Below are 230,686 nucleotides of genomic sequence, written 5' to 3'. Positions count from 1 at the left end.
CCGCCCCCGTCGTCGCGCCGGCCGGCTACGGCACCTCGACGGCGGTCGCGATGGCCCGCGACGCCGGGGCCGCGGGCGCGGACGGCGTCTTCGTCCTCCCGCCCTACCTCAACGAGCTGACCCAGGAGGGGCTGTACCAGCACGTCGCGGCCGTCTGCCGGGCGACGCCCCTCGGCGTGGTCGTCTACCACCGGGCCAACGCCCGGTTCACCGCGGCCACCGTGGACCGGCTCGTCGCCGAGTTCGACAACTTCGTCGGGTTCAAGGACGGCATCGGCGACGTCGAGCTCCTGGCGCGGCTGAACGCCACCCACGGCGAACGAGTTCTGACCGTGGGCGGGCTGCCGACCGCCGAGACGTACGCCCTGCCCTACCTCGAACTGGGTGTGACGACGTACTCCTCGGCCATCTTCAACTTCGCCCCCCGCTGGGCGACGGAGTTCTACCACGCCGTCCGCGCCCGCGACCGGGACACCGTCCTGGACGGGCTGCGCACGTTCGTCCTGCCCTACCTGTCCATCCGGGACCGCTCCCCCGGGTACCCCGTCTCGATCGTCAAGGCCGGCATGACGGCCGTGGGCCGCAGCGCCGGCCCGGTCCGGCCGCCGCTGACGGACCTCACGGCCGCCGAACTGACCGAACTGACCGCGCTCGTGCAGAAGGTGGCCTGACGTGACCGCGACGACCACCACCCCGCAGGACACGCTGACGGGCGAGATGTTCCTGGCCGGTGAGCGGGTGCGCGGCCGCGGCCGAACCGTGCACGCGCTCGACCCGCGCACCGGTAAGACCCTCGAACCCGGGTACGCCCTCGGCGGGGCCGAGGACGTCGACCGGGCCGCCACCGCCGCCGCGGCGGCCTTCCGCACCTTCCGTCGCACCACCCCCGAAGCTCGGGCCGCGTTCCTGGACACGATCGCCGCCACCCTGCAGGACCGCGGCGAGGCGGTCGTGGCGCGTGTGCAGCAGGAGACGGGCATCCCGGAGGTGCGGGTGCGCGGAGAACTCACCCGCACGGCCAACCAGCTGCGCCTGTTCGCCGGGGTGCTGCGCGACGGGTCCGCGACGGGGGTGCGCATCGAACCCGCGCTGCCGCAGAGGAAACCGCTGCCGCGCCCGGACCTGCGCCAGCGCCGGGTGCCGATCGGGCCGGTCGCGGTGTTCGGCGCCTCGAACTTCCCGCTGGCGTTCTCGGTCGCCGGGGGCGACACGGCCGCCGCGCTGGCCGCCGGCTGCCCCGTCGTCGTCAAGGCGCACACCTCCCACCCGGGAACCTCCGAACTGGTGGGTGCGGTGATCGCCGAGGCCGCGACCGAGCACGGCCTGCCCGCCGGGGTGTTCTCCCTCGTGTTCGGCGACGGCCGGGAGGTCGGGGCCGCCCTCGCCGCGCACCCCGCCATCGCCGCGGTCGGGTTCACGGGTTCCCGCTCCGGCGGGACCGCCCTCGTGGCGGTCGCCCAGGCCCGTCCGGTCCCGATCCCGGTGTACGCGGAGATGTCGAGCACCAACCCCGTCGTCCTGCTGCCCGGCGCGCTGCGCGAGCGGGGCGCTGTCATCGGCGAGGGTCTCGTGGCCTCGCTGACGACCAGCGCGGGCCAGTTGTGCACCAACCCCGGCCTGGTCCTCCTCGTCGAGGGTGAGGGCAGTGGGGAGTTCCTGGAGAGCGCCGCCGCGGCGGTGCGCGCGACCCCGGCAGCCCCGATGCTGTCGCAGGCCGTGGGCCGGGCCTACCGTGAGGGGGTCGAGGCCCTGCGCACCCACCCGGCGGTCATCGAGGTCGCGACGGGCCAGGAGGACACGTCCCTCGCGGTCCCGGGCACGGCGCACCTGTTCACCACGACCGCCGAGGCGTACGCGACCGACGAAGCCCTGCACGCGGAGGTGTTCGGTGCGACGTCGCTCGTCGTGCGCGTCCCCGCCGTCGCCGATCTGCACCCGCTGCTGGAGGCCCTGGAGGGCCAGCTGACCGCCACCGTGCACGTCGGCGAGGGTGACACCGCGACCGCGGCCGCGCTGGTGCCGGTGCTGGAGGAGACGGTGGGCCGCATCGTCGTGAACGGCTGGCCCACGGGCGTCGACGTGGGCGCGGCGATCGTGCACGGGGGCCCGTTCCCCGCCACGAGCGACGCCCGCTCGACCTCCGTCGGCACGCTGGCCATCGAGCGTTTCCTGCGCCCGGTCGCCTACCAGGACGTCCCCGCCGGCCTGCTCCCGGCCGAGCTGCGCGACTGACCCGCCGTCACCGGTCCCACTCTCTCCGACCTTCGAGGAGATCGTCGAGGGCGGAGAGAGTGCTCTGCGCACGGGGGTGGCGGGGTCAGTCAGGGATGTGCCGCAGCAGCACGCACCCGTGGGGGTCGAGGCGGACGGGGACCGCCGTGCTCCCGGGGGCGACCCCGCGGGTGGCGTCCTCCTGCGCGGTGACGGCAACCGTCTCGACGACGTCCGCCGTCCACACGTCGTGCACCGTCCCGAGGCGGGCGGGCAGGTCGACGTTCCGGCTGTCGAGCGCCACCTCGAGGGGGCCGTCGCCGAGGTTGAACGCCGCGACGTAGCCGGTGCCGCCCTCCCCCTGCGCGGTCCACAGGACGAGCGGACCCTCGCGGAACACCTCCCGGTTGCCGGTGGCGTCGAGCACGGCGAGCACGTCAGCGTTGGTGAACAGCGCGACGGTGGCGGGGTCGGACGACGGCAGGTCACCGCCGATCATGAGCGGGGACCGCGCCACGACCCACAGGGTGAGGAGGGTGCGGCGCTCGGCGGGGGTCAGGCGGTCGTGGCGGGGGTCGCCACGCTCGGCCCGCAGGCCGATGCGGCCCAGCGGCAGCATGTCCCCGTCGGGCCAGCCCTCGGGTCCCGCGTGCGGGGCCCAGCGGGCGAACCGCGCGAAGTTCGCCTCCACGTCCTCCCACCGGTCCCACAGGTCGTCGCAGATGCGCCACATCGTCGCGTGCTCGCGCAGGTGCGGCAGCCGGGACAGCGACAGGTCCCGCCCCGGGGACAGGCTCACGGCGATCTCCCGGCCGCACCGGTCCACGGCGCGGGCGAAGGCCTCGAGGTCGGCGGCCTGGTAGGGCCACAGCATGTCGTCGACCTTGACGAAGTCGACGCCCCAGGAGGCGTAGAGCTCCAGCACGGAGTCGTAGTACGCCTGGGCCCCGGGCTGGGTGTGGTCCAGCCCGAGCATGTCGGGGTTCCACTCGCAGACGTTCGTGCGGTCGACGAAGGGCGTGTCCTCCTCGACCGCGAGGCGCGGGATCCCGCGCATCACGTGGATGCCGAACTTCAGCCCGAGAGCGTGGACCTGCGCCGCCAGCGGCCCGAACCCCGCTCCCCCGGCGGCGCTGGGGAAGCGTCCGGGGTCGGGGACGAGCCGCCCGGCGGCGTCCAGGCACAGGGGTGCCTCCGGGTTGTAACCGTGGGCCTTCGCCGTCGGGTCGGACCAGTCGATGTCCACGACGACGGTGTCCCAGCCGAAGGGCAGGAGGTGCTCGGCCAGGAACCGGGCGTTGGCGAGCACCTCCTCCTCGGTCACCGTCGTGCCGTAGCAGTCCCAGCTGTTCCAGCCCATCGGCGGCCGGGTCGGGCCCGCGGTCGAGCGCGCCCTCATGCGCGCAGGTTCTCCGGCAGCCGCTCGGCGTGCGCGGTGAGCAGTTCCTCGGTCATGTCCCGCGCCTGCTCCAGGGTGAGCAGCGCCGCCGTCAGCGGGTCGACGGCCACCGCGTGGAAGACGTTCTCGCGGTTCCCGGTGAGGGCCGCCTGCACGGCGAGCGTCTGCACGTTGACGTTGGTCCGGTTCAGGGCGGCCAGCTGCAGCGGCAGCTCGCCGATGGAGGTGGGCTGCACGCCGTTCTCGTCGACGAGGCACGGCACCTCGACGCACGCGTCGGCCGGGAGGTTGGAGATGACCCCGGGCGCGTTCGGGACGTTGCCGTAGACGACGCTCGGGACGCCCGTCACCACCGAGTTCACGATCGAGGCGCCGTACTCGACGCTCGGGGCCAGCTCCTCCTTCAGCTTGGCGAGCTGGGTGTCGATGTCGCCCTGGTCGTCGTGGCCGACGCAGATCTCGTAGTAGTCCCACCGTTCGGGGATGTAGTGCTCGACCATCTCGGGGTTCTTGCGGAAGTACGGCAGGTACTCCGAGGCGTGGTGGCTGGACTCGGTCTCGAAGTAGCCGAAGGCGTTCATCAGCGTGGTGCGGACCTGCTCGTTGCCACCCTCGTAGGTGCTGGCGGCCTGGGCGGCCTCGCTGTGGTCCCCGTCGTCGCCGGCGAGCTCGTGCGCACCGCGACCCGCCACGTGCTTCTCGTTCATGACCTCGCGCAGGCGGGGGTAGAGGTCCTCCTGCCCGCGGCGGAACCTCAGGACCCACGCCTGGTGGTTGATGCCGGCGGAGAGGTAGTTCACCTCGTCGTAGGGGACGTCGAGCGTGCGCGCGAGCATGCGGGTCGTCCCCTGCACGCTGTGGCACAGCCCGACGGTCTTCAGGCCCTTGGCGTTGAGGAACGCCGTGGCCATCGCCATCGGGTTGGCGTAGTTGATGAAGACCGCACCGGGGCAGACCTCGAGCGCGTCGGCCGCGATGGCCTCGTAGGCGGGGACGGACCGCAGGAAGCGGAACACGCCGCCGGGGCCGACGGTGTCGCCGACGGTCTGGTCGATCCCGTACCGGCGCGGGATGAGGACGTCGTCCTTGTACGCCTCGACGCCGCCCACCTGGAAGGTGATGATGACGAAGTCGGCCCCGTCGAGGGCTGCCCGCCGGTCGGTCGTCTCCTCGACCTCGGCGTCGAACCCGTGGTGGGCGACGAGCTTGCGCGCCGCGTCGGCCACGGGCCCGAGCTTGTCCTCACGGACGTCCATGAGGCACAGCCGGGCCGAGCGCAGGGCCGGGAAGCTGAGGATGTCGCCGATGAGGCGGAACGGGAAGACGAAACCACCGGCGCCGATGATGGTGATCTTGGGGCTCTGCGTCATGGCTCCAGGCTAGGCTCCGAACCCGTCGGGACGCGTCCGGGAACCGCACCAAACCTTCCAGGATCCTCAGGTACCGTGGGCTGCGTGGAAACCGCCGAACCGGCCCTGTGGGTGCACCGGGGTTCCGCCCCGCCCATGCGGGAGTTCCACCGCCACGACGACGTGGAGGTGAACGTGGCGGTCCGCGGGTCGCTGGAGTACCTCATCGGCGGGCGCCGGACGACCGTCCCGGAAGGACACACCGCGCTCTTCTGGGCGGCCGTCCCGCACCGCCTGGCCCGGCAGGACGAACCGCGCGACAGCGACATCTGCTGGGTCCACCTGCCGCTCAGCACCGTGCTGCGCTGGTCGCTGCCCGAGGGCGCCGCGGCGCGCATCGTCTCGCACGGGGTGGTTGTCGTGCCCACGGCCGCCGTCGGCGACCACGTCGTCGCCCAGTTCGGGACCTGGCAGCGGGACCTGGCCGCGGGCGCGGACACCGGGGCCGTGCTGCTGGAGGGTCAGGCTCTGCTGCTGAGGATCCTGGCAGCCGAGGGGTCGGCCGGACCCGCTCCCGCGGACACCGCTCCGGGGTCGCGGGCCGACCTGCGCCCCGTGGCGCGGATGGCCCGCTTCACGGCCGAGAACTTCCGGTCCGGCATCTCCGCGGCGGACATCGCCCGGGCCGCGAACCTCAACCCCAACTACGCGACGACCCTCTTCCGCTCGACCGTCGGGGTGACGCTGGGCGAGCAGCTGCTGCGGCACCGGATCGCCGAGGCGCAACGCCTGCTGCTGACGACCACGATGACGACGGCAGCCGTCGCCCACGCGGCCGGGTTCGGGTCGGGGAGCAGCCTGTACGCCCACTTCTCGAAGGCCTGCGGCTGCTCCCCCGGCGCCTACCGCGCCACCCGCGCCGTCACTCCTGCGGGGCCGTGAAGAGGGCGTTGACCCGCTCGTTGGCCGCGTCGAAGGCGTCGAGGTCGGTGTTGAACGCCATGACGTTGTCCATGGTCGAGCCCATGATGCTCTGGAACTCGGCCCCGTTGAGGACGGCCGGGTAGGGGAAGGTGGTTCCCTGCTCGACCTGGTCGGTGAAGGCGCTGATGTCGAAGCCCGTCCGCCCCAGGGACTCCTTGGACGTCTCGACGGTGCTGGCGATCGCGGGCATCACGACCCCCGCCTGCGCCACGACCGACTGGCACTCCACCGAGGAGAGGTACTCGACCCACTTCCACGCCGCCCCCTTGACCTGCGAGGAGGTCGAGATGGAGTCGGCGAGGGAGTTCTGCATGGCCGATCGCTGGCCCGACGGACCGATCGGGGTCGGGGCGAGAGCCAGGTCGACCCCCTGCAGGTTCCCGTAGTTGGCCGTCTGCCAGGACCCCTCGCTGACGATCGCGTACCGGCCCGCCTGCATCTGCTGGTCGGGGGCACCGCCCTCGGTGAAGGCCAGCGGCGGCATGTACCCCTTGTCGATGAGCCCGCGCCACCACCCGTAGGTCTCCTTGAACTTCGGGTCGTCGTAGTGGAAGTCGGTGCCCCACATCGCCTTGTCGGCGTAGGACCACCCGTTGGTCATCGCCAGGTAGCTCCACTCGACCTGGCCGAACGGGGCGCCGGCCGAGCCCAGGCCGAGTCCGTACGTCCGGATCCTGGACTTGTCGAAGCCGGGTTCGTCCCCGCGGACGCCGTTCTGGTCGACGGTCAGGTGCGCGATGACCTGCTCGTAGGTGCCCCCGTCCTGCGGGTTCCACGTCAGGGTCTCCATGTCCTGCCGCGAGATGCCGGCCTCCTGCGTCATCGCCTCGTTGTAGAACAGGCCGATGGTGTCGAAGTCCTTCGGCAGGCCGTAGCGCTTGCCGTCCGGGCCGATCCACAGGTCCGTCGTGCCCTCGACGTACTTGCCGAGGTCGATGCCGGCCGCTTCGACCTGCTCGTCGATGGGCACGATGAGCCCGCGCTCGGCGAACTCGCCGTAACGCTGGGTGTGGTCGGCGAAGACGTCCGGGGCGGAGTTGGCGACGAAGCCCGTGAACAGCTTGTTCCAGTAGTCCTCCCAGCCGAACTGCTCGATCTGGATGTCGATGTCCGGGTTCTGCACCTGGAAGTCGTTCGCGCACTGCTGGTAGGCCGGCAGCTGCGCGGACTCCCAGAGCCAGTAGGTGACGGTGCCCGTCTCGCCGTCCGCGCCGGGGTCGACGCCGTAGGTGCCGCAGGCGGACAGCACCGCGACGGCGCCGACCGAGGCGACGGCGGTGCGCAGCCGGGCAGAGATTCGGGTGGAGAACGGCACGGCAGACCTCACTTGATCCCGGAGAAACCGATGGAGTTCACGATCTTGCGGCTGAAGACCGCGAACAGGATGACGACCGGCAGCGCCGCCAGCAGCGTCGCGGCCATGAGCCCGGCCCAGTCCGGAGCCCCCTGCGGCGTCTGCGAGCGGAAGACGGCCAGGGCGACGGTGAGGACGCGGTGGTCCCGGTCGGAGGCGACCAGCAGGGGCCACAGGTACTCACCCCAGGCCTGGATGTACTGCAGGATCGTCAGCGTCACGAGCGGACCGGAGGCCATCGGGAGGATGACGCGGAAGAACCGGCCGACGGCCCCGGCGCCGTCCAGACGAGCTGCTTCCTCGACCTCCCTCGGGATGCCGAGGAAGAACTGCCGCAGGAAGAAGATGGCGAACGGCGTCATGAAGAAGAACGGCAGGACGATGGCGGTGTACGAGCTCAGCAGACCCAGATCGCGCATGAGCAGGAAGTTCGGCAGCTGGGTGAAGATCGGGGGCACCATGAGCGCGGTGAGGAAGATGAAGAACACCGTGTTGCGGCCCGGCCAGCGCAACCGCGAGAACGCGTACGCGGCCATCGCGCCGAAGAAGACCTGGCCGGCGGTGATGAGCGAGGCGACGAGGACCGAGTTCAGCAGGGCCCTGAAGATGCTCACCGAGGCACCGGACCCGGCCTGGGCCTGCGCCTCCTCCGTGGTCGCCAGTCCCAGGACGCGCTCGAAGGCACCCCAGGTCGTCTCGACCGGGAGGAGGTTGGCCGGCTCGGTCGCCAGGTAGGCCCCGTTGGAGAAGGCCGTGCGCAGCATCCAGTAGAAGGGGAACAGGGTCGCGGCCATGATGAGGCCGAGCGCGGTCCAGGCGAGGACCCGACCCGGGTTCGGACGGCCGCGACGGGCTCCTCCGGTGGGCTTCGAGACCGCGACGGCCTCGTCGAACGTGGTGGCGGTGGTGGCCATGACGTCTCCGGTGGTCTCGGTCGCTCAGGCGACGTCGGACTCGTCGGCCCGCATCAGCCGGAGCTGGACGAAGGCGACGACGGCGAGGATGAGGAAGAGGACGACCGAGACCGCCGAGGCGTACCCGTACTGGTACCGCTGGAAGGCGAGGTCGAAGATGTAGTACTGGATGACCCGGGTCGCGTCCCCCGGGCCCCCGGCCGTCGTCACCGCGACGGTGTCGAAGGCCTGGAACGAGCCGATGACCGTGATGACCAGGACGAGCGCGAGGATGGGACGCAGCAGCGGCAACGTGATGCGCCAGAACATCTTCCACTCCGACGCGCCGTCGACGCGGCCGGCCTCGTAGACGTCGCCGGGGATCATCAGCATCCCCGCGAACAGGAGCAGCGCGGTGTAGCCCAGGTGGCGCCAGGTGTTGATGAAGGCGATCGTCGGGATGGCCCAGTCCTGGGAGCCGAAGAACGGCACGGCGTCCAGCCCCAGGAAGGTCAGCGCCTGGTTCGTGATGCCGATCTGCGCGTCGAGCATCCAGTAGAAGACGAGCGCCACGACGACGTTCGAGATGAGGTACGGCAGCAGGACGATGCTGCGGACGACGATCGAACGGGTGAGGCGGTGCAGCAGCACGGCCAGCAGCAGCGCGAGGACCGTCTGGGTGCCGATGTTGATGACGACGTACTGCACCGTCACCTTCATGGCGTTCCAGAAGATGGCGTCCGAGAACAGCGCGGCGTAGTTGTCCAGGCCGACGAACCGCGGCGGGCTGAAGAAGTCGAACTCGGTGAGGCTGTAGTACAGGCCCCGCAGCGTGGGCCAGAAGTAGAAGACGGTGAACCCCAGCAGCGCCGGGGCGACGAAGGCGAGGGCGGTCAGCCGCTCGCGCCGGGTGCCGTTCACGTCGGGACGCAGCGCCTGCCCGGAGACGGACACGCCCCCCGTCCGCGCGTTCCTGCTCGTGAGCGCCATGGGCTCAGGCCTTCTCGGGGTGGGCGGGGGACGAGGGGAGGGTGGGGTGCACTTGATCTCCGTGGACACGTCGTCGTGGACCGGGCTTCTCGTGTGCTGTGAGTTCTACGGCAATACACAACGAGCCGTCAACAGTCTCCTGGGAAGCAACACCGGATCGTGATGCTCCCGAGGTGCGGAATCGCGACGGGCTGCGACTTCTGCGGCGGAAGTCGGCTAGCGTGCGGACCGCACGATCCGCGCTGGATCGAGCCGGGGTCGGCGGTCGGCGCCGACAGCGCGGGAGGAGGTGCGCATGAGCCTGGACGCGCAGGCCCGGAGGTCGACGTGGACACCGCTGGCGGGCGCGGCGCACAGCATCGCCCTCGAGGTGCTGCTCGACGGGCCCCTGCCCCGCAGCGAGCTCGCGCGCCGGCTCGACCTGTCCGCGGGCAGCCTCACTCGCCTGTCCAGACCCCTGCTGGACTCCGGGCTCCTGGTCGAGACCCGTGGTGTCTTCGACCCGGCGTCCGGCCGCCTGACCCGGCCGCTCGACGTCGACGACGCCCGCGACGGTTTCGTCGGGGTCAAGCTCACGGCCGACACCGTCCACGCGGTCCTGACGACGCTGCGGGCCGAGGTGGTCGCCTCGCGGGAGGTGTCCCTGACGGACCGCTCCCCCGCGCACGTGGCCCGGACGGTCGCCGCGCTCGTCGGCGAGCTCAACGCCCTCGACCCCCGGCCGGTGCGCGCCGTGGGGGTCGGCCTGGGGGGCAAGGTCGGGGCGGACGGCGTCGTCGACAGCGCGCGCTACCTCGGCTGGGAGGACGTGCCGTTCGGCGGTCCGCTCGAGGACCTCCTCGGCGTCCCGGTCGTGGTCGACAACGACGTGCTGTCCCTCACCCGGGCCGAGCAGTGGTTCGGGTCGGCCCGCCGCTGCGGGCACTTCGCCGTCGTGGTCGTGGGCATGGGGATCGGCTACGGCCTCGTCGTGCACGACCAGGTGGTCGACCGCCCCGACTCCGGTGTCGGGTTGCTCGGCCACCACCCGCTGGACTCGCACGGACCGCTGTGCCCGGCCGGGCACGTGGGGTGCGCCGAGGCGGTCCTGACCACCGGGGCGCTCACCGCACGCGCCGGTCTCGCGCTGCGCAGGCCCGTCACCGTGCCCGAGGTGCTGGACCTCGCCGAGCGGGGGGAACCGCTGGCCCGCAGGGTGGTCGACGACGCCGCGCGGTCGCTGGGGACCCTGCTCGCGGCGGTCGGGAACTTCACGATGCCCGAGCGCATCGTCGTCTCGGGCGAGAACGCGCGGCTGGCCGAGGTGGGGCGGGTCGCCCTCGACGCGGGACTGCGCGCGGGGCGGAACCCGCTCGCCGACGGGCTCCCCGTGGACGTGCAGCTCACGGGGTTCGCCGAGTGGGCCCGGGGCGCGGCGGTGACGGCGATCCGGACGTTCGTCCTCGGCTCGCGCCGTTGACGTCCGCCCGGACCGCCGGTCGACCCCGGACCGGTCAGCCCAGGGGTTCGAGCACGAACCCGAAGCTCACGGGCCCGGCGTCGAGCCGGTACCGGGGCAGGGCGCCGGGCCCGCAGGACCCCGTCCCGATCCCCTGCTGGGCGTGGTCCAGGTGCAGCCAGACCCGTCCCTCGTCGTGCAGCGCGGACGTGTGGGTCGCGGCGTCGAGCGCCTCGGTGCTCCACGGCCGGACGGTCACGCCGAACGGGGTGGTGCTGCGGACGCGCAGACCCCGGCCCGCACCGTCGGTGAGGTCGGCCCAGCGGACCCCGGCCCGCTGGCCGTTCTCCTGCGGGTGGACGTACGGCGTCTGCAGCTCCTCGACCGTCGCGCGGAACCGGCTCGTCCACGTCGCCGCCCCCGTGTCGGGGTAGGCCTCCCCCGGTCCCTGCCCGAACCAGGTCAGGTGCCGCAGCTCCCGCGGCAGCGCGAGCCGGATCCCGACGCGGGGCAGCGGGACGGCGAGCCCGCCGGGCGTCTCGGGGACGACGTCGACCTGCAGGTGCACGGCCCCACCCGCCAGCGGCGTCCAGCGCCACGTGGTGGCGAACCCCGTGTCCGTCCCGGCGGGAGCGCTGCGCCCGGCCACGACCACGGCGGTCCCGGTGCGCTCGACGCCACCGGTCCGGTGCCGCAGGCGCTGCAGCCCCAGCGAACGCCACGTCGGTTCCAGCGGGTCGCCGAAGTCACCGCGGTCGTTGTCGGTCGGGGCGCGCCAGAGCGCGAGTTCCGCCACCGCCACCGGCACGGTCCCGATCTGCCGCAACCGACCGGTCCGCGCGTCCAGCTCGGCCGGACCGACGACCAGGTCCGGTCCGCGCAGCACCGGGGTCCCCTCGACGGTGGGTTCCTGCCCGGCGCCCGGGTCGAGCTGCACCTGCCCCCGACCCAGCTCGTGACCCACCTGCGCCCACGACGTGGCCGCCGCGAGGTGCGCGGTGACGGTGAACCACCGCTCCCCGCTCGCGGGGCCGAGGCCGGCGACCTCGTCGGGCAGCTCCAGCAGCGTCGACGCGCGAGGCGCCAGGTCCGGTGTCGGCAGCGTCCCCGAGGCCACGGGCACCCCGTCGTCCTCGACGGACCAGCGCAGCGCGACGTGGCCGAGGTCGACGACGTCGAAGTGGTTGGTCAGCCGCAGCAGGTCACCGGACGGCGTCGCCTCGGCGCGCAGGCGCACCTGGGCGATGACGGCCGCGTAGTCGAGCAGACCGGGTGAGGGCGTGCGGTCGGGGAACACGAGCCCGTCGGCGACGAAGGCACCGTCGTGCACGGGTTCGCCGAAGTCGCCGCCGTACGCGAAGCGCTCAACACCGTCGGGACCGGTCTGGCGCAGGCCGTGGTCGATCCACTCCCACACGAACCCGCCCATGCACCGCTCGGAGGACTCGAACAGGTCCTGGTACTCCACCAGCCCACCGGGGCCGTTGCCCATCGCGTGGGCGTACTCGCACTGCACGAAGGGCATGGCCCGACGGCGCGCGTCGGCGGCCGCGTCGTCGAGGGGTTCCTCGGCACGGCCCGCGATGGCCTCGACCTCGGCGTGGCTGGCGTACATCCGCGAGTAGACGTCCGCGTACGGGACGGCCCAGTCGTGCTCGTAGTGGACGGGACGGGAGGAGTCCCGCTCCTTGACCCACGCGGACATGGCGGCGAGGTTCTGCCCGGTGCCGCTCTCGTTGCCGAGCGACCACAGCACGATGCTCGGGTGGTTCTTGTCCCGTTCGACCGTGCGTCGCACGCGGTCGAGGTAGGCCTCGCGCCAGCGCGGGTCGTCGGAGGGGTTGCCGCGCCAGTCCAGCAGCCAGAACCCGTGCGTCTCGAGGTCGCACTCGTCGACGACCCACAACCCGTGCTCGTCGCACAGGTCGAGGAACCGCGGGTGCGGCGGGTAGTGGCTGGTGCGGACGGCGTTGACGTTGTGCCGCTTCATCAGCAGCACGTCGGCCAGCATCTCGGCCTCGGTGACGGCGCGCCCGCGGTCGGCCGACACCTCGTGCCGGTTCACACCGCGCAGCTTCACCGGCACGCCGTTGACGGTGAAGACCCCGTCGACGATCGCGACGGTCCGGAACCCGACGCGCAGGCGGACGCGCTCACCGCCGCCGACGACCTCCGCCTCGTGACCGCTGACGACCTCCGCGTCGTGACCGCTGACGACCTCCGCGTCGTACAGACGCGGCACCTCCGCCGACCACGGCTCCACCTCGGAGACCTGGACGTCCTGCCCGCACGGCACGTCGATCCCCAGCTCGGGGACCAGCAGCCGCGCCGGGGACGGGGTGTCGACCCGCAGCGAGCCCGTCCCCGTGGCGTGGTCGTACCCGGCGTGGACGAAGACGTCCTCCACGGCGTGCGCGGGCCGGGACAGCAGCGTGACGTCGCGGAAGATCCCCGACAGCCACCACATGTCCTGGTCCTCCAGGTAACTGGCGGCCGACCACTGGTGCACGCGGACGGCGAGCAGGTGCTCGTCCCGGCCCGCCTGCAAGGCGTCGGTGACGTCGAACTCGACGGGCAGGCGGGACCCGACCGACCGCCCGACCTCGGTTCCGTCGACCCAGGCCGTGAAGGCCGAGTCGACCCCCTCGAAGCGCAGGACCACGCGGGCCCCGTCGGTGCGGAACCCGGCCGGGAGCACGAAGGTGCGGCGGTGGTCGCCCGTCGGGTTCTCGTCCGGGACGAACGGCGGTTCCACCGGGAAGGGGTAGGTGATGTTGGTGTAGGCGGGGGCGCCCCAGCCCTGCAGCTGCCAGTGCCCCGGGACCTCGATGCGGTCCCAGGCCCCGTCCTGCAGATCGGGGTCCGCGAGGTCGGCGGGGGTGTCGGCGTGCTCGGCGTAGCGGAAGCGCCACCCGCCGTTCAGCGACGACGACGGTGCGTCGGAACGCACCCACGCCCGCGCTGGGAGGGCCCCCTGCGCGGGCGTGAAGTCCTCGAACCAGTGGTTCATCCCTTGGTGGCTCCCAGCGTCAGACCGGACACGAACTGCTTCTGCAGCGCGAAGAACACGACGAGCACCGGCAGGGCGACGAGCACCGAACCGGCGGACAAGAGGTTGTAGTCGGTGAAGAACTGGCCCTTGAGGTTGTTCAGCGAGCTCGTGATCGGGAACTTGTCACCCGTCTGCAGCAGGACGGTCGCCCAGAAGAACTCGTTGTAGATCCACGTGATCTCGAGCACCGCGAGCGCGGCCAGGGCGGGCCGGCACAACGGCAGGGTGATCTGCCACCACTGCCTGAGCACGCTCAACCCGTCGACCTGAGCGGCCTCGTACAGCTCGTAGGGCAGCGTCTTCATGTAGTTGCTGAGGACGAAGGCGCAGAAGCCCGTCTGGAAGGCGGTGTTGACGATGATCAGCGCCCAGTAGCTGTCCAGCAGCGATCCGGAGTAGCTGAACCAGTACGGCACCTGCACCGCGCGGAAGAGCCGGTACAGCGGGATCAGCAGCGCCTGCGGCGGCAGGAGGTTGGCCGCCGTGAACAGGCCCAGCAGGGCCAGGTTGAACTTGAAGCTGAACCGGGCGACCACGAAGGCGACCATCGAGGCGAGCAGGAGCGCCAGCACCACCGCGGGCACCGTGATGACGACCGAGTTCAGGAAGTGGCGGCCGAAGTCGCCCTGTTCCCAGGCGTTGACGTAGTTGTCGAAGGTGAACCCGCCGAAGGAGGCGTACCCGTTGGCCTGCGTGTACTGGTAGTCGCGGAACGAGTTGAAGACCGCCCACAGCAGCGGGAACAACCACAGGACCGATGAGACGATCAAGAACACGTACAGGACGACGCGCGCCGGCGGCGTCCTGCGCGGCGCGGACGGGACGGCGCCGGCCTGCCGGCGGCCGACACCCCCGATCGTGCTCGAACTCATCGTTCGTCCTCCCGCATGACGACCGTCAGGTAGATGCTGATGAACACCAGCGAGATCAGCAGCATGATCGTCGCCAGGGCGGACCCGAAGCCGATGCGGCTCGCCTCGCCCACGATGTTCGCGGTGACCAGGGTCGCGAGCAGCTCGAGGCCGTTGCGGCCCTGGTTGATGATCCAGACCAGGTCGAAGGCGCGCAGCGACTCGATGACCGTGATGACCAGCACGATGATGTTGATGGGGCGCATCACCGGGAAGACGATCCGGAAGAACGTCTGGACCTGGTTGGCGCCGTCCATCTGCGCCGCCTCCTTCAAGGAGGCGTCCACCCCCTTCAGCCCGGCCAAGTAGAGCAGCATGACGTACCCGACCTGCCGCCAGCACGTCGCGAACAGCGCCGCCCAGATGTTCCACCGCGGGTCTCCGTAGAAGTCGACCTGGGTGCCCAGGACCGCGTTGATGAGGCCCTGGTCGCGGGAGTACATGAGCTGCCAGATGAAACCGATGAGGGCCAGCGACAGCACGACGGGCAGGTAGAGGGCGGTCTGGTAGAACCGGCTGCCCTTGAGCTCCTTGTCGATGAGGACCGCGAAGAGGATCCCGAGCGGGGTCGCCACGACGAACATCACGACGAGCCAGAGCAGGTTGTGCTCGACCGCCGGCTTGAAGGGCGGGTAGATCGTGAAGACGTCGGTGTAGTTCTGCAGGCCGATCACCTTCGCGTCCGCGAGCGAACCGACACCGTTCCAGTCGGTGAACGACAGCAGCACCGAGGCGATCGCCGGCAGCCAGATGAGACCGACGACCACGACGGTGGGGATGGCCACCATGAGGACGACGACGAGGCGGTCGCGGCCGGTCAGACGCCGGACGCGCTGGTTCTTGCCGGAGCTCTCGTGGGACCCCGCGGACGGCGCGGGGTGCGCCGTCTGCGGGGCCGCGAGCGGCAGGTCGGGGGACGACACGGGCGCTCCTTCAGGAGGTGAAGATGCTCTTCTTCTGGTTCTCGATCTGGGTGCAGAGCCCGTCGATGTCGTTCGGGTTCTGGATGAACGACTGCAGCGAGGGGATCATGACCGTCGAGGCGAAGTCCGGACGGGTGTCGCGGTCCATGAACTGCGAGATGGACTTCGCGTTCGCGACGAAGTCGGCGCACTTCTTCTGCAGCTCGGTGTAGTGCGACCTGTCCGACTCGGTGTTCGCCGCGATCCCCGACGGGTCGTTCGTCGTCTGGACCACGCCGTTCTCCGGGGAGCCCAGGTAGAGGAGCAGCTCCCTGGCGCCGTCCTCGTTGCGGGGGCGCTCGGACATCATGAAGCCGTCGATGGGGGCCTCCACGGCGTCGGCGCCGATGGCGGGGTCGATCTCCGGGAAGTTGAAGAAGTCGATGTCGTCCTGGTCGGCCTCGTCGAACTGCTGGCTGATGAAGGACCCGATGACCATCATGCCGGACGTCTTGTTGACGATCCCGGTCGCCGCCTCCTGCCAGGTGCGCCCCAGGGAGTCGGACTGGGAGAGCGGCAACAGCCCGCGCCAGGTGTCGAACACGTTCTTGACCTTCGGGTCGGTCCAGGACTCCTCGCCGGCCATGAGGTCGACGTGGAACTGGTAGCCGTTGAGGCGCATGTTGAGCTGGTCGAACGTGCCCATCGCCGGCCAGCCCTCCTTGTCGGCGAACGCGAGGGGGACCAGACCGTCCTGCTGCATCTGCGTGGCGAGGGTCTTCATCTCGTCCAGGGTCTCGGGGGCCTGGTAGCCCCGCTCCTGCCACAGGGACTTGCGGTAGAAGACCGCCCACGGCCCGTACGTGGTGGGGACGAAGTACTGCTTGCCGTCCTCACCGGTCGAGGCCTTCTTGAACGCCTCGGTGTAGTCCGAGCCGATCGTCTCCCAGATGTCGGAGATGTCCGACGCCAGCCCTTGGGCCGCGAAGAACTGCATCCGGTAGCCGGCGAACCACGAGAAGACGTCGTCGGGGCTGCCCTGCAGGTAGTTGTTGATGTTGTTCTGGAAGGTCGTGTGGTCGATCGTGTTGAGCTTGACCGAGATGTCCTGCTGCTCCTCCGCGGCCGCCACCATGGCGTTCATGGTCTTCAGGGGCACCTCGTCGGAGAAGTTGGAACCCAGGGTCACCTCGCCCCCACCTCCACCCCCACCGCCGGATCCGCCCCCGTCGCCGCACGCGGCGAGCAGAGCGGGGAGCCCGGCGGCCAGGAGCGAGCCGCGCAGCATCGACCGGCGGCTGAAGCCGTGCCGGCCGGCGGACGCGGGCACGAGGCCGGCGAGGTACTCGGATTCGGTGCTGGGGCGGTTCATCGCGACTCCTTCGTCGGCGTCCGGTTCGGCCCCGGACGCGGCACGCAGTGCTGCCGACCGTCATCACGGTGGTCAGTCCCTGCAAGCGTGTGCTGGCGGTTCATCGACTGTCAAGCAGATCCGGGAAACCCCGGCGTAGAACTCTCGGACATCCCCTCGTCGAGCAGGACGACTGCCGCGCAAGGGGTTCGGGCACCCGAGGGGCCCGCTCAGACGCGACGCACCCGCAGCAGCAGGAGCTGCTGCGGCTGCATCGCCGGTGCCGCCACCCCGGCCGCCTCGAGGGCGCGGCCGGTGAGCCGCACCCCCGAGGCGAGCCACGGCAGGTCACGTCCTCCGCGCACGGCGGGGTCGTGCCCCGGTTCCTGCGCGGTGACCTCGTACTCCGCCTGGGGCAGCAGGCCGGGCAGGCGCACCCGGCCGGGGACGGAACCGTCGGGGGTTCCCGTCTGCACGACCGCGAACAGCGCGTCCGAACCGTCCGGCGCCACCGTCCCGTGGACCCGGAACGACGGGTCGACGTCGTCGGCCCGGACGAGGGTCCCGGTGTGCAGCAGTCCGCGCACGTCCTTGTAGAGGGCGACCCAGCGGGCCAGTTCCTCGCGGTCGTCCGCGGACAGTCCGGTGAGGTCGGTCTCGACGCCGAACGAGGCGAAGAGCGCCGTGCCGGCCCGGAACGACAGGTCGCTCGTGCGGTGCGTCGTGTGCGACGGGGACGCACCGACGTGCGAGCCGATGAGCTCGGGCGGCAGGAGCTGCAGCGTCCAGCGCTGGATGTCCTGGCGTTCCAGCGGGTCGATGCAGTCGCTGGCCCACACCCGGTCGGTGTGCTCGAGCACCTCCAGGTCGACGCGCAACCCGCCCGAGGAGCAGGACTCGATCTCCACCCCGGGGTGCCGGCGGCGCAGCTCGTCGAACAGGCGGTAGACCGCGAGGGTCTGCGCGTGCACCCCCGGCGCGCGGACCGGTCCCGACCCCGCCTCGACGAGGTCGCGGTTGTGGTCCCACTTCAGGTAGGAGATCTCGTGCTCGGACAGGATCGCGTCGAGCCGTTCCAGCACGTACGCGAAGGCGTCGGGGTTGCCGAGGTCGAGGACCTGCTGCTGCCGGGACTCCGGGGGCAGCCGGTCCCCGCCGCGCAGGATCCAGTCCGGGTGCGCGCGGGCCAGGTCGGAGTCCGGGTTGACCATCTCCGGTTCCACCCAGAGCCCGAACTGCAGGCCCAGCGCGCGGACCCCGTCGACGAGGGGCCGCAGGCCCTGCGGCCAGACGCCCTCGTCGACGTACCAGTCACCGAGCCCGGCATCGTCGGAGCGTCGGTGGCGGAACCACCCGTCGTCCAGCACGTACCGTTCCGCACCGACCTCGGCGGCGGCCCGGGCCAGTTCCAGCAGCTTGTCCAGGTCCAGGTCGAAGTAGACGGCCTCCCAGGTGTTCACCACGACCGGGCGCGGGGAGGTGGGGTGGTGCGGCCGGGCGCGCAGGTGCTCGTGGAACCGGGCGGCGATCCCGTCCAGACCGGCGTCGGACCAGGCGCCGAACACCCAGGGGCTGGCGTAGCCCTCACCCGGCGCCAGCCGGACCTCGCCGGGCAGCAGGAGTTCCCCGCCCGACAGCGTCGTGGTGCCGCTGTTGAGGCGTTCGGCGATCGAGCGGTGGTTCCCGCTGAAGGCCGTGTGCTGGGCCCAGACCTCCCCTCGGCGGAACCCGAAGCCCGCGGTGCCCACGGCCAGGACGAGCGGCGCGTCCGGTCCGGTCCGCCCCCGGCGGTTCTCCCGCACGTGCGACCCGAAGGTCAGCGGACGGCGCTGGGGGACGCGCTCCTTGGCCCACCGGCCGGCGAGGTCGAAGAGCTCGGTCGCCACGACGGGGACGGGCAGGCTCAAGGCCAGGTCGAGGACCTCGTAGACGCCCGTGCCCGTGTTCGTCACCGTGGCGCGGTGCCGCAGCAGCCCCGAGGGCAGGAGCTCGAGCTCGATGCCCAGGGTGAGGGCGGCGGCCTCGTCGGCGCAGTCGACGCGCAGCCGCCCCCCGGACGGGCCCTCCTCGACCTCCACCGCGGTCGGCACGAAGCGGGTGGACCAGGCGGCACCGGCGCGGTGGCCGCTCAGACCGGGCCGGCCGCCCCAGCCCCAGGACCCCTCCGGCAGCAGGCGCACCGGCTGCGGCTCGTCGAGGTCGTTGTTGGCGCGGGCCGTGCGGCCGGCGGTCACGAGGTCGGCGAGGTGCCGTTCGCCGAGATCGCCGAGGTCCGCGCCCCAGTGCACGACGACCGGCACGGAGGTGGCGGGGACGTCGACCACGAGGCTGACGCCCGCGGCCCGCAGGTGCAGGGTCCGACCCGCCGCAGCCCCGGACGCGGCGGCCGCGGGACCGTCGCCCGGGGCGAGGGGGGTGGGGTCGTGCTGGGTCACGGTGGCTCCGTCGGCACGTCGGCGTGGTGGACAGGGAGAGTTCTACGCCGAAACTCCCACGCCGTCAATCACGGTCCCACCGCGGTCTTCGGAAGGAGAACTTCCCGAAGTGACTTCCGCACCAACACTCCCAGCCGTACGATCCAGGTTCGACGAAGGAGGCGGACCATCGACGCTCCCGCACCCGGCGCCCGTACCGCGCCGACGGCCGTGGCCTGGACACCCCTGACGGGCACGGCGCACAGCATCGCCCTGGAGGTGCTGCTGGACGGGCCGCTGCCCCGCAGCGAGCTGGCCCGGCGCCTCGACCTCTCCGCCGGCACGCTGACGCGGCTGTCGCGGCCGCTGCTGGACTCCGGCCTGCTCCAGGAGATCGGGGAGGCCCCCGACCCGGTCACGGGCCGGCCGACCCGGCCCATGGACGTCGACGAGCGCTCCCACCTGTTCGTGGGCGTCAAGCTGACGGCGACGACCGTCCACGTCGTGCTGACCTCCTTGCGCGCCACCGTCCTCGGGACCGTCGAGGCCGTCCTGCCGGACCCCTCCCCCGACTCCGTCCGCGAGACCGTGGTCGGTCTGGTCCGCGCGGTGGTGGCCGAGCACGACCTCCTCGCGCCCGGGAACGTCCGGGCCGTCGGGGTCTCGCTCGGCGGTCTCGTCGGAGCGGACGGGCACGTGCTCAACGCGAGCTTCCTGGGCTGGGAGGACGTCCCCCTGGGCCGGGACCTGGAGGCCGAGCTGGGCCTGCCGGTCGTCGTCGACAACGACCTGCTGTCCTTCGCGCGCGCGGAGCAGTGGTTCGGCTCCGCGCGCCGCTGCGGGCACTTCGCCGTCCTGACCATCGGCGAAGGGCTGGGCTACGGCCTCGTCGTGCGCGACGAGGTGCTCGACCGCCCGGACGCCGGGGTGGGGCTGCTCGGGCACTTCCCGCTGCTGCCCGGGGGTCCCCTGTGCCCCGACGGGCACCAGGGCTGCGCCGACGCGCTGCTGACCGTGGCGGCCGTGGAGTCGCGCGCGTCCGCGGCGCTGCGCCGGCCCGTGCGGTACGAGGAGGTGCTCGACCTCGCCGCGGAGGGCGACCCGCTGGCGCGCCGCGTCGTCGACGACTCCGCCTACGGCCTCGGCGTCCTCGTCGCCGCGATCGGCAACCTCACCATGCCGGAGAAGGTCATCCTGTCCGGCGAGGGCATCCGGCTGGCCGTCGTCGGCCAGGACGCCCTGCACCGCGGCCTCCGGGAGCACCGCAGCCGCTACGCCGGCGCGCTGGACCTGGAGGTGCAGCCGACGGGGTTCACCGAGTGGGCCCGCGGCGCGGCGGTCACCGCGATCCGGACCTTCGTGCTCGGCAGCCGCACCACCGGCTGAGACGACCCGGCCCCCTCCGCGCGGGACGGGGCGGGGCGGGCTCGCCTACCCTGGGCTCGTGCGGATCGCGGGGACGACGAACGGCCGGCTCGTGCGCCGTCGCCACGTCGACCTGTGCCGCACCCACACCGCCACGTGTCGCTGAGGAACGTCCCGGAGTCCCCTCCACCCCTCCTCCTCGGGAGCCCACGTGCGTCTCACCCTGCTCTTCGTCGGCGCCGGTCCGCGCACCCTCGGCGTGCTCGACCGGTTGTCCGCGCACGCCGCCGCGACCGGAGCCGCGGTGGACGTGCACGTCGTCGACCCCCACCCGGCGGGGGCCGGACGCGTCTGGCGCGCCGACCAGGACCCCCTGCTGTGGATGAACTCGCGCGCCGCGGACGTCACCGTGCTGCCCGACGCGTCCTCCCGGCTCGAGGGGCCCGTGCGCACCGGACCGACCCTGCACGCCTGGCTCGAGGCGCACCGCACCGCGCTCGCCGAGGAGTTCGCCCGCACCGGCCAGGACGCCCTGCGGCGCGAGGTCCTGTCCGTGCACGAGGACACGTTCGTCTCCCGGGCCCTCGGCAACCGGTACCTGCGCTGGGCGTGGGACCGCGTCGTCGCGGGGCTCCCCGCGGGGGTGCGGCTGACGGTGCACCGCACCCGCGTCGTGGACGTGCTCGACGACCAGCGGGGCACGGACCGCCAGCACGCCGTGCTCGAGGACGGCACCACGCTCGACGTGGACGGGGTCGTCCTGGCGCAGGGGCACCCCGACGTGGTCCCGGGGCCGCGCGAGGTGGCGGCGCGGGAGTTCGCCGCCCGGCACGGGCTCGGGTACGTGGCCCCCGGCTACACGAGCGACCTCGGGCTGAGCGACGACGAGGAGACCCTGCCGCCCGGCCGCGACGTCCTGGTGGCGGGGATGGGCCTGGCCTTCGTCGACCTGCTCGTGCTGCTGACGCAGGGCCGGGGCGGCCGGTTCGAGGAGACCCCCGACGGTCCCGTCTACCACCGCAGCGGCCGGGAACCGGTGCTGCACGTGGGGTCGCGCCGCGGGGTCCCCTACCGCTCGAAGATCACCTACCAGCTCACCGAGCGGCCGGTGCTGCCCCGGTTCCTCACCGAGCAGGAGTTGCCGTCGCGCCCGGTGCTGGGCCTGCGGCGGGACGTGTGGCCGCTCGTGGCCAAGGAGCTCGCCGGTGCGCACTACGCCGAGCTGTTCCGCGCCCACCCGGGGCGGACCACCCTGGACCCGGCGGAGTTCGACCGCCGGTTCGCGACCGCCCGCTGGGGGGACCCGGACCTGGACGCCCTCGTCGCGCAGGCCGTCCCCGCCGCCGAGGACCGCTTCGACCTGCGCCGGCTGGACCGGCCGCTCGACGGGTGGTGGGCCCCGACGGGAGCAGCCGTGCACGACCGCGTCCGGGCCCACGTCGCCGCGGACGTCGAACGCAGGGGGGACCCGCGGTTCAGCATGGACGCGGCCGTGTTCTCCGCGCTGCTGTCCTGCTACGTCACCGTCGCCGGGCTCGCGCACGCGGGACGCCTGGACGACGACTCGGTGGCCGAGGTCGACGGCTGGTGGCACGGGTTGTTCAGCTACGTGGCGTCGGGGCCACCGCCGCGGCGCCTGCGCGAGCTGCTGGCGCTGGCCGACGCCGGGGTCGTCCGGTTCCTCGGCGCAGACGTCCGGTTCGCGCCCGACGAGGTCGGCGGGTGCTGGACCGCCCGCTCGTCGAACTCGCCCGACGCGACCAGCGCGGCCGTGCTCGTCGACGCCCGGCTGCCCCGGGCGCACGTCACCGAGAGCGCGGACCCGTTGCTGCGCAACCTCAGCGGCCGGGGGGAACTCAGCGAGCTCGCCGGCGGGAAGCTCGTCGTGGACACCGAGCAGCGCCTGGTCCACGCCGACGGCACCGTCCACCCGGGGCGGTTCGCGGTCGGGCCGTGGGTGGCGGGCGGCGGGTGGGCCGCGGCGTTCGCCCGACCCGGTCTGGACGCGGGGTTCTTCCGGCTCAACGACCGCGTGGCGCGTGGTCTGCTGGGCCTGGGTGCGGTCAGCGTCGTCGGCCCGCGCGCAGCCAGTACCGCGCCGTCCCGGCGAACGACGGCCGCCCGCTGAGGTCCACCTCGAGCTCCTCGAGGTCGGCCGCCACCCGGTCGTCCACCCGTTCGGCGCCCTCCAGCAGGGCGGTGACGGCCAGGACCCCGGCGCTGCCGACGACGTCGCAGCCGGCGTCGTCGAGGGCGTCCTCGACGAACTCCGGCGACAACCGCAGCGCGGTGTGCCCGGTGGCGGGATCGCTCGCGCGGTCGGCGTCCAGAGCCACCCACGCGGCGGCGGGCCCCCGGTGCAGGACGGTCGCGAGGACATCGGCCGGCGGGTTCGGCGCCAGCAGCGACACGAGCCCGCCGGGTCGCACGGACGAAACGAGGGTCGCCACGTCGGCCCGGACCTGCGCGTGCGAGGCCCTGTGCTGCAGCACGTCGTGGCAGAGCACGACGTCGAAGGAACCCGACCCGCCCTCCCGGTGCCGGGTGAGGGCGGCCAGCGCGGTGAGGTCCTCCAGGTCGGCCGCCACCGTGTGCACGCGGTCGGCGACCCCCGCGGCGCCGGCGGCGGCCCGGGCCAGCGCCAGCATCTGCGGTGAGCGGTCCAGGACCGTCACGTCGTGCCCCGCCAGGGCGAAGGGCAACGCGTCGCGGCCGTCGCCGCCCCCGGCGTCCAGGACGCGCAGGCCCTCACCGAGGTCGGCGGTCCAGGACCGCAGCAGCCGGGCCACGACGTGGTAACGCAGCCGGCCCCAGGGCGAGTCCTGCCACAGGGCCCAGGCCGCGTCCCCCGCGGGCCCGCTCGTGGGTGTCACGGCGTGCTCACCCGGCTCACCGGAACAGTCGGGACCCGGCGATCCGGGCGCCCTCCCCCAGGGCCGCGAGCTTGGCCACGGCGATCTGGGGGTGGATGCGGCCGCCGAGCCCGCAGTCGGTGGAGGCGACGACGTTCTCCGCGCCGACGACGGAGGCGAACCGCTCGATGCGGTCGGCGACGAGTTCGGGGTGCTCCACGACGTTCGTCGCGTGGCTGACGATCCCGGGCACGATCCTCTTGCCGGCCGGCAGTTCGACGTCGCGCCAGACCTTCCACTCGTGCTCGTGCCGCACGTTGGCGGCCTCGAAGGAGTACGACCCCGCGTCGATCTCGAGCATGAGGTCGACGATGTGCCGGAACTCGACGTCGGTGGTGTGCGGACCGTGCCAGCTGCCCCAGCACAGGTGGAACCGCACCTGCTCCGGGGGCAGCCCGCGCAGGGCGTGGTTCAACGCCTCGACGCGGATCCGGGTGAAGGCGCGGTAGTCCTCCACGGAGGGTTCGGGGTTGATCTGGTCCCAGTTTTCCGCGATGGACGGGTCGTCGATCTGCACGGTGAGCCCGGCGTCGACGACCGCGCGGTACTCCTCGCGCATGACGTCCGCCCACGCCCAGATGTGCTCCTCCTCGGTCGCGTAGTACCGGTTGGAGATGCGCGCCCCGCTGCCCGGCGACAGCGAGGTGATGAAACCCTCCTCGACCCCGGCCGCGGCCAGGCCGGCCTTGAGGTTGGCGATGTCGGAGGCGATGGCTCCCTGGCCCGTGTAGGACAGCGGGCCGGTCGTGGCGGGGAACGCCGTCGCGGTCTCACCCGTCGAGATCCCCGACGCCGGGTCGGTGTACGCGTCGCGGAAGATCGTCCAGTCCCGCCGGTCGGGGAAGCTCGTGAGCCGGACGTCGCCCGGCGCGGACCGGACGACCGGCTGGGTGAACAGGTCCTCCCCCGTCACCTCCAGACCCGCCACGCGCTGGAACGAGTAGGACCACCAGGCGCCGTAGTCGACGGCGCTCGTCATCGCCTTGCCGTACTCCCCGTCGCCGACGACCGTCACGCCGAGGTCGCGCTGGCGGCGCACGAGGTCGACGACGGCGTCGGTGAGCAGCGCCTCGAACTCGGGGGTGCGCTCGAGGGTGAAACCGTCCGCGGCGAGCGTGCGGGCCTCGTTGGCGGCGATGAGTTCCGCGGTGCGCGGGAGGCTGCCGGCGTGGGAGACGGGGACGGACCTGGTCACGGGTGGGGCTCCGATCGGGAGGGGTGTCAGGGGTGTCAGGGGCGCGGGGTCGCGCGGGTGAGGGCGTGGTCGAGGTCCTCCAGGAGGTCCTCCACGTCCTCGAGGCCGACGGACAGGCGCAGGACGCCGTCGGTCAGGCCGATGGCGGCGCGGCCGTCCGGACCGAGCCGGCGGTGCGTCGTCGTCGCCGGGTGGGTGGCCAGGGACTTGGCGTCACCGAGGTTGTTGGAGATGTCGACGACCTGCAGGGCGTCGAGGACCTCGAAGGCGCGCTCCTTGCCGCGGCCCTGCGGGGCGTCGAGCTCGAACGTCACGACGGTGCCGCCGAGGTCCATCTGCCGCCGCGCGAGGTCGACCTGCGGGTGGCTGTCCAGCACGGGGTAGCGCACCCAGCGGATCCCGGGTCGCCGTTCCAGGTGCTCGGCGATCCGCAGCGCGTTCGCCGACGAGTGCCGCACCCGCAGGCTGAGGGTTTCCAGGCCCTTCGCCAGGGTCCAGGCGTTGAAGGGGCTGAGCGTCGGCCCGGTGTGCCGGGTGAGTTCCCGGAACCGCCCGCCGAGGAACTCCTCGGAGCCGAGGACCGCCCCGCCCATGACGCGCCCCTGGCCGTCGATGTGCTTCGTCGCGGAGTACACGACGACGTCCGCGCCGAACCGCAACGGGCGCTGCCCGACCGGGGACGCGAACGCGTTGTCGACGACGACGGTCGCCCCGGCCTCGTGCGCGAGCTCGGAGACCGCCGCGACGTCGACGAGGGTCTGCATCGGGTTGGCCGGGGTCTCGAAGAACACCGCCTGGGCTCCCGGGGCCAGGGCCCGTTCCCACTGCCCGAGGTCCTCACCGTCGACGAACACCGTCTCCACGCCCCAGCGGGGCAGGACCTCGTCGAGGACGACGAAGCAGGACCCGAAGAGGCTGCGGGCCGCGACGACCCGGTCGCCCGCCCCGAGGAGGGCGGCGAGGGCGTAGAACACGGCGGACATGCCGCTGGCCAGGCCGTAGCAGGCCTGCGCCCCCTCCAGCTGCCGCAGCCGCTCCGTGAACACCGACACCGTCGGGTTGCCGTAGCGGGAGTAGACGTACCGGTCGACGTCGCCGGCGAAGGCCGCCTCCGCCGCGGCGGCGCTCTCGTACACGTAGCCCGACGTGAGGTACATCGCCTCGGCCGTCTCCTCGAACGGGGAGCGGGCCAGCCCGCCGCGGACGGCCGCGGTGTCCGGTCGCCGGTCCCGCCGTCCGCTCACGACTGCCGCCAGGGCAGCCCCGCGGCCCGCCAGCCGGTGCCGCCGCGGTGCCCCTCCTCGTCCAGCGGTCCCTCGAAACCCTCGAGCACGTTGTAGCTGGGCCCGATCCCGGCCGCCGTCGCGGTGTCGGCCGCGCCGACGGACCGCTGCCCGGAACGGCACAGGAAGACGACCGCGCGGTCCGCGCCCGGCGTGATGCCCGCGGCGGCCAGTTCCCCGAGGAAGCGCCCGGGGTCGACGGGCAGCCACGAGACGAGGACCGGGTCGCGGTCCAGACCGCTCGGGACCCCCACGAAGCGCCACTCCGCCTCGGTGCGCACGTCCACGAGGACGGCGTCCGGGTCGTCCTGCACCAGGTCGAAGGCCTCACGCGGGGTGAGGTCGCCGGCGTAGCCCACTGTTCCTCCCATCGGTCCTGGCATGAGCACCCTCCGGGACGCGGTGCGTCCCCGGGGTTGCTGCGGCGTCGACGAGCCAGGTCTCTCGGCCGCTCTGGATGGTCCGGTCAGCCTAGGGCATCGCCGGCCGTGCCCGACGCCCCGGCGAGGCGCCGGACGACGGGAGGTGGCTGCCCGACACCTCGACCCCCTCGACCACGACGGTGGTGCGCCCGTCCCGGAGCCGGGTGGACTCCGCGACGACCCCGGCCCCCGGACCGCGGGTCGCTCACAGGAAGCGGTGCATGACGTGCAGCCCCACGTAGCCGTGCTCGGGGTGGTCGAAGGCCTGCGGGACGGTGCCGACGACCGCGAACCCCAGGGACCGCCACAGCGCCACGGCGGCGGTGTTGGTCTCCACCACGGCGTTGAACTGCATCGCCAGGAAGCCCCGCTCGCGCGCCCGGGCGACGACGTGCTCCCCCAACGACCGACCCACACCGCGGCCGCGGGCGGCCGGCGCCACCATGAAGCTCGCGGTGGCGACGTGGGAGCCGGCACCGGGCCGGTTCGGCCCGCACCTCGCGGTCCCGAGGACCGTCCCCGTCCCCTCCTCGACGGCGACGACCGTCGCCCAGGGCGGCGCACCGACCCACTCGGCGCGGGCCCGGTCCGAGGTCAGCCCCCGCGGCAGCGCGTACGTCTCGCCGTCGGCGACGATCTCGTCGAAGAAGGGCCAGATGCCGGCCCAGTCGGCCTCGGTGTAGTCGCGGATCTGCACGGGGGAACGGTAACCACCGCGACCGGCGCGTCCTTCAGGCGCGCAGCACCGCGTCGGCCAGCGCCGACCAGCTGAGCAGCGCGCACTTCACGCGGGCCGGGTACCTGGCGACCCCGGCGAAGGCGACGGCGTCGCCGAGGACCTCCTCGTCGCCGGGGTCCTCACCGCGGCTGGTGAGCATGTGCTGCACCGCCTCGCGCAGCTCGCCCACCTCGGCGACGGACCGGCCGACGACGAGCCCGTGCAGCACCGAGGCCGAGGCCCGGCTGATGGAGCAGCCGAGCGCGTCGTAGGACACGTCCCCCACGACCGGAGCGCCACCGGCGTCGTCGAGGCGGACCCGCAGCGTGATCTCGTCCCCGCACGTGGGGTTCACGTGGTGGGACTGCGCGCCGAACGGCTCCCGCAACCCCTCGCCGTGCGGACGCTTGGAGTGCTCGATGATCAGCTGCTGGTACAGGTCCACGCGCGTCAGGTTCTCACGGGGGGTTCAGCCGAACAGGTCGCGCGCCCGGTGCAGACCCCGCAGCACCGCGTCGACGTCCGAGGGCTGGTTGTAGGGCCCGAAGCTGACGCGCGTCGTCGCCGCGACCCCGAAGCGCCGGTGCAGCGGCCAGGCGCAGTGGTGACCGACGCGCACCGCGACACCCTCGTCGTCGAGCAGCTGCCCGACGTCGTGGGCGTGGACCTGCAGGTCCGGACCGTCCACGACGAAGGAGACCAGGCCCACGCGGTCGGCGGCGTCGAGGGGCCCGAGGACGCGGATCCAGGGCAGTTCCGCGAGCTCGGCGAGGAGCTGGGCCGTGAGGGCGCGTTCGTGCGCCTCCACGCGCGCGACCCCGGTCCCGTCCGGTCCGAGGCCGCGCAGGAAGTCCACGGCCGCGTGCAGGCCGACGGCCTGGGCGGTCATCGGCACACCGGCCTCGAACTTCTGCGGCGCCGGGGCGAACGTCGAGCGTTCCATCCGGACGAGCTCGATCATCGAGCCGCCGGTGAGGAACGGGGGCATGGCCTCGAGCAGTTCCGCGCGCCCCCACAGGACACCGACGCCGGACGGCCCCAGCACCTTGTGCCCCGAGAAGGCGGCGAGGTCGACGCCGAGGGACGGCAGGTCGACGGGCACGTGCGGGACGGACTGGCACGCGTCGAGCACGACGAGCGCGCCGACGCGGCGGGCGGCCGCGACGAGCTCGGCGACCGGCGCGATCGCGCCGAGGACGTTGGAGGCGTGCGCGAAGGCGACGACCTTCGTCCGCTCGGTCACCAGGGCGTCCAGCGCGCCGACGTCGAGGACGCCGCCGTCGGTGACGGGCACCCAGCGCAGCACCGCTCCGGTGCGGGCGCACAGCTCCTGCCACGGGACGAGGTTGGCGTGGTGCTCGGCCTCGGTGACGAGGAGCTCGTCGCCCTCGGCGAGCACGAACCGCGGGTCGAGAGCCTGCCCGGCCGGTGCCGAACCCCGCGCCGCGTAGGCGGTCGTGGTGCTGAACGCGTGGGCGACGAGGTTCAGCGACTCGGTCGCGTTCTTCGTGAACACGACCTCCTGCGCGGGGGCGCCGACGAACGCCGCGATCGCGGCCCGTGCGGCCTCGAAGTCGTCGGTGGCCTCCTCGGCGAGCTGGTGGGCCCCGCGGTGGACGGCGGCGTTGTGCGTCTCGTAGAACCGGCGCTCGGCGTCCAGGACGGCGCGGGGTTTGTGCGAGGTCGCCCCCGAGTCCAGGTACACCAGCGGTTTCCCGGAGCGCGTGGTGCGGCTCAGGATCGGGAACTGCGCCCGCAGGGCCTCCAGCTCGGCCGGGGGGAAACCTCCCGGGAGCACCGTCACCGCGGGTCCTTCTCCCCCGCCGCGACGGGGACGGTGAGCCGGTTCTCGGCCGGCGGCAGCGGGCACGTGGCGAAGTCGGTGAACGCGCACGGCAGGTTCTGCGCGCGGTTGAGGTCCAGGACCACCGGACCCGGCGTCGTCGGGACGGTGACCGACCGCGTCGTCCCCGTCGTCGTCACCCCGCTGGTGGCGTCCGTGAACAGGACGGTGCCGCCCTGGAACACCGTGAGCTGCTGGGGTCCGTCGAGGTCGAAGCGGACGACGCCGACGGCCCGGTGGTGGTGCTGCAGGCCCTCGACGACGGCGCCGACGACGACGTCCCGGACCTGCTCGTGGGGGACGAACTCGGCGGGCAGGACGTAGCGCTCGGAGAACTCGAAGACGGGCACGCCCGTGAACGACGCGAGCGTCGGGGCCTGCGGGTCGCGGACGCGCAGGGCGTGGTTCCCGCTGCGCTGCAAAACTTCCACCCGCCGCTGCCCCACCTCCAGGAGGGTCCCCGGTGCTCCCTCGGGGGTGTCGACGCGGACGGTGCCCTCGACAGGCGTCCCGTCGAGCGCGACTCCGTCCGCCGCGGTGGCGGTGACCTCGACCGCGCCGTCCACCGAGGCCCACCGGCCGGGCAGACCCTCGACGAGCGCGGCGTCGGCCCCGAGCCAGTGCAGGCCCGTGAGGCTCAGCCAGCCGTGCGGGGTCGACAGCACGGCCGTGCGCTCGGCGCGCCACGCGTCCCGGGCGGCCCGGGCCGCGTCGAGGGTTCCCTCGTCGATCGTCGTGGTGGTCATCTGCTGCTCCTCAGGCGGTGCGGGGGGCGGGGTCGAGCGCGCGGGACGCGTCGTGCGGGTGGGTCAGTCCGAGGTGCTCGCGCAAGGTCGTCCCGGTGTACTCCGTGCGGTACGCGCCGCGTTCCTGCAGCAGCGGGACGACGCGGTCGACGAACTCGTCCAGACCGGTCGGGGTGAGGTGCGGCACGAGGATGAACCCGTCGCAGGCGTCGGCCTGCACGTACTCGTCGATCTCCGCGGCGACCTGCTCGGGCGTCCCGACGAACTGCTGCCTGCCGGAGACCTCGACGACGAGTTCCCGGGCGCTCCAGCCGTTCGCGGCGGCCAGCTCCCGCCACTCGCGGGCGACCTCGACCCGGTCGCGGGGGAAGCGGGTGCGGCCCTGGGCGATCGTCGCCGTGAGGTCGGGGTCCTGCACCGGCAGCGGCCCCTCGGGGTCGAACCCCGTGAGGTCCCGGCCCCAGACCTGTTCGAGGAACGCGACGGCCTGCTGGGGCCCGACCTGCTGGAACCGGATCGTCCGGGCGTTCTCGCGGGCCTCGGCCTCGGTGTCCCCGAGCACGAACGAGGCGCCGGGCAGGATGCGCAGGTCCTCGCCCGAGCGGCCGTTGCGGACGGCGCGGGCCCGCAGGTCCGCCGTGAAGCGGCGGCCCGCCTCGAGCGTGCCGTGCATCGTGAAGACGGCGTCGGCGTACGCGGCGCCGAACTCCCGGCCGTCGTCGGAGTCCCCGGCCTGGAACAGGACCGGGTGCCCCTGCGGGCTGCGCGGCAGCAACCCCGGGCCCCGGACGTCGAACTGCGGTCCGTGGTGCCCGACGTCGTGGACGTCGCGCGCGAAGACGCCGAGCTCCGGGTCGGCGACGAGGGCGCCCGGCCCCCAGGAGTCCCAGAACGCCCTGGCGACGTCGATCACCTCACGGGCCCGCACGTACCGGTCGGCGTGGGCAAGGTACCCGCCGCGGCGGAAGTTCTCGCCCGTGAACGCGTCCGAGCTCGTCACGACGTTCCACGCGGCCCGCCCGCCGGAGAGGTGGTCGAGGCTGGCGAACTGCCGCGCGACCTCGGCGGCCTCGTTGAACGTGGCGTTGATGGTCCCGGCCAGGCCGAGGTGCGTCGTGACCGCGGCCAGGGAGTTCAGGACCGTCAGCGTGTCCGGCCGGCCCACCACGTCCAGGTCGTAGATCGTGCCGCCCTGCTCGCGCAGGCGCAGGCCCTCGGCCAGGAAGAAGAAGTCCATGAGCCCGCGCTCGGCCGTGCGGGCCAGGTGCTCGAAGGAGGTGAAGTCGGTCTGACTGCCCGCCCGCGGATCGCGCCAGACGGTGGTCTGGTTGACCCCCGGGAAGTGGGCGCCCAGGTGGACCTGGCGCTTCGCGCTCACGCGGGGACCTCCCGGGCGTAGCGGCTGACGGGTCGGGGCAGGCCGAAGCGCTCCCGCAGGGTGGTGCCCCGGACGACGGGGCGGGGCAGCCGGGGCAGGACCTCGGCGGTCAGGACGTCGAGCGACCCGGGCAGGTCCAGCGGGACCGCGGCCACGCCGTCGACGCCCGCGGGCAGGGCCTGGACGAGGCCGCGGAACGTGTCCGGCGTCCCCACGTGCCGCAGCGTGCGCGGGGCGTGCCCGGGGCTCCACGCGTCGAGCTGCGCGGCGACACCGGCGGCCTCCCCCGCGCCCCGGCGCAGGAGGATCTCGACGTCGAGCAGGACGGTCGCGTCCGGCAGCCGGGCCGCCCACGCGGCGGCCCGCTCCGGGCTGGCGGTCTCCAGCCGGGCGACGTCGGCCTGCGCCGCGGCCAGCGCGAGGGACGGCTCGTCCCGCACGGGCACGACGACCAACGGCTGGCCCTGCGGTGAGCGGGGTGTGATGGAGGGACCCTTGACCGTGAAGAACCCGCCCGCGAAGTCGACGGGGTGCAGCTTGTCCCGGTCGACGTACCGGCCCGTCGCCAGGTCGCGGACCACCGCGTCGTCCTCCCAGGAGTCCCAGAGCCGGCGGGCGACGTCGACGGTCTCGGCCGCCTCCCGCCACAGCTCGTCCGCGGGCGCGACCGGCTTGCGGCCGAACAGGTCCGCCTCCGCGGGCGTCGTGGACACCTCGACCTGCCAGCCGGCGCGGCCCCGGCTCGTGAGGTCCAGCGTCGCGATCGCCTTCTGGGTGTGGAACGGCTCGGTGTGCGTCGCCGTGACGACGGGGACGAGCCCGGTGCGCCGGGTCAGCGGGGCGAGGTGGGCCGCGACGGCGACCGCGTCGAGGCGACCGCGCTGGTCGCGCTCGCCGGCCGACTGCAGGCGGTAGGCGTCGGGGACGACGAGGAGGTCGAGGTCGGCGGCCTCGACGGTCGCCGCCAGCCGCCGCCAGTGGGCGGCGGTGAACAGGTCCCCGGGACAGGCACCGGGCAGTCGCCAGGCAGCGGGGTGGCGGCCGGCGCCGTCGAGCTCGACGGCCCAGCGCAGGGGCGGGGGGAACGGCACGGGGCTCCTCGGGGTGGTCGTGACCTGCCGGGCGGCCCGGGAGGGGTCCCGGGCGGCGGAGCGGGTCAGCGACAGACGGCGGAGCGGGTGCGGCAGAGGTCGACGTGCCGGCGCTGGACGGCGACGAACGAACGCGCGGCAGCGGTGCCCGCACCCCCGGTCCTGTCCACGGGCCCACGGTACGGCGCGGCTACGCTGACGGCCAAGCCACCCGTGACCCCCCGGAGGACCCATGCCCGACGAGCTCGTCGTCCCGCCCCCGGCGGAGTTCGCCGCCCAGGCCAACGTCGGCGCGGACGAGTACGCGCGAGCCGCCGCGGACCCGCAGGCGTGGTGGGCCGAGCAGGCCCGGCGCCTGCAGTGGGACGAGCCCTTCACGACGGTGTTCGACGGCTCGACGCTGCCGACGGCGCGGTGGTTCACCGGCGGCAGGCTCAACGTGGCCGTCAACTGCGTCGACCGGCACGTGGCGGCCGGGCGCGGGGACAAGGTCGCGCTGCACTGGGAGGGCGAGCCGGGCGACTCCCGGACGATCACCTACGCGCAGCTGCAGGACGAGGTGTGCCGCCTCGCCAACGCGCTCGGCGAGCTCGGCGTCGGGCACGGCGACCGCGTCGTGCTGTACCTGCCGGTGCTGCCCGAGACCATCGTCACGACGATGGCGTGCGCCCGGATCGGCGCCGTCGTCTCCCTCGTGTTCGGCGGTTTCTCGGCCGAGGCGCTGCGGTTCCGCGTCGAGGACACCGGCGCCAAGCTCCTCGTCTGCACCGACGGGCAGTTCCGCCGCGGGAGCGCCGTGGCCGTCAAGGGCGCGGTGGACGCGGCGGTCGAGGGGCTCGACCACGTCGAGCACGTCCTCGTCCTGCGCCGCACCGGCGAGCTGACCCCCGACGTGCCGTGGAGCCCGGGCCGCGACGTGTGGTGGCACGACCTCGTCGACCGCCAGTCCCCCGAGCACGTCGCGCCGAGCTTCGACGCCGAGAACCCGCTGTTCATCATCTACACGTCGGGGACCACGGGGAAGCCGAAGGGCCTCGTGCACACCAGCGGCGGGTACCTGACGCACACGTCGTGGTCGCACTGGGCCGTGTTCGACGTCAAGGACGACGACGTCTACTGGTGCCAGGCGGACCTGGCGTGGGTGACGGCGCACTCGTACGAGATGTACGGGCCGCTGTCCAACGGCGTGACCCAGGTGATCTACGAGGGGTCGCCGCTGACGCCGCACCCGGGCCGGCACTTCGAGGTCATCGAGAAGTACGGGGTGACGATCTACTACACCGCCCCCACGCTCGTGCGGACGTTCATGAAGCACGGCCCCGAACTGCCCGCCCGGTTCGACCTGTCCTCGCTGCGGCTGCTGGGGTCCGTCGGCGAGGCCATCAACCCCGAGGCCTGGCTCTGGCTGCACCGCCACGTCGGTGGTGGGCGCTGCCCGATCGTCGACACGTGGTGGCAGTCCGAGACCGGCGCCGCCGTCGTGGCTCCCCTGCCCGGCGTCACACCGCTGAAACCCGGGTCGGGCACCGTCGCGCTGCCGGGGTTGTCGGCGACCGTCGTCGACGAGGCGGGCGAGGAGGTGGCACCGGGCGAGCAGGGGGTGCTGGTCATCACGGAACCCTGGCCGGGCATGGCCCGCACCGTGTGGCGCGACCACGCGCGGTTCGTCGAGAGCTACTGGGAACCGTACGCGGACCGGGGGTACTACCTCGCCGGGGACGCCGCCACGAAGGACGCCGACGGGTACGTCTGGATCGGCGGGCGCATCGACGACGTCCTCAACGTCTCGGGGCACCGGTTGTCGAGCATCGAGCTCGAGTCCGCCCTCGTCTCGCACCCGCGGGTGGCCGAGGCCGCCGTCGTCGGCGCGCCCGACGAGACGACGGGGCAGCGGATCGTCGCGTTCGTGATCCTGCGCGGCGAGGGGCCGCAGGACGTGGCGGCGGAACTGCGCGAGCACGTGGCGCAGCAGATCGGGCCGGTCGCCAAGCCCCGCGACGTCGTCGTCGTGCCGGACCTGCCTAAGACGCGGTCGGGCAAGATCATGCGCCGGCTCATGGCCGACATGACCGCCGGCCGCGGCGGCGGGGACGTGACCTCGCTGCAGGACGAGACCGCCCTCGCCGCCGTCGAGACGGCGTGGGCCGCGTACATGCGGTCGCGCTGACGGGCCCTGCGCCGGCCCCGGGGGTTCATCTCGTTGCCTCCCCGGGGCCGGTCATCGACCCCGGGGAGGCAACGAGGCCTCCGCGCGGTGGGCGGCCCGCCCCTCCTGCCCCTCTCGACCTCGGCCTGCCGCAGAACCCGTCGACCGCTCAGAGGTTCGGGAACCACAGACCGATCTCGCGGGCCGCGGACTCCTCGGAGTCCGAGCCGTGGACGAGGTTCTGCTGGACCTTCAGGCCCCAGTCGCGCCCGAGGTCGCCGCGGATCGTGCCGGGGGCGGCCGTGGTGGGGTCAGTCGTGCCGGCCAGCGAGCGGAAGCCCTCGATGACGCGGTGGCCCTCGACGACGGCCGCGAGGACGGGACCGGACAGCATGAACTCGACGAGGGGCTCGTAGAACGGCTTGCCCTCGTGCTCGGCGTAGTGGCCGGCGAGCAGCTCGCGCGTCGCGCTCCGCAGCTCGACGGCGACGAGGGTGTAGCCCTTGGCCTCGATGCGGCGCAGGACCTCCCCGGACAGGTTGCGCCGCACGCCGTCGGGCTTGACGAGGACGAGGGTGCGCTGGGCGGTGTTCGCGCTGGTGGTCTCGGTCACGCGGACGACCCTAGCGGGACGGGTGGTGTCTCCCGGGTGTGGACTGGGGGCGTGGACCGGACGGGTTACCGCGAGCGCACGTCGTCCGTCCCGGGCGCCGTCGTGTGGACCAGCGCCTCGGCCGGCGCGGACACCGGGCCGGTGCTGCCCGACGGCTGCATGGACCTGCTGTGGCGCAGCGACACCGAGCGCCTGCTCGTCGCAGGGCCCGACACCCGTCCCCAGTCCGGCGGGGCGGGGGCCGGGGTCCGCTGGACGGGTCTGCGGTTCGTCCCCGGGCACGCCCCCGCGGTGCTCGGGGTGCGGGCCGAGGAGCTGCGGGACCGCCGCGTCGACCTGGCCGACCTCTGGGGCGCGGCCCGCGTCCGCCAGCTCACCGCGACGGTCGCCGCGAGCGCCGCCCCCGGGGCCGTCCTGGAGGCCGTCGCCGGGGCCGGGCCCGCCTGCGACCCGGCCCTGGACCACGTCGTGCGGGCCCTGGCCGCGGGCCGCCGGGTGGCGGCGGTCGCAGCCGACCTCGACGTCAGCGAGCGGACGCTGCACCGGCGCAGCCTGGCCGCGTTCGGGTACTCGCCCCAGCTCCTCGCGCGGGTCCTGCGCTTCCGCCGGGCCCTGGCGGCGTTGCGGGCCGGTCACCCGCCCGCCGAGGTGGCCGCCGGGCTCGGTCTCACCGACCAGGCGCACCTGACGCGGGAGGTGCGCCGGTTCGGCGGGACGACGCCCGGTGCGCTTCAGCCCGGCAGCGGCGCGAACAGGTCGACCGACCCGCCGTCGGGGTCGAGCACCGTCGCGTAGCGCTGCCCCCACACCGCGTCGAACGGGGCGAGGTGGACGCGTGCCCCGGCGTCCACGAGTTCCGCGAGGAGCGCGTCGACGTGCGCCGGGCTCGCGCAGCGGAACGCGAGGCTGGTCCGGTTGCCGGCGGCCTCCCGCGAGTACGAGGGGTCGAAGGACCGGATGGTCTCCTCGGTGTCCCACGCCAGGCGCAGACCGCCGGGCAGCGTCGTCTCGACGTGCGGGGCGTCGTCGGCCTCGGCGGGCAGGTCGAGGCCGAGACGGCGGTAGAAGGACAGCGAGGCGGCCATGTCGGCGACGACGAGGCCGACGAGGTCGAGGCGGGGTGCGGGCGGCTGGTCGCTCATGCCCCCAGCCTGGTGCGGCCGGGGCTCCGCGTCTTGCACGCATCGGACACCTCGTGCGCGCGGTGCGCCAGGATGTCGGGGTGCGACACGACCGCGAGGACACCGCCGCCCAGGAGGAGGCGCTGCGCGCCGCCCGCGACGAGGCCGCGCACGTCCTCACCGAGCTCGCCGCCGAGGCGCGGTCCCTGTCGAAGGCCTACGCCGGGCGCACGGCCCGGCTGCCCGACGGCTCGGCGCTCGCGGGGCTCGTGGACGCCGCCCGCCGCGCCGAGGAAGCCGTCGACATGGCCGCGCACGACCTCGCCACCGCGCGCGGCGAGGACGCCTGACCGTTCCCTGGGCGTTCGGCGTGCGCAGATCGTGTCCCGGGCGGACCATCGGGGACGGGCTCCGGCTCGGGGCTCCAGGCACCGAGGGAGAACCGCATGAGTTCGGAGAGCGCGCAGGGGCGCGGCGGCGACGTCCACGCCGAGGACGAGGACCCGAGGCACACCACCGTGAAGGTGGTGATGATCTCGATCGTGGCGGCCATCGGCGGCTTCCTCTTCGGCTTCGACACCTCCGTCATCAACGGGGCCGTCCAGGCGGTGACCAACCAGTTCACGCTGTCGGAGGGTCTCTCGGGGTTCGCCGTCTCCTGCGCCCTGCTCGGCGCAGCCGTCGGCGCCTGGTTCGCCGGCCGCCTCGCCGACCGCTTCGGCCGCAAGTCGATCATGGTGACGGGCGGTCTCCTGTTCGCGGTCAGCGCCGTCGGATCGGCGTTCGCCTTCGCCGTGTGGGACCTCATCCTCTGGCGCGTCGTCGGCGGGCTGGGCGTCGGCGTCGCCTCCGTCATCGCCCCGACCTACATCGCCGAGGTCGCTCCGGCCCGCATCCGCGGCCGTCTCGCCTCGCTGCAGCAGCTCGCGATCACGGTCGGCATCTTCGTCGCCCTGCTGTCCGACAAGATCATCGCCGACTCGGCCGGTGGTGCTGAGAACTCGACCTGGCTGGGCTGGGAGGCCTGGCGGTGGATGTTCCTCGTCGGCATCGTCCCCGCGGTCGTCTGGGCCGTCCTGGCCCTGGGCGTCCCGGAGTCCCCGCGCTACCTCATCGCCCAGAACCAGACCGAGCGCGCCGGAGAGGTCCTGCGTCAGGTGCTCGGCACGCGCAGCATGGACGCGGTGCACCGCAAGGTCTCGGAGATCAAGATTTCGATGCGGCGCGAGCACGACCCGAGCCTGCGCGACCTGCGCGGCCCGAGGTTCGGCCTGCTGCCCGTCGTGTGGGTCGGGATCCTGCTGTCGGTCCTGCAGCAGGGCGTCGGCATCAACGTGATCTTCTACTACTCCACGACCCTGTGGCAGGCCGTCGGGTTCCAGGAGTCCGACGCGTTCACCACGTCGGTCATCACCTCGGTCACCAACGTCGTCGTCACGTTCATCGCCATCGCCCTCGTGGACAAGATCGGCCGCAAACCGCTGCTGACCGCGGGGTCGGCGGGCATGTTCGTCTCCCTCACCGTCATGGCGGTCGCGTTCTCCCAGGCCGGCGGCACCGCGGACAACCCCAGCCTGCCCGCCCCGTGGGGCACCATCGCGGTGATCGCCGCCAACGTCTACGTCATCTCGTTCGGCGCGACGTGGGGCCCGGTCGTCTGGGTGCTGCTCGGGGAGATGTTCCCCAACAAGATTCGCGCCGCCGGTCTCGCCGTGGCGGCGGCCGCGCAGTGGCTGGCGAACTTCGCCATCTCCACGAGCTTCCCGGCCCTGGCGGGGGCCGGGCTGCAGTTCGCCTACGGCCTCTACGCCCTCATCGCGCTGCTGTCGTTCGTCTTCGTCCGCAAGGCGGTGCGCGAGACGAAGGGCAGGGAGCTGGAGGACATGGACGAGCCCGCACCGGCGTCGGCGCGGTGACGCTCCACCTGGGGCACGAGGAGGGTCGCGACGCCCTGCTCGACGAGCTCACCGAGTGGGAGCGGTTGCTGGGGGCGTTCGACGACCTCGACGCTCCCAGCCGGTGCGAGGGGTGGACGTGCGGGCAGGTGCTGGCCCACGTCCACCTCGGGTTGCAGGAGGTCGCGCTGGCCCTGCTGGCCGTCGACGGCCCGGGGGACCTCACGGTCGACGCCGCGGGGTACTGGGAGCGGTACCCGACGTCGACGGACCCCGCCGGGGAGGCCACGTTCCTGGCCGGCCTGGTCGCCGCGCACTCCGGGCCCACCGTCTTCACGGCTCACGTCGCCACGACCGTCCGCGGCCTGGCCCGAGGGGTCGAACGGGTCACCGAGGGCCGGATCGCGTTCCAGGACATGACGTTCTCCACCGGCGACTTCCTCGGCAGCTGGGCCGTGGAACTCGCCGTGCACCACCTCGACCTGGAACTCATCGCCGACCCGCCCGCGGCGAGCGCGCTGCACCTGGCCCGCCGCACGGTGGACGACCTCGCGGGCGGGGCGGTCCCCGCCGGCTGGGACGACGCCACCGTCGTCCTGGCCGGCACCGGCCGGGTCGCGCTCACCGGCTCCGAGGCCGAGCAATACCCGGGGCTGTCCGCGCGGTTCCCCGTCCTGCGCTGAGGGGACCGCACCTCAGCCGACGGGCACGACGTGCGCCCTGACGGTCCGGGCGTCGGCGTCCCCGGTGACCCAACCCCGCTGCCCGGCGAACGCGAGCATCCCCTCGAACCGCTCGTCCCACCCCGCGTCGGCACCCTCGGCGTGGGCGGTGTCCCGCAGCCAGGACACCGCGACGCGGACGTGCGCGGCCGCGACGTCGTCGCCCTCGGCGTCCAGCTCGCCCACCGGACCCAGGACGGCGGCCAGGTCGCTCACGGACGTGCCGGCGGGGACGGTCACGTCGAGGGACGTGACGACGTCGTGGTCCAGCAGTTCGGCGGGCTGGGCCGCGGTGGGGTCGACGGCGATGCGCACGGCGGGTTCCTCCGGTGCTCGGGCGTGGTCGTCACGGTCGGGACATCGAGACCTCGGGCACACCCGTCCCGGTGTCGACCTGCTCGCTGCCGGCCACGACGGTGAACCCGTGCCGAGCGTAGAACCTGCGGGCCCGCGCGTTGTCGCGGAACACCCGCAGGTGGGCCGGCCGCTCCCCCACCGCACGCCGCAGCAGCGTGTCCGCGACCCCGGTGCCGCGGACCACGGCCGCCACGTAGAGGCTCCGCAGTTCCCAGCTCGGCGCACCGGGCACCCAGCTCACGACACCGACGACCTCGGGTCCGTCGGGGCCGTCCACCTCGGCCAACGCGCAGCCGCGGGACCCCGTCCGCAGCGTCTGCGCCCACCGGGCCAGCCGTTCGGGCACGCGCTGCGTCCGCAGGTAGGTGTCGGGGACGAGACCCGCGTAGCACTCGTCCCACGTCCGGGTCTGGAACTGCGCCACGGCGACGGCGTCGTCGAGGACGACGTCACGGACGTTCACTCCTGCGCCATCCTCCGCGCGATCTCCGCCTGCTCCCGCTCGATGCGGTTGCCGACGACGATCGAGCAGATCCAGATGACCGCGAAGACCCCGCCGACGACGAACATCAGCGGCACCACGAAACCCCCGGCGACGATGACCACCTGGAGGACCCACCCCAGCGCGTAGCCGCCGCGGCGCCGCAGCATCCCCGCCGCGAGCAGGCACAACAGCACGAGCACGCCCCCGACGAGGAGGTACGTCGAGCTGCGCTGCTCCATGGGCACGAGCCCGTAGGCCACGAGCGTCGCGAAGAACACGACGAGCGCCTCGCTGCCGAGGGTCGTCGCGGCCATGAGCCGCTTGGGGTTCCTCACTGCTTGCCCTTCCCCAGCAACGCGCGGGCGTCCCCGGCGAGCACGACCGACCCGGCGACGACGACCCCCGCCCCGGACCCCCCGATGCCGCCACCGGCGCCCGCCTCGGCCTCGGCGAGGTCCACGGCCGTCGCGACGGCCTGGTCGAGGCGTTCGACGACGTGCACGCGGTCCTCCCCGAACACGTCCTCGGCCAGTTCGGCCAGCTCGGCCGGTTCCATCCCGCGCGCCGAGCTCGACCGGGTGACGACGACCTCCGCCAGGACCGGTTCGAGGGCCTGCAGCACCCCCTCGACGTCCTTGTCGGCCATGACCGCCACGACGCCGACGAGCCGGCTGAGCGTGAACGCCTCGGCGATCGCGGTGGCCAGGGCCTGCGCACCGGCCGGGTTGTGCGCGGCGTCGGCCAGGATGAGCGGCGACGTGCGCAGCACCTCGAGCCGTCCCGGGGAGGAGACGTCGGCGAACGCGGCCTCGACGAGGCCGGGTGACAGCGTTCCGCCGGGCAGCGCGAGCAGCGCCTCGGCCGCCGACAGCGCCACGGCGGCGTTCTCGGCCTGGTGGGCCCCGTGCAGGGGCAGGAACACGTCGGCGTACAGCCCGCCGCGCGTGCGCAGCGAGACCTGCTGCCCACCGACGGCCAGGGTGCGGTCCTCGACCCCGAAGTCGAAGCCCTCGCGCACGACGGTCACGCGCTCGGCGGCGGCCTTGGCCAGCAGCACCGCACCGGCCTCCTCCTCCTGCTTGCCCAGGACGACCGTCGCGCCGTGCTTGATGATCCCGGCCTTCTGCCCGGCGATCTCCTCCAGCGTCGAGCCGAGCCACGTCTCGTGGTCCATCGACACCGGGGTGATGACGGCGACGTCGGGTTGCACGACGTTCGTCGTGTCCCAGGTGCCCCCGAGGCCGGTCTCGATGACGGCCACGTCGACGGGGGCGTCCGCGAAGGCCGCGAACGCCATGAGGGTCAGCACCTCGAAGAAGCTCAGCCGCGGTTCGCCGCGCTCGGCGGCCCGTTCGTCGACGATCGACACCACGGGTTCGACGTCGTCCCAGGCCCGCACGAACGCGGCGTGGGAGATCGGGTCGCCGTCGATCGAGATGCGCTCGGTGATGTCGACGAGGTGCGGGCTGGTGAACCTGCCGGTCCGCAGGTCGTGCTCGCGGACCAGCCGTTCCACGACGCGAGCCGTGGACGTCTTGCCGTTGGTGCCGGCCAGGTGCACGACGCGGTAGGCGAGCTGGGGGTCGCCCAGCAGCCCGCACGCCTCGCGCACCCGGTCCAGCGTCGGGTGGATCCGGTGCTCGGGGTTGCGCTCGAGGACCTGCGCAACGACGTCGGAGAACCGGTCGTCCTCCTCCTCGACCGGGCCGGCCGCCACCAGCCGGCCGTCGGCGTTCACGCGCGGGGAGCGGTGGTCCTGCGGGACCCGCCCGCGGCGCAGGCCGTCCGTGCCGAACGCCTCCCCCGTGTCGTCGGTGCCGTCGCCGAGCGGGCCCATGAGCTCCTCGAGCTCGCGGTCGTCCTCGCCGGGACCGCCGGGCGCGCTCACCGCCGCCCCCCGAGGTCGTCGGCGCGCCGCACCGAGATCCGCACCTCGTGCCCCTCGACCGACCCCACGAGCGTCGCCTCCTCCTCGCTGACCGCCGACGCCGACCCGCTGGACCCGAACTGCTGGGCCAGCGTCTCGGACACGACGAGGTTCTGGTGCGTCACGAGCGCCTCCCAGACGGGGCCGTCCGCGGCCACGGTCAACCGGATGCGGTCGCTGACGTGCAGCCCCGCGTCGCGGCGGGCCTGCTGCACGAGGCGGACGACGTCGCGGGCGATGCCCTCGGCCGCCAGTTCCGGCGTCACGGTCGTGTCGAGGACGACGAACCCGCCCCCGTCGAGCGCGGACGTCGCCACGGCGCCGTCACCGCCCTCGACCGTCGTCGTCAGCTCGTACTCGCCCTCGACGAGCTCGACGCCGCCGGACACGACCGTCCCGTCGGCGCGTTCGGTCCAGTCCCCGCTCTTGGACCCCTTGATCGCCTGCTGCACCTGCTTGCCCAGGCGCGGTCCGGCCGCGCGGGCGTTGACGGTGAGCTTGGCGGCCACGCCGTGCTCGGTGGCGCGGTCGATCGGTGCGAGCACGACCTGCCGCACGTTCACCTCCTCCGCGACGAGCTGGGCGAACGGTTCCAGGGCCGCCGGGTCCGCGACGAGGACCTCGAGCTTGTCCAGCGGCAACCGGACGCGCAGACCGTGCGCCTTGCGCAGCGCCAGCGCGCCGGAGCAGGTGGCGCGCACCTCGTCCATGGCGGCCACGAGCGCGGGGTCGCTCGGCAGGTCGACCGGGTCCGGCCAGTCGGTGAGGTGCACCGAGCGGCCGCCGGTCAGCGTCCGCCAGATCTCCTCGGTGAACAGCGGGAGCAGCGGCGCGAGCATCCGCGTCGTCGTCTCCAGCACCGTGTGCAGGGTGTCGAACGCGTCGTGGGCGCGGTCGGACTCCCCGTCCCAGAACGCCGACCGGGACCGGCGGACGTACCAGTTGGTCAGGGAGTCCAGGAACTGCCGCGACGTCTCGCACGCCCCGGCGATGTCGTAACCGTCGAGCTGTGCCGTCACCTGCACGACGGTGTCGTGCAGCTTGGCCAGCACGTACCGGTCCAGGACGTCGGGCGACGTCGTGCGCCAGCGCGGGGTGTGGCTGGAGGTCCCGGAGTACAGCTGGAAGAACTGGAAGGTGTTCCACAGCGGCAGCAGCACCTGGCGCACCGAGTCGCGGATGCCCTGCTCGGTGACGATGAGGTTCCCGCCGCGCAGCACGGGGGAACTCATGAGGAACCAGCGCATGGCGTCCGAGCCGTCGCGGTCCAGGACCTCGGACACGTCCGGGTAGTTCCGCAGCGACTTGCTCATCTTGCGGCCGTCGTCGCCGAGCAGGATCCCGTGCGAGACGCACGTGCGGAACGCCGGCCGGTCGAACAGCGCCGTGGCCAGGACGTGCAGCGTGTAGAACCAGCCGCGGGTCTGCCCGATGTACTCGACGATGAAGTCGCCCGGGTAGTGGCTCTCGAACCAGTCGGTGTTCTCGAACGGGTAGTGCACCTGGGCGAACGGCATCGACCCCGACTCGAACCAGCAGTCGAGGACCTCCGGGACGCGGCGCATGGTGGAGCGCCCCGTCGGGTCGTCGGGGTTGGGCCGGGTCAGCTCGTCGACGAACGGCCGGTGCAGGTCGGCCGGCCGGACGCCGAAGTCGCGTTCGAGGTCGTCGAGCGAACCGTAGACGTCGACGCGCGGGTACGCCGGGTCGTCCGACACCCACACCGGGATGGGGCTGCCCCAGTAGCGGTTGCGGCTGATGGACCAGTCGCGCGCCCCCTCCAGCCACTTGCCGAAGGACCCGTGCTGCACGTGGTCGGGGACCCAGGTGATCTGCTCGTTGAGCTCGACCATGCGGTCCCGGATCGCCGTGACCTTGACGAACCAGCTCGACACGGCGCGGTAGATCAGCGCGTTCCCGCACCGCCAGCAGTGCGGGTAGGAGTGGTCGTACGTCTCCAGGCGCAGCAGCAGCGCGCCCGAGGGCACCCCGTCGCGCAGCGCGCGGTTGATCTCCTTGTTCGCGTCGAAGACGTGCATCCCGGCGAAGTCGCGGACCTCGCCCGTGAACGTCCCGTTGGAGGCGACGGGGACGACGGGGACGATCCCGGCCGCGTCGGTGACGAGCTTGTCGTCCTCGCCGAAGGCCGGGGCGATGTGGACCATCCCCGTGCCGGAGTCGGTGGTGACGTAGTCGGCGGCGAGGACCTGGTGGGCGTTCTCCCGGCCCGCGAAGTAGTCGAAGGGCGGGACGTAGCGGCGGCCGAGCAGGTCGGCGCCGCGCTTGCGGGCCACGACGCGGTCGGCGGCGTCCTCGCCCAGTTCGCGGGCGTAGTGGGCCAGCCGGTCGGCGGCGAGCAGGAACCGCCGACCCTCGTGGTCGCCGGTGCCCGTGACGACGACGTACTCCAGGTCGGGGTGGACGGCCATCGCGAGGTTGCTGGGCAGCGTCCACGGCGTCGTCGTCCAGACGAGGCCGAGGACGCCGTCGAGGTCGTCGCCGGAGTCGGTGAACCGGAACCCGACGGTGACGGCGGGGTCCTGGCGGTTGCGGTAGACGTCGTCCAGGCGGGTCTCGGAGTTGCTCAGCGGCGTCTCGCACCGCCAGCAGTAGGCCAGGACGCGGAACCCCTCGTAGACCAGACCCTTGTCCCACAACGTCTTGAAGGCCCACATGACCGACTCCATGTAGTCGGTGTCGAGGGTCTTGTAGTCGTTCTCGAAGTCCACCCAGCGCGCCTGGCGGGTGACGTACTCCTCCCACTCCTTCGTGTACCTGAGCACGGAGGTGCGGCAGGCGTCGTTGAAGGCCGCGACGCCGAGCGCGTCGATCTGCGACTTGTGGGTGATACCGAGCTGCTTCTCGGCCTCCACCTCGGCGGGCAGGCCGTGGGTGTCCCAGCCGAAGCGGCGCTCGACCTGGTGACCGCGCATCGTCCGGTAGCGCGGCACGAGGTCCTTGACGTACCCGGTGAGCAGGTGGCCGTAGTGGGGCAGGCCGTTGGCGAAGGGCGGGCCGTCGTAGACGACGAACTCCCCGGCCGCGGACCCCCTGCGCGCGTCGACGCTGGCGCGGAAGGTGTCGTCCCGGGCCCAGGAGTCCAGCACGGCGCGCTCGATCTCGGGGAAGCTCGGGCCGCTCGTCGTCTCCGCGGCCACGTCACCGGCGACCTCGCCGGTCTGGGGGGTTTCCGTCACGTCCTCGGACACCGTGCTCGTCTCCTCGACTGAACCGCTCCAGCCGCGAGGACGACGCCCGCCGGGGCCGGCGGTGCCGCGGTACCACCCCGCTTGCCGCCCGCACCCTCCCCCACGGGGGAGAGCGGGGACGACCGCTCTCGTCCGGCTGTCACGGGCCGCACCCGTCCGGTTCTAGTGAGGCACCCGGGGGCACCCGTTCTTCCGGAGGCTCACCGGTGATGGCCGGATCGACGCCTGTGCGCCCATCGTAACCGGCGCGCGCCCACCGGTCTTCCCCGTTCGGCCCGCACTCCCGACCCCCGATCACCGGCAACGACGCTGCGTGACGACGGGCGAGGAATGGCGTGATGGTTCGTGACGAGGAGTGACGGCCAGCGGTCCACATGGTCGATGAATGAGCACAGCGTTACCTCTAGCGGCGGAACGGAGCTGTTGGAGGAGCAATCGGCTACCTAACGTCACTGACGAGCCCCGCAGCACCACGACAGCCCGAGCCCAGAGCCCCGCCCACGGAGGCAGCCCCCATGGCCGTTCAAGACCTCGCTCCGCTCCTCGTCCAGCCCGAGCCCCGGGTCGTCGAGGGGACCGTCCTGCCCCGGACGACCGTCCCCGCCCCCCGCGCCAGCCTCGCCGACCGCCTCGCCGACACCGCCGTCAACGCCCGGCGCGCGCTCGAGGTCACGATCCACCGCCTGCGCTACCGCCCCGCGACCCGGCGGGTGGCGAAGATGGCCGTCCTGCTGCCGGCGCACAACGAGGAGTCCGACATCGAGGCGTGCCTGGACTCGCTCGTGACGCAGACCCGCACCCCGGACCTCATCGTCGTCATCGCCGACAACTGCACCGACGACACCGTGAAGATCGCCCGCCGGTACCGGGGCATCAAGGTCATCGAGACCTCCGGCAACACCGACGCCAAGGTCGGGGCGCTCGCGACCGGGTACGCCGAGTTCCTCGCCGGCGGCGCCTTCGACGTCATGGTGAGCATGGACGCCGACGTCGTCCTCGACCCCGACTGCCTCGCCGACCTCGAGGCCGAGCTCCTCAAGACGCCCAGCGCGGCGGCCGTCTCCGCCAAGTACCACTTCGCCGAGGGCCAGGGCGGCTGGTTCAACCGCCAGCTCGTGCGGGCGCAGAAGATGGACTTCACCCAGTTCCAGGTCCGCGCCAATGAGCGCGCCCGCCGCACCACGATCGTCGGCGGCCAGTGCTCGGCGTTCCGGTTCGCCGCCGTCGACGAGGTGACCCGCCGGCACCGCCGCGCGGCCCCGTGGACGAACGAGACCGCGACCGAGGACGCCCAGCTCGGCCTGGAGCTGCAGGAGATCGGCTGGACGACGGTCATGTCGGCCACCGCCCGCGCCCAGGTCGGCGCCATGCCGACCGTCCGCGCCCTGTCCGGCCAGCGCGCCAAGTGGAACGCCGGGCTCATCGCCCTCATGACGAGCACGCCGCTGTCCAAGCGGACGCTGCCGTTCTGGCTGCAGCACATCGGCCTGGGCCTGAACGTCTTCATGCGCCTGGCCTTCGTCGCGCTGCTCGCCGCCTCGGTCTCCACCCACCAGTTCGTCTGGTCCTGGTGGTGGATCACCCCGACCGCGCTCGCCGCCCTCTACCAGCTGAAGATGGCGCACCTGTCCCCCCACCGCCGCGGCGCCGACTACCTGTTCGCCGCGCTGTGGCTGCCCGGTGAGCTGTGGCTGTGGTTCTCGGGCTGGAACACCGCCAAGTCCTGGGTGACGCACCTGCTCGGCACCCGCCGCGACCTGTGGGCCGCGCAGGCCGCGGCCGAGGCCGGCAAGCGCACCGGCGGCGGGGCCGGCGCCCTGCTCGGCACGATCGTCGGTTCGGTCGTCGTCTCCTCGGTCGGCGCCTGGTACTGGCTGACGCAGGCCAGCGTCGAGTTCCAGCGCGTCGTCCTGACCGTCGGCTGGCGCTCGCTCGCCTTCCTGACGATCGTCGCGAGCGCCCTGCTCGTCATCAAGCTGCTCCGCCCGACCCGCGGGCTCACCGCCTGAGCCAGGACTCCCCCGAACGGCCCGGACCTCGTCAGGTCCGGGCCGTTCGCCGTTCGCCGTTCGCCGTCCCCGGACCGCGGTGCCGGGACGGCGTGCGCGATGACGCCCGCCACCACGACGGTGACGCGGGTGACGGTGCCGCCCGCCAGGACGCGCCACACCACCGACCACTCGCCGCACCCCGTGCCTCAGCTCACGAGCCGGCGATCACGGCGGACCGGGACAGCGCCGCCGCGCCCACCACTCCGGAGTCGTCACCCAGGGCAGCGACGCAGAAGCGCAGGTCCGGGCTCGGACGCATCACCCAGGGCGTGGTGGACTCCTCGATCCGGTCCGCCAGGTCCGAGCCGAGCTTCTCCGCCAGACCCCCGCCGATGACGACGAGGTCGACGTCCAGCACGTTCAGGACGGCACCGATCCCGACCCCGAGCGCGTCCACGCCCGTGCCGAAGACCTCCTGCGCCAGCTCGTCCCCGTTCGCGAGGGCGGCCTCCCAGACGCTGGAGGTCATCGACTCCTTGCCCTTGTCGATCCGCAGTTCCTCCAGGGTCGTGGTGCGCCCGGCGTCCACCAAGGCCCGCACGGCGGTCTGCATCGACCGGCGCCCGGCGTAGGCCTCCACGCACCCGCGGCGCCCGCAGCCGCACAGCTGACCGCCGTCCCGGACGACGACGTGCCCGATCTCGCCCGCGGCTCCGTGCGACCCCAGGTACGGACGACCACCCAGCACGAGCCCGCCACCGACCCCGGTGCCCAGCCACACGCCCAGCACGTCGTCGTGGCCCTTCGCGGCTCCGTGCAGCCACTCCCCGAGCAGACCCACGTTGCCGTCGTTGCCCAGGACGACGGGCAGCCCGGTGCGGTCGGACAACCCCTCGACCAGGTCGACGGGGTCGTCCCAGCCCGGCAGGTTGGGCACGGTCAGCGCCCGTCCCTCGTGGACGACGCCGGGGATGCCGAGCCCGATGCCCACGGGATCGCCCCCGACCTCGGCCACCAGTTCGGCGATGACGTCCAGGACCGCTCCGGGCCCCTCCACCGGGGTGTTCCGCTTGGCGTTCCCGAGAACCTCGTGGTCGTCCCCGACCAGTCCGACCTCGATGTTGGTGCCTCCCACGTCGACCCCGACCGTCTGCATGGCCCCTCCTCCGCGTGCGCTGGTGGTGTCCTGGTGCCGTCCGGGCGCCGGGTCGCGTCGGACGTGCGGCGCGAGACCGCGGACCTGGCCGGGAGCCCGAGCCTCGCACGGCACCGGGTCCGTGGCGATCGCGCGGCGGGCGAGGTGGGCACCGGGGTGGGGTCGGCACCTGTGCCCGGTGCTCCCGGGTGGACCCCGCGTCCGGCGCGGCCTCGCGGTGCTGGCCGCTGGTGCTGGTGCTGGTCAGCCTCGCAGCGCGACGCGGTGACCGGCGGCTGCCGTCCCACGACGCGGACTGGTTCGACCCGGCGCCCTCACCCGGGCGATTACCAGGGACCGCCGGTACCGCTTACCTCGCACGACGCGTACGGTGTCGTCGTACGCACCCGCGACGAGGAGGTCCTGTGGTCCACACGCCCGCCCCCGGACGGAGCGTCGTCTTCGCCGACGGCGTCCGCACCCCGTTCGGCAAGGCCCGCCCCGACGGCGTCCACGCCCAGACCCGCGCCGACGACCTCGTCGTCGCGTGCCTGCGCGAACTGCTGCGCCGCAACCCGTCCCTGCCGCCCGAGCGGATCGAGGAGGTCGCCGTCGCGGCGGCCACCCAGTCCGGTGACCAGGGCCTCGTGCTCGGCCGCAGCGCCGCCCTGCTGGCGGGCCTGCCCGTCACGACGCCCGGGTACGCCATCGACCGCTGGTGCGCCGGCGCCATGACGGCCGTGACGACGAGCGCGGCCTCGATCGCCGTCGGCGCCCTGGACGTGGCACTGGCCGGCGGGGTCGAGCACATGGGTCACCACCCGCTGGGCGCCGGCATGGACCCGAACCCGCGCTTCCTCACCGAGCGCATCGTCTCCCCCGACGCCCTGGACATGGGCAAGACGGCCGAGGCGCTGCACGACCGGTTCCCGCAGCTGACGAAGGAGCGCGCCGACGCGTTCGCCGTCGCCAGCCAGGAGAAGTTCGCCAAGGCCGTCGCGAACGGGCAGGTCGAGGCCGACCTCGTGCCCGTCGCGTCCGCGAGCGCCGAGCGGGGCTGGGGCCTGGCCACGGCCGACGAGCTCGCGCGGCCCGGCACGACGATGGAGGGCCTGGCGAACCTGCGGACGCCGTTCCGCCCGCACGGGCGCGTCACCGCGGGCAACGCCTCCCCGCTGACCGACGGCGCCACCGCGTGCGTCCTGGCCGCCGAGGACGTGGCCGCCGAGCTGGGGCTGACGCCGAAGATGCGCCTGGTCGGGTTCGGGTTCGCCGGCGTCGAACCGGGGGTCATGGGCCTGGGCCCGGTCCCCTCCACCGAGAAGGTGCTGCAGCGCACGGGGTTGAGCATCGACGACATCGGTCTGTTCGAGCTGAACGAGGCCTTCGCCGTGCAGGTCCTCAGCTTCCTGGACCACTTCGGCATCGCCGACGACGACCCGCGCGTCAACCTCTACGGCGGCGCGATCGCGATCGGCCACCCGCTGGCGGCGTCCGGCGTGCGCCTCATGACCCAGCTCGCGCGCCAGTTCGCCGAGCACCCCGAGGTCCGCTTCGGCCTCACGGCGATGTGCGTCGGGTTGGGCCAGGGCGGTTCCGTGGTCTGGGAGAACCCCGCCTGGGAAGGGTTCGCTCACGAGGGGGCGGCCGCCTGATGACCGTCCACGTCCGCACCCTCGACCTGCCCCGCACCCCCGGCGGCACGAAGCCCGGCACGATGGCCCTGCTCACCCTCGACTCCGGCGACCCGCGCCGGCCGTTCGTCCTCGGCCAGCCCGGGCTGGGCGACCTCGACGCGGCCCTGGACGTCGCCGAGCGTCTCGTGCGCGAGGAGGGCGTCGTCGCGCTCGGCGTCACCGGCGCGCACCACGTGTTCTGCGCCGGGGCCGACCTCAAGGCCGTCGCCTCGATCGCCGACCTGGAGTCCAGCCGGGCCGTCGGGGCCCTCGGCCACCGGGTGCTGCGCCGCTTCGCGGACGCGGGCGTGCCGACGTTCGCGTTCGTCAACGGCCTGGCCCTCGGCGGCGGCCTGGAGACGGCGCTGCACTGCACTTACCGGACGGTCTCGGGCGCCGTGCGCGGCATCGGGCTGCCCGAGGCGTACCTGGGTCTCGTGCCCGGGTGGGGCGGGACGTACCTGCTCCCCCGCCTGGCCGGCCCGGACGTCGCGGTCAAGGTCGCGATCGAGAACGCGCTCGCGAACAACAAGACGCTGTCCGGTCCGCAGGCGTTCGAAGCCGGCATCGCCGACGCGCTGTTCGAGCCGGCCGACTTCCTCGTGCAGTCGCTGCGCTGGGCCGGGACGGTCCTCGCGGGCGAGACGGCGGTGGAGCGCGCCGAACCGGCCGACGAGGCGACGTGGACGGCGGCGCTCGCCCGGGGACGGGCCGTCGCCGACGCCCGCGTCCACGGTGCAGCCCCGGCGCCGTACCGGACGCTGGACCTCCTGGAGGCCGCCCGCACGAACGACCGGGACACCCACTTCGCCGCCGAGGACCAGGCGCTGGCGGACCTCGGGGTCTCCCCCGAGCTGAAGGCGGGCCTGTACGCGTTCGACCTCGTGCAGCGCTACGGCCGCAAGCCGACCGGTGCGCCGCAGGTGGACCCGCGCAAGGTGACCTCGGTCGGCGTCGTCGGCGCGGGCCTCATGGCCTCCCAGCTCGCGCTGCTGTTCCTGCACCGGTTGCAGGTCCCCGTCGTCCTCACCGACGTCTCGGCCGAGCGCGTGGAGAAGGGCGTCGGGTTCGTCCGCCAGGGAGTGGCCGACCTGCTGACCAAGGGCCGGATCTCCTCCGACACGGCCAACCGGCTGTCGGCGTCGGTGTCGGGGTCGGTGGACAAGAAGGCCCTGGCCGACTGCGACTTCGTCATCGAGGCCGTCTTCGAGGAGATGTCGGTCAAGCAGGACGTCCTGCGCGAACTGGAACCCCTGCTGCGCGAGGACGCCGTCCTCGCCACCAACACCAGTTCGCTGTCGGTCACCGAGATGGCGTCGGTGCTGGAGAACCCCGAGCGGTTCGTCGGCTTCCACTTCTTCAACCCCGTCGCCGTGCTGCCCCTCGTCGAGGTCGTGCGGACTCAGGCGACGGACGACGTCGCCCTGGCGACGGCGTTCGCGGTCGGGAAGAAGCTGAAGAAGACGTGCGTGCTCGTCCGGGACGCGCCCGCGTTCGTCGTGAACCGCATCTCGACGCGCATGTTCGACGAGGTCGTCAAGGCCGTCGACGCGGGCACGCCGCTGCTCGACGTCGAGCACAGCCTCGACGAGCTGGGGCTGCCGATGACGCCGTTCCGCCTCGGGCACTTCGTCGGGCCCGCCGTCATGCTGCACGTGCACGAGACGCTGGCCGCCGCCTTCCCCGACCGGTACACGGTCTCGGACAACCTGCGGCGCTGGGTCGAGGCGGGCGGACCGGAACTCGTCACGCCGAAGGGCCCGGTCGCGCTGACCGGCGCCCACGAGGGCCTGTTCCAGGGGGGCGACGCGCCGCTGACGCGCGAGGAGGTCCTGCGGAACGTGCAGGACGCCCTCGCCGACGAGATCCGCCGCGTCCTGGACGAGGGCGTCGTCGCCGGCCCTGAGGACGTCGACGTGTGCCTGGTCCTGGGCACGGGGCACCCGCTGTTCACGGGCGGGATCACGCCGTACCTGGACCGGGTCGGCGCCGGCGAGCGGGTCACGGGCCGCCGGTTCCACCAGGGCTGAGCGCCCCGCACGGCGCAGGCCCCCGGACCGTGCGGTCCGGGGGCCTGCGCCGTGGGGGCGGGCGCTCAGGTGAAGCTGGAGACCCCCGTGAGGTGGCGTCCGACGATGAGGGTCTGGATCGACTCGGTGCCCTCGTAGGTGTGCAGGGCCTCGACGTCGGCCATGTGCCGCGCGACGCGGTGTTCCAGCAGGATCCCGTTGCCGCCCAGCAGGTCGCGCGCCATCGCGGTCACGGCGCGGGCCTTGCGGGTCGCGTTGACCTTGGCCAGGGAGGCCTGGGTGTCGGTGAGGCGGCCGGCGTCGGCGAGCTTGCCGACCCGCAGGCAGAACAGCTGCATCGCGGTCACCTCGGCGAGCATCTGCACGAGCTTGTCCTGCACGAGCTGGAAGCTCGCCAGCGGCTGACCGAACTGCCGGCGCTCCAGCGAGTACGCCAGGGCCGTCTCGTACGCGGCGGTCGCGTGCCCGAGCGCGCCCCACGCGATGCCGGCGCGGGTGGCGGACAGGACGCGGCCGGTGTCGCGGAAGCTGCGCGCCCCCGGGAGCTTGTTCTCGGCCGGCACCCGCACGCCGTCCAGCGTGATGGCCGCGTTGTGGATCGCCCGCAGCGACGCCTTGCCCTCGATGACGGTCGCCTCGTACCCGGGCGTCCCCCGCTCCACGAGGAACCCCTGGACCTGGCCGTCCTCCCCGCGTGCCCACACGACGCAGACGTCGCAGACGGTCCCGAACCCGATCCAGCGCTTGGCGCCGTCGAGGACGTACTCGTCACCGTCCCGGCGGGCCGTGGTCCCCAGGGCCACGGCGTCGGAGCCGTGGTCGGGTTCGGTGAGCCCGAACGCCCCGAGCACCTCCAACCGGGCCATGGGCGGCAGCCAGCGCTCCTTCTGCTCCTGCGACCCGAGGAACTCGATGGACCGCATCGCCAGACCCGCCTGGACGCCGAGCATGGTGGCGAAGCTGCCGTCGCCGCGCGAGAGTTCCATCGTCACCAGGCCCGCGGCGGTGTGGCTCAAGCGCGGGACCCCCGGTCCTTCCAGACCGTCGCCGACGAGGTTCAGCTGCCCGTACTCCTTGAGCAGGTCCATGGGCATCTCGGCGCGTTCCCAGTACCCGCCGGCGACCGGGACCACCTTCTCGTCCACGAACGCGCGGACGGTGGCCCAGGTCTCGCGCTCGGCGTCGGTGAGGTCGGCGGCGATGTCGTAGTAGTCGACGCCGGTGGGGACCGCGTCGCTGGTGGCGCTCGTGCTCGCGTGCTGGGGGGTGCTCATGCCGGGGTGTCCTCCGTCCGTGCAGGGGGTGTGATCTCGCGCTTGAGGATCTTGCCGGTGGGGCCCTTCGGCAGGTCCGACACGATCCAGACCCGCCGCGGGTACTTGTACGCGGCGAGCTGCGCCTTGACGTGCTGCTGCAGTTCCTCCGGGGTGGCGCTCGCGCCCTGCTTGAGGACCACCGCCGCCCCGATCTCCTCGCCCACCAGGGGGTCGGGGAAACCCACGACGGCCGCCTGCTCGACGGCCGGGTGCTCGTACAGGACCTCCTCGACCTCGCGCGGGTACACGTTGTACCCACCGCGGTCGATCATGTCCTTGGCCCGGTCGACGATCGTGTAGTACCCCTCGGGGTCCCGCGTCGCGAGGTCGCCGCTGCGGAACCAGCCGTCGGTGATCGCCTGGGCCGTGGCGGTCTCGTTGCGCCAGTAACCCTTCATGACGTTCTCCCCCTTGACGACGATCTCGCCGACCTCTCCCGGGGCCACGGGGGAACCGTCGGCCGAGCGCAGGTCCATCTCGCAGCCGCGGACCGGGACGCCGATCGTGCCGGGTTTGCGCGGGAGGTCGGGGAGGTTGAACGAGGCGACGGGCGAGGTCTCGCTCAGGCCGTACCCCTCGAAGACCTGCACCCCGTACCTCTCCTCGAAACCCCGCAGCACCTCCACGGGCAGCGAAGCACCGCCCGAGACCGCCATGCGCCAGGAGGACAGGTCCCGGCCGGCCGCGGTGGGCTCACCCAGCATCGCCACGTACATCGTGGGGACTCCGGCGAAGTGGGTGACGCGGTCGCGTTCGACGACGGCCAGCGCCGCCTCCGCGGTGAACCGGGGCAGCAGCGACATGGTGCGGCCCGCGACGAGCGCGGTGTTCATGGCGCAGGTCTGGCCGAAGGCGTGGAACAGCGGGAGGGCCCCGAGGATGACGTCCCCCGCACCCATCCGGACGAGCTGCTCCTGGGAGGTGACCGCGTTGCTGAGGAGGTTGTGGTGGGTCAGTTCCGCGCCCTTGGGCGCCCCCGTCGTCCCGGAGGTGTAGAGGATGACGGCGGTGTCCTGCGGGTCGGGGTCGCGCACGTCGTCGTGATCGGGCTCGACCCCCGCGAGCAGGGCCGCGGTCCCCTCCGGGTCGACCTCCACGACGCGGGTGGGCGTGCCGACGGCCCCGGCGTGGGCGGCCTCGGCGACGGCGTGCCAGACGAGGGCGAGCACGGCGCCGGAGTCGGTGAAGTGGTGGTTCACCTCCCGGCCCCGCAGCAGGGGGTTCATCGGCACGACGACCGCGCCGGCGCGCAGGATGCCGTGGTAGAGCACCGGGAAGTGCGGGACGTTGGGCGCGATCAGCGCCACCCGGTCCCCCCGCCGCACGCCCTGCGCGCGCAGCAGGGCCGCCACGCGGGCGGTGGCGTCGTCGAGCGCGGCCCAGGTGAGGGCGTGGTCGTCGAGGCGGACCGCGACCTCGTCGGGGCGGGTGCGCGCGTGCTCGGTGAGGACGCTGGCGAAGCTGTGCATCTGCTCTCCTGCGGACGTCGTCGTCGCTGGTTGCGTGCAGCTTCGCACACGTCAGGCGGTGGTGTGCACCGGCCCGGCACCGCGGTCGGCCGTCCGGGTGCAGGCCCGCCCGGCGTGCTTGGCCGCGTAGAGCGCGGCGTCCGCGCGGGCGACGAGCGCGTCCAGCGGTTCGGCGCCGTCCCAGACCGCCAGCCCCGCCGAGAACGTCTGCCCCTCGGGCGTGACCGCCCGCAGGTCGGCGAGGACCTGCTCCACCCGGGCGGGGGCGATCCCGGTCGCGACGAGGGCGAACTCCTCCCCGCCCCACCGGGCCAGCGCCACCCCCGTGCCCGCGAGCGCCCCCCGCCACGCCGTGCAGGCCCCGACGAGCAACCGGTCCCCGGCGGGGTGGCCGCGGGTGTCGTTGAAGACCTTGAACCGGTCGAGGTCGAGGAGGGCCACGACGAGGTCGGTGCCGTCGAGCCGGGCCCGGTCGCGCAGGCGGCGCAGCTCGGCGTCGGCGCTGCGCCGGTTCAGCAGACCGGTCAGCGGGTCGGTGCGGGCGAGGTCGGCGAGCAGGTCCGCCTGCGCGCGCACCCTCCGCAGCAGCACGTGTATCCGCAGCACGACGAGCAGGAAGAGGACGGTGGACCCGACGACGTAGGCCCAGCCCTGCGGGGGCAGGCCGAGCAGCAGCTGGAGGACGAGCGTGGCCGGGGCCAGCAGGCTCGCCCCGGTCAGGACCAGCAGCCGGGAGGTGGACAACCCCGCGGACCCCGGTGCGGGGGCGGGGTCGGACAGCCGCCGCATCGAGGGGTGCAGGGCGGCGCAGCCCCACAGCACGTACGCCGCCTGCCACATCCAGTCGGCTCCGGAGCCGTCGCCGGGGCCGAACGACGTGGCGTACTGGTCGACGGAGTCGGCCACGAGCAGGACGAGGGCCGCCGAGGCCAGCAGCCGGGACGACACCGACCGGTGCCCGGTGGCCGCGAAGAGGCGCACGAGGGCGCCCAGGACGACGACGTCGGCCACCGGGTAGGCCGCGGAGACGACCGCGCTGGCGGGGTCGGCGGAGAACCCGGCGAGGGTCGGCGCGATGAGGGAGGTCCACGACACCAGACCGCAGCCGGCGACGAGGATGGCGGCGTCGACGGCGCCCTCGACGTCCCGGCCGGGCCGGGCCAGGCGCGCCATCCGCAGCAGGCCGGCGGCCACGAGGGGGTAGGCGGCGAGGTAGAGCAGGTCCGGGGGGCCGGGGAAGCCGCGCACGTCGAGCAACCACCAGCAGACCCAGTAGGTGACGTCACCGAGCGCCCAGGACCCCAGGCCGGCCGCCAGCAGCCACCAGGCGCGGGGGTGCCGGGGGCGGTGCAGACGAGCACCGACGACGGTGGCGACCCCGGCCGCGCACCCGGTGAGGGCGCCGAGACCGTCGCGGACGGGGCCCTGCGGGACCAGCTGGACGCCGAGGGCGAGCAGGGCCCCGACCAGCGCGTAGGCGCACCACGGCGAGCGCACCACCCGCCTCGCCCCAGAGCACCGGTCCACGGTGGGGCATCGACCACCGCGCCGGGTGGCTTCAGCCCCGCGGGGCGGGTTGGGCCGTTCGGTGGGCGGTGCGGACGGGGACCGCGGGGACCGCCGAGGTCCCCGCGTCCTGCCCGGTGACCGGCCCGGCGGGCTCCGGCGCCCAGCACGTCCGGTCGCGCCCGGCCGCCTTGGCCGCGTACAGGGCCTCGTCGGCCGCGGCGACGAGCGCGGCGAGGTCCACGACCCCGCCGGTGCCGACGTTCCAGCGCGCCGCGCCGGCCGAGAACGTGCGGCCCGCGGGGACGACCCCGCGCATCCGGTCCAGGACCGCGTCCACGCCCGCGCGCTCGAGCCCGACGAGCACCACGAGGAACTCCTCCCCGCCCCAGCGGGCCAGCTGACCGCCCGCGCCGGCCAGGACCTCGCCCCACGCGCGCGCCGCCCCGACGAGCAACCGGTCTCCCGCGGGGTGCCCGTACGTGTCGTTGAACGCCTTGAAGTGGTCCAGGTCGAGCAGCACGACGACGAGGTCGGACCCGTCCTGGGCGCACCGGGCGCTGGTGCGCGCCAGCACGGCGTCGCCGCTGCGGCGGTTGAGCAGACCCGTGAGGGGGTCGGTGCGGGCCAGGTCGCCGAGCTGCTCGGCCTGCACCCGCAGGCGCCGCAGCAACGTCCACATGCGGGTCACGACGAGCAGGAACAGCACCGCGGAGGTGATCGCCACCGCCCACGAGGAGGGGTGCTGCTGCAGCAGGAGCTGCAGCGTGAGGGTCGCCGGGGCCAGCAGGCTGGCACCGGCCAGCAGCACCAGCCGCCCGCCGCCCAGCTCGCCGTGGCCGGTCCCGGGGGCGGGGTCGGACAGGCGGCGCATCGAGGGGTGCAGGGCGCTGGCCCCCCACAGCAGGTACGCCAGCAGCCAGGCCGGGTCCAGGCCGAGCCCGTCGTAGCCGGCGGCGGCGTACGCGACCTGGTACGAGGCGTCGGCGACGAGCATCATGACGGTCCCGGAGCACAGGAGGGCGAAGCTCGGCGACCGGGCACCGGCCGCCGAGGTGAGCCGGACGAGCATCGCCAGGACGAAGACGTCCGCCACGGGGTACACGGCCGAGACCGCCCCGCCGAGCAGGTCCTGGGACAGGGTCCGCAGCGCCGGTTCGAGCAGGAACACCCAGCTCAGCAGGCCGGCGCCCACGGACAGGACCGTGGCGTCGATGACGCCCTCGACGTCGCGGCCCGGACGGGCCTTGCGGGCCAGCGCCAGCAGGGAGAACCCCAGGAAGGGGTAGGCCAGCAGGTAGGCGGCGTCCGGCCACGCCGGGTACGCCTGCGAGCCGCCGACGTCGTAGACCAGGACGTACAGCGCGTCACCGGTGCCCCAGCAGAGCATCCCGGCGGCCATCGCCCACCAGGCGCGCGGCTGCACGGGCCGGTGGGTGCGGACGCCGACCGCGACGGCGACGGCGCTGCTGCACCCGACGGCGGCCAGCAGCGCGTCGTGCAGGGTGCCGGTCGTCAGCAGGCACGCCAGCGCCACCGTCCCGCCGAGCAGGAGGTAGCTCACCCACGGGGGCGGACGTCGCAGGAGCCGGCTCACCAGGGGAACATCGGCGCGCGCCGGGGTCGGCCTGAGCGGGCCGTCCGGGGGTCGCCGGCCCCGCCGCGCGGTTGCGGGATGATGGGGGCATGTCCGACGCCAGCACCCCCTCCACCGACGGCGCAGCCCCCGCGCCCGCGCAGTTCCGCGCGACCACCGCACCCGGCGTCGAGGTACCCGACCGTCCGACGGTCGACGGTCTGGAGGAGCGCTGGGCCCCCGCCTGGCAGGACCGCGGCACCCACGCCTTCGACCGCTCCGTCCCGCGCGCCGACGTCTACTCCATCGACACCCCGCCGCCCACGGTCTCCGGGTCGCTGCACGTGGGGCACGTCTTCAGCTACACCCACACCGATGTCGTCGCCCGTTTCCAGCGGATGCGCGGCAAGTCCGTCTTCTACCCGATGGGCTGGGACGACAACGGCCTGCCGACCGAGCGGCGCGTGCAGAACTACTACGGCGTGCGCTGCGACCCGGCGCTGCCGTACGACGCCTCGTTCGTGCCGCCGGAGAAGGCGCCGAAGAACGACCGCGACTTCGTGCAGGTCTCGCGCCGCAACTTCGTGGAGCTGTGCGACCGGCTGACGGCCGAGGACGAGCAGGTCTTCGAGTCCCTGTGGCGGCGCCTGGGTCTGTCGGTGGACTGGTCGCACACCTACTCCACGATCTCGGAGACCTCCCGGGCCACGGCCCAGCGGGCGTTCCTGCGCAACCTGGCCCGCGGCGAGGCGTACACGGCCGAGGCCCCGACGCTGTGGGACACGACGTTCCGCACCGCGGTCGCGCAGGCCGAGCTGGAGGACAAGGACACCGAGGGCGCCTACCACCGGCTCGGCTTCGCGCCCACCGCCGGTGGTGACCCGGTGTTCATCGAGACGACCCGGCCCGTGCTGCTGCCCGCGTGCGTCGCCCTCGTGGCCCACCCCGACGACGAGCGCTACCAGCCGCTGTTCGGCACGACCGTGCGCACGCCGCTGTTCGGCGTCGAGGTGCCCGTCGTGGCGCACAAGCTGGCCGACCCCGAGAAGGGGTCCGGCATCGCGATGATCTGCACCTTCGGCGACACCACCGACATCACGTGGTGGCGCGAGCTGAACCTGCCCAACCGCGCCGTCATCGGCCGCGACGGCCGGCTGCTGCGCGAGACCCCGGCGTGGCTGTCCGGGGCGGGTGCGGAGTTCTACGCGACGCTGGCCGGCCAGACGGTGTTCTCGGCGCAGAAGGCGGTCGTGGAGGCGTTGCAGGCCTCCGGGGACATGGTCGGGGAGGCGAAGAGGATCACGCACCCGGTGAAGTTCTACGAGAAGGGCGACCGCCCGCTCGAGATCGTGTCCACCCGGCAGTGGTACCTGCGCAACGGCGGCCGCGACGCGCAGCTGCGCTCGGCGCTGCTCGAACGCGGCGGCGAGCTGGCCTGGCACCCCGAGCACATGAAGCACCGGTACGACCACTGGGTCTCCGGGCTCAACGGCGACTGGCTGATCTCCCGGCAGCGGTTCTTCGGCGTCCCGTTCCCCGTCTGGTACCCGCTGGACGCCGACGGCGAACCCGTCTACGACTCCCCCGTGGTGCCCGCCGAGTCCGCGCTGCCGGTGGACCCGGCCGCCGAACCGGCCCCGGGCTACAGCGAGGACCAGCGCGGCGTGCCGGGCGGTTTCGCGGCCGACCCCGACGTCATGGACACGTGGGCGACGTCGTCGCTGACCCCGCTGCTGGCCGGCGGCTGGGAGCGCGACGAGGACCTGTTCTCCCGCGTCTACCCGATGGACCTGCGCCCGCAGGGCCAGGACATCATCCGCACCTGGCTGTTCTCCACCGTCGTGCGCTCGCACCTGGAGTTCGACGGTCTGCCGTGGAAGCGGACCGCGCTGTCGGGCTGGATCCTCGACCCGGACCGCAAGAAGATGTCGAAGTCCAAGGGCAACGTCGTGACGCCGCTGGCGCTGCTGGAGGAGTTCGGCTCCGACGCGGTGCGCTACTGGGCGGCCTCCTCCCGGCTCGGGACGGACGCGACGTTCGACACCGGGCAGATGAAGATCGGCCGTCGGCTGGCGATGAAGCTGCTCAACGCCTCGAAGTTCGTCCTCGGTCTCGGCGTCGAGCGCGGGACCGCGGCCGACCCGGCCGCCGTGACCGAACCGATCGACGCGGGGGGCCTCGCGGGGCTGGCGACGGTCGTGGCGCAGGCGACCGACGCGTTCGAGCGCTACGACCACGCCACCGCCCTCGACGTCACCGAGAGGTTCTTCTGGAACTTCTGCGACGACTGGGTGGAGCTGGTCAAGGACCGCGCCTACGGCTCGCGCGGGGAGGGCCCGGCGGCCTCGGCGCGGGCGACGGCGGCGCTGACCCTGCGGACCCTGCTGCGGTTGTTCGCGCCGTTCCTGCCCTTCGCGGCCGAGGAGGTCTGGTCGTGGTGGCAGGACGGGTCCGTCCACACCGCGCCGTGGCCGGTGGTGCGCGAGCTCGGCTCGGTGGACGAGGGCACGACGCTCGTGCTCCCCGCTGCGGGGCAGGCGCTCTCGGCGCTGCGGAAGGTCAAGAGCGAGGCGAAGGTCTCGCAGAAGACGCCGCTGGGCGCGGCGACGGTCTCCGGCCCCGCGCACCTCGTCGAGGCGGGCCGTCGTGCCGAGGCGGACGTGCTCGCGGCCTCGCGGGCCGCCTCGATCGAGTGGGTCGTCGTCGAGGGGGCCGAGGGCCTCACCGCGGTCGCGCAGATCGCCCCGGCCGAGGGCTGAACCGCCGCGGGGCCCGGCCGGTGCTCCTGCCGGCCGGGCCCCCGCGGGGTGGGCTCGTCAGCGTTCGACGGTGCCCGCGATGAACGCCTCGACGCCGGCGCGGCCGGTCTCGTCGTCGCGCTGCTCCGGCGGGGACTTCATGAAGTAGGCCGACGGGGACAGCAGCGGGCCGCCGATCCCGCGGTCCAGGCCGATCTTGGCGGCGCGGACGGCGTCGATGATGACGCCGGCGGAGTTCGGGGAGTCCCACACCTCGAGCTTGTACTCCAGGTTCAGCGGGACGTCGCCGAACGCCTTGCCCTCCAGCCGGACGTAGGCCCACTTGCGGTCGTCGAGCCACTGGACGTAGTCGCTGGGACCGATGTGGACGTTGCGGGTGCCGAAGTCGGCCTCGACGTTGGAGGTGACGGCCTGCGTCTTGGAGATCTTCTTGGACTCCAGCCGGTCGCGCTCGAGCATGTTCTTGAAGTCCATGTTCCCGCCGACGTTCAGCTGGTAGGTCCGCTCCAGCTTGATCCCGCGGTCCTCCAGCAGCTTGGCCAGGACGCGGTGGGTGATGGTCGCGCCGACCTGGGACTTGATGTCGTCGCCGACGATCGGGACACCGGCGTCGGTGAACTTCTGCGCCCACTCGGGGGTGCCGGCGATGAAGACGGGCAGGGCGTTGACGAAGGCGACCTTCGCGTCGATGGCGCACTGGGCGTAGAACATCGCCGCGTCCTCGGACCCCACGGGCAGGTAGCAGACGAGGACGTCGGCCTTCGCCTCGCGCAGGGCGGCGACGACGTCGACCGGTTCGGCCGCGGACTCGCTGATCGTCTCGCGGTAGTACTTGCCGAGACCGTCGAGGGTGTGGCCGCGCTGCACGGTCACACCCGTGGCCGGGACGTCGCAGATCTTGACCGTGTTGTTCTCCGACGCGCCGATGGCGTCGGCGAGGTCGAGGCCGACCTTCTTGTCGTCGACGTCGAACGCGGCGACGAACTCGACGTCGCCCACGTGGTAGTCGCCGAACCGCACGTGCATGAGCCCGGGGACGGGCTGTGCCGGGTCGGCGTCGCGGTAGTGGTGCACGCCCTGGACGAGCGAGGCGGCGCAGTTGCCGACGCCGACGATCGCGACGCGGATGGGACCAGCCATCAGGGGGTCTCCTTCGGGGTGGGGGTGGGTGTGGGGTGGTGCTCGGCGGTGATGAGGCGTTCGAGCCAGTCGACCTCGCTGCGCACGGTCTCCAGACCGTGCCGCTGGGCCTCCAGCGCGTAGACGTCGAGCTGGGCTTGGGTGCGCTCGATGGACCGGTTCATCTGCTCCAGGCGTTCGAGCAGCCGCGCGCGGCGGCCCTCCAGGACGCGCAACCGGGTGCGGGGGGCGACCCGGGCGAAGAGGGCGAAGTGGACGCCGAACGCGTCGTCCTCCCACGCCTCGGGGCCGGACTCCTCGAGCATGCCGGCGAGCCGGTCCCGGCCGTGCGCGGTGATCTCGTAGACGACGCGGGCCCGCTTGGGGCTGATGGTGCCCGGCAGCCGCTGCTCGGTCGTCTCGGTGATGCAACCGCCGGCCTGCAGGGCGCGCAGCGCGGGGTAGAGCGTCCCGTAGCTCAGGGCCCGGAGCACCCCCAGCCGCTGGTCGAGGCGCTTGCGCACCTCGTAGCCGTGCATCGGGCCGTCGGCCAGCAGCGCCAGGACGGCCAGCAGGACGACGTCACCGCGCTTGCGGACCACGACAGCTCCTCAGCTCGCTTTCGATGCATCGATTCGATGCATCCGATCGCGACAGTAGGCGGTGCGGGCTCCCTGCGACAACCCGCGGGCCCCGGTGCGCGGCGAGCACGCGGTGGGCGACTGGTGGGCCGGTGGTGGGCGGGTCGTCCGCGGCGCTCGCGGTGCCGGTAGGTTCCGGGGATGGTCAGTGGCCCTGCTGAAGCGCTGGAACGCGAACTCGCCGTGCTCTTGCGGCGCTCTCGCGCCATCAACCGGGAGACCGCGCGCAACGTGCACCCGGACCTGGAGCCGGAGGCCTACAGCCTGCTGGTGCGCCTCGACGACGTCGGGGAGTCGCGGCCCTCGGACCTGGCGACGTTCTTCGGCATCGGCAAGCCCACGCTGTCCCGGCAGGTCCAGCTCCTCGAACGCCTCGGCCTCGTCAGCCGCGAGGCCGACCCGACCGACGGGCGCGCCGTGCGGCTCACCCTGTCCCCCGACGGCCTGGAGAAGGTGCACGCCGCCCGCGCCGCGCGCCGGCAGCGGCTGCACACCCGCCTGGAGGGCTGGCCGGAGGAGGACATGACCGCTCTCGCCGACCTCCTGCACCGCCTGAACTCCGCGATCTGACCCGCGGCGGGGACACCCCCGCCCGCGCGGCGCCGGCCGCGGCACGCGGTGGTGGCGCGCCCGCTCCCCCGGGCGGGCCGCCACCGCGCCCCCCTGCCCGGACCGACCGGCCCGACCGGATCGAGTTGCATGGAGCAACCAACACACTTAATGTTGCTTGCACACACCAACCGAGCCGATCGAGGTCGTCATGGCCACACCGCACGCGTGCGCAGCGCTCGCCGACGTCTTCCCGGACCTCCTGCGGGCCCACCGGGAGCTGGTGGGCACGCACCACACCCCGGCCGTCGCCGCGCTGGCCGTCGTCCTCCAGCACGGACCGCTGCGCGTCAGCGAGGTCGCCGAGCACCTCTCCCTCGACCTGTCGACCGTCAGCCGGCAGGTCAGCCACCTCCGGCAGCGCGGACTGCTCGTCTCCTGCCCCGACCCCGCCGACGGCCGCTCCCAGCGCCTCAGCCTCACCCCGGCCGGCGTGCAGGAGATCCGCACCTTCCGCCGCGCCGTCGTCGACCGGCTCCTCGACCACCTCGACGGCTGGCGGGACGAGGAGGTCGGCGACCTCACCCGCCTCCTCGGCCGCCTCGTCGCCGCCCCGGTCCCGTCCAGCCCCCCGTCCACCCACCAGAAGCAGTTGCAGGGGAACGCATGAGCAGCACCACCGACGTCCCACCGACGTCCAGCACCGGCACCGGCGGTGCCCCGAAGATGACCCACGCGCAGGTCCTGGAGGCGCTCTCGGGCCTGCTGCTGGGGATGTTCGTCGCCATCCTGTCCTCCACGGTCGTCTCGAACGCGTTGCCGCGCATCGTCAACGACCTGCACGGCACCGAGTCCGGCTACACCTGGGTCGTCACCGCCGCCCTGCTGGCCACCACCATCTCCACGCCCATCTGGGGCAAGCTGGCCGACCTCTTCTCCAAGAAGCTGCTCGTCCAGATCGCCCTGGTCATCTTCGTCGTCGCCTCGGCCGTCGCCGGCCTGTCGACCAGCATGGGCATGCTCATCACCCTGCGCGTCTTCCAGGGCCTGGGCGGTGGCGGACTGCTCGCCCTGGCGCAGGTGATCCTCGCCTCGATGGTCACCCCCCGCGAGCGCGGTCGGTACTCCGGCTACCTCGGCGCCACCTTCGCCCTGGCCACGGTCGGCGGCCCCCTCATCGGCGGGGTCCTCACCCAGCACCTGTCCTGGCACTGGTGCTTCTACGTCGGCATCCCGTTCGCCATCGCCGCCTTCATCGTGCTCCAGACCCGCCTGAAGCTGCCCGCCCAGCCCCAGCGCGACGTCTCGATCGACTACCTCGGCGCCCTCCTGCTGGCCGCCGGGATCTCCGCCCTGCTCATCTGGGTCTCCCTGGCCGGCAACCAGTTCGACTGGGCCTCGTGGTGGACCGTCGGCCTCGTCGCCGGCGGTGTCGTCCTCCTCGGCCTGGCCGTCGTCGCCGAGCGACGTGCCGCCGAGCCGATCGTCCCGCTGAAGTTCTTCCGCAACCCGACGATCGCCCTGTCGGCCGCGGCCAGCCTCTTCGTCGGCGTCGCGATGTTCGGCGCCACGATCTTCCTCAGCCAGTACTTCCAGCTGGCCCGCGGGGAGACCCCGACCATGGCCGGCGTCATGACCATCCCGATGATCGTCGGGCTCTTCCTCGCCTCCACGATCGCCGGGCAGTTCATCACCCGCACCGGCCGCTGGAAGGGCTGGCTGGTCACCGGCGGCGTCCTGCTCACCGCCGGCCTCGGTCTCATGGGCACCATCGAGTACGACACGGACTACTGGGTCGTCGCCCCCTTCATGGCCCTCGTCGGCCTCGGCGTCGGCATGATGATGCAGAACCTCGTCCTGGCGGTCCAGAACGTCGCCGAACCCCGCGACCTCGGCTCGGCCAGCTCCTTCATCGCCTTCGCCCGCAGCCTCGGGGGTGCCATCGGCGTCTCCGCGCTCGGCGCCGTCCTCGGCCACCGGGTCACCGACCACCTCGAGAGCGGCCTGCGCGCCGCCCGCATCGACCCCGGCCAGGCCCTGTCGTCGATGGGCTCCGCGACCGGCGTCCCCGACCTGCGTGCGATCCCCGAGCCCGTGCGCTCGATCGTGCAGTCGGCCTACGGCTCCTCCATCGCCGACGTCTTCCTCATCGCCGCCCCGTTCGCGCTCATCGCCTTCCTCATCACGCTCTTCTTCAAGGAGCGCGCGCTGCGCACGGACGACGACGCGCCGGAGGCCTCGGACCGCACCTCGGCCACGGCCGTCGCGGCCACGACGGGCCAGGAGGGCGTCCGCAGTGCGAGGATCGGCGGAACGGCCGTGCACGGCGACGGCTCGCTCGACGGGTCGGCGAACGGTCGCCCGCACCCCGACCGGGAGGAGATCCCCAGCGTGCCCGCCCAGTCCTCGCGCACCGACACCGGCCTGTCGGTGTCCGGCACCGTCAGCCACCACGACCGCCGGCCGCTGCCGGGTGCCGTGGTGACCCTCGCCGACCAGTCCGGGCAGCAGGTCGCCCGCACCAGCACCCGCGACGACGGGGGCTACCGGCTGGACCTGCCGACCGGTGGCACCTACCTGCTCATCGTCGCCGCGGCCCACGTGGCCCCCTCGGCCACGCTCGTCGGGGTCGGGGACACCCCGGTCACCCGCGACGTCGTGCTCGCCGGCCGCTCGGCCATCACCGGCCGCGTCCTGACGCACGTCCTGCCCCAGGGCCTGGACGGGCACGACGGTCGCGCCACCGGCGTCCAGGGGGCCCTGGTGACCCTCACGGACGTCACCGGGGAGGTCGTCGGCTCCGCCCGCAGCGACGACGGCGGCGGGTACTCCTTCGACCAGCTCATGGGCGGCACCTACGTGCTGACCGCGCAGAACGAGTCGCACCGGCCGCTGGCCCGCAGCATCGAGGTCCCCGACTCCGGGGCGATCGCCTGCGACCTCGTCCTCACCGGCGGCGGCCGCCTCACCGGGACCGTCGTCGCCGCCAGCGACGGCCGGGTCCTGCGCGAGGCGACGGTGACCCTCGTGGACGCCGACGGCGAGGTGGTCGGCTCGGTCGTCACCGCCCTCGACGGCAGCTACTCCTTCGAGGACCTGGCCGGCGGCCACTACACGCTGACCGCCGCCGGGTACGCGCCCGTCGCCACGGCCGTCGACGTCGAGGAGGACACCGTGTCCGCCGCTCGGATCACGCTCGGCGCCGGCGAGGGCGGCACCACGCTGGACCTGACCCGGTTCGAGTCCCGCGCGGAGCAGCGGTGAGCCCGGACCCGGCGGCGGCCCCGCGGGTCGCCGTCAGCACGGCCGATGGCGGCGCCACCGGGGAGGGTCGCGTCGTCGACCGCGAGGGCTGGCCCGTCACCGGGGCGTCGGTGACGCTCCTCGGTGCCGACGGGTCGCAGGTGGCGCGCGCCGTCACCGGCGGTGACGGCGGCTTCGCCCTTCTCGGGGTGCCCGCGGGGGCGGCGACCATGCTCGTCGCCGCCGCGGCCCACGAACCGCGCGCCACGAGCGTCGTCGTCCCCGGCGCCGGCGCCTGGCGCATCGGCGAGGTCCGCCTGCGCCGACAGGGCGGCAGCGACGTGCCGCCGGCCGGCGTGTGGGCCATCGACGTCACGCACTCCTCGATCTCGGCCCGCGCCCACCACCTCGGCCTGGCCGCGGTCAACGGGCGGTTCACGGGCTTCTCCGGGGTCATCACGGTCCCGGAGGACGTCACCCGTGCGAGCGTGCAGGTCGAGATCGACGCCACGTCCATCGACACCGGCAACGCCCAGCGCGACGAGCACCTGCGGTCGGCGGACTTCCTGGACACCGACCACCACCCCACCCTCACCTTCACCGCGACGGGGGTGCAGCGCGGCGCGGACGGGTGGGTCCTGTCCGGTGACCTGACGCTGCTGGCCACGACCCGCCCGGTGCAGCTGCAGCTGTCCTACGCCGGGTCCGGCCCGGACCCGTGGGGCGGCACCCGCGCCGCGTTCACCGCGACGACGGAGCTGCACCGCGACGACTTCGCGATGAACTGGAACCAGGCCGTCGGCATCGGTGTCGCCGTCTTCGGCACGACGCTGAAGGTCCAGATCGACGTCGAGGCGGTGCTGCAGCAGTAGCCCGGCCCGCACGACGAAGGGGCCCCCGCACCGGACGGCGCGAGGGCCCCTTCGTCGTGCGGGCGGGTCCGGTCAGGCCGACTTGTCGCGGCGCTCCCGGGAGGACTTGCGGGCCGGGGCCTCGCGCGGGACCAGCGTGGGGTTGACGTTCTTCAGCACGACCTCGCGCGTCACGACGACGCGGGCGATGTCGTCGCGGCTGGGCACGTCGAACATCACCGGGAGCAGGACCTCCTCGATGATGGCGCGCAGCCCGCGGGCGCCGGTGCCGCGCAGGATGGCCTGGTCGGCCACGGCTTCGAGGGCGTCGTCGGTGAACTCCAGCTCCACGCCGTCCAGCTCGAACATCCGCTGGTACTGCTTGGCGAGCGCGTTGCGGGGCTGGGTGAGGATCTGCACCAGGGCGTCGCGGTCGAGGTTCTCGACGCTCGTGATGACCGGGAGGCGACCGATGAACTCGGGGATGAGCCCGAACTTCATGAGGTCCTCGGGCATGACGTCGGCGAAGGACGGCTCGGCCTGCTTGTCGGTAGTGGAGCGCAGCTGCGCCCCGAAGCCGAGGCCCTGCTTGCCGGAGCGGGCCTCGATGATGCGGTCCAGGCCGGCGAAGGCACCACCCACGATGAACAGCACGTTCGTCGTGTCGATCTGGATGAACTCCTGGTGCGGGTGCTTGCGCCCGCCCTGCGGCGGCACCGAGGCCGTCGTCCCCTCCAGGATCTTCAACAGCGCCTGCTGCACCCCCTCGCCCGAGACGTCCCGCGTGATGGAGGGGTTCTCGGACTTGCGGGCGATCTTGTCGACCTCGTCGATGTAGATGATGCCCGTCTCGGCCTTCTTGACGTCGTAGTCGGCGGCCTGGATGAGCTTGAGGAGGATGTTCTCGACGTCCTCACCGACGTAGCCGGCCTCGGTCAGCGCCGTCGCGTCGGCGATGGCGAAGGGGACGTTGAGCATCTTCGCGAGCGTTTGGGCCAGGTACGTCTTGCCGCAGCCCGTCGGCCCGATGAGCAGGATGTTGGACTTGGAGATCTCGACGGCGTCCTCGCCGCGCGCCTTCCCGCTGCCGGCGGCCTCGCCGACCTGGATGCGCTTGTAGTGGTTGTAGACGGCCACGGCGAGCGACTTCTTCGCCGAGGACTGGCCGATGACGTACTGGTCGAGGAAGTCGAAGATCTCCTTCGGCTTCGGCAGCTCCACCAGGCCCAGGTCGTTGGCCTCGGCGAGCTCCTCCTCGATGATCTCGTTGCAGAGGTCGATGCACTCGTCGCAGATGTAGACACCTGGGCCCGCGATGAGCTTCTTGACCTGCTTCTGGCTCTTGCCGCAGAACGAGCACTTCAGCAGGTCGCCACCGTCACCGATGCGTGCCACCGACGAATCCTCTCCTCGACGTACGGGGTGCTGCCGGCGGCGGCCACGGCGTCCGGGCCACCGGTCCGTCGTGTCCGGCCGGTCCGGTCCACGCTACCTGCCGGGTCCGCCTCGCCCGACTCATTAGACGCCCCCGGGGGACACGGTGCCAGACCGGCCCCCCGGAAGCTCGGCATCTCGTCACTCGATGCTGCGCACGAGTGACGCTTCGTGCTCACAGAGACGGAGCGGAAGCCTTCCGGCTCGTCAGCACCTCGTCGATGAGCCCGTACTCGACGGCCTCGTTGGCGGTGAGGAACTTGTCGCGCTCGATGTCCTCGCGGACCTGGTCGGCCGTCCGGTTCGAGTGGAACGCGAGCGTGCTCTCCAGCCAGGACCGCATCCGCAGGATCTCGTTGGCCTGGATCTCCAGGTCGGAGGCCTGCCCGTAGTCACCACCGGCCATGGCCGGCTGGTGGATCAGGATGCGGGAGTTGGGCAGCGCGAAGCGCTTGCCCGGAGCCCCGGCGGCCAGCAGGACCGCGGCGGCCGAGGCCGCCTGGCCCATGCAGTACGTCTGGATGTCCGGACGGATGTACATCATCGTGTCGTAGATCGCCGTGAGGGCGGTGAAGGACCCGCCCGGGGAGTTGATGTACATGATGATGTCCCGCTCGGTGTCCTGGGACTCCAGGACGATGAGCTGGGCGATGATGTCGTCGGCCGAGGCGTCGTCCACCTGCACGCCGAGGAAGATGATGCGGTCCTCGAAGAGCTTCGTGTACGGGTCCGAGCGCTTCATGCCGTAGGACGTGCGCTCCTCGAACTGCGGGAGCACGTAGCGGGCGGACTGATCGTGGGCCGGGTTCAGCCGGGACTGCGGGTTCATCGGGCGGTCTCCCCTCGGGGCGGTCGTGAACGGCGGGCGGAACAGCTCAGGCACCGGTGCCGCCCCCGCCCTCGACCTCGCTGGTGTGGCCCACGACGTGGTCGATGAGGCCGTACTCCTTCGCCTCCTGGGCCGAGAACCAGCGGTCGCGGTCGGAGTCGCGGGTGATGGTCTCGAACGTCTGGCCGGAGTGCTGCGCGATGAGCTCGGCCATCTGCCGCTTCGTCGCGATGATCTGCTCGGCCAGGATCTTGATGTCCGAGGCCGAACCACCCAGACCGCCGAGCGGCTGGTGCATCATGATCTTCGCGTGCGGCAGCGCCGAGCGCTTGCCCGCGGCCCCCGCGCACAGCAGGAACTGGCCCATCGAGGCCGCCATGCCCGTGGCGATCGTCGCCACGTCCGGCTTGATGTACTGCATCGTGTCGTAGATCGACATGCCGGCGGACACCGAGCCGCCGGGCGAGTTGATGTACATGAAGATGTCCGCGTCCGGGTCCTCCGCGGCCAGCAGCAGCAGCTGCGCGCAGATGGCGTTGGCCATGTCGTCCCGGACCTCGGTCCCGAGCCAGATGATCCGCTGCTGCAGCAGCCGCTGGTAGACGTTGTCATCCAGGCCCATGCCCGGCTGACCCGTGCGGGCCTGCGGCGTCACCAGTCCCGGTGCGCTCAAGATCTCGCTCACGCTGTTCCCTGGCCCTCTCCTGGCGTCGACCACCCACCCCGGACGTGTCCGGGAGGGTCCGGCGGATGCTCCGCCGATCTCGTTCGACCCTAACGCGCAGGCCTCGACGACCATGTCGGGACCAGGCCCTTTTCGCTGTGGGCGCACCGGGCAGCGGTGCGCCCACAGCGGCGGGGATCAGCTCTTGTCCGACTCCTGCGCCGGCTCCTGCGCCGCGGTCTGCTCGGCGGCGGCCTGCTCGTCCTCACCGGTCGGGTCGACGGTCTCGCCGGCCTCGGTGGCGGGGCTCTCGACGGCCTCGTCGGTGCTCTCGTCCGTGCTCTCGTCGTCGCCGCCGACGAGCTCCTCGAGGTCGACGGCGTTGCCCGAGGCGTCCTTCACGGTGGCCTGCTCCATGGCGACCGCGAGCGCCTTGCGGCGGCGGACCTCGGAGACCATCGAGGGCACCTGACCGGCGCCATCGACCATCTGGACGAACTGGTTCGGGTCCATGCCGTACTGCTGGGCCTGCCCGACGAGGTACTCGATGAGCTCGCCCTGCTCGACGCCGATCTCCTCGCGCTCGGCGAGCGCGTCCAGCAGGAGCTGGCTGCGGATGGCCTGCTCGGTGGACTCGGCGATCTCGGCGCGGTGCTCGGCGTCCTCGAGGCGGTTCTCGCGCTCCAGGTGCGCCTGGATCTCGGCCTCGACGAGGGAGGCCGGGACCGGCACCTCGACGACCTCGAGGAGCTTGTCGAGGACCTTGTCGCGCGCCTGCAGGCCCTGCTCGAACTTCTTGGACTGCTCGACCTGCTGGAGCAGGTCGGCCTTGAGCTCGGAGAGGGTGTCGAACTCGCTGGCCAGCTGGGCGAAGTCGTCGTCCGCCTCGGGCAGCACGCGCTCCTTCACCGACTGCACGGTGACGGTGATCTGCGCGTCCTCGCCCTGGCGGTCCCCGCCGGCCAGCGGCGCGGTGAAGGTCGTGGTGCCCTCGGCGGCGACACCGGTGAGGGCCTCGTCGAGGCCGTCGATCATGTTGCCCTGGCCGATGCGGTAGCTGATGCCCTTGGCGCTCTCGATCTCCTCGCCGTCGATCTCGGCGAGCAGGTCGATGGAGACGAAGTCGCCGTCGGCGGCGGGGCGGTCGACGCCGGTCAGGGTGCCGAAGCGCTCGCGCAGCGAGGTCAGCCGGGTCTCGACCTCCTCCTGCGGCACCTCCAGGTCGTCGACCGCGACCTCGATGGTCGACAGGTCGGGCAGCTCCAGGGTCGGGCGCACGTCCACCTCGACGGAGAACTTCAGGTCCCCGCCGGTGGCCGGGTCCGGCGCCTGCGAGACGTCGACGGTCGGGGCGCCCAGGGGCAGGAAGTCCGAGGCCTCGACGGCCTGCTGGTAGAACTTCGGCAGCGCGTCGTTGACGGCCTCCTCGAGCACGACGGCCCGGCCGAAGCGCTGGTCGATGACGCGCGGGGGCACCTTGCCCTTGCGGAAGCCCGGGACCTGCACCTGACCCGCGATCGACTTGTAGGCCTGGTCGAGACTGGGCTTCAGCTCGTCGTAGCCGACCTCGACGGTGAACTTCACCCGGGTCGCGTTGAGGGTCTCGACGTCGCTCTTCACAGCAGGGGTCTCCTGGGGTCTCTCCGCGCACGGCGGAGGTCGTGGTCAGGCGTGCGGTGCGCCGGGTCAGCCCCGACGTACCGCGAAAGCGTAGCCGTCCGCGCCGGGGCCCATCACTGCGCGACCGACCGCACGGCGGACGGACGCGCGTCCGTCGGGGTACCCGGATTCGAACCGGGGGCCTTCCGCTCCCAAAGCGGACGCGCTACCAAGCTGCGCCACACCCCGCGCACCACCGCACGGGCGGCACAGGCAGCAGGCTACCGCTCACGACCCGCTAGGCTGTCCCCCGAGGCGCTCCACGAGGGCGTCTCGACCGCGTGGTCACCCGTGACCGCATGCGGGCGTAGCTCAATGGTAGAGCCCTAGTCTTCCAAACTAGCTACGCGGGTTCGATTCCCGTCGCCCGCTCTCCAGGTCAGCGCGCAGCGGCCGGTCCCCGGGGACCGGCCGCTGCGTCGTTCCCGGACCCGTGATCGGTAGGGTCCGCGCCATGCCGACCCCCGAGCAGACGGCGTTCCACCTCGTCGTGGCGCCCGACAAGTTCAAGGGGTCGCTCACGGCCACCGAGGTGGCGCACACGATCGCCGAGCACTTCGTCGGGGGCTTCTGGCACGCGCTGGACGAGGGGACCCGCGCCCGCGGGCTGGACACCACCGGCTGGGGCGTCGTCTCCGTCGAACTGCCCGTCGCCGACGGCGGCGAGGGCACCGTCGAGGCCGCGGTCCGCTCGGCGGGCTTCCGCCCCGTCGGCGCGCAGGTGCCCGGGCCCACGGGTTCCCCCGTGGAGGCGACGTACGCGCGCGACGGGGACACCGCGATCGTCGAGATGGCGCAGGCCTCGGGCCTGGACCGGTTGCCCGGTGGCGTGCGCGCCCCCCTGACGGCCTCCACGCGCGGCACCGGGGACCTCGTGCGGCTGGCGCTGGACGCGGGCGCGCGGCACGTCGTGCTGGCCGTGGGCGGGAGCGCGAGCACCGACGGCGGCGCGGGCATCCTCCGGGCCCTCGGCGGGCGGCTGCTCGACGCCGCCGGGCGCGACCTGCCCGACGGCGGCGCGGCCCTGCTGGACCTGGACCGCCTCGACCTGTCCGGTCTGGACCCGCGGCTGGCGTCGGTGCGCTGGACGCTCGCCGCCGACGTCGACAACCCCCTGCTCGGCCCGCGCGGGGCGGCGGCGGTCTTCGGGCCGCAGAAGGGCGCCGGCCCGGCCGACGTCGCCCTGCTGGACCGGGCGCTGACGCGCTTCGCCGACGTCCTCGCGGCGGCCACGGGCACCGAGGCCCGCGACGAACCCGGCGCCGGGGCGGCCGGTGGGGTCGGGTTCCTGGCCCTGGGGCTGCTCGGCGCGACCCGCCGACCCGGCGTGGAGGTCGTCCTGGAACTGGCGGGCTGGGAGCACCGGGCGCGCGACGCCTCGCTCGTGGTGACCGGGGAGGGCAGCTTCGACGAGCAGTCCCTCGGGGGCAAGACGCCCGTCGGCGTGGCGGCCGCGGCGGCCCGCGTCCCCGCTCCCGTCGTCGTCGTCAGCGGGCGGCGGACCCTGCCCGAGCAGCGGTGGCGCGCTGCCGGCTTCAGCGACGCCCGCGCGCTCACCGACCTCGAACCGGACCCGGCGGTGTGCGTGCGGGACGCGCGCCGGCTGCTCGCCGAGCTCGCCGCGACGCTGGGCGCCGAGCACGGGGCCCGGGTCGCGGCGACCTGGACGAGGACGGGCCCGGCGGCGACGTCGACCCCGGCGGGGTGACGTTCACCGGGGCTGGCACGAGGGGCACCACGTGAGGTGCCGCTGCGCCAGCTGCGCGTACGCGATCTCCGTCCCGCAGACCCGGCAGGGCTGCCCCTGACGGCGGTACGCGTACCAGGAGTCCGCCCGGGTCGGCCGTCCCGTGCGGCGGGCGCGGTGCTCGGGCCGGGTGGTGACGATCCGGCCGGCCCGCACCCCGGCCGCCATGAGCGTGACGAGGTCGTCCCACACGGCCACCCACTCGCCCTCGCCCAGCTCGCGACCGGGCCGGTAGGGGTTGATCCCGGCGCGGAAGAGGACCTCCGCGCGGTAGACGACCCCGACACCGGCGACGACCTCCTGCTGCATCAGCAGACCCGCGGTGCTCGAGCGGCTGCGGTGGACACGGGCCCACGCCACCGCCGGGTCGGCGTCGGCGCGCAACGGGTCCGCACCGAGGCGGGAGCGCAGGGCGTCGACCCCGCCGGAGTCGAGCACCTCGCACGCCGTGGGCCCGCGCAGGTCGGCCCAGCCCCGCTCGCCCTCCAGCCGCAGGCGGACCTGACCGCGCGGCGCGTCGGGGACCCCGTCCCCCTCCGTCCACTTCCCGTAGAGCCCGAGGTGGACGTGCAGGACGCGGCCGTCGTCGAAGGCGGCGAGCAGGTGCTTGCCGTGGGCGTCGGTCGAGACGAGGGTCCGCCCGTCCAGCAGGGCGGCGCCCTGCTCGAAGCGCCCCTGCGGGCTGCTCACGACGACCGGCGACCCCGCGAAGCGCGCGGCCAGCCGGTGGGCGTCGCGCCGGACGGTGTGCCCCTCGGGCATGCCCCGCGCGTCAGGCGTCGGCGGCCGGCAACGGGGGCAGCTCCCCCGTGCGCGCGTACTCGTCGAGCATCTCGATGCGCCGGACGTGGCGCGGGTCCTGGGAGAAGGGGGTGGTGAGGAAGGTGTCCGCGAGGAGGGTGGCCTCCTCCAGGGTGTGCATCCGCGCCCCGATGCCGACGCACTGCGCGTCGTTGTGCTCGCGCGCGAGCCGGGCCGTCTCGACCGACCAGGCCAGGGCGCAGCGGATCCCGGGGACGACGTTCGCCGCGATCTGCTCCCCGTTGCCCGAACCGCCGATGACGATGCCGAGGCTGCCGGGGTCGCCGGCCACGCCGTGCGCGGCCCGCAGGACGAACGGCGGGTAGTCGTCCTGCCCGTCGTAGGCGGTGGCACCGTGGTCGACGACGTCGTGGCCCTGCCCGCGCAGGTGGGCCACGAGGTGCTCCTTGAGCTCGAACCCGGCGTGGTCGGTGCCGATGTGGACGCGCATGGGGTCAGCTTGGCAGCCCGGTGCGACGATCGCGCCGTGGGGTCGGACGTGTCCCCGGGCGTGTCCCCGGGCGTCGTGGTGCTGGGGGTCGACGGCCGTCGTGGCGGCTGGGCCGTCGCCGTCGTCGAGGGCGGCGCGCACCGGGCGCGCCTGCGCGGCTGGGAGAGCCTGGCCGGGCAGGACGCCGGCGCCGTCCTGGACCTCGCCCGCCGCCATGGTGCCGTGGCCGTCGGGCTCGACGTCCCGGTCGGGCTGCCCGCGCACGGGTGGCGACCGGTCGACCTGATCGCCAAGCGGGCCCTGGGACGCGCTCACCCGCGCGTCTTCCTGGTCCCCCCGCGCGACGTCCTGGCCCAGCCCGGCTACGCCGCCGCCCGGACCCGCTGCCGCGAGCTGCTCGACGGCAAAGGGCTGTCGGCGCAGACGTGGGGGCTGCGCGGGCCGGTGCTGGCGCTCGACGAGGCCCTGGCCGCGGCCCCGGACGCCCGCGGGCTGGTCGTGGAGACCCACCCGGAGCTGTCCTTCGCCGCGATGACCGGCCACGTCCTGCCGTCGAAGAAGACCGCCGAGGGGCGCGCGGCGCGTGCGAGCGCCCTCGGCACCTGGTTGCAGGGACCGCCGGCCCCACCCGGCGACGACCACCTCGACGCCGGCGCGTGCGCGTGGTCGGCGCTGCGGTGGGCGGGGTGGTCCCCCGGGGGTCCCGCGCGCGTCCTCGGCGGGGACGAGGACGAGCGCGGGCTCCCGATGCGGATCGTCGTCTGACCCGCGGCCCGCCGCCGCGGCGGTGCGGGTCAGTCGAAGACGGGGCCCTGCGTGCGGGTCCGCTTGAGCTCGTAGAACCCCTGCACCCCCGCGACGAGGACGCAGCCGTCCCAGAGCCGGCCGGCGGCCTCGCCCCGGGGCGTGGGCGTCACGACGGGACCGAAGAAGGCGACGTCGTCGAAGGCCACCACGGGCGTCCCGACGTCCTCGCCCACCTTGGTGATCCCCTCGGTGTGGGAGGCGCGCAGCTCGGTGTCGTAGGTCGAGGAGTGCGCGGCCGCGGCCAGGTCGGCGGGCAGGCCGACCTCCGCCAGGGACTCGGCGATCACGGTGTCGAAGTCCTTGTTCCCGCCGGGGTGGATGCGGGTGCCCATCGCGGTGTAGAGGGGCAGGACGACGTCCTCGCCGTGCAGGAGGCGGGCCGCGGTCACGACGCGCACCGGCCCCCACCCCCTCGTCATGAGCTCCCGGTACTCCTCGGGCAGGTCCCGGCCCTCGTTGAGGACCGACAGGCTCATGACGTGCCAGCGCACGGAGATGTCGCGGACCTGTTCGACCTCCAGCATCCAGCGGGAGGTCATCCAGGCCCACGGGCACAGCGGGTCGAACCAGAAGTCGGCCTGGGCCTTGCTCTGCGGGCTCGTCGGAGTCGTCGGAGTCGTCATGCCCTCATCCTGCTCCCGGGGTCCGGCACCCGGTCGCAGGGGGCGGTGTCGCAGCGGCGTGGCAGAGTCGTCGGAGACACCGGCCGCCGCGGGCGACCGGCCTGGACAGTTCGAGGAGAGGACGTGCGGTGCCTGGCGAGAACCTGACGCGCGAGGAGGCCCGGACGCGGGCCGGCCTGGTGCAGGTCGAGCACTACGGGGTGGAGCTGGACCTGACGACGGGACCGGAGACGTTCCGCTCGACCACGACGGCGCGGTTCACGGCCACCCCCGGCGCCTCGACGTTCGTGGACCTCATCAGCGCCGCGGTGCACGAGGTCGTCCTCAACGGCACCGCCCTGGACGTGGCGGCCGTGGACGACGGCGTGCGGATCCAGCTCGAGGACCTCGCGGCCGAGAACGAGCTGCGCGTCGTGGCGGACTGCCGCTACATGAACACCGGCGAGGGGCTGCACCGCTTCGTCGACCCCGTCGACGACGAGGTGTACCTCTACTCCCAGTTCGAGGTCGCCGACTCCCGCCGCGTCTACGCCGTGTTCGAGCAGCCCGACCTCAAGGCCGAGTTCACCTTCACGGTGACGGCCCCGGAGCACTGGCGCGTCGTGTCCAACTCCCCCGTCGAGCACCGCGAACCCGTCGAGACGGGCAGCCGGTGGACGTTCGAGCGCACCCCGCGGCTGTCGTCGTACGTCACCGCGGTCATCGCCGGCCCGTACGAGGGGTCCCAGGACTCCCTCGTCTCCTCCGACGGCCGGACGATCCCCCTGGGGGTCTACTGCCGCAAGTCCCTCGCCCAGCACCTCGACGCCGAGAACGTCGTGCGCGCCACGAAGCAGGGGTTCGAGTTCTTCGAGCGCGAGTTCGACCGGCCGTACCCGTTCGCCAAGTACGACCAGGTGTTCGTGCCGGAGTTCAACGCCGGTGCCATGGAGAACGCCGGCGCGGTCACCTTCGTCGAGAGCTACGTCTTCCGCTCCAAGGTCCCGCGGGCCACGGTCGAGCGCCGCGTCGTCACCGTGCTGCACGAGCTGGCGCACATGTGGTTCGGCGACCTCGTGACGATGCGCTGGTGGAACGACCTGTGGCTCAACGAGTCCTTCGCGGAGTTCGCCTCCACGCTGGCCGCGGCCGAGGCCACGGAGTGGAAGGGGTCGTGGACGACCTTCAACTCCCTCGAGAAGTCCTGGGCCTACCGGCAGGACCAGCTGCCGACGACCCACCCGATCGTCGCCGAGATCAACGACCTCGAGGACGTCGAGGTGAACTTCGACGGCATCACCTACGCCAAGGGCGCGAGCGTGCTCAAGCAGCTCGTCGCCTACGTGGGCCGCGAGGAGTTCCTGGCCGGGGTGCGGGCGTACTTCGCCCGGCACGCGTTCGGCAACACCGAACTCGTCGACCTCCTGCGCGAGCTCGAGACCACCTCCGGCCGCGACCTGTCGGCCTGGTCCCGGGAGTGGCTGGAGACGGCGGGCGTGGCGACGCTGCGACCGGTCCTGGAGACCGACGCCGACGACACGATCACCGCGGCCCGGTTGCTGCAGGAGGCGCCCGCGGCGCACCCGCACCTGCGGGCCCACCGGATCGCGCTGGGCTGCTACGACCTGGTCGACGGCAGCTTCGAGCGCACCGAGCGCGTCGAGCTGGACGCCGCGGGGGCGAGCACCGACCTGCCCCAGCTCGTGGGCCGGAAGCGTCCGGACCTGCTCCTGGTGAACGACGACGACCTCGCCTACGCCAAGATCCGCCTGGACGCCGTCTCGCTGGCCACCGCGCTGCAGCACCTGGACGCGTTCCGCGACTCCCTGCCCCGCTCGCTCGTCGCAGCCGCCCTGTGGGACATGACGCGCGACGGGGAGTCCCCCGCCCGCGACTACGTCGACCTGCTGCTGACGACGCTGCTGCCCGGCGACGCGGCCCGGGCCGACTCCACCGTCGCGCTCGTGCTGCTGCGCCAGCTGACGACGACCGTCGAGCTCTACGCGGCGCCCGCGCACCGCGAGGAGGTGCGCGCCCGCACGGCGAGCACGCTGCTGGAACTGCTGCGGGCGGCGGCCCCCGGCAGCGACACGCAGCTGCAGTTCGCCCGGGCGTTCGCCTCGGCAGCCCGCAGCTCCGAGCACCTCGCCGTCGTGGGGGGGCTGTACGACGGCTCGCACGTCATCGAGGGCCTCGAGGTCGACGCGGACATGCGCTGGGCGCTGCTCACCGCGCTCGTCGCCGGTGGTGTCCGGGGCACCGGGGCGGTCGAGGCCGAGCTGGAGCGGGACGCCACCGCGACGGGTCAGCGCTCGGCCGCCGCGGCACGCGCCGCGGTGCCCACCGCCGAGGCCAAGCAGCAGGCGTGGGCCGACGTCGTCGAGCGCGGCGACCTGCCCAACGCGGTCCAGGCCTCCGTCATCGGCGGGTTCTCCCGGATCCACGACGAGGAGCTGCTCCGGCCCTTCGTCGAGCCGTACTTCGCGGCGCTGCGCACCGTGTGGGCGGAGCGGACGAACGAGATGGCCCAGCAGATCGTCACCGGGCTCTACCCCCTCGACCTGGCCGACCACGCCCTCGTCGAGCGCACCGACGCCTGGCTGGAGGCCGAACCGGACGCGCCCCCGGCGCTGCGTCGCCTGGTGCTGGAGAACCGGGACGGGGTGGCCCGCGCCCTGCGGGCGCAGGAGCGCGACGCCCAGCGGTGAGCCCCACCGTCCCGGGGCGGTGCGGACCACCCCGGGACGGTGCTGCGAGGACCTCGGCGGGGTCGGCGACGACCTCGCGGTGGCGGGTCAGGGGCGCAGGGCCTCGTCGACGGCGCGCGCCAGCGACTGGGCGCGGACGTCGCCCGCGAGGTCGTCGAGCAGCACGACCTTCCCGTCCGGGCCCGTCAGCGGCATCCGCCAGTTCGGGTACTCCTCGGACGTGCCGGGCTGGTTCTGGGTGCGCCGGTCGCCCACGGCGTCGACGAGGGAGACGCCGACCATGAGCGAGGGGGACAGCGCCAGGTAGCGGTGCAGCGCCTCGACGGTGGCCTGCTCGTCGGCGCCCTCGGCCAGCAGCCCGCGGTCGCGGACGAGACCGAGGATGCGTTCCTGCTCGGCGGCGTCCTGCGCCCGTTCCTCGGCCGCGGGCCGCGTCAGCAGGCCGAGCCGGTCGCGCAGGGCGACGTGCTCCTGGGCGAGGTAGCCCGCGGTGGGGGGCAGGTCGTGGACGGTGACGCTGGCCAGGGCGAGCTCGCGGTAGGCCTCCGGGGCCTTGGGGCGGTCCCCGTCGTACTCGAACCACAGGACGGCGCTGCCGAGGACGCCGCGGTCGGCGAGGTAGTCGCGGACCCACGGTTCGACGGTGCCGAGGTCCTCGCCCACGAGGACGGCCCCGGCCCGCTGGGCCTCCAGCGCGAGGATGCCGATGAGCGCGTCGTGGTCGTAGCGGACGTACGTACCGGCCGACGGCTCGGCGTCCCGGGGGATCCACCACAGCCGGAACAGGCCGATGACGTGGTCGATCCGCAGGCCGCCGGCGTGCCGCAGGATGGTGCGGACCATGTCGCGGAAGGGGGCGTAGGCCACCTCGGCGAGCTGGTCGGGCCGCCACGGGGGCTGGCTCCAGTCCTGGCCCTGCTGGTTGAACGCGTCCGGCGGGGCCCCGACCGTCACGCCGTGGGCGAGGGCGTCGCCGAGGGACCAGACGTCGGCGCCGTCGGGGTGCACGCCGACGGCGAGGTCGTGGACGATGCCCGGTCCGGTCCCGGGGGCGGTGGCCGCGTCCTGGGCGGTGCGCAGCTGCTCGTCGCACTGCCACTGCAGCCAGCGGTGGAAGTCGATGCGCTCGGCGAGCTCGTCGAGCAGACCGCTGTCGTGCACGGCCCGCGGCGAGGACGCCTCGGCGGGCCAGTCCGCGGTCGGCAGCCCGTAGCGCTCGGCGAGGGCGCACCACGTCGCGAACCCCGACAACCCCGGCTCCTCGGCGGCCACGTAGCGGCGGAAGGCCGCGTCGCGGGCGGCGGTGCGACCGTGCGCGAAGACGACCTCGAGGGCCTGGCGCTTGGCGGCCCAGGCGGCGTCGCGGTCGATCTCGGAGCTGTCGTGGACGGCGGGCCGGACCTGCTCGGCGAGGCGCTCGAGGAGGGCGCGGTCGGCCGGCGAGAGGTAGGCGACCTCGTGGACGTCCTCCACGCGCAGGTAGAGGGGGTTGACGAACCGCCGCGTCGTCGGCAGGTACGGCGAGGCCTCCATGGGCGGGACGGGCTGGGCCGCGGCGAGCGGGTTGACGAGGACCCAGCCGGCGCCCTGGTCGGCGGCCACGGCGGACAGCTCGGCGAGGTCCGCGAGGTCACCGACCCCCCAGGAGCGCGACGAGCGCACCGAGTACAGCTGCGTCTGGTAGCCCCAGCTGCGGCCGGTGCGCAGCGCCGCGGGCAGCTCCAGGACGTCGGGGGTGACGACGACGGGGCAGCTCGACTCCCCCTCGGGGGTGCGGGCCGTCAGGACGTGCCAGCCCAGCGGGAGGTCGTCGGGCAGCTCGAACGTCGCCCGGCCGGTGAGCCGGCCGTCGACGCGCACGGGGTCGACCCAGCGGTCGAGCTGGCGCAGGGGCGCCCAGCCCTGGTCGTCCTCCAGCTCGACGGTGACGTCGACGGGGTCGCCGTGCGCCACGTGCACCGGCACGGCGTGGGGACGGCCCTCGCGGGCCACGACCACGGGCGGCAGGACCCGGCGCCAGGGGCGCAGCTTGACCTCGTGCAGCGCGTCGCGGACGGCCTCGCGCGAGGACACGTCCAGGCCCATCGCGCTCAGCGCCGCGGTGACCGTGGAGGCCGGGACGGTCGTCTGCCGCCCCCGCCAGTCGGTGAAGGTGGTGGCGACCCCGCAGGCCGTCGCCAAGTCGGTGAGCTCGGCGCCGAGCTCGGCGGTCGAGGAGTCGGTGGCCACCCGCCGACTGTGCCAGACGCGCCGGGTGGCGGCGCGTCCGAACGCGGTGGCGGCGCGAGGGTTCACGTGGACGTCACACAGGGGGCCCGCGCAGGGACTGCGGGAGGCCTGTGGAGGAGGCCCCCGCGGTGTCGTCGCACCGACCTAGGGTGGACGCCCATGGACACCCAGCCGCCCCGCTCCGGCCCGCCCGCGGGTCCGGGCCCCGACGTGGCGCCGCGCCTCGACCTCGTCGAGGAGCTGCACGGCGTGCCCGTCGCCGACCCCTACCGCTGGCTGGAGGACGCGGACGACCCGCGGACACGGGCGTGGTCGCAGTGGCAGGACGGGGCGTGGGAGCGCTGGGCCGGGCAGCTGCCCGGGCGCGCCGGGCTGGAGCGCCGCGTCCGCGAGCTCATGGCGACGGGGTCGGTCGGGACGCCCGTGCACCGGGGCGAGCGGGTCTTCCGGACGCGGCGGGACCCCGACGCCGAGCACGGGGTGCTGACCGTGCAGGACCCGGGGGCGCCGCCGCGCGTGCTCGTCGACCCGGTCGCGCTGGACCCGTCGGGCACGACGACGCTGGACGCGTGGCGGCCCGACGTCGAGGGCGACCTCGTCGCCTACCAGTTGTCCGAGGGCGGCAGCGAGGAGAGCGTCCTGCGCGTCCTGGACGCCACGACGGGCGAGGTCGTCGACGGCCCGGTCGACCGGGCCCGCTACTCCCCCGTCGCCTGGCTGCCCGCCCGCGACGGGGTGCGCTCCTTCTACTACGTGCGCCGGCAGCCGCCGGGGACCGTGCCCGAGGACGAGCGGCAGTACCACCGGCGGGTGCACCTGCACGTCGTGGGCACCGACCCCGACACCGACGTCGAGGTGTTCGGCGCCGGTCGCGCGATGACGAACTACTACGGCGTCTGGACCTCCCGCGACGGCCGCTGGCTCGTCGTGAGCGCCGCCGAGGGCACGGCCCCGCGCAACGACGTCTGGATCGCCGACCTCGAGGGCGGCGACCCGGCCCGTCCGGAGTTCCGGGCCGTCGTCGAGGGGGAGGACGCGAGCACGAGCGCCTGGGTCGGCCGCGACGGGCGGCTGTACCTGTTCACCGACCTCGACGCCCCGCGCGGCCGCCTCGCGGTGGCCGACCCGGCGCAGCCGGGGGTGGAGCGCTGGACCGACCTCGTCCCGCAGGCCGAGGCGCTGCTGGACGACGTCGCCGTCCTCGACGGCCCGGAGCTGCCCGCGCCGCTGCTCGTCGTGGGCTGGACCGAGCACGCGGTCAGCTCGGTGACGGTGCACGACCTCGCCACCGGCCGGCGGCTGGAGGGCGCGGCGGGTCGTGTCGACCTGCCCGGGGCGGGCGCGATCGGCGGGCTCGTGGGCCGGCCCGAAGGCGGTCACGAGCTGTGGTTCGCCTACACCGACACCACGACGCCCTCGCACGTGTGGCGCTTCGACGCCCGCACCCGCGACCTCGCGGTGGAGGCCGCCCCGCCGGGGGCGGTGCGGGTGCCCGCCGTGGTGAGCCGGTTGCTGGAGTTCCCCAGCGCCGACGGCACGCTCGTCCGGTTGCAGGTGACGGCGCGCGCCGACCTGCTCGACGACGACGGCGTCCCCCGCCGCCCGGCGCCGACGATCCTCTACGGCTACGGCGGGTTCGGCATCAGCCTGTCCCCGCACTACGCCCCCGACGCGCTCGCCTGGGTCGAGGCCGGCGGCGCGTACGCCGTGGCGAACCTGCGCGGCGGCGGGGAGGAGGGCGAGGACTGGCACCGGGCCGGGATGCGCGGGCACAAGCAGAACGTCTTCGACGACTTCCACGCCGCGGCCCGCTGGCTCGTGGACCGGGGGTTCACCACGCCGTCGCAGCTGTGCGTGCACGGCGGGTCCAACGGCGGCCTGCTCGTGGGCGCCGCCGCCACCCAGGAGCCGTCGCTGTTCGCCGGCGTCGTGTGCTCGGCGCCGCTGCTGGACATGGTGCGCTACGAGCTGCACGGACTGGGCGCCACCTGGAGCGACGAGTACGGCACGGCGGCCGTGGCCGAGGAGTTCGGCTGGCTGCACGCCTACTCCCCCTACCACCGGGTGGTGGAGGGCACCGCGTACCCGTCGGTGCTCTTCACGGTCTTCGACGGGGACAGCCGCGTCGACCCGCTGCACGCGCGCAAGCTGTGCGCCGCGCTGCAGCACGCGACGTCCTCCGACCCCGCCCGACGGCCGGTGCTGTTGCGCCGGGAGAGGGACGTCGGCCACGGCGCACGCTCGGTCTCGCGCAGCGCGGGGCTCGTGCGTGACACCCTCGCCTTCGCGGCGCGGGCCACCGGTCTCGCGCTGGACCACCTCGACGAGCAGGTCTGAGGACCTGAGAAGGAGTTGTCCCACCTCGTGCTGGACTCGATCACGGACGCCCTCGGCAGCAGCGCGGCGGAGGAGGCCCAGGCCGGGGCGTCCGGCGCCGTGGCCTTCCTGCTGGACAAGCCGCTGAAGGTCGTCGTCATCCTGCTGGTGTGCTGGATCGCGCGGTTCCTGGCGATGCGCCTCATCGGCCGCATCGCCTCGGGCATCTCGACCGGCGCCGGCAAGCTGGGCGGTGGGCGCCGCAACGGCCTGCTGGAATCCTCCCCGCTGCTGAACGAACGACGCCAGCAGCGCGCCGAGACCCTGGCCTCGGTGCTCAAGAGCACCGTGACCTTCGTCCTGGGCCTGCTGGCGATCCTCATGGTGCTGGACACCGTCGGCATCGCCATCGGCCCGTTCCTGGCCTCGGCCGGGATCGCCGGAGTGGCGCTGGGGTTCGGGGCGCAGGCCCTCGTGAAGGACTTCCTGTCCGGCATCTTCATGCTCGCCGAGGACCAGTACGGCGTCGGGGACGTGGTCGACCTCGGGGACGCCGTCGGCACGGTCGAGGCGGTCGGCCTGCGCGTGACCCGGTTGCGCGACGTCAAGGGCACCGTCTGGTACGTCCGCAACGGCGAGATCCTGCGGGTCGGCAACCAGAGCCAGGGCTGGGCGCGGGCCCTGCTCGACGTCTCGGTGGCCTACGGGGAGGACCTCAGCCACGCGCAGCGGGTGCTGCAGCGGGTCGCCGACGACCTCGTGGCCGAGGAGGCGTGGAAGGACCTGGTGGTCGACGCCCCGGAGGTGTGGGGCGTGGAGCAGATGGGGGCCGACGGGATCGTCCTGCGCCTGGTCGTGAAGACCAAGCCGTTGCAGCAGTGGGCCGTGCAGCGGGAGCTGCGGCGCCGGACGAAGGCCGTGTTCGACGCCGAGGGCATCGAGTTCCCCTTCCCGCAGCGCACGGTGTGGTTGCGCCACGACGACGAGCCGCGCCAGGTGGCTCCCCCGGCGCAGCGCTCGGCCGCCGTCGACCCGCAGCCGCCGCCGCCGAGCGAGGCGGACGTCGCCAAGGAGGACGCCGCGGCCGCCGACCCGGCGCGGACCGACCGGGGGCTCTGAGCGGTCGGCTCGCGCGCCGGGTCGCCCGCTCCGAGACTGGTCGCCATGAGCGAGCCCTCCCCCGACGCCCCCCGCGGGTCCCTCGACGACGTCCTGGCCGGCGACGGGCGCCTCGCCCTGGTCACGGGGGTGACCGGGTACATCGGTGGCCGTCTCGTGCCCGAGCTGCTGCAGGCGGGCTTCCGGGTGCGCGCGCTGGCCCGGCGGCCCGAGCAGCTGCGCGACCGGCCGTGGATCGACGACGTGGAGGTGGTCGGGGCCGACGCCTCCGACCGCGACCAGGTGAGCGCGGCGATGGAGGGCGTCGACGTCGCCTACTACCTCATCCACGCCATGAGCGGGGGGTCGTCCTTCGCGGCCAAGGACCGCCGCACCGCGCGCACGTTCGCGCGGGCGGCGGCCGACCAGGGGGTGCGTCGCATCGTCTACCTCGGGGGCATCCACCCCGAGGACGAGGAGCTCTCGACCCACCTGGAGTCGCGCCGGGAGGTCGGGGAGATCCTCCTCGACGCGCCCGTGCCGGCCACGGTGCTGCAGGCCGCGGTCATCCTGGGGTCGGGCTCGGCGAGCTTCGAGATGATGCGGTACCTCACCGAGCGCCTGCCCGTCATGGTGTGCCCGGCGTGGGTCTACAACCGCATCCAGCCGATCGCGGTGCGCGACGTGCTGCGCTACCTCGTGGGGTCCGCCTCGATGCCGGACGACGTGAACCGCACGTTCGACGTCGGCGGGCCCGACGTGGTGACCTACCTGGACATGATGCGCGGCTACGCCGAGGTCGCGCGCCTGCCCAAGCGGCACGTGCTGCCGGTGAAGGTCATGTCCCCGCGCCTGTCGAGCCACTGGGTCGGCACGATCACCCCCGTCCCCGGTTCGATCGCCCGCCCGCTGGTGGAGAGCCTCGTCCACGAGGTGGTGTGCAAGGAGAAGGACGTCGAGCAGTACGTGCCGGACCCGCCGGAGGGGCTCATCCCGTTCCGTCGCGCGGTCGAGCTGGCGCTGAAGCGCATCCAGGAGGCGGACGTCACGACGCGCTGGAGCTCGGCCTCGGTGCCGGGCGCCCCGAGCGACCCGTTGCCGACCGACCCGGACTGGGCCGGTGGCAACCTCTACGTCGACGAGCGGACCACCGTCGTGGACGCCTCCCCGCACGAGCTGTGGCAGGTGCTGGAGGGGATCGGCGGGGACCAGGGCTGGTACTCCTGGCCGATGGCGTGGGCGGTGCGCGGGGTCATGGACCGGTTCTCCGGGGGGCCCGGGTTGCGCCGCGGCCGCCGCGATCCGCGACGCCTGCGGGTCGGGGACGCCGTCGACTGGTGGCGCGTGGAGGAGCGCCACGAGGACGCGCTGCTGCGGTTGCGCGCCGAGATGAAGCTGCCGGGGCTGGCGTGGCTGGACCTCCGGGTGAGCCGGGACCCGGTGGGGCGCACGCTGTTCCAGCAGCGCGCCCTGTTCCACCCCAAGGGGTTGGCCGGCCAGGCGTACTGGGCGGCCATCAGCCCGTTCCACGGCGTCGTCTTCGGCGGGATGCAGGAGAACGTGAAGGAGGCGGCCGAGGCGCTGGCCCGCCGGCGGGCCGGGCACGCCCCGACGTCGGTGGACGCGCGCCCGGGGGCGACACTGGTGCGGTGAGTCCCGACCTGCCGTTCGTCCGCCCGCAGAACCTCCTGGGGCGTGCGCCCGCGGGACCGGGCGGCGGCACGCGCACGTTCTTCGACGAGGTGGGCGGGCACGAGACGTTCGTCCGGCTCGTCGACGTGTTCTACGACGGGGTCGCCTCCGACGACGTGCTGCGCCCCATGTACCCCGAGGCGGACCTCGGCCCGGCCAGGGAACGCCTGCTGCTGTTCCTGGAGCAGTACTGGGGCGGGCCCTCGACGTACTCCGAGCAGCGGGGCCACCCGCGGCTGCGGATGCGGCACGCCCCGTTCAAGGTCAACCCCGACGCCCGGGACCGGTGGCTGACGCACATGCGCGCCGCCGTCGAGTCCCTCGGCCTGCCGCCCGCGCAGGAGGGTGTCCTGTGGGACTACCTCGACCGGGCCGCGCACAGCATGCTCAACACCTTCGAGGACTGAGCCGGGCCGTTCCGTCCCGCGGCACCGGTCGCCCTGGGCCTTTCACCCCGCACCGGTGACCGCCGGGCTCCCCGGGCGGTCGGCTGCTGCTCGGCCGCCTGAGCCCGGGGACGTCGGGGCCGTCCCTCACAGGGGGCTGACGCGGGCGCCCCGGGCGTCGACCTCGACGAGGGAGCGGTCCGGGACGTCCTGCCACCGCGGGTCGTCGTCGTGGGGTTCGCTCGCGACGACGACCCCGTCGTCGGTCCGCAGGACGCTGAGGGTGTCCCCCCACGCGGTGGCGACGAGGCGCGTGCCGTCGGCGGCCAGCACGTTGAGCCGGGCGGTCGGGTCGGCCTCCCCCGCCGCGCGCACGCGCGGCCCGATCTCCTCGGGGGCCTGCAGCAGCCAGGCGGCGAGCACGGCGGAGTCGCAGACGGACTCCGCGGCGGGCCAGGCGTCCGCCGGCAGCACGGACCGGTCGAGGCGGCCGTTGTGCGACAGCGCCCAGGCGCCGCGGACGAACGGCGCGCACGCCGTCTCGTCCGGCGGCATCCCGACGGTCGCGTCCCGCACGGCACCCAGGACACACCCGGAGGCGACGTGCGGGGCGACGGAGGCGAGCGAGGCGTCCGCCCACAGCGGGGCCGCGCGGCGCCAGCGGGCGGGTCCGGGACCGGCGGCGGTCCACCAGGCGGCCCCCCAGCCGTCGGCGTTGACCGTCCCGTGCCGCTGCCGCCGCGGGGCCCAGCTCTGCTGCAGCAGACCGTGCTCGCGCTCCAGGAGCAGGTCGGCCAGGGTCCGCTCGGCACCCAGCCAGGCCGTGTGCCGGCACACGCTCAGGCGTCCCAGGCCAGGCGCAGACCGGTGAAGATCTGCCGGCGCACCGGCCAGTCCCAGTTCCGGAACGACGGGCGCACCGAGACGGGCGTGCTGGCCCAGGAGCCGCCGCGCAGCACCCGGTAGCCGCCGCCGAAGAACGGCGCGGAGTAGGTGTCGTAGAGCATCGGTGAGAACCCCGGCCACGGCGCGAAGTCCGAGGACGTCCACTCCCAGACGTCGCCCATGAGCTGCTCGACGCCGTAGGCGCTGGCCCCGGCCGGGTACGCCCCCACCTGCGCGGGCCCGAGCGCGTGGCCGCCGAGGTTGGCGCGGTCGGCGGTGGGCGCCTCCTGGCCCCACGGCCAGCGTCGGCGGCGACCCAGCACCGGGTCCCAGGCGCACGCCTTCTCCCACTCGACCTCGGTGGGCAGCCGGGCGCCGGCCCACCGGGCGAACGCCTCCGCCTCGTGGCAGTCGACGTGCTGCACGGGCGCGGCCGGGTCGAGCGCGACCTCGACGGCGAACCGCCGCTGCGTCCAGCCGCCCGCGCCGTCGCGGGACCAGCCGAGGGGGGCGACGATCCCGGCCTCCCGCCGGTGCGCCCACCCTGCGCGCGTCCAGTGCCGCGGGTCCTCGTACCCGCCGTCGTCGACGAAGGCGGCCCACTCCCCGTTCGTCACCGGCACCCGGCCGATGCGGAACGCCGGGACGTGGACGCGGTGCTGGGGGTGCTCGTTGTCCAGGGCCCACGGCTCCTGCACCGGGTCGACCCCCAGCAGGAACTCACCGGCGGGCACGAGGACGGGCTCGGCCGGCACCACCCGGCCGGGCGGGGTCGGCGCGGCGGCCAGCAGCGGGTCGCCCGAGCGCAGGTTGTGCGTCGCGAACATCGTCTCGTCGTGCTGGTGCTCGTGCTGGGCGACCATCGCGACGGCGAAGGCGGCCTGCTGCGGGTCCTGCGCCCGGACGCGCGCGACGCGGTCGAGCACGCGGTTGCGGACGTCCGCCACGGCCCGCCGGGACTCGCGCGGGTCCAGCAGCGGGAGCTGCGTCCGGCTCGCGCGCGGGTGCTCGGCGGCGTCGTACAGGCAGGCGATCGTGGGGTGGAAGACGGGGGTCCGCTCGACCCCCGCGCCCTGCTGCAGGAGCCACAGCTCCTCCTGCTGCCCGACGTGGGCGAGGTCCCACACCAGCGGGCTCATGAGCGGGGAGTGCTGGACCGTCAGCTCGGCGTCGGCGGCGTCCGTGAGGCGGGTCGTCGTGCGCCGGCCCGCCTGGAGCGCGGCGACGGCCACCTCGAGGGTGTGGTCCGTGGTGTGGTCGTCCAGGGCGGTCACCGGAGCTCCTCCGCGGTCAGGCAGGCGTCCGGTCCCTGGTCGCGGAACCGGTCGGTCACGAGGTCGGCGGGGCCGCGGCCCGCCGCGAGCAGGTCCGTCCAGGCGTGGACGGCGGGCACGAGCGCGGGGTCGACCCGGGCGGCGGCCGCGTCGAGCACGCCGAGCGCGGCCCGGCGCAGCTCCGGGTCGACGAGCCCGAGCCGGACCGCGTCGGCCCCGCGGTGGGCCACGGGTCCGGCGGCGTCCGCGGCGGCGTCCGCGGCCACGGGGTCGTCGACGACGGTCGCGACGACGGCGGCCAGCCCCGGGCGCAGCGCCGCGGGCACGGCGTCGAGGAACCGCAGCTCGGCGAAGCCCCGCAGCCGCACCGGCGGCCACAGCGTCGTGAGGTGAGCCTCGACGTCGTCGGTGCCGGGGCGGCGGCCGTCGAGCAGGACCTCACCGGCGGCCCAGTCGCCGAACGGGACGTGCGCGCGCACGGGCTCGCACTCCCCCGTCGCCTGCGCCCGCACGAACATGACGGGGGCCGCGAACGCGAACTCCACCCACTCCGCCACCGGGTCCGTCCCGGCCCCGGGGGCCCGGCAGCGGCCGGGTTCCAGCCGGCCCCACACCTCCTGGCGGCCGCAGACCGCACCCGCGGGGACTCCCCGCCGCAACGGCGAGGTCGCCGCCAGCGCGACGAGGACGGGCGTCAGCCGGCGCACGTGCTGCAGCCGCAGGGCCCAGCCCGCGGCGGGCCCGGCGTCGAGGTTGACCTGCAGGGAGGCGGTCGAGGCCATCATCGTCGCGCCGTCGAGGTGGTGGCCGACGGCGTCGAAGTGCGCCTCCATCGCCCGGTACCGGGACCCGGGGTGGACGCGGACGGGGGCGCGGACCGGGTCGAGCCCGGTGGCGAGGGCGGCCAGCCCGTCGGCGGCGAGCAGCGCGTCGACGGCGGCCGCGTCGCGTTCCAGGACCGCGACGGTGCCGACCAGGTCTCCCGGCGGGGTGGACAGCTCGACCTGCCCGCCGGGTTCGAGGGTCAGCCGCGACCCGCCGGGAGGCGCGAACCCCGCGACGAGCGAGGTCAACCGGTCCCAGCCCACCCGGCACCGCGGGGCGCGCAGGTCGACGACGTGGCGTTCGAGCTCCAGACCGACCGACCCGGTGCCCGAGGGCCGCAGCGCGGCGGCGGCGACGTGGGCGCGCAGGGCGTCGGGCGGGGCCGGCGAGGTCACCTCGTCGGCGTGGGGGGCGGTGAGCGACACGGTGGTGCAGCCCCTTCCAGGTCCGGACCGGTCCGGGGACCGCGGGTCGGCGTGGGGCCAGGTCCTGGCCTCGTCGTCACCTTCGCACGCGCTCTCGCCCGACGCACCCGCGGGACGTTCAGGCCGGCGGCGTGCGCGGGGCGTGGGAGTCGAGGAAGGAGTACACCTCGAGGTCGTCGACACCGGGGAAGCGTCCCGACGGCAGCGGCGCCAGCGTCTGGGCGTGCAGCCGCGCGCTGGGCCAGGCGTGCTCGGCCCAGCGGTCCGCCACCGCCTGCGGCGGCCGGCGGCAGCACGCGGCCTCGGGGCAGGTGCTCCTGGTCCGCACCCGGGTGTCGCGGCCGCGGAACCACTTGGCGTGCGCGTACGGGACGCCGACGGTGATGGAGAACCCGCCGTCGTCGCTGGCGCCCGTCTGGCTCGAGCACCAGAACGTCCCGGCGGGGGTGTCGGTGTACTGGTAGTTCTCCGTCGTGCGGTTCCGCACGTCGAACACCGTGCGAGCGGTCCACTCCCGGCACACCGGTTGCCCCTCGATGGCGCCGGAGGAGTCCTGCGGGAAGGGCACCCCGTCGTTCTCGTACCCCCGGTACAGCGCGCCGTCGTCGCCGACGCGCAGGAAGTGCACGGGGATCCCGAGGTGGGAGGTCAGCAGATTCGTCAGGCGGTGCGCGGCGGCCTCGTGGGTCACGCCGAACGCGTCGCGGAAGTCCTCCACGGCGAGGTCCTTGTCGGCCTTGGCCGCGGACAGGAACTCCACCGCGGCACTGCGCGGGAGCAGGCAGCACGCCGCGAAGTAGTTGATCTCCAGCCGCTGGCGCAGGAACTGCGTGTAGCTGGCGGGCCGCTGGTGCTCCAGCACGCGGTGCGCGATGGCCTGCAGCGCCAGGGACCGCAGCCCGTGGCCGCCGGGGATGGAGGCGGGCGGCAGGTAGATGCGGCCGTTGGCCAGGTCGGTGACGGTGCGCGTGGAGTGCGGCAGGTCGTCGACGTGGATGATGCTGAACCCGAGGTCGGTGGCCATCCGCGCCACCTGGCGGTGGGTGAGCGCCCCGACCGTGTACCCGGCCGAGCGCACGAGGTCCTCGGCGAGCTCCTCGATCTCGGGCAGCTGGTTGTCGACCGCCCGCATGAGGAGGCGGATCTCGGTGTTCGCGCGCCGCGCCTCCTCCGGGGTGGCGTTGGAGGCGTCGTGCCGGCGGACGAGTTCGCGGTGCAGCCCGACGAGCGCCTCGAGCGCGTCCGTCGGCAGTTTCCGGCTCGAGCGCACCTCCGGCAGCCCCAGCGCGCGCGCCAGCGGCGTGCGCTGGGCGTGGTCGAGCTCGATCTCCAGCGCCGCGCGCCGGCTCGGCGGGGGCGCGGGGTCCAGCAGGTCCGCGGGCGGTACGCCGAGCGCGCGGGCGACGGCGGTGATGAGGGACAGCCGGGGTTCGCGCTTGCCGTTCTCCACCTGCGAGAGCTGGCTCTGCGCGGCCCCGACCTGCTCCCCGAGCTGGGCCAGCGTCCACCCCCTGGCCTGTCGGTGGTGACGGATGCGGCGGCCCACGGTCAGGGCGTCCAGACCCGTCTCGGGAGCCGGCGGGGCGAGCGCGGGATCGGTCAGGGGTTCCAGCGCAGCGACGCGCAGCGGGGCCATGCGGTTCACCGTAGGTGAAGAACGGGGGATCTTCACCCACCTGAGTCGTTGTCCGGGGGGTGCGTGCACCACAGGATCGGAAGACGACGCACCACCGATCCACCGCCGACCACCGCTCCCGAAGGAGGCACGCCGACGTGACCATCGAGTTGACGCGTGACGCACCCGTCCAGCCGGCGGGGACCCCGCTCCCCCACCGGCCCGCCCGGCTGAGCGTCCAGCACCCCGGTGCCGACCCGTCCGTCGTGGCGTGGGTGCGGCGGGTCGCGGCCCTCACGCAGCCGGACGCCGTCGTGTGGTGCGACGGCTCGGCCGAGGAGTTCGACCGGCTCACGACGCAGATGGTCGAGGCGGGGACGTTGATCCGGCTGAACGAGGACCTGCGGCCCGGCTCGTTCCTGGCCCGGTCGGCCCCGACGGACGTGGCGCGCGTGGAGTCGCGCACGTTCATCGCCTCCCGCCGCCGCGAGGACGCCGGCCCGACGAACAACTGGCGCGAGCCGACCGCGTTGCGCGAGGAGCTGGCCGGGGTGTTCGACGGTTCGATGCGCGGCCGCACGATGTACGTGGTGCCGTTCTCGATGGGCCCGGTCGGCGGTCCGATCTCCCAGCTCGGCGTGCAGGTCACCGACTCCCCGTACGCGGTGGTCTCGATGCGGGTCATGACCCGGACGGGGACCGACGCCCTCGCCGCGATCGGCCCGGGCACCGCCTGGGTGCCGGCGGTGCACTCGGTGGGGTTCCCGCTGGTGGACGCCGTCGGCCGGGCCCGCCCGGACGTGGCCTGGCCCTGCAACGACCTGAAGTACGTCGCGCACTTCCCCGAGTCCCGGGAGATCTTCTCCTTCGGCTCCGGCTACGGCGGGAACGCGCTGCTGGGCAAGAAGTGCTTCGCGCTGCGCATCGCCTCGGCCATGGGCCGGGAGGAGGGCTGGCTGGCCGAGCACATGCTGCTGGTCAAGGTGACCGACCCCGACCAGCGGGTGTTCCACCTCGCCGCGGCGTTCCCCTCGGCGTGCGGGAAGACGAACCTGGCCATGCTGCGCCCGACGCTGCCGGGCTGGCAGGTGCAGACGATCGGCGACGACATCGCCTGGATGCGCCCCGACGACCAGGGCAGGTTGCGGGCCATCAACCCCGAGGCGGGGTTCTTCGGGGTCGCCCCGGGCACGGGATGGTCGACGAACCCGACGGCGATGCAGATGCTGGACCGGGACGTCATCTTCACCAACGTCGCGCTCACCGACGACGGGGACGTGTGGTGGGAGGGCATGACCGAGCAGGTCCCCGAGCACCTGACCGACTGGCGCGGGCGGGACTGGACCCCGGCCTCGGCCACCCCGGCCGCGCACCCCAACGCCCGGTTCACCGTGGCGGCGGCGCAGTGCCCCTCCATCGCCGGCGACCTCGACGACCCGGCCGGCGTCGTGGTCGACGCGGTGCTGTTCGGCGGGCGGCGCCGGACGAACGTGCCGCTGGTGTCGCAGGCGCCGGACTGGCGGGCCGGGGTGTTCCTGGGGGCCTCGATCTCCAGCGAGCAGACCGCCGCGGCCGAGGGCACGGTCGGTGAGCTGCGGCACGACCCGTTCGCGATGCTGCCCTTCTCCGGGTACGACATGGCCGACTACTTCGCGCACTGGCTGGGCATGGCCGACCGGTTGTCGCAGCCGCCCGCCGTGTTCGGGGTGAACTGGTTCCGCCGGGGTGAGGACGGGCGGTACCTGTGGCCCGGGTTCGGGGAGAACTCCCGCGTGGTCGCGTGGATCTGCGCCCGGCTGGCCGGGCAGGTCGGCGCGCTGCCGACCCCGGTGGGCCTGGTCCCGGTCCCCGGCGACCTGGACGTGGCCGGGCTGGACGTGCCCGCGGCCGACCTGGCCGAGTTGTTCGCGATCGACCCGGCGACGTGGACCGCGGAGCTCGACGAGCTGGAGACGTACTTCGCGCGGTTCGGGGACAAGCTGCCCCGCGACCTGACGCGCCGCCTGGAGGAGGTCCGCGGCGAGCTGCGCGCGGCCCGCTGGGAGCAGCGCCGCTGGGCGGAGTGGACGACCGACTGAGCCGTCCGGACCCGAACCCCCGACCGGGGTTCCCCACGAACCACCGCCGTCACGTCCACCGGGCACCGGGCTCGCCGGGAGGACGTGACGGCGGTGACCTCCCGCGCTCAGACGCGCACGAGGACCTTGCCGACGGCCTCGCCGGACTCCAGCCGGGCGAAGGCGTCGCGGGCGTCGGCGAGGGCGTGCACCGAGTCGACCTCGGGGGCCAGTCCGGCGCTGTCGCAGAACTGCAGCAGCCGCTCGAACTCCTCGCGCGTGCCCATGGTCGAGCCCAGGACGCGCAACTGCTTGAAGAACACGTTCTCCAGCATCGCGGGCGCGTCCCCGCCCGTGGTCGCGCCGGCCACGACGACGCACCCGCCGGGTTTCAGCGACTGCACCGAGTGCTTCCACGTCGCCTCGCCGACCGTCTCGAACACCGCGTCGACGCGGGCGGGCAGCCGCTCCCCCGCGGCGAACGTCGCCGCCGCGCCCCAGGCGCGGGCCTTCTCCAGCCGCTCGGGCGAACGCCCGGTCACCCAGACCCGCAGACCCGCCGCCGCACCGAGCGCGACCAGCGCGTTGGAGACGCCGCCGGCGGCGCCCTGGACGAGCACGGTCTGCCCCGGCACGGCCCGCGCCTGGGTGAACAGCATCCGGTAGGCCGTCAGCCACGCCGTCCCGAGGGAGGCCGCGCGCTCGGGCGACCAGCCGTCCGGCCGGGGCAGGACGTTGCGGCGCGGGACCCAGACGTGCTCGGCGATCGTCCCCGGGTGCCGCTCCGACAGCAGCGTCCGTCGCGGGTCGAGCGTCTCGTCCCCGCGGAAGTCCTCGTCGGAGACGACGGCGTGCACGACGACCGCCGACCCGTCCTCCAGCGTCCCCGTCGCGTCGCAGCCGAGCACCATCGGGAGGCGGTCGGCGGGCAGGCCCACCCCGCGCAGGCTCCACAGGTCGTGCCGGTTGAGCGCGGCGGCCTGCACGTCGACGCGGACCCAGCCGGCCGGCGGCTCGGCGGCCGGGGCGTCGGCCACCTCGAGGGCGGACAGGGGGTCGTCGGAGCTGGCGCGGACGGCGCGGGCGGCGAGCACGCGCCGACGCTACCCCCGACCGTGCCGCCGCACCCGCGCTGCGGCGCTCGGTACGGTGCCGAGGTGCCCGACCGCCACCGAGACCACCACCGAGACCACCACCGAGACCACCACCGAGACCACCACGTGTCCCCGCTGCTCGACGTCCTCGACGTCCACCCCGCCGACGCCCCCGGCGACGGGGCCGCGGACGTCTTCACCGGCCCGAACCTGCCGCACTGGCGCCAGCGGCTGTTCGGCGGCCAGGTGCTGGGGCAGGTGGCGGTCGCCGCCGGACGCACGGTCGACGCGGACCGGTCCCTGCACTCGCTGCACGCCTACTTCCTGCGGCCCGGTGACCCGCTCGTCCCCGTCGCGTTCGCCGTCGAGCGGCTGCGCGACGGGCGCTCCTTCTCCGCGCGCCGCGTGCAGGCGGTGCAGGACGGGGTGCCGATCCTGTCCGCCATCGCCTCGTTCCAGACGCCCGCCGAGGGCCTGGACCACGCCGAACCGGCCCCCGACGTGCCCGACCCCGAGGACGTCGTCAGCGACTACGCGGTGCTCGACGCCTCCGACCACCCGCTGGCCCGGCAGCTGGGCCGGGGCCGGCACGTGGAGCTGCGGCACGTCGAACCGACCCTCTACACGGCCCCCGACCCCGAGCGCCGCGCCCGGCAGGCGGTCTGGTTCCGGCTCGACGCCCCGCTGCCCGGCGACGACCTGCTGCAGCGGGGCGCCCTGGCCTACGCGAGCGACCTGAGCATCCTCGAGCCGGTCCTGCGCCGGAACGCGATGGCGTGGTCCACCCCGGGGATGAGCGTGGCGAGCCTGGACCACGCGATGTGGTGGCACCGGCCCGCGCGGGCCGACGAGTGGGTCCTGTACGTGTCCGAGAGCCCCAACGCCTCCGGGGCGCGGGGGCTGGCGACGGGGCGGATGTACGACCGGCAGCGCCGGCTCGTGGCCACCGTCGCGCAGGAGGGAATGGTCCGTCTCCCGGCGCCCGGGCAGCGGGGTCGGTGACGCACCCGGCTCACCCGGTGAGCCGGGTGCGCCCCCGGTCCCGACCCCGCGCCGATCGGCGGTGACCCTCAGTCGCGGGTGAGCTTGCGGTACGTCACGCGGTGCGGGCGGGCGGCGTCGGGGCCCAGGCGGGCGACCTTGTTCTCCTCGTAGCCGGCGAAGTTGCCCTCGAACCAGTACCAGCTCGCCGGGTCCTCCTCGGTGCCCTCGTAGGCGAGGATGTGCGTGGCGACGCGGTCGAGGAACCAGCGGTCGTGGCTGACGACGACGGCGCACCCGGGGAACTCCAGCAGCGCGTTCTCCAGCGAGCCGAGGGTCTCGACGTCGAGGTCGTTGGTCGGCTCGTCCAGGAGCAGGACGTTGCCGCCCTCCTTGAGCGTCAGGGCCAGGTTCAGCCGGTTGCGCTCCCCGCCGGACAGGACCCCGGCCGGCTTCTGCTGGTCCGGGCCCTTGAACCCGAACGCCGAGACGTAGGCGCGCGAGGGCATCTCCTGGTTGCCGACCTGGATGAAGTCGAGACCGTCGGAGACGACCTCCCACAGCGTCTTGGAGCCGTCGAGGCCCCCGCGGGACTGGTCGACGTAGGACAGCTTGACCGTCTCGCCGATCTTCAGGTCGCCCGAGTCGAGCGGCTCGAGCCCGACGATCGTCTTGAACAGGGTCGTCTTGCCGACGCCGTTGGGACCGATGACGCCGACGATGCCGTTGCGCGGCAGCGAGAACGACAGCCCGTCGATGAGGGTGCGGTCGCCGAAGGACTTCTTCAGGCCCTTGGCCTCGATGACCACGTTGCCCAGGCGCGGCCCGGCCGGGATCTGGATCTCCTCGAAGTCGAGCTTGCGCGTGCGCTCGGCCTCGGCGGCCATCTCCTCGTAGCGGGCCAGCCGCGCCTTCGACTTCGTCTGCCGGCCCTTGGCGTTGGAGCGCACCCACTCCAGCTCGTCCTTGAGGCGCTTGGCGAGCTTGGCGTCCTTCTTGCCCTGGACGTCGAGGCGCGCCTGCTTCTTCTCCAGGTAGGTGGAGTAGTTGCCCTCGTAGGGGTAGGCGCGGCCGCGGTCGAGCTCGAGGATCCACTGCGCGACGTTGTCGAGGAAGTACCGGTCGTGGGTGACGGCGAGGACGGCACCGGGGTACTTCGCGAGGTGCTGCTCCAGCCACGTCACGGACTCGGCGTCCAGGTGGTTGGTGGGCTCGTCGAGCAGCAGCAGGTCGGGCGCCTCGAGCAGCAGCTTGCACAGCGCGACGCGGCGCTTCTCCCCGCCGGACAGGTTCGTCACGGGCGAGTCGCCGGGCGGGCAGCGCAGCGCGTCCATGGCCTGCTCGAGCTGGGAGTCCATGTCCCAGGCGTCGGCGTGGTCCAGCTCCTCCTGCAGGGTCCCCATCTCGGCCATGAGGGCGTCGAAGTCGGCGTCCGGGTCCTCGAACAGGCCCGTGATCTCGTTGTAGCGGTCCATCTTCCGCTTGAGCTCGCCCAGGCCGTCCTGGACGTTCTGCAGGACCGTCTTGGACTCGTCCAGCGGCGGCTCCTGCATGAGCATCCCGACGCTGTAGCCGGGCGAGAGTCGGGCCTCGCCGTTGGACGGCTGGTCCAGCCCCGCCATGATCTTCAGGACGCTCGACTTGCCCGCGCCGTTGGGTCCGACGACGCCGATCTTCGCCCCCGGGTAGAAGGAGATCGAGACGTCGTCGAGGATGACCTTGTCCCCGTGCGCCTTGCGCGCCTTCTGCATCTGGTAGATGAATTCCGCCACGGCCCCAGGCTAGTCGCCCGCGCCGGGGCGCCCGCCACCCGCGGGGTCGCTACGCTGACGGCCAGCTGCACCAGCCGGTCCGCCGGCGCCCTGCGCTCGTAGCTCAACGGACAGAGCGACCGGCTTCTACCCGGTTGGTTGGGGGTTCGAATCCCTCCGAGCGCGCCTCAGCGGTCGTGCGCCGCCCGGCCGCCCCGCAGGCGCAGCCGCAGCACGCCGGGCGTCCGTCCCGTGAGGTAGACGCGCTCGCCGCCGGCGGCGTGGCTGCCCTGCAGGTAGTCGTACTGCTCCCCGCCGTCGTAGCGCGCGGGCTGGTGCTCGCCGCCCGCGCCCACCGCGCCGCCCTCCCGGGTGAGCACCACCTCGTCCTCGCCCACGGCGTACCGCAGCTCGGGGCCGGTGAGGACCCGGCCGCCGTCGGCCACCGGATCGGCGCCGGACAGGACGCCGCCGGGGCGGAAGGAGAGCTCGAGCGCGTAGGAGGTCGCCGCCCCGGCCAGCTCGACGGTGAGGTCGGCGCCGTCGTCGAGCAGCGCGACGCGGACGGTCGTCGTGAGCTCGACGGGGTCGACGGCGCGGCGCTCGAAGGCCATCGCGGCGTGGAAGCGGCCCTCGTCGCCCAGCGGGTAGGTCCCGGTGGGGTCGCGGTCGGCGGCGGGCAGCGGCTGGTAGTAGCCGGCCCGCAGCTCCTGCCGCAGCACGAGGGCGCCGTCGTCGTCGCGTTCGAGGGTGGCGCTGCGGAACGGGCCGAGCCCGAAGAACGCGGTCGAGAGCCGCACCGACTCCAGGACGGCGGCGCCGTGCCGGAAGCGCAGGAACGTGGCGGTGTTGGCCGTCCCGGACCGGATGGTGCCGACGGCGGGCTGGTCGCTGCCGCCGGAGACGACGGTCCGGGTGCGGCCGGCGGCGTGGACGGCCAGACCGGACGCGGCCAGGACGGCCTCCCCCGCCCACGCCCGCCCCGTGCCCGCGGGCAGCACCCCGCCCAGGGCCGGGTGGGCCAGCACCTCCGGCAGCACCGACCGGCCGTCCAGGCCGCGGGACTGCAGCAGCCGGGCGGCGTCGGCGAGGTCGCCGCGGTCCTCGGCGAGGGCGAACCGCCGGTACGCCAGCAGCAGCCCGGCGCCGGGGTGACCGGCGGTGTGCTGGTCCTGCCGGCGCGAGTGCACCGACTCCAGCGCGCCGTCCTCGTCGAGCAGCGGCAGGAAGGCCTCGAGGTTGCGCCGGACCGGGTCCAGCAGGTCGGGCCGGTCGAGCAGGTCGGCGATCACGAGCAGCGACGGGCTGGTGACCGCCCCCGCGTACAGCGGGCTGCGCTCGGAGTACATGCCGTCCTCCTGCAGGTCGACCCCCTCGGCGAGCCACTCCTCGACCCGTCCGCGCACGGCCTCCGGCGCCCCGAGGAGCGCACCGAGGCGGGCCAGGGCGCTCGAGAGCTCCCAGCGGTGGTTGGGCGTGTGCACCCCGCCGGTCAGCAAAGGCGGGAGCGTCCGCCCGGCGACGGCGCGCAGACCCGCGGCCAGGTCCGCCAGCGCGGGTTCGCGCCCCGCGAGCTCGGCCGTCAGGCACAGGTCGTTGACGGTGAAGGCCGTGTCCGGCGGCGAGGCGAGGTTCGTGCTGTCGAACAGCCCGCTCGGCGTCTGCGCCGCGGCGAGCAGCGTCCCCAGGCGGGCCGCGAGGACGGGGAGCCGGTCGTCGTGGTGGTGGGCCGACCGCGGGTGCGAGTAGGCCGTGACGAGCCCCTTGAGGCGGGCGGTCGTCTCCCGGTGGGCCAGGGGTCCGAGGTCGGTCGCACCGGCGGCGAGCAGACCCCGCACCCGGTGGTCGAGGTCGGCCACCAGGGCGGCGGTGAAGGCGGTGTCGTCCGCCGGGGCCACGGGGGCAGCGGGCACGGGGCGTCCTCCAGGACGGTGGGGTGGGCGGCGCGGCCGGGGCGCGGGAGCGCGGGAACCCGCGACGACCGGTGACGATAGTGTGCACATGACCTGACGTGAAGTCATCCGGTCGAGGAAGCACCGGACACCTTGACCGGGTAAGCCCTTTCCACTTACCGTCCTGGCACCGCCGGAACAGCGGTGCCGCACCTCGCACCCGCCACGGGCGACCCGTCCGCGGCGGTCGCGCAGGAGCGACTGGGGACCGGAAGACGAGGAAGTCACACCATGAGCCAGAACAGCACGAGCCGACGGTCCGTCCTCCTGGGCTCCCTCGGGGCCCTGACCGCGGGAGGGGCCCTGACCGCCTGCGGCGGGGGGGATTCCGCCTCGGGCGGGGACGCCTCGACGATCACCTTCTGGCTGTCGGCCAGCGACGCGCAGGCGAAGGGCTACTACGACCTCGCCGACGAGTTCAAGGCCCAGAAGGGCATCACGGTCGAGATCGTCAACGTGCCCTACGACGGGTACCAGACGAAGCTGCGCCAGGCGGCCCAGGCCGACTCGCTGCCGGACGTGGCCAGCGCACCCTCGCTGGACCCGATCTGGACCAACAAGCTGCAGGACCTGACGGCCGTCGCGACGAGCTCGACGAACAAGATCGACAGCAAGCTGTACCAGGAGACCGACGACGGCAAGATCCTCACGATCCCGTCCGACATCACCGCCGCGGGCCTGTTCATCAACACCACGCTCTTCCAGCAGGCCGGGGTCGCCTACCCCACCGAGCCGGAGAGCACCTGGACGTGGGACGAGTTCCTGGCCGCGGCGACGCAGGTCCGCACCTCGACCGGCGCCAAGTACGACCTGGTCTACGACGCCTCCCCCGCCCGGATCCGGGCTTTCATCTACGAGCACGGCGCCGACGGCTTCCAGCTGGACGACGACGGGACCGCGTTCTCCGTGCAGGCCCCGACGGTCGAGGCGCTGCAGAAGTTCGTCGACCTCAACGACGACGTGGTGATGCCCAAGTCGGTGTGGACGTCGGGGGCCGACCCGAACGCGCTGTTCAAGAGCGGTCAGGTCGTCGCCTACTTCTCGGGGGTCTGGCAGGTCGCCGACTTCACCGAGAGCATCAGCCAGTTCGAGTGGGCCGCCGTCCCGACCCCGGCCCAGCCCACGCAGGCGACCGACATCAACACCGGCGGGAAGATCGTCGCGTTCGACAACGGTGACACCGCGGACGCCGCGATGCAGTTCGTCGAGTTCCTCTACGACCCGACCAACTACGCCGAGATCGCCGCCACGAACGGCTGGCTGCCGGTCGAGACGGGGCTGGACATCGCCTACCCGGCGACGAGCCAGACCGCCCTGGACGCCTACGCGCTCTACCAGAAGGAGATCGAGATCGCCGACCCGATCTCCACCTCCGGCAACGAGAACGGTGAGAAGCTCACCCTCATGGGCAAGGCCATCACGACCGACCCCACCAAGGACGAGCTGGGCAAGGCCATCAACGGTCAGCAGACCGTGCAGCAGGCGGTCGACACCATCGTCCGGCTCCTCAACGAGCAGATCGCCTGACCCACCCCGACCGCCCCACCCGAGGGACCCGGGCCTGCGGGCCCGGGTCCACCCCCAGGAGGTTCCATGACCCCCGCGACACCGGGTCCGGTCCCCGCCGCGGTCGGGGACGACCCCGCGGCCCTCGCGCGGACCGCGCGTCCCTCCTCGGGCCGCGCGAACCGCCGCCGGGCGGCGCGCTACCGCCTCGCGCCGCTGCTGTTCGTCGCCGTGAACGTGGCGCTCTTCGCCCTGTTCTTCGTCTGGCCGGCGGTGACGGGTCTGTACTACTCGTTCACCAGCTACACCGGGGTGGGCTCGGCCCCGTGGGTGGGGCTGGCCAACTACCAGAAGCTCTTCGGCGACTCCGCCTTCTACTCGGCGTTCGGCCGGACCGTCTTCTTCACCGCGATGTCGGTGCCGCTGATCTACGTCCTGTCGCTGACGACGGCCGTGCTGCTGACGAACGCGCACACCAAGGGCAAGGTCGTCGCGCGCGTCCTGTTCTTCGTCCCCTGGCTCATCTCCCCCATCGTCGCCGGCGTCATCTGGCGGTGGATCTTCGGGGAGAACTTCGGGTTGGTGAACTACCTCATCACCTCCCTCGGCGGCGAGGCGGTCCCGTGGCAGTCGAACGCGAACCTGTCGCTGGTCATCGTGGCCATCGCCGCGGCGTGGGGCGGGACGGCCTTCAACATGCTGCTGTTCGTGGCCGCCCTGCGCAACGTGCCGGTCTCCTACCACGAGGCGGCCTCGATCGACGGCGCCTCGCCCTGGCAGCGGTTCCGCTACATCACGCTGCCGAGCATCGCGCCGACGTCCTTCATCGTCATCCTGCTGGGCAGCCTGGGCGCCATGAAGGAGTACGCCCTGCTGCAGTCGCTGAACGGCGGTGGCCCGGGCACCGAGAACAACCTCATCGTGCAGTACATCTTCCGCACGGGCTTCCAGCAGGGGCAGATCGGCTACGCCAGCGCCGCCTCGTTCGTCCTCATGGCCGTCCTCATGGTCATCGCCCTGCTCCAGGTCTTCGTCAACCGACGCCGGGAGGCGTGACATGGCCCTGTCCTCGCTGCCGCGCCCCAAGGCGCCGGCCCTGCGCCGCAGCACCGCCGCCCGCGAGGGCGGTTCGCCCGCCCGCACCGTCGGGACCACGGTGCTGCTGTGGCTGCTGGCCGTCCTCTACGGCTTCCCGGTCCTGTGGTTCGTGCTGTCGTCGTTCAAGCCGGCCGGTGACCTCTTCTCCTACCCGTTGACGCTGCTGCCGCAGCGGTGGACGTTCGACGGGTACGCGCAGGCCTGGACGAGCTTCAACTTCGCCGGCTACTTCACGAACACGCTGATCGTGGCGGTCACCACGACGGTCCTCACCGTCCTGGCCAGCGCCATGACCGGGTACGCCCTGGCCAAGTACTCCAACTGGTGGCTCAAGGCGTTCTTCCTGTGCATCCTGGCCACGACGATGCTGCCGACCGAGGTCATCCTCTCGCCCTCGTTCCTCGTCATCCGCGACCTCGGCCTCTACAACCAGCTCGCCGGTATCATCGTCCCGTCGATCATCACCGCCACCGGGTGCTTCATGTTCCGGCAGTTCTTCACCACCGTGCCGAACGAGCTGCTCGAGGCGGCCCGGATCGACGGCTCGAACGAGCTGACGACCTTCGTGCGGGTCATGCTCCCCATCTCCCGCCCGATCATGGTGACGCTGGCGATCTTCTCGTTCCAGTGGCGGTGGAACGACTACATCTGGCCGCTCATCGTCCTCAACGACCCGAGCAAGTTCACCCTGCAGATCGGGATCCAGAGCATCGTCGGGGCGCAGAACGTCAACTGGTCGGTCCTGCTGGGCGCCTCGGTCATCTCGATCGTGCCGCTGGTCCTCATCTACCTGGTGTTCCAGCGCTACGTCATGAACGCCGACATCAACGCCGGCCTGAAGGACTGATCGTCCCCCGCACCCCGTCCCGCACCGACGACGACGCCCCCTCCCCGGTCACGGGCGAGGGGGCGTCGTCGGTGCGGGACGGGGTCGCCGGCGCGGTGCCCGCCGCTGCGCGCGCAGCGGAGCGGACGTAGCGTCGCGCAGGTGAGCGAGCACCCCACGACCACCGACGTCCGCACCGCCGACGGCACGCTGGCGCTGCCCCTCGTCGGCCTCGGCACCTACGGTCTGCGCGGGCAGGACGGCTACCGGTCCCTGCGCGGCGCCCTCGACGTCGGTTACCGGCTGCTGGACACCGCGACGATGTACGAGAACGAGGACGAGGTGGGACGTGCCGTCGCCGACGCGGGCGTGCCCGACGTCCGGATCACGACGAAGCTGCACCACGAGCACGCCGGCCGCGAGGACGAGTTCCTGGACCGCAGCCTGCGGCTGCTGCGCGTCGACGTGCTGGACCTGTGGCTCATCCACTGGCCGCCCGGGGGCCGGGCGCGGCCCGACGTGTGGGAACGGTTGGTGGCCGCCCGCGAGGCCGGCCGGGTCCGTGCCGTGGGCGTCTCGAACTACTCGGTGGCCCAGCTCGACGAGCTGACGGCCGCCACGGGCGTCACGCCCGCGGTGAACCAGGTGAAGTGGGGTCCGGCGCTGCACGACGCCGACCTGCTCGCCGCCCACCGCGAGCGCGGCGTCGTGCTGGAGGGCTACTCCCCCCTCAAGGCCACCGACCGCACGGCCGCGCCCCTGCGGGCGGCGGCCGAGCGGCACGGGGTGAGCGTGGAGCAGGTCGTCGTGCGCTGGCACCTGCAGCACGGGGTGGTCGTCATCCCCAAGTCCGGCGACCGGGACCGGCAGGCGCGCAACCTCGACGTCGACGGGTTCGAGCTGAGCGGCGAGGAGGTCGCGGCGATCGACGCCCTGGGCCGCTGAGGCTCACCGGTGGGCGGTGCTCACGCGTCGTCCGTCACGCGCACCGCCCACGAGCCGCCGCCGAGGCCGACGACGTCCCCGTCGGCGAGCTGGCGGCCGCGCCGGTCCTCGGCCTCGCCGTTGACGGTGACGTCCCCGGCCAGCAGCGCCTCCCGGGCCTGCCCGCCGGTGTCGACGGCCCCGGCCAGCTTGAGGAACTGGCCGAGCCGCACGACTCCGGTGACCTCGACGACCTCCGCGCTCACTCCTCCACGGCCAGGGCGCTCAGCACGGCGGCGACGCGCTCGGCTTCGGCGCGGGTGAGGCGCTCGGGGACGAGGACCTCCACGCGGGTGCCGTCGGGCAGCGGGATGGTGTGCATGAGCATCTCGCGGCCGGTCGTGACGACCTCGGCGTCCTGCACGTCACCCCGCCCCGCGCCGGCGTCCGGGGTCGCGGTCGTCCCGGGGGCGGGGCCGCTGCCGAGGAAGGAGCGGAGCCGGTCGATGCCCTGCTCGGCGAGGCGCTCGGCCGTCGGGTCGAGCCCGCCCTGCTTGAGGAGCCCGCGCAGGACCGCGTCGATCGACTCGCCCTGACGCCTGTTCTCGTTCCGTGGGTCCGACATGAGCACAGCCTCGCACCCGCGCGCACGGCCCGCGTCCCCCGTCCGTCGTCGTCCGTCGTCGTCCGTCGTCGCGGCCGGCCCGGTCCACCGCGAGGTCAGCCCGCCAGGTGACCCCAGTCCGCCTCGAGCTCCCGCCACGGGCCGACGGCCTGCACCCGCCCCTCCCCCAGCACCACGACGCGATCGGCCACGAGCAGCGCCGACCGCTTCGAGGACGCCCCCACCACGGTCGTCCCGCGCTCGCGCAGCGCCTGCCACAGCTCCAGCTCGGTGCTCGCGTCGAGGGCCGAGGACACGTCGTCGGCCACGAGGAGGTCGGCCCCCGAGGCCAGCGCCCGGGCCAGCGCCAGCCGCTGGACCTGCCCCCCGGACAGCCGGACCCCGCGGTGCCCGACGAGCGCGTGCCGGCCCCCGGCCGCGGCCACGTCCCGGGTCAGCCGCGCGTCGGCGACGGCGTCGTCGGCCAGGGACCGGGCCAGCTCGTGGTCCAGGGCGACGTTGTCGTCGAAGCTGCCCGACAGCACGCGCGGCACCTGCGCGACGTAGCTGACCTGACCCGGCCGCAGGAACGTCTGCGGGTCCTGCACGGCGACCCCGTTCCAGCGGACCGTCCCCTCGTGGTCGACGAGCCCGGCCAGCGCCGCGAGCAGGCTCGACTTGCCCGACCCCACGCGGCCGGTGAGCAGGACGAGCTCACCCGCCTCGACGCGCAGGTCGACGTCCTGGACGCCCACCGTCCCGTCGTCGTGCACGGCCGTGAGGTGGTCGAGGTCGACGTGCCGCAGGGGGTGCGCGGGGGCACCGCGGGCACCGGGGCGAGTCCGCGGACCAGGTCGGTGCCGGCCGGGACGCGCACGACGTCCTGCGTTCCCGCGAGCGCCGTGACCGCTCGCAGCCACTCCCGCGCGACGGGCGCCTCGGTGATGACGGCCCCCGACACGGTGCCGTAGTAGGCGGCGCCCGCGACGGCGGTGGCGACGAGGAGGGCGTCGGCCAGCGACCACCAGCCGGCCAGGTGCAGCGCCCAGGTCGCGACGGTGCCGAGCTGGACGAGGACGCCCGGCACCCCCTCCAGCAGCGCGCGCACGCGCAGCTCGCGCACCGAGGCCAGCACGCGCCGCCGGTCGACCTCGACGAGGTGCCGCAGGACGTCCGGCACGGCCGCGGCGAGCTTGACGGTGCGGGCCGCGTCGACGGCCGAGCCGAGGTCGCGGCCGAAGACGGCGCGGGCGTCCCCGGCCTCACGGCCCCGGCGGCCGGCCACCGGGGCCCCGCCGACCGAGACGAGCGCCGAGCCCGCCATGACGAGGGCGACGACCGCGCCCGCGGTGAGGTCACCGGCGACGAGGGAGGTGACGGCGACGACGAAGGCGCCGATGACGAGGTCGACGCAGCGGTCGACGTAGAGGACGAACCGCTCGGAGTCCAGGCTGCGGGCCGTGACCTCCCCGGCGGGGACGCGGGCGAGGCGGTGCTGGCGGGTCTGCCCGCGCAGCACCGCCAGGCGCGCGCCGAGGGTGACCGCGTTCCACCACAGCGGGTACACCCGCAGGGCCGCGGCCAGCAGGAACGGCACGCAGACCAGGCTCGTCACGAGCCCGGCCGCCGGCCACCACACCTGCGCGGTCGGCGCGCCCGTCTGCAGGCCCTGCACGACCAGGCCCCACAGCCAGCCCGCGACGGCGCCGTAGGTGCCGAGGACCGAGCACAGGGCGAACAGGACGGCACCGAGCAGCCCCCACCGCCGGTGGCGGGTGATCGCGGTCGCCACGGCCCGCACGAGCCGGGGACGCGGCTGCGCCGGTGGTTCGGGGCGGGGCCGGCGGGGCCGGCTGGAGAGGACCTCGCCGGCGTGGTGGACGGGGTCGAGCTCCGCACCACCCCCGGCGCGCAGCAGGTCCGCGAAGGGGCCGGGGGTGGCGGCGAGCTCGGCGCGCGGGCCGTGCTGGGCGAGCCGGCCGCCGTCGAGGACGGCGACGTGGTCGGCCCGGGCGGTCGTGGACAGGCGGTGGGCGATGAGCAGACCGGTGCGGCCGGCGAGCAGCCGCCCGGCGGCCGCGGTGACGCGGTGCTCGGTGACGGGGTCCATCCGCGCGGTCGCCTCGTCGAGGACGACGACGCGGACGTCGCGCACGAGGAGGCGGGCGAAGGCGACGAGCTGCTCCTCCCCGGCGGACAGGGTGCTGCCACCGGGGCCGAGCCGGGTCCGCAGACCGTCGGGCAGCCCCCCGACCCAGTCGCCCAGTCCGAGGGACTCCACGGCCGAGCGGACGCGCTCGGGGGCGACGTCGGCCCCCAGCGTGATGTTGTCCGCCAGCGTCCCGGCGATGAGTTCCGTGCGCTGGGTGACGACGCCGACGCAGCGCCGCAGCTCCTGCAGGTCCAGGGCCGTGACGTCGAGGCCGCCGAGGTGGGCCTGCCCCGGCGCCGGTTCCAGCGCGCGGGACAGCAGGGCCGCGAGCGTGGACTTGCCCGACCCGCTGCGTCCCACGAGGGCGCACGTCGTCCCGGCGGGGACCGTGAACGAGACGTCGTGCAGCGCGAAACCGCCCGGGTGGGCGAAGTCGACGCCGCGGAACTCGAGCCCGAGGCCCCCCTCGGGTGCCCGCAGGCCGCCGACGGGTTCGGACGGCGAGCCCAGCAACGCCCGGATGCGTTGCAGGGCACCCAGACCGGCCTGGACCTCGGGCAGCCGTTCGGCGATCTGGTTCAGGTCGCCGGCGAACCCGGAGCAGAGCAGGAACACCGTGACGAGCTGGGCGAGGCCGAGCCGGCCGTCGCCGACGAGGACCACCCCGCCGACGACGAGCGCAGAGCACAGCAGCGACAGGACCAGGATCGTGCGGCGGGCCACGACCGCCGAGACCTCGGTGGTGGCGCGGACGCGGTCCAGCACCCCGGCCGCCAGGACCGCGTAGCGGCGCACGACGTGCGGGGCGCCGAGGCTGGCGCGGATGTCGTCGCGCCCGGCCACGGCCTCCTCGAGCTGGGCCGCGTGCTCGGTCCAGGCGACCTCCTCGGCGACCTTGCGCTCGACCAGGACGGCGGTCAGGCGGCGCACGCAGCACCAGACGACGACGGCGACGAGGGGGAACACGATCCACGCGGGCCACCAGACGAGCCCGGCGACCACCCAGCCCAGCAGGATGCGGACGCCGCCGCGCCACAGGTCCCACAACGCCTCCCGGACCAGCCGGGCCAGCTGGCGCGGGTCGTCGTCGACGCGGTCGATGACCTCCCCGACGGCCTGCTCCCCCAGCGCCGGGACGGGCTGGGCGAACGCCGCGGCCAGCAGGTCGGCCCGCAGACCGCCCTCCGCGCGGCCGACGGCGGTGGCCAGGCAGAGCCGGCCGAGGGTGTCACCGGCGCTCGCGGTCAGGACGAGGACGCCGAGCACGACGAGCAGCCCCGCGGCCGGTCCCGCCGCGAGCCGCCCCGTGACGACCGTGCTGAACGTCTCCGCGACGGCGGCCGCGACCCCCAGCACCGCCGAGAGGGTCGCCGGCCGGCCGGCCAGACGTCGCCAGGACGGGGTGGGCGCGGGCACGGGGTGGTTCCTCTCGGGCGGGGCACGTCGCGGTGGCCGCCGCGGGCGACGGTGGCGCTGGTCCAGGACGCTAGCGAGGGCACCGTCCCGGGGGCCCGCCGTTTTCGGGCCACCGACGGGCTACTGTCCCCCCAGCCGCTGCGAGCACCACCGGAGGCGCCACCGTGCCCCAGCCCGACGCCCTCACCGCCGACCGGGGGTCCCGCCCCGGGGACGCCGAACTGCCCGGCCACGTCCTCGTGGTGGCCGCGGCGCTCTGGCTGGTCGCCTACGCCCTGCCCGTCCTGGCGCCGGGCCTGCCGCCGGCCGCGCGCACGGCCTGCGCGCTGGTCTCGGTCGCGGTCTGGGTGCTGTTCGGGGTCGACTACGCGTGGCGGCTCTTCCGGGCCCCGCACCGGCTGCGCTTCGCGTGGACCCACCCCCTCGACCTGGCGCTGCTGGTCCTGCCGGCCCTCGGGCCGCTGCGGTTGCTGCGGGTGCTGACGGTCCTGCGGATCCTGAACCGCAGCAGCGGCGCGTCCCTGCGGGGGCGGGTCGGCCTGTACGTGGGGTCGGCCACCGTCCTGGTGGGCTTCTGCGCAGCCCTGGCCGTCCTGGACGCCGAGCGCGGCGCCCCGGGGGCGAACATCACCACCTTCGCCGACGCCTCCTGGTGGGTCGTGACCACGATCACGACCGTCGGCTACGGCGACTTCCACCCCGTCACCAGCACGGGGCGCCTGGTCGCCGTCGGGTTGATGCTGGCCGGCATCGCCCTGCTGGGGATCGTGACCGCGTCGCTGGCGTCGTGGCTGATCGACCGGGTCAGCGACGGTCAGCAGGAGAGCGCCGCCGCGACCCGCGCCGACGTGGAGGCCCTGGCCCGGGAGGTGCGGCAGCTGCGGGCCGAGCTGCGGGCCCGGGACGCCTCCGCCGGGTCGGCCCCGCCGGCACCCGACGAGTGAAGGGACGTTCTCGCCGGGTGGTGACGGCGCCGCGGTGCGGGGGTACCGGAACCACTTCCCCCGGCTGTCCTGGCGACCGCGGTGTCGCACCCATCGGTGTCACCACGTGGAGTGAGCCGTGGGTGTCCTGTCGCGGTCGCCCCGACGACGTCCGGAGGACACCCACGGCTCACCCCACGACCTGACTCTCGTCGCGGACGAGGCGGCGCCGGTACCGCGGCCAGCCGCACCGCCGTTCCGGCCTCGCGGTCGTCCCGCGGAGTGCGGTCTCCTCGACTGCCGACGACCTCAGTGACACGCGGGTACGTCCCTCGGGGCGACGAACACGGCGACGAGGACTGGCACACCACGCGGGTCGACCTCGACCACGAGGTGCCTGACCACGTCCTGGACGGAACCCCGGACCGGCGAGCTCCCGCGCCGCGCCGCGCCTCTCCCGCCCGGCCCGGCTGACACGACGTCTCGAAGTCCAGGTGCTCACCCGGGGAGATCCCCCCAGGCCGGGGCCGCTGACCATCCACGCCCACTCCGCACCGAACCAGTACGCCAGACCCACCTGCCCCACCTCGAGCAGGTCATCGGGCAGAGCGTCCTCGCCGACAGCCACGACGCGCACCCACTGCCCATCGCGCCCGCACGGCGGACGAGGCATCGACAGCTCCAGGTTCGCCCACGTGGTGCTCCCCGCCGGACGGCCCCACAGGCGGTCCGCACCCTCACGGGCCACCTGCCCGATGCGACCGGTCTGGCGGGTGTTGCCCACCTGCACCTCTCCGTCGGGCCCCCCGACGAGCACCGCGCAGGAGCGGTCGGGCTCGTGACGGACCCGTGCGCGCACCAGCCACGGGGCATCGACCGCCTGAGGATCATCCGTCATCGGCAGCACCACGCGCCGGGGGTCCACCCACCCGCCCGTCCCGCGGTGCGCCGACGCACGACCGCACCGTCGGCCCGGCCGGTGCGCCGTGAGCTGACCCGGTGGTCCTCCCGGACGAACCCGGCCCCTTCTTCCACGGCACGAGGGCCGCGGTGTCCCCCGGCGACCTGCTCGTGGCCGGGCGCCGGTCGAACTACCGTCCCGAGGTCGTCATGAACCACGTCTGCTTCACGGCGCTGCGCGACGGGGCCGGCCTGGCGGCCGAGATGGCCGTGCTGCTCGGGGGCGGCGACCCGCACGTCTACGAGGTCGAGCCCACCGGCCCCTTCGAGGACGACCCGAACGTCACGGACAGGAAGTTCCCGGGCAACCCCACGCGTTCGTTCCGCAGCACGGACCCGCTGCGAGTCGTGCGCGAGGTGCACGGCGGGACCCGGCTGACGCCGGAGGCGGTGCAGCAGTGGACGGAACGGCTGATCGTGCTGCGGGAGACGGACGCCGGGATCGTCAACTGACGACCCCGGCGCCCGCTCGTCAGGCCGCCGTGGCCAGGAAGGAGTCCCACCGCGGGTCGGCCTGGTCGGCGCCGCGCACCGCCCAGGACGCCCCGCGCGGGGGCCCGGGCCGGAAGGGCAGGTGCCAGCCCATCTCCTCCGGTGTCCGGTCACCCTTGGCGTTGTTGCAGCGCACGCAGCACGCCACGAGGTTCTCCCAGCTGTCCGGGCCCCGGCGGCTGCGCGGCAGCACGTGGTCGACGGTCGCGGCGTGCCCGCGGCAGTAGGCGCAGCGCTGGTGGTCCCGGCGCAGGACCCCGCGCCGGCTCACCGGCACGACCTGCCCGCGCGGCACCCGGACGTACCGGGTCAGGAGGATGACGGACGGGCGTTCCAGGCTCACCGTCGCACCGACGACGGGATCGGCGTCGGCGAGGACGACCGACGCCTTCCCCGCCAGCACCAGGACCAGGGCCCGCCGGAAGGACACGACCGCGAGCGGTTCGTAGCCGGCGTTCAGCACGAGCGTGCGCACATCCACCTCCTGAGACGACGAGAGGCGCCGTCCCCGACGGGGGAGGCGCCTCTGAGAGCGACGACGGCCGCATGGTGGTGGTGCACGTGGTGGTGCCCCACGACGTGCTGCCCGGTGGGCCCGTGCGGTACCGCGGTCCCGGCTCCCGCGGTGCGGCCGGGGACGGCGTGCGTGCGAGGTGTCGTCATCGGCCCTCCCCGTGAGTCGGTGCTGCTACCCGTCGTCGTTGACGGCAGCGTACGTCGCGGTGGTGGAAGAGTCAGCAACTTTCCCGTGAACGCCCGTGCGGGTCCTCGCCGGCACCGGCCCGGACGCGCAGGAGGCGTGCACCGCGTCGCGGTGCACGCCTCCTGGACGGGGCCCGGCTCAGACGGTGGGGGCCAGCCGGCCGAAGGTCACGGCGCTGCTCCAGATGGCGCGGAGCTGGACGGGCTTCCCGGCCCGGGGGGCGTCCCACATCATGTTGTCGCCGGCGTAGATGCCGACGTGGTACGCCCGGCCGCCGGAGTTCGAGAAGAACACCAGGTCGCCGGGGACGGCGTCGCCGCGGGAGATGCCCGCGGCGGCCTGCTTCTGGGCGTTGGCGGTGCGCGGGATGTCCACGCCGACCTGGCGGTACACGTAGCTGGTGTAGCCCGAGCAGTCGAAGCCGGACGGCGTGGTGCCGCCGTAGACGTAGGGCGCACCGGCGTAGTCGTCGGCGATGGACAGGATCTGCTGACCCAGCGGGACCGGGGCGGGAGCCGGCTCCGGCGCGGGGGCCGGAGCGGGGGCGGCGACCTCGACGGCGGCGGGGCGGGCCAGGGCGACAGCGCTCTCGGCGACGCTGGAGGCGATGGCCGGGGCGGGGCCGGCGGTGCGGGTGCCGCGCTCGAGGACCGGGGCCACGACCACCGGGGCCGGGGCCGGAGCCGCCGCGAAGGTGGCGGTGGTGGCCAGCGTGGTGGCGGTGGCCGGGGCGGAGACGACCCCGGGCGCCGTGGCGCCGAAGGCGGCCGGGACGGCGGAGGCGGTGCTCGCGCCGACCGCGGCGGGAGCGGCGGCCGGGGCCGCGCTGGCGGGGAGGGCGACCGCGGCGAGCAGGCCACCGGCAGCGGCGGCGACGGCGCCGGTGCGGGCGGCCCCGCCGGCGGTGCGGGCGAGGCTGCCCGACAGGTCGGTCAGGGGCGTGAGGGGGCGGACGGCAGCGCGGTGGCGCGCCTGGACGCGAGTCGTCAAGGTGTGGGCCTCTCCGACGCCTGCGAGGTGAGCTGTCGGGTTCGGGCAGGGAGTAGCCCGGCCGGTTCGCACCGGCTTCACCCCTAGGGCTCGGCCGACCTGCTGGTCGGGCCTGGCCCGGAGAACTTGGTTCCCCCACCCCTGCCATGTGATGTCTCGGGGGACCTCGTCGCGGTGGCAGGGCTCGGCGTCCGCGGGAGGGCATCCACGCACGTGGTCGGGGATGCGGGTGGACCATAACCCGTCCACGACGGCGATGTCACGGCCCGGTGACGAGCAGGTGCCGAGCTGGTGACGTCCCGTCGATCATCAGGTGACGGTGAGTCACGAAGGCGCACTGAACGCCGATCTGCGTGACCACGGGAGGAGTGACGTCGCCACACCGAGCGCGACGGCCTGCGCCGCAACGCCCTGCACCGGGGACCGCCCGGGTGGTCCCCGGTCGCCGGACGCCCCGGGACGTGCGGCGGGGGACGCGGCGCCGCCGGGGCCGGGCTCAGCCGACGGCGACGAAGATGTGGCCCGCCTCGGCGGGTGTGAGATCGACCACGGCGCCACCGACGGTGACCTCGACCCCGGTGCCGGAGGACTTGGCCACGACCTCCACCCCGGGCACGAGACCGGCGTCCTTGAACTTGGCCAGGAGCGGCACGTCGGTCTGGAGGGGCTCGCCGAGGCGGCGGACGACGACCGCGCGACCCTCGACGTCGGGGGACGTCAGCGGCTTGACCCCGACGCGGAACCCCTCGGAGACCTCCCCCTCGCCCAGCTCCTGCAGGCCCGGGATCGGGTTGCCGTAGGGGTCGAAGTGCGGGTGGTCCAGGATCGCGACGAGCCGCTTCTCGACCTCCTCGGACACCACGTGCTCCCAGCGGCAGGCCTCCTCGTGGACCAGGCTCCACTCCAGGCCGATGACGTCGGTGAGCAACCGCTCGGTCAGCCGGTGCTTGCGCATGACGCGCATGGCCTTGGCGTTGCCCGCCTCGGTCAGCTGCAGGCGGCGGTCGGTGCCGACGTGCAGCAGTCCGTCGCGCTCCATGCGGGCCACGGTCTGGGACACGGTGGGTCCGGAGTGGTGCAGCCGCTCGGCGATGCGAGCGCGCATCGGCACGAGGCCTTCCTCTTCCAGTTCGAAGACCGTCTTGAGGTACATCTCGGTGGTGTCGATGAGATCGCTCACCGGGTCATCATCCGGTATCGGCACCGGTGGTCGCACCCCTGTCCGCACCGCCCGCGGGTCGCGCCCGGCCGGCGGACCTGCCCGCGCGCCCCGATAGCGGTCCCGCCCCGCCACGGCTAGCGTCGGCGCCCGTGGCGGCCCCGGCGAGTTCCCGCGAGAGCACCAGCGTCCTGTGGTTCCGGCGGGACCTGCGCCTGCACGACCACCCCGCGCTGCTGGCGGCCGCCCGCGACGGGGAGGTGCTGCCGCTCTTCGTGCTCGACCCGGCCCTGTGGGGGCCCTCCGGCGACGTCCGCCGCGCCTACCTGCTGCGGTCGCTGCGCGCCCTGGACGCCGACCTCGGGGGCCGCCTCGTCGTCGAGCGCGGGGACCCCGCCGAGGTCGTCCGCCGGGTCGCGCGCCGGGTCGGTGCCGGCCGGGTCCACGCCAGCGCCGACGCCGGCCCCTACGGCCGGCGGCGCGACGACGACGTCGCCTCCGCCCTGGCCGACGACGAGCGCGAGCTCGTGCGCACCGGGACCCCCTACGCCGTCGGGCCGGGCACGATCCTCAACGGCTCCGGCAAGCCGTTCCAGGTCTTCACGCCCTTCTCCCGCGCCTGGGCCGAGCACGGCTGGCCCGCACCGGCGCAGCTGCCCGACGACGTCCGCTGGATCCGCGACGGCGAGGGCGTCGACGGCCGGCACTGGCCCGGCGAGCCCGACCTGGGCGACCTCACGCTGCCGGAGGCGGGCGAGGAGGCCGCCCACGACCGGTGGCACGAGTTCCTCGAGCACGGCCTGGCCGACTACGGCCACGAGCGCGAGCGCCCCGACCACGACGGCACCTCCCAGCTCTCGCACGCCCTGAAGTGGGGCGAGCTGCACCCGCGGACGCTGCTGGCCGACCTGCGCCGAAAGCGGTCCGACGGGGCGCAGACGTACCGGACCGAGCTGTGCTGGCGCGACTTCTACGCCGACGTCCTGTGGAACCGGCCCGACAGCGCGCGGGAGTACTACAAGCCGCAGCTCGCCGGCCTGCGCTACGACGACCCCGGCGAGGCCTTCACCGCGTGGGCGCAGGGGCGCACGGGGTACCCGGTCGTCGACGCCGGGATGCGGCAGCTGCGCTCGGTCGGGTGGGTGCACAACCGCGTCCGGATGATCGTGGCGAGCTTCCTCGTCAAGGACCTGCACGTGGAGTGGCGCCACGGGGCGCGGGAGTTCCTGCGCTGGCTGCGCGACGGCGACCTGGCCAGCAACAACCACGGGTGGCAGTGGGTCGCCGGCTCCGGCACCGACGCCTCCCCGTTCTTCCGCGTGTTCAACCCCGTGACGCAGGGGCGCAAGTTCGACCCGCAGGGCGACTACGTGCGCCGGTACGTGCCCGAGCTGCGGCACGTGCCGGGCGGGGCGGTCCACACGCCGTGGGAGGTCGAGGACGGGTACGAGCACGGCTACCCCGAGCGGATCGTCGACCACGCCCACGAGCGGCGCGTCGCCCTCGACGACTACGCCCGCGTCAAGGGCTGAGGACGCCCCACCCACCCGGGCGCCCGCCCGGGTGGGTGCGCTCCTCAGGCCGGGTCGCCGAGGTCCGGGACGGGCAGCCGCACCCCACCCCGGCGGGCCGACTCGTCGGCGACGATGCCCGGGAGGGTGAACCGGGCCGCGACCCAGGCGTTGACCGGCGGGAGGACGCGGTCGCGCACCGCGACGACGAAGTCGTCGGCCAGGAAGTGGTGCGCCCCCTCGTGCCCGTTCGGGGCCCCCTCGAACTCCACCGGCAGCCGGCTGCGGTCGTGCACCTTCGCGGTGCCGGAGCGGAAGCTGCTCAGCAGCGCCGGGTCGATGTCGGCCAGGTCCTCGGAGACGTCGCCGTGCTCACCGGCGCGCAGCTCGTCGGTGATGTCCAGGGTCGCGCCCTTGCGGTAGTCCTCGCCCTCGGTCTTGACCGTGACGACGGTGCTGGTGACGGACTGCTCCATCACCTGCTCGGTGCCGTAGAAGCGGAACCGCGACTCCGGCCCGCTCCAGTAGCCGACCCGGCGGAACTCGTTGGTCCGCACGACCCCGCCGTCGGCGAGCTCGAACAGCGCGGACATGTTGGAGAAGTCGTTGTCCCAGCGGGAGACGGCCTTGTCGAACACCCCGTCGCCGCGGGTGTCGCTGATGCCGGTGCAGCTGACGCTGACGACGTGCGTCGGCCAGGCGCCCAGCACCCCGCCGATGGCGTGGGTCGGGTAGAGCATGGGCGGGTAGCTGGCCGTCGCCTTCCAGTCCTCCCCGCCGCTGTACCGGTAGGCGGCGTAGAACCCGTTGTCCATGTCGTGGACGTAGTCGCCCTCGCCGTAGAACACCCGGCCGAACTCCCCGGCGGCGATGTGCTCGCGGGCCCAGACGGTCGCGGGGTTGTAGTAGCTGGTCTCGCCCATCATGTAGACGAGCCCGCTCTCGCGGACCTTCGCCACGATCGCCTCGACCTCGTCGACGGCGCTCGCCATCGGCACGGCGGAGTAGACGTGCTTGCCGGCCTCGAGCGCCTGCAGCACCAGGGGGCCGTGCGACCAGCGCTGGGTCATGATCGCGACGGCGTCCACGTCGGAGGCCAGCGCGTCCTCGAAGCTGTCGAAGGCCCCGGCGAGGCCGTGGGACTCCACGTGCTGCCGGGCGCGTTCGGGCACGAGGTCGGTGACCCACACCTCCTCCACGTCGGGGTGCAGCTGCCACAGGGCGATGAAGCTGCGGGCGAACTGGCCGGTGCCGATGACAGCGATCTTCACGGGGACTCTCCTGCGAGCCGGGGACGCGACGATGGACGACACCGGAATCTACACGAGTCAACCGGCCGGCCCGGGCCCCTCCGGTGAACCGTCAGGGCACGGGGTGCCGGGCGTCGTAGCGGAGGAACCCCCGCTGCGCGCCCGCGAGCGCCAGGACGGCCACGACGCACGCGGCGCCGCCCGCGAGCGCGGCGAACCCCTCCCCCACGCCGGTCGCGGCCGACCCCAGGACGAGGTCGCCCAGGCGCGGGCCCCCGGCGACGACGACGATGAACACCCCCTGCAGCCGGCCGCGCAGCGCGTCGGGGGTCGCGACCTGCAGGATCGTGCCGCGGAAGACGGAGCTGACGGCGTCGGCGGCGCCCGACACGGCGAGCAGCCCGACGCAGGCCCACAGCTTGCCGCCCGTCCCGTCGGGCGCGGCGACGAGGACGACGCCGAACGCGGCGATCGAGGCGCCGTAGACGGCGACGCAGCCGACGACGAACGCCCCCTGGCGGCGGACGCCGCCGAGCGGCCCGGACAGCAGCCCGGCGAGGACGGAGCCCACGGCGAACCCCGCGCCGAGCAGCCCGACGGTCCGCGCTCCCCCGCCGAGCTCGGCCGCGCCGAGGGCCGGGTAGAGCACGCGGGGCATGGCGAACACCATGGCGCACAGGTCCGCGAGGAAGGTGGCCCGCACGTTGGGCCGGGTGGCGAGGAACCGGACCCCCTCCAGGACCGACCGCAACCCGGGCCGGTGGCTGCCGGCCGCCACCTGCGGACGCATGGGCGGCAGCCGGTGGACGCCGACGAGGGCGGCGACGAACGTCACGGCGTCGACGGTGTAGGCGGCCTGGAACCCCCACGTCGCGACGAGGAACCCGGCCAGCAGCGGCCCGAGGGTGAGCGCGATGGCGTTCGTCGTCCCCGACAGGGCGTTGGCGGCCGGCAGCAGCTCGCGCGGGACGATGCCGGGGACGATGGCCGAGCGGGCCGGGTTGTTGACGGCGAAGGCCGCGCTCTGCAGCGCGACGAGCGCGTACAGCAGGCCGACGGACTCCACGTGCCACCAGGCCTGGGCGGCGATCGCGATCGAGAGCACCCACAGGACGCACGAGGCGAGCAGGGCGACCTTGCGCCGGTCGTGGGCGTCGACGAGGGAGCCGCCGTACAGGCCGAGCCCGACGAGGGGGACGAGGGCGACGACGCCCACGAGGCCGACGGCGAAGGTGGAGGAGGTGAGGGCGAAGACCTGCAGGCCGACGGTGACGACGGTCAGCTGGGTGCCGATCCCGGCCAGGGACTGCCCGATCCAGAGCCACCGGAAGGCGGGGACCTCGCGCAGCGGGGTGGTGTCGGCCAGCAGGCGCCGCCGCGGGGCGGCGGGTGGTGAGCTCACGACCCGAGGATAGGTGGTTGTCCGGGACAACCTCCCGCACCAGGCCCCCGGACAGGAGAAAGCCCCCGGGCACTTCCGCCACCACGGTCAGGAGACCGTCGCGGTGGGCCGGTGGACAACCCGGCGCCCGGGGACCCGGTGACTGCCGTGGATTCGCCGCGCTGCGCGGGGCGACCAGAGCGGTCCGCGTCCTGCACGCAGCTGCTAGCGGGCAGCCACCTCACGCGTCCGATGAGAAACCATGTGTTCGGACCACCTCCTTCCCGTGTACCTCGACGGTACGACTGCTCCCCCGGAGTTGTCACCCCGTATTCCCGCCGGCGCGTCCCACCGGCCGCCGGGCGCTGCGACCCGCGTCCGGGCGCGCGGCTTGTCGAGGGGGGACGCAGGGGCCTACAGTGCTCGACGTCCGAGTTTTTGTCAGAACCACCCTTACTGATCCGGGGTCCGGCCTCCTCATGAGCGCGTCACAGCAGGCGATCCTCGTCGCGGTCTCGACGGTGATCTTCGCCCTGCTGCCCGACCGTCGCGGGAACGTGCGCGTGCACCTGCCCCTGGTGCGCCGCACGCGCGACCCCTTCGACGGCCAGTGGGCCCTGCCGGGCGGGTGGGTGCGGCAGGCGGAGAGCCTGTCCGACGCCGGCCGGCGCACGCTGGCCGAGACCACGGGGCTGCGGCCGAGCTACCTGGAGCAGCTCTACACGTTCGGCCGCCCCGACCGCGCCCCCGACCAGCGCGTCGTGTCCGTCGTCTACTCCGCGCTCGTGCGCAACCACGAGGCCGCCGCGGCGGTGGAGGGCGAGAACGTCCGCTGGACGTCGGCCGACGACTGCACCGGGCTGGCCTTCGACCACGACGAGGTCGTCCTGTACGCGCTGTGGCGGCTGCGCACGAAGGTGCAGTTCGCGCACGTGGCCCAGCACTTCCTCGACGAGCGGTTCTCCCTCGCGCAGTTGCGCGGGGTGCACGAGGCGGTGCTCCAGCGGTCGCTGGACCCCGCGAACTTCCGGCGCCAGGTCGAGGCGTCGGGCACGGTCGTCGAGACCGGCGAACGGCAGACGGGTGGACGGCACCGCCCGCCCAAGCTCTACCGGGCCGTCGTCCCCGACGGGTCCTCCGGCCCGCTGCGGACCGCCGGCCCCCTGGCCTGACCGTCTGCAGAACCTCCGCGAACCCCCACGAACCCCCTGCGCGGTCGTGCGCAGGAACTCCGAGAGAAGGCAGCACGATGGCGTCCGTCCCCACGCAGATCGCCCTGCTCACCCGCACCCCGGGCGGCGCGGACAGCACCTGCGACCCCGACCTGCCCACCGCGCCCTGGCAGTTCGACGCGGTGCCCGGCCGGCCCCTGCCGTCGCCCACGTACGGCGCCGGCGCGTCCCGCCAGGACCCCGCCCCCGCCGGCTCCCCCGTGCAGCAGCAGATCCCGGCGCAGTACCGGTTGCTGGCCGCCGAGGAGCTGGACCGCCGCATCCTGGCGGCGAAGGAGGAACTGGGTTCCCGCGTGACGATCCTCGGGCACGCCTACCAGCGCGACGAGATCGTCCGGTACGCCGACTTCGTGGGCGACTCCTTCCAGCTCGCCCAGCAGTCGCAGAAGCACCCCGAAGCCGAGTTCGTCGTGTTCTGCGGCGTCCACTTCATGGCCGAGACGGCCGACCTGCTGACCACCGACGACCAGCCCGTGATCCTGCCGAACCTCGCCGCCGGCTGCTCGATGGCCGACATGGCCGACATCGACGCGGTCCAGGCCTGCTGGGACCAGCTCGCCGCGCTGTACGGCACCGCGCCGGACGCGGACGGCAGAGTTCCCGTCGTCCCGGTCACGTACATGAACTCCGCCGCCGCGCTCAAGGGTTTCTGCGGTGCCCACGGCGGGATCGTCTGCACGAGCTCCAACGCCCGCGAGGTGCTGGAGTGGGCGTTCGAGCGGGGGCAGCGGGTGCTGTTCTTCCCCGACCAGCACCTGGGGCGGAACACCGCGAAGGCCATGGGCGTCCCGGTCGAGGACATGCCGCTGTGGGACCCGCGCAAACCCCGCGGCGGGAACGGCGAGCAGGACCTCCTCGACGCCCGCGTCGTCCTGTGGCGGGGGTGGTGCTCGGTGCACCAGCGGTTCACCGTCGACCAGATCGCGCAGGCCCGCGCGAAGAACCCCGACGTCCGCGTGATCGTCCACCCCGAGTGCCCGGTGGAGGTCGTCGACGCCGCCGACGAGGCGGGCTCGACGCGCTACATCCAGCTCGCGGTCGACGCCGCCCCGGCCGGCACGGCGTTCGCGATCGGCACCGAGATCAACATGGTGCGCCGGCTCGCCGACACCCGCCCCGACCTGACGATCGAGTGCCTCGACCCCGTCGTGTGCCCGTGCTCGACGATGTACCGCATCCACCCGGCCTACCTGGCCTGGGTCCTGGAGTCCCTCGTCGAGGGCCGCGTCGTGAACCAGGTCAGCGTCGGCGCCGAGGTCGCGGCGAACGCGCGCACGGCGGTGGAGCGGATGCTGGCGGTCGGCGCGTGACGAGGCGGTCGGGGACGGCCGTCCACGAGGTGCGTGCCGACGTCCTCGTCGTGGGTGCGGGCGTCGCCGGCCTGACCGCCGCGCTCGAGGCGGCCCGCGGCGGCCGCGTCGTGCTGGCGACCAAGACGACCCTGGGCGAGGGCAGCACCGCCTACGCGCAGGGCGGGATCGCGGCCGCGACGGGACCGGACGACGTCGCCGCGCACGTCGCCGACACCCTCGCCGCCGGCGCCGGGTTGTCCTCCCCCGCCGCGGTGCGGGCGCTGTGCGCGGCCGGGCCGGCCGCGGTGCGGGTCCTGGCCGAGCGCGGTGTCGCCTTCGACCGCAGCCGGCACGACGACGGCGGCTGGGCCCTGGGGCTGGAGGCCGCGCACTCGACACCGCGCATCCTGCACGCCGGCGGCGACCGGACGGGTGCCGCCGTCTCCGGTGCCCTGGCGGACGCGGTGCGCCGCAGCGACGTCGAGGTCCGCGAGGACGCCTTCCTACTGGGGCTGGTGACGACGGGGGGCCGGGTCACCGGCGCCGAGTTCGCCGTCGGCCCGGCCCGCGGCGGCACCCGCACCGTCCTGCGGGTCCACGCCGACGCCGTCGTGCTCGCGACCGGCGGCGCGGGGCAGCTGTTCAGCCGCACGACGAACCCCGCCGTCGCCACGGCCGACGGGCTCGCGGCCGCGTTCCGCGCGGGTGCGCTCGTCGCCGACCTGGAGTTCTTCCAGTTCCACCCGACCGTGGCCGCCGTGCAGGCACCGTTCCTCGTCTCCGAGGCCGTCCGCGGCGAGGGCGCCGTCCTGCGCGACGGCACCGGGCGGCGGTTCGCCCTCGACGCCGACCCCCGCGGCGAACTGGCCCCCCGCGACGTCGTGGCCCGGGCCATCGCGACCGCCATGTCCGGCCAGGGCGGGACCCCGGTCCTGCTCGACGCGACCGGCGTCGCCGCGGCGCTGGGGCGCCCGTTCGCCGACCGGTTCCCCGGGATCGCCGCGCTGTGCGCGCGGGCCGGGCTGGACCCCGAGCGCGACCCGCTGCCGGTCACCCCGGCCGCGCACTACTGGATGGGCGGGATCCGCACCGACGCCGCCGGCCGCACCTCGCTGCCGGGGTTGTGGGCCGCCGGGGAGGTCGCCTGCACCGGCGTGCACGGCGCGAACCGGCTCGCGTCGAACTCCCTGCTGGAGGCGCTCGTCGTGGGCGGTGCCGTCGTGGCCGACATCGCGGCCGGCCCCGGTGCGGCCCCGTTCCCGGACGACGCGGTCACCGAGGTCACGGCATCGACCCGTCCCGTCGCCGCCCACGTCGGCCGCCTGGACCTGCAGGCCGCGCTGTGGGAGCACGCCGGCCTCGTCCGCGAGGCCGCCGGGCTCGCCGTGGCGACGAAGCTGCTCACCCCGCAGGAGGCGCCCGTCGAGCTCGACGCGGACGACCTCGACGTGCCCCGCTCGACGTGGGAGGACGCCAACCTGCTGCTGGCCGGCCGGCTCCTCGTCGCGGCCGCCACGGCGCGCGAGGAGAGCCTCGGCGCCCACTTCCGCTCCGACCACCCCACCGCTCCCGCGCGGCCCCGCCGCCGCAGCCTCCGGAGGACCCCGTGACCACACCCACCCCACCCACTTCGACCGGCGCCGTCGTCGCGCTCGCCCTCGCCGAGGACGCTCCCTGGGGCGACGTGACGAGCGAGGCGCTGCTGCCCGCCGACGCGGTCGCCGACGCCCAGCTCGTGGCCCGCGAACCCGGCGTCCTCGCCGGGGCCACCGCGGCCCGGGAGGCGTTCACCCAGGCCGCCGCCCTCACGGGCGGGACGCTGGACGTCCTGGAGCTGGCCGGCGACGGCACCCGCTTCGCGGCCGGTGACGTCCTGGGCCGGGTCCGCGGCACCGCGCGCGCCGTCCTGCGCGCCGAGCGGATCGCCCTGAACCTGCTGCAGCACCTGTCGGGCGTGGCGACCCTCACCGCGGCGTTCGTCGAGGCCGTGGCCGGCACCGACGCCCGCATCGTCGACACCCGCAAGACGACGCCCGGGCTGCGCGCGCTGGAACGCGCCGCGGTCCGCGCCGGCGGTGGGCACAACCACCGCTGGTCGCTCTCGGACGCGGTCCTCGTCAAGGACAACCACCTCGCGGTGCTGCTGGCGAGCGGTCTCGACGTGACGACGGCGCTGAAGTCCGTGCGGCAGGACGTGTCGCACACGACGACGATCGAGGTCGAGGTGGACCGGCTCGACCAGCTCGAGGCGGTGCTCGCCGCCGACGTCGACGTCGTGCTGCTCGACAACTTCCCCCTGCCCGACCTCGCCGCGGGCGTCGCCCTCGTCCGGTCCCGCTCCCGCGCGCTCGTCGAGGCCAGCGGCGGCGTCACCCTGGACACCGTGCGGGGCATCGCCGAGCAGGGCGTGGACCTGGTCTCGGTGGGGGCGCTGACGCAGAACGCCCGCACGCTCGACCTCGGGCTCGACACGACCGTGGAGGGCTGAGGACGTGCCCGAGCAGACCGTGGCCTACCTGGACCACGCCGCGACGTCCCCGCCGCGGCGCGAGGTGCTCGAAGCGGTCTGGCCCTACCTCACGAGCGTGACCGGCAACCCGTCGAGCGCGCACGCGGCGGGGCGGGCGGCCAAGGCCGGTCTCGACGCGGCCCGCGCCGCCGTCGCCGACGTCCTCGGCGCCCGGCCCGGGGAGGTCGTGTTCACCGCCGGGGGCACCGAGGCGGACAACCTCGCCGTCACCGGCATCGCCACCGCGAACCCGCGGGGCCGGCACGTCGTCGTCTCCGCGATCGAGCACCCGGCCGTCCTGGAGACCGCGTTCGCCCTGCGCGGCCACGGGTTCACCGTCGACGTCGTGGGCGTCGACGCCGAGGGGCGGCTCGACCTCGACGGGCTCGAGGCGGTGCTGCGCCCGGACACCACCCTCGTGTCGGTCATGCACGCCAACAACGAGATCGGCACGGTCCAACCGCTCGCGGAGATCGCCGCGCGCTGCCGCCCGCTCGGGGTCCCGCTGCACACCGACGCCGTCCAGGCCGCCGGGCACCTCGACCTCGACGTCGACCGGCTCGGCGTGGACGCCCTGTCGGCGTCGGCGCACAAGTTCGGCGGGCTGCGCGGGGCGGGGTTCTGCTGGGTGCGCGGGTCGGTGCCGCTGGCCCCCGTCCTGCACGGCGGCGGGCAGGAGCTCGGCCGCCGCTCCGGGACGAGCGACGTCGCCTCCGCCGTCGGCACCGCCGTCGCGCTGCACCTGGCGGCGTCCGCCCGCGACGTCGAGGTCCCCCGCCTGACGGCGCTGCGCGACCGCCTCGTCGACGGCGTGCTCGCCACGGTCCCGGGGGCTCTGCTCACGGGCTCGCGCACCCACCGGCTGCCCGGCCACGCCTCGTTCTGCTTCGAGGGCGTGGGCGGGGAGACGGTGCTCGCCGAGCTGGAGTCCGCCGGGATCGTCTGCTCCAGCGGCTCCGCCTGCGCCGCGGGCTCGGACGACGCCTCCCACGTCCTGCTCGCGACTGGGCTGTCCGCGGACCTGGCGCGCACGGCCGTGCGGTTCACGCTGGGGAACGGCTCGACCGGCGAGGACGTCGACCGGGTGCTCGCCGCGCTGCCGGACGCCGTCCGGGCGGCGGGTGCGCTGCGGACCTGACGCCCGGAGCCCACCCCGCGGATCGCGGCGGGCGCCCCGACCCGTCCGCTCCCGGCGACGAGCGGGGCGCCGCTGGAGCGGCACGTTCCGTGCCGCTTCCTCGTGGCGAACGGGTGGCAACGCACCACCTCCGCGGTGCGGCACGTTCCCGAGCAGCGCCGGGAGACCTCCGGCCGTCCGTGCTCCGCGGAACAAGTCCTAGTCGAACGGGACCGTCTCGACGTGGTCCCAGGGGCCGCCGGCGTAGCGGTGCACGGACAGGCCGGTGACGGTGAACCCCCACGGCGCCACCTCCGCCGTGAGCCGTTCGACGGTGGCGCGCGCCACGGCCGGCTCCACGAAGTTCTGCACCGTGACGTGCGGGGAGAACCCGTGCGCGTCCTGGCGGGTCAACCGTCCGGTGAAGTCCCCGGCCACGGCCGAGCGCGCCGCGCTCAGCCCCGGGCTCGCCACGACGAGGGCCGCGCCGCGCCCCAGCGAGCGGACCCCCGTGACCTCCGCGGTCGGCGCGGGCCGCGCGCAGGCGCGCCGGACCGCGTCGAGGACGTCGCCGAGCGCGTCGCCCGGCAGGGCGTGGAACAGGGTCACGTGCGCCGCGAGCCGGTTCCGTTCGGGCGGGAAGTGCGTGCGCCGCAGCCGGTCGAACGTCTCCTGGGTCGACTCGTCGACCTCGGCGGCGACGATGAGCGGGTTCACGCGAGCACGACGGCCGTCGCCGCCACCCCGACGACGACGCACACGACGGCCAGGGCGAGGGCGGCGGTCCACCAGCCGCGGTCGGGGTGCCCGGTGCGCAGGGCCCGCACGCCGAAGCCGACGACGACCAGACCCATGACGATCGACAGCGGGGCGATGACGAGGGAGACGACCAGTCCGGCGACGGAGGCGACGATCCCCGCGACGGCCCCCGTGTTCGTGGGCTGCGCGGGCTGGTCGGTGGGCTGAGTCCCCCGGGGGGTCCCTGGCTGCTGCACCGGACCACTGTGCCAGCCCTGGGCCACCCGCGCCCGACCCCGTCCGGGCGCGGCACGGCCCGGTCACCTCCGCGAGGTGACCGGGCCGTGGTCCGGGGGGCGCGCTGCCCGCTGCGGGTCAGCCGACGGCGACGACCGTCCGCAGGGGGGTCTGCCCGTAGGTGATCGTCCCGAGGTAGCGCTTGGCCGGGTCGAGCCCCTTCCACGACGCCGTGAGAGTCGTCGGGCGTCCCTGGACGAGAGGCAGCGGGTCGGGGGTGACCCGGAACCGGCCCTGGCCGCCGCCCGCCCCGAGCACGTACGAGGTGAGCGCGTACCCCGCGTCGGGAGCGCCGTCGGCGCCGGTGTAGCCGGAGACCTGCAGCACGTACCGGCCCGGTTCGGTGAACCCGTCGATCCGCTCGTCCGCGGCGGTCGTGGCCGACTGCGCCACGAGGGTCCCACCGTCGGTGTAGAGGTAGAGGTCGACGTCCGAACCCACCTGGCCGACGAGGTCGAACCGGGTGAACGTCGCCCCCTCCGGGATCGTCACGGGGAACTCGCGGACGGCACCGACGCCCACGCGGCCGCTGCGCGTGGTCCCGGCCACGAGCCCGGTGGTCGTCAGGTCGAGCGAGCCGGTCGTGCCCGGCAGCACGGTCGCGCTGACCGACCCGGACCGGGAGGCGGGGGCGGTGAGGTCGGCCGGGACCCCGCCGAGCGTCAGCGCCTTGAGCGCCACGGGCGAACGGACGGTGAGCCGGTCCCCGCCGGTCCACGTGAGGGACCCGGTGGTCCACTGGTCGGCGGGGGCGGTGGTGCGGGTGAACGTCACCCGGAACCGCCCGGTCTGCCCCGGCTGCAGGTTCAGCACGCTGGGCTGCACGCTGACGTCGAACCCGGGGACGGCGGCCTGCGCGTAGTAGAACCCGCCCGTGACGGCCGTGACCGACCGCGTCACGGTCCGGGTGCCGACGAGGTCGCCGACCGCGATCGAGGCCTGGTTCAGGTCGCTGGGGTCGACGGCCTCCAGTCCCGTACCCGTCTCGACGCCGGACCCCTCGAGCCAGCGCAGCCAGTCGACCGGGGTGGAGTCGTAGACCAGGCCGGGCGAGAGCATCCTCGCCGGGTCGACGAAACCGGCCCCGGCGGACAGGACGTCCTGGACGGGTCCCCCGTCCGCGCCGACGAGGTCGCGGGCCGTCGTCATGAGGGCGGACTTCACCATCATCGGTGTGAACTCCGGGTGCGCCGCCAGGTAGAGGGCCGCGAGACCGGTGACGTGCGGGGCCGACATCGACGTCCCCGACTCGGGGGCGAACAGGTCCTCGCCGTTCTCCGCGGCGACCGGGGAGTACCCGGCGATGATCCCGGACCCGGGCGCGGTGACGTCGGGTTTGAGGACGTCCCCGTCGTCGACGAGCGCGGGTCCGCGGGAGGAGAACGCCGAGATCTGCGGGGTGGGCGTCGCGGTTCCGGTGGTGTTGCCGGCCTGGAACGAGGCGGTCGGGTTCCGGGTGCCCCGGACGTAGGCCACCACCCGCTCACCGGCGGCGGTGTCGAGGTGGACCGTGGGGACGGAGTGGGTGTCGGGTTCGAGGGAGTTCGGGGTGGGGTTGTAGAGGATCATCCCGACCCCGCCGGCGCGGGCGACCTCGGCGGACTTCGCCACCCGGGCGGTGATGGCCCGTTCGCAGACGACGATCTTGCCCTTGGCCCTGGCCGGGTCGAGGGAGCCGTCCAGGCACTTGTCGGCGTCGTCGGCCGGTGCCCTGCGGATCTTCACGGCCGAGCCCAGGACGAGCGGGGCGGACGCCAACGGTTTCTGCTGCAGGCGGGCCCCGACGAGCTTCGTCCCGTCGCCCAGGACGACCGTGCCCTCGCGCAGGACGGACGTGGCCGCGGCGACCGTCGTCACCCAGGGGCTCTGGTGGTCGACGGTCGAGGCGCCCGGGCCGGAGTTCCCGGCCGAGGCCGAGACGAAGATCCCGGCGGAGGCGGCGACGAGGAACGCCGTCTCGACCGGGTCGGCCGGGTCGGGCGAGGGGTCGGACCCGATCGAGTAGTTGATGACGTCGACGTTGTCGGCGACGGCCTGGTCGATCGCGGCGACCAGGTCGGAGGTCTGGCAGCCGTTGTCACCCTCGTCGCTGGTCCAGCACACCTTGTAGACGGCCAGGGCCGCGGCGGGCGCGATGCCGGTGACCTTCCCGTAGGAGTCGCCCTGGACGGTGGCGGGCACGCCGTTGTCCCCGACGGCGGTCGTGGCCGTGTGCGTCCCGTGCCCGTCGCTGTCGCGCGCGGAGTCGAACTCCTGCGCGGAGAGGTCGTGGGCGTCGAGGAAACCGTCGTTGAACGAGCGGGCGCCGACGACCTTGGTCGAGCAGTCGTCGGCGGTCCAGCCCTGACCGGTCTCGCAGACGCCGGTGTAGGTGCCGCCGTCGGCCTTGTCCACGCGGATCGCCGACCCGCTGCGGTACGCGCCGTGGGGGTCGTCCGCGGGGGCCCGGGTCGGCAGGTCCGACCCGGCGACCGAGGGGTGCTCGGGCCACAGGCCGGTGTCGAGGTCGGCGACGACGACGCCGCGGCCAGCCTGGGCGACCCCGCCGAGCCGGTCCCACACCCCGCCCTGCCCGGTGAGGCCGAGGTAGTCGGCGGTGGTCCGCGCGGGTGCGTTCGTCGCGAGGGTCGTCGTGGCGCCCAGCGGCCGGGTCCGGCGCTCGACCCCGGTGCTCGTGCCGGTGAGGTGCCGGGTGACGTCGGGGGCGACGGAGACGACCCCGGTGGTCCCGGCGAGCTCCTTGGCCTGCGCGCCGGTGAGGTGGGCGCTGAACCCGTTGAGCGCCACGGTGTACCGCTGCTGCGGGACGGCCCCGACGACGTCGGCGACCTCGGCCTGCGCCGACAGCAGCAGGTCCCGGTAGCGGCGGGTCGTGGACTGCGTGAGGTCGAGGTGGCCCCCGGCCGACTTCAGCCGCGGGATCCCCGGCAGGGAACCGTCGTAGCCGGCGATGGGGTCCTGGGCGAGCGTGACGACGTAGTTCCCGTCGGCGAAGGCGCCGGCCGAGAGGGAGGCCGGCGGGGGACCCGGCGGTGGGGCGGCCGTGGCGGGCAGGGCGGGAGCGAAGGCCAGGCAGATCCCCACCCCCACCGCGAGCGCCGAGGTGGTGAGCGGACGACGGGCGACCACGGTGTCCTCCAGCGGGACTGGGTGAAGGATGACTAGAAGTGTGCATCAAGTGACAGTCGGTGAAGACGTGACGCGGGGCAGCAAACCGGGTACCGGGCGAACCGTCAAGGCCGGCAGTAGTTTCGGACCGAAGGCCCGGAACCCGCCCGTCTACGACGCTGAGTAGTCTCGGCTCGTGCCGACCACCGCCACCCACCGGTCCACCGCTCCCGCCCCGCCCCGCGGAGGCGCCCGTCGGGCACTGCTGGCGACGGCGGCCGCAGGGCTCGCGCTCGGCGGCGGACTGCTCGGCGCCGGTCCGGCCGCGGCCCACGACCGCCTGGAGTCCACGAACCCCGCCGACGGCACCACCGTCGCGACGGCCCCGGACGCCGTCGTCCTCACGATGTCGTCCCCGCCCCTCGCGCTGGGCACCCTCGTCCGGGTCACCGGGCCCGACGGCACCGTCGTCTCCGGCGGGGACCCGCAGATCGTCGACACCGACGTCAGCGAACCCCTCACCGGTCCCCGGCCCGCCGGCACCTACCAGGTGGACTGGCGGATCACGTCCTCCGACGGGCACCCCGTGTCCGGGACGTTCTCGTTCACCGCGACCGGTGCCGCGGGCAGCGCGGAGACGTCCCCCGCCAGCCCCGCCCCGTCCACGACGTCCCCCGCCGCGGGGGACTCCCCCGGTTCCTCCAGCCCGGCCGTCGTCGACCCCTCCAACCCCGTCGCCTCCGACGGGAACGGTGGCCTCATCGTCGCCGGGATCGCCGCCGTCGTGGTCGTCGGCGGCATCGGCGGGTTCATCGGCTACCGGCGCCGGCAGCGCTGAGGACCCGCCCCGTCCGCTCCAGGCGCAGGTCGAGGAACCAGACGAGGACCACGAGGACGCCGAAACCCGCCCCCACGGCGCTCACGAGCGGCCAGCCCCCCGCGCTCCACGCCAGCGACCCCACGGCCGACCCCAGCGCACCCCCGGCGAAGTACGTCGTCATGTAGACCGAGTTCAGCCGCGCCCGCGCGTCCGGCCGCAACGGGTAGACGACGTTCTGGTTCGAGACGTGCACCGCCTGCAGGAACATGTCCGCCAGGCCGAACCCGAGGACGAACAGCAGCAGCGACGTCAGCCACACCGAGCTGGACAGCCCCAGCAGACCCCACGTCGCGACGAGCCCGACGGCGCCGATCCCCGTGGCCCACTGACCGCGACCGGCGTCGGCCATCCGCCCGGCGACCGAGGCCATCGAGGCACCGGCCACCCCGGCGAGCCCGACGAGCCCGATCTGCAGCTCCGACAACCCGAAGCGCGGCCCGGCCAGCAGGAACGTCGTCGTGGCGAACAGCACGGAGACCCCGGCGAAACCCAGGCCCCCGAGCAGGGCGCGCGTGCGCAGCCGCGGCAGCTCGGCGACGAGCCGCGCGGCCGAGGCGAGCGTGGCCAGGTACCCCCCGGACGACGTCGGGACGCTGCGCGGCAGCCTGCGGCGCAACAGGACCGCGATGACGACCAGCCCCACCGCGACGAGCGCGTAGGGGGCGTGCCAGCCGCCGACCTCGGCGAGCGCGCCCGACACGCTGCGCGCCAGCAGGGCCCCCACGAGCAACCCGCTCATCACCGTGCCGACGGCGCGGCCCTCCCGGCCGGGTTCGGCCAGTTCCGCGGCGAACGGGACCAGCACCTGCGCCGCGACCGAGAACACACCCGCCACGGCGGTGCCCACCACGAGCACCGCGTAGGACGGCGCGAGCGCGCAGACGGCGTGCCCGGCCGCGGCCAGCAGCGCGAGGGTCACGAGCAGCCGGCGTCGTTCGAGCAGGTCGCCGAGCGGGACCACGAGCAGGAGCCCCACCCCGTAGGAGACCTGCGCGACGGTGACGAGGGCGGCCGCCGGGCCGTCCCCGACGCCGAGGTCGGAGGCGATGGTGTCGAGCAGCGGCTGGTTGACGTAGTTGCCGCCGACCGTCAGGCCGGTCGTGACGGCCATGAGCAGCAGCAGCGGGCGGGTGAGCACGGGGGTCATCGTGCGCCCCGCCCGATCCGGTGTCCAAGCGATCGGACGGTGCCCACCGATCGCGATCCGCGATCGACACCCCGGGCCGGCACCGCCGAGACTGACCCCCGTGACGCCGTTGCAGCTCCGGTGCGTCCTCGCGGTCGCCGAGGACCTGCACTTCACGCGCGCCGCGGCGCACCTCGGGATCGCGCAGTCCGCGCTGAGCCACCAGGTCGCCGCCCTGGAGGCCGAGCTGGGGACGAGGCTGTTCGAGCGGACCAGCCGCCGCGTCCGGCTGACGGCCGCCGGGACCGCGCTGCTGCCCCGCGCCCGGGCGGTGCTCGCCGAGCTGGACCGGCTGCGCACCGACGTCGTCGCCGCCGGTGGCGCGGTCGCCGGCCGCCTGCGCATCGGGGCCGTCCCCACCCTGCCCGAGGTGCGGCTGGCCGACGTCCTCGCGGAGCTGCACCGCCGCCACCCCGCCGTCCGCGCCTCCGTCGCGGTGCAGGGCAGCGACACCACGCTGGCCGCGGTCGCGGACGGGTCCCTGGACGTGGGGTTCGTCGGGCTGGCGCTGTCCGAACCGCCCGCCGGGGTGGAGCGCCGGCTCCTGGCGGTCGAGCGCCACGTCGCCGTCGTCGCGGCCGACGACCCCTGGCGCGCCCGGCGCCGCGTGCGGCTGCGCGACGTCGCCACCCGCCCGTGCGTGGACTTCCCCGCCGGCACCGGCGGGCGGCGCCAGACCGACGCCGCCTTCGCGGCCGCCAGCCTCGTGCGGGACGTCGTCGTGGAGTCCGACGACGTCGCCCTGCTGCTGGACCTGGTCCGCCGGGGCGTGGGGACGGCGCTGCTGACCGCCTCCTCGGTGCCCGACCTCGCCGGCCTGCGCACGGTGGCGGTCGTGGACGGCCCGGCGCGGCGCAGCGCGGTCCTGCACGCCGGGGACGGGGCGTCGGCGGCGGCGCGCGCCTTCCTCGCCGAGCTCGACCGGCACCTGCCCGCGGACCCGGCGCCGGCGCGGGGGTGAGCGGCGCGACGCCCCCACCGGGACACCCCCGGGTGTTCCCGCGTCCGGTCCGGCGCGGGTGCCGGTGTCGGGCCGACCCCGTGGACGCAGGGAGGGGCAGGACCCGCCCGGGTCCTGCCCCTCCCTCAGCACCGACCGGCGGTGCGTCCCGGGCCGCGTCCGGTCAGGGGACGATGAGGCCGTTGGTCTGAGTGCGGGCGCGCTCGAAACGCTGCTGGGCGTCGGCCCAGTTCACCACGTTCCACCACGCCTTGACGTAGTCGGGCTTGACGTTCTTGTAGTCCAGGTAGAACGCGTGCTCCCACATGTCCAGCACGACGATCGGGACCAGGCCCAGGGCCAGGTTGCCCTGCTGGTCGTACAGCTGGACGTTGATCAGCTTCTGCCCGATGGAGTCCCAGGCCAGGATCGACCAGCCCGAGCCCTGGATGCCCAAGGCGGTGGCGGCGAAGTGCTTCTGGAAGCCGTCGAAGGAGCCGAAGTCGGCGTCGATGGCCGCGGCCAGCTCACCGGTGGGCTTGTCCCCGCCCTCGGGGGACAGGTTGGGCCAGAACACCGAGTGGTTGACGTGGCCGCCGAGGTTGAAGGCCAGGTTCTTCTCGTGCAGGTTGACCGTGGCCAGGTCGTCCTTGGAGCGGGCCTCGGCCAGCTTCTCCAGGGCGGTGTTGACACCGCTCACGTAGGTGGCGTGGTGCTTGTCGTGGTGCAGCTCCATGATCGCCCCGGAGATGTGGGGCTCGAGCGCGGAGTAGTCGTAGGGCAGATCCGGAAGGGTGTACTCAGCCATGCCTTCTCCTCGTCAGCGATCGTCGGCGCGGGGCGGGCGGCGGTTCGCGTCCGCTCGACACCGCCTCGCACCCGTGACCTTCGCGCAGCTCCCGGGGGTGCGCAACCGGCGTCCGCCACCCTCTCACCGCTTGATCACGCCTCCACGCCCGGGGTCCCGCGCCCGGGGCGCCACGTAGGGTCCCCCCATGACGCCCGCGCCGGACCCAGCGCCCGAGCCCCGCGCCGCCGGCTCCCCGGCCCCCGCCCCGCGCGCACCGGTGGTCGGCTTCGACCTCGACATGACCCTCGTCGACTCCAGCGCCGGCATCACCGCCACGCTGCGGGCGGTCCTGGCCGAGGTCGGCGTGACGGTGACGGCGGCCGACACCTGGCCGTACGCGGGGATGCCGCTGGAGCTGATCCTGGCCGGGCTCGCCCCGGGCACCCCGGCCGGGCAGCTCGAGGTCCTGCGGGCGCGCTACCGGCACCTCTACCCCTCCCTCGGCGTCGCCTCCGTCCGCGCCTACCCCGGTGCCGCCGCGGCCCTCGCGGCACCCGCGGCCCACGGCGGGCGCAGCGTCGTCGTCAGCGCCAAGCACACGCCGAACGTCCACCGCGTCCTGTCCGCGACCGGCCTGGCCGGTGCCGTCGCCGAGGCCGACGTGACCGGCGACCTCTTCGCCGAGGACAAGGGGACCCGGCTCGCGCAGCTCGGCGCGACCGCCTACGTCGGGGACCACCCCGGCGACGTGCGGGCGGCCGCCGTGGCCGGGGCCGTCGCGGTGGCGGTCACCACGGGCTCGCACGACGCCGCAGCGCTCCTGGAGGCCGGCGCGGACGTCGTGCTGACCAGCCTGGAGGACTTCCCCGGCTGGCTGGCCACGCACGTCGAGGACCTGCGCACGGACCCGTCCCCGGCGACCGCCCGGGGCGAGGGTGAGCGGGCGGCACCGCTGCCCGGTTAACCTGGTACGACGGTCCGCGCACCGCCGACCCCCGTGGTCGGCCGGTCGCCGGGCCCGCTCAGACACTGGACGCACCCGCCGGTGCGCGCGGCCCCCCGCTGCGCCCGGCACCGCAGGCTGGAGAAGTTCGTGCCGACTGGCAAGGTCAAGTGGTTCGACGCCGACAAGGGGTTCGGCTTCCTCGCCGCCGAGGGCGGTGAGGAGGTCTTCGTGCACGCCTCGGCGCTGCCCGCGGGCACCGCGACCCTCTCGAAGGGCACGCGCGTCGAGTTCGGCGTCGTGCAGGGCAAGAACGGCAACCAGGCGCTGTCCGTGCGCGTCCTGGACCCGGTGCACTCGGTGAGCCGCGCCACCCGCAAGAAGCCCGAGGACGTGGTCCCGATCGTCGAGGACCTCATCAAGCTGCTCGAGGGCGTCTCCGGGTCGCTGCGGCGGGGCCGCTACCCCGACGCCTCCGGTGCGCGCAAGACCGCCGCCGTGCTGCGGGCCGTCGCCGACGACCTCGAGGCGGGAGCGTGAGCGGGAACGCCGTCGAGGACGAGGCCACCACCCCCGCCGCCAAGCGGGCCCGCCGGCCGCGCAAGCCCACCCTCGACGCCGCCGCCGCGGGCGCCGTGGACCTGGCCCGCGCCGCGGCCGAGGAGGTCGCCGACACCGGCACCGTCGGGGAGCACCTCGGCGCCGTCCCCGAGGGCGACCGCGTCGTCAGCCACACCTTCGCGTGCCTGCTGCCGGGGTACCGCGGCTGGCGCTGGACGGTCACCGTCACCCGCGCCTCCCGCGCCCGCAACGTCACCGTCAACGAGGTCTGCCTCCTGCCCGGTGACGACGCGCTGCAGCCGCCGGCGTGGCTGCCGTGGGCCGAACGCCTCGCCCCCGGCGACGTCGGTCCGCAGGACACGCTGCCGCGCAAGGCGGACGACCCGCTGCTGGAACCGGGCTTCGAGGAGACCGGGGACGAGGACCTCGACCGCGTCGCCCTGCACGAACTCGGCCTGGGCCGCGAGCGCGTGCTGTCCGCGCTGGGCCGGGACGAGGCCGCGACGCGCTGGTACGAGGGCGACCGCGGGCCCCGCACCGAGATCGCCGAGAACGCCAAGGGGCAGTGCTCCACGTGCGGGTTCTTCCTCCCCCTCGCCGGCTCGCTGCGCCAGGTGTTCGGGGCCTGCGCGAGCGAGTGGTCGCCCGAGGACGGTCGCGTCGTGAGCGCCGACCACGGCTGCGGCGCGCACAGCGAGACCGACGTCGAGGTGACCCCGGACGAACCGGCCACGAGGGTCGTCGACGACCTGTCCCCCGACGCCCTCGACGTCGTGGAGACCGCGGCGCTCGTGGCCGGGCAGACCCCCGCCGGCGAGGACGCGGACGGGGACACCGACGAGGACGCGGTCGAGGCGACCAGCTGAGCGGGGTGGCCGCGCTCCCCGACCCCTTCGGCACGGCGGCGCTGCGCGAACGCGTCCTGACCGCCTGGAGCGCCTCCCCCGCGCGGTTGCGGGAGGACGCGAACACCGAGGAGGACGCGGCGCTCGGCGCCTACCGCGACCGGCTCGTCGTCGAGCTGGCCCAGAACGCGGCCGACGCCGCGACCGCGGGCGACGTCCCCGGCCGCCTCGTCCTGCGCCTGGTCGACGACCCCGCCGGCGGTCCCGGGACGTTGCTCGCCGCCAACACCGGCGCCCCGCTGACCGCGGCCGGGGTGGAGGGGCTGTCCACCCTGCGCGCGAGCGCCAAGGCGAGCGCCGGAGCGAGCGCGGACCGGGGTGGGGACGGGACGGTGGGTCGCTTCGGCGTGGGGTTCGCCGCCGTCCTGACGGTCACCGACTCCCCCGCGCTGCGCTCGCGCGACGGCGCGGTGCGGTTCTCCCGCGACGACTCCGCCGACCTCGTCCGACGGCTGGGCGGACCCGGGGCCGCCGCCGAGCTCGCCACCCGCGACGGTCACGTCGCCGCGCTGCGGATGCCGTTCCCCGCCCCGGACGCCGCCGCCGTCCCGGCCGGCCACGACACGGTCGTGGAGCTGCCGCTGCGCGACGGCGCCGCCCGCGCCCTTGTGGAGTCCCAGCTCGACGAGCTCGTGGGCGGTGGCGGTGACGTGCTGCTGCTCGCGCTGCCGGGGCTGTCCGAGGTCGTCGTCGAGCGCCCCGGCGCGGCGCGCGTGCGGATCGCCGACGTCACCGACCGCTGGCGCGTGCTGCGCCGCACGGGCCGGTTCGACCCGGCCGACGTCGCCGACCGCGGCGTGGAGGACCGGCGTCGCCCGGGGTGGCAGCTCACGTGGGCGCTGCCCCTCGCCGAGCCCGTCCGGTCCCCGGGCGTGCTGTGCTCCCCCACCCCCACCGACGAGGACCTGCCGTGGGAGGCCCTGCTCGTCGCCACCTTCCCGCTGGGCCCGGACCGGCGCCGGCTCGCCCCGGGCCGGGCCACCGACGTCCTGCTCGACGCGGCCGCCGACGCCTACGGCGACCTGCTCGCGCAGGTCGCCGCCGACGGCGGTGACGCGCTGGCGCTGGTCCCGTACGGCGCCGCCGCCGGCCGGGTCGACGCCGAGCTGCGGCGGCGGGTCCTGGACCGCGCCCGCGACGTGCCGCTGCTGCTGTGCGTGGAGACCGTCGACGGCGCCCCCCTGCCGGTCCGGCCGTCGACGGCCGTCGCGCTCACGGGGCCGGGCGCCGACGACCCCGCCCTGCTCGCCGCTCTCGCCCCGGCGCTCGCCGGTCTCGTGGCCGCCCCCCGCGGCGTGGACCGGCTGCTCACCGACCTCGGTGTCGTGCGGATGGGACTGGCCGAGGTGCTGGACGTGCTGCCCGGTCGGGACACCGCGAGCGGTCGCGCCCTGTTCGCCGCGCTCGCCCCCCTGGCCGCGGCCGACCCCGTCGCCCGGGAGGCGATGAGCGGTCTGCCGGTCCCCCTGCTGGACGGCCGCCGAGTGCACGGGGTGCGGGGGCTGGTGCTCCTCGACGGCGGCACCGTCCTGCCCCCGGACGCCGCCGAGCTGCTGGGGCAGCACGGCCTGCGGGTCGTCGACCCGGCCGTGGCCGACGGTCCCGCCCGCGACCTGCTCGTGCGGCTCGGTGCCCGCGAGGGCGGCCCCTGGGCGCTGCTCACCGACCCCGCCGTCCGCGCGGCGGTCGCGGCCTCCCCCGACGCCGAGGACCCGGACGCCGTGGCCGAAGCGGTGCTGTCCGTCGTCGAGGCCGTCGTACGCCCGCTGGGAGCGGGGGCGGCCGATACGGCTGCGGTGGACCGGGTGGCGCGCGAGCTGCCCTGGCTGGCGGACCTCGCGCTGCCCGACGAGGCCGACGACCTCGCCCCCGCCGGCTCGCTCGTCGTGCCGGGAACGCTCGCCGCGCGGGCGTTCGACCCCGCCGAGGTCGCCCCGGTGCACCCGGACCTGCTGCGGGAGTGGGGCTCCGACGTCCTGTGCGCCGTGGGCGTCCTCACCGGCCCGGCGCTCGTGGCCCTCCCGGCGCTGGACCTGGCCGACCCCGCAGCCCTCGAGGAGACCGCCGAGCGGGGGCTCGCGGACGTCGCGGAGTACGTCGCGGAGGTCTGGGCGGACGTCGTCGACGACGCCCTGGACGGCACCGCGGTCGAGGACGTCGTCGCCGTCCGCGACCTCGACCTCGTCGTCGGGGCCTGGCCGGAGCTGATCGCCGCGCTGGCCGCCGACCCGGTGGGGACGCAGGCCCTGACGGCGGACTGGGTCCTCGGCGGGCACCGCCGCACCGGGTACACGGCCTGGTGGCTGCGCCGGCACGGCCCGTGCACCGACGTGGTGCGCGAGCGGGCGGGGTCGGCCCCCGCCTGGCTGGCGGCCGCGCCCGACTGGCTCGCCGCGCTGCCCGCTCCGGTCCGCCGGTCGCTGGGTGTCCTCGACGACCTCGCGGGAGCGGGGACCGCCGACCTGGCCGGTCTCCTGCGGCGCAGCGCCCGCGCGGTCGGCACGGCGGACGGGCCCACCGCCGCGGACCTGCCGGCCCTGTGGGGCGCCCTCGGGCGCGCCTGCGCCGACCTGCCGGACCTGGACGTCCCGCACCTGGCCGCCCTGGCCGCGGACGGGTCGGTCGTCGCCGCCGACGCGGGCGCCGTCGTCGTCCCCGACGACGCCGCGTGGGCCCAGCGGACCGACCTCGGCCCCCGCCTGCTCGTCCCGGCGGCGCACGCCGTCCGGGTCGCCGACCTCCTCGACCTCGACCTCGCCTCCGACCGCGCCGACGGGGTCGTGGCGCACCCCGCGGGCGCGGAGCGGACCGTCCCCGCCGCGGCGTCCGCGCTGGTGCCCGCGGTGGCGCGGACGTGGACCGAGGTGGCGGAGCTGACGTGCGACGGCGTCCCCGTGGGGTTCTGGCCGGTGGACGGCGCCGTCGTGGCCACGTCGACCGTGGACGCGGCGCGGGGGTTGGCCCTGGCGGCGGGCGCGTGGTGGGCGCGGACCGCGCTGGCCGCGCTCCTCGGCGACGACGCCGACCTGGCCGCGCGGGTGCTGGCCGAGGAACTGCCCGGGCTGGGCTGAACCGCTCACGCTGCAGCGCCGCCGGTGGCGGTGCGGGCGGGTCGGGTGGGGACTGCCCGCGTGATCACTCCCGGCGCCGCTAGCGTTGACGGGTGCTGGAAGACCGCCCCGTGCCTCGTGGCCTGCTGGACGGCGTGGTCGTCGGTCTGGTGCTCATGGCCGTCTTCACCACCGCCTGGAGCGCCAACACCCTCGGGACCTGGCCCGGTGCCGCGGGCACGGTCATCACCGCGGTGGGCGTGCTGGCCGGCGCCTGGTTCGTGGTCACCGCGGTGCGGCTGGTCCGCACCCGCAGGCTCGCGAGCACGGTGGTGACGCCCGAGCAGGAGCGCTGGCAGAAGCGCAGCGGGACGGCTTTCGGAGTGGTCTTCGCCGTCGAGGCCGTGCTCGTCGTGGCCGCTGCCAACGTGCTGAGCGCCATCGACCGCCCCGACCTCGTGCTGCCCGCCATCGCTCTGGTCGTGGGGCTGCACTTCTACCCGATGGCGCGGATCTTCCGGCGGCGCATCGACACCTGGCTCGCCACCGCGCTGAGCGCGGTCGGACTGGCGGGGCTGCTGACGCTGCTGCTCACCGGCGCCGACCGCGACACCGTGCGGGGTCTCGTGGCCTGCGGTGCGGCGCTCACCACCGGCACCTACGGCGCGTACTTCACGCGGCTGGCCTCGGGCCTGCTCTCCCGGTCGGCGCTCGCCCGCTGACCCCGCAGCGGTCGTCCGCCCACGCACCCCGAGGACCTGCCCGCCCGCGCTGCGGCCTCTCGGGCGGTGCTCGACGCGCGGACGTGCCGCCCCGCGCCGAGCGGCACGTCACCGGGTGGGCCCGTCGCGCCGGGAACCCGTCAGCGCGAGCGGCGCTCGCGGCGGTGCACGTGCGCCAGCGCGATCAGCCCGAGCACGAGCCCGGCGACGCACGAGCCGAGCCAGCGCCCCTCCCCCGTCGTCCGCACCTCCGGCACGACGAGCGCGACGACGAGCAGCAGCGCCCAGACCCCCAGCCCGACCAGGACGGCACGGCGGTCGTCGGTCTTCAGCGGCGGCGGGGACGGTTTCGCCTTCGACGGCGGCAGGAACAGGGGCACCCGCCCAGTCTCCCCCACCGTCGGGACTGCTGGGGGGTCTGCTGGGATGGGCCCATGGCCTCTTCCGACGCTGCCCCGTTCCCCCCGCACGCCGAGAACGTCCCCGGCCGCACGGCCCTGGTGACCGGCGCGAGCAGCGGCATCGGTGCCGCGACGGTGCGGGCGCTGGCCGCGGCGGGGTTCTCGACGATCGCGGCCGCCCGGCGGGTGGACCGGTTGCAGGCCCTGGCGCAGGAGGTGGGCGGCCAGGCCGTGGCCCTCGACGTGACGGACCCGGCGTCGGTCGCCGCGATGGCCGCGCAGGTCGGGGACGTCGACGTGGTCGTGCACTCCGCCGGTGGCGCGTTTGGCAGCGACCGCGTCGAGGACGGCGACCCCGAGGGGTGGAAGCGGATGTACGACGTCAACGTCGTCGGCGTCCTGCGCGTCCACCAGGCCCTGCTGCCGGGGATGCGCCGCGGGGGCAACGCACACGTCGTCGTCCTCGGTTCGATCGCGGGGTTCGAGGTGTACCCCGGTGGGGGCGGGTACACCGCCGTCAAGCACGGGGTGAACGCCCTCGTCCGGACGTTGCGCCAGGAACTGCTCGGAGAACCCGTCCGCGTCACCGAGATCGCGCCCGGCATGGTCGAGACGGAGTTCTCGCTCGTCCGCCTCGGTTCCCAGGAGGCGGCCGACAAGGTCTACGACGGCCTCGTCCCGCTGAGCGCGCAGGACGTCGCGGACGTCATCGCGTTCGCCGTGACGCGCCCGCCGCACGTCGACCTCGACAAGGTCGTGCTCCGGCCGATCGCGCAGGCCGACGCGGCGCACGTGCACCGCGCCTGACCCCTCGGTTCCCCGGCGGGCGTGGGACCGCGGGCAGCGTTCCGCACCCCGGTCGCGTCCCACCGTCCCCCCGCCGGCGTCACCACCGCCCGCTCCGGACGGTTCCGCCGCACGCCGCCTCCCGGGGAGCCCGTCGTTCCCGCGCCCTCGCTGAACCCCCGCCTGTCCGGGGTCCGTTCCTCCCCCGTCCGCGACCTGCTGGCGCTGACGGGTGTGGAGGACGTCATCTCCTTCGCCGGTGGCCTGCCCGCGCCGGAACCGTTCGACGTGGACGGGCTGCGCGCCGCCGACGACCGCGCCCTGTCCGGCCCCGGGACGTGCCGGAACCTGCAGTACGCCGCGACGGAGGGCGACCCGCGGTTGCGGGGGCTCGTGGCGCACCGGTTGACCCGGCGCGGTCGTCGCGGTGGAGGACCCCAGCTACCTCGCCGCGCTGCAGTCGTTCTCCCTGGCGGGCGCGGAACTCGTGGGTGTCGCGGTCGACGACGACGGCGCGCTGCCCGAGGCCGTCGAGGAGGTGTTCCGAACCCGTCGCCCCGCCGTCCTCCACCTCGTCCCGAACTTCACCAACCCCACCGGCCGCACCCTGGCGGCCGAACGCCGGGCGCGGACCGCCGAGCTCGCCGTCGAGCACGGCGTGTGGGTCGTCGAGGACGACCCGTACGGAGAACTGCGCTACGCGGGGTCCCGGTGCCCGCCCTGGCGGCGCAACCGGCTGCGGCGCAACACGTCCTGCACCTCGGCAGTTTCTCGAAGATCGGCGCGCCGGGATTGCGGCCGGGGTGGGCGCGGTTGCCGCGGGAACTGCGGACCGCGGTCGCCGTGGGCAGCACCTGGTCGCGACCCGACGGCGGGATGTTCACGTGGGTCCGCCTGCCGGGGGACGTCGACACCGCGGGGCTCCTGCCGGCGGCGCTGCGGCACGGCGTCGCGTTCGTGCCCGGGGAGGCGTTCCACGCCGGCGAACCCGACCGCTCCACCCTGCGCCTGTCGTTCACGACGCACTCCCCCGACCGCACCGCCGAGGGGGTCTCCCGGCTGGGCCGGACGCTACAGGCGTGAGGCCGACGGTCCGGTGGGCAGCCGCGCGGCGTCCACCGGGCGGCCGAACAACCAGCCCTGCGCACGGTCGCAGCCCATGTCCCGCAGCATCCTCGCCTGCTGCTCGGTCTCCACGCCCTCGGCGGTGACGACCATCCCGTGGGCGTGGGCGAGGCTGATGAGCGCCCGCACCACGGCCTCGGCCCGGTCGGAGGAGCCGAGCGGGCGCACGAAGCTCATGTCGATCTTGAGGAAGCTCAGCGGGAACTTGTCGAGGTAGGACAACGAGGAGTACCCCGTCCCGAAGTCGTCGAGGCCGACGCGGGCCCCGATGCTGCGCAGTTCCCCCAGGCTGGCCCGGGTGGAGGTCGACAGGTCGATGAGCGTGCGTTCGGTGACCTCGGCGAGCAGGGAACTGCCCGCCACCCCGGTCGACTCCACGCTGTGGGCGAGGCGGTGCGCGAAGGCGGGGTGTTCCAGCGTCTTGCCCGAGACGTTGAAGGACACCTGCAACCCGACGCCGTCGCGGCGCCACTCCCGCAGTTGCCGCAGGACCTCACCGAGGACCCACGTGTCGACGTCGACGATGAGCCCGGTGTCCTCGGCGGTGTCGACGAAGTGCTTGGGTTCGAGGATCCCCTCGACGGGGTCGTCGAGCCGCACGAGCGCCTCGGCGGCGACGAGCTCGGACGTGCGCAGGTCGACGATGGGTTGCCACACGACGCGCAGCCCCTCCGTGCGCAGGGCCCGGCGGACGCGGTGCTCGGCGACGTGGCGGGCCTGCGCCTCCTCGCGCATCGCCGAGTCGTAGACGGCGACGCGGTCGCGACCGCCGTCCTTGGCCCGGTACAGCGCCATGTCGGCGCTGCGGAACAGGTCGTCGGCCGTGCCGTCGTGACCCATCGCGATGCCGGCGCTGGAGGTGCAGACGAACGGTTCGGGCAGCCCGGGCAGCAGCATGGGCGCGCGCAGCCGGCGCAGGACGTCGCGGGCCATGATCGAGGCGGCCTCCACGCGACCCACCCCGGGCACCATGACGACGAACTCGTCGCCGCCGAGCCGGGCCAGGACGGCCCCGGGGGGTGCCGCGTCCTGCAGGCGGACGGCGACCTGGCGCAGCAGCGCGTCGCCGATCTGGTGGCCCAGGGTGTCGTTGACGAGCTTGAACCGGTCGAGGTCGAGCAGCACGAGCGCCACGGCGTCCTGCGCGGTCGCGCTCTGCAGCGCCTCGGCGAGGCGGAGGTCGAGGACGGAGCGGTTGGCCAGGCCGGTGAGGGAGTCGCACTGGGCGAGGCGGACGAGTTCGCCGGTGGACTTCTCCCCCGCCGAGACGTCGAGCACGAGGCCCTGCACGACGCTGGAGCTCGTCGTGGCCAGCGGGACGCTCATCCCGAGGAAGGTGCGCTCGCGGCCGTCGGCCGACGTGACGCGGAACGGGTAGGGGGCCGACGTGCCGACGTGGGCGGTGGGGTCCTCCACGCCGGTGAAGGGTCCGCGGTCGTCGGGGTGGATGCGCGAGCGCCACGCCTGCAGGTCGGGGTCGGGCTCGGCGGCGGGCAGGCCGAGCATCTCCCGCAGCCGGTCGTCGAGGGTCACGACGCCGCTGGCGGGGTCCCACGACCAGGACCCCAGGCCCGCCAGGCGCAGCGCCCCGGACAGCAGCAGCCGGGCTCCGGCGGACTCGCGGTCGGCGCGGGCGGCCTCCGCGGTCGCCACGAGGGTGCGCCAGGCGGCCCCGGCCGAGGCGGTGAGGACCTCCAGCCGCGGGGACGGCCCGGCGGCGCCGTCCTCACCGGCGCCCCACACCGCGAGCCGCGGGGCGCGGGGGTGGCCGGGGACGAGCTCGAGGACGGCGGAGGGGCACATCCGGGTGAGGTCGGCCCCGGTCAGCCTGCGGCCCGGGACGAGCGCCGGGTCGCCGCGGACGGCCAGCACCTCCAGCTCGCGGTGCCGGGACCTCGCCACGGTCTCCAGCAGCAGGACCCGCGCGCAGCAGGTCGCGTGCACCTCGGCCACGAGCTCCTCGGCGAGCGCGGCGCGGTCGGCGCACTCGCCGAAGCGGCGCTGAGCGCGCAGCAGAGCGACCCCGAGGTCGGTGGGTGGGGTGAGCGGACCGTCCCCGGAGAGGTCGATGCGCTCGTGCGGGCCTCCGCTGGGCACGACGGCGGCGGCAGCGCGTTCGAGGGCCCGTCGCGCCCGCAGGGTGGCCGACGTCGCTGGCAATCCGCTCACTGCCCGGTCCCACCCTCCGCCGGGCGGACGAGTCGTCCGCCGAACATCACACAACGTCACCAACTCTAACGCGGAGTACATGATTCTGGAACCTCATCGCGCCTGCTCAACGGTCGTTCGCAGTGGTAATTAGCGAGAGCAACGACTATGGTGTCCTCATGCCACCACCCCCCGTCCCCGGCGCCCGGGGACCGGGCACCGTGCGCACCCCCGACCCCCCGGTCGACGACGACGCCCCCCTGGACCGCCTCGCCGTCGACCTGCGCATGTCGCTCCTGCGCACCGCCCGGCGCCTGCGGGCCCAGAAGAGCCTCGACGACCTCACCGACGGGCAGTTCTCCGTCCTGGCCCACCTCGTCAACAGCGGCCCGCGCACCCCCCGCGAGCTCGCCGAGGCCGAGCACGTCCAGCCCCCCTCGATGACCCGGACCATCGCCTCCCTCGCCGAGGCCGGCCTGGTCTCGCGCACCGAGCACCCCCACGACGGCCGTCAGGTCCTCGTGGCCGTGACCGACACCGGCCGCGGCGTCGTCCTGGAGACCCGGGCCCGCCGGGCGGCGTGGCTGCGCCGTCGCCTGGAGGGCCTCAGCCCCGCCGAGCGGGCCACCCTGGCCGAGGCCGCCACCCTCCTGACGCGGGTGATCAGCGAGTGAACCAGACCTTCCGCTCCCTGCGGCACCGCGACTACCGGCTGTGGGTCAGTGGCTCCGTCGTGTCGAACATCGGCACCTGGATGCAGCGCGTGGCGCAGGACTGGCTCGTCATCCAGGTGCTCACCCAGGGGTCCGGGACGGCCGGCGGCATCACGACCGGTCTGCAGTTCGGTCCCATCCTGCTGCTGGCCCCCGTCGCCGGGACCATCGCCGACCGCTTCGACCAGCGCCGCACGCTCATGGTCACCCAGGCCGTCATGGGGTTCCTCGGGCTCGTCCTCGGGGTCCTCGTGATGAGCGGGACCGCGCAGCTGTGGCACGTCTACGTGCTCGCCGTCCTGCTCGGGTGCGCCTCGGCCATCGACGGCCCGGTGCGCCAGACGTTCGTCGGGCAACTGGTCCCCCGCGAGGACCTGCCCAACGCCATCGGCCTGAACTCGGCGTCCTTCAACTCGGCGCGACTCATCGGCCCGGCCCTCGCCGGCGTCCTCATCGCCTGGGTGGGCACCGGCCCCGTGTTCCTCGTCAACGCCGCCTCGTTCGTGGCCCCCCTGGTGATGCTCCACCTCATGCGCCCGGCGCAGCCCGCGCCACGGGTGAAGCCGGCCGGGGGCATGGGCGGCGTGCGCGAGGGCCTGGCCTACGTGCGGGCCCGGCCGGACCTGATCGCGGTCCTGGCCCTCGTCGGCGTCGTCGGGACCTTCGGGCTGAACTTCCAGCTCACCAGCGCGCTCATGACGAGCGTGAAGTTCGGCACCGACTCCGCCGGGTTCGGGCTGGCCGGGACGGTGCTCGCGGTCGGGTCGCTGGCCGGGGCTCTCGTCGCGGCCCGCCGGGAACGCCCGCGGTACCGCCTCGTCGTCGGCGCCGCCGCCGCCTTCGGGGTGCTGGCCTCGCTCGCGGCCCTCATGCCGACCTACGCGCTGTACCTGCTCGTGCTGCCGTTCATGGGTCTGGCGTCGCTGACCCTCATGACGGCCGCGAACGCGACCGTCCAGCTGAGCACCGAACCGGCCATGCGCGGACGGGTCATGGCCATCTACATGTCGCTCATGCAGGGCGGCACCGTCGTCGGCGGGCCCTTCGTCGGGTGGATGGGCACCCGGTTCGGCCCGTCGTGGTCGATCCTCGTCGGCTCGATCCCCTCGGTCGTCGTGGCCGTCCTCGTCGGGGCCTACCTCCTGCGCCGGGCCCGGGTCCGGGTGACGTACTCCTGGCGGGGGTCCCCGCACGTGCGGCTGGTCCCGGCACGCGACGACGAGCGGGACACCGCCGCGGCGTAGTCCGCGACTCCCGGGCGGGCGGACAATGGTGACGTGCCCACCGACCTGACCTCCGCCCTGGCCGACGTCCGGACCCTGCTGCTGGACACCCCGCACCTGGCCCGGGCGGTCGCGGCCGGGCGGCGCAAGGGCACCGAGGCGCCCGCCGCCGAACGGGTCGAGGTGCGGCCGGTGCTGCTCAAGGCCGGTCCGCACCTGCAGTTCACCGCCCGCACCGGCCCGGTGGTCTCCACCCGGAACGTGCCGGTGGACGCGGCGGGCGCGGCGGTCGACGACCTGCTCGCCGAGCCCTACGGCAACCTGCACGTCGAGACGGCGACGGAGGTCGTGCAGGTCCGCGTGACGAAGAAGGGCGACGCGCAGGTCCACCGCGCCGCCGCCCGGCACGAGGCGGGCCCGGTGGGCCACGACAAGGCGAAGAACCGGATCGTCGACCCCGGCGACCCGATGTTCCGCGTCCTCGGCGCCGGCGGCGACAAGCGGCGGCAGGTGGAGGCGTTCGTCCGCCAGCTCGCCCCGCTGACCGGCACCGTGCTGTCCCGCCCCGGGGACCGGCTGCGGGCGGTGGACCTCGGCTGCGGGAACGCCTACCTGACGTTCGCGGCGCACCGCTGGCTCGGGGACGCGGCGCAGGCCCGGGGCAAGGCCCTGACGACCGTGGGCGTCGACGTGCGCGAGGACGTCGTGGCGACCGGCCGGCGCGCGGCGGCCGAGGCGGGGCTGGTGGGGCTGGAGTTCGCGGTGGGCTCGATCGCGGACGCCGAACCGTTCGGGGCCGGGCACGCGGGCAGCGCACCGGACGTGGTCATGGCGTTGCACGCGTGCGACACCGCGACCGACGAAGCGCTCGCGCGGGCGGTCCGGTGGGGCGCTCCCCTCGTCCTGGCCGCTCCCTGCTGCCACCGGGACGTGCAGCGGCAGCTGCACGGCAACCGCGCCCCGCTCGTGCGGCACGCGATCCTGCGCGAGCGGTTCGCGGACGTCCTGACGGACACGCTGCGCTCGCTGGTGCTGCAGCTGCTCGGCTACCGCGTGGAAGTCGTGGAGTTCATCGACTCCGCCCACACCCCGCGGAACGCGATGATCCGCGCCGTCCGGACCGGTTCGGGCCCCCGTCCCGCCGCTCGCGCGGAGCTGCTGGCCGAGCTCGACGACCTCACGCGCACGTGGGGCGTGTCACCGGCCCTGGCCCGGATGCTGGAACCGGAGCTGGCCGCGGTGCGGACCGCGACCGGGGAGGCAGCTCAGGCCGCGCTGTAGGTCAGGCACTCCGTCCCGCCGCCGGCGGACGTCCCGACCTCGACGCTCGCGGCCGTGCACGTGAGGTCGGAGTTGTGCGAGCAGTCGGAGAGCTGGCAGGCGCCCACGTGGCCGTCGCTCGTCGGGGAGTGCTTCGTCGGGATGCCCAGGAACGTGGCGCAGTGGTTCGCGCCGTGGTCGCCGACGGTGATGGCCGGGGCGTGGCAGGACGTCGAGGCGTTGAAGGTGCAGCCTTCGGCGGAGCACTGGTGGATCGGGGTCAGGTCCAGGTTCACGGTCGCCATGGATCGAAAGTAACCAGGGAAATGCCGTACGGCTAGCCAGGAATGCCTTTCCTGGGTACGGGCGAGAATGCAGGTCAGGCTTTCCTCAGTCGTTCTGCGACGTGGTCGACGCAGGCCGTCAGGGCCCGCACGTCGTCGGGGTCGACGGCCGGGAACAGCCCGATCCGCAACTGGTTCCGACCCAGGCTGCGGTAGGGGAAGACGTCGACGATCCCGTGCTCGCGCAGCACGTCCTGCACGGCGACGGCATCGACCGAGGAGTCGAGGTCGATCGTCGCGACGACCTGCGAGCGAGCCGCCGGTTCGGCGACGAACGGGGTGGCCCACTCCCGCCGCTGCGCCCACTCGTAGACGTGCGCCGAACTCTCGGCCGTCCGCCGGACGGCCCAGTCCAGGCCGCCCCGGGCGAGCATCCACTCGACCTGCTCGGCGAGCAGGACCAGCGTCGCCACGGCCGGGGTGTTGTACGTCTGGTCCTTGCGCGAGTTCTCCACCGCGATCTGCAGGTCCAGCGAGGCCGGGGTCCACCGCCCGCTCGCCCCCACCTCCCGCACCCGGTCGAGGGCGGCCGGGGACAGCACCGCGATCCACAGACCCCCGTCGGAGGCGAAGGCCTTCTGCGGGGCGAAGTAGTACGCGTCGGCCTGGGACACGTCGACGGGCAGACCCCCGGCACCGGAGGTGGCGTCCACGACGACCAACGGGCCGCCCTGCGCGGGCGGGGGCCCGGCGGGTCGCACGACGGGCGCCATGACCCCGGTCGAGGTCTCGTTGTGCGGCCAGGCGACGACGTCGACCCCGTCTGCGACGTCACCGAGCCGCGGCAGCGTCCCGGGTTCGCCCCGCACGACGACGGGTTCGGCCAGGAACGGCGCGGCCGTCGTGGCGGCGGCGAACTTGGCGGAGAACTCCCCGAGCACGAGGTGCTGAGCCCGTTCGCGGACGAGGCAGAGCGTCGCGACGTCCCAGAACGCGGTGCTGCCGCCGTTGCCGAGGACGACCTCGTACCCCTCGGGCAGGGAGAACAGCTCGGCGAGCCCGGCGCGCACCCGCCCGACGACCGACTTCACGGGCCCCTGCCGGTGGGAGGTCCCCAGCACGTCGCGCCCGGCGGCGCTCAGGGCCGCGAGCTGGGCGGGGCGGACCTTGGACGGCCCGGACCCGAACCGCCCGTCGGCGGGCAGGAGCTCGGCCGGGATGCGCAGACCGGTGGCGGGAGCAGTCACGGGTCGCCATCCTGCCGCACCCGGCGGACGCGCCGTCCCCTCGCCCGCGCGGGGTGCTGCGGGGAGGATGGCCCCCGTGTCCGCCGACCTCGACCGCTTCGTGACCGCCTCCGACGGGACCCACGCGCGCGCCCTCGCCGAGCTGCGGGCGGGGCGCAAGACGTCGCACTGGATGTGGTGGGAGTTCCCGCAGCTGCTGCTCGGCTCCTCGCCCACGTCCATGGCCTACGCCCTCGGCGGCCTCGACGAGGCGCGCGACTACCTCGCCCACCCCGTCCTGGGCACCCGGTGGCGGGAGAACTGCGAGGTGCTGCTGGGCCAGCCGTCCCGGGACGCCGAGGAGGTGTTCGGCGGTGTCGACGCGGTCAAGCTGCGCAGCTCGGCCACCCTGTTCGCCGCGACGGGGGACGAGCTCGCCCGGCGGGTGCTGGAGGAGTTCTTCGACGGGCGCGCCGACCGGGCGACGACCGGTCTGCTGGGGTCCTGAGCGGTCCCCGTCCGCCGCCCCGCACGGGGCCGTGGCACCTGGCGCCATGCCCCCGGGCCGGGTCCGCCTAGACGAACTCCTCGAAGCGCTTGCGCAGCAGGCGCGCGACGTCGTCGGGGTCCTCGGCCCACCAGCGCTCGGACAGGATCTCCACCTCGACGGGGCCGGCGAACCCGGCGTCGGCGACGAGCCCGGACAGGTGGGGCAGGTCGATGAGGCCGTCGCCCATCATCCCGCGGTCCAGCAGCAGGTCGGAGGTCTCGGGCAGCCAGTCCGAGACGTGGTACCCGGCGACGCGCGTGCCCGCGCGGGCGATCTGCGCCGCCAGGTCGGGGTCCCACCACACGTGGTACGCGTCGACGATCACGCCCACCTCCTCGCCGGGGCCGCCGCCGAGCTCGTCGGACAGGTCGAGGGCCTGAGCGAGCGTGCTGACGACCGACCGGACGCCGATCATCATCGGGTGCAGCGGTTCGACCGCCAGGCGGACCCCGGCGGCGCGGGCGTGCGGGAGCAGGTCGGCGATGCCGTCGCGCACCCGGGCGCGGGCGCCGGCGAGGTCGCGGTCCAGCAGGGGCCCGCAGACGAGGACGAGCGCGTCCGCCTCCAGCGCCGCGGCCTCCTCGACGGCGCGGCGGTTGTCGTCGCGGACCGCGGCGGGGTCGGCGGCGGGGTCGGTGAACATCCCGCCGCGGCACACGGAGCTGACGCGCAGCCCGGCCGAGCGCACCAGCGCCGCGGCGCGGTTCAGGCCGACCGCCGCGATCTTGTCCCGCCACACGGCGATCGACCCGATCTCGTGCCGTTCGCAGGCCGCGACGGCCGCGGGCAGGTCGAGGGAGTTGAGGGTGATCTGGTTGAGGCTCAGCCGCCCGGCGTCCATGGTCCACTCCGTCGTCGTCGTCGTCTGGAATGCGCTTTCCGGCACCTTGGCACAGGGCACCTCCGCGGTCAACGCCGCCTGGTCACCGCCGCCTGGTCACCGCCTGGGCCTGTGACCCCACGGCGGACGGGCGGTTCCGCACCGTGGACCCGGGACGCAGGCTGGGACCGTGCCCCGCGTGCTCACCCGCCCCACCTCCCCCGTCACCGCGCTCCTGCCCGGCCTGCTCGTCGTCACCCTCGCGACCGTGCTCGCCCTCGGCCTGGAACGACTGACGCACGTCCTCACCGCCTCGACCGTGGCCGTCGCCCTCGGCGCCCTCGTCCGCTCCACGGGGCTCTTCCGAGCGTCGTGGAAACCCGCGACGGGGTTCGCCTCCAAGCGGGTCCTGCGCACCGCGGTCGTCCTGCTCGGCCTGCAACTGCCGCTGTCGCAGGTCCGCGACCTCGGCTGGGGCGGCGTCGTCCTCGTCGTCGGGGTCGTCACCGTGACGTTCCTCGGCACCCAGCTCCTGGGCCGGGCGCTCGGGCTCGGCCGGGACCGGTCGCTGCTCGTCGCCACCGGGTTCTCGATCTGCGGGGCGTCGGCCATCGCCGCGGTGCGACCGGCCACCGACGCCGACGAGGAGGACGTCGCGACGTCCATCGCCCTCGTGACGCTCTGCGGATCGCTGGCCATCGTGCTGCTTCCGTTGCTGCGCGGCCCGTTCGGGCTCGACGTGCACGCGTTCGGCGTCTGGGCGGGGGCGAGCGTGCACGACGTCGGCCAGGTCGTCGCGACCGGTGACCGCGTTCCGGGGGCGCTGGAGACGGCCGTCGTCGTCAAGCTGTCCCGCGTGCTGCTGCTGGCCCCGCTCGTCGCCCTGGTCGTGCTGCACCGCCGCCGGACGGTGCCGGCGTCCGGGTCCGCCGCCCGTCCCCCGGTCCTGCCGTTCTTCGTCGCCGCCTTCGTCGTCGCGGTCCTCGTGCGCGCCACCGGGCTCGTGCCGGCGGCCGCGCTCGACGGCGTGCAGCACGTGCAGTCCGTCCTCCTCGTGGCCGCCCTGTTCGCCCTCGGGACGGGCATCGACCTGCCGCACCTGCTGCGCACCGTGGGACGCTCGCTGGTGCTGGGCCTCAGCTCCTGGGTGCTCGTCGCGGGCGTGGCGCTCGCGGGGGTGCACCTGCTGCACGTCGGCACCTGAGCCCCGGGCCCGCACCCACCGCCGCCCCGCGGCTGCACCCACGCGGGACCGGACGCGGGACCGGACGCGGGCGCGTCAGGTCCCGAACTCCGCCAGCACCACCGGCACCGTCGTGCGCCGCGGCGCGGCCTGCGACCCGCCCATCCGCTCGACGAGCAGCCGCGCCGCCTGCCGGCCGACGTCCACGGGGTCGTAGGTGGCCAGGGCGACGCGGTCGACGAGCACCTCGGCGAGCTCGACGGCGTCGAACCCGCCGATGACGACGTCGGCGCCGGCGCGGTGCACGGCCAGGAGCGCGCCGACGGTCATCCGGTTGTTGTCGCAGAAGACCGCGGTGGGCGGGTGGGCCAGGGCCAGCAGGTCCTCGGTGGCCGTGCGGGCCTCGTCGCTGCTGTGCTGGTTGAACCGCAGCAGCTCCCGTTCCTCACGCACTCCCGCGGCACGCAGGGCGGCCCGGAAACCCGCGTGGCGCCTGGCGCCCGGGCCCGACCCCCGGTCGCCGCCGACGTAGCCGATGCGGCGGTGCCCGCGGTCCAGGAGCAGCTGGGTGAGCCGCCGGCTCCCCCCGGTGTTGTCCAGGAGCACGACGTCGCCGCGCACCCCCCGGGGCAACCGGTCGACGAAGACGACCGGCGCCCGCTCGGCCAGCGCCGCGTACCGGCCCTCGCGGTCCTCGGCACCGGGCACCATGAGGACCCCGTCGACGCGGCGGCGCAGCAACTCACCGACGATCTCGTCCTCCCGCACCCGGTCGCGGTCACCGCGGGCGTCCCGGCCGGTCGAGAGCAGCAGGACGACGTACCCGGCGCCCGCGGCGACGATCTCGACGCCGTGGGCGAGCTCGGCCGAGAACGGGTTGGTGAGGTCCTCCACGACGAGGGCGATCGTCGCCGTGCGCTGCCCCGGCCGCAGGGTGCGGGCGCTCTCGTTGCGCAGGAAGCCCAGAGCCGCCACCGACGCCTCGACCGTCGCGCGGGTGGCGGGGTCGACGTACTTCTCGGCGTTCACCACGCGCGAGACCGTCGAGACGCTGACCCCGGCGTGCTCGGCGACGTCCCGCATCGTGGGGGGCCGGCCCTGCCCCACGCCGTGTCCACGTCGGCCTCCTCGTCGTCGGGACGTGCCGGCGACCGCCGGCGAACGTCGTCGGGCGAGGCTAGACGACCCGCCGGGCGTCCCGGCGACGGGCCGTCACCGCAGCGGGCGCGTCCACCGGTCCAGGCGGCCGATCCGGCGCAGGGCGGTGCCCACCCCGGCCGGTGGGTCGGACACGAACGTGTCCCGCCGCCGCAGCGCCCCGAAGTCGACCCGGTGACCGCCGGGGAACTCGACCCCGGCGCCGGCGAGCACGGTGGCGAACTCCTGCGCGACGAGGCCGTACCCGCACGTCGTCGGGTGCAGGCCGTCCAGCCCGATGAGACCGCCGGCCCGCAACCGGCCGGCGTCGTCGGTGGCGGGGAAGCGGGTGTCCAGCCCCTCCAGGGCCGCTGGCAGCGGGTAGGGCGCGAACCCCGGCGGCCGTGCGCCCAGCTCCTCGTTGCGGCGCACGGCGAGCCGGTCGAGCATAGCCGCCACGTCCACGACCCGCCAGTCGCGGCCGCGGTCCCGGGCGGCGCCGACGACGTCGAGCAGGGCCCGGTTGTACCCGTCGACCGCCTGGTCCACCGCCCACGCGTCGAACCCCGTGAGGTGGCGGTCGCGGTCGGGGTCGAACGTCTCCTCGCTCGCCCACGGGCGGGCGTAGAAGCGGAAGTAGCGCCCGCACTCGGGCAGCGGGCCGCCCAGGCCGCGGGCGATCGGCGGGATCGTCACGTGCGGGACGGTCCCCCACAGGACGCGGTCGGCGTCGACGGCGGCCACGGCCCGCGCCACCTCGGCCAGCTCGGCGGTGAAGTCCGGCACGGTCCACACCGTGTAGGCGTCCTTGGCGCCGACCTCGCGGAACCGCGGCCCGCTCGCCACGACCCGCAGCTCCACGACGCTGCGCAGGACGTTGTTCGACCCCAGCCACACGCAGAGGGTCTCCACGCCGCCGTCGAGGTCGCGCACGGCCCGCAGCGACGTCAGGGCCTCCCCCGACGCCGTGCGGGACCCGTCGAGCACCTCGACGGCGGCGCGCGCGTTCGGTGCCCGCACCCGCGGGTCCAGCCTCGTCGGCGGTCCGGGGCGCAGGCGGGCGCGCTCGGTGTCCGCCGTGCGGACGAGGTGGTCGCGCAGGTCCCAGCCCCACACCGCGAGGTCCTCGTACCGGGGGCCACCCCGCGGACCCGGTGGGTGCTCGTAGGCGCGCCGGACCTCCAGGGCGTACCGGAACCCGGCGACCAGGCCCGGCAGCACGGGGCGGCCGAGGGCGCGGCGGGCCAGGAACTCCAGGTTCAGCGGGTACCCGCCGGGGCCGTGGTCGTGCGGGCGGGCGAACGGCACGCCGAGGAGGTCGGTCACGAGGGCGGGCCAGGACAGGGCCCGGTCGTGCACGGCGTAGTGCTTGAACCCCTGGGTCAGCGAGTCCCCCACCGCCGCGAACCGGTGGGCGCGGGGCCGAGCGGGAGGGGTGGGGACGTCGATCCCCAGGGTGGGGTCCTCGACGGGCGGGCGGACCGCCGTCGTCAGGGTCAGACCGAGGTCGGACGCGGCGGTCGGCACGCGCGCAGTGTGCCCTCCCGCGGGTCGCCCCGCGCCCGCGGCCCTACGCTGGCGCCGTGGAGGATCCGGCAGGACGACGGGTGGACTACGGGCAGCGGCACCTCGTGGAGGCCGACCTCGCGCCGACCCCGCTCGCGCAGTTCGAGCGGTGGTACTCCGAGGCCGTGGCGGCGGGCGCGGCGGTGGTGCCCGAACCCAACGCGATGACGTTGTCGACGGTCGACGCGGAGGGCGTGTCGGCGCGGACCGTGCTCCTCAAGGGCGTCGACGCGCGGGGTTTCGTCCTCTACACGAACCTGCGCTCGCGCAAGGCCCGCGGGATCGGGCACGACCCGCGGGTGTCCCTGGTCTTCGGGTGGTTCGGGGTGCAGCGGCAGGTCTGCGTCCGCGGTCGCGCGCAGGAGGTGCCGCGGGAGGAGACGGAGACGTACTTCGCGTCCCGCCCGTACGGTTCCCGGATCGGCGCCTGGGCGAGCGAGCAGTCCGCGCCCGTCGACGCCGCGACGACGCTCGACGAGCGCGCCGCGCAGTTGCGCGAACGCTGGCCGGACACCGGTTCCGTCGCGGACGTGCCCACCCCGCCGCACTGGGGCGGTTTCCTCGTGCGCGCCCACGAGGTGGAGTTCTGGCAGGGCCGGACCTCCCGGTTGCACGACCGCCTCGTGTTCACCGCGACCGGCACGGGCGGCGACCTCGACGTCGCGGGGGACTGGTCGGTCGGCCGCCGCCAACCCTGAACCCGCCGGGGGTCCCGGCGGTATCGTCGGGACATGGAGAGGACCCTGCACACGCGCCTGCACGCGGACGCCCTGGAGGCCTACGACGCCCTGCACGCCGAGGTCCCGGCCGACCTGCTGCAAGCCCTCGCCGACGCCGGCGTCCGGGACTGGCGGATCTGGCGCAGCGGCCGCGACGTGTTCCACTGGCTCGACGTCGAGGACTACCAGGCGATGCGCGAGCACCTGCGCGACCACCCCGCGAACACCGCCTGGCAGGCCCGCGTCACGCCGCTGCAGTCGACCCCCGACGACTACTCCGGGGACGACGACGGCCTCCCGACCGTCTGGAGCTTTCGGCAGCAACGCGCTGCGGCGCAGCAGGACTGACCGGCATGGCGGTCACCGACGACGCGATCGAGCGCATCAAGGGGATGATCCTGGGCGGTGAACTGCGCCCCGGTGACCGCCTGCCCCGGGAGGCCGAGCTGTCCGCGGCGCTGGGGTTGTCGCGCAACTCCCTGCGCGAGGCCGTGCGCGCCCTGGCCCTCATCAACGTCCTCGACGTCCGCCACGGCGACGGCACCTACGTGTCCAGCCTGGAACCGGGTGTCATGCTCGACGCGATGACGTTCGTCGTCGACGTCCAGCGGGACGACTCGCTGCTGGAGTTCTTCGAGGTGCGCCGGCTCCTGGAACCCGCGGCGACGTCGATGGCGACCCTGCGGATGAGCGACGCCGAGATCTCCGCACTGGCCCGCCTGCTCGACGAGCTCGGACCCGACCCCAGCGTGGAGGACCTCGTCGCGAACGACCAGGAGTTCCACCGCAGGATCGCCCTCGGCGCGGGGAACTCCGTCCTGGCCTCGCTCATCGAGAGCCTGTCCGGCCCGCTGCACCGGGCGCGCGTGTGGCGCGGTCTCACCCAGGAGGCCGCCACGAGGCGGACCCTGGACGAGCACCGCGCCATCCAGCAGGCGATGGCCGCCCGCCAGCACGACGTGGCCCGCGCCTGGGCGCAGGTCCACGTCGCGGGCGTGGAGCAGTGGTTGCGGTCGGTCAGTGCGGCCCGTCGCGCCGGGGCACCGCCGGACGCGCCCGCGGGGTGACCCGCGCGGCCGCGCCGACGGGACGGGTCAGACCTGTCCCCCTCCGGTCACGTCGAGGTCGACGACCCGGGGGCCGGGGACGGCGGCGGCCGGGACGTCGACGACGACCCGCTCACCCTCGGTGCGGGCGGTCACCGGGGTGCCGTCCGGCAACCGCGCCGACGCGGGGTCGGCACCCGGCAGGTCCAGCACCACCTCCCCGGCGGCGTCGACGACGGCGTGGACCACGCCACCGGTCCGGGTGAACCGCACCCAGGGCGCGTCCGAGGGACTCGCCCCGTCGACGGGTGCGGTCCCGTGGACGGCGGAGGCGTTGACGGCCATCCAGTCGGCGATCCCCTCCAGGCAGCGCCGCTGCAGCTCGGGGATGCGCCCGGCCTCGTCGGGCCCGACGTTGAGCAGGAAGTTCCCGCCGCGGGAGACGACGTCGAGCAGGTGCCGGACGGCTCCGGGTCCGTCGAGGTACTGGGTGGCGTCCTCGACCTGGTTGTACCCGAAGGACAGACCCACCCCCCGGCAGTTCTCCCACGCCCCGGAACTCTCGGACTCCTTGCCGGCCTGGTACTCGCTGGTGCGGAAGTCCCAGTGCGTCAGGCCCCAACGGTCGTTGACGACCCCGTCGGGAACGGCTGCGTAGTAGCGCTCCAGGATGCGCGCGAAGGACCTCGGCCCGTCCGGTTTGCCCGCGTCGGGCCACTCGATGTCGCCCCACAGCACGTCGGGGCGGTACCGGTCGACGAGGTCGACGACGTGGGCGAAGGCGTACTCGTTGTAGGCCTCGTCGACGGGGCGGTTCTCCTCCAGGGGCTCACCGGTGTGCGGGCCGAGGTCGGCGAAGTGCCAGTCCAGCCCGCCGGAGTAGTAGGTGCCGAAGCGCAACCCGGCCCGGCGGGTCGCGGCCGCCAGCTCGGCGACCAGGTCGCGCCGGGGGCCCCGGTGGACGGTGTTGCGCTCCCCCGTCCCGGGTGCGTCCCAGAGGGCGATCCCGTCGTGGTGCTTGGTGGTGGGCACCACGTACCCCGCCCCGGCACGCCGGAACAGGTCGGCCATGTCGTCGGGGTCGAACGCCGAGGCCGTCCACCGGTCGAGGAACTCGTCGTAGGGCGCACCCCCGTGAACGGTGCGGTGGTGCTCCTGGGCGGGGCTGCCGTCGATGCGGATGGTGTTGAAGTACCACTCCGCGTACGGGTTGTGCTTCATCCACTCGTGACGCTCGACGGTGCCGAGCTCGCCGGTGGGTTCGGCCCAGGCGGGGACGGAGTACGCGCCCCAGTGGATGAAGACGCCGAACTTGGCGTCCCGGTACCACTGCGGCACCTCGCGCTGGAACTTCCGGTAGAGCTCGGGACGCTCGGGGGCTTCGGAGAACATGGCCACGCTGGTTCCTCCTGGGACGGCGGTGTCGTCGGGTGGGGCGGTGTCGTCGGGTGGGGCGGTCAGAGGCGGTAGGTGCGCACGGCGTTCCCGGCCAGGACGGCGGCGCGTTCGTCCGCCGAGAAGGGGGCCAGCAGGGACCGCGTCCGGGCCACGACGGCCGGGTAGTCGAGCGCGAGGGTGCTGACGGGCCAGTCCGTGCCGAAGACGAGGCGGTCCGGCCCGAACACCGAGAACAGGTGGTCCACGGCCGGCCCGAGGAGTTCGGCGTGCTCGAGCGTGAACAACCCGGACAACTTGCAGACGACGTTCTCGCGCCGGGCCAGCTCCGCCGTTCCCGTGCACCACGCCGCGTAGCCGTCGGCACCCACCGGTGGTTTGGCCCCGTGGTCCAGCACGAACTCACCGTCCGGGACGGCGTCGAGGAGGGCCGTGGCCGCGGGCAGCTGGTCGAACCGGACGAGCAGGTCCACGACCAGCCCGCGCGCGGAGCGGACCGCGGCGACCACCTCGGGCCGGCGCAGCCAGTCGGGGTCCGGTTCGTCCTCGACCTGGTGCCGGACGCCCCGCAGGAACTGCGCGTGCGCCAGGTCCTCGAACTGGGAGGGGATGTCGCGGGTGTGGTCGGCCCAGCCCACGACCCCGGCGATCAGCCCGTCGGAGGCGGCCGCCGTGGCGCAGAACTCGGCGGTCTCGGCGGTCGAGGAGACGGTCTGGACGAGCACCGTCCGGTCCACCCCGGCCAGTGCCGTCTCCCGCCGCAGGTCCTGCGAGGTGAACGGGGTCGCGAGCTCCGGCGGCATCCACGGGTGATCGCGGGTCGCCGGGTCCCACAGGTGGTGGTGGGCGTCGACGATCACGACGCCACCTCCCCCGGCACGACGAGACCCGAGGGCAGCAGGTCCTCGCGCCGCAGGGCCTCCCACACCGCGGCCGGCACCTCCTGCGCGAACAGGGCCGCGTCGTGCCGCACCTCCTGCGGGGACCGCATCCCGAGCAGCACCGAGGCGACGGCCGGGTGCGCCCCGGCCGCCTGCACCGCCAGGGCGGGCAGGGTCGTGCCGTGCTCGCGGGCGAGGGCGGCGATGCGCCGGGCCCGGCCCAGGAGGGCCGGTGGCGCCTGCGCGTACCGGTACGTCGCGTCCTGCGGGGGTTCCTCGCGGGCCAGCAGACCCGAGGCGAACACCCCGCCGAGGACGACGGCCGTGCCGGCCCGCCGCGCCGCGGGGAACAACCCGTCGGCCGCGGAGGCGTCGAGCAGGTGGTACCGGCCCGCGACGAGGACGACGTCGAGGTCGAACTCCTCGACGAACGCCGTCAGCGGGGCCGTCTCGTTCATCCCGGCCCCGACGGCCCGGACGACGCCCTCCTCGCGCATCCGCAGCAGTTCGGGGAAGGCCCCGGCCCGCGCGTCGTCGAGGTGGTCGTCGGGGTCGTGGACGAGGGCGACGTCGATCCGGTCCAGGCCCAGCCGCTGCAGGCTGTCCTCCACGGAGCGGCGCACCCCCGCGGCGGAGAAGTCCCACTCCCGCACCCGGGTGTCGGGGACGTCGAAACCCTCGGTGTCGCGGCCCGAGCCGGGCCCGGGGACGAGGAGCCGGCCGACCTTCGTCTGGAGCACGAACTCCCCGCGCGGCCGGTGGCGCAGGGCGGCACCGACGCGTTCCTCGCTCAGGCCCGCGCCGTAGTGCGGGGCCGTGTCGACGTAGCGGACCCCCGCGTCCCAGCAGGCGTCGACGGTCGCGCGGGCGGTCTCGTCGGGGACGACGGTGAAGAGGTTGCCGAGGGCCGCCGCGCCCAGGCCCCACCGCGGGAGCTCGATCACGAGTCCCCTCCCGTCCGCGGCCGAGCCGGCACCCGCAGCGCGTGCATCCCGCCGTCGACGGCCAGCACGGTCCCCGTGGTGGCCCCGGAGCGGGGGTCGGCCAGGTGGACGACCGCGTGGGCGACCTCCTCGGGGGTCACGAGGCGGCCGGTGGGCTGCCGGGCCTGCAGCGCGGCGCGTTCGGCGGCCGGGTCGTCGCTGGCGTCGAGCAGCCGCTGCACCCACGGGGTGTCGGCCGTCCCCGGGTTGACGCAGTTGACGCGGATGCCGTCGGCGAGGTGGTCGGCGGCCATCGCCAGGGTGAGGGCCTGCACGGCGCCCTTCGTCGCCGAGTAGAGCGCCCGCTGCGGCAGGCCCGTCCACGCGGCGATCGAGCACGTGTTGACGACGGCCGCGGTGCCCCGCTCGGCCGCGGCGCGGCGCAGGTGCGGCAGCGCCGCGCGCGTGGTGCGGACCAGACCCACGACGTTGACGTCGTAGACGCGGTGCCACTCGTCGTCGTCGTTGGCGGCCACGTCCCCGACGGCACCCACCCCCGCGTTGTTGACCAGGACGTCGAGCGCACCGAGGTGGTCCACGGCGGCGGCGACGGCGGCGCGGACGGAGGCGTCGTCGGACAGGTCGGCCCGGACGGCGTGGTGCTCCTGGGAGGTGTCGCGGTCGAGGACGACGACCCGTGCCCCCTCGGCCACGAACCGGTCGGCGGTGGCCGCCCCGATGCCCGAGGCGCCGCCGGTGACGAGGACGGCCAGCCCGTCCAGCGGTCCCGCCCTCACGCGGGGACCTCCCGGGTGTGCAGGTGGACGTGTCCACCGGTGGGGACGGGGCGCCACTCGGCTCCGCCCGGGAACGCGAAGCGCGCCAGGGTCTCGGGCCGCACCTGCGCGCTGAACCCGGGGGTCGTCGGGGCCCGGTAGGCACCACCGGTCACGACGACGGGGTCGGTGAAGTGCTCGTGCAGGTGGTCGACGAACTCGATGACCCGGTCCTGCGTCGTGCCCGCGACGGCGACGGCGTCGAACATCGACAGGTGCTGCACGAGTTCGCACAGCCCCACCCCGCCCGCGTGCGGGCAGACGGGGACCCCGAACTTGGCGGCCAGCAGCAGGATCGCGACGTTCTCGTTGACGCCGCCGACGCGGGCCGCGTCGATCTGCAGGACGTCCAGCGACTGCGCCTGGAGCAGCTGCTTGAACACGATGCGGTTCTGCACGTGCTCACCCGTCGCGACCTTCACGGGGCTCACCGCGCGCCGGATCGTCGCGTGACCCAGGACGTCGTCGGGGCTCGTGGGTTCCTCGATCCACCAGGGGTCGTACGGGGCGAGCCGGTCGATCCAGTCGATCGCGACGCCGACGTCCCACCGCTGGTTGGCGTCGACCGCGATCCGGACGTCCGGGCCGACGGCCTCGCGGGCCAGCCGCAGGCGCCGCACGTCGTCCTCGACGTCGGCCCCGACCTTGAGCTTGATCTGGGAGAACCCCTCGGCGACCGCCTCGTGCGCGAGCCGGACGAGCTTGTCGTCGGAGTAGCCCAGCCAGCCCGGTGTCGTCGTGTAGGCGGGGAACCCGTGCTGCAGCAGTTCCTCGCGGCGTGCGGCCCGGCCCGGTTCGGCGCGGCGCAGGATCTCCAGCGCCTCCTCGCGGGTCAGGGCGTCGGTGAGGTAGCGGAAGTCGACGAGGTCGACGAGCTGCTCGGGACTCATCTGCGAGAGCAGGTCCCACAGCGGCAGTCCGGCGCGCTTGGCCTTGAGGTCCCACAGGGCGTTGACGACGGCGGAGATCGCCATGTGCATGACGCCCTTCTCCGGCCCCAGCCAGCGCAGCTGGGAGTCGTCGACGAAGGTCTTCGACGTGGCGCCCATGTCCGCCAGGACCTCCTCGACGTCGCGGCCGAGCAAGTGCCCGGCGAGGGCGTCGATGGCGGCCACCTGGACGTCGTTGCCGCGGCCGATGGTGAACGCGAACCCGTGCCCCTCCAGCCCGTCCGGGTCGTCGGTGCCGACGACGAGGTACGCCGCGGAGTAGTCGGGGTCGGGGTTCATCGCGTCGGACCCGTCGAGGTCGCGGGACGTCGGGAACCGCACGTCGTGGGTGGTGAACCCCGTGAACCTGCTCATCACGCCGCCCCCGTCCGCTGGCGCATCCGCCCCAGCCCCTCGATCTCGCACTCCACGACCTGACCCGCCCGCAGGTAGGGCTTGGGGTCCGGCTGCCCCAGGGCGACCCCGGCCGGCGTCCCGGTGTTCACGACGTCCCCGGCCTCCAGCACCATGAACCGGCTGAGGTAGTGCACGAGCTCGCCGACGCCGAACACCATGTCGGCCGTCGTGCCGTCCTGCCGCAGCTCCCCGTCCACCCAGCACCGCAGCGCCAGCGACGTCGGGTCGGGCACCTCGTCGGCCGTGACGAACCACGGCCCGAGGGGGTTGAACGTCTCGCAGTTCTTGCCCTTGTCCCAGGTGCCGCCGCGCTCGATCTGGAACTCGCGCTCGGACACGTCGTGGGAGACGACGTAGCCGGCGACCGCGGCCAGGCCCTCCTCGGCGGACTCCAGGTACCGCGCCCGCCGCCCCAGGACGACGCCCAGCTCGACCTCGTAGTCGGTCTTCTCCGACCCGCGCGGGACGAGGACCTCGTCGAAGGGGCCGACGACGGTCGAGGGCATCTTGAGGAACAGGACCGGTTCGGACGGCACCTGGGCGTTCGTCTCGGCGGCGTGGTCGCGGTAGTTCAGCCCGATGCACACCACGATCCCCGGCCGCGGCAGCGGACTGCCGACGCGTTCGTCCCCGACGTCGACCGCCGGGGCGTCGGCCAGCGCGGCGCGCGCCCGCTCGAGGTCCTCGAAGCTCCAGGCCCTCTCCGGGTCCAGGACGCCGGACAGGTCGGCGTGGGTGCCGTCCTCGCGCAGCGCCACGGGTCGCTCGGCGCCTGGCTGGCCGATGCGCATCAATCTCACGGTTCCTCCGGTCGCGGTGGTGGACTCTTCGGGGCCCATCCAACGCCCCCGGTCATCGGATGTCTACCCCCTCGGTCGACCACGAGAAGCGCGTTCGCACGGCCGAAGCCTCAAAGACATCGGACGTCTGGGGGAGGCGCAGACCGACGGAGCGGGCCAGGTCGTAGCCGGCCGTCATGACCTTCCACCCCCACCGCTCCCCGAAGCGGTAGTCGGCGGCCGGGACGAGCCGGGCGGCGAGGTCCGGGCGCAGGCGGGCGAGGTAGCGCCGGGCGCGCAGCGCGTGCACCGGGGAGGACGCCAGGGCCACGTACCGGGCGCCCTCCAGGTCGTGCAGGGTCCGGGTCACGTTCTCCCACGTGGTGGTCGCCGTCTCCTCCGTCCGCAGCCGGGCCGGGTCGACGCCGAGGACGTCGCGCGCGTGCGCCGCCATGACGGCCGCCTCGCTCGGCGACCCCGGCCGGGCGTATCCGGAGAAGACCAGGACCGGCTCCCCCGGTGTCCGGGCGGCGATCTCGGTGCGCCAGCGCTGCATCCCGCTCACCGTCCCGTCCGGACGCGGCGGGCAGCCGAGGACGACGACGACGTCCGGGGCCAGGGCCCGGCGGCCGCCGGAGAACCCGCGCCCGGCGGCGAGGGCGTGGACGGCCTCGACCGAGATCCCGACGAGCACCACCGCCCCGAGGACCGCCCCGAGGACCCGCGCCGTCGCCTCCGGCCGGGGCTCTGGGGGCGTGCGCACGTCCCCAGCGTGTCCCGCGCCTCCCCGCCCGGCAACCACGCGCCGCCCCGGGGAGAGCGACGGGGTAGCGCTACCGCACGACACACCGGAGCGCCACCACCTCGCCCTGGCCCCTGCCGCACCACTCTCCCGTGCCAAGCTGGACCGGCCCAGCACCCCCCGAGAAGGCCGGTCCATGAACCTCGAGCAGTCGGACAAACTCGCGAACGTCCTGTACGACGTCCGCGGCCCCGCCCTGCGACGCGCGCAGCAGCTGGAGGAAGCGGGGCAGCGCGTCCTGAAGCTCAACATCGGCAACCCGGCCCCGTTCGGTTTCGAGGCCCCCGACGAACTGCTGCAGGACATGGTGGCCAACCTGCCGCTCGCCCAGGGGTACAGCGACAGCAAGGGCATCCCCTCGGCCCGTCGCGCGGTCGTGCAGTCCAGCCAGCTCAAGGGGGTCCGCGACGTCGACGTCGCCGACGTGTACATGGGCAACGGCGTCAGCGAACTCATCGTCATGGCGATGCAGGCCCTGCTCAACGACGGCGACGAGGTCCTCGTCCCCGCGCCGGACTACCCGTTGTGGACGGCGGCCGTCAGCCTGGCGGGCGGGCGCGCCGTGCACTACCTGTGCGACGAGTCCCAGGACTGGGAACCGGACCTGGAGCACCTGCGCGCCCAGGTCTCCCCGCGCACCAAGGCGATGGTCGTCATCAACCCGAACAACCCGACGGGCGCGGTGTACGGGACGCGCGTCCTGGAGGGGATGCTCGAGGTCGCGCGCGAGCACGGCCTGCTCGTCCTGTCCGACGAGATCTACGACAAGATCCTCTACGACGACGCGGTCCACGTGTCGACGGCCTCCCTCGCCCCGGACCTGCTGTGCATCACGTTCAACGGGTTGTCCAAGGCGTACCGCGTGGCGGGTTTCCGCTCCGGGTGGATGTACCTGTCCGGCCCGAAGACCCACGCGGCGGGTTTCGTGGAGGGCCTCGACCTGCTCGCCAACATGCGCCTGTGCGCCAACGTCCCCGCGCAGCACGTCGTGCAGGCGGCGCTGTCGGGCCACCAGTCCATCAACGACCTCGTGCTGCCCGGAGGCCGGCTGGCCGAGCAGTCGCACCGGACGTGGGAGCTGCTCAACGCCATCCCCGGCGTCAGCTGCGTCAAACCCCGCGGTGCCCTCTACTGCTTCCCGCGCCTGGACCCCGAGGTCCACGCGGTGGAGGACGACTACCAGCTCATCGTGGACCTGCTGGAGGAACAGCACGTCCTCGTCGTGCAGGGCACCGGGTTCAACTGGCCGGCGCCGGACCACTTCCGGATCGTGACCCTCCCCCGCGTGGAGGACCTCGAGAACGCCGTCGGCCGGATCGGGGAGTTCCTGGGCGCCCGCAGGGGCTGACGCGGCCGGGTCGGGCGGACAGCTCCGGCACCGCGCGCCGGGACACCGGACGACGGCCAGGAACACCACCCCCGCGGAGCAGGCGGTGCCGGCCAGGCACCTGGACAGGACCAGCGGCAGGTCCCCGAGGCGCGGGGTGACGAACAGGCTCATGACCGAGACGGCGGTGCCGTCGGCCGCGGCGACGGCGACGACGGCGGCCAGCAGCCAGGGCACGCCGTGCCCGAGCAGGACGATCGCCAGGGGCGGTCCACCGATCCAGGGGGCCGAGAACACCGCTCGGGTCCGCACACCTGCTCGACTCCGGCCCCGGAGTGCTCGAGGTGAGCGAACAGCAGCGAGGCCCCACACCCGCCGGACCCCCAGGACGACGAGCGCCACCACGGCCGGCGGCAGCGCCGTCACCCGCGCCGGCACGACTGCGAGCGCGGGGTCGAGGAAGGAGACCTGCAGACCCCACCACAGGTCGGCGGAGGGGACGAGGAACCGGCGGAGCGGGGGCGGGGCACGGGAACACCTCCTCCCGGTCGCGGGCTGGTCACGGATCCGGAGCCGCCCGCCCAGCCCGGTGTCAGCCCGGTGTCAGCCCGGTACGAGCGCGACGGCCTCCACCTCGACGAGCTGGCCGGGCCAGCCCAGCACCGTCACCCCGAGCAGGGTGCTGGGCACGTCGTGCGCGCCGAACGCGCCGCTCACGACGTCCCAGGCGGTGCCGAGGTCCGCACGCCGGGTGGTGGCGACGAGCACCCGCGTGCTGACCACGTCGGTCAGCTGCGCGCCGACGGCCGCCAGCACCGCCCGCAGGTTCGCCACGGCGGCACCCGCCTGCCCGGCCACGTCCCCGACGTGGACGGTCCGGCCGTCCCCGTCGAGGGGGCAGGCGCCCGCGAGGAACACCAGCCGGGCACCGGCGGGGACGGTCGCGCCGTAGGCGTACGGGACGGCCGCGAGGCCGGGGCAGCGGACGAGGTCGATCCCGGTCACCGGACCGCCTCCACGACGAGCTCCAGGCCCGGCCGGTCCGGGGCCTGTCCCACCGACTCCAGCACGAACCCGCTGCGGCGCAACGCCTCGCCCAGCTCGTCGACCTCGCGGAACCGGAGCGTCGAGTCCGAGACGACGACCTCGTCCCCGAGGCGGACGGTGTACCGGAAGCTGACGAACGGGAGCGTGACGTCGAGGAGGGCGAAGTCCCGCCGCACGCGGCCGACGCCGGGCACGTCGCGGTGCTCCACGGCGGGTACCCACGTCTCCCACGCCCGGGCCTGCGGCCGTCGCGCCTCGAGCACGAACCGGCCTCCGGGGCGCACCGCCCGCGCCACCCCCTCGAACGCGGCGAGGAGGTCGTCGTCGGTCAGGAAGACCTGGGCGACGTTGCCCGTCATGACGGCGAGGTCGGCGTCCAGGGGCGGGAGGTCGGCCGCGGCGAGGTGCAGCCAGGTGACGGCGTCGCACCGGGCCCGGGCGACGTCGAGGCTCGCGGCGGCCGGGTCCGCGCCCGTGACCTCCAGGTCGAGACCTGCGAGCCGCGCCGCGAGGACCCCGGTGCCGCACCCCACGTCGAGCACCCGACGGGTCCCGGCAGCCTGCGCCCGGGCGAGGTAGGGATCGAGGTCGGGCCGGAGCGGGTCCTCGAAGGCGTCGTAGACGACCGCGAGCCGCGGGTCGGCGAAGATCGGGTCCGGCACGCGTCGATCCTGCTCACCGCCCCACCCGCCGTCACCCGCTTTTTCCGCGCGGGACGGGGTGGGTGGGAGGCGTCAGCGGACGCCGGTGAGGAAGTCGGTGAGCTCGCGGGGCTGGACGTGCACGACGATGCGCTGCAGGAGCCCGTCGACGTCGAAGGCCACCGCCACGTCCGGGACGTGGACGCCGTACAGCTGCAGGTCCAGGGCGAGGGCTTCGCTGAGGAAGTCGCCCGGCTCCACGCCGAGGACGTCACGGCGTCCGGGGGCGTCGAGGGAGCCCCACCACCGCTCGAGGAGTTCGCGTTGCGTCACGAACGATTCATCGCTGCGTGACGACACACGTTTCGACAGGTCGCCCGTCCGGAGCAGGCGGGCCCACGTGCAGGGCGGGACCGAGAAGGGAAGGGTGGGGGCATGGACGCCAAGGACCTGCTCCTCGACCTCTACGGCCGGATCCCCGACGCCGTGCACGCCGCCGTCGACGGTCTGGACGAGGACGCGCTCGCCGCCCGGCTCGACCCGGAGGCCAACACCGTCGCCTGGTTCGCATGGCACCTCGCCCGGGTCCAGGACGACCACGTCAGCGAGGTCGCCGGCCACGAGCAGACCTGGACGGCCGACGGCTGGGCCGGCCGCTTCGGGCTGCCCTTCGACGACGGCGAGACGGGCTACGGCTTCGACGCCGGGCAGGTCGGCCAGGTGCGCGCGAGCGCGGAGCTGCTGACCGGGTACCTCGACGCCGTCCAGGCGCGGACGACGGCGTACCTGCGCACCCTGTCCGGCGCCGACCTCGACCGGGTCGTCGACGAGCGGTGGGACCCGCCGGTCACGCTCGGGGCGCGCCTGGTCAGCGTCGCCGACGACGACCTGGAGCACGCCGCGCAGGCGGCGTTCCTGCGCGGGGTGCTGGAACGCCGGTAGACGCAGAACGACCCCCGTCCCTGCGGGGACGGGGGTCGTTCAGGCGTTCGTCAGAGACGGACGACGTTGGCGGCCTGGGGGCCCTTGGCGCCCTGGGTCACCTCGAACTCGACGGTGTCGTTCTCCTCGAGGTTGCGGTAGCCGCTACCGGAGATCGCGGAGTAGTGGACGAAGACGTCCGGACCGCCGTCGGTGGGGGCGATGAAGCCGAAGCCCTTCTCGCCGTTGAACCACTTGACAGTTCCCTGAGCCATGAGGCCTCCTCGGGTCTTGCGCCCCACACGTGTGGAGCTCGCCGCCGAGGGTGCTGACCGGATGGTGAGCGTACTGGGCCCTCGGTGATTCCCCGGGGCGCTACGAGCACGTCGAAGAACTGCGACTAGCCCCCAACGTAGCACGGTCGCCCCCGCGCGAGGAACGTCTCAGCCGGTCCGCAGTTGCGCCACGAGCGGACAGCGGAACGGGTCGCGCGCTGCCAGTCCGACCTCGTTGAGGTAGCGCACGATGTCGGCGAACGCGCGGGGCAGCGACGTCTCCGTGTACGCGATGCCGTGCTCGGCGCAGAAGCGCTGCACGAAGGGCCGCGCCGCGCGCAGGTTGGGCCGCGGCATGCTCGGGAAGAGGTGGTGCTCGACCTGGTGGTTGAGCCCGCCCATGACGAGGTCGACGAACCAGCCGCCGGTGACGTTGCGCGACGTCAGCACCTGGCGGCGGATGTAGTCGACCTTCGCCTCCCGCGCCACGATCGGCATGCCGACGTGGTTGGGCGCGAAGGCCCCGCCCATGGCCAGGCCGAAGGCGGCCACGTGGACGCCGAGGAACGCGGCCCCCCGGCCGGGCCCGAGCAGCAGCACGAGGGCGGTGCCGTAGACGGCCCAGTGCACGACGATGAAGGACGTGTCGATCCAGCGGCGCCTGCCGGCGCGGCCGCGCACCATCGTCCGCACCGAGTCGGCGTGCAGGTTCAGGCCCGCGAGCAGCAGCAGCGGCCAGAACCACCAGCCCTGCTTGGCCGTGGCCCACCGCAGCGGCCCGCGCCTGCCGGCCGCGGCCTCGGGGTGGAAGGACACGACGTCGGACTCGATGTCGGTGTCGGTGCCGCGCTTGTTCGGGGCCTGGTGGTGGCGGGTGTGCTTGCCCATCCACCACCCGTACGACAGGCCCGTCAGCAGGGCCGCGAAGACGCGGGCGGCCCACTCGTTGCCGCGGTGCGTCGCGAAGATCTGCCGGTGGGCGCCGTCGTGGCCGAGGAAGGCGAACTGCGTCAGGACGACCGCCAGCGGCGCCGCCGTCAGCAGCACCAGCCAGGAGTCGCGCAACAGGTACGTCCCGGCCACCACGGCCGCGAAGGCGGCGCTCGTGGCCGCGATGCGCGCCCAGTAGTACCCGGTGCGCCGGCGCATGAGCCCGGCCTCCTGGACGGCGGCGGTCAACGTCGCGTAGGGCGTCGTGCGGCGCGGTGGACGGGCAGCGGTGGGCAGGGTCGTCACGGGACTCCTCACGGGGCGGGTGGCGGACGACCCGGCGGGGCCGTCCTGCGCGGTGCCCGGGAGGTGGACCCGTGGGAGGACACAGCGGTGCGGTCGTGCACTGCGACCTCGCGCAGCGTTGCTCTCCGGGGGTGGAACGTACCGGTCCGCGCGTTCGTGCCCCGGCGTCCCCGTCTACTCTTCTTCGGTGCCGTTCGCGGCACGACCGAGCCGTCCCGCCCGAGGAGAGCCGCCCGAGTGAGCCAGTCGACGCAGTCGGACGCGGACGTCGCGGCGCAGGAGCACGCGCAGGAGGTCGCCCGGGTCGTCGCCGCGGAGGACGCCCACGTCGGCGCCCTCTACGCCCGCCTGGACCAGCTGCGAGCGCAGACCGCCGAGCAGCTCGCCGAGGTGCGCCGCACCGAGGCGACCGGCACGCACCAGAACCGCTTCGAGCGGGACGCGTTCGCGACCCTCTACGAGGACCGGCTCTCCCAGCTGTGGTCGGTGGAGAACCGGCTCTGCTTCGGCCGCCTGGACCTGCGCGAGGGCACCCAGGACCCCCGCCGCTACGTCGGCCGGCTCGGCCTGGCCGACGAACGCGGCACGCAGGTCCTCGTCGACTGGCGGGCGCCCGCGGCGCAGGACTTCTACCAGGCCACCGCGGCCTCCCCGCGCGACGTCGTGCGGCGCCGGCACCTGCTCACCTCCGGGCGGCGCGTCACGGGCGTGGACGACGAGGTGCTCGTGGCCGCCGACGGGGGACGCACGACGGGCGACGCGGCGCTGCTGGCCGCCGTCACCGCCCCGCGCACCGGCCGCATGGGCGACATCGTCGCGACCATCCAGGCCGAGCAGGACCGCGTCATCCGCGCCTCCGAGCGCGGCGTCCTCGTCGTCCAGGGCGGGCCGGGCACGGGCAAGACGGCCGTGGCCCTGCACCGCACCGCCTACCTGCTCTACACCCACCGCGACCGGCTGGCCCGCAGCGGCGTCCTGCTCCTGGGCCCCAGCCCGGTGTTCCTGCGCTACGTCGAGCAGGTGCTGCCCGCCCTCGGGGAGACGGGCGTGGTCACCCTCACGCTCGGCGAGATGCACCCCGGGGTCGTGGGCCGGGGCGAGGACTCCCCCGCGGCCGCCCGCGTCAAGGGGTCGCTGCGGATGGTCGACGTCCTCGAGGCGGCGGTGGCGGCCCGCCAGCGCGTGCCGGCCCGGCCGATCCGCTTCGACCTGGACGGCACCCGCGTCCAGCTGCGGCCCGAGGCGATCGCGTCGGCGCGCACGCGGGCCCGGCGCAGCCGCAAACCCCACAACCTGGCGCGCGTGACCTTCGTGCGCGAGGTGCTGAACTCCCTGGTGAACTCCCTGGCCCGCGCCCGCGGCGTCGACCTGGGCGAGGAGCGCGACGACCTCGTCGCCGAGCTGCGGGAGAACGTCGACGTGCGCCGCGAGGTGAACCTGTGCTGGATGCCGCTCACCCCGCAGAAGGTCCTCGCCGCCCTCTACCGGAACCCGGCGCTGCTGGCCGAGGTCGCCCCCGGCCTGTCCGAGCGCGACCGCGACGCCCTGCACCGCGAGGACCCGACCGCGTGGAGCGAGGCCGACGTCCCGCTGCTCGACGAGCTGGCCGAACTCCTGGGGCCGCTCGAGGAGACGTCGTCGGACGCGCGCGCGGCCGCCGAGCGCGAGGAGCAGGTCGCCCACGCGCGCAAGGTCCTGGAGGACTTCGAGGCCTCCGGGGTGGGGAACCCGCTCGTCTCCCCCGAACTGCTCGCCGACCGGTTCGCCACCGGCGGCCCCAGCGGGACGGTCGCCGAACGCGCTGCGGCGGACCGCACCTGGGCCTACGGGCACGTCGTCGTCGACGAGGCCCAGGAACTGTCGGCCATGGCCTGGCGCCTCGTGGAGCGGCGCTGCCCCTCGCGCTCCATGACGCTCGTCGGGGACGTCGCGCAGACCTCGAACCCCGCCGGGGCGCGCAGCTGGGCGCAGGCGCTCCGACCCGTCGTCGACGACCGGTGGCGGCTGGAGGAGCTCACCGTCAACTACCGCACCCCGGCCAAGATCTCCCGCGTCGCCGCGGACGTGCTGCGCGCCGCGGGCATCGCCGCGAACCCGCCGACCCCCGTCCGCGAGGGCGAGCACGAACCGGTCGCCGTCCCGCTGGCGGGCGCGCAGTCCGTCGTGGACCTCGTGCGGTCGCGGTTCGACGTCCTCGAGGAGGGCCGCATCGCGGTGCTGACGGCGCACGAGGACGGCCCCGTCGGGTCGGACGCGGTGCGGGCCGCGGTGACCGCGGCCCTGCCCGCGGGGTCGGTCGCGGCCTCCCCCGACGACCTGGACGCCACCGTGTCCGTCCTCGACGTGCACCGCGCCAAGGGCCTGGAGTTCGACGTCGTCGTGCTCGTCGAACCCGCGGCGGTGCTGCGCCGCCCGCGCGGGGCGAACGACCTGTACGTCGCGCTGACCCGCGCGACGCAGGAGCTGCACGTCCTGCACGCCGAACCGCTGCCGACGGGCATGGACTCGCTGACCTGAGCGCTCACCGGGCCCCTCCCGGCCCCGGCGGACGTGGGCCCGGCGCGGGTCAGCCCTGCCCGGCCCCCGCGTCGTCGTCGAAGACCGTCAGCAGGCCGAACCCGTCACCGACGACGGCCTCGCGCGGCGTCGCGATCGTGACGGTGAACCGGGCCTGCGGTTCCTCGGGCACGTCGTCCCCGGTGAGCGGGACGGTGACGGAGCCCGTGAGCCTGCCGGCGGGGATGGTGACCCGCGTCGAGGCGGCGGGGACCCGGCCGTCGAAGGCGGCGCCGGTGGTGTCGACGTCCACCGTGACGGGGACCTTCGAGCGGTGCGAGAGCGTCAGCGGCATCCGGACCTGCTGGGTGCCGTCGGCCTCCACCGCCTGCACGTCCCCGACGCTCACGGCCGGCAGGGTCGTGACGGCCCCCGTCCCGGCCGCGGGCGAGTCGAGGGCGACGTCGGACAGGAACACGTTCGCCGTGGGCTTGAGCGGGGTGAAGGAGACCGAGGCGAGCGTCGCGAGGTCCACGCCGGGGAACGCGTCGAGCGGGACGCGGACCGTGCGCAGCCACGTCTTCGCGGCCCCCTTCCCGTCACCGGACCACGGGTCGGCCAGCACCGGCAGCGCGGTCAGGGCGGTGGAGAACCGGGACACGGGGACGCTCGCGGTGCGGCCCCGCGCGTCGGTGAGCGTGACCTGGAGGTCTGTGCTCAGCGTGCGCGCGGGTGCGGCGCGGAAGGTCAGGGCCTGGTGCACCCCGGACGCCGCGCCGGGGGCCAGGCGCACGGTGACGGGTTTGCGCTGCCCGACGGTCCAGCGGGCGTGCAGCAGCGGGGTCGCCGGCACGGTGGGGGCGAAGGCGGCGGGCGTCCAGTGCGGCAGGGACCCCGACCACGGGTCCTGCGACGTGCAGCGGGGGGCCTGGCCCGGCACCGGCTCCCCCGCGCCGACGCAGAACGCCGACTTCGAGGCCAGCGCGACCGACGCCGAGGGACCCTCCAGCGCGGCCAGGTCGGTGCGCGCCGAGGACGGCTGCTGGGCCTGCGTGAAGACCTGGGCGCGCCCGGCCGAGGCGGCCCGTCCGCCGGTGCCGTCGAACAGCGGGCGGAACTGCTGCTCGCCGCCCAGGTGCAGGCGGAAGAACCCCGCGACGTAGGCGGCGCCGACGGCGCGCTGCTCGGTCGCCGTCAGCCGTTGCGGCGCAGCCGGTCCGCACACCGGGTCGTCGTCCAGTCCCCAGTCGTCGTCCGAGGGCGCCTTCGAGAGCCCGGGCGTCCACTCGGAGTTGAAGAAGTTGTGGTTCGCGCCCATGACGAGCAGCGACGTGCGCAGGACGTCGTCCCGGGCGGCGTAGCGGGTGTCGTCGTAGAAGTGCTGGCCCTGCTGGTCGGAGACGTCGCCGTCGCAGTAGGGCAGGACGACGGCCATCGCCGCGTCCGGCAGGGTCTGCCGCGCGAAGTCGACGGGGGCCAGGGGCATGACGGCGCGGACGCCGTACGGGTCGGGGCGCTCGGCGTTGAGGAGGGCGGCGCGCACGACGCCCTCCCCACCGCGGGAGTGCCCCATGAGGCCGACGTCGGACAGGTCGAGACGGCCGGCCAGGGCGGCCCCGGCCTGACCGCCCCGGCCGGCGTCGAAGGCCCGCAGCAGGTCGAGGTGGGCCAGGACGAGCTCGCCGCGCGCCTGGGCACCGCCGTCCTCGGCCTGCCAGTCGAGGGCGTTGATCCCGTCGGCGCTGATCGAGACGACGACGTACCCCTGGGAGGCCAGCGCCTGCGCCGCCTGGCCGTAGCCGAGGTGGCTGGGGACGGGCTTCGCCCCGCCCGAGCACGGCCAGCCCTCGCCGAACTGGTCCTCGCCGCCGCCGTAGCAGGCCTGGTGGCGCCCGTGCAGGAAGACGACGACGGGCCGGCGACCGGTGGCCGCCTCCGGCAGGTAGACGGCGGCCCGCTCCTCCACGGCCTGCCCGCCCAGCCCGGGCAGGCGGACGGCGGTGTCGCCGAGGTCGTAGTCGGCGCGGGTGACCGCGTAGCGCCCCCTCGCGCCGGGGTCGTCGGCGAGGGTGCGGGCGCCGGGGTCCGCCGCGACAGGGACCCCGGCGGCGCGGGCGTGCTTGAGCACCCGCGCCTCCTGGCCGGCCACGACGCCGTTCCACGCCAGCTGGACGCTCCCCGCGCGGACGACCCGCGGGTCGGAGGTCTGGACGGTGAGGGTGCGGCGGTCGGGTTCCTCGCGCGCGACGCCGAGCACGACGCCGTCGACGGCGAGCTGGGGCTGGGCGGCGCGCACGGGGACACCACCCGGCAGCGTGAGGTCGACGTCCCACGACCCGGCACCGGCCGGGGTGACCGTCCACGGCGCCGAGGCCGTCGTGCCGCTCGCGACGGGAGCCGGGACGGCGGGCGCCGCACCGGCGGCCGGGGCGAGCGCGAGCGCCGCGGCGACGGCCAGGGCGGAGCCGGTGAACGCCTGCGCCGTCCGCCGCCTGCTGGGGGACCTGACCACGTGCGACTCCCTCGTCCGGGGGCGAGCGCCCTCCCGCACCCGTCGATCACGGACGCCGGGCGAACGTTCCCACAGCCCTCACCCGGCCGGGGGGCGGTTCACCGGATCACCGACATCCGGGACCCGGTGCCGCCCGGACGGCCGGGGTCAGAACCGGCGGTTGCGCAGCACCGGCAGGGTCGCGCGGACCGTCCGCACCCGGTCGAGGTCGAGGTCGACGACGAGGCGACCCGGCCCCTCCCCCAGCTCGGCCACGACGACGCCGAGGGGGTCGACGACGCGGCTGCGGCCGATGCCCGTCGGGGCGTCGCCGGAGGGGGCGACCGGGCGCGCCTGCCCGCAGGCCAGCACCCAGCTCGTGGAGTCCAGGGCGCGGGCGCGGGTCAGCAGGTCCCACTGCTCGGCCTTGCCGGGCCCGTCCCCCCACGACGCCGCGACGACGACCACCTGCGCGCCGGCGTCGGCGAGGGCGGCGGCCAGCCCGGGGAACCGGACGTCGTAGCAGGTGCTCAGACCCACCCCGACCCCGTCGACGTCCAGGACGACGGGCCGCTCCCCCGCCTCGACGGTGTCGGACTCGGCGTACCCGTAGGCGTCGAACAGGTGGACCTTGTCGTAGTGCTGGTGCACCCCGGCGCCGCGGGCCAGGAGGGTGTTGCGCACGCGGCCGCCCGTGCCGGGGCTGAAGGTGCCCGCGACGACGGTCAGACCGGCGTCGTCGGCGACGCGTTCCAGCTCCCGCGCCCACGGGCCGTCGACGGGTTCGGCCACGGGTCCCAGCGGCACCCCGAAGCAGCACGACGTCGCCTCGGGCAGCACGAGCAGCCGCGCCCCCGCCTCGGCGGCCGCGGCGACCTCGGCGCGGACGAGGTCGAGGTTGGCGGCCGGGTCGGTCCCGCTGGTGACCTGCGACAGGGCGATGCGCACCGGGCCTGCCTACCACGCCGATCCACGCCGGTCCGCGCCGGTCAGCGGGTGAGGAACAGCCGTGTCGCGAGCGCCAGCCCGGCGAGCGCGACCACGACGCGCAGGTACCGGGGGTCCACGCGCCGCACGACGGCCGGGCCGAGGCGCCCACCGACCACGCAGCCGACGCCGAGGGCGAGCGCCGCCCACCAGTCCACGGGGCCCAGGACGGCGAAGCCGAGGGCCGCGACCGTGTTCGCCGCACCGGTGAGCATGTTCTTCAGCGCGTTGTTGCGGGCCAGGGACTGCGCGTGCAGCAACTCGGTCAGCGCCAGCATGAGCACGCCCGCGGCGGCCCCGAAGTACCCGCCGTAGACCCCCACGAGGAACACGGCCACCAGGACGAGGGGGTTGCGGGCCGAGAACCGGCCCGGCTGCAGGTGCTGGACGCGCGGCTGGACGAGGAGCAGCACCGCGGCGGCGGCGACGAGGAAGGGCACGACGACCTCGAACGTGGCCGACGGCAGCGCCAGCAGCAGGACGCACCCCAGCGCCCCGCCCGCGGCGGCGATCGGCAGCAGCCGGCGCAGCCGGGCGCCCTGACCGGTGAGCTCGGGACGGGAGCCGACCGCCGTCCCGGCCGTCACCCCGAGCAGGGCGACGGTGTTCGTGACGTTGGCGGCCAGCGGCGCCAGCCCGGTCAGCAGGAGCGCGGGGTAGGAGACGAGCGAGGCCAGCCCCGCGGTGCTGCCCACGAGCCCGGCTCCGACCCCGGCGAGCAGCAGCAGGAGGACCTCGGGCACGGGACGTCAGTCAACCGCCCGCCCGGGACCGGTCGCGCACCGGTCCCCCCGGGATCTCCCGTCGTGTCGGAGGTCTGTGCTGTGCTGAACCTGTGACGACGACCACACCGGGCACGCCTGCTCTGACCCGCGACGAGCTGGAGCGCGAACTCGCCGCACGCCGGACCGAGCTGCGCGGCTACTGCTACCGGATGCTGGGTTCGGCGTTCGACGCCGAGGACGCGGTGCAGGACACGATGGTGCGCGCGTGGAGGTCGGTCGAGGGGTTCGAGGGCCGCTCGGGCGTGCGGTCGTGGCTGTACCGGATCGCGACGAACGTGTGCCTGACCGCCATCGAGACGCGGGGGCGGCGTGCCCGCCCGATGGACCTGTCGGCCACGGCGTGGGAGCCGGTCGAGGCGTCCCTGGTCCGCACGCGCGGGGAGGACACCTGGCTGGAGCCGATGGTCGACGAGCGCGTGCTGCCCGAAGCCGGGGACCCGGCCGAGATCGCGGTGGCCCGGGAGTCGGTGCGCCTGGCCTTCGTCGCCGCGCTGCAGCACCTGCCCCCGCGCCAGCGCGCCGTGCTCGTCCTGCGGGACGTGCTGCGCTGGAAGGCCGACGAGGTCGCCGCGCTGCTGGGCACCTCGACGGCGTCGGTGAACAGCGCTCTGCAACGGGCGCGCGCCACCCTCGCCGAACGTCCCGACGTCGCACGCACCGAACCCCTCGGCGAGGGCCACCGGGAGCTCCTGGAACGGTACGTGCGCGCCTTCGAGGCGTACGACATCGACGCCCTCGTCGAGCTGCTGGCCGCCGACGTCACGCAGAACATGCCACCGTTCGAGCTGTGGCTGGCCGGTGCCGACGACATCGCGGCGTGGATGCTCGGCCCGGGGCACCGCTGCCGCGGGTCCAAGCTCGTGCCGGTGACGATGAACGGTTCACCGGCCTTCGTGCACTACAAGCCGATCGGGGCCGCCGGGGAACTCGTGCCGTTCGCCGTGCAGGCGCTGGAACTGGCGGACGGGAAGATCGCCCGCATCACCTCGTTCCTCGACACCCGGCTCTTCGACCTCTTCGGGTTCCCGCGGCAGCCACCGGCGTGAGGGGCCTCCCGCGGCGCGCCCGGCCGTCGTGGGTCGACGTGGGGTCCACGCACACGATGCCGTCGCGGTGCGCGAGTGGCCGCGGTGACGGCATCCTGACCGGGTGACCGATCACCGCCCGGGCCCGGCCGACGGCGCCCGAGCTTCGTTGTCGGCCGCTGGTACCGGCGGCGGCCTGCTGGTGATCGCCGTGCCCGTCTTCTTCTCCGCGGTGATGTGGCCGGTCTTCGATCCCGGCGCAGTCCCTGCCGCCGTCCTGGTGGCGACGGCCGCTGCAGCCGCCTGCGTCCCGGTAGCGGTGACCGCGGTCATCGCCGCGCGGCAGCACGCCGCCGTGCGCGTCACCGTGCTGCTGGTGGCTGTCCCGCAAGCGGTGCTGTGCACACCGCTGCTGCTGCTCAGCGCGTTGGGGCAGCGCTGAGCCGGCACCGACCTCCGGCACGGACCTCCGGCCCTGGCCACCGCGTCAGCAGGATCGGAGCCCGGTCACTCAGCCGGCAGGACGGGGTCGTGGACGCCACCACGCAGACCGCGACCCGGATCCAGGACGATCCCCGACGGTGGGCCGACGACGTCCACACCGCCGTCCTGCGCCAGCTCACCGACCCCACCCGCCACCTGCCCGTCACCGGCGGCCAGGTCCACGTGGTGCGGTCCTGGACCGACGTCCACGACGGGCACCCGGTACTGCACGTGGTGTACCGCCACCCCTGGTGGGGCTTCACCACCGGCCTGCGCCGTCACCTCGACGACGTCGAGGACCACCCCCTGAACCTGCCCGTCCCGGGCGTCGATGCCGCAGTCGACCTCGCCGAGCACATCGTGACCGGTGACATCGAGGAGTCCTCCGGCTCGGTGCTGGAGTCGATGGCCCCCGACGAGGAAGGGGTGCGGTGGTGGGGCCATCCGCCGCTGCCGGCCGATGAGCTGCGACGAGGACCTGCTCCGGGACTCCCCCACCGACGCTGATCGCGAACGGCTCGGCACGGCCCACCCAGCGCTGGCGACGACGCGGACACCGGGAGGCCGCTGACCTGGCACTCCTGGCGTCACGGGCGGCGCCGGTCTCGGTGGTGCGCGACGTGCCCCTGTCGGAACTCGCACGACCCCTTCCTCTCGTCGGCTCCGGCGGGATCACCTCGCACCTGCGAAGTGGCGAAGAGGTCTTCCCCGCGGGGATGCCCACCTCTGCGTCCCCGTCCGTCCACCACCCCCGTCAGCTCACCTGGAGGTGACGGAGCGAGGCCACGGTCATCCCGTTCCCGGGGCGACATCGCCGTCATGACGCCGGCGGGAGGTGGCCCTCCGGTCGACGTCAGGTCGCGATGAACCCGTAGACCCCGAGCACGACCGCCACCACCGACGACACCACGCTGATGATCTTCACCCGACGGCGATCTCCCGCGAGGCCGACCAGCCCGACCCCGACGCTGACGAACACGAGCATGAGGCTCGTGACGAGGGATCGCCGGTCGTCGGCGAAGAACAGGAGCACCACGGCCAGCACGAACACGACAGCACCGACGACGGTGGTGAAACGAGCTGACTGCGCTCTGCCCCGATCACTGGCCGGTCGACGATCCACCGGCTCATCGTGGCGGTCGGCGGCTGTCCACGCACTCGGTCACGACATCACCGGCGAGGTGCGGGGCTTCGACGTCCACGGGCGCACCCGACTCCCCGACGAGGACCCCGGCACCCCAACCGCCGGCCGTCCCACCACTGGACGTCAGGTCGGGCAGGACCGGAGCGAGGACGGCGACGGTCTCCGGTCCCACTGGTCCGTGCTCCCCTGCGCCGCTGCCGGGCGGTCACGGTGCCGGCCGCGACGGCGCTGGGTCGTCCTGCGCTCGACGGCCGGAACCCGTTCCACCGGGGAACTCGGCGCCGACTCCGTCCTTCTCGGCCGCCTGCCGCTCCACGGCCCGGGCGATGCGTTCCTGCGCCTCGGCTGAGCGCGTCAAGGTCGCCCGCAGCCGTGCCAGGTAGACGACCAGGCACACGAACAGGACCAGGTTGACGATGCCTGTGATGTCGGTCATCGCGTGATCGTCGCACCCGGGTCACGCTGCCTGCGCCCGACCGGCCGTTCCACGGCGCGGGGAGCGCACGGTCGTCCTGCGACCGCGAGCCCATCGACCGCGTGGTCTCGCCGATGACCGCACCGCCGCCCTCACGCCGACGGACGAGGCGGCGGAGCACCGCTGGAGCGGTACGTTCCAGCCCGCTCCTCCGCGGCGGGCTCGCGGCCGTCCCGGGGAGCAGGTGCCCGTGGTCCAGCGGAGCCGGGGGACGCAGAACCGTCCTGCGCAGCGGATGCACCGGCACGGGCGGGTCGGGGTCGTCGCCGGAGGAGACTGGCGGGGTGGACGAGCAACGGGTGACGGGGATGCGCATCGCCGACGTGGTGGAGCGGCTGGGGATCAGCGCGCACACCCTGCGCTACTACGAGACCGCGGGGCTGCTGGTGGACCCGCCCGGGCGGGACGAGCACGGGCACCGTTCCTACACCGGTGCCCACCTGCGCTGGATCGAGGTGGTGCAGCGGCTGCGCGCGACCGGGATGCCGGTGCGGGGGGTGCGCGCCTACGCGGACCTGTGCCGGGCGGGGGCGGGCAACGAGGCCGCCCGCCTGACCCTCCTGCACGCCCACCGCGACCAGGTGCGCGCCCAGCTCGCGGAGGTCGCGGACCACCTGGAGGCGATCGAGGCGAAGATCTCGCTCTACGAGGGGTCGGTGGCGGGGGCGTCCGTCCCCGCTTGACTTCGAGCGCGCTCGAAGGCGGAGGCTCGGGGCATGACCGAACACCTGCCGACCCGCGTCCTGGGCAGCACCGAACACGGCACCGCCCTCACCGTCTCCGCCCTCGGCCTCGGCTGCATGGGCATGAGCGAGTTCTACGGCACCGGCGACGAGCAGGAGTCGCTGGCGACGATCGCCGCGTTCCTCGACGCCGGGGGGACCTTCCTCGACACCGCCGACATGTACGGCCCGTTCACGAACGAGCAGCTCGTGGGCCGCGCCATCGCCTCCCGCCGCGACGACGTCGTCCTCGCCACGAAGTTCGGCAACGAGCGCCGCGCCGACGGGACCCGCCGCGTCAACGGCACCCCCGACTACGTCCGCTCCGCCTGCGACGCGAGCCTGCAGCGCCTCGGCGTGGACCACGTCGACCTCTACTACCAGCACCGCGTGGACCCGAGCGTGCCCGTCGAGGAGACGTGGGGCGCGATGGCCGAGCTCGTCACCGCCGGCAAGGTCCGCCACCTCGGCATCAGCGAGGCCGCCCCCGACACCATCCGCCGCGCCCACGGCACCCACCCGGTCACGGCGGTGCAGACGGAGTGGTCGTTGTGGACGCGCGACGTCGAGGAGAACGGCGTCCTCGCCACCGTGCGCGAACTCGGGATCGGGTTCGTGCCCTACTCGCCGCTGGGTCGCGGGTTCCTCTCCGGCGCGATCCGCAGCGTCGACGACCTCGCCGACGACGACTTCCGCCGCGCCAACCCCCGCTTCCAGGGCGAGAACTTCCAGCGCAACCTCGAACTCGTCGACGAGGTGCGCGCCCTGGCCGCGGACCGCGGGGTGAGCGCGGGGCAGGTGGCGCTGGCGTGGCTGCTCGCGCAGGGCGGGGACGTCGTCCCCATCCCGGGGACGAAGCGGCGGACCTACCTCGAGGAGAACCTCGCCGCCGTCCAGGTGCGGCTCGGCGCCGACGACCTCGCCCGCCTCGACGCGGTCCTGCCGGTCGGCGCGAGCGCCGGGGACCGCTACCCGGACATGTCCACCGTCCACCGCTGACGCCGACCGCGGGCGCACGTCGGGGCCCCTGGGCCCCGGCGTGCCCGGCGCGCGGGGAGACCCGGTGCCCGCAGGCGTGCCGCCCACCGCGCTCGGCCACGTGCGGGCGCACGACCGGGCCGCCTGGATCCACCTCCTCCCGGTCGCTTTAGCTCGTGCTAACTTGACGGGGTGCTTCGTACTCTCGCCGCGGCGCAGCGGTCGCGCGTCCTGCTCGGCGGGCCGGGACTCACGACTCCCGAGCCCCTCTTCGAGACCACCGGGATGCTGATCGAGGCCCCGAACTGGTCCCTGGACGGTTCAGCCCTCTACCTCAACGGGGCCGGGAAGCTGTGGCGGCTGCCCCTCTCCGCGCCCGGGCTCACCGAGGTCCCCTTCGAGGGGCTGCCCGACATCAACAACGACCACGTCCTGGCCCCCGACGGTGACCACGTGTTCATGTCGGCCAACGACGGGCACGTCTACCGGGGTGCGCTGACCGGTGGCGCGGTCGTGCGGGTCACCCCGGACGACGGGCACTGGCACTTCCTGCACGGGGTCTCCCCGGACGGCGAGCGGCTGGCCTACGTCGAGCTCACGACGTTCGACGAACCCGGCCGGCTCGTGGTCCTGCCCCTCGGCGGCGCACCGCAGCGGGTCCCCGCCGGTGACGGCCACCTCGACGGGCCGGAGTGGACCCCGGACGGCAGGTCGATCCTGCTGAACACCGAGTCGTTCACGTCGACCCCCGGGCACGCGCAGCTCGCACGGATCCCCGACGGGGGCGGCGACCTCGAACGGCTCGTGACCAGCGACACCGTCGACTGGTTCCCCCACCTGTCCCCCGACGCCCGGTACGGGAGCTACCTCTCGTTCCCCGCCGGGACCCTCGGGCACCCGGCCGACCTCGACGTCGTGGTGCACGTCGTGGACGCCGGGGACTGGACGCAGGACCTGCAGACCTACCCGCTGTTCGGCGGCCAGGGCACGCTCAACGTCAACGGCTGGGCCCCTGACGGCGACCGGTTCGCCTTCGTCTCCTACCCGCTCCACTGAACGGATCCCAGATGCTCCCCACCACGCTTCCCGACCCCGAGCTCTTCACCAGCGGCTCCGGTGAACCCGCCCTGCGCTGGGGCGTCCTGGGTCCCGGCTGGATCGCCGGGGAGTTCGTCACCGCGATGCGCAAGCACACGGCGCAGCTGCCCGTCGCCGTCGGTTCCCGCTCGGCCGAACGGGCCGGCGCGTTCGCCGCCCAGCACGGGATGGACCGCTCCCACGGTTCCTACGAGGCGCTGGTCGCCGACCCCGAGGTCGACGTCGTCTACATCGCCACCCCCCAGAGCGAGCACCTGAAGCTCGGGCTGCTCGCCCTGGCGGCGGGCAAGCACGTGATGATCGAGAAACCGCTGGCCATGAACGCCACCGAGACTCGTGAACTCGTCGACGCCGCCCACGCGGCCGACAGGTTGCTCATGGAGGCCATGTGGTTCCGGTACCTGCCGCAGGCCTCGGTGATCCGCACGCTGCTCGCCGACGGAGTCCTCGGCACGATCCACGGGGTGCACGCCGAGCACGGTCAACCCATCCCGTTCGACCCCGCACACCGGTTGTACCGCCCCGAGCTCGGCGGCGGCGCGATGCTGGACCTGGGCATCTACCCGGTCCAGCTCGACTCGATGGTGCTCGGTGCGCCGCAGGTCGTCACGGCCACCGGTGGGCGCAGCTCCACCGGGGTCGACGCGTTCGCGACGGTGGTCCTCGGACACGGTGACGGCGTCCAGTCCACGCTGACCACCACCCTGCTCGCCCGCACCCCCAACCGGGCGACGATCTTCGGCGACCAGGCCCGGATCGAGATGTCCGAGTTCTTCTACACCCCGTCCGCGTTCCGGCTCCTGGACAACTCCCACGGCGGCGCCGGCCTGGAGTTCACCGATCCGAGCGGCCTGGAGCTCTTCGACGGGCTGTCCTGGGAGGCCACGGCGCTGGCCCGGTACGTGGGCGAGGGGCGCCGCGAGTCGCCGCTGCACACGCTGGCCGAGACCGTGGAGATCGCCGCGACCATGGACGCCGCCCTCGCCCAGTTCTGAAACCCGCTGCAGGAGCACCCGATCACCCGCCCGGACGGGCTGATCGGGTGTTCTTCGTGGCGACCGGCCCGGGGCCCTTGTCCCGGACGAAGCCCGGGAGGTACGTTGGCGCCAGGTTGTTAGCACGTGCCAACAGCGCACGTGCCCGCAGAGGTTCGTCTCGAGGAGGAGTCGATGTCGTCACAGGTGACGCCTGTCCTGCCCGGTGCCGCGCAGACCCGGGTCTCCCGGTCCTACCTGTTCACCCTGGGTTTCGCGCAGTTCGGGATCTTCGCCGCGATCCTGGCCCCGATCTTCGTCAGCATGGCCATCAAGGCCGAGCAGATCAACCCCGAGAACCCCGCAGCCGTCGTCGGCAGCGTCCTGCCCGTCGGTGCCCTGGGTGCGCTCGTCTCGAACCCGATCTTCGGAGCGCTCTCGGACCGCACGCGGACCCGCTGGGGCCGGCGCCGGCCGTGGCTGCTCGGCGGGATCGTCGGCCTGCTCGCCGGCCTCGCCTGGATGGGGACGGCCGAGACCGTCGGGGAACTCATCGCCTCCTGGCTGTTCTGCCAGGTGGCCTCCAACGCCGCCTCGGCCGCGCTGCTGGCGAGTTTCGCGGACAACGTCCCCGAGGCCCAGCGCGGTCGCGCCTCCGGCGTCCTGGCCGTGGCCCAGAACGTCTCGATCCTGGCCGGGCTCTACCTCGCCGTGTACCTGCAGACCGACCTGGCGCTGCTCTTCCTGGTGCCCGGCGTCATCGGCGTCGTCAGCGTCGTCGTCTACGTCGCCGTCACCCGCGACCGGGTCCCCGAGACCCCGCTGCCGCGGATGAACCTGCTGGAGATGGCCCACACATTCTGGACCAACCCGCTGAAGTTCCCCGACTTCGGCCTGGCCTGGTGGTCCCGGTTCCTCATCACGCTGGCCACGTACATGTTCACCACGTACCGGCTCATCTACATGCAGGACCACCTCGGCCTGGAGCGGTCGGCCGCGGTGGCTGCCCAGGCGCAGGGGGTCCTCTACTACACCCTCGCCCTGCTGGTCAGCGCGTACCTCGGCGGCTGGCTCTCGGACAAGCTGGGCCGGCGCAAGGTGTTCGTGATGGCCGCCACCGCGCTGTTCGCGGTGGGTCTCGTCATCCTGGCGCACGCCGACAGCGTCGCGGTGTTCTACGCCGCCGAGATCCTCATGGGGTTCGCCTACGGGGTGTACGGATCCGTCGACAACGCACTGACCATCGCCGTGCTGCCCGACCCCGAGCAACCCGGCAAGGACCTCGGCGTCATCAACATGGCCCAGGCCCTGCCGCAGTCCGTGGCTCCCGGTCTGGGCCTCCTGCTCCTGGGCGTCGGAGCCTCCGGGGCCCGCGCGGACAACTACCCGTTGCTGCTGTGGGGCGCGGGGATCGTCGCCCTCGTCGGGGTGCTGGTCATCCTGCCCATCCGCAAGGTGCGCTGACCCGGCGTGCCGGTCCCGTCTCCCACCACGCTCCCTGGAACACTGCGACGCATGAGCCCCAGCGGTCCGCACGTGCCGACGATGAAGGACGTCGCACTGCGGGCGGGCGTCTCGCGCCAGCTGGTCTCGATGGTGATGCGCGGGGTTCCCGGCCCCAGCGAGGCGTCGAGGGAGAAGGTCCTGTCCGCGGCGCAGGACCTCGGGTTCGCGGTCAACACCTCGGCCCGGTTGCTGCGGCAGTCCCGCACCCGGTTGATCGGGGTCGCGTTCGCCGCGGGCAACGTCTTCGAGTCCCGGTTCGTCGAACGCTTCCTGGAACGGGCCGAGGCCGAGGGTTTCGGCGTGGTGCTGGCTCCCGCCACCAGCGTCCGCTCCACCGACGTCGTGGTGAACGAACTGCTGGGCCACCGGGTCGAAGCGCTGGCCTGCTTCAACCCCGCGCCGGGCTCACCCGCCCTCGACCGCGCCCTGGGCCTGGTTCCCGTGGTCTGGCTCGGTGAGCGCCGGGCGGACCCCCGGGCCGACGAGGTCCGCTCGGACGACGGCGCCGGACTGCTGGCCGCCGTCGAGCACCTCCACGGCCTCGGCCACCGCCGCATCACCTACGTCGGGGGCCACGGTGGGGCGGTCGGGCCGGATCGGGCGCAGGCCTACCGCGACGCGATGACCGCCACGGGTCTGACCGGCGAGATCGACGTGGTCGACTCCGACTTCGAGGAGGAGTCGGCCGCGCAGGCCGCCCGCGAACTCCTGCGACGCAGGGTCCTGCCCAGCGCCGTGGTCTGCTGCAGCGACCAGTGCGCGGCCGCCGTCCGGGCGGTGCTGCGCGACGCGGGGGTCGCCGTCCCCGCACAGGTCTCCCTCGTGGGGTACGACGACTCCCCCGTGGCCGGCCTGTCGTTCAACGACCTCACCTCCGTCCGGCAGGACGTCGACCTGACGGTCGCGGCCACCCTGGGCGCGATCGTGCGCCGGCTCCAGAACCCCACGGCCGATCCTTCGGCCGACCCCACCCCCGCCACGCTCGTGGTCCGGTCCTCGACCGGCCCCGCGCGGGCACCCACCAGGAGGACGAGACGATGACCCCCCAGACGACCGATCTCATCGCCGAGCTCACCGCGCAGGAGCAACGCCTCGTCCTGCCGCGCTTCACCCCCGAGGACGCCTGGGAACTCGGGCGACGCATCACCGAGTCCGCACGGGCCGCGGGAGCGGGCGTGATGATCGACGTCCGCCGCGGCGACTTCGTCGTGTTCCGGGCCTCGTTGAGCGGAGCGACCGTCGACCAGCAGACCTGGGTGGCCCGCAAAGCCGCGGTGGTGCGACGTTTCGAGTGCAGCAGCGCGTTGTTCGCCGCGCGGATGGACCAGGCCGGGGTCGATCCCGTGGCGATGGGGTGGCTCGACCACGGGTACGCCGTCACCGGGGGGTCGTTCCCGGTGCGCGTCGAGGGGGCCGGTGTGGTCGCAGCGGTCACCGCGTCGGGCCTGACGTCGCAGGAGGACCACGACCTCGTGGTGAACGGCGTGGCCGAACTGCTGGCCGACCTGTCCTGACCACAGCTCGCGTCGGCGCCGGAGGCGTGCAGCGGCGGGTCTTCCGGAGGTCGCCGGCGGGACGGGCCCCCGCCCGGCCGAACGGGTCCGGCGGGCTGCGCCGGCTCGTCGGCGGGGCCCGCGACCGGTACCGCCGGGCCGGTCGCCCCGCCACGGGCCGGCTCCGACGGCGCACCCGCCGCCGGTCGCCCTAAACTCCCCCCGATGCCCACGGCCCCAGCTCGCGCCCCGAAGTCGATCCCGCGCACCCTCGCCGAGGACCTGCGCGCCCGCGACGACGACGACCTGCGGGTCCTGTTCGCCGCGCGCCCCGACCTCGCCGCCCCCCTGCCCACGTCGTCCTCGGCCCTGGCGACCCGGGCCACGACCCGGGCCAGCACGCAGCGCGCGCTCGAACGCCTGGACACCCCCCTGCTGCAGGTCGCCGAGGTCCTCAGCGTCCTGCCCGACCCGACGAGCGTGAGCGCCGCGTCGAAGGTGTGGGGGGCCAAGGCCGGCGACGTCGTCGCCGAGCTGCGCCGCCGGGCGCTCGTGTGGGGCCCGGACCGCCGCCTGCACCTCGTCTCCGCCGTCCGCGAGCTGCTCGGGCCGCACCCGGCCGGCCTGGGCCCGTCCCTGGCCGACGCGCTGGGCCGGCGCTCGCCGCAGCGCCTGGCCGAGCTGCTGGAGGACCTGGACCTGGAGGTGAGCCACGACCCGGAGGTCGCGCTGGCCCGCCTCGCCGGGCACCTGGGCGCGCCGGGAACGGTCGAGGGGCTGCTGCAGGACGCGCCCGACGGGGTGCGCGTCGTCCTCGACAAGCTCACCTGGGGTCCACCGACGGGGGCCGTGGAACGGGCCGACCGGCAGGTGCGGACGGCCTCGGCGGCCGGTCCGGTCGAGTGGCTGCTCTCGCACGGGCTGCTCGCGGTGTCCGGCCCGGGGACGGTCGTGCTGCCGCGGGAGGTGGGCCTGGCGCTGCGCGGCGGTCGCGTGCACCGCACGGCGGAGCGGACGCCACCGGAGCTGACGACGACGGAACGGCCCGCGCCGCAGGTGCGCGCGGCCTCGGCGGGAGCCGCCGGCGAGGCCTGCCGGCTCGTCGCCGAGCTGGGGCGCCGGTGGGGTGCCGCGGGTCCGCCCGTGCTGCGGGCCGGTGGCCTGGGCGTGCGGGACCTGCGACGCACGGCCACCGCCCTGGAGGTCGACGAGGCGACGGCCGCGCTCGTCGTCGAGACGGCCTGGGTCGCCGGGCTCGTCGCCGACGACCGCGAGGTCGAGCCCCGCTGGCTGCCGACGCCGGCGTTCGACGCCTGGCTGGAGGAAGGGCCCGGCGAGCAGTGGCTGACGCTCGTCTCGGCGTGGCTGCCCTCCACGCGCGTCCCGGCGATGGTCGGCACGCGGGACGCGAAGGACTCCCCGCGCAACGCCCTCGGCGCCGACCTGGACCGGGCCTCGGCCCCGGCGGTGCGCCGGGCCGTGCTGGCCGAGCTCGCGGCGCTGCCGGAGGGGGGTGTGGCCGACGGGGCCGGTCTCGCCACCCGGCTGCGCTGGGCGGCCCCGCGCCGCGCCAGCCGGCTGCGCGAGGACCTCGTGACGTGGACGCTGCGGGACGCGAACTGGCTGGGGGTGCTGGGGGCGGGTGCGCTGAGCCCCGCCGGGCGGTCCCTGCTGGCCGGGGACGAGGACGGGGCGCGGCGGGAGCTGGAGGCCGCGTCGCCGGCGCCGGTGCGCGAGGTGCTGCTGCAGGCAGACCTGACGGCCGTGGCACCCGGCCCCCTCGACCCGCCGCTGGCCCGGCGGCTGGAGTCGCTGGCCCGGGTGGAGAGCCGGGGCGGGGCGACCGTCTACCGGTTCGACCCGGCGTCGGTGCGGCGCGGGCTCGACGAGGGGGCCACCGCCGACGAGGCGCTGGCCTTCCTCTCCGAGCTGTCCTCCACCGGTGTCCCGCAGCCGCTGGAGTACCTCGTGCGGGACGTCGCCCGCCGGCACGGACGCGTGCGGGTCGGGCGCGCGGCGGCGTACGTGCGTGCGGAAGACCCGTCCCTGCTGGCCGAGCTCGTCGCCGACAAACGCTGCGCCGCACTGCGTCTGCGCCTGCTGGCCCCCACGGTGCTCGCAGCCGCCGCCGAACCGGACGAGGTGCTCGCGGTGCTGCGCGAGGTCGGTGCGGCCCCGGCCGCCGAGGGTCCCTCCGGCGAGCTCGTCGTCCGCCGGCCCACGGCCGCGCGCTCGGGTCCGACACCGCCGCCGCGGCCCGTCACCGGCGAGCCCCCGGCACCGGGGCCCTCCCTCGTGAGCGCCGCGGTGCAGACGCTGCGCGGCGGCGACGAGGACGTCGCCGAGCTGGAGCGGAAGCGGGAGAAGTACGAGCACGCCCCCGCCCTGCCGACGATGGACCCGACGACGTCGCTGTCGGTGCTGCGCGAGGCCGTCGCGCGGCGCCGGCCCGTGTGGATCGGCTACGTGGACACCGCGGGAGCTGCCGGGCGTCACCTCGTCGACGCCCTCGGGGTCGACGGAGGTCGGATCACGGCCTTCGACCGCACCGAACGGACGGTGCGGTCCTTCTCCGTCCACCGGATCACCGGAGTGGTCCACGCCGAGCCGTGAGGAGGAGGTGCGCGTCGGAGCCGTCGGCTAGCGTCGAGCCTGCAACGGTGAGGACCAGCGGACAGACTCGGAGTGCGGACGACCATGAGCGACAACGGGCAGGGCGAGGGACAGCGCTCCTGGTGGGAGAAGCCGGACGCGGACCCGGCACCGCAGGACCCCTACCGCTCCGGTGGGCAGCCGGGCGGCGGGACCGACGCGCACGACCCGTACCGCACGGGCTCGTCGGGTGAGGCCCCCACGCAGGCCCAGCCCACGGGCGGGGCGGCCCCGACCGAGGGGCTGCCGCGCTACGGCGGGTCCTCCTCCGACCAGCAGCCGCACGGGCAGCAGTCGCCGTACGGGCAGCAGTCGCCGTACGGGCAGCCGCAGTACAGCCGGCCGCAGTCCTACGCCCCGCAGCAGAACGAGCAGTACCCGGCGGCCGGGTCGTACGGCGGGTACCAGCCGCAGTACAACCAGCAGTACCCCGGGTACGACGGCCCGCGGGTCACCGGCACGGCCCACGCCGTGTGCTGGACGGCCGTCGGCGGTCTGGTCCTCATGGGCACCGGTCTGGGCTGGATCGCGGCGATCGTGGCGCTGGCGCTCACCCCGGGTGCGCGCCGGGAGATCCTGGAGTCGGGCGGCACGAAGCGGGGCCTGGGGTACCTGCTGGCGGGCAAGATCTGCGCCTGGGTGAACATCGGGCTGACGGTCCTGGCGGTGGTAGGGGCCATCATCTTCTTCGCGGTGCTGGCCGGGAGCGGCTTCGACAGCGGGTCCTCGTTCGACGGCAACACCGACACCGTGAGCGTGCTGCTCCACCGATGACCGGAAGTTCCCGAGCCCACGCGGAGTTGAGCACCAGGTGACCGACGGCCCCCTCATCGTCCAGAGCGACAAGACGCTGCTCCTGGAGGTCGACCACCCGCGGGCCTCGGCCTGCCGGGCGGCGATCGCCCCGTTCGCCGAGCTCGAACGCGCCCCCGAGCACGTCCACACCTACCGGCTGACCCCGCTGGGCCTGTGGAACGCGCGCGCGGCCGGCCACGACGCCGAGCAGGTCGTGGACACCCTGCTGGAGTTCTCCCGCTACTCCGTCCCGCACGCGCTGCTCGTCGACGTCGCCGAGACGATGGCCCGCTACGGGCGCCTGCAGCTCGTCAAGGACGAGACCGAGGGGCTGCTGCTGCGCGCCCTCGACGCGCCCGTCCTGGAGGAGGTGCTGCGCAGCAAGAAGGCCGCGCCCCTGCTCGGCGAGCGCCTCGCCCCGGACACGGTGCGCGTCCACCCCAGCGAGCGCGGCAACCTCAAGCAGGTGCTGCTCAAGCTGGGCTGGCCCGCCGAGGACCTCGCCGGCTACGTCGACGGCGAGGCCCACCCCATCGACCTCGCCCAGGACGGCTGGACGCTGCGGCCGTACCAGGACGAGGCCGTGGAGGGCTTCTGGCACGGCGGGTCCGGCGTCGTCGTCCTGCCCTGCGGGGCGGGGAAGACGATCGTGGGCGCGGGCGCGATGGCGCGGGCGCGGGCGACGACGCTCATCCTCGTGACGAACACCGTCTCGGCGCGGCAGTGGCGCGACGAGCTCGTCAAGCGCACGTCGCTCACCGAGGACGAGATCGGCGAGTACTCCGGGGCGCGCAAGGAGATCCGCCCCGTGACGATCGCGACGTACCAGGTCGTGACGACGAAGCGGAAGGGCGTCTACCCGCACCTGGAGCTGTTCGACGCCCGCGACTGGGGCCTCATCGTCTACGACGAGGTCCACCTGCTGCCCGCGCCCATCTTCCGCATGACGGCCGACCTGCAGGCCCGCCGCCGCCTCGGCCTGACGGCGACGCTCGTGCGCGAGGACGGCCGCGAGGGCGACGTGTTCTCCCTCATCGGGCCCAAGCGGTACGACGCCCCGTGGAAGGACATCGAGGCGCAGGGCTACATCGCCCCCGCCGACTGCGTCGAGGTCCGGGTCACGCTGCCGGACTCCGAGCGGCTGGCGTACGCGACGGCCGAGGACGACGAGAAGTACCGGCTGTGCTCGACATCACCGGCCAAGTCGCGCGTGGTGGAGAAGCTCGTCGCCCAGCACCGGGGTGAGCCGACGCTGGTCATCGGGCAGTACATCGACCAGCTCGACGACCTCGGGGACCGCCTGGACGCGCCCGTCATCAAGGGCGACACGACGGTCAGGGAGCGCCAGCGCCTGTTCGACGCCTTCCGCCACGGTGAGATCTCGACGCTGGTGGTCAGCAAGGTGGCGAACTTCTCCATCGACCTGCCCGAGGCCAAGGTCGCCATCCAGGTGTCGGGCTCCTTCGGGTCGCGCCAGGAGGAGGCCCAGCGCCTGGGCCGCGTGCTGCGCCCCAAGGGCGACCACGGGTCGGCGCGCTTCTACACGGTCGTCTCTCGGGACACCAAGGACCAGGACTTCGCCGCGCACCGGCAACGGTTCCTGGCCGAGCAGGGGTACGCCTACCGGATCGTGGACGCCGACGACATCGACGGCGGGGTCCCGGACGCGAACGGCGTGCTGCCGGAGTGACCCCGCCCCACCCGACGGGGACGCCCCGGACCGCACGGTCCGGGGCGTCCCGTCGTTCGACCGCTCAGCCGACGTCGATGAGCACCTTGCCGACGGCCCCGGACTCGACCGCGTCGTGAGCCTTCGCGGTGTCCGCCAGGGCGAACCGGGTCAGCGGCAGCCCGTGCTCGTCCCCGACCCCGAACGCGCCGTCGCGCACCGCGGCGGTGACGTCCTCGGCTGCCGCCGCCAGGGCGTCGGCACCCATCGTGTACATGAGGATGAACTGCCAGCGGGCGTTGGTCACCATGTTGGGGCGGACGTCCAGGCGCACCTCGTCGCCGCCGTTGTTGGCGTAGACGGCGATCGAGGCGCGCGGGCGGACCACCTGCGCGTCGAGGTCGGCGTTCTGGGCCGGGGCGACCTCGACGACGAGGTCCACCCCGTCGGGGGCGACCTCGCGGATCGCGGCGACCGGGTCGCCCTCGCGGTAGTTCACGACGTGGTGGGCACCGGCGGCGCGCGCGAGCTCGCCCTTCTCCGGGCTGCTGACGGTGGTCACGACCGTGGCCCCGGCCCAGCGGGCGAGCTGGACCGCCGCGTTGCCGACGGCGCCCGCTCCCCCGGCGACGAGGACCGTGCGCCCGGTGAGCGCACCGGGGGCCAGGCGGCTCGGGCCGTCCTCGGCGACGGTCAGGGCGCGGTGGGCGGTGACCGCCGGGACACCGAGGGAGGCGCCGACGTCGAAGGAGGCCCCCTCGGGCAGCCGGGTGACGCGGTCGGCGGGCAGGACGGTGAACTCCTGCGCGGTGCCGGTGGGCCGGTCCTGGGCGGCCATGCACGTCCACACCCGGTCCCCGACCGCGAGGCCGTCGACGCCGGGGCCGACGGCGTCGACGACCCCCGCCCCGTCCTGGTTGGGCGTGGCCTCGGGGAAGGCCAACGAGGCCGTCCCCCCGCTGCGGGACTTCCAGTCGGTGGGGTTGACCCCCGACACGACGACGCGCAGACGCACCTCCCCGGCGTCGGGTTCGGGCACGGGGCGCTCGGCCAGGTGCAGGACGGAGGACGGGCCGGTCTCGGAGTACACGACAGCTCTCACGTGGGGGCGAACCCCGCGCTCGGCCGTCCTGTTCCACCGATCGTTCCCCCGGGTGCCCGCCGGCGGGGTCAGACCTCGGTGAGCTGCCGGCGCCGCAGCAGCGGCTCGATGCGCGCGTCGCGTCCGCGGAACTCCCGGTAGGCCGCGAGCGGGTCGACGCTGCCGCCCCGCGAGAGCACGGCCGCGCGGAACCGGTCCCCGTTCTCCCGTCGCAGGCCGCCGTTCTCGGCGAACCACTCCACGGTGTCGGCGTCGAGCACCTCGCTCCACACGTAGGAGTAGTACCCGGCCGCGTACCCGCCGCCGAAGACGTGGTGGAAGTACGTGCTGCGGTAGCGCGGCGGGACGGCGTGCAGGGCGACCCCTGCCTCGGCCAGCGCCGCGGCCTCGAAGCGGTCGACGTCCTCGGGTCCGGCGCCCTCGAAGGCGCCGGGGGCCACCCGGTGCCAGGCCATGTCGAGCAGGGCCGCGGCGAGGTACTCCGTCGTGCCGAAGCCCTGGCCGTACGCGCGGGCGGCGCGCAGCCCCTCGGCGGCCCCCGCGGGCAGCGGTTCGCCCGTGCTCACGTGCCGGGCGTAGCGCGCGAGCACCTCGGGCTCGAAACCCCAGAACTCGTTGACCTGGGAGGGGAACTCGACGAAGTCGCGCGGGACGCTGGTCCCGGAGAACCGCGGGTAGCGCACGTCCGAGAGCAACCCGTGCAACGTGTGCCCGAACTCGTGGAACAGCGTCTCGACCTCGTCGACCGTCAGCAGGGCCGGGTCGCCCGCGGCCGGCTTCGGGACGTTGAGGCAGTTGACGACGACGGGGCGCTCACCCAGGAGGCGGGACTGCTCGACGAACGAGCTCATCCACGCACCGCCGCGCTTGGACGGCCGGGCGTAGGGGTCGAACAGGTACAGCCCGAGCGGGCCACCGGCGTCGGCCACCTCGAAGGCGCGCACGTCGGCGGCGTACACCGGGACGTCGGTGCGCTCGGAGAACGTCAGGCCGTACAGCGCCGTGGCCGTCGCGAACACGCCGTCGACGAGGACCCGTTCGAGCTCGAACCAGGGCCGCAGGGCCTCGGTGTCGACGGCGAAGCGCTCCCGGCGCAGGCGTTCGGCGTAGTGGGCCCAGTCCCAGGGTTCCAGGGGCCCCTCGAACCCGTCGGCGTGCAGCAGCTCGGTGAGCTCGACCTCCTCGGCCCGCGCGTTGGCGACGGCGGCCGGGGCGAGGCGGCGCAGCATCCCCACCGCCGCCTCGACGTCGCCGGCCGTCTCGTCGGCCACGACCCACGAGGCGTGGTCGGCGAACCCGAGCAGGGCCGCCCGCTGCGCGCGCAGGTCGGCGATCCGCAGGAGGATCGCCCGCGTGTCGTGCGCGCCGCCCCGGCCGCCGCGGCGCACCGAGGCCTCGTGCACGCGACGGCGGGTCGCCCTGTCGCGCAGCGACTCCAGCACGGGCTGGCCGGACGGCAGGACGAGCGGCAGCAGGTACCCGCCGCGGTCCCCGGCGGCCGCGGCGGCCCGGGCGAGTTCGGCCGGGCCCAGCCCGTCGAGCTCGACCGCCTCGGTGACGTGGACGGCGAGGTCGTTGGTGTCGGCGAGCAGTTCGACGTCGAAGGCCGTCGTGAGCCGCGACAGCTCCTCGTTGAGCTCGCGCAGCCGGTCCTGCCCCGCCGCGTCGAGCAGGGCCCCGGAACGGGCCGCGTCGCGGTGCAGCCGCTCCAGCAGGCGCCGCTGCTCGTCGGTGAGGTCGGCCGGCGGGTCCTCGTGCAGGACGCGCACCCGCTCCACCAGGCGCGGGTCGAGCCGCACCGCGTCGTGGTGCGCGGCCAGCCGGGGGCTCCACTGCTCCTGCACCGCCCGCAGGGCGTCGTCGGCGTCGGTGCCGACGAGGTTGAAGAAGACGGCCTCGGCCCGGCCGAGGAGGCGGCCGGTGGACTCCAGGGCGTCGAGGAACTCCGCGGCCGGCGCGTCCCGGGAGAACAGCTCGTCGAGCTCGGCGCGGTGCGCGGCCGCGCCCGCCTCGAAGGCCGGGGCGAAGTGCTCGGCACGGATCCGGTCGAAGGGCGGCACCGCGAACGGCAGGTCGCTCGGGGCGGCGAAGGGGTTCGACTCCGGCAGGTCCATGGACCGATCCTGCCCCACCACCGGGCCAGGGAGTGTCCCACCCCGGGGTAGGTGAGGCTCACCGTGCTCGCAAGAGATCACGTCGCGTTCACCGTCCCGCCGCCGGACGGTCGACTCAGGCACCGCACAGCCTTCGTAGCGTCCGGCGTGCAGGGCCTGCCCCGGACGGGCCCCCCCTCCCGCTCCCCCCAGGACACCCCGAGAGGACCCCCCGTGACCACGGACGCCTGTCAGCCCACGCTCACCCTGCTCCCCTACGCCCCCGCCGGGCGGCGGAGCCCGATGACCTGCCACTACCGCTGCGCGACGTCCTGCGCCGCGCCCGTCCAGAACCGGTCCGCCAACGCCTACTTCGGCGACGTCGTGCGCTCGGCGGTCTCGCGCCGCGGCGTCCTGGCCGGTCTGGTCGGCCTCGGCGTCGCCGGTGCCGCCGTGGGCGGTGCCCGGCCCGCCGCGGCGGCCCCCGGCGACGGTGACGTGAACCTGCTCGCGGACCCGTTCGACCCCGGTCACGTCGTCGAGTTCGACGTCATCGCCCCCGTCCCGGCCGAGGTCGACTCGCTCGACGTCCCGGCGGGCTGGACTTGGGCACCGCTCGTCTCCTGGGGCGACCCCCTCCTGCCCGGGGCGCCCGACTTCGACTTCGAGAACCAGACCGAGGCGGCCCAGCTCGGGCAGTTCGGCTACAACAACGACTACACGACGATCGTCCCGCTGCAGGACCCAGACCGCGCGCTGCTGGTGTGCAACAACGAGTACACCAACGAGGAACTCATGTTCCGCGACTGGGCCGACGCCGAGGGCGCCACCGACGAGCAGCTGCGCATCTCGATCGCCGCGCACGGCATGTCCGTCGTGGAACTGCGCCGGGCCGACGGGAACTCCCCGTGGGGCTACGTCCGGGGGTCCGACTTCAACCGCCGCATCACCCCGTGGACGCCGATGCGGTTCAGCGGCCCGGCCGCGGGCGCCGCGGCGCTGCGCACCAGCGCGGACCCGCAGGGCCGCACCCCGGTCGGCACGTTCGGCAACTGCTCCGGCGGCACCACCCCGTGGGGCACGGTGCTCTCGGGGGAGGAGAACTTCAACGGCTACTTCTCCTCCCCCGAGACCGAGACCGGCCGGAGCGACCGCTACAGCGTCTACGGCAGCCGCGGTCGTTCCTGGGAGCGGGTCGACCCGCGCTTCAGCGCCGAGCGGGAACCGAACGAGTCCAACCGCTTCGGCTGGGTCGTCGAGGTGGACCCGTCGGACCCGACGTCCACCCCGCGCAAGCACACCGCCCTGGGGCGCATGAAGCACGAGGGTGCGACGGTGTCGCTGGCCGCCGACGGCCGCGCCGTGACGTACATGGGCGACGACGAGCGGTTCGAGTACCTCTACAAGTTCGTCTCCGAGCGCTCGTACCGCGAGGGCGACCGCGAGCACAACCTGCGCCTGCTCGAGGACGGTGACCTGTACGTCGCCGTGTTCGAGGGTGACGGCACCGAGGACGAGCGCTACGACGGCCGCGGGCGCTGGGTGGCGCTGACGCGGGGTGGCCGCTCGGTCGTGGCGGGGATGTCGATCGAGGAAGTGCTCGTCAACACCCGTGCGGCCGCCGACGTGGTGGGCGCCACGAAGATGGACCGCCCCGAGGACGTCGAGCGCAACCCCGTCAACGGCCGCGTGTACGTGGCCTGCACGAACAACACCCGCCGCGGGACGCTGGGCAGGCCGGGCGTGGACGAGGCCAACCCCCGGCCGCTGAACAAGGACGGGCACGTCGTCGAGATCGTCGAGGCGCGCGACGACGCCGCGGCCACGGAGTTCTCCTGGAACCTCGTGCTCGTCTGCGGCGACCCGGAGGACCAGAGCACGTACTTCGGCGGTTTCGACCCGTCGCTGGTCTCGCCGATCTCCTGCCCCGACAACGTGGCGTTCGACACCACGGGGAACCTGTGGATCGCCACCGACGGCAACACGCTGGGGTCCAACGACGGGTTGTACGAGGTGGTCGTGGACGGCCCGGACCGCGGCCGGGTGCGGCAGTTCCTGTCGGTGCCCACGGGCGCGGAGACGTGCGGCCCGCTCATCGCCGACGACGGCCGGACGGTGTTCGTCGCCGTCCAGCACCCGGGTGAGGTGGACGGGGCGACGATCGACGAACCGGGCTCGACGTTCCCGTACGACGGCACCGGTCAGCCGCGGCCCTCGGTCGTCCAGGTCCGCCGGGCCTGACCCGTCGCCGACCCGCCGGGAACCCCTCAGCCGCCGGGCCGGACCAGCCGCGTCAGCAGCCGGTCCAGCTCGGCGGCCGGGTCGGCGGTCAGCCCGCAGTGCACCGGCGAGGTCTGCAGGACGGTCGAGCGGGGCGCCACGAGCCAGCGGAAGCGGGCGCCCGCGGCCTCCGTCGTCGCCGCGCCGGCCCGCGGGTCCCCCGCGCAGACGGCCTCGAACGCCGCGAGGTGGCGCCGCAGCGCCGGCAGGTCCAGGCCCGCGCCCGGGGCCCCGGGCAGGGCCCGCAGCCGGTCCTCGTCGAGGTGGGTGCGGGCCGCGAGGTGCTCGCGGGCCCGGCACCACAGCACGACGCCAGCGTTGAGGAACTCCCCGCGGTCCACCCGCGGCACCACGCGGACGACGGCGTACTCGAACACGTCCAGGGTCGGCTCAGGCACGGGGGACCTCCCGCTGGGCGCGGTCGAGGTCGGCGCGCCAGCCGGTCGCGGCGAGCCGGGCGGTGAACCAGTCGAGGTAGGCCCGGCGCACGGCGTCACCGTCGTCGAACCCGGGCTCGTCCTGCACCCACTCCGGTGGCAGCGCCGCGACCGCGGCGCCGAGCACGTCGGGGGTCAGGGCGGCCGCGCACTCCCCGCCCACCTCCGCCAGCGGGGCGGCCGAGGGCAGCAGGAGGTGGTGCTCGGCGTGCCGCAGCGGCCGGTCCGCGCTCGCGGCCGCGCGCGACCAGTCGTGGTGGAAGTACAGGGCCGCCCCGTGGTCGATGAGCCAGGGCCGCCCGCCCCACCACAGCGCGTTGGGGTTGCGCCAGGTCCGGTCGACGTTGAGGACGAAGGCGTCCAGCCACAGGACCCGGGCCGCCCACCGGGGCTCGACCGGGTCCACGGCCGGGTCGAAGGACAGGGCCCCGGGCAGGAAGTCCATGCCGAGGTTGGCGCCCGGGGAGCGCAGCAGGAGGTCCTGGACCTCCTCGTCCGGTTCCCCGCGCCCGATGACCGGGTCCACGTCGGCCACCACCAGGTCGGGGACGTCGAGGTCGAGGGCGCCCGCGAGCGCCGCGACGAGCACCTCCGCCACGAGCACGCGGCGTCCCTGCCCGGCACCGTGGAACTTCACGACGTAGGTGCCGTCGTCGTCGGCCTCGCACAGCCCCGGCATGCTCCCGCCCTCGCGCAGGGGGGTCACGTAGCGGGTGGCGGTCACGCGGCGGAGCACGGTCGCATCCTGCCACCGGCGGCACCGCCGATCTTCGCAGTTCCCCCCCACGCCTCCGGGCCGGTCCTCAGGACTCTCCCAGGGTGCGGGCGCAGACTGGGCGGGTGAGATCCGCTGGTGCCGCACCGGAAGCCCGTCTCCTCGTCGTGGACGACGAACCGAGCATCCGCGAGCTGCTGGCCACGAGCCTGCGCTTCGCCGGGTTCGAGGTCGCCTCGGCCGCCGACGGCGCCGAGGCCCTGAAGCTGGCCGAGGACTTCCGCCCGGACCTCGTCGTGCTCGACGTCATGCTCCCGGACCTGGACGGCTTCACGGTGACGCGCAAGCTGCGCGAACGCGGTCGCGTCGTGCCGGTCCTGTTCCTCACCGCGCGCGACGACACCGCGGACAAGGTGGCCGGGCTCACCGTCGGCGGCGACGACTACGTCACCAAGCCGTTCAGCCTGGAGGAGGTCGTGGCCCGCATCCGCGCGGTGCTGCGGCGCACCGGTGCGGCGGCGGGCCCCGACACGGGGCGGCTGGTCTTCCACGACCTGGAGCTGGAGGAGGACTCCCACGAGGTCCGCCGCGGCGGCCGCGAGGTCGAGCTGTCCCCCACCGAGTTCAAGCTCCTGCGCTACCTCATGCTGAACCCGAACCGGGTGCTGTCGAAGGCGCAGATCCTGGACCACGTGTGGGACTACGACTTCAACGGCGAGGCCGGCATCGTGGAGTCCTACATCTCCTACCTGCGGCGCAAGCTCGACACCGAGGGCCTGGAGCCGCTGATCCACACCAAGCGGGGTGTCGGCTACGTGCTGCGGGTGCCGCAGACGGCGGGATGAGCCGTACCCGGTCCCGGCTGCAGGAGACCAGGTCGCGGCTGCTGGCGGCCGAGGCCCGCCTCCCCCTGCAGGCGCGCCTGCTCGTCATCGTCGTGGTGCTGCTGTTCATGGCGATGACGTTGACGAGCCTGGTGTCGGTGAAGCTGCTGCAGGAGAACCTGCGCGACCAGGTCGACACGGAGCTGCGCGACCGCGGCCAGGCGACGGCCCAGCAGGCGTTCCCGACGTTCAACCAGCCGACCGGGCGCAACCTGTGGTTGTCGGACTACTACGTCGTGTACGCCGACGTGGACGGCTCCGACGCCTACCCGGTCTGCGCCCGCGCCCAGGACGCCGTCGAGTGCCCGAAGGCCCCCGCGCTGCCGACGCTGACCGGGGCCTACGTGCGGGAGCACGGGGGGCGGCCGTTCACCGTGGCCGACTCCGACGGGGGCGACCCGTGGCGCGTGCTCGTCTTCCCCGCCCGCCTGGCCGGGACCGACCAGGGCCTGAACATCGCGGTCGCCCTGCCGCTCACGGGCGCCACCCGCACGGTGTCGGACTTCCGCACGATCGCCCTGGCGGTGTCCGCGGGGGTGCTCGTCCTGGGTGCCTTCTTCGCGGTCCTGGCCATCCGGCGCAGCCTGCGCCCCCTGGACGCCATCGAGCGCACCGCCTCGGCCATCGCCGGTGGCGACCTGTCCCGCCGCGTCCCCGACGCCCCGCCGGGCACGGAGATCGGCCGGCTCTCGACGGCGCTGAACACCATGCTCGGGCGGATCGAGACGTCCTTCCGCGCGCAGGAGCGCTCGGAGGAGCAGATGCGCCGGTTCGTCGCCGACGCCAGCCACGAGCTGCGGACCCCGCTGGCCGCCATCCGCGGTTTCGCCGAGCTGCACCGCCAGGGCGCGGTGCGCGAGGCCGACGACGTCGCTCACGTCATGGGTCGCATCGAGGGCGAGTCGACCCGGCTGGGCCGGCTGGTGGAGGACCTGCTGGCGCTGGCGCGCCTCGACGAGGCCCAGCGCGCCCGCACGGTCCGCCGCGAACCGGTGGACCTGGTGGTGGTGGCCGCCGACGCCGTCCACGACGCCCGGGCGATCGCCCCCGACCGCACGGTCCGCCTGACGGGTCTGCGCGAGGGGGAGGGACCGGGGCCGGCGGTGGTCGTCGCCGACGAGGCGGGCATGCGCCAGGTCCTGACGAACCTGCTGGCGAACGCCGTCCACCACACCCCCGCCGGGACGCCGGTGGAGGTGGCCGTGGGCCGGGCGGCGGGCCCCTCGGGCCCGGAGTCCGTCGTCGAGGTGCGCGACCACGGGCCGGGCCTGACGCCGGACCAGGCGGACAAGGTCTTCGAGCGGTTCTACCGCGTGGACTCCTCCCGCCGGCGCGGTGCCGGCGGCGGCTCGGGGCTGGGGCTGGCCATCGTGGCCACCATCGTCGACCTGCACGCCGGGACCGTCGCCGTGCTGCCCACCGCGGGCGGTGGCGCCACCTTCCGGCTGCGCTTCCGCGCGGCCGGCCCCGAGTCCGCGTCGCAGGACCCCGACGAACCGGCCGACCCGATTCACAGCTAGGTTCCAGCCGCCTCCGGGCCCACCTGCAGCGCGGTGCCCGAACCTCGAGGAGTAGTCGGAACACTCCAGACGCGATCGCAGAGGTGAGCAACGGATGAACGGCCCCCAGCGCCCCACCACCGACGGCAGCGGACACCCCTCGTCCGGGGCGGTGTCCACCCAGGCCCGTGGCGGCGACGGCCAGGGGTACGGGGACGGATCCGGCCGTCCCGACGCCACCGGCGCCACCCGGCCGCAGCAGCCGTGGGACTGGAACCAGGGCCCCTACGGGCGCCAGACCGACCGCTCCTACGGCGGTTACGGCCAGCAGGACCCGTGGGCCACGCCCGGCGGCCCCACCCCTCCCGGTGGCGGCGGTGACGACCACGGCGGGGGCGGGGGCGGCGGACGCCGCGGACCGCGCCGCTCCCCCGGCTGGCTCGGGGTCGCCGGGGTCGCGATCGCCAGCGCCCTCGTGGCCAGCGTCGTGACCGTCGGGGCCGTGGGCGCCTTCGGCCAGGACTCCTCCGGCGGCTCCGGCGGCGGGACCACCTCCGGCAGCTCCGCGGGCGCCCCGGTCGGGGGTGTCAGCGAGACGACGGTGAACTGGCAGGCCGTCGTGAGCGCGGTCGCCCCGAGCGTGGTCTCGGTGACCGTCACCGGGCAGGCCGGCGAGGCCGAGGGGTCGGGCATCGTCTACGACTCCCAGGGCTACGTCGTCACCAACAACCACGTCGTCTCCGGTCTGGGCCAGGGCGCGAGGATCACGGTGACGCTGTCCGACGGCCGGGAGTACCAGGCCACGATCAAGGGCACCGACCCGGCGACCGACCTGGCCGTCATCCAGCTCACGGACCCGCCGAGCGACCTGGAGGCCGCGACGTTCGCCGACTCCGCCGACGTCGTCGCCGGCCAGGCCGTCATGGCCCTGGGCAACCCGCTGGGGCTCTCCGGCAGCGCCACCACGGGGATCGTCTCCGCGCTGGACCGTCCGGTCATCACCCAGACCGAGCAGCAGCCGCAGCCGCAGGACCCGTTCGGCCGGTTCGGCGGTGGCCAGCAGCAGCAGACGACCGCCGAGACCGCCGCGACCAACGCCATCCAGACGGACGCGGCGATCAACCCGGGCAACTCCGGCGGCGCGCTGCTGGACTCCTCGGGGCAGGTCATCGGGATCAACTCCTCGATCGCCTCGCTGAGCTCGGGGTCGTCCTCGGGCCAGTCCGGCAGCATCGGCCTGGGGTTCGCGATCCCCTCGAACGAGGTGAAGATGATCGCCGACCAGCTCATCAGGACGGGGTCGGCCCAGCACGCGTGGCTCGGGGTCAGCATGTCCGAGCAGTCCGCCACGGCCACCGTCGGGGACGTCTCCCGCCAGGGCGCCCAGGTCGCCGACGTGACGAGCGGTTCGCCCGCCGCGCAGGCCGGGCTGCGGGCCGGGGACATCATCACGGCCGTCGACGGTGTGGACATCGACGGCTTCCAGTCGCTCACCGCGACGATCCGCGGCAAGGCCGTGGGCAGCGCGGTGCAGCTCACCGTCGTCCGGGACGGAGCCGAGCAGACGTTGTCGGCGACGCTCACGGCGCGCGCGGAGAACTGACCCGGTCCCCCCGCCGGGTCCTCCCGCCGCAGGCCCCCGCCCCCTCCTCGCGAGGGGGCGGGGGTCGTCGCGTCCGGGGGTTCCCCACCTCGGGACGTCGGTCGGGGACATCGCGGTCACCCTGACGGCCGCGGTGTCGCACTCACCGGTGTCACCACGTGGAGCGAACCGTGGGTGTTCCCCCGCAGTCGCGCCGGCGACGTCCAGGGGACATCCACGAATCGCTCCACGACTCGCGGTCCACAGCGAACAGCGGCGCCGTTCTGACGGCCGTTTCGATCTCACGCTCATCGCCCGACAGGCGCGACGCAGCGGGCGGCACCGCCCTCGCTCTCATCTCGATGACCGAGGTCACCCTGGCACCTCACGACCCACCGCAGCTACGGTGATCAGGTCGTCCACTTGGTGAGCGGCAGCGCCCGCTGCCCGACCACGGCGAGACGGCAAAGGAGCATCGTGGGCGACTCGGTCTACGACTACCACCGCCTCGACTACCTCGACGTCTTCGACCACGTCCGCTGGCGCGGTCCCGATGACTTCGCCCGCCGGCTCGGCCTGCGACCAGACCACCCGGGTCAGCTCCTGTGCGCCGATGAGACCCATGCCATTATCGACTGGGTCAGCGTCCCCGGCATCGGCCGCTACGACGGCCGCTTCGACCCCCACTGGCTCGAACGCATCTCCGAACAGGAGCACGAGCAGGCGGCGCGCCGGTTGCGCAGTCGATGGTCCGGCTTCGACCTCAGCGATCGCGACGTGCGAGCCGCCTGGACCCAGAACCGCTGGATCAGTGCTGATGACCCCTTCCTGCCCGACACCCGGGTGAAGTGGATCGGCGATCAGCAGGCCACCGCTCACCTAGGTCTTCAGCCCGAGCACCCGGGCACCGTTCTGAGCAGCGGAGAGAAGCACGCCATCGTGCACTGGGTGGACGCCGAGGGGATCTTCGAGCACGAGGGCGTCATGGACCCTGGCAACCTGGAAGCCATCGACGAGGCGGACTTCCAGCGACGTGCCCAGGCGCTGCGCGACTCCGGTTGGCGCTGGATCTCCTACAACGCCACCCACGGCTGGATGGACCCAGCCCTACGGACTCATCCTGGTGATGGCTCGTAGCGATCACCATGCGCGATCCGGGGAGTCGCACGGTCATCCCGCTGACCAGCACGTCATCGACCGTCCGGACATGTCGACGAGCGGGGCGGCGGGGCGCCGCTGGAGTGGTACGTCCCAACCCACTCATCTGCTTTGGACGGGTTGCAATGCACCAGTCCGGGGTGCGGTACGTTCTCGCGCGACGTGCCGACGACCTTCCGGTCATCCCGCGTGGTTCGTGCTGCCGGCGACGGCCAGCAACGTCGCGGTCGTGGCGAGTTGAGTGGAGTTACCAGCACATCGCAGCGGACGTGGTCGACGCCTGCTGACGTCACCACCTCAGCCCGAAAGCGCTGAACCGTCCTGTGCACCGGCCGCAGCAGCGTTCGCCCGCCGCGTGGCCACCACGACCATCACCATCACGCCCCCCACCACGGGCGCGGCGGCCCATCTCACGCCGGGGACAGCAGGTGCCGCCACCACCCGGCGCCCGCGACGACGACCGGCGGGTCGCTGAGGACGACGAGGCCGTCGTGCTCGACGCGCACCCCGCCGGTCGACCGGGTCCAGCGGCGGCGGAACCCCACGACGGTCCCGGCGGGGGCCCGGGTGAGGTCGTCGAGGACCGGCAGGTCGCCGTCGTCGGCGAGCACGAGCCGGCCCGCGGCCGACCGGACGACGCGGTGGGTGCCGTGCGGGGCGGGCACGTGCCGGGCGCGCACGACGTCGACGCGCTGCCCCGCGACGACCCCGGTGTGCACGACCTTCTCGCCGCGGCGCTTGGGCGTGCGCAGCCCGGCGGTGCGCACCCGCGCCAGCAGCTCCCTGGTGGTGACGAGCTCGGCGCCGAGGGCCACGGCCTGCGGGACCCGCTCGGCCGGGACGTCGTAGTGGTCGCCCTCGAAGGCGCGGCGGGGGACGCCGAGGCGGCGGGCGAAGGCGTGCAGCTCCTCCGGGGACGCGTCGCTGGCCAGGTGTGACCACCACGTCCCGTGCGCGGGGACGCGCGCCGCGTCGACGAGGACGGTCACGGACGGGTCGTCCCGGTCTCCACAGGGGCTCGACCGTCGCGGCGGGGGCGGCTCCTGTGGACGGCCGCCTCGTGCGCGTTCGTCACCGTCCTACGTTTCGTCGAGGACCGGGGAGCCCGGTCCAGGCGTGCGCACCGGGGTCCCCGGCGCGAGGGAGGAGTTTCGCATGTCCCGGTTCGAGGTCGACAGCGCTCGTGTGGAGCAGGCGAGCAGTGCCGTGGCCACGTCGGCGGGCAACCTCGCCGCCGAGGTCGACGGCATGATGCGGCACCTGCTCGACCTGGAGTCGTGCTGGAAGGGTCAGGCCGCCAGCGGTTTCCAGGCCCTGTCGGCGCAGTGGCGGGTGACCCAGGACCGCGTCCGGACGTCGCTGGAGGAAATCCAGCGGGCTCTCGCCCAGGCCGGTCGGCAGTACGCCGACGTGGAATCGGCCAACGCGCGGATGTTCGCCTCGTGAGGCTCGCCGTCCCGCGGTGAGTCCACCGGACGCACGTGGGCACCGCGCCGGCCGGCGCGGTGCCCACGTCGAGTCCGAGCTCTGCCCGCGCTCAGGCGGCCCGCGACAGCGGGGCGTGCGACCCGGGGACGCTCCAGCGCATCTCCAGGTGCGGGCGGCCCGACGCGTCACGCACCGTCACCCAGTGCATGACGGGGTTGGTCGAGACCTGTCCCGCGGCCTTCGTCTTGATGTCGAACATGTGCCACCTCCTGTTCATCTACCGTTCACTTTAGCCGACGTGAACCACCTCGGAGCAACTCCTGACGCGCTTGAGGCGACGTGACCGAGGACACACGCCCCCCCGCCCGCGCGGACCGCGCCCCGCACCCGACCTACGCTGGGTGCGTGACGGCTGTCGACCTCGGTGTCCCCCGGCTGCGGCGACCCGGTCCCGCCGGCGCTGCCGCCGGCCTTCCCGGCGACCGCCCGGCCACCCCCGACCTCGTCGACCGGCACGGCCGCACGGCCCGCGACCTGCGGGTCTCCCTCACCGACCGCTGCAACCTGCGCTGCCACTACTGCATGCCACCGGAGGGCCTGCCCTGGCTGGACCGCGCCGACGTCCTCACCGACGACGAGGTCGTCCGGCTGGTCCGGCTCGCCGTGCGCGACCTGGGCGTCCACGAGGTGCGCTTCACCGGCGGTGAACCGCTGCTGCGCAAGGGGCTCGAAGACATCGTCGCAGCGACGACCAGGTTGCGGACACCCGCCGGCGATCCCGTCCGCGCCTCCCTGACGACGAACGGGATCGGCCTGGCCCGGCGGGCCGCGGCACTGGCCGGCGCCGGGCTGACGCGGGTCAACGTCTCCCTCGACACCCTGCACCCGGACCGCTTCGCCGCCATCACCCGCCGGGACCGGCACACCGACGTCCTCGCCGGCCTCGAAGCGGCCGCCGCCGCGGGCCTGGCCCCGGTCAAGGTCAACGCCGTCCTGCTGCGCGGCACCAACGACGACGAGGCGACCGACCTGCTGCGGTGGGCCCTGGCCGCCGGGTACCGGCTGCGCTTCATCGAGCAGATGCCGCTGGACCCGCACGGCTCGTGGCAGCGCTCGCAGATGGTGACGGCCGACGAGATCCTCGCCGCGCTGCACCGGGAGTTCCACCTCCGCCCCCGCCCCGGGACGGCCCGCGGGGCGGCGCCGGCCGAGACGTGGGACGTGGTGGCCGGCGACGGCACGGTCCTGGGGGACGTGGGGGTCATCGCCTCGGTCACCCGCCCCTTCTGCGGCGACTGCGACCGGACCCGGCTGACCGCCGACGGCCAGGTGCGCACGTGCCTGTTCTCCACCTCCGAGACCGACCTGCGCGACGCCCTGCGCTCCGGCGCCGACGACGCGGCGCTCGCCGACCGCTGGCGCACGGCGATGTGGGGCAAGCTGCCGGGTCACGACATCGACGACCCGGGGTTCCTGCACCCGACCCGGCCGATGAGCGCGATCGGGGGCTGAACCGGTGGGCGACGCGTGAGCACGACGGGAGGTGAACGGCAGGTGAACGGGACGGGCACGCTGGACGTGCGCTGGTTCGCGGGGGCAGCGGCCGCGGCGGGCCGGGAGGAGGAACGGGTCCCCCTGCCCGACGGCGCGACGCTCGGGGACCTCGTGCAGGTCCTGGGCGCCCGGGGACCGGCGCTGGCCCGCGTCCTGGCCGCCAGCAGCTTCCTCGTCGAGGGGGTGGCCGCGCGCCCGGAGGACCGGCTCGCACCGGGGACGACCCTCGACGTCCTGCCGCCCTTCGCCGGCGGCTGACCTCAGCGTCCCGCGAGCCGCGCGATCGTCGAGGTGAGGTGCACGCGCATGGCCGCGCGGGCGGTCTCGGCGTCCCCGCGGCCCACGGCCAGCACCACGGCCGCGTGCTCGGTGACGACGTCCGCCGCCGGCGGCGCACCGGCGCGCAACCGCGCCGAGGGCATCGCGATCATCGGTTCCCCGAGCGAGCCCAGCAGTTCGCGCAGGTAGCGGTTCCCCGAGGCGGAGGCGACGGCGAGGTGGAAGGCGAAGTCGGCCGCGACGGCGTCCGCGGGACGGTCGACCACCCGGGCGAAGGCGTCGGCGGCCCGCCCCAGCGCGGCCAGCCCCTCCTCGTCCCGGCGCAGCGCCGCCAGGGCCGCCGCCTCGGTCTCCACCGCCACCCGGAACTCCAGCAGCTCGACCCGCTCGCCCAGCGAGCGCAGCCCGCCGACGTCGACGCCGAACGGCTCCCCGCTGGGCCGGGCCAGGACGAACGACCCGCGACCGCGCAGGGTCTCGACCAGGCCCGCGGCCTGCAGCCGGGACATCGCCTCGCGCACGACGGTGCGGGAGACCCCGAACTCGGCGACCAGCTCGTTCTCGGAGGGCACGGCGCGGCCCGGGGCGAGATCGCCCTCGACGATGCGCGCGCGCAGGGCGTCCACCAGCGACTGCGTGCGCGTGGTCCGCGCGCTCACGCGGACCTCACCGGACGCCGAACTCCACGCGCTCGGTCGTCCAGGCGCGCGCCTGCTCGCTGAACGTGAACCCCAGCCCGGGACGGTCCGGGACGACCATGCGCCCGCCGACGGTCTCCAGGCGCTCCTCGAACAGCGGGTCCAGCCACTCGAAGTGCTCCACCCACGTCTCGCGCGGGTAGGTGGCCGCGAGGTGCAGGTGGATCTCCATGGCGAAGTGCGGCGCGAGGTCGACACCGGCCTGGTCGGCGAGCGTCGCCAGCCGCAGGAACGGGGTGATCCCGCCGATGCGGGGCGCGTCGGGCTGCAGGACGTCGGCCGAACGGTGCTCGAGGAGCCGGACGTGCTCGGCGACGCTCGCGAGCATCTCCCCCGTCGCGACGGGGGTGTCCAGGGCGCGGGCCAGGTCGGCGTGCCCGACGGCGTCGTGGGCGTCGAGGGGTTCCTCGATCCAGACGAGGTCGAACTCCTCCAGCGCCCGCCCCATGCGCAGCGCGGTCCGCCGGTCCCACTGCTGGTTGGCGTCCACCATGAGCGGCACGTCGGGTCCGAGGTGCTCGCGGACGGCGGCCACACGGCGCAGGTCCTCGCGGGTGTCCGGCTGTCCCACCTTGATCTTGATGCCGCCGATGCCGGCCGCCAGGGAGGCGTCGGCGCGCTCGAGCACCTCCGGCAGCGGGGTGTGCAGAAACCCGCCGGAGGTGTTGTAGGTGCGGACGGAGTCGCGGTGGGACCCGAGCAGCTTGGACAGCGGCAGCCCCGCGCGCCGGGCCTTGAGGTCGTGCAGCGCGACGTCGAGCGCGGCGATGGCCTGGGTGGCCACCCCGCTGCGGCCGACGGACGCCCCGGCCCACAGGAGCTTCGTCGTCACCTTGGCGACGTCGCTGGGGTCCTCCCCCAGCAGGTCGGCGGCGACCTCCTTCGCGTGGGCGTACTGGGCGGGCCCGCCGGCGCGCTTGGAGTAGCTGAACCCCGTGCCCTCGTGACCGTCCTGCGTGCGGACCGCGGCGACGAGGACGACGACCTCGGTCATGGGCCGCTGGCGGCCGGTGAGGACCTTGGCGTCGCTGATCGGTTGCGCCAGCGGGAGCCTGAGCGTGGACAGCTCGACGTGCCGGATGCGGTCGGGCACCGGGACCTCCGGGGTGGGACGACGGTGGACCCACTCATCGTACAAGTGGAGTTTCTTGTCCTACAAGAAGGGCGCGGGGTGGAACGTCCCGTTGCGCCGGCGGAACTCCGTCGCCGTGTCCGGCCACAGCAGCGTGAGGCGCCCGCTGCGGGAGTCCACGTACCAGCTCGAACACCCCCCGCGCAGCCACACCGAGTCCGCGGCCATCGCGTCGACCTCCGCGGTGTAGCGCCGCTGCGCCGGCAGGCTCACCTCCAGCGGGCGGGCCGTCGCGGCGAGGTGGTCCAGCGCCCCGAGCAGGTACCCGATCTGGCTCTCGATGACGTGCACCGCGGAGTTGTGCCCCAGGCTCGCGTTCGGCCCGTCGAGGACGAAGAGGTTCGGGAACCCGTGCACCACCGTCGAGGCGTGCGAGACCATCCCGGCCCCCCACGCCCGGGCCAGCGTTTGCCCCTGCCGGCCCGTGACCCGGGCCGCGTACGGCTGGACGGTGGAGTGGAAACCCGTGGCGAGCACGAGCACGTCGAGCGCGTGCCGGCGCCCGTCCGCCGTCGTCACCGACCCCGGCGCGGCCGAGCGCACCGCCGACGGCACGAGCCGGACGTCGGGGCGGGTGAGGGCGGGGTAGAAGTCGTCGGACAGCAGGACGCGCTTGCAGCCGATCTCGTAGTCCGGGGTCAGCGCCGCGCGCAACCCCGGGTTCGGCACCTGCGCCTGCAGGTGGTCCGACGCCCTGCGGCGCAACGCCTCCAGGGCGGCGGGGTCGAGCCGGCGGGCGGCCAGCCCGCGTTCCATGTCGGCGAACGTCTCCTCCCGCAGCGCCCGCGCGGTCTCCGGGGCCCGCGCGAAACCCGCCCGCTCGGCGGGGCTGAACGGCCGGTCCCCGCGGGGGACGATCCAGGCCGGGCTGCGCTGGAACACCTCCACGTGCGCGGCCCGGCCCGCGAGGTGCGGCACGACCTGGACGGCCGAGGCCCCCGTGCCCACCACCCCGACGCGGCGGCCGGTGAGGTCGAGGTCGTGGTCCCACCGGGCCGTGTGGACGACGGGCCCGCCGAACTCCCCCAGCCCCGGCACGTCGGGGACGCGGGGTTCGGTGAGCCGGCCGGCGGCCAGCACGAGGACGCGGGCGCGCACGGGCCCGGTCGACGTGCGCAACCGCCAGTGCGCCGCGTCCGCGTCCCACACCGCCGCCAGGACCTCGCACCCCAGGCGGATCCGGTCGGCGACCTCGCGGGAGCGTTCGCGCAGGTACCGCTGCACCTCCGCACCGGGGGCGAACACGCGCGACCACCCCGGGTCGGGGGCGAAGGAGAACGAGTACAGGTGCGACGGCACGTCGCACGCCACGCCCGGGTAGGTGTTCTCCCGCCAGGTGCCGCCGACGTCGGCGGCCCGCTCGAGCACGACGAAGCTCTCCCGGCCCCGGCGCGCCAGCCGGATGGCCGTCCCGAGACCGGCGAACCCGGCGCCGACGACCGCGACGTCGAGGACGGGGTCGCCGACCGGCTCCGCCGCGGACGTCACGCGGGTGCGAGCTCGCCGTAGCGGGTGGTGCGCTGCCGCAGCGGGCGGCCCACCCGGTCCGCGAGCGCCAGCGCGTCCTCGCGGGTCAGCGTCGTGCCGGCCTCCTGCCCCGCGCCCGGGTCGAGCTCGCCGTCCAGCAGCAGCCCGCCGAGGTCGTCCGCGCCCCCGCGCAGCAGGTCCGCGACGAGGCCGGCCGGGTGCTTGGGCCAGGCGGCCTGGACGTGGTCGACGCTGCCGTCCAGCAGCAGCCGGGCGAGCGCGTGCAGCGCCCGGGTCGCGCGGGCCGACGGGGGCCGCGACGGGGAGGGCATGGCGATGAACTCCGTGATGCCGCCCGTGCTCGCGGCCAGCCCGGCCAGCAGCCGCAGGTGCGCGACCTGCTGCGCGGGCGTCTCCGGGCCGCCGTGGACGAGCGTGGACGTCGACGTCAGCCCGGTCTCGTGGGCGGTGCGCAGGACGTCCACCCAGGTCGACACCGGCAGGTCGGGGACCCCGCCGTTGAGCTCGGTGCGGACGGCGTCGTCGAGGACCTTGGCGGCGGTGCCGGGCACCGACCCGAGCCCGGCGTCGCGGGCGGCCCGGAGGAACGCGCGGGGCGTGGACGCGCGCAGGTCGGCGGCCCGCAGCACCTCGGGGACCCGGAAGGCGTGCAGGTGCACCCCGGCCGCCCCGGCGCCCTCGGCGACCGCGCGCACGAGGGCGAGGGAGCCCTCCGGCCCGGCCCGGTCCGGGACGGGGCCCTGGACGCAGACCTCGGTCGCCCCCAGCGCCACCGCCTCGGCGACGAGCTCACGCACGTGGGGCAGGTCGGCGCCGACGCGTTCGCCGTCGAGGTTGCGGTTGACGACGAACGTCACAGCGTCCCCGACCCGGGCGCGGCGCACGTCGTCGGCGAGCGCGGCGAGGCGGTCCAGGTCGTCGCCGTCGGCGCCCAGGAGGACCACCGCCTGCTCGTCGGTCAGGGCGCGGTGGTCGTGAGCCGCGGCGGCGAGGGCGTCGGCGAGGAGGGCGGACGGGGCTGGCACCGCCCGAGGCTAACCCTCAGGGGCAGGCGACCCACTCGGAGGTGCCGTCGGCGAAGTGCTGGTGCTTCCACACCGGCAGCCGGTCCTTGACCTCGTCGACGAGCCGCGCGCACGCCGCGAACGCCTCGGCGCGGTGGGCCGCGGAGACCGCGACCGCGAAGGCGACGTCCCCGACGGCCAGGTGCCCGACGCGGTGACCGACGGCCACCGCGTCCACCTCGCATCCGGCGACGACCTCGGCGACGACCTCGCGCAGCACGTCCGCGGCGCTGGGGTGACCCACGTACTCCAGCTCGCGCACCGACCGGCCGTGGTCGTGGTCGCGCACGACCCCGCCGAAGGTCACGACCGCCCCGGCCGCGGCGTCCCCGACGAGGGCGGCGTGCTCGGCGACGTCGAGCGGTTCGGGACCCACGGACGTCCGCGCGACGCGGCGGGCGGGTGCGCTCAGGCGGGCGAGTGGCTGCACGCCGACAGGGTAGGTGCCCGTCGGGGCAGGTGTTCCGCAAGTCCGGACCGTGGGAGAGGATCGCCCGGTGACGCACGTGAGCGGCTGGCGGGTCCTCGTCCCCGTCAAGGGCGGCGACGAGGCGAAGACGCGACTGGCGCTGCCGCACCGGCAGCGCCGGGAGCTGGCGCTGGCGATGGCCCTGGACTGCCTGACGGCGTGCCGGGACACGCCCGGGGTGGGTCTCCTGGTGTGCGTGAGCGACGACCCCGAGGTGCTGCGCGCCGTCCGGGGCCTGGGGGTGGGGACGGTCTCCCCCGGCCGGCCGGGGCTCGCCGTCGCCGTGGCGGCCGGGCTGGCCAGTCTGGAGCGCGGGCCGACGGCCGTCCTGCTGGGGGACCTGCCCGCGCTGCGCGTCGAGGACCTGGGGCGCGCGCTCGCGCGGGCGCTGACGGTCCCCGGCCCGGCGCTGGTCACCGACGCCGCCGGGTCCGGCAGCGTCCTGCTGACCGACCCCGACGGCGACGTGCCGCACCGCTTCGGACCCGACTCGGCCCGGCGCCACCTCGAGGCCGGCGCGGTGGCGCTGACGGACCCGCTGCCGTCGCTGCGCCGCGACGTCGACACCGTCGAGGACCTGCGCTCGGCCCTGACCCTGGGCGTCGGCCCGCGCACGCGGGTGGCGCTGGCCCGCGACGTGCCGGCCCCCACCGCGCTCGACCTCCCGGCGGGCTGCGCCGGGCCCCGCTGCTGAGACCCGGAGAGAACCCCGTGAGCACCCCCCTGCCCGATCCCGCCCGCACCCGGCACGCCGCCCCGCCCGAACCCGCCCCGAGCGCGGCGGAGCTCGCCGCGGCGCTGGAGTCCGCGGCCCGCGGCGGCGCCGACGGCTGGGACGGGGCCGGCGCCGAGCGCGAGCACGCCCGCGTCCTGCTGCACGCCCGCGGCGACGACCTCGACCGGCTGTGCGCCCTGGCGCGCCCCGTGCGGGACGAGGCCATGCGCCGCGCCGGTCGTCCCGGCACGATCACTTACTCGCGCAAGGTCTTCGTGCCCATCACCCGGTTGTGCCGGGACCGCTGCCACTACTGCACGTTCGCCACCGTGCCGGGGCGCCTGCCCGTGCTGTACCTGTCCGAAGAGGACGTCCTCGCGATCGCCCGCGAGGGCGCGGCGATGGGCTGCAAGGAGGCCCTGTTCACCCTCGGCGACGCCCCCGAGGACCGCTGGCCGGCCGCCCGCGCGTGGCTCGCCGACCGGGGTTTCTCCTCGACCCTGGAGTACGTGCAGCACCTGGCCCGCCGGGTCCTGGACGAGACGGGTCTGCTGCCGCACCTGAACCCCGGCGTCATGTCCTACGAGGCGCTCGCGGCGTCCCGGCCGCTGGCCCCGTCGATGGGGATGATGCTGGAGACGACGTCGCGGCGGTTGTGGGCCGAACCCGGCCAGGTCCACTACGGCTCCCCGGACAAGGACCCCGAGCTGCGGGTGCGGGTGCTGCGCGACGCGGGCCGGGCGCGCGTGCCCTTCACCAGCGGCGTGCTGCTCGGGATCGGCGAGACGTCCGCCGAACGCGTCGACTCCCTGCTGGCCCTGCGCGACGTCGCCCGCGAGACCGGGGGGATCCAGGAGGTCATCGTGCAGAACTTCCGCGCCAAGGACGACACCGCGATGCGCGGGGAGGCCGACCTGGAGCACCCCGAGTACGTCGCGACGATCGCCGTCGCGCGGCTGCTGCTGGGTGCCGACGTGTCGCTGCAGGCCCCGCCGAACCTGTCCGAACCCGGTCAGCGCGAGCAGCTCCTGGCCGCGGGCGTCGATGACTGGGGCGGGGTGTCCCCGTTGACCCCCGACCACGTCAACCCCGAACGGCCGTGGCCCCAGCTCGACGACCTGGCCGCGACGACCCGCGCCGCCGGGTTCCGGCTGGCCGAGCGGCTGACCGCCCACCCGCGGTTCGTCCTCGACGCCCTCGCGGGGAGCGACACGTGGATCGCGCCGGAGCTGCACGCCGCGGTGGCGGCCCTGGCCGACCCGGCGACCGGGCTCGCGCGCGAGTCCGCCCGGCCCGTGGGCAGGGCCGCGTGAGCGTCCCGGCGCCGCCCCCCAGCGACGCGGAGGTGCGGATGGCGCGGTTCGTGGGCGAGCAGCTCGTGCCCGACGGGCGTCCGCAGATCGAGGAGTTCCTCAACCGCGACGAGACGCTGTCCCTCGACGTGCTGACGGCGGCCGACGCCCCCGGGCCGGGGTTCACCTCGGTGTCCACGCTGACGATGCACCGCTCCCCCAACCTGGTGGGCGGTCCCGGGTCCGGCGTCGACGTGCGCGTCGAGCTCGTCACCGTGCTGGAGGACGTGGAGGAGCGCCTCGCCACGGGCCTGCTCGTGGCCTCGGCCTTCGCCGCGCTCGGGGAACCCTGGCCGTTGTCGCCCTCGACGGTGTTCCCCGGGATCGTCGCCGACCTGCTCGGCGGCCGGACCGAGCACCTGCTGCTCACCGCGCCGGGGAACTTCCCGCGGCTGTCGCGGTACCGGCTGGAACCGGGGGTCGACGTGCACTGGCTGCAGGCCGTCCCCGTCCACGAGAGCGAACGCCGGTTCCTCCTGGAGCACGGGCTGGACGCACTGGAGGAGCGGTTCGAGGCGGCCGAGGTGGCGTTCTACGACGTGACGCGCGACGCCGTCGTCTGAACCGCACCGCCGCCCCGCTCGACCCCGCGCGGGCGGGTGCCCGGGAACGCCACGAGGGCGGCCCCCCGAACGGGAGACCGCCCTCGCGGGTGGTGCCGGTGCTACGTGGTGCCGGGGGTGGCTGGACTCAGAAGTCCATGCCGCCCATGCCACCGTCGCCGGCCGGGGCCGCGGGGGCCTTCTCCGGCTTGTCGGCGATGACGGCCTCGGTGGTGAGGAACAGCGCCGCGATGGAGGCGGCGTTCTGCAGCGCGGAGCGCGTCACCTTGACCGGGTCGTTGATGCCCGCGCCGAGCAGGTCCACGTACTCGCCGGTGGCGGCGTTGAGGCCGTGACCGGTGGGCAGGTTGCGGACCTTCTCCGCCACGACGCCACCCTCGAGACCGGCGTTGACCGCGATCTGCTTGAGCGGGGCCTCGACGGCGACCTTGACGATGTTCGCGCCCGTGGCCTCGTCACCGACGAGGTCGAGCTTCTCGAACGCCGCGGCACCGGCCTGGATGAGGGCCACGCCACCACCGGCGACGATGCCCTCCTCGACGGCGGCCTTCGCGTTGCGGACCGCGTCCTCGATGCGGTGCTTGCGCTCCTTCAGCTCGACCTCGGTCGCCGCGCCGGCCTTGATGACGGCCACGCCGCCGGCGAGCTTGGCGAGACGCTCCTGGAGCTTCTCGCGGTCGTAGTCGGAGTCGCTGCGCTCGATCTCGGCGCGGATCTGGCCCACGCGGCCGGCGATGGCGTCGGCGTCGCCGGCACCCTCGACGATCGTGGTCTCGTCCTTGGTGACGACGACCTTGCGGGCGCGGCCCAGCAGGTCGAGGTCGGCGGTGTCGAGCTTGAGGCCGACCTCCTCGGAGATGACCTGACCACCGGTGAGGATGGCGATGTCGCCGAGCATGGCCTTGCGGCGGTCGCCGAAGCCCGGGGCCTTGACGGCGACGGACTTGAAGGTGCCGCGGATCTTGTTGACGACGAGCGTCGCGAGGGCTTCGCCCTCGACGTCCTCGGCGACGATGACGAGCGGCTTGCCCGACTGCATGACCTTCTCCAGCAGCGGGAGCAGGTCCTTCACCGTGGAGATCTTGGAGTTGAGGATGAGGACGTAGGGGTCCTCGAGCTCGGTCTCCTGACGCTCCGCGTCGGTGACGAAGTAGGGCGAGATGTAGCCCTTGTCGAAGCGCATGCCCTCGGTGAGCTCGAGCTCGAGCCCGAAGGTGTTGCTCTCCTCGACGGTGATGACGCCTTCCTTGCCCACCTTGTCGAGCGCCTCGGCGATGAGCTCGCCGATGGAGGCGTCGCCGGCGGAGATCCCGGCGGTGGCCGCGATCTGCTCCTTGGTGGTGACCTCCTTGGCGGCGCCGAGCAGCTGCTCGGTCACGGCCTCGACGGCCTTCTCGATGCCGCGCTTGAGGCCCATCGGGTTCGCACCCGCGGCCACGTTGCGCAGACCCTCGCGGACGAGCGCCTGGGCCAGGACGGTCGCGGTCGTGGTGCCGTCACCGGCCACGTCGTCCGTCTTCTTGGCGACTTCCTTGACGAGCTCGGCCCCGATCTTCTCGTAGGGGTCGTCGAGCTCGATCTCCTTGGCGATGGAGACACCGTCGTTGGTGATCGTGGGGGCGCCCCACTTCTTCTCCAGGACGACGTTGCGGCCCCGGGGGCCGAGCGTCACCTTGACCGCGTCGGCGAGCTGGTTCATCCCGCGCTCGAGGCCGCGACGAGCCTCTTCGTCGAAGGCGATGATCTTGCTCATGCCTGGTGTTCCTCCCAGAAGACGGGCGGTGGGTGGTCGGAACGGCGCCCGCGACGGACGGCCGGGGACCCCGGGGTCACGTCCCCCGGCGCCCGCAGGCCTCACCGATCCGGCCGGGGAGCTTCGCTCCCGGGTCGAGTTGTCACTCTCGACTCGAGAGTGCCAACGCCAATGTTGGCACTCTCCCCCGTCGAGTGCAAACCCCCGCTGCACGGCACCGGGCGCTGCACCTCCACGTCACCCTTCCCGGGCTCCGCCCCCCGCGCTCCACCCCCGTGCTTCACTCGGGCCATGGCACCCGACCTGGACCTGAGCAGCCAAGCTCCCGTCGGGGGCGGGTTGACCGTGGCAGACCTGTCCACCCAGAACCCGTGGTGGACGGGTCGACCGCAGCAGCGACTGCCTCCGGTGGAACGCTGGCTGTTCGACCGTCTCCTCGCCCGGATCGCCGAGCCCCTGGCACCGGTCCTGCTGGTCCGGGGTCCTCGACAGGTCGGCAAGTCGACCCTCCAGCAGCAGCTCATCCAACGGCTGTTGTCCAGCGGCTTTCCTGCCCGCTCCATCCTGAGGGCCCAGTTCGAGGACGTGCCCTCGCTCCGGCGCTCGTCCCACGCGCTGCTCGACGTGGCAGCGTGGTACGAGACGAACGTGCTGGGCGAGACCTTCAACGAGGCAGCCCACGCCGGCCGACAAGCGGTGCTCTTCCTGGACGAGGCGCAGAACCTCACCGACTGGGACGCTCAGCTGAAGCAGTTGGTCGACAACACCGATGTCGTCTGCGTCGTCACCGGCAGCTCAGCCCTCCGGATCGGACTGGGACGAGACAGCCTCGCCGGTCGCCTGCAGTCCTTCGACCTGGGCACCCTGCGCTTGTCCGAAATCGCCGAGGTCCGCGGCTACGGACAGCTCCCGCCGTTCCAGCGGGAGAACGGCTGGGCGGACTGGCTGACCGCCGACTTCTGGAGTGGTCTCCGGAAGCACGGTGCCGCCCGGAGCGACGTGCGCGATCTCGCCATGGCCGCCTTCTCGGAGCGAGGCGCCTACCCCCGCTCCCACGTGAACGCCGACGTCCCGTGGAACGAGGTCGCCGACCAGCTCAACGAGACCGTCGTGCGTCGCGTCATCCAGCACGACCTCCGGCTGGGGGACCGCGGCCGCAAGCGGGACCCCCAACTGCTGGAGGAGGTCTTCCGCCTGGCCTGCCGCTACGCGGGCCAGGCTCCTCGACCGGCTCTGCTGGCGACGGAGGCCCGCACCAGGCTCCAGGCGAACGTGGGGGACCAGCGGATCCGGCACTACCTGGACTTCCTCGACAGCAGCCTCCTCGTGCGGCAGGTGCCTGCTCTGGAGATCCGTCTCAAGAAGCAGCGCAGCAGCGCCCGACTGTGCTTGTGCGACCACGGTGTGCGTGCGGCCTGGCTCCAGGAAGAGGTTCCGCTGGACCCCGTCCGCCTGGCGGGCAGCCCCCACCTGTCCTCGCTCGCCGGTCACCTCGTCGAGAGTGTCGTCGGCTACTACCTCACGACGTTGTCCGGTCTCGACGTCGCCCACCTCCCGGAGAGGCCAGGCACACCGGAGGTGGACTTCGTCGTCACGGTCGGAACGCGCAGAGTGCCCATCGAGGTGAAGTACCAACGACGCATCCACCCCGAGGAAGACATTCGCGGACTCACGGCCTTCCTGGACCTGCCCGCCAACGAGGCCTCGACCGGTGTGCTGATCTGCCAGGACGCGAATGAGGTCGAGGTGGAGGACAGCCGCGTCGTCCCCGTCTCCTTCGCCGATTTCCTCCTGGTCAGGTGACGGGGTCCGCACCGCGGGCGACCCGCAACCGGGTCGCCCGCGAGCCGACTCAGAGCCCGCGCACGCTCTCGGCCTGCGGGCCCTTCTGCCCCTGACCGACCTCGAACTCGACCCGCTGTCCCTCCTCGAGGGACCGGTAGCCGTCCGCCACGATGGCGGAGTAGTGGACGAACACGTCGGCACCACCGTCGTCGACGGTGATGAAGCCGTATCCCTTCTCGGCGTTGAACCACTTCACGGTGCCCTGAGCCATTGCCTTCTCCTGGTGCAGCGAGCGGAAGACGCCCCCGGCGCGCGCCGGGCACGGGTCTCACGCTGCCCGCGGCCACGGGGCCGTGGGGCACGTCCGATGTGCGCTCCCGGGGAGGGCGTGCTCCTCGAACTGATCGACCGAGGCACAGATTAGTGGGGCCGGGGGCGCGTGGGACAAGGTTCTGTGAACCTCGTCTTCACGGAACGGTCACGACGCCCGGGTCACGGGAGTCCGTCGAGGACCCCGAGCACCGGCTGCAGGACCACCCGCAGGGCCGCGTCGACCCCGACGGCGACGGCGACGAGCACGAGCACCCAGACGAGGACGAGCACCGCGACCCCGGTCGGGCCCCGGCGCGTGCGGTGCGCACCGCGGCGCGCGGCGAGCTGGCGGGGGCGGTGACCCCGAGCGCTCAGGGCTGCACGCCCAGACGGCGGGCCGACCGCGCGCGCTGGCGGCTCGAGCGCATCCGGCGCAGCCGCTTGACCAGCATCGGGTCGTGCGCGAGGGCCGCCGGGGTGTCGATGAGCGCGTTGAGCAGCTGGTAGTACCGCGTCGGGGACAGGTCGAACAACTCGCGCACGGCCTGCTCCTTGGCGCCGGCGTACTTCCACCACTGGCGCTCGAAGGCGAGGATCTCGGCGTCCCGGCGGGTCAACCCCTCGGGCAGCCGGCCGGCCTCGGACCCGCCCCCGGCCTCGCCCACCGACCCCCCCGCGGGCGCCTCGGACTCGATGCGTGCCGTCGCGTCCCAGCTGTCCACGTGCCCCACCCCTCTCGACCGAGCCCCCGGCCAGCAGCTCGAGCGGCAAGTCTAGGAGCGCACCCCGACATCGACGTCCACCTCGGCCCGCGTGGCGCGGCAGGCGTGGCAGGCGCAGCAGGCGCGGCACCGCCCGGGCGTGGGTACCGTCCCCCGGGTGACCACCGACCCGGCCGCCTCACGCCTCCCCCCGGCCTTCCCGGCCACGGCCGCCGACCCGGCCGGTCTGGGCCTCGACGACCTCGACCCCGGCTGGGCGCGGGCGCTGGCCCCGGTGCGCGCCGACCTCGAGCGGGTCTCCGCGGCGCTGGCGGCCGAGCCGGGTGACTGGCTGCCCGCGGCCGGGGACGTCCTGCGCGCGTTCCGCCAGCCCTTCGACGGGGTGCGGGTGCTGCTGGTCGGCCAGGACCCCTACCCCACCGCGGGGCACCCGGTCGGGCTGAGCTTCGCCGTGGAGCCGCACGTGCGACCGCTGCCGCGCAGCCTCGTCAACATCGGCCGCGAGCTGCGCGAGGACGTGGGCGTCGAACCGCCCGCGCACGGCGACCTGTCGTCGTGGACGGGGGCCGGCGTCCTGCTGCTCAACCGCGTCCTCACCGTCCGCGCCGGCAGCTCCGGCTCGCACCGGCGCCTGGGCTGGCAGGCCGTCACCGACGCCGCGGTGCGCGCCCTCGCCGCGCGTGGCGGTCCGCTCGTCGCGCTGCTGTGGGGCAAGGACGCCCAGCAGGTCCAGCCCCTGCTCGACGGCGTCCCCGTCGTCGCGGGCGTGCACCCCAGCCCCCTGTCCGCCTCGCGCGGGTTCTTCGGCTCGCGCCCCTTCAGCCGCGTCGACGCGCTGCTGCGCGAGGCGGGGGGCACGGGGATCGACTGGCGCCTGAGCTGACCCCGTCGCGCCTCCGGCGGGGTTCGGACCGTTGGCCCCTCGCTCTCGTTCATCGAAAGCGAGGGGCCAACGGTCCGACCCCCGGCGCCGCTGGACCGGGGTGGGGCAGGCGCGTCACCCGACCTAGGGCACGATCACCCCATGACGTCCCCCACGGTGCAGCGCAGCCCCTTCGGCCGGACCCGGCGCGGTGAGCCGGTCGAGCGGTGGGAGCTCCGCCTGCCCTCCGGGGCCTCCGCGGCCGTCCTCACCCGCGGCGCCACCCTGCACCGGGTCCGCGTCCCCGACGCCCGGGGCGAGCTCGGCGACGTCGTCGTCGCGCTCGGCGACGTCGCGGCGTACGAGGCCGCCGACGGCTACCCCGGCGCGAGCGTGGGCCGGGTGGCGAACCGGCTGGCGGGCGGGCGGTTCACCCTCGACGGCGTCCAGCACACCGTGCCCCGCAACGACGGCCCCAACGCCCTGCACGGCGGGGCGGAAGGTTTCGACCAGCGGGTGTGGACGGCGGAGGAGACCGAGGCCGACGGTGTCCCGGCGGTCCGGTTCTGCCTGACCAGCCCGGACGGCGACATGGGGTTCCCCGGCACGGTCGAGGTCTCCTGCACGTACTCGCTGCGCCAGGACGGCGAGCAGGTCGTGCTGCGGCTGGACCACCGAGCGAGCACCGACGCCCCGACCCCGGTGAACCTCACGAACCACGCCTACTTCGCGCTCGACGGCGCCGGGTCCGTCGAGGACCACGTCGCGCACGTGGCGGCCTCCCGCTACCTGCCCGTCGACGAGGACCTGATCCCGACCGGGGAACTCGCACCGACCGCGGGCACGCCCTTCGACCTCTCCTCCCCCACCCGCATCGGGGACCGCCTGCGCGACGCCGACGAGCAGCTGCTGCGCGCCGGCGGGTACGACCACTGCCTCGTCCTGGACGACCCGGGGACGTTCCGCGAGGTGGGGTCGGTCTCGGGCCCGCTGTCGGGCCGCACGGTGCGCGTCCGCACCGACCTGCCGGGCCTGCAGTTCTACACGGGCAACTTCCTGACCGGCGCGTGGCGCACGCCGGAGGGCCGGCCCGTCCGGCAGGGCGACGCGCTGTGCCTGGAGACGCAGCTGCTGCCCGACGCGGTGAACCAGCCGGCGCTCGCGGCGCTGGGGGACCCGGTGCTGCGCCCGGGTGCGGAGTTCGCCACGACGACGGAGTACGTGTTCCACACCTGATCCCCCCGCGAACGGGAACGCCCGCCCCGGGTCCGGGGCGGGCGCTCCCGCGTCCGCGGGGTCAGTTGATGTGCTTGCCGCCGTCGACCTGGTAGCTGGCGCCGGTGACGAACCCGGCCTCCTCGGACAGCAGGAACGCGACCACGGCGGCGATGTCGGCCGGGGTCCCGACGCGCCCGACGGGGATCCCCGCGGACATCGCGGCCTTGCGCTCGTCGGTCAGCGTGCCGCCCATGATGTCGGTGTCGACGGGGCCGGGCAGGATCGCGTTGGCGGTGATGCCGTGCGGGCCGAGTTCGCGGGCCGCGCCGCGGGTCAGCCCGAGCACGGCCGCCTTGGCCGCGGCGTAGGAGGTCTTGGAGAACGTCCCGCCGCCGTCGACCGCGGTGATCGAGGAGGTGTTGACGATGCGCCCCACCCCGACCTCGACCATCCGGCGGGCCGCGGCCTGGACCATCAGCAGCGAGCCGGTGGCGTTGACGGCCATCGTCCGGTTCCAGCCCTCCAGGGTGAGGTCCATCAGCGGGGTGGGGTCGGCGACGCCGGCGAGGTTGACCAGGCCGACGACCGGGGGCAGCGAGGCGTCGAACTGCGCGAACGCGTCCGCGACGGAGTCGGGCGAGGCGATGTCGGCGACGACGCCGTGGACCTGCGCGCCCGCGTCGGACAGTTCGCGGGTGATCTCCTCGACGCCGGTCGCGGAGATGTCGACCAGGCCGAGGCTCCAGCCGTCGTCCGCGAGGCGACGGGCCACGACGCGGCCGATGCCGCGGGGTGCGCCGACGCCGGTGACGACGGCCGTGCGGCGGGTGGGGAACTCCATGGGGGTCTCCTGGGGTCGGGGGTCAGCGGACGGGATCGACGGTCGGGTCATCGTCGGGTCGTCGTGGGTCCACGTCTCCGGGAGGGCGCGCACCCGTCGAGGCCAGGGAACATCCAATAGGATCTAGGTGTCAACCCCGTGCGGCACCTCAGCCCTCGCGCGCGCCGTACCCGGCGGCGGCGCTGTCCGCGACCGCCCGCGCGCGCACGGCCTCGAGGTGCTCGCGCATGCGCCCGGCCGCCGCGCGCGCGTCGCGCGACCGCAGGGCCCGCACGAGCGCGCCGTGCTCCGCGACCGCCATCTCGGCGTCGGTGACGCCGTCCCCCACCAGCCGCAGCCGGAACCGCTGGACCTGCCCGTTCAACGCCTCGAAGGCGTCGGCGAGGAACACGTTGCCACCCGCGCGGTTCACCAGCCGGTGGAACTCGTTGTCGGCCCGGTGGTAGTCCTGGTAGTCGGCGAACGACGGCCCCTTGGGCGCCTCCTCCATGCGGTGCACCGTGGCCTCCAGCACGTCGAGCAGGGCGTCGTCGACGCGGGCGGCGGCCGCCGCGGCGTTGTGGCACTCCAGGAGCAGACGCGCGTCCATCAGCTCCTGCACCTCCTGCGGCGAGAGCAGCCCGGCCACCCGGTACCCGCGCATGGCGACCCGCTCGACCAGGCCGGTCCGCTCGATGCGCGCCATCGCCTCCCGCACCGGGGTCGGCGACACCCCCAGGGTCCGGGCCAGACCGTCGATGCTCAAGGGCTCCCCCGGCCCCGCGTTGCCGTCCATGAGCCAGGCCAGCAGCGAGGAGTGCACCGAGTCGGCCAGCGATTCCCGGGCAGGGACGGTCGGTGGGACGGCACGGGGAGTCACCGCCGGATCGTAACGGGCCGCCCTCGCAGCCCCGGGGGTCAGAACGAGGCGAGCAGGTCGGCCACCACCGGGCGCCCGTCGTCGGCGAGGGCAGCCAGGTGCAGCGCGAGGGGTGCGAGGTCGCGCAGCGGGACGAAGGCGATGTCGTCGGACCGGTGCGCCGCCGCCACGGTCGCGGACGTGATCGCCATGGCCCGGCCCGTCGCCACGACGGCCAGCATCTCCTCGACGGTCGTGGCGGGCGGTCCCACGACCACCGGTGAGACCCCCGACGGGCGGGGGTCGACGAGCCAGACGTCCCGGTCGCTGCCCGCGTCGACGATGGGCTCGTCGTCCAGCTCGGCCACGGACAGCGAGCCCGCCCCCGCGAGCCGGTGCCCACCGGCGAAGACCGCGACCCGCTCCACGTCGCTGACGTGGGCGGTCCGCAACCGCGGGTCCACCCCCTGGCCCGGGGCCAGGTGGAGGAAGACGACGTCGACGCTGCCGTCGCGCAGGTCCTGCAGCTCCCGGCCCCAGGGGACGTGCCGCAGGACGACGTCGAGCAGCGGGCTCTCCCGGGTGGCCTCGACCAGGCGGGTCGAGACCCGGCGCGGGGTGGAGGTGCCGATGCCCACCGTGAGGCGTTCGCGCTCCCCCGCCGCGGCGGCGCGGCGGGCCCGGGCCAGGGCCCGGTCCAGGACCTCGCCGACGTGCGCCGCGTCGGCGAGCAGGGCCTGACCGGCGGGCGTCAGCGCCGGCCCCTCGCGGGCCACCCCCCGCGCGTCGCGGACGACGAGCCGGCCCCCGACGAGGGCCTCCATCCGCGCGATCGCCTGGCTCAGCGCCGGCTGGGACACCTGCAGCAACGCCGCCGCGGTCGTGAAGCTGCGTTCGCGCGCGACGGCCACGAGGTAGCGCAACGACCGGACGTCGAGCTCACCCCCACCCCGCCCCGTCCGCTCGCCCACACCCCGGATGCTCGCAGAACAGCTCTTCGTGCGACACGGTGGTCCCGCTCTGCCTAGGTTGGCCCGGTGCCCTCCCCCCGGTCCCTGACCGCGCTGCCGAAGGTCCACGTCCACGCCCACCTCGACGGGTCCTACCCCCGGGACGCCGTGCTCGCCCTGGCGCGCCGGCGCGGCGTCGAGGTCGACCTGCCCGAACGGGTCGGCACCCCCGGCGGACCCGGTGGCTGGCGGGACGTGTGGGAGTTCTTCGAGGCGTACGGCCGCGTCCCGGCGCTCGTGGCCGACCTCGACGACCTCGCCGAGCTGTGCGAGGCCCTGGTCGCCCAGGAGGCCGCGCAGGGCGTCGTCTACTTCGAGCCCGCCGTCGAGCCGCAGCTGTACGCGCCCCGGCTGGGCAGCCTGCGCGACGTGACGCGCGTCGTCCTGGCGGCGCTCGCGGACGCGGCGGCGCGGCACGGGATCGAGGTCGGGGCGCTCGTGACCGTGAACACCGACCAGGACGAACCGGTCGCCGCGGACCTGACGGACGTCGCCGTCGAGTTCGCCGGAGCGGGCGTCACGGCGTTCGGGACGGCGGGTTTCGAGGAGCCGTCCGGGCTGCACCGGTTCGCCGACCACGCCGCGCGGGCCCGCGCCGCCGGGTTGCCGGTCGTCGCGCACGCCGGGCAGACCGGCGGCTGGGAGTGCGTCGCCGAGGCCGTCGACGTCCTCGGCGCGTCGCGGATCTCGCACGGCGTGCGGTCGGTGGAGAACCCCGCCTTCGTGCGGCGGCTCGTCGAGGCGGGCGTCGTCCTGGACGTGGCCCCCGTCTCCAACGTCGCGCTGGGCGTCGTCCCCGACCTCGCCTCCCACCCGGCCCCGGTCCTGCACCGCGCGGGGGTGGGCCTCACCCTCAACGCCGACGACCAGCTGTGGTTCGGCCGCGGGGTGAGCGAGCAGTACGCCGTCGCCCGCGACGTGTGGGGGTTCTCCGACACCGACCTCGCCGCGCTCGCCGGGCACGGGTCGCGCGTGACGGGGATGAGCGCGCGCACGCGGCGGGTCCTCGGTGCCGGTCTGGCGGCCTGGCTGGACGGCGCGTGAGCCGGGGACGGCCGCGCCGGCGCCCTACGCTGCCTCGGGTGATCATCGACGCGGACCGCGACGGGCCGGACGAGGCGGGGGGACGACGGTGAGCGAGGTGCCCGCGACCCCGCAGGCCCGCGTGGGCGGGGTGGAGGTCGAGCTCAACGGCGTCAACGCCGTCGGCCAGGACGAGCGGCACGGCCGGCCCCGCGACCTGTTCTGGCCCTGGTTCGCCGCGAACGTGTCGGTGCTGGCCGTCAGCTACGGGTCCTTCGTCCTCGGCTTCGGCATCTCGTTCTGGCAGGCGACCGGGGTCTCGGTGGCCGGGGTGTTCCTGTCCTACGTCGTCGTCGGCCTCGTCGCCATCGCCGGCAAGCGCGGGTCGGCGCCCACGATGACGTTGTCCCGCGCGGCCTTCGGCGTCCACGGCAACCGGCTGCCCTCGCTCGTGTCGTGGTTGCTGACGCTGGGGTGGGAGACGTCGCTGGCCGCCGTCGCCGTCCTCGCGACCGCGACGGTGCTGGACCGCCTCGGCGCCGGCGGCGGGACGGGCACCAAGCTCGTCGCGCTCGTCGTCGTGGTCGGGCTCGTCGTGCTCGCCGGGACGCTCGGCTTCCGCGTCATCATGCGGGTGCAGCGCTGGATCACCGTCGTCACCGCGGTGCTGACGGTGGCGTACATCGTCTTCGCCGCCGGGTCCATCGACCTCGGCACCGTGCTCGCCCTGCCCGCCGGGGACACCGCCGCCGTCGTCGGCGCCTTCACGATGGTCATGACCGGGTTCGGGCTCGGCTGGGCCAACGCCGCGGCCGACTACTCCCGGTACCTGCCGCGGGACGCCTCCAGCGGAGGCGTCGTGCTCTGGACGACGCTCGGGTCCTCCCTGGGCCCGGCCGTGCTCCTCGTCTTCGGCGCGCTCGTCGTCGGCTCGCAGCCCGGCCTGAGCGAGACCGTCGCCCAGGACCCCGTCGGGGCGCTCACGGGGATCCTGCCGACCTGGTTCCTCGTCCCGTTCGCCGTCGTCGCGGTCCTCGGCCTCGTCGGCGGCGCGGTCATGGACATCTACTCCTCCGGCCTGGCGCTGCTGAACGTCGGGCTGCGCGTGCCGCGGCCGGTCGCCGTCCTGCTCGACGGCGCGCTCATGGTCGCCGGCGCCGTCTACATCGCCTTCTTCTCCGCCGACTTCCTCATCCCGTTCCAGGGGTTCCTCATCACCCTGGGCGTGCCGATCGCGGCGTGGGCGGGGATCTTCCTCGCCGACCTCGCGACGCGGAGCGCCGGTTACGCCGAGGACGAGCTGCTGGACCCCCGCGGCCGGTACGGCGCCGTGCGGCCCCTCGCGCTGGGGACGATGGTCGTCGCGACGGTCGTGGGCTGGGGCCTGGTCACCAACGGCGGCGCGAGCTGGCTGACGTGGCAGGGCTACCTGCTCGGGCCGATCGGCGGCCGCGACGGCGAGTGGGCCTACGCCAACATCGGCGTCCTGCTGGCCCTGGTCCTCGGGTTCGCCGTCGTCGCCGTGTTCGGGCGGGGCGAGGTGCGGCGGCAGGAGCGCCGCTGACGCGCACCCGTCAGGCGCGCTGGACGGTGACCTTCGGCGGGGTCTGCAGCGTCTGGGCGATGACGCAGTAGCGCTCGGCCAGGGTGATCATCTTCTGCTCGGTCGCCTCGTCGGCGTCGGAGGTGAAGTCGAAGGTGATGGTCACGTCGGTGATCCCGACGGGCACCTCCCTGGCCACGCCGAGGGTGCCGCGGGCGTCCCAGTGGGCCTCGGCGGTCACGGACGCGTTCCGCAGCTCCACGCCCATCGCCGTCGCGACGCTGCGCAGCGTCACCCCGGCGCACGCGGCGACGGCCTCGCAGAGCATGTCGGCCGAGCAGGCCTCGGTGCCGTCACCCCCGGCGGCGGGGTGCAGACCCGCGCGGGTCGTCCCGGCGAACCCGTCGACGGAGACGCCGATGGACTGCCCGTCCAGCACGGCGACGGCCTTGGCCGGCACCAGCGCCTTGGCCGGATCCTCCCGGTAGGAGTCCTTCAACGGCTTCTGCAGGGCCCTCAGTTCGGTCGAATCCACCGGCGAAGCTTAGGCCCGGGGGCGGGCGGGCCCGCAACCTCGACCACACTGGGTCCGGTGAAGTGGACGACCGCCCTGCGCACCCTCGAGGACGTCGCCGAGCGCTGCGCGCACGTGCACCGCCAGCCCGCCGGGATCGTGACGCTCCGGGTCACCGAGGCGTGGGTGCACGGCCCCCTGCTCGGCCCCCGCCGCGAGGAGCTGCCGGACGCCGACGCCGTGCGGGTCGCGCTCGTGACGAGCGCGGCCGAGGAGGACTGCGCGGCCGGCACCCGGCCGCCCGTGGCCGGGCACTGGCTCGCGGCGTCGGGGCTGGGGACGAAACCGGTCGTCCTGCGGTTCCGGTCCGCGCAGGCCCCCGTGTGGAACCACGTCGTCGACCGCCCGGTGCGGTTCTGGACGGCCGAGGAGGGTCCGGACCACGACGTCCTCGTGCAGCTGCGCGCGGGCGACGGGGAGTCGCTGCGCCCGCCGGCCCCCTCCCCCGCCGAGCTCGTCGAGCGCCTGGAGCGCGAACTGCGGGTGAGCCGCGGGGCGTTGCGCCGCACCGCGACCGAGTACGACGAGAAGCGCTGGGCACCGGGGTCGCCGAAGAAGCGGGGCGACGCCCTCGCCGACGCGGCCCTGGGGCTGCTCGCGGTCGAGGACGCGCTGGAGCGGGCCCGGGCTACCCTGCCCGGGTGAGCGAGGAGAAGCTGAGCTACCGCCTGCTGACCGGCCCCGACGACCGCTCGTTCTGCGAGAAGGTCAGCGCCGCCCTCGCCGACGGGTACGTCCTGTTCGGCGGCCCCTCGCTCACCACGACCGACGGGCGGACGGTCGCCGCGCAGGCCGTCGTGCTCCCCCACGTGCACCGGTCCTGAGGGCGGCCGGCCACCGCACCACCGGTGCTAGGGTTCCCCCAGGTCATGAGTGACAGCGACAAGCCCTGGCTCGCTGTCCGGCAACCCTCCTCCGCGGTGGGGTGCCCCAGGTGAGGACCTGGCCGGACGACCCCGTCCGGCAAGCGCGGATCAACGGACGCCGTCGATCACGGAGTGCTGCGAGCCGCGCGCCCGCCGAACGACTCCCGGAGTGATCGCGTGTCCAACGCCCCCGTCCTGCCCGACAAGCCCAAGCGCCGCGGCCTCCTCGTCGGCGTCATCGCCGCGATCGCCGTCGTGATCGTCGTGGTCGTCGCCGTCGTCCTGAGCACCCGGGACGACACCGCCACCACCGCGGCGAGCGGCGGCGGTGAGGCGCAGACCGTCACGATCGGTGTCGCGGACAAGTCGCTGCCGTACTGGAGCACCTACACCGAGCTCGCGAAGTCGAAGCTGAACGTCGACGTCGAGCTCGTCAACTTCTCCGACTACACCCTGCCGAACCCGGCGCTGGAGCAGGGCGAGCTGGATCTCAACCAGTTCCAGCACATCCAGTACCTGGCGAACTACAACGTCGAGGCCGGTGACGACCTGCAACCCATCGGGGCCACCGCCGTCTACCCGCTGCCGCTGTACTCCCTCACCGCGAAGTCCGCCTCGGAACTGCCCGCCGACGCGAAGGTCGCGATCCCCAACGACGCCATCAACGAGGCCCGTGGCCTGCTCGTGCTGCAGGAGGCCGGTCTGGTGACGCTGAAGGACGGCGGCACGGCGTTCTCCACGACGAACGACATCGAGTCCGGCAAGGTCGAGGTCGTCCCCGTGTCCGCGGACCAGACCGCGAGCGCGCTGCAGAGCGGTTCGGTCGCCGCCGCGATCGTCAACAACAACTACGCCACGGCCGCGAAGCTGCCGACCGACGACATCATCGTCCAGGACGACGCGAAGTCGGCCGCCGCGGCGCCGTACGTCAACATCTTCACGGCCCGCAAGGCCGACGCCACGAACGAGACGTACCTGCAGCTGGCCCAGCTGTGGCACGACCCGGCCGTGCAGGAGGTGTTCCTGCAGGACAACCCGACCGCGATCGTCGAGGACACCCCGGCCGCCGACCTGCAGGCGGAACTGACCGAGGTCGAGGCCGACGCGAAGGCCGCCAAGGGCAAGTGAGCGCGCTCATCTCGCTGACGGACGTCAGCAAGACCTTCGACCGTCGTGGCGGCAAGACCGTCACGGCGGTCGACGGCGTCTCCCTCGAGGTCGCCGAGGGCGAGGTCCTCGCCGTCATCGGGTACTCGGGAGCGGGCAAGTCCACCCTGGTCCGGCTCATCAACGCGCTGGAGAGACCCACGTCGGGCAGCGTCCGCGTCGCCGGGCAGGACCTCACGAGGTTGTCCGAGGGGGAACTGCGCGCGGCCCGGTCCCGCATCGGGATGATCTTCCAGCAGTTCAACCTGTTCCGGTCCCGGACCGTCGCCGGGAACGTCGGCTACCCGTTGAAGGTCGCGGGGGTCGCGAAGGACGAGCGCGACCGGCGCACCGCCGAACTCCTCGACTTCGTGGGGTTGCTCGACCGCGCCCACGCCTACCCCGAGCAGTTGTCGGGCGGGCAGAAGCAGCGCGTCGGGATCGCCCGCGCGCTGGCGACGAACCCGCCGCTGCTGCTGTGCGACGAGGCGACGAGCGCGCTGGACCCCGAGACGACGACCGAGGTGCTCTCGCTGCTGCGCCGGGTGAACACCGAACTCGGCGTCACCATCGTCGTCATCACCCACGAGATGGAGGCCGTGCGGCAGATCGCCGACCGCGTCGTCGTGATGGAACAGGGCCGGGTCGTCGAGGTCGGGGACGTCTACGACGTCTTCTCGGACCCGAAGACCCCTGCGGCGCAGCGTTTCGTGCGCAGCGCCACGCACGACCGCCCGTCGGCGGACACGCTGGCGCGCCTGCGCACCCACCACCCCGGCCGGCTCGTGAGCGTCCGCATCACCGACGAACCGGGACTTCAGCAACGGATCGACGCCGTCTTCCGGGACCACGGGACCACCGCCGAACTGGTGTACGGCGGGGTCTCGGAGGTCCGCGAGCGGCGGGCCGGTTCCCTCACCTACGAACTGACCGGTACCCCCGATGCGGTCGACGCGGCCTCGGCCGCGCTGCGGTCCGCCGGGGTCCACGTGGTCGAGGAGGTCTGACCGTGGACTTCAGCGGGTTCGTCGACACCCTCGGCGTGTTCAGGACCGCGATCTGGCAGACGCTGTTCATGGCGGTCGTCTCGCTCGTCGCCTCCGGCGTCATCGGGCTCGTCCTCGGGACGGCGCTGTACGCGACGCGGCCGGGCAACCTGTTCGGCAACCGGTTCGTCTTCGGGCTCATCGGGTTCGTCGTGAACCTGGTGCGCCCCATCCCGTTCATCATCTTCCTCGCCGCGATCACCCCGCTGCAGATCGCGGCCGTCGGGACGACGATCGGCACGACGGCGGTGACGTTCGCGATCTCGTTGGCCGCGGCGTTCGCGGTGGCCCGCATCGTCGAGCAGAGCCTGGTGAACGTCGACCCGGGCGTCGTCGAGGCGGCCCGCGCCGTGGGGGCCTCGCGGCTGTCGATCCTCGTCGGCGTCGTCATCCCCGAGGGCCTCGGCCCGCTCATCCTGGGCTACACGTTCATCTTCATCGGCATCGTCGACATGACGGCGCAGGCCGGTCTCGTCGGCGGCGGTGGGCTGGGCGACTACGCCATCACGTACGGCAAGCAGCGCTACGACTACGGGATCATCTACGTCGCCGTCGCGGCGATCGTCGTCATCGTGCAGGTGGGGCAGGTCGTGGGCAACCGCCTCGCGCGCAGCGTCATGCGCCGCTGACCCCCGGACCGCCCGGGCCCGTCAGGGGCACACCACCCGCCAGACGTCGGCGTGCATCTCGAAGCGCTCCGACGTCTGGGGGCCGGTGACCTCCCCGTCGGAGTTCAGCCGGAAAGACCCCGACTCGGCGGTGATCTCCACGACCTTCCCCGTCGCCGTGGTGACGTCCTGGCGCTCGACGTGGACCCCGCGGCGCAGGCCGGCCGCGAACCCGAGCCGGGCGAGCGGACCCGTGGACGTGCTCAGCACGACGTCGGCCACCCCGTCGTGCGGGTCGGCGCCCGGCACGAGCGGGGCTCCGCCGCCGATGGTGCCGCCGATGCCGATGCCGACCAGGAGGACGGGCTCGGGTCCCGGGGCGACGACCTGCCCGTCGACCTGCACGCGCAACCGGAACCCCCGGCCCGCGCTGACCCCGGCCCAGGCGGCACCGACGGGGTAGGCCAGCGCCTTCAGCCCTTTCTTGAGCCGCTGCGCGGTCGCCGTCGCGGACGCCCCGATCCCGGCGTGGACGGTGTTGACGGTGATCCGGTCCTGGGAGTCGACGAGCAGTTCGAGCTCACGCGGGCGTCCCGTCGTGACGACTCGGGCCGCGGCGACCGGGTCCAGCGGCAGCCGCAGCGACCGGGCGAGGTCGTTGCCGGTGCCGAGCGGCACGACCCCCAGCGGGCCCACGTCCCACGTCCGGTGCGCGTCCCAGAGCAGCTGCAGCGCGGCGTGCAGGGAACCGTCACCGCCCAGGAGGACGACGCGGCGGCCCTCGGCGCCCAGCAGCGACTCGCGCAGCTCGTCGAGGCTGCCGGTGCGGCGCAGCTCGACGTCCCCGGCACGGCCGAGCTCACCGACCACGGCGTCCACGGCGTCGGGGCGCGCCGACCCGGCCGCGGCGTTGACGAGGGCGAGGTAGCTCCGGCCGTGCTGCCCGTCCCGGTTCTCCTGGTCGCTCACGCGGGGGCCGCCGTCCCCGCGCGCCCCCGGGCGCCGCTCACACCGGGCTCCACGCGCCGTCGTGCCCGAGGACCTCGCCCCGCCCGTCCCACCGGTAGACCGACCGACCGCCCAGGACGACGTGGACCGCGCGGGACATCACGTCCAGGGGGTTCCCGGACCACACGACGACGTCGCCGTCGAGGCCGGGGGCGAGGGAGCCGACGCGGTCGTCGAGACCGAGGATGACGGCGGGGTTGAGCGTGAGGGCGCGCAGCGCCTCGTCGGGGTCCATGCCCTCCTTGACCGCGAACGCGGCCGAGACGGGCAGGAACTGGATCGGGACGACGGGGTGGTCGGTCGTCAGCGCCACCTGCAGGCCCGCCCCGGCGAGCAGCCCGGGGACCGCGAGGGAGCGGTGCCGCAACTCGGGTTTGGACCGGGAGGTCAGCAGCGGCCCGACGACGGCCGGCAGTCCGCGCCCGCGCAGCAGGTCCAGGACGCGGTGGCCCTCGGTGACGTGGTTGAGGACGAGCCGGTAGCCGAACTCGTCGGCGAGCCGCACCGCGGTCGCGATGTCGTCGGCGCGGTGGGCGTGCTGGTGCCACAGCAGTTCCCCGTCCAGGACGCGGGCGAGCACCTCCGCGTCGCGGTCGGCCCCCGTCACCGGGCCGGGCCGTCCCCCGGCCGCGGCGGCACGGTCGCGGTCGTCCGCGAACCGCCGCGCGGTGGCGAAGGCGTCGCGTAGGGCCGCGGCCACCCCCATCCGGGTGCCGGGGCCCCGCCCACCCGAGGAGTTCTTCTTGGGGTTCTCCCCCAGCGCGCTCTTCACCCCCAGCGGCGCGCGCAGCAGCATGGCGTCGACGGTGGCTCCCCAGGTCTTCAGGGCGCTCGTCTGACCCCCGACGACGTTCGCCGAGCCGGGCAGGACGGCGACGGTCGTGACACCGGTGGCGAGGGCGTCGACGAAACCCCGGTCGGCGGGGTCGACGCCGTCCCACGTGCGCAGGCGGGCCCCGCGGGGTTCGCCCTTCTCGTTGACGTCCGCGCCGTGCCAGCCCTCACCCTCGGCGTGGACGCCGAGGTGGGTGTGGGGGTCGACGAGACCGGGCAGGACCCAGCGGCCGGTGGCGTCGACGACGGGGACGCCCGCGGGCACGGGGACGTCGGGACCCACGGCGGCGATGCGCCCGTCGCGGACGAGGACGGTCGCGGGGACGGAACCGCCGCGCCACTGCGGGGTCAGGGTGAGGACGTCGCCCCCGACGACGGCGACGTCACGTCCCGGGGAGCCGCTGCCTCGCTCGGTCACCTCGATCACGTCGGCCACTGTCGCAGCCGCGCAGGTGCCGCGCCCGCCGGCGGTGTCGCCCGGCCCGGGTCGGGCGCCGGGTCGGCGAGGGCGTCCTCGACGGCCCGCGACGCCTGCCGGACGAGCCACAGCTCGGCCTGCCCGCTGTCCCAGCCCCGGTCGTCCACGAGCAGCGCGTACCCGTGGAAGCCGAAGTAGAACCACAGGACGTCCATGACCTGGCGGTGGGCCTGCGGCCTGGCCGTCAGGTCGACGATCCGGGTGACGCAGGCCCCCACGTCGGCCTCGTACCGGTGCCGGACGTCGACGAGGAGGGCCGCGACGGAGGGTTCGTGCGGCGCCGTCGCCAGGACGACCTCGATGACGTCGCCCCACTCGTCGCGCACGCGACGCACCCCCGAGGCCAGCTCGGAGACGGCGTCCTCGACGCGGCGGCAGCGCGCGACGCCCTCGAGGGACTCGCGGACCGCCGGGGTGGTCGCCCACGCCTCGACGAGCTCGAGCAGCAGCCCCTGCTTCCCCCCGGTGGTCGCGTAGACCGTCGCGGGGGCGACACCGGCCGCCCGGGCGATCTGCTCGACCGTGGTCTGGAAGTAGCCCTGCGCGGCGAAGAGGCGGCGAGCGGCGTGCACGACGGCGCTGCGGTTCGCGCGGGCGACCTCGGCGCGGCGACCGTCGGGCGGCAGGGGCACGACAGGAAGGTTACCCGGCGCACCGATCCGTTGCGGGACACCGGAACGTGACGTCGAGTGAAGGTTTCGCCGGAGTTGCACTCCGGTGAAGCGGTCGGGAGGATCGACCCACGGTTGAGACACAACCGCCGGGGAGAGGGCGGGCGCGTGCGGGTCGGGGTCGCGGAGACGTTCGTCCACGAGCTGCGCGGACGCATCCCCGGCGAGCGGGTGGTCTGCGGCCCGGACGCCCTCGCGCTGGCCTGCCGCCCGCCCGACGCCGCGGCCGGCACCGGTCCCGCCGCGCTCGTCCGCTGCCGGCACGCCGCCGACGTCCTGCTCGCGGTCCGGGCCGCGCGCGAGGCGGGACTGCCGCTGTCCGTGCTGGGCCGCGGGCACGACCGGGCCGGCCGCTCCCCCGTCGCGGGCGGGGTCGTCCTCGACGTGCAGGACCTGCGGTCGGTCGCGGTCGACCCGGCGACGGCCACCGCCCACGTCGGCGGCGGGGTCAGCAGCCTCGACGTCGCCGTGGCGGGCGCCCCGCACGGGCTGGTCCCCGTGACCGGCTGGCGCGGGGACGCCGGGCTCGTCGGCCTCAGCCTCGGCGGTGGCTGCGGGCCCCTGACGGGCCGGGCCGGGCTGGCCGCCGACAACCTCCTCGGCGCGGTGGTGGTGCTCGCCGACGGCACGCGGGTCGACACCGACGACGACCCCGACCTGCTGTGGGCGCTGCGCGGGGGCGGCGGCGACGTCGGCGTGGTCGTCCAGGCCCGTCTCGCGCTGCACCGGGCGCGGGTGCTGGTCGGCGGGACGATCGTGTACCCGTGGTCGCGGGCCCCCACGGTCCTGGCGGGGCTGGCGGACCTGCTGGGCTCGGCCCCGGACGAGCTGACGGTGCGCTCCGGCGTCCGCCGGGACCCCGACGGCCGGCCGGTCGTGGTGGTCCAGCCCGTGTGGTCCGGTGACCCGGCCGCCTGGACGGGACGTCCGGGGCCCGTCCCCCACCTGGCGACGCTCGGCACCCCGCTCAGCACGGACGTGGCCCCGCTCACGCTCGTCAGCCTGCTCGGCGACGAGGACCGCGCCCGGCAGGTCGGCGGCGCAACCCGGCACGAGCTGGTCCGCACCCGCACGCTCGAACGGCTCGACCCGGCGGCCACCCAGGCCCTCCTGGACGCCGGCCGGACGATGACCTCCCCGCGCTCACGGGTGTGGCTGCACCACTTCCACGGGGCCGCCGACCGCGTCGACCCCGCCTCGGCCGCGCTGCCGCTGCGCCGGCCCCACCTCGTGGCCGAGGTCGTCGCCGGCTGGGACGAGGCCGGCCGCGGCGCCCTGCACCGCGCCTGGGCCGACCGCGTCGCCGCCCGCCTGTCCTGGACGGCGCTCGGCGGCGACGCGACCCCCCTGGGGCCGGGAGAGGCCGACCGGGTCACCGACGTCCACGGGACCGACGCCGTGCGCCTGCTGGAGCTGAAGACGCGGTACGACCCCGACGGCATCTTCCGGTCCCCGCCGCCGCCACAGTCCGACTCCGCCACGACGCCGGCCTGACTACCTCAGAACGGGTCACAGGCAATCTGCGTGTAGAGCCACCCGCCGACCACGAGGAGATCTTCCGATCACCGGCCGCGGCAGCGGCAGCGGCAGCGGCAGCGGCAGCGGCAGCGGCAGCGGCAGCGGCAGCGGCAGCGGCAGCGGCAGCGGCAGCGGCAGCGGCAGCGGCAGCGGCAGCGGCAGCGGCAGCGGCAGCGGCAGCGGCAG

The 230,686-nt window shown here is 74.4% G+C and carries 200 protein-coding genes, 3 tRNA genes, 4 pseudogenes and 3 riboswitches (1 of these 210 cut by a window edge); of the genes and pseudogenes, 97 read left to right on the top strand and 110 right to left on the bottom strand.

Annotation, left to right across the window (positions count from 1 at the left end):
* Both AB2L28_RS07140 and AB2L28_RS07135 read left to right on the top strand, forming a co-directional pair.
* Positions 1 to 671: the 3' portion of a 5-dehydro-4-deoxyglucarate dehydratase gene (locus AB2L28_RS07140; RefSeq protein ID WP_370718059.1), read on the top strand. It extends 250 nt beyond the left edge of the window; 671 of the gene's 921 nt are visible here — the last part of the coding sequence; its start codon lies beyond the left edge, outside the window; its stop codon occupies positions 669 to 671.
* Positions 672 to 717: 46 nt separating this feature from the next.
* Positions 718 to 2,232: an aldehyde dehydrogenase (NADP(+)) gene (locus tag AB2L28_RS07135; RefSeq protein ID WP_370718378.1), complete on the top strand. Its 1,515-nt coding sequence runs from the start codon at positions 718 to 720 to the stop codon at positions 2,230 to 2,232.
* 85 nt (positions 2,233 to 2,317) lie between these two features.
* Here AB2L28_RS07135 and AB2L28_RS07130 read toward each other — a convergent pair whose 3' ends face one another.
* Together AB2L28_RS07130 and melA are read right to left on the bottom strand one after the other, a co-directional pair.
* Positions 2,318 to 3,610, bottom strand: coding sequence for a glycoside hydrolase family 27 protein (locus AB2L28_RS07130; RefSeq protein WP_370718058.1), 1,293 nt, complete (start codon positions 3,608 to 3,610; stop codon positions 2,318 to 2,320).
* Entirely contained in the window at positions 3,607 to 4,980 is a 1,374-nt protein-coding gene (melA, locus tag AB2L28_RS07125; RefSeq protein WP_370718057.1) for an alpha-galactosidase, read from the bottom strand. Before melA ends, AB2L28_RS07130 begins: the two co-directional genes overlap by 4 nt.
* A gap of 84 nt (positions 4,981 to 5,064) precedes the next feature.
* Here melA and AB2L28_RS07120 point away from each other — a divergent pair, with 84 nt between their 5' ends.
* Complete coding sequence (locus AB2L28_RS07120; protein WP_370718056.1) at positions 5,065 to 5,901, top strand: helix-turn-helix domain-containing protein; 837 nt, start codon at positions 5,065 to 5,067, stop codon at positions 5,899 to 5,901.
* On the opposite strand, the gene AB2L28_RS07115 is transcribed toward AB2L28_RS07120, so the two are convergent.
* Genes AB2L28_RS07115 through AB2L28_RS07105 form a run of 3 tightly spaced genes read right to left on the bottom strand, consistent with a single transcriptional unit; the run spans position 5,882 to position 9,180 of the window.
* Positions 5,882 to 7,258 (bottom strand): ABC transporter substrate-binding protein, encoded by a 1,377-nt coding sequence (locus AB2L28_RS07115; RefSeq protein WP_370718055.1) that lies wholly within the window; start codon positions 7,256 to 7,258, stop codon positions 5,882 to 5,884. The two genes, AB2L28_RS07120 and AB2L28_RS07115, sit on opposite strands and share 20 nt — an antisense overlap.
* Positions 7,259 to 7,266: 8 nt before the next feature.
* Entirely contained in the window at positions 7,267 to 8,211 is a 945-nt protein-coding gene (locus AB2L28_RS07110; RefSeq protein WP_370718054.1) for a carbohydrate ABC transporter permease, read from the bottom strand.
* A gap of 24 nt (positions 8,212 to 8,235) precedes the next feature.
* A complete protein-coding gene (locus AB2L28_RS07105) occupies positions 8,236 to 9,180 on the bottom strand; it encodes a carbohydrate ABC transporter permease (RefSeq protein ID WP_370718053.1) in 945 nt (314 codons plus the stop codon).
* Positions 9,181 to 9,475: 295 nt separating this feature from the next.
* On the opposite strand from AB2L28_RS07105, the gene AB2L28_RS07100 reads away from it, so the two are divergent.
* A complete protein-coding gene (locus AB2L28_RS07100) occupies positions 9,476 to 10,639 on the top strand; it encodes an ROK family protein (RefSeq protein WP_370718052.1) in 1,164 nt (387 codons plus the stop codon).
* 34 nt (positions 10,640 to 10,673) lie between these two features.
* Here AB2L28_RS07100 and AB2L28_RS07095 read toward each other — a convergent pair whose 3' ends face one another.
* The 5 genes from AB2L28_RS07095 to AB2L28_RS07075 all read right to left on the bottom strand — a co-directional run bounded on the left by AB2L28_RS07095 (position 10,674) and on the right by AB2L28_RS07075 (position 19,269).
* Positions 10,674 to 13,628, bottom strand: coding sequence for a glycoside hydrolase family 2 TIM barrel-domain containing protein (locus AB2L28_RS07095; protein WP_370718051.1), 2,955 nt, complete (start codon positions 13,626 to 13,628; stop codon positions 10,674 to 10,676).
* On the bottom strand, positions 13,625 to 14,542 hold the full coding sequence (locus AB2L28_RS07090; RefSeq protein WP_370718050.1) for a carbohydrate ABC transporter permease: 918 nt from the start codon (positions 14,540 to 14,542) through the stop codon (positions 13,625 to 13,627). The genes AB2L28_RS07095 and AB2L28_RS07090 overlap by 4 nt, the downstream gene beginning before the upstream one ends.
* Entirely contained in the window at positions 14,539 to 15,504 is a 966-nt protein-coding gene (locus AB2L28_RS07085) for a carbohydrate ABC transporter permease (RefSeq protein ID WP_370718049.1), read from the bottom strand. Before AB2L28_RS07085 ends, AB2L28_RS07090 begins: the two co-directional genes overlap by 4 nt.
* A gap of 10 nt (positions 15,505 to 15,514) precedes the next feature.
* The gene (locus AB2L28_RS07080; protein WP_370718048.1) at positions 15,515 to 16,855 is read right to left on the bottom strand and encodes an ABC transporter substrate-binding protein; all 1,341 of its coding nucleotides are present in this window, start codon (positions 16,853 to 16,855) and stop codon (positions 15,515 to 15,517) included.
* 209 nt (positions 16,856 to 17,064) lie between these two features.
* Positions 17,065 to 19,269: an alpha-galactosidase gene (locus AB2L28_RS07075; protein ID WP_370718047.1), complete on the bottom strand. Its 2,205-nt coding sequence runs from the start codon at positions 19,267 to 19,269 to the stop codon at positions 17,065 to 17,067.
* Between the two features lie 210 nt (positions 19,270 to 19,479).
* On the opposite strand from AB2L28_RS07075, the gene AB2L28_RS07070 reads away from it, so the two are divergent.
* Together AB2L28_RS07070 and AB2L28_RS07065 are read left to right on the top strand one after the other, a co-directional pair.
* Positions 19,480 to 20,634, top strand: a complete 1,155-nt coding sequence (locus AB2L28_RS07070) for an ROK family protein (RefSeq protein ID WP_370718046.1) — start codon at positions 19,480 to 19,482, stop codon at positions 20,632 to 20,634.
* Between the two features lie 190 nt (positions 20,635 to 20,824).
* Positions 20,825 to 22,741: an FAD/NAD(P)-binding protein gene (locus AB2L28_RS07065; protein WP_370718045.1), complete on the top strand. Its 1,917-nt coding sequence runs from the start codon at positions 20,825 to 20,827 to the stop codon at positions 22,739 to 22,741.
* Here the strand turns inward: AB2L28_RS07065 and AB2L28_RS07060 are convergent.
* The 10 genes from AB2L28_RS07060 to AB2L28_RS07015 all read right to left on the bottom strand — a co-directional run bounded on the left by AB2L28_RS07060 (position 22,677) and on the right by AB2L28_RS07015 (position 32,201).
* Positions 22,677 to 23,486 carry a class I SAM-dependent methyltransferase gene (locus AB2L28_RS07060; RefSeq protein WP_370718044.1) on the bottom strand — a complete coding sequence of 270 codons (810 nt, stop codon included), beginning with the start codon at positions 23,484 to 23,486 and terminating at the stop codon, positions 22,677 to 22,679. The two genes, AB2L28_RS07065 and AB2L28_RS07060, sit on opposite strands and share 65 nt — an antisense overlap.
* A gap of 16 nt (positions 23,487 to 23,502) precedes the next feature.
* Positions 23,503 to 24,720: a cobalamin-independent methionine synthase II family protein gene (locus AB2L28_RS07055; protein ID WP_370718043.1), complete on the bottom strand. Its 1,218-nt coding sequence runs from the start codon at positions 24,718 to 24,720 to the stop codon at positions 23,503 to 23,505.
* Positions 24,721 to 24,755: 35 nt separating this feature from the next.
* Positions 24,756 to 25,964, bottom strand: a complete 1,209-nt coding sequence (locus AB2L28_RS07050; RefSeq protein ID WP_370718042.1) for an O-succinylhomoserine sulfhydrylase — start codon at positions 25,962 to 25,964, stop codon at positions 24,756 to 24,758.
* Positions 25,961 to 26,362: a rhodanese-like domain-containing protein gene (locus tag AB2L28_RS07045; protein ID WP_370718377.1), complete on the bottom strand. Its 402-nt coding sequence runs from the start codon at positions 26,360 to 26,362 to the stop codon at positions 25,961 to 25,963. Before AB2L28_RS07045 ends, AB2L28_RS07050 begins: the two co-directional genes overlap by 4 nt.
* A 5-nt stretch (positions 26,363 to 26,367) precedes the next feature.
* Positions 26,368 to 26,467, bottom strand: a riboswitch (SAM riboswitch).
* 163 nt (positions 26,468 to 26,630) lie between these two features.
* Positions 26,631 to 27,122, bottom strand: a complete 492-nt coding sequence (locus AB2L28_RS07040; protein WP_370718041.1) for a GNAT family N-acetyltransferase — start codon at positions 27,120 to 27,122, stop codon at positions 26,631 to 26,633.
* Between the two features lie 34 nt (positions 27,123 to 27,156).
* The gene (gene sufU, locus AB2L28_RS07035) at positions 27,157 to 27,588 is read right to left on the bottom strand and encodes a Fe-S cluster assembly sulfur transfer protein SufU (RefSeq protein WP_370718039.1); all 432 of its coding nucleotides are present in this window, start codon (positions 27,586 to 27,588) and stop codon (positions 27,157 to 27,159) included.
* Positions 27,589 to 27,612: 24 nt separating this feature from the next.
* On the bottom strand, positions 27,613 to 28,947 hold the full coding sequence (locus tag AB2L28_RS07030) for a SufS family cysteine desulfurase (protein ID WP_370718038.1): 1,335 nt from the start codon (positions 28,945 to 28,947) through the stop codon (positions 27,613 to 27,615).
* Complete coding sequence (locus AB2L28_RS07025; protein WP_370718037.1) at positions 28,944 to 29,732, bottom strand: DUF1684 domain-containing protein; 789 nt, start codon at positions 29,730 to 29,732, stop codon at positions 28,944 to 28,946. The genes AB2L28_RS07030 and AB2L28_RS07025 overlap by 4 nt, the downstream gene beginning before the upstream one ends.
* Before the next feature lie 10 nt (positions 29,733 to 29,742).
* The gene (locus AB2L28_RS07020) at positions 29,743 to 31,110 is read right to left on the bottom strand and encodes an NtaA/DmoA family FMN-dependent monooxygenase (protein ID WP_370718036.1); all 1,368 of its coding nucleotides are present in this window, start codon (positions 31,108 to 31,110) and stop codon (positions 29,743 to 29,745) included.
* Positions 31,107 to 32,201 carry an LLM class flavin-dependent oxidoreductase gene (locus AB2L28_RS07015; protein WP_370718035.1) on the bottom strand — a complete coding sequence of 365 codons (1,095 nt, stop codon included), beginning with the start codon at positions 32,199 to 32,201 and terminating at the stop codon, positions 31,107 to 31,109. The genes AB2L28_RS07020 and AB2L28_RS07015 overlap by 4 nt, the downstream gene beginning before the upstream one ends.
* 232 nt (positions 32,202 to 32,433) lie before the next feature.
* On the opposite strand from AB2L28_RS07015, the gene acs reads away from it, so the two are divergent.
* A complete protein-coding gene (gene acs / locus AB2L28_RS07010; RefSeq protein ID WP_370718034.1) occupies positions 32,434 to 34,368 on the top strand; it encodes an acetate--CoA ligase in 1,935 nt (644 codons plus the stop codon).
* Between the two features lie 148 nt (positions 34,369 to 34,516).
* Here the strand turns inward: acs and ndk are convergent, their stop codons facing one another.
* Positions 34,517 to 34,960, bottom strand: a complete 444-nt coding sequence (gene ndk, locus AB2L28_RS07005; protein ID WP_370718033.1) for a nucleoside-diphosphate kinase — start codon at positions 34,958 to 34,960, stop codon at positions 34,517 to 34,519.
* A gap of 51 nt (positions 34,961 to 35,011) precedes the next feature.
* Here ndk and AB2L28_RS07000 point away from each other — a divergent pair, with 51 nt between their 5' ends.
* Positions 35,012 to 35,755, top strand: a complete 744-nt coding sequence (locus AB2L28_RS07000; RefSeq protein WP_370718032.1) for an AraC family transcriptional regulator — start codon at positions 35,012 to 35,014, stop codon at positions 35,753 to 35,755.
* Here the strand turns inward: AB2L28_RS07000 and AB2L28_RS06995 are convergent.
* The gene (locus AB2L28_RS06995) at positions 35,692 to 36,102 is read right to left on the bottom strand and encodes a VOC family protein (protein ID WP_370718031.1); all 411 of its coding nucleotides are present in this window, start codon (positions 36,100 to 36,102) and stop codon (positions 35,692 to 35,694) included. The two genes, AB2L28_RS07000 and AB2L28_RS06995, sit on opposite strands and share 64 nt — an antisense overlap.
* A gap of 80 nt (positions 36,103 to 36,182) precedes the next feature.
* Here AB2L28_RS06995 and AB2L28_RS06990 point away from each other — a divergent pair, with 80 nt between their 5' ends.
* The 3 genes from AB2L28_RS06990 to AB2L28_RS06980 all read left to right on the top strand — a co-directional run bounded on the left by AB2L28_RS06990 (position 36,183) and on the right by AB2L28_RS06980 (position 38,659).
* Positions 36,183 to 36,431, top strand: a complete 249-nt coding sequence (locus tag AB2L28_RS06990) for a hypothetical protein (RefSeq protein ID WP_370718030.1) — start codon at positions 36,183 to 36,185, stop codon at positions 36,429 to 36,431.
* 96 nt (positions 36,432 to 36,527) lie between these two features.
* The gene (locus AB2L28_RS06985) at positions 36,528 to 37,997 is read left to right on the top strand and encodes a sugar porter family MFS transporter (RefSeq protein WP_370718029.1); all 1,470 of its coding nucleotides are present in this window, start codon (positions 36,528 to 36,530) and stop codon (positions 37,995 to 37,997) included.
* The gene (locus AB2L28_RS06980; RefSeq protein ID WP_370718028.1) at positions 37,994 to 38,659 is read left to right on the top strand and encodes a maleylpyruvate isomerase N-terminal domain-containing protein; all 666 of its coding nucleotides are present in this window, start codon (positions 37,994 to 37,996) and stop codon (positions 38,657 to 38,659) included. The genes AB2L28_RS06985 and AB2L28_RS06980 overlap by 4 nt, the downstream gene beginning before the upstream one ends.
* Before the next feature lie 12 nt (positions 38,660 to 38,671).
* Here the strand turns inward: AB2L28_RS06980 and AB2L28_RS06975 are convergent, their stop codons facing one another.
* The 5 genes from AB2L28_RS06975 to ileS are packed head-to-tail and all read right to left on the bottom strand — an operon-like array spanning position 38,672 to position 44,675.
* Entirely contained in the window at positions 38,672 to 39,013 is a 342-nt protein-coding gene (locus AB2L28_RS06975; RefSeq protein WP_370718027.1) for a hypothetical protein, read from the bottom strand.
* A 31-nt stretch (positions 39,014 to 39,044) separates the two neighbouring features.
* Complete coding sequence (locus AB2L28_RS06970) at positions 39,045 to 39,518, bottom strand: GNAT family N-acetyltransferase (RefSeq protein WP_370718026.1); 474 nt, start codon at positions 39,516 to 39,518, stop codon at positions 39,045 to 39,047.
* Positions 39,515 to 39,874: a DUF4233 domain-containing protein gene (locus AB2L28_RS06965; protein ID WP_370718025.1), complete on the bottom strand. Its 360-nt coding sequence runs from the start codon at positions 39,872 to 39,874 to the stop codon at positions 39,515 to 39,517. Before AB2L28_RS06965 ends, AB2L28_RS06970 begins: the two co-directional genes overlap by 4 nt.
* A complete protein-coding gene (locus AB2L28_RS06960) occupies positions 39,871 to 41,376 on the bottom strand; it encodes a bifunctional folylpolyglutamate synthase/dihydrofolate synthase (RefSeq protein ID WP_370718376.1) in 1,506 nt (501 codons plus the stop codon). The genes AB2L28_RS06965 and AB2L28_RS06960 overlap by 4 nt, the downstream gene beginning before the upstream one ends.
* 47 nt (positions 41,377 to 41,423) lie before the next feature.
* On the bottom strand, positions 41,424 to 44,675 hold the full coding sequence (ileS, locus tag AB2L28_RS06955; RefSeq protein ID WP_370718024.1) for an isoleucine--tRNA ligase: 3,252 nt from the start codon (positions 44,673 to 44,675) through the stop codon (positions 41,424 to 41,426).
* Between the two features lie 515 nt (positions 44,676 to 45,190).
* Here ileS and AB2L28_RS06950 point away from each other — a divergent pair.
* A complete protein-coding gene (locus tag AB2L28_RS06950) occupies positions 45,191 to 46,684 on the top strand; it encodes a glycosyltransferase family 2 protein (RefSeq protein WP_370718023.1) in 1,494 nt (497 codons plus the stop codon).
* A gap of 193 nt (positions 46,685 to 46,877) precedes the next feature.
* Here AB2L28_RS06950 and AB2L28_RS06945 read toward each other — a convergent pair whose 3' ends face one another.
* Entirely contained in the window at positions 46,878 to 47,822 is a 945-nt protein-coding gene (locus AB2L28_RS06945) for an ROK family protein (protein ID WP_370718022.1), read from the bottom strand.
* Positions 47,823 to 48,226: 404 nt separating this feature from the next.
* On the opposite strand from AB2L28_RS06945, the gene AB2L28_RS06940 reads away from it, so the two are divergent.
* Both AB2L28_RS06940 and AB2L28_RS06935 read left to right on the top strand, forming a co-directional pair.
* Positions 48,227 to 49,456, top strand: coding sequence for a thiolase family protein (locus AB2L28_RS06940; RefSeq protein ID WP_370718021.1), 1,230 nt, complete (start codon positions 48,227 to 48,229; stop codon positions 49,454 to 49,456).
* Entirely contained in the window at positions 49,456 to 51,507 is a 2,052-nt protein-coding gene (locus AB2L28_RS06935) for a 3-hydroxyacyl-CoA dehydrogenase NAD-binding domain-containing protein (RefSeq protein WP_370718020.1), read from the top strand. The genes AB2L28_RS06940 and AB2L28_RS06935 overlap by 1 nt, the downstream gene beginning before the upstream one ends.
* Before the next feature lie 65 nt (positions 51,508 to 51,572).
* Here the strand turns inward: AB2L28_RS06935 and AB2L28_RS06930 are convergent, their stop codons facing one another.
* The 4 genes from AB2L28_RS06930 to AB2L28_RS06915 all read right to left on the bottom strand — a co-directional run bounded on the left by AB2L28_RS06930 (position 51,573) and on the right by AB2L28_RS06915 (position 57,395).
* Complete coding sequence (locus AB2L28_RS06930; RefSeq protein WP_370718019.1) at positions 51,573 to 52,781, bottom strand: acyl-CoA dehydrogenase family protein; 1,209 nt, start codon at positions 52,779 to 52,781, stop codon at positions 51,573 to 51,575.
* Entirely contained in the window at positions 52,778 to 54,292 is a 1,515-nt protein-coding gene (locus AB2L28_RS06925) for a long-chain-fatty-acid--CoA ligase (protein ID WP_370718018.1), read from the bottom strand. The genes AB2L28_RS06930 and AB2L28_RS06925 overlap by 4 nt, the downstream gene beginning before the upstream one ends.
* Positions 54,293 to 54,343: 51 nt before the next feature.
* Positions 54,344 to 55,789, bottom strand: a complete 1,446-nt coding sequence (locus AB2L28_RS06920) for a GGDEF domain-containing protein (protein ID WP_370718017.1) — start codon at positions 55,787 to 55,789, stop codon at positions 54,344 to 54,346.
* Positions 55,790 to 55,850: 61 nt separating this feature from the next.
* On the bottom strand, positions 55,851 to 57,395 hold the full coding sequence (locus AB2L28_RS06915) for a GGDEF domain-containing protein (RefSeq protein ID WP_370718016.1): 1,545 nt from the start codon (positions 57,393 to 57,395) through the stop codon (positions 55,851 to 55,853).
* A gap of 89 nt (positions 57,396 to 57,484) precedes the next feature.
* Between AB2L28_RS06915 and valS the strand changes: the two genes are divergently transcribed.
* On the top strand, positions 57,485 to 60,133 hold the full coding sequence (valS, locus tag AB2L28_RS06910) for a valine--tRNA ligase (RefSeq protein ID WP_370718015.1): 2,649 nt from the start codon (positions 57,485 to 57,487) through the stop codon (positions 60,131 to 60,133).
* Positions 60,134 to 60,190: 57 nt separating this feature from the next.
* Here valS and AB2L28_RS06905 read toward each other — a convergent pair whose 3' ends face one another.
* Positions 60,191 to 61,273, bottom strand: a complete 1,083-nt coding sequence (locus AB2L28_RS06905; RefSeq protein ID WP_370718014.1) for an inositol-3-phosphate synthase — start codon at positions 61,271 to 61,273, stop codon at positions 60,191 to 60,193.
* Positions 61,273 to 61,854 carry a PadR family transcriptional regulator gene (locus AB2L28_RS06900; protein WP_370718013.1) on the bottom strand — a complete coding sequence of 194 codons (582 nt, stop codon included), beginning with the start codon at positions 61,852 to 61,854 and terminating at the stop codon, positions 61,273 to 61,275. The genes AB2L28_RS06905 and AB2L28_RS06900 overlap by 1 nt, the downstream gene beginning before the upstream one ends.
* Before the next feature lie 180 nt (positions 61,855 to 62,034).
* On the opposite strand from AB2L28_RS06900, the gene AB2L28_RS06895 reads away from it, so the two are divergent.
* The 4 genes from AB2L28_RS06895 to AB2L28_RS06880 all read left to right on the top strand — a co-directional run bounded on the left by AB2L28_RS06895 (position 62,035) and on the right by AB2L28_RS06880 (position 66,557).
* Positions 62,035 to 62,463, top strand: a complete 429-nt coding sequence (locus tag AB2L28_RS06895) for a MarR family winged helix-turn-helix transcriptional regulator (RefSeq protein ID WP_370718012.1) — start codon at positions 62,035 to 62,037, stop codon at positions 62,461 to 62,463.
* Positions 62,464 to 62,620: 157 nt separating this feature from the next.
* Complete coding sequence (locus AB2L28_RS06890; protein ID WP_370718011.1) at positions 62,621 to 63,112, top strand: MarR family winged helix-turn-helix transcriptional regulator; 492 nt, start codon at positions 62,621 to 62,623, stop codon at positions 63,110 to 63,112.
* A gap of 56 nt (positions 63,113 to 63,168) precedes the next feature.
* Complete coding sequence (locus AB2L28_RS06885; RefSeq protein WP_490054862.1) at positions 63,169 to 65,706, top strand: MFS transporter; 2,538 nt, start codon at positions 63,169 to 63,171, stop codon at positions 65,704 to 65,706.
* The gene (locus AB2L28_RS06880) at positions 65,703 to 66,557 is read left to right on the top strand and encodes a YceI family protein (RefSeq protein ID WP_370718009.1); all 855 of its coding nucleotides are present in this window, start codon (positions 65,703 to 65,705) and stop codon (positions 66,555 to 66,557) included. Before AB2L28_RS06885 ends, AB2L28_RS06880 begins: the two co-directional genes overlap by 4 nt.
* A gap of 72 nt (positions 66,558 to 66,629) precedes the next feature.
* Here AB2L28_RS06880 and clpX read toward each other — a convergent pair whose 3' ends face one another.
* The 5 genes from clpX to AB2L28_RS06855 all read right to left on the bottom strand — a co-directional run bounded on the left by clpX (position 66,630) and on the right by AB2L28_RS06855 (position 71,311).
* Positions 66,630 to 67,931: an ATP-dependent Clp protease ATP-binding subunit ClpX gene (gene clpX / locus AB2L28_RS06875; RefSeq protein WP_370718008.1), complete on the bottom strand. Its 1,302-nt coding sequence runs from the start codon at positions 67,929 to 67,931 to the stop codon at positions 66,630 to 66,632.
* 214 nt (positions 67,932 to 68,145) lie between these two features.
* Positions 68,146 to 68,799, bottom strand: coding sequence for an ATP-dependent Clp protease proteolytic subunit (locus AB2L28_RS06870; protein WP_370718007.1), 654 nt, complete (start codon positions 68,797 to 68,799; stop codon positions 68,146 to 68,148).
* 46 nt (positions 68,800 to 68,845) lie between these two features.
* Positions 68,846 to 69,484, bottom strand: a complete 639-nt coding sequence (locus AB2L28_RS06865; RefSeq protein ID WP_370718006.1) for a ClpP family protease — start codon at positions 69,482 to 69,484, stop codon at positions 68,846 to 68,848.
* A 177-nt stretch (positions 69,485 to 69,661) separates the two neighbouring features.
* On the bottom strand, positions 69,662 to 71,083 hold the full coding sequence (gene tig / locus AB2L28_RS06860; protein ID WP_370718005.1) for a trigger factor: 1,422 nt from the start codon (positions 71,081 to 71,083) through the stop codon (positions 69,662 to 69,664).
* Positions 71,084 to 71,237: 154 nt separating this feature from the next.
* Positions 71,238 to 71,311, bottom strand: a tRNA-Pro gene (locus AB2L28_RS06855).
* A 112-nt stretch (positions 71,312 to 71,423) separates the two neighbouring features.
* Between AB2L28_RS06855 and AB2L28_RS06850 the strand changes: the two genes are divergently transcribed.
* Together AB2L28_RS06850 and AB2L28_RS06845 are read left to right on the top strand one after the other, a co-directional pair.
* Positions 71,424 to 71,494 (top strand) — tRNA-Gly (locus tag AB2L28_RS06850).
* Between the two features lie 82 nt (positions 71,495 to 71,576).
* Positions 71,577 to 72,830, top strand: coding sequence for a glycerate kinase (locus AB2L28_RS06845; protein ID WP_370718004.1), 1,254 nt, complete (start codon positions 71,577 to 71,579; stop codon positions 72,828 to 72,830).
* Between the two features lie 3 nt (positions 72,831 to 72,833).
* Here AB2L28_RS06845 and AB2L28_RS06840 read toward each other — a convergent pair whose 3' ends face one another.
* Positions 72,834 to 73,631: an Fpg/Nei family DNA glycosylase gene (locus tag AB2L28_RS06840; protein WP_370718003.1), complete on the bottom strand. Its 798-nt coding sequence runs from the start codon at positions 73,629 to 73,631 to the stop codon at positions 72,834 to 72,836.
* A 10-nt stretch (positions 73,632 to 73,641) separates the two neighbouring features.
* Complete coding sequence (locus tag AB2L28_RS06835) at positions 73,642 to 74,121, bottom strand: ribose-5-phosphate isomerase (protein WP_370718002.1); 480 nt, start codon at positions 74,119 to 74,121, stop codon at positions 73,642 to 73,644.
* 36 nt (positions 74,122 to 74,157) lie between these two features.
* Here AB2L28_RS06835 and AB2L28_RS06830 point away from each other — a divergent pair, with 36 nt between their 5' ends.
* On the top strand, positions 74,158 to 74,886 hold the full coding sequence (locus AB2L28_RS06830; RefSeq protein ID WP_370718001.1) for a DUF429 domain-containing protein: 729 nt from the start codon (positions 74,158 to 74,160) through the stop codon (positions 74,884 to 74,886).
* 29 nt (positions 74,887 to 74,915) lie between these two features.
* Here the strand turns inward: AB2L28_RS06830 and AB2L28_RS06825 are convergent, their stop codons facing one another.
* On the bottom strand, positions 74,916 to 75,551 hold the full coding sequence (locus AB2L28_RS06825; protein WP_370718000.1) for a mycothiol-dependent nitroreductase Rv2466c family protein: 636 nt from the start codon (positions 75,549 to 75,551) through the stop codon (positions 74,916 to 74,918).
* A gap of 128 nt (positions 75,552 to 75,679) precedes the next feature.
* Here AB2L28_RS06825 and pepN point away from each other — a divergent pair, with 128 nt between their 5' ends.
* A complete protein-coding gene (gene pepN / locus AB2L28_RS06820) occupies positions 75,680 to 78,238 on the top strand; it encodes an aminopeptidase N (RefSeq protein ID WP_370717999.1) in 2,559 nt (852 codons plus the stop codon).
* 87 nt (positions 78,239 to 78,325) lie between these two features.
* On the opposite strand, the gene malQ is transcribed toward pepN, so the two are convergent.
* Positions 78,326 to 80,467 carry a 4-alpha-glucanotransferase gene (gene malQ / locus AB2L28_RS06815; RefSeq protein WP_370717998.1) on the bottom strand — a complete coding sequence of 714 codons (2,142 nt, stop codon included), beginning with the start codon at positions 80,465 to 80,467 and terminating at the stop codon, positions 78,326 to 78,328.
* Between the two features lie 159 nt (positions 80,468 to 80,626).
* Between malQ and AB2L28_RS06810 the strand changes: the two genes are divergently transcribed.
* Genes AB2L28_RS06810 through AB2L28_RS06795 form a run of 4 tightly spaced genes read left to right on the top strand, consistent with a single transcriptional unit; the run spans position 80,627 to position 85,980 of the window.
* Positions 80,627 to 82,804: a prolyl oligopeptidase family serine peptidase gene (locus AB2L28_RS06810; protein ID WP_370717997.1), complete on the top strand. Its 2,178-nt coding sequence runs from the start codon at positions 80,627 to 80,629 to the stop codon at positions 82,802 to 82,804.
* A 27-nt stretch (positions 82,805 to 82,831) separates the two neighbouring features.
* Positions 82,832 to 83,902 carry a mechanosensitive ion channel family protein gene (locus tag AB2L28_RS06805; protein WP_370717996.1) on the top strand — a complete coding sequence of 357 codons (1,071 nt, stop codon included), beginning with the start codon at positions 82,832 to 82,834 and terminating at the stop codon, positions 83,900 to 83,902.
* A 45-nt stretch (positions 83,903 to 83,947) separates the two neighbouring features.
* A complete protein-coding gene (locus AB2L28_RS06800; protein ID WP_370717995.1) occupies positions 83,948 to 85,534 on the top strand; it encodes an SDR family oxidoreductase in 1,587 nt (528 codons plus the stop codon).
* Positions 85,535 to 85,569: 35 nt separating this feature from the next.
* On the top strand, positions 85,570 to 85,980 hold the full coding sequence (locus AB2L28_RS06795; RefSeq protein WP_370718375.1) for a globin: 411 nt from the start codon (positions 85,570 to 85,572) through the stop codon (positions 85,978 to 85,980).
* A gap of 126 nt (positions 85,981 to 86,106) precedes the next feature.
* Here AB2L28_RS06795 and egtC read toward each other — a convergent pair whose 3' ends face one another.
* From egtC to AB2L28_RS06775, 4 genes are all read right to left on the bottom strand, one after another.
* Positions 86,107 to 86,796, bottom strand: coding sequence for an ergothioneine biosynthesis protein EgtC (egtC, locus tag AB2L28_RS06790; RefSeq protein ID WP_370717994.1), 690 nt, complete (start codon positions 86,794 to 86,796; stop codon positions 86,107 to 86,109).
* Positions 86,797 to 86,798: 2 nt separating this feature from the next.
* Positions 86,799 to 88,109, bottom strand: coding sequence for an ergothioneine biosynthesis protein EgtB (egtB, locus tag AB2L28_RS06785; RefSeq protein ID WP_370718374.1), 1,311 nt, complete (start codon positions 88,107 to 88,109; stop codon positions 86,799 to 86,801).
* Between the two features lie 5 nt (positions 88,110 to 88,114).
* Positions 88,115 to 89,368 (bottom strand): glutamate-cysteine ligase family protein, encoded by a 1,254-nt coding sequence (locus AB2L28_RS06780; RefSeq protein WP_370717993.1) that lies wholly within the window; start codon positions 89,366 to 89,368, stop codon positions 88,115 to 88,117.
* 118 nt (positions 89,369 to 89,486) lie between these two features.
* Positions 89,487 to 91,004 (bottom strand): helix-turn-helix domain-containing protein, encoded by a 1,518-nt coding sequence (locus AB2L28_RS06775; RefSeq protein WP_370717992.1) that lies wholly within the window; start codon positions 91,002 to 91,004, stop codon positions 89,487 to 89,489.
* Positions 91,005 to 91,213: 209 nt separating this feature from the next.
* Between AB2L28_RS06775 and AB2L28_RS06770 the strand changes: the two genes are divergently transcribed.
* Positions 91,214 to 93,061: a phosphoenolpyruvate carboxykinase (GTP) gene (locus tag AB2L28_RS06770; RefSeq protein WP_370718373.1), complete on the top strand. Its 1,848-nt coding sequence runs from the start codon at positions 91,214 to 91,216 to the stop codon at positions 93,059 to 93,061.
* 107 nt (positions 93,062 to 93,168) lie between these two features.
* Here the strand turns inward: AB2L28_RS06770 and AB2L28_RS06765 are convergent, their stop codons facing one another.
* The gene (locus AB2L28_RS06765; protein ID WP_370717991.1) at positions 93,169 to 94,134 is read right to left on the bottom strand and encodes a zinc-binding dehydrogenase; all 966 of its coding nucleotides are present in this window, start codon (positions 94,132 to 94,134) and stop codon (positions 93,169 to 93,171) included.
* A 126-nt stretch (positions 94,135 to 94,260) separates the two neighbouring features.
* Between AB2L28_RS06765 and AB2L28_RS06760 the strand changes: the two genes are divergently transcribed.
* Positions 94,261 to 95,136 carry an acyl-CoA thioesterase gene (locus AB2L28_RS06760; protein WP_370717990.1) on the top strand — a complete coding sequence of 292 codons (876 nt, stop codon included), beginning with the start codon at positions 94,261 to 94,263 and terminating at the stop codon, positions 95,134 to 95,136.
* Between the two features lie 68 nt (positions 95,137 to 95,204).
* Here AB2L28_RS06760 and ettA read toward each other — a convergent pair whose 3' ends face one another.
* On the bottom strand, positions 95,205 to 96,887 hold the full coding sequence (ettA, locus tag AB2L28_RS06755; RefSeq protein WP_370717989.1) for an energy-dependent translational throttle protein EttA: 1,683 nt from the start codon (positions 96,885 to 96,887) through the stop codon (positions 95,205 to 95,207).
* A gap of 92 nt (positions 96,888 to 96,979) precedes the next feature.
* Between ettA and AB2L28_RS06750 the strand changes: the two genes are divergently transcribed.
* Positions 96,980 to 97,052: transfer RNA gene (locus tag AB2L28_RS06750), tRNA-Arg, on the top strand.
* A 2-nt stretch (positions 97,053 to 97,054) separates the two neighbouring features.
* Here the strand turns inward: AB2L28_RS06750 and AB2L28_RS06745 are convergent.
* Positions 97,055 to 98,779, bottom strand: coding sequence for a hypothetical protein (locus tag AB2L28_RS06745; RefSeq protein ID WP_370717988.1), 1,725 nt, complete (start codon positions 98,777 to 98,779; stop codon positions 97,055 to 97,057).
* A 270-nt stretch (positions 98,780 to 99,049) separates the two neighbouring features.
* On the opposite strand from AB2L28_RS06745, the gene AB2L28_RS06740 reads away from it, so the two are divergent.
* From AB2L28_RS06740 to AB2L28_RS06725, 4 genes are all read left to right on the top strand, one after another.
* The gene (locus AB2L28_RS06740; protein WP_370717986.1) at positions 99,050 to 100,345 is read left to right on the top strand and encodes an ABC transporter substrate-binding protein; all 1,296 of its coding nucleotides are present in this window, start codon (positions 99,050 to 99,052) and stop codon (positions 100,343 to 100,345) included.
* Positions 100,346 to 100,411: 66 nt separating this feature from the next.
* Positions 100,412 to 101,380: a carbohydrate ABC transporter permease gene (locus AB2L28_RS06735; protein WP_370717985.1), complete on the top strand. Its 969-nt coding sequence runs from the start codon at positions 100,412 to 100,414 to the stop codon at positions 101,378 to 101,380.
* A 16-nt stretch (positions 101,381 to 101,396) separates the two neighbouring features.
* Positions 101,397 to 102,269, top strand: coding sequence for a carbohydrate ABC transporter permease (locus tag AB2L28_RS06730; RefSeq protein WP_370718372.1), 873 nt, complete (start codon positions 101,397 to 101,399; stop codon positions 102,267 to 102,269).
* Between the two features lie 141 nt (positions 102,270 to 102,410).
* Positions 102,411 to 103,193, top strand: a complete 783-nt coding sequence (locus tag AB2L28_RS06725) for an aldo/keto reductase (protein ID WP_370717984.1) — start codon at positions 102,411 to 102,413, stop codon at positions 103,191 to 103,193.
* Between the two features lie 20 nt (positions 103,194 to 103,213).
* Here the strand turns inward: AB2L28_RS06725 and AB2L28_RS06720 are convergent, their stop codons facing one another.
* From AB2L28_RS06720 to AB2L28_RS06705, 4 genes and pseudogenes are all read right to left on the bottom strand, one after another.
* A complete protein-coding gene (locus AB2L28_RS06720) occupies positions 103,214 to 103,438 on the bottom strand; it encodes an RNA-binding S4 domain-containing protein (RefSeq protein ID WP_370717982.1) in 225 nt (74 codons plus the stop codon).
* On the bottom strand, positions 103,435 to 103,797 hold the full coding sequence (locus AB2L28_RS06715) for a hypothetical protein (RefSeq protein ID WP_370717981.1): 363 nt from the start codon (positions 103,795 to 103,797) through the stop codon (positions 103,435 to 103,437). Before AB2L28_RS06715 ends, AB2L28_RS06720 begins: the two co-directional genes overlap by 4 nt.
* Before the next feature lie 95 nt (positions 103,798 to 103,892).
* A complete protein-coding gene (locus AB2L28_RS06710; protein ID WP_370717980.1) occupies positions 103,893 to 104,468 on the bottom strand; it encodes an ATP-binding cassette domain-containing protein in 576 nt (191 codons plus the stop codon).
* A 1,481-nt stretch (positions 104,469 to 105,949) separates the two neighbouring features.
* Positions 105,950 to 107,194, bottom strand: a pseudogene (locus AB2L28_RS06705) (ATP-binding cassette domain-containing protein); the annotation flags it as partial.
* A gap of 314 nt (positions 107,195 to 107,508) precedes the next feature.
* On the opposite strand from AB2L28_RS06705, the gene AB2L28_RS06700 reads away from it, so the two are divergent.
* Positions 107,509 to 108,288, top strand: a complete 780-nt coding sequence (locus AB2L28_RS06700; RefSeq protein WP_370717979.1) for a potassium channel family protein — start codon at positions 107,509 to 107,511, stop codon at positions 108,286 to 108,288.
* A gap of 978 nt (positions 108,289 to 109,266) precedes the next feature.
* Positions 109,267 to 109,680, top strand: coding sequence for an NAD(+)--rifampin ADP-ribosyltransferase (locus AB2L28_RS06695; protein ID WP_370717978.1), 414 nt, complete (start codon positions 109,267 to 109,269; stop codon positions 109,678 to 109,680).
* Between the two features lie 19 nt (positions 109,681 to 109,699).
* Here the strand turns inward: AB2L28_RS06695 and AB2L28_RS06690 are convergent, their stop codons facing one another.
* From AB2L28_RS06690 to AB2L28_RS06680, 3 genes are all read right to left on the bottom strand, one after another.
* The gene (locus AB2L28_RS06690; protein ID WP_370717977.1) at positions 109,700 to 110,194 is read right to left on the bottom strand and encodes an HNH endonuclease; all 495 of its coding nucleotides are present in this window, start codon (positions 110,192 to 110,194) and stop codon (positions 109,700 to 109,702) included.
* A 366-nt stretch (positions 110,195 to 110,560) separates the two neighbouring features.
* Positions 110,561 to 111,412, bottom strand: coding sequence for a C40 family peptidase (locus tag AB2L28_RS06685; RefSeq protein WP_370717976.1), 852 nt, complete (start codon positions 111,410 to 111,412; stop codon positions 110,561 to 110,563).
* 2 nt (positions 111,413 to 111,414) lie between these two features.
* A riboswitch (cyclic di-AMP (ydaO/yuaA leader) is annotated at positions 111,415 to 111,584 on the bottom strand.
* 324 nt (positions 111,585 to 111,908) lie between these two features.
* Positions 111,909 to 112,592: an iron-dependent transcriptional repressor DtxR gene (locus tag AB2L28_RS06680; RefSeq protein WP_370717975.1), complete on the bottom strand. Its 684-nt coding sequence runs from the start codon at positions 112,590 to 112,592 to the stop codon at positions 111,909 to 111,911.
* Between the two features lie 131 nt (positions 112,593 to 112,723).
* Between AB2L28_RS06680 and AB2L28_RS06675 the strand changes: the two genes are divergently transcribed.
* Positions 112,724 to 114,103, top strand: a complete 1,380-nt coding sequence (locus AB2L28_RS06675) for a cryptochrome/photolyase family protein (RefSeq protein WP_370717974.1) — start codon at positions 112,724 to 112,726, stop codon at positions 114,101 to 114,103.
* 44 nt (positions 114,104 to 114,147) lie between these two features.
* On the opposite strand, the gene AB2L28_RS06670 is transcribed toward AB2L28_RS06675, so the two are convergent.
* Together AB2L28_RS06670 and AB2L28_RS06665 are read right to left on the bottom strand one after the other, a co-directional pair.
* Positions 114,148 to 115,353: a Gfo/Idh/MocA family protein gene (locus AB2L28_RS06670; RefSeq protein ID WP_370717973.1), complete on the bottom strand. Its 1,206-nt coding sequence runs from the start codon at positions 115,351 to 115,353 to the stop codon at positions 114,148 to 114,150.
* A gap of 91 nt (positions 115,354 to 115,444) precedes the next feature.
* Complete coding sequence (locus AB2L28_RS06665; protein WP_370717972.1) at positions 115,445 to 116,734, bottom strand: MFS transporter; 1,290 nt, start codon at positions 116,732 to 116,734, stop codon at positions 115,445 to 115,447.
* A 458-nt stretch (positions 116,735 to 117,192) separates the two neighbouring features.
* Between AB2L28_RS06665 and AB2L28_RS06660 the strand changes: the two genes are divergently transcribed.
* From AB2L28_RS06660 to AB2L28_RS06640, 5 genes are all read left to right on the top strand, one after another.
* Positions 117,193 to 117,885 (top strand): NUDIX hydrolase, encoded by a 693-nt coding sequence (locus AB2L28_RS06660; RefSeq protein ID WP_370717971.1) that lies wholly within the window; start codon positions 117,193 to 117,195, stop codon positions 117,883 to 117,885.
* Positions 117,886 to 117,962: 77 nt separating this feature from the next.
* A complete protein-coding gene (nadA, locus tag AB2L28_RS06655; protein WP_370717970.1) occupies positions 117,963 to 119,255 on the top strand; it encodes a quinolinate synthase NadA in 1,293 nt (430 codons plus the stop codon).
* A complete protein-coding gene (nadB, locus tag AB2L28_RS06650; RefSeq protein ID WP_370717969.1) occupies positions 119,252 to 120,847 on the top strand; it encodes an L-aspartate oxidase in 1,596 nt (531 codons plus the stop codon). The genes nadA and nadB overlap by 4 nt, the downstream gene beginning before the upstream one ends.
* Positions 120,844 to 121,725, top strand: a complete 882-nt coding sequence (nadC, locus tag AB2L28_RS06645; protein ID WP_370717968.1) for a carboxylating nicotinate-nucleotide diphosphorylase — start codon at positions 120,844 to 120,846, stop codon at positions 121,723 to 121,725. The genes nadB and nadC overlap by 4 nt, the downstream gene beginning before the upstream one ends.
* Positions 121,726 to 121,729: 4 nt before the next feature.
* Entirely contained in the window at positions 121,730 to 122,884 is a 1,155-nt protein-coding gene (locus tag AB2L28_RS06640) for a cysteine desulfurase family protein (RefSeq protein WP_370717967.1), read from the top strand.
* A gap of 198 nt (positions 122,885 to 123,082) precedes the next feature.
* Here AB2L28_RS06640 and AB2L28_RS06635 read toward each other — a convergent pair whose 3' ends face one another.
* The 3 genes from AB2L28_RS06635 to AB2L28_RS06625 form a co-directional block, all read right to left on the bottom strand.
* Positions 123,083 to 123,580, bottom strand: a complete 498-nt coding sequence (locus tag AB2L28_RS06635) for a 2'-5' RNA ligase family protein (RefSeq protein WP_370717966.1) — start codon at positions 123,578 to 123,580, stop codon at positions 123,083 to 123,085.
* On the bottom strand, positions 123,577 to 123,858 hold the full coding sequence (locus AB2L28_RS06630; RefSeq protein ID WP_370717965.1) for a hypothetical protein: 282 nt from the start codon (positions 123,856 to 123,858) through the stop codon (positions 123,577 to 123,579). The genes AB2L28_RS06635 and AB2L28_RS06630 overlap by 4 nt, the downstream gene beginning before the upstream one ends.
* A 118-nt stretch (positions 123,859 to 123,976) precedes the next feature.
* Complete coding sequence (locus AB2L28_RS06625; protein WP_370717964.1) at positions 123,977 to 127,027, bottom strand: S8 family peptidase; 3,051 nt, start codon at positions 127,025 to 127,027, stop codon at positions 123,977 to 123,979.
* A 175-nt stretch (positions 127,028 to 127,202) separates the two neighbouring features.
* On the opposite strand from AB2L28_RS06625, the gene AB2L28_RS06620 reads away from it, so the two are divergent.
* Complete coding sequence (locus AB2L28_RS06620) at positions 127,203 to 127,844, top strand: copper resistance CopC family protein (protein ID WP_370717963.1); 642 nt, start codon at positions 127,203 to 127,205, stop codon at positions 127,842 to 127,844.
* Here the strand turns inward: AB2L28_RS06620 and AB2L28_RS06615 are convergent.
* Positions 127,816 to 129,033 (bottom strand): MFS transporter, encoded by a 1,218-nt coding sequence (locus AB2L28_RS06615; RefSeq protein WP_370717962.1) that lies wholly within the window; start codon positions 129,031 to 129,033, stop codon positions 127,816 to 127,818. The genes AB2L28_RS06620 and AB2L28_RS06615 overlap by 29 nt on opposite strands.
* 100 nt (positions 129,034 to 129,133) lie before the next feature.
* Here AB2L28_RS06615 and AB2L28_RS06610 point away from each other — a divergent pair, with 100 nt between their 5' ends.
* Positions 129,134 to 130,033, top strand: a complete 900-nt coding sequence (locus tag AB2L28_RS06610; RefSeq protein ID WP_370717961.1) for a LysR family transcriptional regulator — start codon at positions 129,134 to 129,136, stop codon at positions 130,031 to 130,033.
* 163 nt (positions 130,034 to 130,196) lie between these two features.
* On the opposite strand, the gene AB2L28_RS06605 is transcribed toward AB2L28_RS06610, so the two are convergent.
* Positions 130,197 to 130,820, bottom strand: coding sequence for a superoxide dismutase (locus tag AB2L28_RS06605; protein WP_370717960.1), 624 nt, complete (start codon positions 130,818 to 130,820; stop codon positions 130,197 to 130,199).
* 187 nt (positions 130,821 to 131,007) lie between these two features.
* On the opposite strand from AB2L28_RS06605, the gene AB2L28_RS06600 reads away from it, so the two are divergent.
* The 5 genes and pseudogenes from AB2L28_RS06600 to AB2L28_RS06580 all read left to right on the top strand — a co-directional run bounded on the left by AB2L28_RS06600 (position 131,008) and on the right by AB2L28_RS06580 (position 136,983).
* The gene (locus tag AB2L28_RS06600; protein WP_370717959.1) at positions 131,008 to 131,766 is read left to right on the top strand and encodes an HAD family hydrolase; all 759 of its coding nucleotides are present in this window, start codon (positions 131,008 to 131,010) and stop codon (positions 131,764 to 131,766) included.
* Positions 131,767 to 131,895: 129 nt separating this feature from the next.
* Positions 131,896 to 132,285 carry a cold-shock protein gene (locus AB2L28_RS06595; RefSeq protein ID WP_370717958.1) on the top strand — a complete coding sequence of 130 codons (390 nt, stop codon included), beginning with the start codon at positions 131,896 to 131,898 and terminating at the stop codon, positions 132,283 to 132,285.
* The gene (locus AB2L28_RS06590; RefSeq protein ID WP_370717956.1) at positions 132,282 to 133,172 is read left to right on the top strand and encodes a DUF3027 domain-containing protein; all 891 of its coding nucleotides are present in this window, start codon (positions 132,282 to 132,284) and stop codon (positions 133,170 to 133,172) included. The genes AB2L28_RS06595 and AB2L28_RS06590 overlap by 4 nt, the downstream gene beginning before the upstream one ends.
* Before the next feature lie 5 nt (positions 133,173 to 133,177).
* Positions 133,178 to 133,672: pseudogene (locus tag AB2L28_RS06585) on the top strand (sacsin N-terminal ATP-binding-like domain-containing protein); the annotation flags it as partial.
* 2,702 nt (positions 133,673 to 136,374) lie between these two features.
* A complete protein-coding gene (locus AB2L28_RS06580; protein WP_370717955.1) occupies positions 136,375 to 136,983 on the top strand; it encodes a hypothetical protein in 609 nt (202 codons plus the stop codon).
* Positions 136,984 to 137,123: 140 nt separating this feature from the next.
* Here AB2L28_RS06580 and AB2L28_RS06575 read toward each other — a convergent pair whose 3' ends face one another.
* The gene (locus AB2L28_RS06575) at positions 137,124 to 137,363 is read right to left on the bottom strand and encodes a DUF2530 domain-containing protein (RefSeq protein WP_370717954.1); all 240 of its coding nucleotides are present in this window, start codon (positions 137,361 to 137,363) and stop codon (positions 137,124 to 137,126) included.
* Between the two features lie 54 nt (positions 137,364 to 137,417).
* On the opposite strand from AB2L28_RS06575, the gene AB2L28_RS06570 reads away from it, so the two are divergent.
* Positions 137,418 to 138,191: an SDR family NAD(P)-dependent oxidoreductase gene (locus tag AB2L28_RS06570; protein ID WP_370717953.1), complete on the top strand. Its 774-nt coding sequence runs from the start codon at positions 137,418 to 137,420 to the stop codon at positions 138,189 to 138,191.
* 150 nt (positions 138,192 to 138,341) lie between these two features.
* Positions 138,342 to 139,253: pseudogene (locus tag AB2L28_RS06565) on the top strand (aminotransferase-like domain-containing protein).
* Here AB2L28_RS06565 and AB2L28_RS06560 read toward each other — a convergent pair.
* A complete protein-coding gene (locus AB2L28_RS06560) occupies positions 139,242 to 141,464 on the bottom strand; it encodes a putative bifunctional diguanylate cyclase/phosphodiesterase (RefSeq protein WP_370717952.1) in 2,223 nt (740 codons plus the stop codon). The pseudogene AB2L28_RS06565 and the gene AB2L28_RS06560 sit on opposite strands and share 12 nt — an antisense overlap.
* 158 nt (positions 141,465 to 141,622) lie before the next feature.
* Here AB2L28_RS06560 and AB2L28_RS06555 point away from each other — a divergent pair, with 158 nt between their 5' ends.
* The 3 genes from AB2L28_RS06555 to AB2L28_RS06545 are packed head-to-tail and all read left to right on the top strand — an operon-like array spanning position 141,623 to position 144,660.
* A complete protein-coding gene (locus AB2L28_RS06555; protein WP_370717951.1) occupies positions 141,623 to 142,117 on the top strand; it encodes a MarR family winged helix-turn-helix transcriptional regulator in 495 nt (164 codons plus the stop codon).
* Positions 142,114 to 143,400: an MFS transporter gene (locus AB2L28_RS06550; RefSeq protein WP_370717950.1), complete on the top strand. Its 1,287-nt coding sequence runs from the start codon at positions 142,114 to 142,116 to the stop codon at positions 143,398 to 143,400. The genes AB2L28_RS06555 and AB2L28_RS06550 overlap by 4 nt, the downstream gene beginning before the upstream one ends.
* A 33-nt stretch (positions 143,401 to 143,433) precedes the next feature.
* Positions 143,434 to 144,660, top strand: coding sequence for a class I SAM-dependent methyltransferase (locus AB2L28_RS06545; protein ID WP_370717949.1), 1,227 nt, complete (start codon positions 143,434 to 143,436; stop codon positions 144,658 to 144,660).
* Here the strand turns inward: AB2L28_RS06545 and AB2L28_RS06540 are convergent.
* Positions 144,645 to 144,944, bottom strand: a complete 300-nt coding sequence (locus AB2L28_RS06540; protein WP_370717948.1) for a DUF1540 domain-containing protein — start codon at positions 144,942 to 144,944, stop codon at positions 144,645 to 144,647. The two genes, AB2L28_RS06545 and AB2L28_RS06540, sit on opposite strands and share 16 nt — an antisense overlap.
* Before the next feature lie 74 nt (positions 144,945 to 145,018).
* On the bottom strand, positions 145,019 to 146,170 hold the full coding sequence (gene serC, locus AB2L28_RS06535; protein ID WP_370717947.1) for a phosphoserine transaminase: 1,152 nt from the start codon (positions 146,168 to 146,170) through the stop codon (positions 145,019 to 145,021).
* A gap of 67 nt (positions 146,171 to 146,237) precedes the next feature.
* Between serC and AB2L28_RS06530 the strand changes: the two genes are divergently transcribed.
* On the top strand, positions 146,238 to 146,657 hold the full coding sequence (locus tag AB2L28_RS06530; protein WP_370717946.1) for a DUF1810 domain-containing protein: 420 nt from the start codon (positions 146,238 to 146,240) through the stop codon (positions 146,655 to 146,657).
* A 67-nt stretch (positions 146,658 to 146,724) separates the two neighbouring features.
* Here the strand turns inward: AB2L28_RS06530 and AB2L28_RS06525 are convergent, their stop codons facing one another.
* Entirely contained in the window at positions 146,725 to 147,585 is an 861-nt protein-coding gene (locus AB2L28_RS06525; RefSeq protein ID WP_432526082.1) for a sugar phosphate isomerase/epimerase family protein, read from the bottom strand.
* A 124-nt stretch (positions 147,586 to 147,709) separates the two neighbouring features.
* On the opposite strand from AB2L28_RS06525, the gene AB2L28_RS06520 reads away from it, so the two are divergent.
* The gene (locus AB2L28_RS06520; protein ID WP_370717945.1) at positions 147,710 to 148,723 is read left to right on the top strand and encodes a YeiH family protein; all 1,014 of its coding nucleotides are present in this window, start codon (positions 147,710 to 147,712) and stop codon (positions 148,721 to 148,723) included.
* 75 nt (positions 148,724 to 148,798) lie between these two features.
* On the opposite strand, the gene AB2L28_RS06515 is transcribed toward AB2L28_RS06520, so the two are convergent.
* On the bottom strand, positions 148,799 to 149,809 hold the full coding sequence (locus AB2L28_RS06515; RefSeq protein ID WP_370717944.1) for a LacI family DNA-binding transcriptional regulator: 1,011 nt from the start codon (positions 149,807 to 149,809) through the stop codon (positions 148,799 to 148,801).
* 105 nt (positions 149,810 to 149,914) lie between these two features.
* Positions 149,915 to 151,366, bottom strand: coding sequence for a hypothetical protein (locus tag AB2L28_RS06510; protein ID WP_370717943.1), 1,452 nt, complete (start codon positions 151,364 to 151,366; stop codon positions 149,915 to 149,917).
* Between the two features lie 56 nt (positions 151,367 to 151,422).
* Between AB2L28_RS06510 and pdxH the strand changes: the two genes are divergently transcribed.
* The 3 genes from pdxH to AB2L28_RS06495 are packed head-to-tail and all read left to right on the top strand — an operon-like array spanning position 151,423 to position 153,191.
* Positions 151,423 to 152,103 (top strand): pyridoxamine 5'-phosphate oxidase, encoded by a 681-nt coding sequence (pdxH, locus tag AB2L28_RS06505; RefSeq protein WP_370717942.1) that lies wholly within the window; start codon positions 151,423 to 151,425, stop codon positions 152,101 to 152,103.
* 33 nt (positions 152,104 to 152,136) lie between these two features.
* Positions 152,137 to 152,472, top strand: a complete 336-nt coding sequence (locus AB2L28_RS06500) for an L-rhamnose mutarotase (RefSeq protein ID WP_370717941.1) — start codon at positions 152,137 to 152,139, stop codon at positions 152,470 to 152,472.
* Between the two features lie 5 nt (positions 152,473 to 152,477).
* On the top strand, positions 152,478 to 153,191 hold the full coding sequence (locus AB2L28_RS06495) for a FadR/GntR family transcriptional regulator (protein WP_370717940.1): 714 nt from the start codon (positions 152,478 to 152,480) through the stop codon (positions 153,189 to 153,191).
* A 27-nt stretch (positions 153,192 to 153,218) separates the two neighbouring features.
* On the opposite strand, the gene AB2L28_RS06490 is transcribed toward AB2L28_RS06495, so the two are convergent.
* From AB2L28_RS06490 to AB2L28_RS06460, 7 genes are read right to left on the bottom strand one after another with little or no spacing between them, the layout of a single operon-like run.
* A complete protein-coding gene (locus AB2L28_RS06490) occupies positions 153,219 to 154,568 on the bottom strand; it encodes an alpha-L-fucosidase (RefSeq protein WP_370717939.1) in 1,350 nt (449 codons plus the stop codon).
* Positions 154,569 to 154,627: 59 nt separating this feature from the next.
* A complete protein-coding gene (locus AB2L28_RS06485; protein WP_370717938.1) occupies positions 154,628 to 155,425 on the bottom strand; it encodes an amidohydrolase family protein in 798 nt (265 codons plus the stop codon).
* Positions 155,422 to 156,390, bottom strand: a complete 969-nt coding sequence (locus tag AB2L28_RS06480) for an aldo/keto reductase (RefSeq protein ID WP_370717937.1) — start codon at positions 156,388 to 156,390, stop codon at positions 155,422 to 155,424. Before AB2L28_RS06480 ends, AB2L28_RS06485 begins: the two co-directional genes overlap by 4 nt.
* Positions 156,387 to 157,166 carry an SDR family NAD(P)-dependent oxidoreductase gene (locus tag AB2L28_RS06475; protein WP_370717936.1) on the bottom strand — a complete coding sequence of 260 codons (780 nt, stop codon included), beginning with the start codon at positions 157,164 to 157,166 and terminating at the stop codon, positions 156,387 to 156,389. The genes AB2L28_RS06480 and AB2L28_RS06475 overlap by 4 nt, the downstream gene beginning before the upstream one ends.
* Complete coding sequence (locus AB2L28_RS06470) at positions 157,163 to 158,509, bottom strand: L-fuconate dehydratase (RefSeq protein ID WP_370718370.1); 1,347 nt, start codon at positions 158,507 to 158,509, stop codon at positions 157,163 to 157,165. The genes AB2L28_RS06475 and AB2L28_RS06470 overlap by 4 nt, the downstream gene beginning before the upstream one ends.
* Positions 158,509 to 159,351 (bottom strand): fumarylacetoacetate hydrolase family protein, encoded by an 843-nt coding sequence (locus AB2L28_RS06465; protein WP_370717935.1) that lies wholly within the window; start codon positions 159,349 to 159,351, stop codon positions 158,509 to 158,511. Before AB2L28_RS06465 ends, AB2L28_RS06470 begins: the two co-directional genes overlap by 1 nt.
* A gap of 52 nt (positions 159,352 to 159,403) precedes the next feature.
* Positions 159,404 to 160,093 carry an ElyC/SanA/YdcF family protein gene (locus tag AB2L28_RS06460; RefSeq protein ID WP_370717934.1) on the bottom strand — a complete coding sequence of 230 codons (690 nt, stop codon included), beginning with the start codon at positions 160,091 to 160,093 and terminating at the stop codon, positions 159,404 to 159,406.
* A gap of 175 nt (positions 160,094 to 160,268) precedes the next feature.
* Here AB2L28_RS06460 and AB2L28_RS06455 point away from each other — a divergent pair, with 175 nt between their 5' ends.
* Positions 160,269 to 161,480: a pyridoxal phosphate-dependent aminotransferase gene (locus tag AB2L28_RS06455; RefSeq protein WP_370717933.1), complete on the top strand. Its 1,212-nt coding sequence runs from the start codon at positions 160,269 to 160,271 to the stop codon at positions 161,478 to 161,480.
* Positions 161,481 to 162,062: 582 nt separating this feature from the next.
* Here AB2L28_RS06455 and AB2L28_RS06450 read toward each other — a convergent pair.
* The 3 genes from AB2L28_RS06450 to AB2L28_RS06440 form a co-directional block, all read right to left on the bottom strand.
* Positions 162,063 to 162,464, bottom strand: coding sequence for a RidA family protein (locus AB2L28_RS06450; RefSeq protein ID WP_370717932.1), 402 nt, complete (start codon positions 162,462 to 162,464; stop codon positions 162,063 to 162,065).
* On the bottom strand, positions 162,461 to 163,168 hold the full coding sequence (locus tag AB2L28_RS06445) for a class I SAM-dependent DNA methyltransferase (protein WP_370717931.1): 708 nt from the start codon (positions 163,166 to 163,168) through the stop codon (positions 162,461 to 162,463). The genes AB2L28_RS06450 and AB2L28_RS06445 overlap by 4 nt, the downstream gene beginning before the upstream one ends.
* 72 nt (positions 163,169 to 163,240) lie before the next feature.
* Complete coding sequence (locus AB2L28_RS06440) at positions 163,241 to 163,480, bottom strand: hypothetical protein (RefSeq protein WP_370717930.1); 240 nt, start codon at positions 163,478 to 163,480, stop codon at positions 163,241 to 163,243.
* A 102-nt stretch (positions 163,481 to 163,582) separates the two neighbouring features.
* Between AB2L28_RS06440 and AB2L28_RS06435 the strand changes: the two genes are divergently transcribed.
* Positions 163,583 to 164,089, top strand: coding sequence for a mycothiol transferase (locus AB2L28_RS06435; RefSeq protein ID WP_370717929.1), 507 nt, complete (start codon positions 163,583 to 163,585; stop codon positions 164,087 to 164,089).
* A 50-nt stretch (positions 164,090 to 164,139) separates the two neighbouring features.
* Here AB2L28_RS06435 and AB2L28_RS06430 read toward each other — a convergent pair whose 3' ends face one another.
* Both AB2L28_RS06430 and AB2L28_RS06425 read right to left on the bottom strand, forming a co-directional pair.
* Positions 164,140 to 164,343: a cold-shock protein gene (locus AB2L28_RS06430; protein ID WP_179749782.1), complete on the bottom strand. Its 204-nt coding sequence runs from the start codon at positions 164,341 to 164,343 to the stop codon at positions 164,140 to 164,142.
* Positions 164,344 to 164,511: 168 nt separating this feature from the next.
* The gene (locus tag AB2L28_RS06425) at positions 164,512 to 165,579 is read right to left on the bottom strand and encodes a fatty acid desaturase family protein (RefSeq protein WP_370717928.1); all 1,068 of its coding nucleotides are present in this window, start codon (positions 165,577 to 165,579) and stop codon (positions 164,512 to 164,514) included.
* A gap of 237 nt (positions 165,580 to 165,816) precedes the next feature.
* Between AB2L28_RS06425 and AB2L28_RS06420 the strand changes: the two genes are divergently transcribed.
* On the top strand, positions 165,817 to 168,096 hold the full coding sequence (locus AB2L28_RS06420) for a HelD family protein (RefSeq protein ID WP_370717927.1): 2,280 nt from the start codon (positions 165,817 to 165,819) through the stop codon (positions 168,094 to 168,096).
* Positions 168,097 to 168,145: 49 nt separating this feature from the next.
* Here the strand turns inward: AB2L28_RS06420 and AB2L28_RS06415 are convergent, their stop codons facing one another.
* The 3 genes from AB2L28_RS06415 to AB2L28_RS06405 form a co-directional block, all read right to left on the bottom strand.
* Entirely contained in the window at positions 168,146 to 170,587 is a 2,442-nt protein-coding gene (locus AB2L28_RS06415; RefSeq protein WP_370717926.1) for a poly(ethylene terephthalate) hydrolase family protein, read from the bottom strand.
* Positions 170,588 to 170,734: 147 nt separating this feature from the next.
* Entirely contained in the window at positions 170,735 to 171,514 is a 780-nt protein-coding gene (locus AB2L28_RS06410; RefSeq protein ID WP_370717925.1) for a nitrilase-related carbon-nitrogen hydrolase, read from the bottom strand.
* Between the two features lie 41 nt (positions 171,515 to 171,555).
* Positions 171,556 to 172,296 carry a sulfite exporter TauE/SafE family protein gene (locus tag AB2L28_RS06405; protein ID WP_370717924.1) on the bottom strand — a complete coding sequence of 247 codons (741 nt, stop codon included), beginning with the start codon at positions 172,294 to 172,296 and terminating at the stop codon, positions 171,556 to 171,558.
* Positions 172,297 to 172,388: 92 nt separating this feature from the next.
* Here AB2L28_RS06405 and AB2L28_RS06400 point away from each other — a divergent pair, with 92 nt between their 5' ends.
* The 3 genes from AB2L28_RS06400 to AB2L28_RS06390 all read left to right on the top strand — a co-directional run bounded on the left by AB2L28_RS06400 (position 172,389) and on the right by AB2L28_RS06390 (position 174,353).
* Positions 172,389 to 173,384, top strand: a complete 996-nt coding sequence (locus AB2L28_RS06400) for a sigma-70 family RNA polymerase sigma factor (protein ID WP_370717923.1) — start codon at positions 172,389 to 172,391, stop codon at positions 173,382 to 173,384.
* Positions 173,385 to 173,487: 103 nt separating this feature from the next.
* Positions 173,488 to 173,805: a hypothetical protein gene (locus tag AB2L28_RS06395; RefSeq protein ID WP_370717922.1), complete on the top strand. Its 318-nt coding sequence runs from the start codon at positions 173,488 to 173,490 to the stop codon at positions 173,803 to 173,805.
* 89 nt (positions 173,806 to 173,894) lie between these two features.
* The gene (locus AB2L28_RS06390; RefSeq protein WP_370717921.1) at positions 173,895 to 174,353 is read left to right on the top strand and encodes a polysaccharide lyase family protein; all 459 of its coding nucleotides are present in this window, start codon (positions 173,895 to 173,897) and stop codon (positions 174,351 to 174,353) included.
* A gap of 346 nt (positions 174,354 to 174,699) precedes the next feature.
* Here the strand turns inward: AB2L28_RS06390 and AB2L28_RS06385 are convergent, their stop codons facing one another.
* Together AB2L28_RS06385 and AB2L28_RS06380 are read right to left on the bottom strand one after the other, a co-directional pair.
* Positions 174,700 to 174,897 (bottom strand): hypothetical protein, encoded by a 198-nt coding sequence (locus AB2L28_RS06385; RefSeq protein WP_370717920.1) that lies wholly within the window; start codon positions 174,895 to 174,897, stop codon positions 174,700 to 174,702.
* 298 nt (positions 174,898 to 175,195) lie between these two features.
* Positions 175,196 to 175,426, bottom strand: coding sequence for a hypothetical protein (locus AB2L28_RS06380; protein ID WP_370717919.1), 231 nt, complete (start codon positions 175,424 to 175,426; stop codon positions 175,196 to 175,198).
* Positions 175,427 to 175,749: 323 nt separating this feature from the next.
* Between AB2L28_RS06380 and AB2L28_RS06375 the strand changes: the two genes are divergently transcribed.
* The 10 genes from AB2L28_RS06375 (at position 175,750) to AB2L28_RS06330 (ending at position 187,373) form a co-directional block, all read left to right on the top strand.
* The gene (locus AB2L28_RS06375) at positions 175,750 to 176,148 is read left to right on the top strand and encodes a MerR family transcriptional regulator (protein WP_370717918.1); all 399 of its coding nucleotides are present in this window, start codon (positions 175,750 to 175,752) and stop codon (positions 176,146 to 176,148) included.
* Positions 176,149 to 176,181: 33 nt separating this feature from the next.
* A complete protein-coding gene (locus AB2L28_RS06370; protein ID WP_370717917.1) occupies positions 176,182 to 177,186 on the top strand; it encodes an aldo/keto reductase in 1,005 nt (334 codons plus the stop codon).
* A gap of 171 nt (positions 177,187 to 177,357) precedes the next feature.
* Positions 177,358 to 178,221: a TolB family protein gene (locus AB2L28_RS06365; protein ID WP_370717916.1), complete on the top strand. Its 864-nt coding sequence runs from the start codon at positions 177,358 to 177,360 to the stop codon at positions 178,219 to 178,221.
* An 11-nt stretch (positions 178,222 to 178,232) separates the two neighbouring features.
* Positions 178,233 to 179,258, top strand: a complete 1,026-nt coding sequence (locus AB2L28_RS06360) for a Gfo/Idh/MocA family protein (RefSeq protein ID WP_370717914.1) — start codon at positions 178,233 to 178,235, stop codon at positions 179,256 to 179,258.
* 174 nt (positions 179,259 to 179,432) lie between these two features.
* Positions 179,433 to 180,701 (top strand): MFS transporter, encoded by a 1,269-nt coding sequence (locus AB2L28_RS06355; RefSeq protein WP_370717913.1) that lies wholly within the window; start codon positions 179,433 to 179,435, stop codon positions 180,699 to 180,701.
* 51 nt (positions 180,702 to 180,752) lie between these two features.
* Positions 180,753 to 181,784 (top strand): LacI family DNA-binding transcriptional regulator, encoded by a 1,032-nt coding sequence (locus AB2L28_RS06350; protein ID WP_370717912.1) that lies wholly within the window; start codon positions 180,753 to 180,755, stop codon positions 181,782 to 181,784.
* Positions 181,781 to 182,257, top strand: coding sequence for a heme-degrading domain-containing protein (locus tag AB2L28_RS06345; protein WP_370717911.1), 477 nt, complete (start codon positions 181,781 to 181,783; stop codon positions 182,255 to 182,257). Before AB2L28_RS06350 ends, AB2L28_RS06345 begins: the two co-directional genes overlap by 4 nt.
* Positions 182,258 to 182,461: 204 nt before the next feature.
* Positions 182,462 to 184,849 (top strand): helicase-associated domain-containing protein, encoded by a 2,388-nt coding sequence (locus AB2L28_RS06340; RefSeq protein ID WP_370717910.1) that lies wholly within the window; start codon positions 182,462 to 182,464, stop codon positions 184,847 to 184,849.
* 84 nt (positions 184,850 to 184,933) lie between these two features.
* Positions 184,934 to 185,662: a DUF4190 domain-containing protein gene (locus AB2L28_RS06335; RefSeq protein ID WP_370717909.1), complete on the top strand. Its 729-nt coding sequence runs from the start codon at positions 184,934 to 184,936 to the stop codon at positions 185,660 to 185,662.
* Positions 185,663 to 185,699: 37 nt separating this feature from the next.
* Positions 185,700 to 187,373: a DNA repair helicase XPB gene (locus AB2L28_RS06330; protein ID WP_370717908.1), complete on the top strand. Its 1,674-nt coding sequence runs from the start codon at positions 185,700 to 185,702 to the stop codon at positions 187,371 to 187,373.
* 64 nt (positions 187,374 to 187,437) lie between these two features.
* Here AB2L28_RS06330 and AB2L28_RS06325 read toward each other — a convergent pair whose 3' ends face one another.
* Together AB2L28_RS06325 and AB2L28_RS06320 are read right to left on the bottom strand one after the other, a co-directional pair.
* Positions 187,438 to 188,454 (bottom strand): NADPH:quinone reductase, encoded by a 1,017-nt coding sequence (locus AB2L28_RS06325; protein ID WP_370717907.1) that lies wholly within the window; start codon positions 188,452 to 188,454, stop codon positions 187,438 to 187,440.
* 68 nt (positions 188,455 to 188,522) lie between these two features.
* Positions 188,523 to 190,568, bottom strand: a complete 2,046-nt coding sequence (locus tag AB2L28_RS06320; protein ID WP_370717906.1) for a M3 family metallopeptidase — start codon at positions 190,566 to 190,568, stop codon at positions 188,523 to 188,525.
* A gap of 282 nt (positions 190,569 to 190,850) precedes the next feature.
* On the opposite strand from AB2L28_RS06320, the gene AB2L28_RS06315 reads away from it, so the two are divergent.
* Positions 190,851 to 192,788 (top strand): PhoX family protein, encoded by a 1,938-nt coding sequence (locus tag AB2L28_RS06315; protein ID WP_370718369.1) that lies wholly within the window; start codon positions 190,851 to 190,853, stop codon positions 192,786 to 192,788.
* A gap of 26 nt (positions 192,789 to 192,814) precedes the next feature.
* Here the strand turns inward: AB2L28_RS06315 and AB2L28_RS06310 are convergent, their stop codons facing one another.
* A complete protein-coding gene (locus tag AB2L28_RS06310; RefSeq protein ID WP_370717905.1) occupies positions 192,815 to 193,225 on the bottom strand; it encodes a DUF3037 domain-containing protein in 411 nt (136 codons plus the stop codon).
* Entirely contained in the window at positions 193,218 to 194,000 is a 783-nt protein-coding gene (locus AB2L28_RS06305; protein WP_370717904.1) for a HipA family kinase, read from the bottom strand. Before AB2L28_RS06305 ends, AB2L28_RS06310 begins: the two co-directional genes overlap by 8 nt.
* 104 nt (positions 194,001 to 194,104) lie before the next feature.
* Here AB2L28_RS06305 and AB2L28_RS06300 point away from each other — a divergent pair, with 104 nt between their 5' ends.
* The 4 genes from AB2L28_RS06300 (at position 194,105) to AB2L28_RS06285 (ending at position 199,081) form a co-directional block, all read left to right on the top strand.
* A complete protein-coding gene (locus AB2L28_RS06300; protein ID WP_370717903.1) occupies positions 194,105 to 194,824 on the top strand; it encodes a response regulator transcription factor in 720 nt (239 codons plus the stop codon).
* Positions 194,821 to 196,383, top strand: a complete 1,563-nt coding sequence (locus AB2L28_RS06295; protein WP_370717902.1) for a sensor histidine kinase — start codon at positions 194,821 to 194,823, stop codon at positions 196,381 to 196,383. The genes AB2L28_RS06300 and AB2L28_RS06295 overlap by 4 nt, the downstream gene beginning before the upstream one ends.
* A gap of 94 nt (positions 196,384 to 196,477) precedes the next feature.
* Entirely contained in the window at positions 196,478 to 197,965 is a 1,488-nt protein-coding gene (locus tag AB2L28_RS06290) for a S1C family serine protease (protein ID WP_370717901.1), read from the top strand.
* Positions 197,966 to 198,421: 456 nt separating this feature from the next.
* Positions 198,422 to 199,081 carry a hypothetical protein gene (locus AB2L28_RS06285; RefSeq protein WP_370717900.1) on the top strand — a complete coding sequence of 220 codons (660 nt, stop codon included), beginning with the start codon at positions 198,422 to 198,424 and terminating at the stop codon, positions 199,079 to 199,081.
* Between the two features lie 431 nt (positions 199,082 to 199,512).
* Here AB2L28_RS06285 and AB2L28_RS06280 read toward each other — a convergent pair whose 3' ends face one another.
* A complete protein-coding gene (locus AB2L28_RS06280) occupies positions 199,513 to 200,091 on the bottom strand; it encodes a DUF4031 domain-containing protein (RefSeq protein WP_370717899.1) in 579 nt (192 codons plus the stop codon).
* A gap of 166 nt (positions 200,092 to 200,257) precedes the next feature.
* Between AB2L28_RS06280 and AB2L28_RS06275 the strand changes: the two genes are divergently transcribed.
* Positions 200,258 to 200,548 carry a WXG100 family type VII secretion target gene (locus AB2L28_RS06275; protein ID WP_370717898.1) on the top strand — a complete coding sequence of 97 codons (291 nt, stop codon included), beginning with the start codon at positions 200,258 to 200,260 and terminating at the stop codon, positions 200,546 to 200,548.
* Positions 200,549 to 200,639: 91 nt separating this feature from the next.
* On the opposite strand, the gene AB2L28_RS06270 is transcribed toward AB2L28_RS06275, so the two are convergent.
* Positions 200,640 to 200,807, bottom strand: coding sequence for a hypothetical protein (locus AB2L28_RS06270; protein WP_370717897.1), 168 nt, complete (start codon positions 200,805 to 200,807; stop codon positions 200,640 to 200,642).
* 128 nt (positions 200,808 to 200,935) lie between these two features.
* Here AB2L28_RS06270 and moaA point away from each other — a divergent pair, with 128 nt between their 5' ends.
* Together moaA and AB2L28_RS06260 are read left to right on the top strand one after the other, a co-directional pair.
* Positions 200,936 to 202,042 (top strand): GTP 3',8-cyclase MoaA, encoded by a 1,107-nt coding sequence (gene moaA / locus AB2L28_RS06265; RefSeq protein WP_370717896.1) that lies wholly within the window; start codon positions 200,936 to 200,938, stop codon positions 202,040 to 202,042.
* A gap of 42 nt (positions 202,043 to 202,084) precedes the next feature.
* Positions 202,085 to 202,342: a MoaD/ThiS family protein gene (locus AB2L28_RS06260; protein ID WP_370717895.1), complete on the top strand. Its 258-nt coding sequence runs from the start codon at positions 202,085 to 202,087 to the stop codon at positions 202,340 to 202,342.
* A 2-nt stretch (positions 202,343 to 202,344) separates the two neighbouring features.
* Here the strand turns inward: AB2L28_RS06260 and AB2L28_RS06255 are convergent, their stop codons facing one another.
* Genes AB2L28_RS06255 through AB2L28_RS06235 form a run of 5 tightly spaced genes read right to left on the bottom strand, consistent with a single transcriptional unit; the run spans position 202,345 to position 207,175 of the window.
* Positions 202,345 to 203,022 (bottom strand): FadR/GntR family transcriptional regulator, encoded by a 678-nt coding sequence (locus AB2L28_RS06255; RefSeq protein WP_370717894.1) that lies wholly within the window; start codon positions 203,020 to 203,022, stop codon positions 202,345 to 202,347.
* Between the two features lie 7 nt (positions 203,023 to 203,029).
* A complete protein-coding gene (locus tag AB2L28_RS06250; protein WP_370717893.1) occupies positions 203,030 to 204,154 on the bottom strand; it encodes an L-talarate/galactarate dehydratase in 1,125 nt (374 codons plus the stop codon).
* Positions 204,155 to 204,214: 60 nt separating this feature from the next.
* On the bottom strand, positions 204,215 to 205,681 hold the full coding sequence (locus AB2L28_RS06245) for a flavin-containing monooxygenase (RefSeq protein WP_370717892.1): 1,467 nt from the start codon (positions 205,679 to 205,681) through the stop codon (positions 204,215 to 204,217).
* Positions 205,678 to 206,706 carry an FO synthase gene (locus AB2L28_RS06240; RefSeq protein WP_370717891.1) on the bottom strand — a complete coding sequence of 343 codons (1,029 nt, stop codon included), beginning with the start codon at positions 206,704 to 206,706 and terminating at the stop codon, positions 205,678 to 205,680. Before AB2L28_RS06240 ends, AB2L28_RS06245 begins: the two co-directional genes overlap by 4 nt.
* A 16-nt stretch (positions 206,707 to 206,722) precedes the next feature.
* On the bottom strand, positions 206,723 to 207,175 hold the full coding sequence (locus AB2L28_RS06235; protein ID WP_370717890.1) for a molybdenum cofactor biosynthesis protein MoaE: 453 nt from the start codon (positions 207,173 to 207,175) through the stop codon (positions 206,723 to 206,725).
* Positions 207,176 to 207,242: 67 nt separating this feature from the next.
* On the opposite strand from AB2L28_RS06235, the gene cofC reads away from it, so the two are divergent.
* The 3 genes and pseudogenes from cofC to AB2L28_RS06220 all read left to right on the top strand — a co-directional run bounded on the left by cofC (position 207,243) and on the right by AB2L28_RS06220 (position 209,844).
* Positions 207,243 to 207,908 (top strand): 2-phospho-L-lactate guanylyltransferase, encoded by a 666-nt coding sequence (gene cofC, locus AB2L28_RS06230; protein WP_370717889.1) that lies wholly within the window; start codon positions 207,243 to 207,245, stop codon positions 207,906 to 207,908.
* Positions 207,909 to 207,925: 17 nt separating this feature from the next.
* Positions 207,926 to 209,233, top strand: a pseudogene (gene cofG / locus AB2L28_RS06225) (7,8-didemethyl-8-hydroxy-5-deazariboflavin synthase CofG); the annotation flags it as partial.
* 5 nt (positions 209,234 to 209,238) lie between these two features.
* Entirely contained in the window at positions 209,239 to 209,844 is a 606-nt protein-coding gene (locus AB2L28_RS06220) for a suppressor of fused domain protein (protein ID WP_370717888.1), read from the top strand.
* Positions 209,845 to 209,971: 127 nt separating this feature from the next.
* Here AB2L28_RS06220 and groL read toward each other — a convergent pair whose 3' ends face one another.
* Complete coding sequence (gene groL / locus AB2L28_RS06215) at positions 209,972 to 211,597, bottom strand: chaperonin GroEL (protein WP_370717887.1); 1,626 nt, start codon at positions 211,595 to 211,597, stop codon at positions 209,972 to 209,974.
* A gap of 408 nt (positions 211,598 to 212,005) precedes the next feature.
* Here groL and AB2L28_RS06210 point away from each other — a divergent pair, with 408 nt between their 5' ends.
* Positions 212,006 to 213,400: an ATP-binding protein gene (locus AB2L28_RS06210; protein WP_370717886.1), complete on the top strand. Its 1,395-nt coding sequence runs from the start codon at positions 212,006 to 212,008 to the stop codon at positions 213,398 to 213,400.
* 49 nt (positions 213,401 to 213,449) lie between these two features.
* On the opposite strand, the gene AB2L28_RS06205 is transcribed toward AB2L28_RS06210, so the two are convergent.
* Both AB2L28_RS06205 and napA read right to left on the bottom strand, forming a co-directional pair.
* The gene (locus AB2L28_RS06205) at positions 213,450 to 213,653 is read right to left on the bottom strand and encodes a cold-shock protein (protein WP_179749831.1); all 204 of its coding nucleotides are present in this window, start codon (positions 213,651 to 213,653) and stop codon (positions 213,450 to 213,452) included.
* Positions 213,654 to 214,065: 412 nt separating this feature from the next.
* On the bottom strand, positions 214,066 to 214,416 hold the full coding sequence (napA, locus tag AB2L28_RS06200; RefSeq protein ID WP_370717885.1) for a nucleoid-associated protein NapA: 351 nt from the start codon (positions 214,414 to 214,416) through the stop codon (positions 214,066 to 214,068).
* A 226-nt stretch (positions 214,417 to 214,642) separates the two neighbouring features.
* On the opposite strand from napA, the gene AB2L28_RS06195 reads away from it, so the two are divergent.
* Both AB2L28_RS06195 and AB2L28_RS06190 read left to right on the top strand, forming a co-directional pair.
* A complete protein-coding gene (locus tag AB2L28_RS06195; RefSeq protein WP_370718368.1) occupies positions 214,643 to 215,299 on the top strand; it encodes a uracil-DNA glycosylase in 657 nt (218 codons plus the stop codon).
* A gap of 141 nt (positions 215,300 to 215,440) precedes the next feature.
* Positions 215,441 to 216,514, top strand: coding sequence for an aldose epimerase family protein (locus AB2L28_RS06190; protein ID WP_370717884.1), 1,074 nt, complete (start codon positions 215,441 to 215,443; stop codon positions 216,512 to 216,514).
* A gap of 61 nt (positions 216,515 to 216,575) precedes the next feature.
* Here the strand turns inward: AB2L28_RS06190 and AB2L28_RS06185 are convergent, their stop codons facing one another.
* The 3 genes from AB2L28_RS06185 to AB2L28_RS06175 all read right to left on the bottom strand — a co-directional run bounded on the left by AB2L28_RS06185 (position 216,576) and on the right by AB2L28_RS06175 (position 219,146).
* On the bottom strand, positions 216,576 to 217,337 hold the full coding sequence (locus AB2L28_RS06185; RefSeq protein WP_370717883.1) for an SDR family NAD(P)-dependent oxidoreductase: 762 nt from the start codon (positions 217,335 to 217,337) through the stop codon (positions 216,576 to 216,578).
* Between the two features lie 148 nt (positions 217,338 to 217,485).
* Positions 217,486 to 218,196, bottom strand: a complete 711-nt coding sequence (locus tag AB2L28_RS06180) for a GntR family transcriptional regulator (protein ID WP_370717882.1) — start codon at positions 218,194 to 218,196, stop codon at positions 217,486 to 217,488.
* A gap of 38 nt (positions 218,197 to 218,234) precedes the next feature.
* Entirely contained in the window at positions 218,235 to 219,146 is a 912-nt protein-coding gene (locus AB2L28_RS06175; RefSeq protein ID WP_370717881.1) for a LysR family transcriptional regulator, read from the bottom strand.
* Positions 219,147 to 219,212: 66 nt separating this feature from the next.
* Between AB2L28_RS06175 and add the strand changes: the two genes are divergently transcribed.
* Entirely contained in the window at positions 219,213 to 220,229 is a 1,017-nt protein-coding gene (gene add / locus AB2L28_RS06170) for an adenosine deaminase (protein WP_370717880.1), read from the top strand.
* A gap of 88 nt (positions 220,230 to 220,317) precedes the next feature.
* Positions 220,318 to 221,772, top strand: coding sequence for a purine-cytosine permease family protein (locus AB2L28_RS06165; protein ID WP_370717879.1), 1,455 nt, complete (start codon positions 220,318 to 220,320; stop codon positions 221,770 to 221,772).
* A 10-nt stretch (positions 221,773 to 221,782) separates the two neighbouring features.
* Here the strand turns inward: AB2L28_RS06165 and AB2L28_RS06160 are convergent, their stop codons facing one another.
* Positions 221,783 to 222,286 (bottom strand): OsmC family protein, encoded by a 504-nt coding sequence (locus AB2L28_RS06160; RefSeq protein ID WP_370441903.1) that lies wholly within the window; start codon positions 222,284 to 222,286, stop codon positions 221,783 to 221,785.
* A gap of 57 nt (positions 222,287 to 222,343) precedes the next feature.
* On the opposite strand from AB2L28_RS06160, the gene AB2L28_RS06155 reads away from it, so the two are divergent.
* The 5 genes from AB2L28_RS06155 (at position 222,344) to AB2L28_RS06135 (ending at position 226,012) form a co-directional block, all read left to right on the top strand.
* Positions 222,344 to 222,970, top strand: a complete 627-nt coding sequence (locus AB2L28_RS06155) for a DUF7711 family protein (RefSeq protein ID WP_370717878.1) — start codon at positions 222,344 to 222,346, stop codon at positions 222,968 to 222,970.
* Positions 222,967 to 223,149 carry a DUF1737 domain-containing protein gene (locus tag AB2L28_RS06150; protein ID WP_370717877.1) on the top strand — a complete coding sequence of 61 codons (183 nt, stop codon included), beginning with the start codon at positions 222,967 to 222,969 and terminating at the stop codon, positions 223,147 to 223,149. The genes AB2L28_RS06155 and AB2L28_RS06150 overlap by 4 nt, the downstream gene beginning before the upstream one ends.
* Positions 223,150 to 223,190: 41 nt before the next feature.
* Positions 223,191 to 223,301: riboswitch (SAM riboswitch) on the top strand.
* Positions 223,302 to 223,368: 67 nt separating this feature from the next.
* A complete protein-coding gene (locus AB2L28_RS06145) occupies positions 223,369 to 224,319 on the top strand; it encodes a MetQ/NlpA family ABC transporter substrate-binding protein (protein ID WP_370717876.1) in 951 nt (316 codons plus the stop codon).
* Positions 224,316 to 225,344, top strand: a complete 1,029-nt coding sequence (locus tag AB2L28_RS06140) for a methionine ABC transporter ATP-binding protein (RefSeq protein WP_370717874.1) — start codon at positions 224,316 to 224,318, stop codon at positions 225,342 to 225,344. Before AB2L28_RS06145 ends, AB2L28_RS06140 begins: the two co-directional genes overlap by 4 nt.
* Positions 225,345 to 225,346: 2 nt before the next feature.
* The gene (locus AB2L28_RS06135; protein ID WP_370717873.1) at positions 225,347 to 226,012 is read left to right on the top strand and encodes a methionine ABC transporter permease; all 666 of its coding nucleotides are present in this window, start codon (positions 225,347 to 225,349) and stop codon (positions 226,010 to 226,012) included.
* Between the two features lie 21 nt (positions 226,013 to 226,033).
* Here AB2L28_RS06135 and AB2L28_RS06130 read toward each other — a convergent pair whose 3' ends face one another.
* From AB2L28_RS06130 to AB2L28_RS06120, 3 genes are read right to left on the bottom strand one after another with little or no spacing between them, the layout of a single operon-like run.
* Entirely contained in the window at positions 226,034 to 226,960 is a 927-nt protein-coding gene (locus AB2L28_RS06130) for a diacylglycerol/lipid kinase family protein (protein WP_370717872.1), read from the bottom strand.
* A 37-nt stretch (positions 226,961 to 226,997) separates the two neighbouring features.
* Complete coding sequence (locus tag AB2L28_RS06125; RefSeq protein WP_370717871.1) at positions 226,998 to 228,260, bottom strand: amidohydrolase; 1,263 nt, start codon at positions 228,258 to 228,260, stop codon at positions 226,998 to 227,000.
* Positions 228,257 to 228,943, bottom strand: coding sequence for a TetR/AcrR family transcriptional regulator (locus AB2L28_RS06120; RefSeq protein WP_370717870.1), 687 nt, complete (start codon positions 228,941 to 228,943; stop codon positions 228,257 to 228,259). The genes AB2L28_RS06125 and AB2L28_RS06120 overlap by 4 nt, the downstream gene beginning before the upstream one ends.
* Positions 228,944 to 229,090: 147 nt before the next feature.
* Here AB2L28_RS06120 and AB2L28_RS06115 point away from each other — a divergent pair, with 147 nt between their 5' ends.
* On the top strand, positions 229,091 to 230,476 hold the full coding sequence (locus tag AB2L28_RS06115) for an FAD-binding oxidoreductase (RefSeq protein ID WP_370717869.1): 1,386 nt from the start codon (positions 229,091 to 229,093) through the stop codon (positions 230,474 to 230,476).
* A gap of 15 nt (positions 230,477 to 230,491) precedes the next feature.
* Here the strand turns inward: AB2L28_RS06115 and AB2L28_RS06110 are convergent.
* On the bottom strand, positions 230,492 to 230,686 hold a 195-nt coding region (locus AB2L28_RS06110; protein ID WP_370717868.1), incomplete at its 5' end, for a hypothetical protein.

The sequence above is a fragment of the Kineococcus mangrovi genome (assembly GCF_041320705.1).
Classification (GTDB): domain Bacteria; phylum Actinomycetota; class Actinomycetes; order Actinomycetales; family Kineococcaceae; genus Kineococcus; species Kineococcus mangrovi.
The sequence above is the reverse complement of the archived record's forward strand: the minus strand, read 5'-3'. Positions and strand labels throughout refer to the sequence as shown.

Coding starts and splice junctions, on each gene's coding strand:
- valS (WP_370718015.1), top strand. CDS start 57,485: ATGTCCGACGCCAGCACCCCCTCCACCGACGGCGCAGCCCCCGCGCCC.
- AB2L28_RS06470 (WP_370718370.1), bottom strand. CDS start 158,509: ATGAGCAGGTTCACGGGGTTCACCACCCACGACGTGCGGTTCCCGACG.
- AB2L28_RS06185 (WP_370717883.1), bottom strand. CDS start 217,337: ATGGAGTTCCCCACCCGCCGCACGGCCGTCGTCACCGGCGTCGGCGCA.
- AB2L28_RS06835 (WP_370718002.1), bottom strand. CDS start 74,121: ATGCGCGTCCACATCGGCACCGACCACGCCGGGTTCGAGCTCAAGGAG.
- AB2L28_RS07025 (WP_370718037.1), bottom strand. CDS start 29,732: ATGACCACCACGACGATCGACGAGGGAACCCTCGACGCGGCCCGGGCC.
- AB2L28_RS07105 (WP_370718053.1), bottom strand. CDS start 9,180: ATGGCGCTCACGAGCAGGAACGCGCGGACGGGGGGCGTGTCCGTCTCC.
- AB2L28_RS06315 (WP_370718369.1), top strand. CDS start 190,851: ATGACCTGCCACTACCGCTGCGCGACGTCCTGCGCCGCGCCCGTCCAG.
- AB2L28_RS06775 (WP_370717992.1), bottom strand. CDS start 91,004: ATGGCCCCGCTGCGCGTCGCTGCGCTGGAACCCCTGACCGATCCCGCG.
- AB2L28_RS06295 (WP_370717902.1), top strand. CDS start 194,821: ATGAGCCGTACCCGGTCCCGGCTGCAGGAGACCAGGTCGCGGCTGCTG.
- AB2L28_RS06275 (WP_370717898.1), top strand. CDS start 200,258: ATGTCCCGGTTCGAGGTCGACAGCGCTCGTGTGGAGCAGGCGAGCAGT.
- AB2L28_RS06270 (WP_370717897.1), bottom strand. CDS start 200,807: ATGAACAGGAGGTGGCACATGTTCGACATCAAGACGAAGGCCGCGGGA.
- AB2L28_RS07100 (WP_370718052.1), top strand. CDS start 9,476: ATGAGCCTGGACGCGCAGGCCCGGAGGTCGACGTGGACACCGCTGGCG.
- AB2L28_RS07095 (WP_370718051.1), bottom strand. CDS start 13,628: ATGAACCACTGGTTCGAGGACTTCACGCCCGCGCAGGGGGCCCTCCCA.
- AB2L28_RS06320 (WP_370717906.1), bottom strand. CDS start 190,568: ATGGACCTGCCGGAGTCGAACCCCTTCGCCGCCCCGAGCGACCTGCCG.
- AB2L28_RS06555 (WP_370717951.1), top strand. CDS start 141,623: ATGCCACCACCCCCCGTCCCCGGCGCCCGGGGACCGGGCACCGTGCGC.
- groL (WP_370717887.1), bottom strand. CDS start 211,597: ATGAGCAAGATCATCGCCTTCGACGAAGAGGCTCGTCGCGGCCTCGAG.
- AB2L28_RS06840 (WP_370718003.1), bottom strand. CDS start 73,631: ATGCCCGAGGGGCACACCGTCCGGCGCGACGCCCACCGGCTGGCCGCG.
- AB2L28_RS06335 (WP_370717909.1), top strand. CDS start 184,934: ATGAGCGACAACGGGCAGGGCGAGGGACAGCGCTCCTGGTGGGAGAAG.
- AB2L28_RS06615 (WP_370717962.1), bottom strand. CDS start 129,033: ATGACCCCCGTGCTCACCCGCCCGCTGCTGCTGCTCATGGCCGTCACG.
- AB2L28_RS06995 (WP_370718031.1), bottom strand. CDS start 36,102: ATGAGCGACCAGCCGCCCGCACCCCGCCTCGACCTCGTCGGCCTCGTC.
- AB2L28_RS06660 (WP_370717971.1), top strand. CDS start 117,193: ATGAGCGCGTCACAGCAGGCGATCCTCGTCGCGGTCTCGACGGTGATC.
- AB2L28_RS06380 (WP_370717919.1), bottom strand. CDS start 175,426: ATGACCGACATCACAGGCATCGTCAACCTGGTCCTGTTCGTGTGCCTG.
- acs (WP_370718034.1), top strand. CDS start 32,434: ATGCCCGACGAGCTCGTCGTCCCGCCCCCGGCGGAGTTCGCCGCCCAG.
- AB2L28_RS07135 (WP_370718378.1), top strand. CDS start 718: ATGTTCCTGGCCGGTGAGCGGGTGCGCGGCCGCGGCCGAACCGTGCAC.
- AB2L28_RS06430 (WP_179749782.1), bottom strand. CDS start 164,343: ATGGCTCAGGGAACTGTCAAGTGGTTCAACGGCGAGAAGGGCTTCGGC.
- AB2L28_RS06605 (WP_370717960.1), bottom strand. CDS start 130,820: ATGGCTGAGTACACCCTTCCGGATCTGCCCTACGACTACTCCGCGCTC.
- AB2L28_RS06345 (WP_370717911.1), top strand. CDS start 181,781: ATGACCCCCCAGACGACCGATCTCATCGCCGAGCTCACCGCGCAGGAG.
- AB2L28_RS07110 (WP_370718054.1), bottom strand. CDS start 8,211: ATGGCCACCACCGCCACCACGTTCGACGAGGCCGTCGCGGTCTCGAAG.
- AB2L28_RS06895 (WP_370718012.1), top strand. CDS start 62,035: ATGGTCAGTGGCCCTGCTGAAGCGCTGGAACGCGAACTCGCCGTGCTC.
- AB2L28_RS06190 (WP_370717884.1), top strand. CDS start 215,441: ATGACGTCCCCCACGGTGCAGCGCAGCCCCTTCGGCCGGACCCGGCGC.
- AB2L28_RS06340 (WP_370717910.1), top strand. CDS start 182,462: ATGCCCACGGCCCCAGCTCGCGCCCCGAAGTCGATCCCGCGCACCCTC.
- AB2L28_RS06205 (WP_179749831.1), bottom strand. CDS start 213,653: ATGGCTCAGGGCACCGTGAAGTGGTTCAACGCCGAGAAGGGATACGGC.
- AB2L28_RS06740 (WP_370717986.1), top strand. CDS start 99,050: ATGAGCCAGAACAGCACGAGCCGACGGTCCGTCCTCCTGGGCTCCCTC.
- AB2L28_RS06950 (WP_370718023.1), top strand. CDS start 45,191: ATGGCCGTTCAAGACCTCGCTCCGCTCCTCGTCCAGCCCGAGCCCCGG.
- AB2L28_RS06800 (WP_370717995.1), top strand. CDS start 83,948: ATGAGCGAGCCCTCCCCCGACGCCCCCCGCGGGTCCCTCGACGACGTC.
- AB2L28_RS06530 (WP_370717946.1), top strand. CDS start 146,238: ATGGCCCCCGTGTCCGCCGACCTCGACCGCTTCGTGACCGCCTCCGAC.
- AB2L28_RS06355 (WP_370717913.1), top strand. CDS start 179,433: ATGTCGTCACAGGTGACGCCTGTCCTGCCCGGTGCCGCGCAGACCCGG.
- AB2L28_RS06360 (WP_370717914.1), top strand. CDS start 178,233: ATGCTCCCCACCACGCTTCCCGACCCCGAGCTCTTCACCAGCGGCTCC.
- AB2L28_RS06435 (WP_370717929.1), top strand. CDS start 163,583: ATGGACGCCAAGGACCTGCTCCTCGACCTCTACGGCCGGATCCCCGAC.
- AB2L28_RS06885 (WP_490054862.1), top strand. CDS start 63,169: ATGACCCACGCGCAGGTCCTGGAGGCGCTCTCGGGCCTGCTGCTGGGG.
- AB2L28_RS06350 (WP_370717912.1), top strand. CDS start 180,753: ATGAGCCCCAGCGGTCCGCACGTGCCGACGATGAAGGACGTCGCACTG.
- AB2L28_RS06870 (WP_370718007.1), bottom strand. CDS start 68,799: ATGAACCCGCAGTCCCGGCTGAACCCGGCCCACGATCAGTCCGCCCGC.
- AB2L28_RS07090 (WP_370718050.1), bottom strand. CDS start 14,542: ATGAGTTCGAGCACGATCGGGGGTGTCGGCCGCCGGCAGGCCGGCGCC.
- AB2L28_RS06540 (WP_370717948.1), bottom strand. CDS start 144,944: ATGGCGACCGTGAACCTGGACCTGACCCCGATCCACCAGTGCTCCGCC.
- AB2L28_RS06985 (WP_370718029.1), top strand. CDS start 36,528: ATGAGTTCGGAGAGCGCGCAGGGGCGCGGCGGCGACGTCCACGCCGAG.
- AB2L28_RS06825 (WP_370718000.1), bottom strand. CDS start 75,551: ATGACGACTCCGACGACTCCGACGAGCCCGCAGAGCAAGGCCCAGGCC.
- melA (WP_370718057.1), bottom strand. CDS start 4,980: ATGACGCAGAGCCCCAAGATCACCATCATCGGCGCCGGTGGTTTCGTC.
- AB2L28_RS06925 (WP_370718018.1), bottom strand. CDS start 54,292: ATGCACAGCTTCGCCAGCGTCCTCACCGAGCACGCGCGCACCCGCCCC.
- AB2L28_RS06960 (WP_370718376.1), bottom strand. CDS start 41,376: ATGGGCCCGCTCGGCGACGGCACCGACGACACGGGGGAGGCGTTCGGC.
- AB2L28_RS06495 (WP_370717940.1), top strand. CDS start 152,478: ATGGCGGTCACCGACGACGCGATCGAGCGCATCAAGGGGATGATCCTG.
- AB2L28_RS06570 (WP_370717953.1), top strand. CDS start 137,418: ATGGCCTCTTCCGACGCTGCCCCGTTCCCCCCGCACGCCGAGAACGTC.
- AB2L28_RS06290 (WP_370717901.1), top strand. CDS start 196,478: ATGAACGGCCCCCAGCGCCCCACCACCGACGGCAGCGGACACCCCTCG.
- AB2L28_RS06735 (WP_370717985.1), top strand. CDS start 100,412: ATGACCCCCGCGACACCGGGTCCGGTCCCCGCCGCGGTCGGGGACGAC.
- AB2L28_RS06935 (WP_370718020.1), top strand. CDS start 49,456: ATGACCGTCCACGTCCGCACCCTCGACCTGCCCCGCACCCCCGGCGGC.
- AB2L28_RS06500 (WP_370717941.1), top strand. CDS start 152,137: ATGGAGAGGACCCTGCACACGCGCCTGCACGCGGACGCCCTGGAGGCC.
- AB2L28_RS07130 (WP_370718058.1), bottom strand. CDS start 3,610: ATGAGGGCGCGCTCGACCGCGGGCCCGACCCGGCCGCCGATGGGCTGG.
- AB2L28_RS06845 (WP_370718004.1), top strand. CDS start 71,577: ATGCCGACCCCCGAGCAGACGGCGTTCCACCTCGTCGTGGCGCCCGAC.
- AB2L28_RS06810 (WP_370717997.1), top strand. CDS start 80,627: ATGGACACCCAGCCGCCCCGCTCCGGCCCGCCCGCGGGTCCGGGCCCC.
- AB2L28_RS07080 (WP_370718048.1), bottom strand. CDS start 16,855: ATGAACCGCCCCAGCACCGAATCCGAGTACCTCGCCGGCCTCGTGCCC.
- AB2L28_RS06455 (WP_370717933.1), top strand. CDS start 160,269: ATGAACCTCGAGCAGTCGGACAAACTCGCGAACGTCCTGTACGACGTC.
- nadA (WP_370717970.1), top strand. CDS start 117,963: ATGGCGTCCGTCCCCACGCAGATCGCCCTGCTCACCCGCACCCCGGGC.
- AB2L28_RS06905 (WP_370718014.1), bottom strand. CDS start 61,273: ATGGCTGGTCCCATCCGCGTCGCGATCGTCGGCGTCGGCAACTGCGCC.
- AB2L28_RS06945 (WP_370718022.1), bottom strand. CDS start 47,822: ATGCAGACGGTCGGGGTCGACGTGGGAGGCACCAACATCGAGGTCGGA.
- AB2L28_RS06600 (WP_370717959.1), top strand. CDS start 131,008: ATGACGCCCGCGCCGGACCCAGCGCCCGAGCCCCGCGCCGCCGGCTCC.
- AB2L28_RS06930 (WP_370718019.1), bottom strand. CDS start 52,781: ATGAGCACCCCCCAGCACGCGAGCACGAGCGCCACCAGCGACGCGGTC.
- AB2L28_RS06715 (WP_370717981.1), bottom strand. CDS start 103,797: ATGTCGGACCCACGGAACGAGAACAGGCGTCAGGGCGAGTCGATCGAC.
- AB2L28_RS06370 (WP_370717917.1), top strand. CDS start 176,182: ATGACCGAACACCTGCCGACCCGCGTCCTGGGCAGCACCGAACACGGC.